The organism is Rhodococcus sp. 05-2254-5, from assembly GCF_002258575.1.
Taxonomy (GTDB): domain Bacteria; phylum Actinomycetota; class Actinomycetes; order Mycobacteriales; family Mycobacteriaceae; genus Rhodococcoides; species Rhodococcoides fascians.
Genome location: NZ_NOZG01000002.1, coordinates 1 through 230,686, shown reverse-complemented (window position 1 = coordinate 230,686; position 230,686 = coordinate 1). Strand labels below are relative to the sequence as shown.

Annotated in this window: 216 protein-coding genes, 6 tRNA genes, 1 rRNA gene, 2 pseudogenes and 1 riboswitch (1 of these 226 cut by a window edge); of the genes and pseudogenes, 85 read left to right on the top strand and 140 right to left on the bottom strand. The window is 64.6% G+C overall.

The window, feature by feature from the left end:
* The 36 genes from CH278_RS02125 to CH278_RS01950 form a co-directional block, all read right to left on the bottom strand.
* Positions 1–160 carry the 5' end (the start) of a hypothetical protein gene (locus tag CH278_RS02125; RefSeq protein ID WP_094621081.1) on the bottom strand. It extends 179 nt beyond the left edge of the window, so only the first 160 of its 339 coding nucleotides appear in the window; the start codon lies at positions 158–160; the stop codon falls past the left edge of the window.
* Positions 161–245: 85 nt separating this feature from the next.
* The gene (locus CH278_RS02120; RefSeq protein WP_094621080.1) at positions 246–1,055 is read right to left on the bottom strand and encodes a hypothetical protein; all 810 of its coding nucleotides are present in this window, start codon (positions 1,053–1,055) and stop codon (positions 246–248) included.
* Positions 1,056–1,118: 63 nt separating this feature from the next.
* Complete coding sequence (locus tag CH278_RS02115; protein WP_094621079.1) at positions 1,119–1,514, bottom strand: hypothetical protein; 396 nt, start codon at positions 1,512–1,514, stop codon at positions 1,119–1,121.
* Entirely contained in the window at positions 1,511–1,786 is a 276-nt protein-coding gene (locus CH278_RS02110) for a hypothetical protein (RefSeq protein WP_094621078.1), read from the bottom strand. The genes CH278_RS02115 and CH278_RS02110 overlap by 4 nt, the downstream gene beginning before the upstream one ends.
* Positions 1,786–2,121: a hypothetical protein gene (locus CH278_RS02105; protein WP_094621077.1), complete on the bottom strand. Its 336-nt coding sequence runs from the start codon at positions 2,119–2,121 to the stop codon at positions 1,786–1,788. The genes CH278_RS02110 and CH278_RS02105 overlap by 1 nt, the downstream gene beginning before the upstream one ends.
* Positions 2,105–2,488: a hypothetical protein gene (locus tag CH278_RS02100; protein ID WP_143536202.1), complete on the bottom strand. Its 384-nt coding sequence runs from the start codon at positions 2,486–2,488 to the stop codon at positions 2,105–2,107. The genes CH278_RS02105 and CH278_RS02100 overlap by 17 nt, the downstream gene beginning before the upstream one ends.
* A gap of 14 nt (positions 2,489–2,502) precedes the next feature.
* Positions 2,503–2,886: a hypothetical protein gene (locus CH278_RS02095; RefSeq protein WP_094621075.1), complete on the bottom strand. Its 384-nt coding sequence runs from the start codon at positions 2,884–2,886 to the stop codon at positions 2,503–2,505.
* A gap of 1 nt (position 2,887) precedes the next feature.
* The gene (locus tag CH278_RS02090) at positions 2,888–3,799 is read right to left on the bottom strand and encodes a phage major capsid protein (protein WP_094621074.1); all 912 of its coding nucleotides are present in this window, start codon (positions 3,797–3,799) and stop codon (positions 2,888–2,890) included.
* Between the two features lie 16 nt (positions 3,800–3,815).
* Entirely contained in the window at positions 3,816–4,184 is a 369-nt protein-coding gene (locus CH278_RS02085; protein WP_094621073.1) for a DUF2190 family protein, read from the bottom strand.
* Positions 4,177–5,619 (bottom strand): phage protease, encoded by a 1,443-nt coding sequence (locus tag CH278_RS02080; protein WP_094621072.1) that lies wholly within the window; start codon positions 5,617–5,619, stop codon positions 4,177–4,179. Before CH278_RS02080 ends, CH278_RS02085 begins: the two co-directional genes overlap by 8 nt.
* The gene (locus CH278_RS02075) at positions 5,616–6,890 is read right to left on the bottom strand and encodes a DUF935 domain-containing protein (protein WP_256991802.1); all 1,275 of its coding nucleotides are present in this window, start codon (positions 6,888–6,890) and stop codon (positions 5,616–5,618) included. Before CH278_RS02075 ends, CH278_RS02080 begins: the two co-directional genes overlap by 4 nt.
* Positions 6,891–6,903: 13 nt before the next feature.
* Positions 6,904–8,391, bottom strand: a complete 1,488-nt coding sequence (locus CH278_RS02070) for a hypothetical protein (protein ID WP_094621071.1) — start codon at positions 8,389–8,391, stop codon at positions 6,904–6,906.
* Positions 8,336–8,749 (bottom strand): hypothetical protein, encoded by a 414-nt coding sequence (locus CH278_RS02065; RefSeq protein ID WP_143536201.1) that lies wholly within the window; start codon positions 8,747–8,749, stop codon positions 8,336–8,338. The genes CH278_RS02070 and CH278_RS02065 overlap by 56 nt, the downstream gene beginning before the upstream one ends.
* 287 nt (positions 8,750–9,036) lie before the next feature.
* A complete protein-coding gene (locus tag CH278_RS27855; RefSeq protein WP_256991801.1) occupies positions 9,037–9,744 on the bottom strand; it encodes an AAA family ATPase in 708 nt (235 codons plus the stop codon).
* Between the two features lie 160 nt (positions 9,745–9,904).
* Positions 9,905–10,939, bottom strand: coding sequence for a hypothetical protein (locus tag CH278_RS02055; RefSeq protein WP_094621069.1), 1,035 nt, complete (start codon positions 10,937–10,939; stop codon positions 9,905–9,907).
* Between the two features lie 20 nt (positions 10,940–10,959).
* Positions 10,960–11,928 (bottom strand): helix-turn-helix domain-containing protein, encoded by a 969-nt coding sequence (locus CH278_RS02050; protein WP_094621068.1) that lies wholly within the window; start codon positions 11,926–11,928, stop codon positions 10,960–10,962.
* Entirely contained in the window at positions 11,892–13,055 is a 1,164-nt protein-coding gene (locus CH278_RS02045) for a hypothetical protein (protein WP_094621067.1), read from the bottom strand. The genes CH278_RS02050 and CH278_RS02045 overlap by 37 nt, the downstream gene beginning before the upstream one ends.
* A complete protein-coding gene (locus tag CH278_RS02040) occupies positions 13,052–13,597 on the bottom strand; it encodes a crossover junction endodeoxyribonuclease RuvC (protein WP_256991800.1) in 546 nt (181 codons plus the stop codon). The genes CH278_RS02045 and CH278_RS02040 overlap by 4 nt, the downstream gene beginning before the upstream one ends.
* An 8-nt stretch (positions 13,598–13,605) precedes the next feature.
* Positions 13,606–13,866 carry a zinc finger domain-containing protein gene (locus CH278_RS02035; RefSeq protein WP_094621065.1) on the bottom strand — a complete coding sequence of 87 codons (261 nt, stop codon included), beginning with the start codon at positions 13,864–13,866 and terminating at the stop codon, positions 13,606–13,608.
* Complete coding sequence (locus tag CH278_RS02030) at positions 13,859–14,833, bottom strand: hypothetical protein (RefSeq protein ID WP_094621064.1); 975 nt, start codon at positions 14,831–14,833, stop codon at positions 13,859–13,861. The genes CH278_RS02035 and CH278_RS02030 overlap by 8 nt, the downstream gene beginning before the upstream one ends.
* Positions 14,823–15,335 carry a class I SAM-dependent methyltransferase gene (locus CH278_RS02025; RefSeq protein ID WP_256991799.1) on the bottom strand — a complete coding sequence of 171 codons (513 nt, stop codon included), beginning with the start codon at positions 15,333–15,335 and terminating at the stop codon, positions 14,823–14,825. The genes CH278_RS02030 and CH278_RS02025 overlap by 11 nt, the downstream gene beginning before the upstream one ends.
* A 151-nt stretch (positions 15,336–15,486) precedes the next feature.
* Positions 15,487–16,308: a hypothetical protein gene (locus CH278_RS02020; RefSeq protein WP_143536199.1), complete on the bottom strand. Its 822-nt coding sequence runs from the start codon at positions 16,306–16,308 to the stop codon at positions 15,487–15,489.
* Positions 16,305–16,526, bottom strand: coding sequence for a hypothetical protein (locus CH278_RS02015; protein WP_143536198.1), 222 nt, complete (start codon positions 16,524–16,526; stop codon positions 16,305–16,307). Before CH278_RS02015 ends, CH278_RS02020 begins: the two co-directional genes overlap by 4 nt.
* Complete coding sequence (locus CH278_RS02010) at positions 16,523–16,735, bottom strand: hypothetical protein (protein WP_094621061.1); 213 nt, start codon at positions 16,733–16,735, stop codon at positions 16,523–16,525. The genes CH278_RS02015 and CH278_RS02010 overlap by 4 nt, the downstream gene beginning before the upstream one ends.
* Positions 16,732–17,094, bottom strand: coding sequence for a hypothetical protein (locus CH278_RS02005; protein WP_143536197.1), 363 nt, complete (start codon positions 17,092–17,094; stop codon positions 16,732–16,734). Before CH278_RS02005 ends, CH278_RS02010 begins: the two co-directional genes overlap by 4 nt.
* Positions 17,091–17,423, bottom strand: a complete 333-nt coding sequence (locus CH278_RS02000; RefSeq protein ID WP_094621059.1) for a hypothetical protein — start codon at positions 17,421–17,423, stop codon at positions 17,091–17,093. Before CH278_RS02000 ends, CH278_RS02005 begins: the two co-directional genes overlap by 4 nt.
* Positions 17,420–18,334: a hypothetical protein gene (locus tag CH278_RS01995; protein WP_094621058.1), complete on the bottom strand. Its 915-nt coding sequence runs from the start codon at positions 18,332–18,334 to the stop codon at positions 17,420–17,422. Before CH278_RS01995 ends, CH278_RS02000 begins: the two co-directional genes overlap by 4 nt.
* Entirely contained in the window at positions 18,331–19,221 is an 891-nt protein-coding gene (locus CH278_RS01990; protein WP_094621057.1) for a YqaJ viral recombinase family protein, read from the bottom strand. The genes CH278_RS01995 and CH278_RS01990 overlap by 4 nt, the downstream gene beginning before the upstream one ends.
* On the bottom strand, positions 19,218–19,661 hold the full coding sequence (locus CH278_RS01985; RefSeq protein ID WP_094621205.1) for a WhiB family transcriptional regulator: 444 nt from the start codon (positions 19,659–19,661) through the stop codon (positions 19,218–19,220). The genes CH278_RS01990 and CH278_RS01985 overlap by 4 nt, the downstream gene beginning before the upstream one ends.
* Entirely contained in the window at positions 19,658–19,888 is a 231-nt protein-coding gene (locus tag CH278_RS01980; protein ID WP_094621056.1) for a hypothetical protein, read from the bottom strand. The genes CH278_RS01985 and CH278_RS01980 overlap by 4 nt, the downstream gene beginning before the upstream one ends.
* Complete coding sequence (locus tag CH278_RS01975; protein WP_094621055.1) at positions 19,885–20,103, bottom strand: hypothetical protein; 219 nt, start codon at positions 20,101–20,103, stop codon at positions 19,885–19,887. The genes CH278_RS01980 and CH278_RS01975 overlap by 4 nt, the downstream gene beginning before the upstream one ends.
* A complete protein-coding gene (locus CH278_RS01970) occupies positions 20,100–20,312 on the bottom strand; it encodes a hypothetical protein (protein ID WP_094621054.1) in 213 nt (70 codons plus the stop codon). Before CH278_RS01970 ends, CH278_RS01975 begins: the two co-directional genes overlap by 4 nt.
* Positions 20,309–20,539: a hypothetical protein gene (locus tag CH278_RS01965; protein ID WP_094621053.1), complete on the bottom strand. Its 231-nt coding sequence runs from the start codon at positions 20,537–20,539 to the stop codon at positions 20,309–20,311. Before CH278_RS01965 ends, CH278_RS01970 begins: the two co-directional genes overlap by 4 nt.
* On the bottom strand, positions 20,536–20,763 hold the full coding sequence (locus CH278_RS01960; RefSeq protein ID WP_094621052.1) for a hypothetical protein: 228 nt from the start codon (positions 20,761–20,763) through the stop codon (positions 20,536–20,538). The genes CH278_RS01965 and CH278_RS01960 overlap by 4 nt, the downstream gene beginning before the upstream one ends.
* 112 nt (positions 20,764–20,875) lie before the next feature.
* Positions 20,876–21,061, bottom strand: a complete 186-nt coding sequence (locus CH278_RS01955) for a hypothetical protein (protein WP_094621051.1) — start codon at positions 21,059–21,061, stop codon at positions 20,876–20,878.
* A gap of 66 nt (positions 21,062–21,127) precedes the next feature.
* Positions 21,128–21,397, bottom strand: a complete 270-nt coding sequence (locus CH278_RS01950) for a helix-turn-helix transcriptional regulator (protein WP_094621204.1) — start codon at positions 21,395–21,397, stop codon at positions 21,128–21,130.
* A gap of 224 nt (positions 21,398–21,621) precedes the next feature.
* On the opposite strand from CH278_RS01950, the gene CH278_RS01945 reads away from it, so the two are divergent.
* From CH278_RS01945 to CH278_RS01925, 5 genes are read left to right on the top strand one after another with little or no spacing between them, the layout of a single operon-like run.
* Positions 21,622–22,314 carry a hypothetical protein gene (locus tag CH278_RS01945; protein ID WP_094621050.1) on the top strand — a complete coding sequence of 231 codons (693 nt, stop codon included), beginning with the start codon at positions 21,622–21,624 and terminating at the stop codon, positions 22,312–22,314.
* Positions 22,315–22,330: 16 nt separating this feature from the next.
* Entirely contained in the window at positions 22,331–22,555 is a 225-nt protein-coding gene (locus CH278_RS01940) for a type II toxin-antitoxin system HicA family toxin (protein WP_218828673.1), read from the top strand.
* The gene (locus tag CH278_RS01935) at positions 22,548–23,267 is read left to right on the top strand and encodes a hypothetical protein (protein WP_094621048.1); all 720 of its coding nucleotides are present in this window, start codon (positions 22,548–22,550) and stop codon (positions 23,265–23,267) included. Before CH278_RS01940 ends, CH278_RS01935 begins: the two co-directional genes overlap by 8 nt.
* Positions 23,268–23,320: 53 nt before the next feature.
* Positions 23,321–23,746 (top strand): hypothetical protein, encoded by a 426-nt coding sequence (locus tag CH278_RS01930; RefSeq protein ID WP_094621047.1) that lies wholly within the window; start codon positions 23,321–23,323, stop codon positions 23,744–23,746.
* Complete coding sequence (locus CH278_RS01925; RefSeq protein WP_094621046.1) at positions 23,743–23,970, top strand: DUF3263 domain-containing protein; 228 nt, start codon at positions 23,743–23,745, stop codon at positions 23,968–23,970. Before CH278_RS01930 ends, CH278_RS01925 begins: the two co-directional genes overlap by 4 nt.
* Here CH278_RS01925 and CH278_RS01920 read toward each other — a convergent pair.
* The 11 genes from CH278_RS01920 to CH278_RS01870 all read right to left on the bottom strand — a co-directional run bounded on the left by CH278_RS01920 (position 23,967) and on the right by CH278_RS01870 (position 34,326).
* Complete coding sequence (locus CH278_RS01920; protein WP_094621045.1) at positions 23,967–25,355, bottom strand: recombinase family protein; 1,389 nt, start codon at positions 25,353–25,355, stop codon at positions 23,967–23,969. The genes CH278_RS01925 and CH278_RS01920 overlap by 4 nt on opposite strands.
* A gap of 20 nt (positions 25,356–25,375) precedes the next feature.
* Positions 25,376–26,194, bottom strand: coding sequence for a ComEC/Rec2 family competence protein (locus tag CH278_RS01915; RefSeq protein ID WP_094621044.1), 819 nt, complete (start codon positions 26,192–26,194; stop codon positions 25,376–25,378).
* Entirely contained in the window at positions 26,191–27,147 is a 957-nt protein-coding gene (locus CH278_RS01910; protein ID WP_080729208.1) for a ComEA family DNA-binding protein, read from the bottom strand. Before CH278_RS01910 ends, CH278_RS01915 begins: the two co-directional genes overlap by 4 nt.
* 107 nt (positions 27,148–27,254) lie before the next feature.
* Positions 27,255–28,103 carry a DegV family protein gene (locus tag CH278_RS01905; RefSeq protein ID WP_032389259.1) on the bottom strand — a complete coding sequence of 283 codons (849 nt, stop codon included), beginning with the start codon at positions 28,101–28,103 and terminating at the stop codon, positions 27,255–27,257.
* Positions 28,100–28,852 carry a diglucosylglycerate octanoyltransferase gene (gene octT / locus CH278_RS01900; protein ID WP_027497527.1) on the bottom strand — a complete coding sequence of 251 codons (753 nt, stop codon included), beginning with the start codon at positions 28,850–28,852 and terminating at the stop codon, positions 28,100–28,102. The genes CH278_RS01905 and octT overlap by 4 nt, the downstream gene beginning before the upstream one ends.
* Positions 28,839–29,492, bottom strand: a complete 654-nt coding sequence (locus CH278_RS01895) for a histidine phosphatase family protein (protein WP_027497528.1) — start codon at positions 29,490–29,492, stop codon at positions 28,839–28,841. The genes octT and CH278_RS01895 overlap by 14 nt, the downstream gene beginning before the upstream one ends.
* Positions 29,489–29,878: a ribosome silencing factor gene (gene rsfS, locus CH278_RS01890; protein WP_027497529.1), complete on the bottom strand. Its 390-nt coding sequence runs from the start codon at positions 29,876–29,878 to the stop codon at positions 29,489–29,491. The genes CH278_RS01895 and rsfS overlap by 4 nt, the downstream gene beginning before the upstream one ends.
* Complete coding sequence (gene nadD / locus CH278_RS01885; protein WP_256991798.1) at positions 29,875–30,699, bottom strand: nicotinate-nucleotide adenylyltransferase; 825 nt, start codon at positions 30,697–30,699, stop codon at positions 29,875–29,877. The genes rsfS and nadD overlap by 4 nt, the downstream gene beginning before the upstream one ends.
* On the bottom strand, positions 30,696–32,111 hold the full coding sequence (locus CH278_RS01880; protein WP_094621043.1) for a vWA domain-containing protein: 1,416 nt from the start codon (positions 32,109–32,111) through the stop codon (positions 30,696–30,698). The genes nadD and CH278_RS01880 overlap by 4 nt, the downstream gene beginning before the upstream one ends.
* Position 32,112: 1 nt before the next feature.
* Positions 32,113–32,994, bottom strand: coding sequence for an AAA family ATPase (locus CH278_RS01875; protein ID WP_027497532.1), 882 nt, complete (start codon positions 32,992–32,994; stop codon positions 32,113–32,115).
* A 51-nt stretch (positions 32,995–33,045) separates the two neighbouring features.
* On the bottom strand, positions 33,046–34,326 hold the full coding sequence (locus CH278_RS01870) for a glutamate-5-semialdehyde dehydrogenase (RefSeq protein WP_027497533.1): 1,281 nt from the start codon (positions 34,324–34,326) through the stop codon (positions 33,046–33,048).
* Positions 34,327–34,440: 114 nt separating this feature from the next.
* Between CH278_RS01870 and CH278_RS01865 the strand changes: the two genes are divergently transcribed.
* The gene (locus CH278_RS01865; RefSeq protein ID WP_057473462.1) at positions 34,441–35,559 is read left to right on the top strand and encodes an NADH:flavin oxidoreductase/NADH oxidase; all 1,119 of its coding nucleotides are present in this window, start codon (positions 34,441–34,443) and stop codon (positions 35,557–35,559) included.
* Between the two features lie 20 nt (positions 35,560–35,579).
* Here CH278_RS01865 and CH278_RS01860 read toward each other — a convergent pair whose 3' ends face one another.
* The 9 genes from CH278_RS01860 to CH278_RS01820 form a co-directional block, all read right to left on the bottom strand.
* Complete coding sequence (locus CH278_RS01860; protein WP_094621042.1) at positions 35,580–36,536, bottom strand: D-2-hydroxyacid dehydrogenase; 957 nt, start codon at positions 36,534–36,536, stop codon at positions 35,580–35,582.
* Entirely contained in the window at positions 36,536–37,966 is a 1,431-nt protein-coding gene (locus CH278_RS01855; RefSeq protein WP_094621041.1) for an MFS transporter, read from the bottom strand. Before CH278_RS01855 ends, CH278_RS01860 begins: the two co-directional genes overlap by 1 nt.
* Before the next feature lie 111 nt (positions 37,967–38,077).
* A complete protein-coding gene (locus CH278_RS01850; protein WP_027497537.1) occupies positions 38,078–39,274 on the bottom strand; it encodes a M20 family metallopeptidase in 1,197 nt (398 codons plus the stop codon).
* The gene (locus tag CH278_RS01845) at positions 39,271–40,584 is read right to left on the bottom strand and encodes an aminotransferase-like domain-containing protein (RefSeq protein WP_256991797.1); all 1,314 of its coding nucleotides are present in this window, start codon (positions 40,582–40,584) and stop codon (positions 39,271–39,273) included. Before CH278_RS01845 ends, CH278_RS01850 begins: the two co-directional genes overlap by 4 nt.
* 3 nt (positions 40,585–40,587) lie before the next feature.
* A complete protein-coding gene (locus CH278_RS01840; protein ID WP_179274405.1) occupies positions 40,588–41,766 on the bottom strand; it encodes a M24 family metallopeptidase in 1,179 nt (392 codons plus the stop codon).
* Positions 41,767–41,987: 221 nt separating this feature from the next.
* Entirely contained in the window at positions 41,988–42,701 is a 714-nt protein-coding gene (locus CH278_RS01835) for a GntR family transcriptional regulator (protein ID WP_255175955.1), read from the bottom strand.
* A gap of 14 nt (positions 42,702–42,715) precedes the next feature.
* Entirely contained in the window at positions 42,716–44,191 is a 1,476-nt protein-coding gene (locus CH278_RS01830; protein ID WP_094621040.1) for an NAD-dependent succinate-semialdehyde dehydrogenase, read from the bottom strand.
* Positions 44,188–47,100, bottom strand: coding sequence for an FAD-binding and (Fe-S)-binding domain-containing protein (locus CH278_RS01825; protein ID WP_094621039.1), 2,913 nt, complete (start codon positions 47,098–47,100; stop codon positions 44,188–44,190). Before CH278_RS01825 ends, CH278_RS01830 begins: the two co-directional genes overlap by 4 nt.
* The gene (locus CH278_RS01820; protein WP_057473458.1) at positions 47,097–48,362 is read right to left on the bottom strand and encodes an aspartate aminotransferase family protein; all 1,266 of its coding nucleotides are present in this window, start codon (positions 48,360–48,362) and stop codon (positions 47,097–47,099) included. The genes CH278_RS01825 and CH278_RS01820 overlap by 4 nt, the downstream gene beginning before the upstream one ends.
* Before the next feature lie 105 nt (positions 48,363–48,467).
* Here CH278_RS01820 and CH278_RS01815 point away from each other — a divergent pair, with 105 nt between their 5' ends.
* The 3 genes from CH278_RS01815 to CH278_RS01805 are packed head-to-tail and all read left to right on the top strand — an operon-like array spanning position 48,468 to position 50,236.
* The gene (locus CH278_RS01815; RefSeq protein ID WP_072692169.1) at positions 48,468–49,355 is read left to right on the top strand and encodes a ribokinase; all 888 of its coding nucleotides are present in this window, start codon (positions 48,468–48,470) and stop codon (positions 49,353–49,355) included.
* Positions 49,352–49,822, top strand: coding sequence for a helix-turn-helix transcriptional regulator (locus CH278_RS01810; RefSeq protein WP_032368193.1), 471 nt, complete (start codon positions 49,352–49,354; stop codon positions 49,820–49,822). The genes CH278_RS01815 and CH278_RS01810 overlap by 4 nt, the downstream gene beginning before the upstream one ends.
* Before the next feature lie 9 nt (positions 49,823–49,831).
* Positions 49,832–50,236 (top strand): VOC family protein, encoded by a 405-nt coding sequence (locus tag CH278_RS01805; protein ID WP_027497546.1) that lies wholly within the window; start codon positions 49,832–49,834, stop codon positions 50,234–50,236.
* A gap of 19 nt (positions 50,237–50,255) precedes the next feature.
* Here the strand turns inward: CH278_RS01805 and crcB are convergent, their stop codons facing one another.
* Together crcB and CH278_RS01795 are read right to left on the bottom strand one after the other, a co-directional pair.
* Positions 50,256–50,630 carry a fluoride efflux transporter CrcB gene (gene crcB / locus CH278_RS01800; RefSeq protein ID WP_094621038.1) on the bottom strand — a complete coding sequence of 125 codons (375 nt, stop codon included), beginning with the start codon at positions 50,628–50,630 and terminating at the stop codon, positions 50,256–50,258.
* Positions 50,627–51,040 (bottom strand): CrcB family protein, encoded by a 414-nt coding sequence (locus tag CH278_RS01795; RefSeq protein WP_094621037.1) that lies wholly within the window; start codon positions 51,038–51,040, stop codon positions 50,627–50,629. Before CH278_RS01795 ends, crcB begins: the two co-directional genes overlap by 4 nt.
* Positions 51,041–51,085: 45 nt before the next feature.
* Here CH278_RS01795 and CH278_RS01790 point away from each other — a divergent pair, with 45 nt between their 5' ends.
* The 5 genes and pseudogenes from CH278_RS01790 to CH278_RS01775 all read left to right on the top strand — a co-directional run bounded on the left by CH278_RS01790 (position 51,086) and on the right by CH278_RS01775 (position 56,638).
* Positions 51,086–53,203 carry a RecQ family ATP-dependent DNA helicase gene (locus CH278_RS01790; RefSeq protein WP_094621036.1) on the top strand — a complete coding sequence of 706 codons (2,118 nt, stop codon included), beginning with the start codon at positions 51,086–51,088 and terminating at the stop codon, positions 53,201–53,203.
* 126 nt (positions 53,204–53,329) lie between these two features.
* Positions 53,330–53,902 (top strand): annotated as a pseudogene (gene ectA / locus CH278_RS27850) (diaminobutyrate acetyltransferase); the annotation flags it as partial.
* A gap of 48 nt (positions 53,903–53,950) precedes the next feature.
* The gene (gene ectB / locus CH278_RS01785; RefSeq protein ID WP_045841368.1) at positions 53,951–55,228 is read left to right on the top strand and encodes a diaminobutyrate--2-oxoglutarate transaminase; all 1,278 of its coding nucleotides are present in this window, start codon (positions 53,951–53,953) and stop codon (positions 55,226–55,228) included.
* A gap of 38 nt (positions 55,229–55,266) precedes the next feature.
* Positions 55,267–55,665: an ectoine synthase gene (locus tag CH278_RS01780; protein WP_027497550.1), complete on the top strand. Its 399-nt coding sequence runs from the start codon at positions 55,267–55,269 to the stop codon at positions 55,663–55,665.
* 154 nt (positions 55,666–55,819) lie between these two features.
* Complete coding sequence (locus CH278_RS01775) at positions 55,820–56,638, top strand: Sir2 family NAD-dependent protein deacetylase (protein WP_094621200.1); 819 nt, start codon at positions 55,820–55,822, stop codon at positions 56,636–56,638.
* Here the strand turns inward: CH278_RS01775 and proB are convergent.
* From proB to CH278_RS01715, 12 genes are all read right to left on the bottom strand, one after another.
* On the bottom strand, positions 56,611–57,690 hold the full coding sequence (proB, locus tag CH278_RS01770) for a glutamate 5-kinase (RefSeq protein WP_370878787.1): 1,080 nt from the start codon (positions 57,688–57,690) through the stop codon (positions 56,611–56,613). The genes CH278_RS01775 and proB overlap by 28 nt on opposite strands.
* Positions 57,691–57,752: 62 nt before the next feature.
* Positions 57,753–59,204 carry a GTPase ObgE gene (obgE, locus tag CH278_RS01765; RefSeq protein ID WP_032368196.1) on the bottom strand — a complete coding sequence of 484 codons (1,452 nt, stop codon included), beginning with the start codon at positions 59,202–59,204 and terminating at the stop codon, positions 57,753–57,755.
* Positions 59,205–59,375: 171 nt separating this feature from the next.
* Positions 59,376–59,639: a 50S ribosomal protein L27 gene (rpmA, locus tag CH278_RS01760; RefSeq protein ID WP_027497554.1), complete on the bottom strand. Its 264-nt coding sequence runs from the start codon at positions 59,637–59,639 to the stop codon at positions 59,376–59,378.
* 59 nt (positions 59,640–59,698) lie between these two features.
* Entirely contained in the window at positions 59,699–60,010 is a 312-nt protein-coding gene (rplU, locus tag CH278_RS01755) for a 50S ribosomal protein L21 (protein WP_027497555.1), read from the bottom strand.
* Between the two features lie 233 nt (positions 60,011–60,243).
* Positions 60,244–63,843 (bottom strand): translation initiation factor IF-2 N-terminal domain-containing protein, encoded by a 3,600-nt coding sequence (locus tag CH278_RS01750; protein WP_094621035.1) that lies wholly within the window; start codon positions 63,841–63,843, stop codon positions 60,244–60,246.
* 487 nt (positions 63,844–64,330) lie between these two features.
* Positions 64,331–64,750 (bottom strand): nucleoside-diphosphate kinase, encoded by a 420-nt coding sequence (ndk, locus tag CH278_RS01745; protein WP_027497557.1) that lies wholly within the window; start codon positions 64,748–64,750, stop codon positions 64,331–64,333.
* 67 nt (positions 64,751–64,817) lie between these two features.
* The gene (locus CH278_RS01740; RefSeq protein ID WP_032374440.1) at positions 64,818–65,207 is read right to left on the bottom strand and encodes a DUF4233 domain-containing protein; all 390 of its coding nucleotides are present in this window, start codon (positions 65,205–65,207) and stop codon (positions 64,818–64,820) included.
* On the bottom strand, positions 65,204–66,634 hold the full coding sequence (gene folC / locus CH278_RS01735; RefSeq protein ID WP_052053192.1) for a bifunctional tetrahydrofolate synthase/dihydrofolate synthase: 1,431 nt from the start codon (positions 66,632–66,634) through the stop codon (positions 65,204–65,206). Before folC ends, CH278_RS01740 begins: the two co-directional genes overlap by 4 nt.
* Entirely contained in the window at positions 66,635–69,304 is a 2,670-nt protein-coding gene (locus CH278_RS01730; RefSeq protein ID WP_032374441.1) for a valine--tRNA ligase, read from the bottom strand.
* Between the two features lie 9 nt (positions 69,305–69,313).
* Complete coding sequence (locus CH278_RS01725; RefSeq protein ID WP_094621034.1) at positions 69,314–71,314, bottom strand: S9 family peptidase; 2,001 nt, start codon at positions 71,312–71,314, stop codon at positions 69,314–69,316.
* A gap of 49 nt (positions 71,315–71,363) precedes the next feature.
* Positions 71,364–72,149, bottom strand: a complete 786-nt coding sequence (locus CH278_RS01720; protein ID WP_032368200.1) for a SigB/SigF/SigG family RNA polymerase sigma factor — start codon at positions 72,147–72,149, stop codon at positions 71,364–71,366.
* A complete protein-coding gene (locus tag CH278_RS01715) occupies positions 72,149–72,580 on the bottom strand; it encodes an ATP-binding protein (protein WP_027497563.1) in 432 nt (143 codons plus the stop codon). The genes CH278_RS01720 and CH278_RS01715 overlap by 1 nt, the downstream gene beginning before the upstream one ends.
* Positions 72,581–72,766: 186 nt before the next feature.
* On the opposite strand from CH278_RS01715, the gene malQ reads away from it, so the two are divergent.
* Together malQ and fdhD are read left to right on the top strand one after the other, a co-directional pair.
* A complete protein-coding gene (malQ, locus tag CH278_RS01710; RefSeq protein WP_032391079.1) occupies positions 72,767–74,926 on the top strand; it encodes a 4-alpha-glucanotransferase in 2,160 nt (719 codons plus the stop codon).
* A 60-nt stretch (positions 74,927–74,986) separates the two neighbouring features.
* Complete coding sequence (gene fdhD, locus CH278_RS01705) at positions 74,987–75,826, top strand: formate dehydrogenase accessory sulfurtransferase FdhD (RefSeq protein ID WP_094621033.1); 840 nt, start codon at positions 74,987–74,989, stop codon at positions 75,824–75,826.
* Here the strand turns inward: fdhD and CH278_RS01700 are convergent.
* Together CH278_RS01700 and CH278_RS01695 are read right to left on the bottom strand one after the other, a co-directional pair.
* Positions 75,809–76,492, bottom strand: coding sequence for a CoA transferase subunit B (locus tag CH278_RS01700; protein ID WP_094621032.1), 684 nt, complete (start codon positions 76,490–76,492; stop codon positions 75,809–75,811). The two genes, fdhD and CH278_RS01700, sit on opposite strands and share 18 nt — an antisense overlap.
* Positions 76,489–77,238, bottom strand: a complete 750-nt coding sequence (locus CH278_RS01695; RefSeq protein WP_179274392.1) for a CoA transferase subunit A — start codon at positions 77,236–77,238, stop codon at positions 76,489–76,491. The genes CH278_RS01700 and CH278_RS01695 overlap by 4 nt, the downstream gene beginning before the upstream one ends.
* 109 nt (positions 77,239–77,347) lie before the next feature.
* Here CH278_RS01695 and pcaH point away from each other — a divergent pair, with 109 nt between their 5' ends.
* From pcaH to CH278_RS01665, 6 genes are read left to right on the top strand one after another with little or no spacing between them, the layout of a single operon-like run.
* Complete coding sequence (pcaH, locus tag CH278_RS01690) at positions 77,348–78,064, top strand: protocatechuate 3,4-dioxygenase subunit beta (protein ID WP_027497567.1); 717 nt, start codon at positions 77,348–77,350, stop codon at positions 78,062–78,064.
* Positions 78,057–78,695: a protocatechuate 3,4-dioxygenase subunit alpha gene (gene pcaG, locus CH278_RS01685; protein ID WP_032384528.1), complete on the top strand. Its 639-nt coding sequence runs from the start codon at positions 78,057–78,059 to the stop codon at positions 78,693–78,695. The genes pcaH and pcaG overlap by 8 nt, the downstream gene beginning before the upstream one ends.
* A gap of 42 nt (positions 78,696–78,737) precedes the next feature.
* Positions 78,738–80,084 carry a 3-carboxy-cis,cis-muconate cycloisomerase gene (gene pcaB / locus CH278_RS01680; RefSeq protein WP_094621031.1) on the top strand — a complete coding sequence of 449 codons (1,347 nt, stop codon included), beginning with the start codon at positions 78,738–78,740 and terminating at the stop codon, positions 80,082–80,084.
* On the top strand, positions 80,084–81,247 hold the full coding sequence (pcaDC, locus tag CH278_RS01675; protein WP_094621030.1) for a bifunctional 3-oxoadipate enol-lactonase/4-carboxymuconolactone decarboxylase PcaDC: 1,164 nt from the start codon (positions 80,084–80,086) through the stop codon (positions 81,245–81,247). Before pcaB ends, pcaDC begins: the two co-directional genes overlap by 1 nt.
* The gene (locus CH278_RS01670) at positions 81,244–82,062 is read left to right on the top strand and encodes an IclR family transcriptional regulator domain-containing protein (RefSeq protein WP_094621029.1); all 819 of its coding nucleotides are present in this window, start codon (positions 81,244–81,246) and stop codon (positions 82,060–82,062) included. Before pcaDC ends, CH278_RS01670 begins: the two co-directional genes overlap by 4 nt.
* Positions 82,055–83,266 (top strand): acetyl-CoA C-acetyltransferase, encoded by a 1,212-nt coding sequence (locus tag CH278_RS01665; RefSeq protein ID WP_032368206.1) that lies wholly within the window; start codon positions 82,055–82,057, stop codon positions 83,264–83,266. Before CH278_RS01670 ends, CH278_RS01665 begins: the two co-directional genes overlap by 8 nt.
* Positions 83,267–83,273: 7 nt before the next feature.
* On the opposite strand, the gene CH278_RS01660 is transcribed toward CH278_RS01665, so the two are convergent.
* Together CH278_RS01660 and CH278_RS01655 are read right to left on the bottom strand one after the other, a co-directional pair.
* Positions 83,274–85,166: a sugar phosphate isomerase/epimerase and 4-hydroxyphenylpyruvate domain-containing protein gene (locus tag CH278_RS01660; protein WP_094621028.1), complete on the bottom strand. Its 1,893-nt coding sequence runs from the start codon at positions 85,164–85,166 to the stop codon at positions 83,274–83,276.
* Positions 85,163–86,053, bottom strand: a complete 891-nt coding sequence (locus CH278_RS01655; protein WP_094621027.1) for a shikimate dehydrogenase — start codon at positions 86,051–86,053, stop codon at positions 85,163–85,165. Before CH278_RS01655 ends, CH278_RS01660 begins: the two co-directional genes overlap by 4 nt.
* Positions 86,054–86,162: 109 nt before the next feature.
* On the opposite strand from CH278_RS01655, the gene CH278_RS01650 reads away from it, so the two are divergent.
* The 3 genes from CH278_RS01650 (at position 86,163) to CH278_RS01640 (ending at position 89,177) form a co-directional block, all read left to right on the top strand.
* Entirely contained in the window at positions 86,163–86,837 is a 675-nt protein-coding gene (locus tag CH278_RS01650) for a TetR/AcrR family transcriptional regulator (RefSeq protein ID WP_094621026.1), read from the top strand.
* Positions 86,838–87,005: 168 nt separating this feature from the next.
* Positions 87,006–88,367, top strand: a complete 1,362-nt coding sequence (locus tag CH278_RS01645; protein ID WP_032368463.1) for an MFS transporter — start codon at positions 87,006–87,008, stop codon at positions 88,365–88,367.
* 6 nt (positions 88,368–88,373) lie between these two features.
* Complete coding sequence (locus CH278_RS01640; RefSeq protein ID WP_032384523.1) at positions 88,374–89,177, top strand: N-acyl homoserine lactonase family protein; 804 nt, start codon at positions 88,374–88,376, stop codon at positions 89,175–89,177.
* Positions 89,178–89,254: 77 nt separating this feature from the next.
* Here CH278_RS01640 and clpX read toward each other — a convergent pair whose 3' ends face one another.
* The 5 genes from clpX to CH278_RS01615 all read right to left on the bottom strand — a co-directional run bounded on the left by clpX (position 89,255) and on the right by CH278_RS01615 (position 93,809).
* Positions 89,255–90,535, bottom strand: coding sequence for an ATP-dependent Clp protease ATP-binding subunit ClpX (clpX, locus tag CH278_RS01635; RefSeq protein ID WP_027497577.1), 1,281 nt, complete (start codon positions 90,533–90,535; stop codon positions 89,255–89,257).
* Between the two features lie 296 nt (positions 90,536–90,831).
* Positions 90,832–91,473, bottom strand: coding sequence for an ATP-dependent Clp protease proteolytic subunit (locus CH278_RS01630; protein ID WP_008715342.1), 642 nt, complete (start codon positions 91,471–91,473; stop codon positions 90,832–90,834).
* Between the two features lie 47 nt (positions 91,474–91,520).
* A complete protein-coding gene (locus tag CH278_RS01625; protein WP_072692168.1) occupies positions 91,521–92,171 on the bottom strand; it encodes an ATP-dependent Clp protease proteolytic subunit in 651 nt (216 codons plus the stop codon).
* 83 nt (positions 92,172–92,254) lie between these two features.
* Positions 92,255–93,634 carry a trigger factor gene (tig, locus tag CH278_RS01620; protein ID WP_045841278.1) on the bottom strand — a complete coding sequence of 460 codons (1,380 nt, stop codon included), beginning with the start codon at positions 93,632–93,634 and terminating at the stop codon, positions 92,255–92,257.
* A 101-nt stretch (positions 93,635–93,735) separates the two neighbouring features.
* Positions 93,736–93,809 (bottom strand) — tRNA-Pro (locus CH278_RS01615).
* A gap of 169 nt (positions 93,810–93,978) precedes the next feature.
* Between CH278_RS01615 and CH278_RS01610 the strand changes: the two genes are divergently transcribed.
* Both CH278_RS01610 and CH278_RS01605 read left to right on the top strand, forming a co-directional pair.
* A tRNA-Gly gene (locus CH278_RS01610) sits at positions 93,979–94,052 on the top strand.
* A 111-nt stretch (positions 94,053–94,163) separates the two neighbouring features.
* Entirely contained in the window at positions 94,164–94,931 is a 768-nt protein-coding gene (locus tag CH278_RS01605) for a hypothetical protein (protein ID WP_094621198.1), read from the top strand.
* On the opposite strand, the gene CH278_RS01600 is transcribed toward CH278_RS01605, so the two are convergent.
* On the bottom strand, positions 94,928–95,722 hold the full coding sequence (locus tag CH278_RS01600; RefSeq protein ID WP_032368209.1) for an Fpg/Nei family DNA glycosylase: 795 nt from the start codon (positions 95,720–95,722) through the stop codon (positions 94,928–94,930). The genes CH278_RS01605 and CH278_RS01600 overlap by 4 nt on opposite strands.
* Positions 95,723–96,202, bottom strand: coding sequence for a ribose-5-phosphate isomerase (locus CH278_RS01595; protein ID WP_032374451.1), 480 nt, complete (start codon positions 96,200–96,202; stop codon positions 95,723–95,725).
* Positions 96,203–96,221: 19 nt separating this feature from the next.
* On the opposite strand from CH278_RS01595, the gene CH278_RS01590 reads away from it, so the two are divergent.
* Positions 96,222–96,881, top strand: coding sequence for a DUF429 domain-containing protein (locus tag CH278_RS01590; RefSeq protein WP_094621197.1), 660 nt, complete (start codon positions 96,222–96,224; stop codon positions 96,879–96,881).
* A 97-nt stretch (positions 96,882–96,978) separates the two neighbouring features.
* On the opposite strand, the gene CH278_RS01585 is transcribed toward CH278_RS01590, so the two are convergent.
* Positions 96,979–97,596 (bottom strand): mycothiol-dependent nitroreductase Rv2466c family protein, encoded by a 618-nt coding sequence (locus CH278_RS01585; protein ID WP_032368211.1) that lies wholly within the window; start codon positions 97,594–97,596, stop codon positions 96,979–96,981.
* A 157-nt stretch (positions 97,597–97,753) separates the two neighbouring features.
* Between CH278_RS01585 and pepN the strand changes: the two genes are divergently transcribed.
* A complete protein-coding gene (gene pepN / locus CH278_RS01580; protein ID WP_094621024.1) occupies positions 97,754–100,327 on the top strand; it encodes an aminopeptidase N in 2,574 nt (857 codons plus the stop codon).
* A 117-nt stretch (positions 100,328–100,444) separates the two neighbouring features.
* Here the strand turns inward: pepN and CH278_RS01575 are convergent, their stop codons facing one another.
* The 3 genes from CH278_RS01575 to CH278_RS01565 form a co-directional block, all read right to left on the bottom strand.
* A complete protein-coding gene (locus CH278_RS01575) occupies positions 100,445–100,924 on the bottom strand; it encodes a DUF5130 family protein (protein ID WP_032368213.1) in 480 nt (159 codons plus the stop codon).
* The gene (gene ctaJ / locus CH278_RS01570; protein WP_027497587.1) at positions 100,911–101,162 is read right to left on the bottom strand and encodes an aa3-type cytochrome oxidase subunit CtaJ; all 252 of its coding nucleotides are present in this window, start codon (positions 101,160–101,162) and stop codon (positions 100,911–100,913) included. The genes CH278_RS01575 and ctaJ overlap by 14 nt, the downstream gene beginning before the upstream one ends.
* An 81-nt stretch (positions 101,163–101,243) precedes the next feature.
* Positions 101,244–101,906 carry an HNH endonuclease gene (locus CH278_RS01565; protein ID WP_174557300.1) on the bottom strand — a complete coding sequence of 221 codons (663 nt, stop codon included), beginning with the start codon at positions 101,904–101,906 and terminating at the stop codon, positions 101,244–101,246.
* Positions 101,907–102,137: 231 nt separating this feature from the next.
* Here CH278_RS01565 and CH278_RS01560 point away from each other — a divergent pair, with 231 nt between their 5' ends.
* Positions 102,138–103,097 (top strand): mechanosensitive ion channel family protein, encoded by a 960-nt coding sequence (locus CH278_RS01560; protein ID WP_045841372.1) that lies wholly within the window; start codon positions 102,138–102,140, stop codon positions 103,095–103,097.
* A gap of 50 nt (positions 103,098–103,147) precedes the next feature.
* Positions 103,148–103,543 (top strand): globin, encoded by a 396-nt coding sequence (locus CH278_RS01555; protein WP_027497590.1) that lies wholly within the window; start codon positions 103,148–103,150, stop codon positions 103,541–103,543.
* Between the two features lie 48 nt (positions 103,544–103,591).
* Here CH278_RS01555 and CH278_RS01550 read toward each other — a convergent pair whose 3' ends face one another.
* On the bottom strand, positions 103,592–104,053 hold the full coding sequence (locus CH278_RS01550) for a cupin domain-containing protein (RefSeq protein WP_027497591.1): 462 nt from the start codon (positions 104,051–104,053) through the stop codon (positions 103,592–103,594).
* Positions 104,054–104,266: 213 nt separating this feature from the next.
* On the opposite strand from CH278_RS01550, the gene CH278_RS01545 reads away from it, so the two are divergent.
* Positions 104,267–105,850: a glycoside hydrolase family 13 protein gene (locus CH278_RS01545; RefSeq protein WP_094621023.1), complete on the top strand. Its 1,584-nt coding sequence runs from the start codon at positions 104,267–104,269 to the stop codon at positions 105,848–105,850.
* A 41-nt stretch (positions 105,851–105,891) separates the two neighbouring features.
* Here the strand turns inward: CH278_RS01545 and CH278_RS01540 are convergent, their stop codons facing one another.
* From CH278_RS01540 to CH278_RS01505, 8 genes are all read right to left on the bottom strand, one after another.
* Positions 105,892–106,581, bottom strand: a complete 690-nt coding sequence (locus CH278_RS01540) for a hypothetical protein (protein ID WP_027497593.1) — start codon at positions 106,579–106,581, stop codon at positions 105,892–105,894.
* Positions 106,574–107,038, bottom strand: coding sequence for an acyl-CoA thioesterase (locus CH278_RS01535; protein ID WP_045841282.1), 465 nt, complete (start codon positions 107,036–107,038; stop codon positions 106,574–106,576). The genes CH278_RS01540 and CH278_RS01535 overlap by 8 nt, the downstream gene beginning before the upstream one ends.
* A gap of 42 nt (positions 107,039–107,080) precedes the next feature.
* Positions 107,081–111,913, bottom strand: coding sequence for an NAD-glutamate dehydrogenase (locus CH278_RS01530; RefSeq protein WP_094621022.1), 4,833 nt, complete (start codon positions 111,911–111,913; stop codon positions 107,081–107,083).
* A 135-nt stretch (positions 111,914–112,048) separates the two neighbouring features.
* On the bottom strand, positions 112,049–112,465 hold the full coding sequence (locus tag CH278_RS01525) for an acyl-CoA thioesterase (RefSeq protein ID WP_027497596.1): 417 nt from the start codon (positions 112,463–112,465) through the stop codon (positions 112,049–112,051).
* Position 112,466: 1 nt separating this feature from the next.
* Complete coding sequence (gene ettA, locus CH278_RS01520) at positions 112,467–114,146, bottom strand: energy-dependent translational throttle protein EttA (protein ID WP_027497597.1); 1,680 nt, start codon at positions 114,144–114,146, stop codon at positions 112,467–112,469.
* 125 nt (positions 114,147–114,271) lie between these two features.
* Positions 114,272–114,760, bottom strand: a complete 489-nt coding sequence (gene ssb / locus CH278_RS01515) for a single-stranded DNA-binding protein (RefSeq protein WP_032382727.1) — start codon at positions 114,758–114,760, stop codon at positions 114,272–114,274.
* 165 nt (positions 114,761–114,925) lie between these two features.
* Entirely contained in the window at positions 114,926–115,582 is a 657-nt protein-coding gene (locus tag CH278_RS01510) for an IMPACT family protein (protein ID WP_094621021.1), read from the bottom strand.
* Between the two features lie 33 nt (positions 115,583–115,615).
* Complete coding sequence (locus CH278_RS01505) at positions 115,616–117,412, bottom strand: ABC transporter ATP-binding protein (RefSeq protein ID WP_094621020.1); 1,797 nt, start codon at positions 117,410–117,412, stop codon at positions 115,616–115,618.
* 82 nt (positions 117,413–117,494) lie between these two features.
* Between CH278_RS01505 and CH278_RS01500 the strand changes: the two genes are divergently transcribed.
* Complete coding sequence (locus tag CH278_RS01500) at positions 117,495–117,920, top strand: MarR family winged helix-turn-helix transcriptional regulator (RefSeq protein WP_032382725.1); 426 nt, start codon at positions 117,495–117,497, stop codon at positions 117,918–117,920.
* A gap of 7 nt (positions 117,921–117,927) precedes the next feature.
* On the opposite strand, the gene CH278_RS01495 is transcribed toward CH278_RS01500, so the two are convergent.
* Positions 117,928–119,841, bottom strand: coding sequence for a cytochrome c oxidase assembly protein (locus CH278_RS01495; RefSeq protein ID WP_371828157.1), 1,914 nt, complete (start codon positions 119,839–119,841; stop codon positions 117,928–117,930).
* 209 nt (positions 119,842–120,050) lie between these two features.
* Complete coding sequence (locus CH278_RS01490) at positions 120,051–121,208, bottom strand: XdhC family protein (RefSeq protein WP_094621019.1); 1,158 nt, start codon at positions 121,206–121,208, stop codon at positions 120,051–120,053.
* 146 nt (positions 121,209–121,354) lie between these two features.
* Between CH278_RS01490 and CH278_RS01485 the strand changes: the two genes are divergently transcribed.
* The 3 genes from CH278_RS01485 to CH278_RS01475 all read left to right on the top strand — a co-directional run bounded on the left by CH278_RS01485 (position 121,355) and on the right by CH278_RS01475 (position 123,746).
* Positions 121,355–121,427: transfer RNA gene (locus CH278_RS01485), tRNA-Arg, on the top strand.
* Between the two features lie 70 nt (positions 121,428–121,497).
* A complete protein-coding gene (locus CH278_RS01480; RefSeq protein WP_094621018.1) occupies positions 121,498–122,640 on the top strand; it encodes a N(5)-(carboxyethyl)ornithine synthase in 1,143 nt (380 codons plus the stop codon).
* Complete coding sequence (locus tag CH278_RS01475) at positions 122,637–123,746, top strand: methyltransferase (RefSeq protein ID WP_094621017.1); 1,110 nt, start codon at positions 122,637–122,639, stop codon at positions 123,744–123,746. The genes CH278_RS01480 and CH278_RS01475 overlap by 4 nt, the downstream gene beginning before the upstream one ends.
* A 70-nt stretch (positions 123,747–123,816) precedes the next feature.
* Here the strand turns inward: CH278_RS01475 and CH278_RS01470 are convergent, their stop codons facing one another.
* The 3 genes from CH278_RS01470 to CH278_RS01460 are packed head-to-tail and all read right to left on the bottom strand — an operon-like array spanning position 123,817 to position 126,419.
* Positions 123,817–124,053: a hypothetical protein gene (locus CH278_RS01470; protein ID WP_027497606.1), complete on the bottom strand. Its 237-nt coding sequence runs from the start codon at positions 124,051–124,053 to the stop codon at positions 123,817–123,819.
* Positions 124,054–124,076: 23 nt separating this feature from the next.
* The gene (locus CH278_RS01465; RefSeq protein ID WP_032368223.1) at positions 124,077–125,261 is read right to left on the bottom strand and encodes a fatty acid desaturase family protein; all 1,185 of its coding nucleotides are present in this window, start codon (positions 125,259–125,261) and stop codon (positions 124,077–124,079) included.
* Positions 125,262–125,306: 45 nt separating this feature from the next.
* Entirely contained in the window at positions 125,307–126,419 is a 1,113-nt protein-coding gene (locus tag CH278_RS01460) for a ferredoxin reductase (protein ID WP_032368224.1), read from the bottom strand.
* Positions 126,420–126,614: 195 nt separating this feature from the next.
* On the opposite strand from CH278_RS01460, the gene CH278_RS01455 reads away from it, so the two are divergent.
* Both CH278_RS01455 and CH278_RS01450 read left to right on the top strand, forming a co-directional pair.
* The gene (locus CH278_RS01455) at positions 126,615–127,241 is read left to right on the top strand and encodes a TetR family transcriptional regulator (protein WP_027497609.1); all 627 of its coding nucleotides are present in this window, start codon (positions 126,615–126,617) and stop codon (positions 127,239–127,241) included.
* Between the two features lie 35 nt (positions 127,242–127,276).
* On the top strand, positions 127,277–128,098 hold the full coding sequence (locus tag CH278_RS01450) for an alpha/beta fold hydrolase (protein WP_037220357.1): 822 nt from the start codon (positions 127,277–127,279) through the stop codon (positions 128,096–128,098).
* Here the strand turns inward: CH278_RS01450 and CH278_RS01445 are convergent.
* Positions 128,095–129,417, bottom strand: coding sequence for an MFS transporter (locus CH278_RS01445; protein WP_027497611.1), 1,323 nt, complete (start codon positions 129,415–129,417; stop codon positions 128,095–128,097). The two genes, CH278_RS01450 and CH278_RS01445, sit on opposite strands and share 4 nt — an antisense overlap.
* Before the next feature lie 83 nt (positions 129,418–129,500).
* On the opposite strand from CH278_RS01445, the gene CH278_RS01440 reads away from it, so the two are divergent.
* Genes CH278_RS01440 through cmrA form a run of 3 tightly spaced genes read left to right on the top strand, consistent with a single transcriptional unit; the run spans position 129,501 to position 132,897 of the window.
* Complete coding sequence (locus tag CH278_RS01440) at positions 129,501–130,028, top strand: PadR family transcriptional regulator (protein WP_027497612.1); 528 nt, start codon at positions 129,501–129,503, stop codon at positions 130,026–130,028.
* Positions 130,025–132,070 (top strand): NADPH-dependent 2,4-dienoyl-CoA reductase, encoded by a 2,046-nt coding sequence (locus CH278_RS01435; RefSeq protein ID WP_256991796.1) that lies wholly within the window; start codon positions 130,025–130,027, stop codon positions 132,068–132,070. Before CH278_RS01440 ends, CH278_RS01435 begins: the two co-directional genes overlap by 4 nt.
* 23 nt (positions 132,071–132,093) lie before the next feature.
* Positions 132,094–132,897, top strand: a complete 804-nt coding sequence (gene cmrA, locus CH278_RS01430; RefSeq protein ID WP_027497614.1) for a mycolate reductase — start codon at positions 132,094–132,096, stop codon at positions 132,895–132,897.
* A 48-nt stretch (positions 132,898–132,945) separates the two neighbouring features.
* On the opposite strand, the gene CH278_RS01425 is transcribed toward cmrA, so the two are convergent.
* Positions 132,946–134,670, bottom strand: coding sequence for a helicase HerA-like domain-containing protein (locus CH278_RS01425; protein WP_027497615.1), 1,725 nt, complete (start codon positions 134,668–134,670; stop codon positions 132,946–132,948).
* 94 nt (positions 134,671–134,764) lie between these two features.
* Between CH278_RS01425 and orn the strand changes: the two genes are divergently transcribed.
* The 3 genes from orn (at position 134,765) to CH278_RS01410 (ending at position 136,601) form a co-directional block, all read left to right on the top strand.
* Positions 134,765–135,376: an oligoribonuclease gene (gene orn / locus CH278_RS01420; protein ID WP_027497616.1), complete on the top strand. Its 612-nt coding sequence runs from the start codon at positions 134,765–134,767 to the stop codon at positions 135,374–135,376.
* A 78-nt stretch (positions 135,377–135,454) separates the two neighbouring features.
* Positions 135,455–135,530 (top strand) — tRNA-His (locus CH278_RS01415).
* A gap of 330 nt (positions 135,531–135,860) precedes the next feature.
* Positions 135,861–136,601 (top strand): M23 family metallopeptidase, encoded by a 741-nt coding sequence (locus tag CH278_RS01410; protein ID WP_205912818.1) that lies wholly within the window; start codon positions 135,861–135,863, stop codon positions 136,599–136,601.
* Positions 136,602–136,620: 19 nt separating this feature from the next.
* Here CH278_RS01410 and CH278_RS01405 read toward each other — a convergent pair whose 3' ends face one another.
* Positions 136,621–137,814 carry a L,D-transpeptidase gene (locus tag CH278_RS01405; RefSeq protein WP_094621195.1) on the bottom strand — a complete coding sequence of 398 codons (1,194 nt, stop codon included), beginning with the start codon at positions 137,812–137,814 and terminating at the stop codon, positions 136,621–136,623.
* Positions 137,815–138,037: 223 nt separating this feature from the next.
* Between CH278_RS01405 and CH278_RS01400 the strand changes: the two genes are divergently transcribed.
* Positions 138,038–142,228: a bifunctional nitrate reductase/sulfite reductase flavoprotein subunit alpha gene (locus tag CH278_RS01400; protein ID WP_094621015.1), complete on the top strand. Its 4,191-nt coding sequence runs from the start codon at positions 138,038–138,040 to the stop codon at positions 142,226–142,228.
* Here CH278_RS01400 and CH278_RS01395 read toward each other — a convergent pair.
* Positions 142,222–143,154, bottom strand: coding sequence for an alpha/beta hydrolase (locus CH278_RS01395; RefSeq protein ID WP_032389275.1), 933 nt, complete (start codon positions 143,152–143,154; stop codon positions 142,222–142,224). The genes CH278_RS01400 and CH278_RS01395 overlap by 7 nt on opposite strands.
* A gap of 44 nt (positions 143,155–143,198) precedes the next feature.
* Positions 143,199–144,308, bottom strand: coding sequence for a cellulase family glycosylhydrolase (locus tag CH278_RS01390; RefSeq protein WP_094621014.1), 1,110 nt, complete (start codon positions 144,306–144,308; stop codon positions 143,199–143,201).
* A gap of 149 nt (positions 144,309–144,457) precedes the next feature.
* Between CH278_RS01390 and CH278_RS01385 the strand changes: the two genes are divergently transcribed.
* From CH278_RS01385 to CH278_RS01340, 10 genes are all read left to right on the top strand, one after another.
* Positions 144,458–145,165, top strand: coding sequence for a GAF domain-containing protein (locus CH278_RS01385; protein WP_027497622.1), 708 nt, complete (start codon positions 144,458–144,460; stop codon positions 145,163–145,165).
* A gap of 154 nt (positions 145,166–145,319) precedes the next feature.
* Positions 145,320–146,798 carry a sugar transferase gene (locus CH278_RS01380; protein WP_230073923.1) on the top strand — a complete coding sequence of 493 codons (1,479 nt, stop codon included), beginning with the start codon at positions 145,320–145,322 and terminating at the stop codon, positions 146,796–146,798.
* A 40-nt stretch (positions 146,799–146,838) separates the two neighbouring features.
* On the top strand, positions 146,839–148,212 hold the full coding sequence (locus CH278_RS01375; protein ID WP_094621013.1) for an O-antigen ligase family protein: 1,374 nt from the start codon (positions 146,839–146,841) through the stop codon (positions 148,210–148,212).
* On the top strand, positions 148,122–149,174 hold the full coding sequence (locus tag CH278_RS01370; RefSeq protein ID WP_094621012.1) for a glycosyltransferase family 4 protein: 1,053 nt from the start codon (positions 148,122–148,124) through the stop codon (positions 149,172–149,174). The genes CH278_RS01375 and CH278_RS01370 overlap by 91 nt, the downstream gene beginning before the upstream one ends.
* Positions 149,174–150,700, top strand: coding sequence for a flippase (locus tag CH278_RS01365; RefSeq protein WP_032368232.1), 1,527 nt, complete (start codon positions 149,174–149,176; stop codon positions 150,698–150,700). The genes CH278_RS01370 and CH278_RS01365 overlap by 1 nt, the downstream gene beginning before the upstream one ends.
* Before the next feature lie 243 nt (positions 150,701–150,943).
* The gene (locus CH278_RS01360; RefSeq protein ID WP_237606242.1) at positions 150,944–152,209 is read left to right on the top strand and encodes a hypothetical protein; all 1,266 of its coding nucleotides are present in this window, start codon (positions 150,944–150,946) and stop codon (positions 152,207–152,209) included.
* Entirely contained in the window at positions 152,199–153,308 is a 1,110-nt protein-coding gene (locus tag CH278_RS01355; protein WP_032368233.1) for a glycosyltransferase, read from the top strand. The genes CH278_RS01360 and CH278_RS01355 overlap by 11 nt, the downstream gene beginning before the upstream one ends.
* Positions 153,295–154,560 carry a hypothetical protein gene (locus CH278_RS01350; protein WP_256991795.1) on the top strand — a complete coding sequence of 422 codons (1,266 nt, stop codon included), beginning with the start codon at positions 153,295–153,297 and terminating at the stop codon, positions 154,558–154,560. The genes CH278_RS01355 and CH278_RS01350 overlap by 14 nt, the downstream gene beginning before the upstream one ends.
* Positions 154,561–154,599: 39 nt before the next feature.
* Positions 154,600–155,685 carry a glycosyltransferase family 4 protein gene (locus CH278_RS01345; RefSeq protein WP_027497629.1) on the top strand — a complete coding sequence of 362 codons (1,086 nt, stop codon included), beginning with the start codon at positions 154,600–154,602 and terminating at the stop codon, positions 155,683–155,685.
* Between the two features lie 94 nt (positions 155,686–155,779).
* Entirely contained in the window at positions 155,780–156,364 is a 585-nt protein-coding gene (locus CH278_RS01340; RefSeq protein ID WP_032390917.1) for a hypothetical protein, read from the top strand.
* Positions 156,365–156,371: 7 nt separating this feature from the next.
* Here CH278_RS01340 and CH278_RS01335 read toward each other — a convergent pair whose 3' ends face one another.
* From CH278_RS01335 to CH278_RS01310, 6 genes are all read right to left on the bottom strand, one after another.
* Entirely contained in the window at positions 156,372–157,424 is a 1,053-nt protein-coding gene (locus CH278_RS01335) for a zinc-binding dehydrogenase (RefSeq protein WP_094621011.1), read from the bottom strand.
* 31 nt (positions 157,425–157,455) lie between these two features.
* Positions 157,456–158,814, bottom strand: a complete 1,359-nt coding sequence (locus CH278_RS01330) for an MFS transporter (protein WP_256991794.1) — start codon at positions 158,812–158,814, stop codon at positions 157,456–157,458.
* 62 nt (positions 158,815–158,876) lie between these two features.
* Positions 158,877–160,394 (bottom strand): mannitol dehydrogenase family protein, encoded by a 1,518-nt coding sequence (locus tag CH278_RS01325; RefSeq protein WP_094621009.1) that lies wholly within the window; start codon positions 160,392–160,394, stop codon positions 158,877–158,879.
* Positions 160,395–160,398: 4 nt separating this feature from the next.
* Complete coding sequence (manD, locus tag CH278_RS01320; protein ID WP_094621008.1) at positions 160,399–161,616, bottom strand: D-mannonate dehydratase ManD; 1,218 nt, start codon at positions 161,614–161,616, stop codon at positions 160,399–160,401.
* Complete coding sequence (locus CH278_RS01315; protein WP_094621007.1) at positions 161,613–162,620, bottom strand: 2-hydroxyacid dehydrogenase; 1,008 nt, start codon at positions 162,618–162,620, stop codon at positions 161,613–161,615. The genes manD and CH278_RS01315 overlap by 4 nt, the downstream gene beginning before the upstream one ends.
* A complete protein-coding gene (locus tag CH278_RS01310; protein ID WP_032406782.1) occupies positions 162,617–163,633 on the bottom strand; it encodes a LacI family DNA-binding transcriptional regulator in 1,017 nt (338 codons plus the stop codon). The genes CH278_RS01315 and CH278_RS01310 overlap by 4 nt, the downstream gene beginning before the upstream one ends.
* 153 nt (positions 163,634–163,786) lie before the next feature.
* Here CH278_RS01310 and CH278_RS01305 point away from each other — a divergent pair, with 153 nt between their 5' ends.
* The 3 genes and pseudogenes from CH278_RS01305 (at position 163,787) to CH278_RS01295 (ending at position 166,295) form a co-directional block, all read left to right on the top strand.
* Positions 163,787–164,716 (top strand): aldo/keto reductase, encoded by a 930-nt coding sequence (locus CH278_RS01305; protein ID WP_045841307.1) that lies wholly within the window; start codon positions 163,787–163,789, stop codon positions 164,714–164,716.
* Between the two features lie 185 nt (positions 164,717–164,901).
* Positions 164,902–165,255: an STAS domain-containing protein gene (locus CH278_RS01300; RefSeq protein ID WP_027497637.1), complete on the top strand. Its 354-nt coding sequence runs from the start codon at positions 164,902–164,904 to the stop codon at positions 165,253–165,255.
* A 144-nt stretch (positions 165,256–165,399) separates the two neighbouring features.
* Positions 165,400–166,295: pseudogene (locus CH278_RS01295) on the top strand (SDR family oxidoreductase).
* Here the strand turns inward: CH278_RS01295 and CH278_RS01290 are convergent.
* Both CH278_RS01290 and CH278_RS01285 read right to left on the bottom strand, forming a co-directional pair.
* Positions 166,288–167,910, bottom strand: coding sequence for an MFS transporter (locus CH278_RS01290; RefSeq protein WP_094621006.1), 1,623 nt, complete (start codon positions 167,908–167,910; stop codon positions 166,288–166,290). The pseudogene CH278_RS01295 and the gene CH278_RS01290 overlap by 8 nt on opposite strands.
* 78 nt (positions 167,911–167,988) lie before the next feature.
* Positions 167,989–168,585 carry a TetR/AcrR family transcriptional regulator gene (locus CH278_RS01285; protein WP_256991792.1) on the bottom strand — a complete coding sequence of 199 codons (597 nt, stop codon included), beginning with the start codon at positions 168,583–168,585 and terminating at the stop codon, positions 167,989–167,991.
* 113 nt (positions 168,586–168,698) lie between these two features.
* Here CH278_RS01285 and CH278_RS01280 point away from each other — a divergent pair, with 113 nt between their 5' ends.
* Both CH278_RS01280 and CH278_RS01275 read left to right on the top strand, forming a co-directional pair.
* Complete coding sequence (locus CH278_RS01280) at positions 168,699–170,387, top strand: nitroreductase family deazaflavin-dependent oxidoreductase (protein ID WP_094621004.1); 1,689 nt, start codon at positions 168,699–168,701, stop codon at positions 170,385–170,387.
* A gap of 48 nt (positions 170,388–170,435) precedes the next feature.
* Entirely contained in the window at positions 170,436–170,924 is a 489-nt protein-coding gene (locus tag CH278_RS01275) for an SRPBCC family protein (RefSeq protein ID WP_037146609.1), read from the top strand.
* A 2-nt stretch (positions 170,925–170,926) separates the two neighbouring features.
* Here CH278_RS01275 and CH278_RS01270 read toward each other — a convergent pair whose 3' ends face one another.
* Positions 170,927–171,196 carry a DUF7218 family protein gene (locus CH278_RS01270; protein WP_027497643.1) on the bottom strand — a complete coding sequence of 90 codons (270 nt, stop codon included), beginning with the start codon at positions 171,194–171,196 and terminating at the stop codon, positions 170,927–170,929.
* Between the two features lie 116 nt (positions 171,197–171,312).
* On the opposite strand from CH278_RS01270, the gene CH278_RS01265 reads away from it, so the two are divergent.
* Positions 171,313–172,020, top strand: a complete 708-nt coding sequence (locus tag CH278_RS01265; protein ID WP_032368246.1) for an enoyl-CoA hydratase-related protein — start codon at positions 171,313–171,315, stop codon at positions 172,018–172,020.
* Between the two features lie 17 nt (positions 172,021–172,037).
* On the opposite strand, the gene CH278_RS01260 is transcribed toward CH278_RS01265, so the two are convergent.
* Positions 172,038–173,066: an LLM class flavin-dependent oxidoreductase gene (locus CH278_RS01260; protein WP_094621003.1), complete on the bottom strand. Its 1,029-nt coding sequence runs from the start codon at positions 173,064–173,066 to the stop codon at positions 172,038–172,040.
* A 176-nt stretch (positions 173,067–173,242) separates the two neighbouring features.
* Positions 173,243–173,466: riboswitch (cobalamin riboswitch) on the top strand.
* A gap of 126 nt (positions 173,467–173,592) precedes the next feature.
* Between CH278_RS01260 and CH278_RS01255 the strand changes: the two genes are divergently transcribed.
* Genes CH278_RS01255 through CH278_RS01245 form a run of 3 tightly spaced genes read left to right on the top strand, consistent with a single transcriptional unit; the run spans position 173,593 to position 176,419 of the window.
* Positions 173,593–174,630, top strand: a complete 1,038-nt coding sequence (locus tag CH278_RS01255; protein WP_094621192.1) for a FecCD family ABC transporter permease — start codon at positions 173,593–173,595, stop codon at positions 174,628–174,630.
* Positions 174,630–175,403 carry an ABC transporter ATP-binding protein gene (locus CH278_RS01250; RefSeq protein WP_032368248.1) on the top strand — a complete coding sequence of 258 codons (774 nt, stop codon included), beginning with the start codon at positions 174,630–174,632 and terminating at the stop codon, positions 175,401–175,403. The genes CH278_RS01255 and CH278_RS01250 overlap by 1 nt, the downstream gene beginning before the upstream one ends.
* A complete protein-coding gene (locus CH278_RS01245; protein WP_094621002.1) occupies positions 175,400–176,419 on the top strand; it encodes an ABC transporter substrate-binding protein in 1,020 nt (339 codons plus the stop codon). Before CH278_RS01250 ends, CH278_RS01245 begins: the two co-directional genes overlap by 4 nt.
* A gap of 71 nt (positions 176,420–176,490) precedes the next feature.
* On the opposite strand, the gene CH278_RS01240 is transcribed toward CH278_RS01245, so the two are convergent.
* Positions 176,491–176,961 carry a hypothetical protein gene (locus tag CH278_RS01240; RefSeq protein ID WP_094621001.1) on the bottom strand — a complete coding sequence of 157 codons (471 nt, stop codon included), beginning with the start codon at positions 176,959–176,961 and terminating at the stop codon, positions 176,491–176,493.
* Positions 176,962–177,121: 160 nt separating this feature from the next.
* Complete coding sequence (locus CH278_RS01235; protein ID WP_143536196.1) at positions 177,122–177,682, bottom strand: SRPBCC family protein; 561 nt, start codon at positions 177,680–177,682, stop codon at positions 177,122–177,124.
* Between CH278_RS01235 and CH278_RS01230 the strand changes: the two genes are divergently transcribed.
* From CH278_RS01230 to CH278_RS01210, 5 genes are all read left to right on the top strand, one after another.
* Positions 177,673–178,248 (top strand): DUF6461 domain-containing protein, encoded by a 576-nt coding sequence (locus tag CH278_RS01230; RefSeq protein ID WP_094620999.1) that lies wholly within the window; start codon positions 177,673–177,675, stop codon positions 178,246–178,248. The genes CH278_RS01235 and CH278_RS01230 overlap by 10 nt on opposite strands.
* Before the next feature lie 1,124 nt (positions 178,249–179,372).
* A complete protein-coding gene (locus CH278_RS01225) occupies positions 179,373–180,287 on the top strand; it encodes a hypothetical protein (protein ID WP_143536195.1) in 915 nt (304 codons plus the stop codon).
* 306 nt (positions 180,288–180,593) lie between these two features.
* Positions 180,594–181,169, top strand: a complete 576-nt coding sequence (locus CH278_RS01220) for a non-canonical purine NTP pyrophosphatase (RefSeq protein WP_094620997.1) — start codon at positions 180,594–180,596, stop codon at positions 181,167–181,169.
* 2 nt (positions 181,170–181,171) lie between these two features.
* Positions 181,172–182,002, top strand: a complete 831-nt coding sequence (locus CH278_RS01215) for an SIR2 family protein (protein WP_094621191.1) — start codon at positions 181,172–181,174, stop codon at positions 182,000–182,002.
* 599 nt (positions 182,003–182,601) lie between these two features.
* The gene (locus CH278_RS01210) at positions 182,602–183,366 is read left to right on the top strand and encodes a hypothetical protein (RefSeq protein WP_094620996.1); all 765 of its coding nucleotides are present in this window, start codon (positions 182,602–182,604) and stop codon (positions 183,364–183,366) included.
* A gap of 759 nt (positions 183,367–184,125) precedes the next feature.
* Here the strand turns inward: CH278_RS01210 and CH278_RS01200 are convergent.
* Positions 184,126–185,727: a hypothetical protein gene (locus CH278_RS01200; protein ID WP_094620994.1), complete on the bottom strand. Its 1,602-nt coding sequence runs from the start codon at positions 185,725–185,727 to the stop codon at positions 184,126–184,128.
* Complete coding sequence (locus CH278_RS01195; protein WP_143536194.1) at positions 185,696–186,295, bottom strand: hypothetical protein; 600 nt, start codon at positions 186,293–186,295, stop codon at positions 185,696–185,698. The genes CH278_RS01200 and CH278_RS01195 overlap by 32 nt, the downstream gene beginning before the upstream one ends.
* A 469-nt stretch (positions 186,296–186,764) precedes the next feature.
* Here CH278_RS01195 and CH278_RS01190 point away from each other — a divergent pair, with 469 nt between their 5' ends.
* The gene (locus tag CH278_RS01190; RefSeq protein ID WP_094620992.1) at positions 186,765–186,992 is read left to right on the top strand and encodes a hypothetical protein; all 228 of its coding nucleotides are present in this window, start codon (positions 186,765–186,767) and stop codon (positions 186,990–186,992) included.
* 259 nt (positions 186,993–187,251) lie between these two features.
* Here CH278_RS01190 and CH278_RS01185 read toward each other — a convergent pair.
* Together CH278_RS01185 and CH278_RS01180 are read right to left on the bottom strand one after the other, a co-directional pair.
* Positions 187,252–187,325, bottom strand: a tRNA-Lys gene (locus CH278_RS01185).
* 92 nt (positions 187,326–187,417) lie between these two features.
* Positions 187,418–187,639, bottom strand: a complete 222-nt coding sequence (locus CH278_RS01180) for a DUF3618 domain-containing protein (RefSeq protein WP_027497653.1) — start codon at positions 187,637–187,639, stop codon at positions 187,418–187,420.
* A 78-nt stretch (positions 187,640–187,717) separates the two neighbouring features.
* Between CH278_RS01180 and bcp the strand changes: the two genes are divergently transcribed.
* Positions 187,718–188,191, top strand: coding sequence for a thioredoxin-dependent thiol peroxidase (gene bcp, locus CH278_RS01175; RefSeq protein ID WP_094620991.1), 474 nt, complete (start codon positions 187,718–187,720; stop codon positions 188,189–188,191).
* Here bcp and CH278_RS01170 read toward each other — a convergent pair.
* Positions 188,180–189,544 (bottom strand): dipeptidase, encoded by a 1,365-nt coding sequence (locus tag CH278_RS01170; protein WP_094620990.1) that lies wholly within the window; start codon positions 189,542–189,544, stop codon positions 188,180–188,182. The genes bcp and CH278_RS01170 overlap by 12 nt on opposite strands.
* Before the next feature lie 74 nt (positions 189,545–189,618).
* The gene (locus tag CH278_RS01165) at positions 189,619–190,914 is read right to left on the bottom strand and encodes a hypothetical protein (RefSeq protein WP_094620989.1); all 1,296 of its coding nucleotides are present in this window, start codon (positions 190,912–190,914) and stop codon (positions 189,619–189,621) included.
* A gap of 358 nt (positions 190,915–191,272) precedes the next feature.
* On the opposite strand from CH278_RS01165, the gene CH278_RS01160 reads away from it, so the two are divergent.
* Entirely contained in the window at positions 191,273–191,911 is a 639-nt protein-coding gene (locus CH278_RS01160) for a TetR/AcrR family transcriptional regulator (RefSeq protein ID WP_080966258.1), read from the top strand.
* A gap of 77 nt (positions 191,912–191,988) precedes the next feature.
* Here the strand turns inward: CH278_RS01160 and acpS are convergent, their stop codons facing one another.
* Together acpS and CH278_RS01150 are read right to left on the bottom strand one after the other, a co-directional pair.
* A complete protein-coding gene (acpS, locus tag CH278_RS01155) occupies positions 191,989–192,381 on the bottom strand; it encodes a holo-ACP synthase AcpS (protein WP_008715184.1) in 393 nt (130 codons plus the stop codon).
* On the bottom strand, positions 192,381–201,680 hold the full coding sequence (locus CH278_RS01150) for a type I polyketide synthase (protein ID WP_094620988.1): 9,300 nt from the start codon (positions 201,678–201,680) through the stop codon (positions 192,381–192,383). Before CH278_RS01150 ends, acpS begins: the two co-directional genes overlap by 1 nt.
* Positions 201,681–202,161: 481 nt before the next feature.
* Here CH278_RS01150 and CH278_RS01145 point away from each other — a divergent pair, with 481 nt between their 5' ends.
* Complete coding sequence (locus tag CH278_RS01145; RefSeq protein WP_052074110.1) at positions 202,162–202,845, top strand: hypothetical protein; 684 nt, start codon at positions 202,162–202,164, stop codon at positions 202,843–202,845.
* Positions 202,846–202,875: 30 nt separating this feature from the next.
* Here CH278_RS01145 and CH278_RS01140 read toward each other — a convergent pair whose 3' ends face one another.
* Positions 202,876–203,634, bottom strand: coding sequence for a TetR/AcrR family transcriptional regulator (locus CH278_RS01140; RefSeq protein ID WP_032390895.1), 759 nt, complete (start codon positions 203,632–203,634; stop codon positions 202,876–202,878).
* Positions 203,635–203,717: 83 nt separating this feature from the next.
* On the opposite strand from CH278_RS01140, the gene CH278_RS01135 reads away from it, so the two are divergent.
* The 4 genes from CH278_RS01135 to CH278_RS01120 all read left to right on the top strand — a co-directional run bounded on the left by CH278_RS01135 (position 203,718) and on the right by CH278_RS01120 (position 205,371).
* Positions 203,718–203,799, top strand: a tRNA-Leu gene (locus CH278_RS01135).
* A gap of 71 nt (positions 203,800–203,870) precedes the next feature.
* Positions 203,871–204,530 carry a maleylpyruvate isomerase family mycothiol-dependent enzyme gene (locus CH278_RS01130; RefSeq protein WP_094621190.1) on the top strand — a complete coding sequence of 220 codons (660 nt, stop codon included), beginning with the start codon at positions 203,871–203,873 and terminating at the stop codon, positions 204,528–204,530.
* An 89-nt stretch (positions 204,531–204,619) separates the two neighbouring features.
* A complete protein-coding gene (locus tag CH278_RS01125; protein ID WP_094621189.1) occupies positions 204,620–205,021 on the top strand; it encodes a transcriptional regulator in 402 nt (133 codons plus the stop codon).
* A complete protein-coding gene (locus CH278_RS01120) occupies positions 205,018–205,371 on the top strand; it encodes a DUF3817 domain-containing protein (protein ID WP_027497662.1) in 354 nt (117 codons plus the stop codon). Before CH278_RS01125 ends, CH278_RS01120 begins: the two co-directional genes overlap by 4 nt.
* Positions 205,372–205,373: 2 nt before the next feature.
* On the opposite strand, the gene CH278_RS01115 is transcribed toward CH278_RS01120, so the two are convergent.
* The 8 genes from CH278_RS01115 to clpS all read right to left on the bottom strand — a co-directional run bounded on the left by CH278_RS01115 (position 205,374) and on the right by clpS (position 211,221).
* Entirely contained in the window at positions 205,374–206,183 is an 810-nt protein-coding gene (locus CH278_RS01115; RefSeq protein ID WP_032368387.1) for an esterase/lipase family protein, read from the bottom strand.
* A gap of 2 nt (positions 206,184–206,185) precedes the next feature.
* Positions 206,186–206,800, bottom strand: coding sequence for an RdgB/HAM1 family non-canonical purine NTP pyrophosphatase (gene rdgB, locus CH278_RS01110; RefSeq protein ID WP_032368388.1), 615 nt, complete (start codon positions 206,798–206,800; stop codon positions 206,186–206,188).
* Entirely contained in the window at positions 206,793–207,578 is a 786-nt protein-coding gene (gene rph / locus CH278_RS01105) for a ribonuclease PH (protein WP_027497665.1), read from the bottom strand. The genes rdgB and rph overlap by 8 nt, the downstream gene beginning before the upstream one ends.
* Before the next feature lie 21 nt (positions 207,579–207,599).
* A complete protein-coding gene (locus CH278_RS01100) occupies positions 207,600–208,358 on the bottom strand; it encodes a cyclic nucleotide-degrading phosphodiesterase (protein WP_027497666.1) in 759 nt (252 codons plus the stop codon).
* A 112-nt stretch (positions 208,359–208,470) separates the two neighbouring features.
* Positions 208,471–209,052, bottom strand: coding sequence for a rhomboid family intramembrane serine protease (locus CH278_RS01095; RefSeq protein ID WP_371828161.1), 582 nt, complete (start codon positions 209,050–209,052; stop codon positions 208,471–208,473).
* Positions 209,053–209,152: 100 nt separating this feature from the next.
* Positions 209,153–210,238, bottom strand: a complete 1,086-nt coding sequence (locus CH278_RS01090) for a P1 family peptidase (protein ID WP_094620987.1) — start codon at positions 210,236–210,238, stop codon at positions 209,153–209,155.
* A 9-nt stretch (positions 210,239–210,247) separates the two neighbouring features.
* On the bottom strand, positions 210,248–210,817 hold the full coding sequence (gene aosR, locus CH278_RS01085) for an oxidative stress transcriptional regulator AosR (RefSeq protein WP_027497669.1): 570 nt from the start codon (positions 210,815–210,817) through the stop codon (positions 210,248–210,250).
* A gap of 44 nt (positions 210,818–210,861) precedes the next feature.
* A complete protein-coding gene (gene clpS / locus CH278_RS01080; RefSeq protein WP_228139244.1) occupies positions 210,862–211,221 on the bottom strand; it encodes an ATP-dependent Clp protease adapter ClpS in 360 nt (119 codons plus the stop codon).
* A 150-nt stretch (positions 211,222–211,371) separates the two neighbouring features.
* Here clpS and CH278_RS01075 point away from each other — a divergent pair, with 150 nt between their 5' ends.
* Both CH278_RS01075 and CH278_RS01070 read left to right on the top strand, forming a co-directional pair.
* On the top strand, positions 211,372–212,628 hold the full coding sequence (locus CH278_RS01075; protein ID WP_230592146.1) for a nicotinate phosphoribosyltransferase: 1,257 nt from the start codon (positions 211,372–211,374) through the stop codon (positions 212,626–212,628).
* 50 nt (positions 212,629–212,678) lie between these two features.
* Positions 212,679–214,727, top strand: coding sequence for an ATP-dependent DNA helicase (locus CH278_RS01070; RefSeq protein WP_094620986.1), 2,049 nt, complete (start codon positions 212,679–212,681; stop codon positions 214,725–214,727).
* Positions 214,728–214,734: 7 nt separating this feature from the next.
* On the opposite strand, the gene glgP is transcribed toward CH278_RS01070, so the two are convergent.
* Positions 214,735–217,272: an alpha-glucan family phosphorylase gene (gene glgP / locus CH278_RS01065; RefSeq protein WP_094620985.1), complete on the bottom strand. Its 2,538-nt coding sequence runs from the start codon at positions 217,270–217,272 to the stop codon at positions 214,735–214,737.
* Between the two features lie 204 nt (positions 217,273–217,476).
* Here glgP and CH278_RS01060 point away from each other — a divergent pair, with 204 nt between their 5' ends.
* The 3 genes from CH278_RS01060 to CH278_RS01050 are packed head-to-tail and all read left to right on the top strand — an operon-like array spanning position 217,477 to position 223,145.
* Entirely contained in the window at positions 217,477–219,483 is a 2,007-nt protein-coding gene (locus CH278_RS01060; protein ID WP_094620984.1) for a maltotransferase domain-containing protein, read from the top strand.
* An 11-nt stretch (positions 219,484–219,494) separates the two neighbouring features.
* Complete coding sequence (gene glgB / locus CH278_RS01055; RefSeq protein ID WP_032368540.1) at positions 219,495–221,696, top strand: 1,4-alpha-glucan branching protein GlgB; 2,202 nt, start codon at positions 219,495–219,497, stop codon at positions 221,694–221,696.
* Positions 221,697–223,145 carry a metallopeptidase gene (locus CH278_RS01050; RefSeq protein ID WP_094620983.1) on the top strand — a complete coding sequence of 483 codons (1,449 nt, stop codon included), beginning with the start codon at positions 221,697–221,699 and terminating at the stop codon, positions 223,143–223,145. It abuts the gene before it with no gap.
* Between the two features lie 5 nt (positions 223,146–223,150).
* On the opposite strand, the gene CH278_RS01045 is transcribed toward CH278_RS01050, so the two are convergent.
* From CH278_RS01045 to CH278_RS01035, 3 genes are all read right to left on the bottom strand, one after another.
* A complete protein-coding gene (locus CH278_RS01045; protein ID WP_230074654.1) occupies positions 223,151–224,098 on the bottom strand; it encodes a tetratricopeptide repeat protein in 948 nt (315 codons plus the stop codon).
* A gap of 47 nt (positions 224,099–224,145) precedes the next feature.
* Positions 224,146–224,517: a DUF3817 domain-containing protein gene (locus tag CH278_RS01040; protein ID WP_179274403.1), complete on the bottom strand. Its 372-nt coding sequence runs from the start codon at positions 224,515–224,517 to the stop codon at positions 224,146–224,148.
* 65 nt (positions 224,518–224,582) lie between these two features.
* Complete coding sequence (locus CH278_RS01035) at positions 224,583–225,773, bottom strand: acetyl-CoA C-acetyltransferase (RefSeq protein WP_094620981.1); 1,191 nt, start codon at positions 225,771–225,773, stop codon at positions 224,583–224,585.
* Between the two features lie 112 nt (positions 225,774–225,885).
* Between CH278_RS01035 and mce the strand changes: the two genes are divergently transcribed.
* Together mce and CH278_RS01025 are read left to right on the top strand one after the other, a co-directional pair.
* Positions 225,886–226,362, top strand: a complete 477-nt coding sequence (gene mce / locus CH278_RS01030) for a methylmalonyl-CoA epimerase (RefSeq protein WP_027497680.1) — start codon at positions 225,886–225,888, stop codon at positions 226,360–226,362.
* Positions 226,363–226,421: 59 nt separating this feature from the next.
* The gene (locus CH278_RS01025) at positions 226,422–227,384 is read left to right on the top strand and encodes a hypothetical protein (RefSeq protein ID WP_027497681.1); all 963 of its coding nucleotides are present in this window, start codon (positions 226,422–226,424) and stop codon (positions 227,382–227,384) included.
* A 28-nt stretch (positions 227,385–227,412) separates the two neighbouring features.
* Here CH278_RS01025 and CH278_RS01020 read toward each other — a convergent pair whose 3' ends face one another.
* Both CH278_RS01020 and nucS read right to left on the bottom strand, forming a co-directional pair.
* Positions 227,413–227,730, bottom strand: a complete 318-nt coding sequence (locus tag CH278_RS01020) for an ATP/GTP-binding protein (RefSeq protein WP_072692233.1) — start codon at positions 227,728–227,730, stop codon at positions 227,413–227,415.
* A gap of 41 nt (positions 227,731–227,771) precedes the next feature.
* Entirely contained in the window at positions 227,772–228,443 is a 672-nt protein-coding gene (nucS, locus tag CH278_RS01015) for an endonuclease NucS (protein WP_027497682.1), read from the bottom strand.
* 42 nt (positions 228,444–228,485) lie between these two features.
* Between nucS and CH278_RS01010 the strand changes: the two genes are divergently transcribed.
* Positions 228,486–230,075 carry an adenylate/guanylate cyclase domain-containing protein gene (locus CH278_RS01010; protein WP_094621188.1) on the top strand — a complete coding sequence of 530 codons (1,590 nt, stop codon included), beginning with the start codon at positions 228,486–228,488 and terminating at the stop codon, positions 230,073–230,075.
* A gap of 514 nt (positions 230,076–230,589) precedes the next feature.
* On the opposite strand, the gene rrf is transcribed toward CH278_RS01010, so the two are convergent.
* Positions 230,590–230,686, bottom strand: a 5S ribosomal RNA gene (rrf, locus tag CH278_RS01005); the annotation flags it as partial.

Sequence of the window (230,686 nt, the reverse complement as noted above, 5' to 3'; positions counted from 1 at the left end):
ATGGGTCTGCCTCAGCTGCGGTTTCACGTTTTGCGATCTGCACAGCGGCGAACAATCTGTTGCGCGTGAGTGCGTCGTTCGGGATTGTGCCGTCGGGGTTGGCGATACCGAGACGCTCCGCAGCGGCCCGGATCTCGTCATTGGTGGGCATGTCGGACATTCGCGGTTCTTTCTCTCGTTCGCGGTTCGGATCAGGTGAAGACAGCGGGCCGGTCGAACCGCGTGAACTCCCGGCCCGCTGTCGATCAGGAGCCGACGACCGTGACGCGCGAGGCGGGCGACGGAGTCAGCAGGCTTGCATCAGCAACGAGCAGCTGATTGGTCTCGCCGAGGAACTCACCGGCGAGCTTGATCACGTACGCCCCGACGGTGCCGGTTACCGTGACCTGGCCGGTGCCGAGGATTGCCTCGAGTGCAGCCTGTACGGCAGTGGTTGCGGCGTTGTACGCGATCGCTCCGGTGACCTGGTCCTCGAACGCGAGAGTGAAGGTTCCGGTCGTAGCGCCGACGACGGTGACAGTCTGCGTCTCGTTGACCGGTGTGTACTGACGGATGTAGAGCAGACCGTCGCCCTGTGCGTAGATCGTGGCGGTGACTTCCTTGCCCGACGGATCGGACTCGTTGCGGTCGAGGTTCGGGATCCACAGTGACGATGGCACCGCAGTGAACATGCGCTCCTTGCGGCCGAAGTCGTTGATGGTCTCGAAGCACACGCCCATCAGCGCGGGACGCGGGACGCGAATGCTGGTCGCCGACGACCCGGGGTGTGCGATCTTCCGCGTGATGCGGTTATCTTCGAGAAGCGTGAGCTTGCGCGACTCCTCGTAGTTCTTGTAACCCTTGCGGTACAGGCCGATTCCCCAGCCGAAGTGGGTCGACTCGTCCCACTTACGCTCGTTCGAGAAACCCGAGTCGCCGTCGAGGATGCCTCCGTTCGCCCACGCGCGTGGCAGTGGGTCGGCGATGGTCGCGGGCTTGAGGGCGGTACCGGTCGGGTCGAAGTAGACCCCGGCGTTCGCCCAGATGTTCACTGCTGTGGGGTTGTTTGCGGGCATGACTGAATCCCCTTTCGGGAGTTGGTGTGATGGAGCCACCCGAAAGGGGTGGTCGAGCGCGAATTAGATTGCGGCTGTGCGCATGCGAGTGAGTACGGTTGCCGATGCCATGAGGCCGAGATTCTTCGAGTCGCGGGCGTCGAGCACTCCGGTGCCGGGAAGGATCTTTGCGACACCAGGAATGCTGGAGCTGAGCAGCAATCCGATGGCCGTGCTGACGATCTCGCGCGAGCCGGTGCGACTGTTCGACCAGACAGTGAGTCTCAGCGTCGGCTTGCTCAGCACGGGCCACAGGAGCCCGCCGCCGTCATCGGCCACCACAAGCATCGGTGGCTTGTTCGGTTTCCACTCGTCGTCGAGGGCGAGTGCGCACCGAACACCGGGGAATCGGCCGGCGAAGTCTTCCGCGAGGAAGTCCTTCACCGGCCGGGCTGCATCCTGCGGTACGTACACCGTCACGAGGTCACCTCAAGTCCCACCGCTGCGGCCGCTCGGGTGAGCGCGCCGTCGGAGACCTGCAGCTCGACGCCGCGCGGATCCGCGATGATCACCAGCGCCGCCGAGCGGTCGGATGTGTACGGAGCCACGACGACGTCGATCTCGTCGTCGTCGATTGCGGCGCGGACATTCTGTGCGATCTGCTCGGATGCCGCGTTGGTCATCGGGCCGAACGACTTGAGCACCTTTCCGACCCCCGCTCGGTCGAGGCGCAGCCGAACCCCCGAGGCCATCAGCCCACCGCCTTCATCAGCTCGACGACCCAACTGCAATCCTCGGGATCTTCGTCGTCGATGTTCTCGGCAACGTCGCCGTCGATCTCGAACTCGACACCGCGGACGATGATCGTTCCGGTGTTGACGATCGAGACCGGAGGACGCTCGGTGATGTAAACCCGCATTCGGGTTACGCGTCCGTTGCGGCCTCGCTCGGGTGCCTCGGTCGAGCCGAGCGGCTCGATGACACAACCAGGGATCGTGACCGGAATCGACGAACCCGCAATCGGATCGTCGTTGTCGTCGCGGCGCTCCCCCGGCATGTAGATGACCGATTCATCGAAGGTCGACACAGTCACTCCGATCGCCGAAGTGGCCAACGGGCATCTCACCGAACGAGATTCCGAGCAGTTGACAGTGCCATTTCAGGAAACGAAGTTCACCATCGGGATTGGTGAGAGTCCCTGCGCGCGAACGAGGCCCGACCGCTTTGGTGTACGACAAATGCCCGCGCATCGAGCCGGGTGTCATCGCGTCACGCACCACCGACGTGACGACGGTGCGAGCATCGTCCTCGTCGATCGGCTTCGTCGATTTGCGTCGAATGATCCGAGACGCTGCGGCGAGAAGATCCGCGGCATCGTTCCGCTCGAACTCGCTGAGGGGACGCCATCTCGACTCGAACTCGCCGACTTCGACGAACGTATCGGTGTCAGCCATGACGCCCCCCTTCATCACGGCAGCAGCTCGATGAGCTTTGCGCGCGTGAGATCCTCGGCCGCGTCCTCGGCGAACCCGGCCGCACCATCTGTCGCTTCGTGAACCTTGACGGCGTACGCGACCCACTCGGCCTTGGTTGCCGTCGGTTCCGGTCGATCCGGATTACCGGTCGACGCCGGGGGCTGATCGGATGGCGGCTCACCGTCGGGAATCAGGAGGTCGACCGGGTCTTCGATCACGACAACCTCGGCGATGAACCCCTCGTCCTCGAGACGCTTGATTTCCTCGCGCGAGACGTCCGATCCGACGGGCTGGCCCTTGTAGACGTAGGCCCGCGACCCGGTGCTCTTGAGCTTGACGATGGTCAGGGCGGCTACGCCGATGTACTGCTTCGCCATGTCAGACTCCCGTCACCTTGATAGCGGCGTTCGGTTCCTGGACCATCGGGACACCGACCTTGCGGGCCTGCAGACGCTGGCCATCGGCGTGCTCGAGCCGGAACTTTTTGGTCTGCACACCGTCTGCCGAACCGGTGTAACCACCGCCCTGGTCCTCGAAGGCGATAGACCCGAGCTGTGTCGAATCGAGGCACATCACCGTGGTCGACGGCGGCATGTTCGTCGTCTTGACGATGGTGAATCCGGCGATCTTCTGGATGCGGCCGGTGAGAACCGGAGCCTCACCCTCGCGCGGCAGCCGGTCGAGAATCTTTGCGGCCGCGAGGAGTCGTGCGAACTGCGTCGGACGCGCGAGGATCATGTCGACCTCGAAGCCCTCATTCAGTTCGTCGATCACCGCGCCGGACAGCAGCGCGTCGAGGAACGGATCCGCACCCGCGGTGTTCCATGCAGCCGAGGCGGCCTGCGTCTGCGTGACAGCGGACGCGACGGCCGACAGCACCGTCTCGTCGAACTGCTTCGCGAGACGGTTCGCGAGCTTGATCAGCTTGCGGCTGACGATGTCCATCCGGTTGCGCGAGACCAGAGTGTCGGGGAACTCGGTTGCGAGAGCCCACTTCTCGGTCTTGACCTGAGTGATGGGACCGGCAGTATCGCCGGTCAGCGGGTACTCGCCCATGTCGCCGACGCGCTCGGCCAGGCGATCCGAGTAGATCGACTCGCCGGTCTCGAAGATGGCCGATCCGGAGCCGGTCAGATCGACGCGGCCGGACAGGATCTTGTCGCCGACGAGGCGCTGTTCGACGAGTGTGCGCAGCATTCGGTAGATCAGGACGGGATTGTTCATCAGTCGGTCGACGGTGATCCGCTGACCGTTGATCGTGGGCCCCTGGTCGGGGTAAGTGGTAGGCATCTGCCCAATTCCTTTCTCAGCGAGTGAACTTGACGGGGAACTGGACACCAGCGCCGGAGGCGGCTTCCAGCGCGGTACCGACCAGCGCATCCGGCGCGTCTGTGCCGGAGACCCAGGTCGTGACCTGACCACTGGCAGCGCACTTCACGCGCGCTCCCTGAGCGATCGCACCGGCAGCGGTCGGGTACTGCACCGCTCCCGAGTAGGCGACGAACAGCTGACCGACTGCCGCATCCTGAGACGCGACGCCGATCCAGTCGAGAGCGCCAGCGCCCGCGGTAACGCCCGCGGCAGTGACGATCTGGCCACCAGTGACCCCGCCTGCACCCGCGACGCGCGTGGGCTGGCTCTGGCCTCCGGTGAACTTGGGCAGGTAATCAGGCATTGAGAGCTCCCTTCGGAAGGCCGAGGCTTGCCTCGAGCGCGCCGATGTCGTCGGCGGAGAAGTCGGATTCGGGCGCGTCCTTGGCCGTGCCGATGGACGCGCCGACGGGCACGAGTCCCGCGGCCAGTCCGGCCAGTACTTCGCGTCCACCCTTGGGGTCGGCCTTGAGGTACGAGAGCCAGTGATCGCGCTGTGCGGGCGGGAACTTGCCGGCCTTCACCGCCTCGTCGACGAGACGACTACGGTCGTCCTCTTCCTGACGCTGCGCTGCCTGCTCGCCGCGTGCGGCTGAGGCCTGCAGAGCTGCGAGCTGCGTCGCGTCGATCTGGACCACACCGGGCGCTGCAGCGCGAGATGCTGCGGCAGCCGCGGGGACGGGCTCTTCGGGCGTGGTGGCCAGCTCTTCGGCTGCGGTCACCATCGCATCGACATCCGCATCCGCGTCCACCCCGAGGGCTTCACGGAAGGCGGCTTCCTGCTCGTCAGTGAGTGTGAGTGCCACTGTCGAGCCTCCTTTCGGATCGTTCCCGCCCGCGTGATCCGCGGTAGGGGTTGACGCCGAGGCCGATTGGCCGGGGCGTGATTCGGCACGGTTCGCGTACCGAATGGCTGTGGGTGCAGACGCCGCAATGTCCGGCGCTGCAGCAGGATCGGCAGGTGCAGCCGGGGTGACGTCCTCGTAGCGAACGACGACCGGGATGGCGGTCTCGAAGGTCACGCCGTCGGCACCGTCTCCCGTCACCGTGATTGGCACTCGTGAACGAGTTCCGGTGTCGTCGTCGATGACGATGAGCTGCAGCGGATCGAGCTGCATCTCCTCGATCCACACCGACCAGGGCGCATCCTCGTAGTAGGCGCGGCGTACGTCCTCGGTGCTGACGCCCAGCGCTACGGCGGGCGGCTTCGGGTTGGGCATGGCAGATCCCTTCAGGTGGACTGTGACTCGCTGGCCGTGACCACCGGACGACGCCGCGACGCCGTACAAAGTGGCGACGTCCTGCAGCGATTCGAGAGTTCCGATGGCCGGGTGCTCTACTCCGAGCAGCGCGACCGCGGTGATGACGAACGGGTGGGTGTGGCCGATGGCGCACTGGTACTCCCACTGCCCCTCGATCGAGCGATCCGGAAAGGCTGACGCGAGAACGGGTCCGAGCCATCCCGGCATGCCGACGTAATCGCCGACCATCGTGTGGCCGTCCTCGGCGACCGCCATGTTCGCGATCCACCCGACGGCAGGCTCGCCGTCGAAGCGGGGATCGGTGTGTCCGAGCTTGAGAACCGGGCGGCGCACCGCAGGACAATCGAGCGCGGCCACCGCCGAGGCGAAGTCGCCCGTGGTGAACGTATGCACTCCCGTGCTGGCCGACCATGTTCCGGTGTGCATCAGCTCCACCGACGGCAGGTGAGAGAGCGCAGGAGCGATAGGAACGGTCACGTCGTCACCTCTTCCGGTGCCGGTTCAGGTGCAGGCGTGGCCGGTGAACCCGACCCGAGCGGCAGGCCGTACGCCTGGCGCACCGCAGCCTTGATCGCCTCGTCAGGATCGAGCAGGCCGCCGTCGACCAGCATCTTGAGGGCAGGGGCAACGGCGTCGTGCCGAGATCCGATCTCGTCGAACACGATTCGCGGAGCCGCCACCTCAGGGCCCCAGTTCAAATCCACGAGGTCTTCGACGATGTGCTGATTCGCCGTCTCACACAATGCGTCTGCGAGGGTCTGCAGTGACATCACGAAGAAGTCTGCGAACGTGCTACCGAGCGCCCACGATCCGGTCTTGTCGCCGAGGTTTAGGAAGTGAGCCAGGACCGCGCGGCCGATCTGCGCATCGTGGTAGTTGATGGCCGGCTGCGCGTCGGGCAGGTTGCCCTCGACGCCGAGGAGCCGCAGTCTCGCCTTCCAGGGCAGAGCTGCTCCGGACGCATCTCCCGAGCGGTATGACCGAGCGATGTCCTCGCCCTTGTCGAGCTGGGCCTGCTCGTCCCGCTCGCCCGCCTCGTAGACCGGGACGCCCATGCCGTTGCGCTCGATCGTCTGCGCCTGCACTCGGAGCAGCCGATCCTTGAGCAGCCAGTTCTTGTACGCGGGCCGTAGCAGCGAATTGCCGAGCCAGTCCGCGCCCTCCTTCTCGTACACGTAAGCGACGAGCTGAGTCACCGGAATCGGCTTGTCCGCGTCGTACTGCTCGATCGAGACCAGACCACCATCGCGGGCGACGTTGATTGCCGAGATGGTGCGAGGCATCCGAGGACCGAGCTTGCGAAGTCGGAGCAGGCCAGTCGTTTCGTCGACCGCGTACTCCTGCTCGAAGAACATGTGCCCGTACTGAATCGAGAGCAACGCGTTCTGAAGATGCTCCTGCCACGAGAACCGGCCCTTGGTCCGGCCGCGCGGCTTCGGCTCCATGCCGTGGATCGGCAACCCGAGATCTTGCGAGACGTGCTCGTACACCTCGGGGTCTGACCCGTTCGGATCCAACCGCCACCCGGTCCGCATCACAGGGAGACTGACGGCGCGCAACACCGACTTGATCTGGGCGTCCTGCCGTTTCATCTGCTCGTACACCCGCGACGCGAGCGGCCATCGCAGCTCCGGAGTCTCCTCGACTTCCACGTCCCAGTAAGAGCCACCGGTCATGTGGCCGTTGGCATTTGCGTACCCGATCGTCGTCGGCTTCGCGACGGGCATTGTCTTGGCTGGCGCTGTCATCGCTGCCCCCTTCCTAGAATCCGACGGACATCAGGTCGTAGGTCTCGCTGCGGCGCGACTGCGCCGTGACGGGTCGCTGCGTCGGCATCTGCACGGGCACACGGGCGAGGGACTCGAACTCGATCAGGCCCCAACGAGCCAACGTCGCCGCCTCGAGCGGCGAGATCACTTCGTCTTCGGCTGGAACCCAGATGAAGCCGCCCGATGATTTCTTCTGTTCGGCCCCGACAACTGCGTCGGCGAGGTTGGAGTCACCGACGTGCGAGAGCTGATTCGACGTCGCGTCGTTGAGGAAGCCGCCGCAGGCTTGCACGTGCTGCTGCACCGTGGTGGTCTCCGGCTCGATCCCATCCTTGATCAGCTCCGGGACGATGATCATGGCCGGATCGCGCCGCTCGATGATCACGGCAACCGGTTTCTGCAGGTTGACGATCCGGCGCACGTACGACCTGGCCTCGGCGCGAGTCATCTTCTCGTGCTTGCCGACCTCCAGATGGATTCGGCCGGCCTCGGTCTTCTGCGCCGACGCGATCGACCACCACTCGTTGTTCTCCGACGACGAGATGGCCAGGCATGACGGACCGACGAGCGGTGAATCGACGTCGATCATGTCTGCCCACCTGCCCGCGGTGATCGACGGAACGTGATCTGCCGGTGGCGGTTTCCAGATTCCGAACCGCTCGCGACCGAACTTCTCGTCGTCCATCTGCCCGCGCTCCACCGTGCGGATGAAGTCGTAATCGAGGTGCAGGCCCAGCGCCGGATTGCATGCGTAGAGCGCGTCGTCGTCGCCGTCGAGATCGACGCCCTCGGGCGAGCTCCACTCGAAGTACGCCAAGCCGCGGTCCTTCGCGAGACCGCGGTTGCGGATCTTCTCCAGCGCCTCCGACGACTCCATACCGGCCGAGGAGACGTACCAGATCTGCGCATTCGGCACTGCTGCAAACGCAGGCAGGGCGTCGGCCAGCATCTCCGGATCGAGGTCGTACGCCTCGTCGAGGAACAGGGTGTTGCCGGTGAAGCCACGACCCGAACCACCGGAGCGGGCGACGAACTGGAGGATGCCCCAGTCGGTCTCGATACCCATCAGCTCGTTCGACTCGCGATACCGGCCCGCGATCTTGCGATCGAGGTCGGGAGTCTGCCGGCACAACTTCTTGATGCGCCGGAACATCTTGCGCGAGGTCTTCATCTGGTGCGCCGAGTAGATGATCTCGGCGTCCTTCGTCAGGAACATCGCCGCGAGCTGCCGAGCCTCGATGACCGCGCCCTTGCCGTTCTGGCGAGGGACGATCAGGCCGACCTCCATCGCCGACCAGCGCCCGCCTGCACGCAAACCGAGGGACTCCTCGATCACGTACTCCTGCCACGGGTCGAGAATCAGACCCGCATGCTTGGCCAGAGCGACCGTGTCCTGTCCCAGGCTGGTCAGGTAGAGCGGAACGCTACTGTGCTGCGGTCTCTGCGAACCGATCCGCGACTGATTGAGCGAGAGCGTCAAGGAAACTCGCCCCCGCATCCCCGACGTCGCTACTGCCGCCGCCAGTGCCGAGCTTCAGCTGCGAAGCAAGCTGCCGAAGAGTGGTGATCGTCTGACGCCGCTCGACCAGGAGCGCGTCCACCCGCAGATGAAGGACGACGTCGCCGTCACCCTCCGACTTCGGGACCGTCACGGTGGCCCACGCGTTGGAATCACCCGCCAACAGCTCATTGATCCGGTCGAGCTGGTCGGCCATGCGGCACAATTCGGCGATCACGACTGCTCGCACGGCGTCGGGCTCGGATCTGGTCAGATCACGCCACAATGCCGCGCCTCGTGGCCGCAAATTCTTGGGTCGGAGCGCCTTCGGAATGGCCACGGTCACCCCGTTTTCGCAGGTCAGACCGCATAAACCATGCATGGTCGGTGCATAATCATGCGGTATTTCATGCATGATGCCCGGATTTCCATGCGGGGGGAGAGAGAAACGGCCTGACGCGCACCGAAGGGTCAGCTGGTGGGGGGCCTAATGTTTACGGAGCCCCTGGTCAGGGGCTTGCATGCAGTGCATGACAGCTCCAATCGGCATAACGCCTGGTCAGCGACCTGCATGACCATCCATTGTCATGCATGGACGCCTGGATGGTCATGCATCGTCGTGAATGGTCACCACGCCATGCGGTTGCCGAGCACCTTGCCCTTGAGCGCCGGCCTCGTGTGGTCTCGACAGCCATCGCCTCGTGCGCTGTTGCAGGGCCCGTGGAGCAGTCTGTCGGCCTTCGTGCCGCCCTTGGCCCGTGCTTTCGAGTGGTCGGCAGCGAGGCCCTGAGAGAGGTACATGGGCTCACCGCACCACCAGCAGATCGTGCCCTCGATGTGCTTGCGCTTCAACTCCTTGGCCACCTGTTGGTGATCCCACCCGAGCCCCTTCTCGGTGGTGGTCTTGGGCGTGGCCCGTGGTGCGTGTGTCGCTCCCCTGCCCTGATACCAAGCCTTGACTGCACCCTGCATCTGCCACGGTCGCTCGGCCTTGGCTCGGGCCATGACGGTCTCGTACCCCGGGTCGATGGTCACGACCTCGGCCCCTCGGTTGCGGTAGCTGGTGAGCAACGCATCACTGGGCGATGAGTGGATCACGTACACGTCGACCTCGGCGCTGACGCGTATCGCTGCATCGATGGCTGCCTGCCTCGCGGCCTTGGTGACCTTCTTGACCGAAGCCTCGTGGGAGTGTGCGCTCTTGCCCTCGCTGGGGATTGTGAGCGCGTGTGCCAGCTTGTCGTAGTCGACGATGATGTCCCCGCGTTGGGCCTGCTTGGCGCACCAGGTGCTCTTGCCTGCGGCAGGTGGGCCGATCACGACGTACAGGCTCACCGCGCCTCCCCACGTCAAAAAGCCCCTCGGCCGTTGACCAGTGGCACGAGGGGCGAGCGTCGAATGACGATGGGGGCCGGGGGCAATCCAGGTGAAGATACACTGGGTCCGTTGGCAGAATCGAGTCTAGACCATGCCGACCAGGGATGACGTGAAGCGGCTACTCCTTCTTCGGCAGCCGCCCGATCGCGTCGATGATCGAAACGGCATCCTCGGTGTCCATGCTCTTCGGCGACTTCGAGAATCCTGGATCGCCGAAGACCCTGCGACCGAGTACCAGTCGAATCTGCTCGCGGCTTTCCGGCTCTCCAAAGCCGGCATTGAAGGCCTCGATGCTCCTCAGCTGAACCGCAGCGGTCCTGGCCCAACGTGCACCGTCTCGGTAGTGGCTCGACAGTCTGCCAAGGTAGCCCGAGAGCCCGAGGAGCGGAATCGTGAGCCCAAGCTTGGCCAGGACCAGCGGCAGGGTTATGTCGTGTACACCGGCAACTACCCAGATGCCAACACCTATTGCGCCGACCAGCGAGCCCGCTGCCCCACCAGACAGCAACATCGCAGTACGACCGTCGCGCTTTGCATCATGACCAAAGCTATTACCCAGTAATGCTTCTCCGGTACTACCCGCAGCAGTCTGAGCGGCCTTCTTCGCATTCGCCGCCTCTACTTCAGATAGGCGGATTCGGCCAACTGCTGCGTCGGTCTGCTTTACGCGTCGCTGCAGAAGCATCTCGCTATCCGGTGGATACTCAAGGACTATTTCAGCAATCTTGGCGTCAAATTCGCCTAACTTTCGCATCCATGCGCTGCGCTTCTCCCTGGACCAGGCGGTTGTGGCTTGGAAGTCCGACAACGCGATAGTTCCAGCCATATTCCACTCGTCCAACACCAACTTCGCCGATTCGACGGCCGCCTCGGTTCTCAGGTTCGTCACTGTCATCAGGCTCTGCAAGAGGTCGCTCACTGGAGTTCGGTCACTGAGCAACGACCGAACTGCTTGGCGGTCTCTTTGATCGAGCCCTTGCCAGCCGATAATCTCCGCTGCGAGTTCGAGTCGCGGGGTCAACTCGGAACCTTTCGGCAACCCCGGTGCGAGGTCAAGCGCAATCGCTAACTCCTGCAGTAGTGCGCGCCAACCACCCCCATCGACCAAATCCGCGCTGAGCTCTTCCCTAATGAACCCTTGCCAATCCACCATCCGTGCATCCTTGCACCCGATCAAACATGAGCAACATCGAGCACATCGCCGAGCCGAAAAACTGCTGGGTCGCTTCGCCTAATCCAGTAACGCGAAATCCCACCGTCTTTCTCGCGCCAGCCCTTCGGCTTGATCAACCCGTCCCGCGCCCAGCTGTACAAAGTCGACCGCGGTACACGATGACCCAACTCGGTGAGAAGCGTTCGTAGCTCGGGGATTGTGTACAGCCGCTCGTGCATCTGGTTGAGGATGCGTCGATCGAGCTGGCGCACGTCGTACATGGAGCTGCACCGTCGGCACCGCACCCAGTCCTCGCCGCGTTCGACGTACAGGTCGGCTGTGCACTCGAAGCTCTTGCCGTCCTGGGTCCAGGTGTAGCCGCACGGCCCCTTGTAGGCGAGCGGTGGCAGCGCGTCGATCACCCTGCGCACTCGGGCGAGCGCCGAGGTGATGTCGTCGTGCATCTCGCCGACGGCCGGCAACGCACGCAGTGTGGCACCGTGCACGACCATCCATATCGCGGCCTGCTCGACCCAGTACGTCGGATCGTCGCTGAACGCAGCAGGGTCGCGGCGTGGTCCGGATCGGTTGTTCTGGACGAGCTGGATCAGTCCGGGCCGATCCATTGCGTCGCCGACCAGCCACTCGCCGCCGAGGTGGTCCGACAACACGCGAGCCCATCCGGTGATCGCGTTCTCCATCTCGAAGAACGGCCCCTCGGTGGGACGAGTGCGGTACGCATCGTTCGACAGGCGCACGGGCACAGCCGTTTCGGCACTCTTGCCGCCGACCGTGCCGCGTGTGAGTCGATCCTGGCGCGCTCGGGTGATGGTCATGTCGACCACGAGGCTTGGCACCTTGCGCAGCTCGGCGACGAGGGTGTCGGCGCAGAGCTGGCACAGCGCATAGTCGTCGTGGACGATGCGGCCGCAATTCGAGCACTCGATCAGGCTCACCGACGTCGCCGCCTCGTCGCGTCGAGTGCCCACATCGGCGGTTCCTCCCGCTCACGGGTCACGGGCGGCAGCGGTGCCGTTCGACGGTTCAGGGGCGCTTGCCCGCCGATGCTGACCTGCCAGGTGGCAGGAGCTGCCGTAGACCAGTTGAGACCGTTCTGTCGAGGAGGCATCAGGTAGAAATCACGGCTACCCCAGCGATCACCCCAGATCAGGCGATTCCGGTTACTCGGATCGAGCATGCGGATCTGAGCGTCGACGTCGGTAGCCCACCACGGAATCGAGCCGGTGGTCTCGATCGTCGCGTCGACTAGCTCGGGCAGCGTGCCAGTGATCTTTAGCTCGTAATGCTCGCCCAGCGTGTCCCAGACAGCCGACCAGAGACGCGATCGCAGCGTCTTCTCGACCGTGTAGGCCGGGAACGCGCGCTCACGCGGTATCCACATCCACGGGCGAGGTTCGGTGGGTACCGGGTCGAACAGGTCGTTGTAGGAATCGAGGAGGCCTTCCAGTATTGACACTGCGCGTTGCGCAGGAGACGGACGGCGGTCGACCACCGAGTAGGTGATCGACGCTCCTCGGCGGTAGTCGTACACAGGTAGGCCGTCCTGATACGACGTGGGGAACATCGGGTTCGTCCACGTCATCAGGCGTTCGAGATACCCCGTTGCGTCACCGAATCCAGGGGCGGTTCGACGCATGAACGAGGCTCGACGCATGAACGGGTCGAGAGGCAGCGATGACCACGGCGATTCAATCGGCCACCCCTCGCGGATCTTCTTGAGCTGCCAAGGCGTCGCCCACGGTCCGATGAAGTCCGATCCAGGGCAGATCACCTCGGAATCGTCGGTGGCGTAGCGGTACTCGTCGAGCGCCTTCGTCGCCTCCTCGAGGGTGATCGAATCACTCTGGCCGAATGTCTCCTGACACCACATGCAGTTGCAGTGCAGCGGGCTCAAGCCAAGGCCTGAACTCTGTGCTCGCTGCCAGTCGTCGCGCAGCTGCTCGATTCGGACGGTGATTGCGAGCCCGTGCCAGTCACGCACGCAGTGAGGGCATTTCGGATGCTGCGGGTCGTCGTAGTCGTACCCGTTGAGCGGTTCGCCCGCCTCGAGCTGCTCGTCGATCAGGGCGTCGATGTCAGCGATGATGTCGCTCATAGTCCTGCTCCTGTCCAGTCGACCTTCGGTGAGTAGTGGCATGGCAGCTCGGGCTCGTACCACCCGAGTTTCTGACCGCCGATGGTGCCGAGCGTGAGCGCGTCTGCTTCGTTGTCGTTGTGGACCTTCGCGCCCGGCCACAGCTCGGTCATTGCCTTCATGACGTCGTCTTTCTCGGCGTGCCCGTTGCCGGTGGCGAACATCTTGAGCGTCGTGGCCGGCACATCGATGACCGGGATTCGGCGGCGTGCGAGGAAGCGCACGAGGTCGAGCAGTAGTGCGCACCGCTCCTGGTAGAGCCCCGAGTACTTCGGCGGCTTGAACGGCAGTGCCTCGACCATGACGAGCCGTACCGAATCCGGCAGTGCCGCAACGATTGCGTCACCCTGCTTGCCGATCCGGAGGGCTCGCTGAGCGATGGTGCCGCCCGTGTTGACGCTGCCGACGGTCTTGAGTTCGGGCACGTTCTTGCCGGTGACGAGACGCGGATTGCGAAGGATCGCAATGCCGGTCGCGGTCATCGATGGGTCGATGCCGACCACGCAGCCACTCACAGCGGCCTCGTGGTGCGCATCGACGCGTATCCGTCGATCAGCGGTGCGACGTCGGCCTTCTCGGCGTCCTGCATGCGCTGGAGTCGCTCGGCGCGGTTGATCCGAGCGTGGTGTGCCGGGAAATTCTGCAGCTCGTGCATCTGCCCGTCTCGGCCCTTGGTGACGCAGGGTGCGCCCTTGTCGGCACCGCAGTAGCGGCAAGGGATCGTGAGCGCCAGTTCGCGTTGCTGGAGCTGGTCGAGCGATGGCTCACGCATGATCGGCCTCCGCTGGTGTCCGGTCCAGCGATCGCCAGTCCTCGATCGAGAGCGGTTGCACGTGATCGCATTTGACGACCGGGAGGTCGAGCTCCCACAGCTCGCCGGGCTCGATGCGGTTGCCCTGGCCATCACAGAACTCGCAGCTGTCGATCACGGCTCGACGGGTGGCTTTGGCCGATGCGGCGCGCTCCTCGTCGCGTCGGTGCCACTCGGCGTTCGCTCGGCGGTAGTCGCCGCATGCACCGCAGCTGCCGACGGCGGGTTCGTTGATGTGCCTGGGGCATCGAGGTGGGGGTTCGGGACCGATGCTCGCGCGCTGGTGACCTTCCGTACTTACGTAACCACTATTGGAGTATGGAGAGGGTGAAGGAGAGGGAGAGGGAGTAGAGGGGGGTTGCCGAGGGGGTTGATTCGGGGGGTGCGATTCATACTGAATCGGGGGGTCAATCGAGGGATCGAGTACGGGGTGAATCGGGGTATGACCGAGGGGGTAAGTCGCGGGGTCGACCGAGGGTTGAGTGAGTAGCTTCTGGACCATCTCAGACGCCCACCCCTTGAGGTCCGGCATGTCCGTACGGAGCCGAATCAGCTCGTGCACGATGACCTCTCGGAGCGTGTTCGAGGCGACCGCGCTGTGCGCCTTGGCCATCGAGACGCCCATGTGTCGTTGCTTCATCAGGCCGTCGTTGCGGATGAACGAGCGCACGAGCACTTCCTCACTCCCCTCGTCTACGACGATGTACAGCCGGTCCACGAGTTCGGCCGAGCCCGCGTCGAGGCCTGCTAGGGTCCAGCCGTCTGCGAGCTGCAGCATGCGCTTGGGACGCCAATCTGCGACGCCGCAGTACGACAGGCTCGGTGCGGACAGCAGTGTCAGGTAGAGGTGCTGAGCGCGCGTGGTGAGCTTTCGCCAGTCGGGGTCAGACCAGATCGAGGTGAAGATCCGGCCGTGTTCACGCGCCATGAGTGACCTCCTGCGGGTTCGGATTGGGCTCTTTCAGGAACGTCACCCAGTGCGTGCTGGATCGCTTACCGCTGCGATTGCCGATCAGTGGCGAATGCGGTGTCAGTGCGAGGATCTCGGACACGGGGATGTGCGTCTCGTTCCATTTGAAGATCAGGACGCCATGCTCGGCCAGGACTCGGAAGCACTCGGCGAATCCGCGAGCGAGGTCGTCGCGCCATGTGAGTCGGTCGAGAACGCCGTACTTGAGCGCCATGTACGAGTCGATACCGGCGCGCGCGAGATGCGGTGGGTCGAACACCACGACGCGAAATGCCCCGTCAGCGAACGGGAGGGCGCGGAAATCGAGCTGTACATCGGGCGCAACCGTGAGCAGTCGCCCGTCGCATAGCTGATGTTCTTCGGATCGCCTGTCGCCGAACACCACGCGGTTGTCGAGCTTGTCGAAGTAGAACATCCGACTGCCTGACGCAGGGTCGAGTACGAGCTGTTCGCCGCTCACCGCCGCACCCCTTCCAGTGTCCGACGCTCGTACGACCCCTGCGGGTAACCGAGCGCGCGATCAGCGTCGTTCTCGCTCAAGAAGCCCCGAAGCGCCTTTCTGAGCCCGACGATGCCGAGAGCGATTGCGGCAGAGGCGAACAGGAGCAGCATCACTTGCCCCACCCCTCGTTGATCCACCGAGCGGCATAGTCGGTCCACGTCTCGCCATACAGGCCGAACGGATAGGGTTCGACGCCGTACATCGTGTGTTGAGTGCGGCCGGGCCGACCGTAGGGCGCGAGGTAGCCGATGAGGCCCTCGATCGCCTCGCTGTAGCGACCGGGACGGAACCGCGAGAACCAGTCCCGATCGTTGATCGCATGGACCTCGTCCGCGGCTTCGTTGACGACGTCGCGACCGCCCAGTGCCTTGCGCTGCTCCATCGCCGCGTACGGCGAGATGGCACCCGTGATTCTGCGGACCGGCGAGTTGGCCGGAGCGCTCGTGATGATGTCCCTCGGGTTCGCCAGCTCCAGCGTGACCGTGTTGGCCGGCCACTTCCCGTGCGAAGAGTGCAGACCGTAGCCCGGTGCCGGGACGGCCGAGTCACCCTTCGCGCGTGCAGGGTTGGCGATGTTGACGGCGAACGCGACGTCGAGCTTCGTGCCGTTCGCGTTCAGGAGCTCGCCGCGCTGTACCTTCTCGAGGAACCGCGAGACGACGATGCCGCCGAGGCTGTACGAGATCAGACCGACGCGGTTCTTCGTCTCGCGCACCTGCCACGCGAGATCGGCGACGCCGAGGTCGACACTGACATCGAGCGGGTAGGCCCGCTGCCCCGGCAGCCGCCCGATCTCGCCGATGGTGGCCGGGTAGTTGCAGTCGCTCAGGCTGAACTTGGCCACGTTGAGCTTGCGAGCAACCAAGCCGCACATGCCATTGCGGGGACCGGACGTATTCCCGGTCCCCCGTACGGTGATGACGTCTATCACGCGAACACGTCCTCACCGAATGGCACGCGGCGAACCGTCATCGACTTGTCGACCGCGTAACGGAGCGCCTCGATCTCGCTGCCGAAAGGAACCACTCCGCTGCGGTCCGAGTAGTAGGCAATCCAGACGCCCGACTCATTCCAGAAGTTCCCACTGGACACCGCCGCCATCTGCTCGGTCTCCATGTTCTGTTGGCGCGGTTGCTGATTCCACATCACGCAGCCACCAGCCTCGGCCGCAGAAGCTCGGCCTCAACCTGCACGTACTCGCCGAATCGCAAGACGGTAGCCATGTTGCGACCTTCGTCAGAGGAGATCAGATCGAGGCCCGACGAGATCAGCTCGCCGACCTTGATCCATACCTCGCCAGGCTCCTGCCACGTGACCCACACGGGCTCGACGACCTTGAGGATGCGGGGCCGCTTCACGCGTCACCGCCGGAGAACTGCGGGCCGGTCGCTTTCGAGATCGAGGTGACGTTCTCGGCCTCGCCTTCGGACTCCTGCTCCTCGTCCGGGTCGGCCACCTTGCCTTCGCCGTCGATCATCGAACCCTGGCCGTCCTCGGGATCGTTGACCCGCTTGCTGATTCCCTCGACAACGCGGATCACCTTGACAGTCGCCGTGACCCGCTGGCCCTCGTCGGCCATCTCTCGCTCGAGATGGGACGTCACGCGGCCGCGCACGGTGTAGGTCACCTCGTCGCCGATGTCGGGCAGCTCGAACGACTCGCTGGACAGACCCGCAAACTTGATACGGCCCTCTTCGATCATGGGGTTTGCGCTCACTGCTGTTCTCCTGTCGATGGGGTGAGGTTGAGCCATTCGATTGCGCGTTCTGCGACGTACTCCCAGACGCCTTCCGGTGCGGTGCCGAACGGCAGTCCGCGATGTGCCCGATTCCATGAGCCCCGCAGGACGGCGGCGAGCTGGACTGCCTCCTGCGCTACTTCGAGCTCGATGTCGTCCTGTTGCTTGAGGTGGGCGAGAATTCCGGCGCCGATTTTGGTGAGGTCTCGCAGCGTCTCGACGCTGGCGATCTGGCCGTACATGAGAGAGGCACTGACGTCGTCGCGCTCTGCAGCCAGCTTCGCGTTGTCGAGCGCGTCGGCGGTCATGACTGCAGCTCTCGGAGTGCCTGTGCCGCCTCGTCGAAGTTCAGATCGGACGGCAGCTCGAGATCCCTGTTGAACAGGTTGCCGAGCCACGCGAGCTGCGTGTCGAGATCGTCCATGACGGCCTTGCGAAACGCCTGCTGCAGTGCCGCCTGCTGATCCTCGGTGCTGGGCTTGACCTCGGTCTGTTCCGGTTCTGGTGCCGCATCCGAGGGCGATTCCTCGTCGATGGTCGGGCCGGAGGGATTGTCGACGCCGAGCTTGTCGCGCAGGCCTTCGATTCCCTTCGGGGCAGGCTTGTCCACGCGCTCCGAGCTGGCCTGAACGGCGCGCTCGTCTTCGAGGTCTTCCTTCGAGTACGGCATGCCCATGAGGACGTCGGGAGCGGCTCGGCGGCAGGCGTCGGCCAAGGCCTTGGCGTAGAGCATGCCGCGGGGGTCGGTCTTGTACTTCGTGTTCCCGGCGACGTATCCGGCCTGAGTGGCCAGCTCGATCGTCCAGGTGACCTCCTCCCAGTTCTCCGAGCCCGCGTGACGCGCGCGCACGGTCGCCGACTTCGTTGTGCTCTCGACGGTTTCGACCTCGTGACCCTTCGAGATCAGCAGTGCGCGCATCGCGCGGGCGTACATGCCGGGCACCCCGTGCACTGTGAAGATGTTCTGCAGCGATGTAAGGGGATTCCAGCCGAGCTGCTGCCCGTGATAGATCGCGATCGCAGCTTCCTTCCGACCGGCGCGCTGGCGACCCTTGGCGTCCTTCTGCCCGTCGTACGCCTGCACGGTCGTGTGGATCATCGACGCGAGGACATCGGCGGACTTCAGTGCCGCCACATGCGCTTCGAGATTCTCGGCGACGGTCATCATGGCCGGCGCGATTGCGTTGGCGGGTGCGTTGTAGGTATCGAGTTCAGTCATGCTGCGTCGCTTCCTTTGATTGATCCGAGGTCGAGCTTCGTGTTGGCGTAGAGCGAGACCGAGTCACCGCGGCCGGGCCGACGATCGGCCACCTTCTGGCCGTTGCACATCGCGTACTGGGCGTTGCCCATCGCGTCGAGCATCCGAGATTTGAGACCGGTCAGGGTCTTGGTGGTCTGCTTGAGTTCGCTCGTCCAGCTCAGGTAGGCCAGAGCGAGTTCGTTGTCGAGTTCGACTGAGCTGCCGTCGATCTCGGGGTGCAGCTTTCTGACTGCCTCGTACGTCGAGACCGAGTCGTCCAACGGCGGTGGCTGATTTCTGACTAGGGATTCATGCCAGAAGTACGCCTTCTCGAGGATGACCTTTGCAATGCGTTCGTCGTACTCGATGTCGTAGATCCGAGGCATGCCGTACTGCGGCCAGAGGACGATGTTCGCCGTGTCGTGCCAGCCGGTGATGAATTGCTGCCAGATCACCTGAGCCGCATAGTCGGCCGGGCACTCCCCCGAACCGTCGTCGCCCCACTCGGCGAGATCACGTGCGGTCTTGACCTCGACGACGCGGCGCTTGCTTCCACGGGATCCACGACGGTCGATGGTGGCCGCATTGGCGAACGCGAGATCCTTGCGTGAGTACTGGACCTCTTCGCGCGAGAGACGCCAGCCCGGGTTGCGCAGCTTCCAGAACTCCGACGCGGCCAGCTCGGCGGCGTGACCGTAGTCGTAGTTCTCCTGCTTCGCCTCCGAGATGGTCTCGGTGATGTTGCCGGCCATCTGGTGCCAGAGCGCGAACTGAGAGGTCCAGCGCGAGATGCCCAGGATGCCTGGAATTTTGGACGCGGTGATGGTGCGCAGCCACTCGGGTGAACCGGGTACCAGTGTGGTCATACCGCCACCTCCGCTTGCCGCTTGCGGTAACGCATCAGCTCTCGGTCTCGGCACACCTGACGTTTGTGAACCTTGAGCTCACGGGCTATCTCGAGCGCCGACCAACCGGCCGCAGTCAGCCGTGCGACTTGCTCGATCCTGAGGTCGCGTTCGTCATCGCCTCTGCGTCGCTTGGATATCGGACGATTGGCTACGGCTGCGACAGCCTCGAATGACGTTCTCCGAGTCTTGTAGTGGTGGCTGAAATTGTGTCCAGCCCACACTCCGAACAAGTCGCCGGGGGTCATCTGTAGTGCCTCGCGGGCGCAGTCGGTGATCACGGGGCAGGTCCGGCAGATCGCCTTTGCTCGCTTTGCAGCCTCAGGGTCGGCCGGAAAGAACAGTTCCGGGTCGACGGTTCGGCAGGTCGCGCTCGTCACCCATTCGGGAGTCTCGGTCATGACGCCGCCCACCCGATGACGCCGATCGCGATTGCAGCAGCCAGTAGCAGGAAAACCGTTGCAGGCGTGAGGGTGCAGTCGTCGGCGACGGGCAGGTGGTCGGTTGCCTCGTACGGGTCGGTGTCGGCCTCGGTGTACGTCGTTCCGGTGGTGCCGGCCGCAATGTCCTCGGTCAGCTGTGGACGCTCGTACGGAACCCACCAGGGCTCGCGAATGGTCTCGATCATGCGGCACGCTCCGCTCGAACCGAGATCTCGTCGCCGAACACGATGGCCTTGAGCCCACCGCTGAGGGTGACGATCCACTTACCGCCGCGGCGCGTGCGCTCGGCGTTGATCAAGGCGCGGGCACGGAGAGCAGCTGGGCTGGTGGGCATTTCGTGATTGCCGATGCGAGCAAGGCAGATTACCTCGCGGTCGGACTGAGGAATTGTGAGGATCACCAGGTCACCCCCTGAGCTTCGAGCTTCTCCAGCTCGTCTGCGATGGCGGTGTATTCCGCGGCGTGCTCACGGCAGACCGCGATCGAGTCCTTGCCGAAGAGCGACAGGTTCATCCACGTGCCACCGCCCTGTGCGCCCTTGACGTCTGCGCGAATCATCTGCTGACCACCCGTCCGCACCTTCGTGACGAGGATGTCGATGTCGGTCATGCGATCTGCCCTTCTGTGCTGTGGGCGGGGAGCGGTAATGTGCCGCCCCCCGCCGTGATCCCCGCGCCAACATGCGAGACGCATGAGTCAGCGGGGAGGTGGAGCCCGGCCAGCGGTTCCGGTGTGTCGGCAGGAGCGCCACCGCTGGCCGGGAGTGCGAAGTCGAGGATCGCGTCGATGAAACCGGCGACGAACTTCTCGACGAGATCTGTTGTGGGAGCGCTCATGCGGAGCGCATCCCCTGCGCGTGGGCCGCATCCATCTTGTCGGCCATCTCGCGCAGAATCTGAGCTTGCTGGAGTAGGCAGATCGGGTTGCTGCCAGGGACGGCGACGATCTGGCCGAAGGCGCGTTCCGGGTTGTCGGGGTCCGGTCCTATACCGACAATGGTCGTCGCGTAGCGGAAGGTGTCCGTCACCTTCTGCAGCTGTGCCATCTGCTCGGGGCTCATCAGATCAGCCCCGCAGTCTGCGACGCGGCGAAGAGGATGCCGAGCAGTAGGCCGGCAAAGATCAGGCGGGGACGGAGGTACTGGACGGCCGTCACGGGAGCGCGATGCTGGCTCATGCCGCACCCCGACTCTGACGATCGGTCGAGCGGACGAAGTTGCGGACCACGTCGTACTGCTCGGAGCTGAGCGGCACCTTGTGGGTCTGCTCGACCTTGGCGAGCCATGCTTCCTCGGCGGGCGTGAACACGGCCCCCGCGAGAGGCTGGCTATTCGCCGCCCGGTCGGTACTCTGATACATGGATTTCCTTTCGAGGTGATTGGTTGGTCCAGAGCCGCTGCCTGTTCCCGCAGGTAGCGGCTTTTTCTATGCCAGGATTGCCTGACTCATGGAATGTGCGGCATGTGCCACTGGAGGCAAAACGTCACCCTCCTCGGCGTCGAACAAGTCCTCCCACGGGACTCCGAGGCGAGCCGCGATCGCGACTCCCAAGTCCTCCTTGATCGTGCGGAGCTTGCCGGTCTCGATCAGGTAGATGGTGCTCTGAGTCCGCCTGACGAGAAACGCAAGCTCGCGCTGACTGAAGTGACTCTGCATACGCCAGCGCCGGATCTTCCCGCCGTCCTTGACTCGCATCCAGACCTCCTTTCGTTGAACTGGTGGGCGCTTCTTCGCTCGCGTAGCCATCTTGCTCTCCAATCGTTGCGGTGACAAGTGGATCATGCGCCATGTGTCACCTACTCGTCAAGCCGACGAGTGGTAAACCTCCACGTGAGCGCCCAATGGCGCATGATTCACTTGTCACGCATCATTTCCCGCAGACTTATACGAGTGACGACCAGAGAGGGAGAGTTCGCCGCATGACAAACAGGCCATCCCTGACGGAGCTAGTCGAGACGGCGGCGAAGCGTCACAACGACGCGTCCGGTCGGAGACTCGCTGAGATCGCGCAGGCAGCGAAGCATGACCTCTCCCACGCAACCCTGAACCGGATCCGCACCGGCAAGTACAAATCACGCCCGTCGGACGCAACGCTCGAGGCGATCGCATTTCTCGCGGGCGTCGATAACGGAGTCGCGTATACCGCTGCGGACGCGGAACTCGAGGTGGGTAGTGATGGGCCGGAGACTGCAGCCGCGGATCGACGCAGGAGACGGCTCGCTTTGGACCTGGCGCTGAGCGCTGACTGGCTGGTGTGGTTCGTGTCGAATCTCGACCCAGACGCCCCGCTGGATATCGACAACATTGTCGATGCCGTCGATTCACACATCACGAATGCCGTGGATCTCGCCGAGGACATCTTCGGAGGACACGAGGCGCTCAGTGCTGCCAAGGATCGTGAGATCTCCCGCACCGAGCAGATTGCCGAATTCCGTCGACACGCACATGCAATGGGCGTCAGGGCCTCTTCCTTGAATCGGCGAAATCAAGGAGCACAGCCTGACTACGACCTCGCTCGACGTAAAGGCGAGACCGAGTCGGAGTGGCGACGCCGGACCGAGATACAACCCGAAGACGAATCTCAGGCCGAATCGCGGCTCGATGGGAACTAACTACAGGTTTCCATCCATGAAGGCGATCAAACTGCTCTCGATTCTCAAGTCGCTGGGCTACCGCTCCGTGGCCAAGAGCGGCCCGGGAAGTCATACTTGGCTGGAAGCCGAGGGCCGTCCAAGAATTCGATGGGCGTTTCACAACAAAGTCTCGCTCGCGCCAGGTCTGGTGCGCTCGGTGCTCATGAAAGAAGCTGGTTTGACGTTCGATGAGGCAAGGGAGGCGGTCGAGAATGGATAACCTCCATATCGTCTACACCTCCTACGGCAGTGACTACGGCTGGGCTATCAGCTCACCGCAAATTCCCGAGCTGATCGGTGGCCGCAAGACCATCGACGAGTTGCTCCGTGACACCGAAGACATCCTCCGTTTCGCAGGTGTCTCAAGCTATGGACGCCTGTGGCGTCACGAACAGATCGCGACAGAGGATCCGCACGGAAACGAGTACCTGATTCGGTGGCTCGTGGACGATCAGGTGTCCGACGATGACGCCGACGACCCCATGTCTCGATCAAGCACTGCCGGCCGCTTGCTCTCCTCCGCGCAAAAGGGGTACCCGGAGTACCTCCTCCGACGCCAGCCTCAGCTGATCACCGGCGAGCGCCTGTTAATAGCCGTCATGGCTTACGACACAATCGGATACTGCATGGACCAACTTGAGGACGGCCAAGGCGCAATCATCGCGCTGCATCGAGGAGAGGATGCGATCTACTCCGTTCCGCTCGGGATCTCAGCAGGCCTCGACGGGTGGACGTGGGAGCTGGAAGACCTCGGATTGACTCGCGACGATCTGGTGACCACCACCGTCGACAGGGTGCTCGATTGGGAAGCCAACCGACTCGGATCGCGCAGTGACGCGCTGAAGATTCACGCGCTCACCCTTCCGCCCTCACGGATACCAAAAGGCGAGATGGTTCATCTCAACCCGATTGGCAGCAGAGAATTACACTAATGTAATCCCAGCTCAGAGCCGTTTCTGTCGGTACCGGTCGTTACCGTTCGATCATGACCTGGCACCCGTGGCGGCACCTGCGAGACCACCATCCGCATCTGCACGTGACCTACCCCGACGGCGGCACCGGATGCCTCGGTCGGTGGACGAACGGCGGCATCGAGATCAACGCCAGCTCGAATCAGCGTGAGCGTCGGTGCACCCTCACGCACGAGCTGGTCCACGTCGAGCGCGGCCCGGTCCCCCACGATCTCCGTCTCGCGATGCGCGAAGAGGAGACGGTCGAACGGATCTCGGCCGAGCGCCTGATCGAGATCGACTCACTTGTCGACGTGCTCGCCTGGAATCGGTACCGCGTCGACGACGAGACGGCCGAGGAGCTGTGGGTCGACCTGGCCACCCTGCTGACGCGGGTCAAGAACCTCGACGACGACGAGCGCGCGTACATCGATCGCGAGCTGGAACGGAGGCAGCCATGACGCCGCAGCAGATGGAGATATTGGCATTCGAAAAGCGTTGGTACACAGCGCAAGGCTCGAAGGAGGCCGACATCACCGAGCAGTTCTCGATGTCGCCGGTTCGGTACTACCAGCTCCTCAACCGACTGCTCGACGATCCGGACGCGCTGCGAGCCGACCCGGTCCTCGTAAAGAGGCTCCGTCGGATCCGCGACTCCCGTGCGCAAGTGCGCCGCGCCGGCTAGATGAACGTCAGGCGCACGGACTCCGGATCGAAGTGCCGACTGGCCGTGGTCTTGCGCAGCAGCTCGACCTTGACGACGGCCCGGACGAGAGCGCGCTTGGGCTCCCAGTCGGCCGCGTCCCACTTCACTCGGGCATCGGGACCGGCGAACGCAGCGACGATGGGCGGCAGCACGAGGGATCGAGCACGGCGCTCTGCGGCCGCGATCTGCGGCAGGAGCTTCGCCTCGACGCGGGCCAGCGCCGACGCACTGAGCGCACCGTCTGCGGCCTGGTCCGTGAACGAGTCCAGGCGCTGGCGCAGCGACCGCGATTCGGCGAGCGCGTCCGCCCCCTCGGTCGACGTCGTGTTCAGCAGTTCGAGAATGTCCGGCTTCTCCAGGCGGCGCACCACCGCCTCACCGACGAGCTTGTCGACGTGAGTGGTGCGACGGGTGACGCAGAACCCCTCACGGCAGACGTACGTGTCGTAGCCGCGGTTCTTCGCGCGATTCACCTTGCCGCCGCAGACGCCGCAGAGCGCGATGCCGGTGAGCAACCAGGCGGGCTTGCGGCCCGTCGTCGAGCTGCGAGACGGGTCGGACAGCAGAGCGAGGATCGCGTCGTGGTCGGCCTGCGAGATCAGCGGCTCCCATGTCGCCGGTCCGGTCACCGTGCCCTTGTGCACTCGCAGCGCGGCGTACGTCGGCGACTCCGCAATCTTGCGCATCGTGATCGGGTTCCACTTCACGGCCTTGCCCTCGCGGTCCGGCCTCGGTCCGGGGATCCCGCGCGCGTCGAAGTCCTTGCAGATCGCGTACAGCGCCTCGCCCTCGAGCAACCGTCGGACGATCTCCCGCACGTGCGGGGCCGTCACCTCGTCGGGCACACGCGCCATGGACTCGCCGGTCTCCGGGTCGCGCAGGATGCGGTAGCCGTAGGGCAGCTTCCCGTGCGGCTTGCCCGCGGCCGCATTCGCCCTGACGCCGCGCAGGACTCGCTCCCGGGTCTGCTCGGCCTCCTTCTCGGACAGCAGCGCATCGAGGCCCGTGGTGAACCGGTCGTCGCCGCGCGTGAGGTCGTATGTCCGACCCGAGTACGACCAGAGCACACCGCGCTCGGCGCACAGATCACGGAGCTGGACGTAGGCCTTGAGGTCACGCTGCGCCCGCGAGGCCTCCCACGTCACCAGTACGTCGCCGGGCTGCAGTGCGCGCTCCAGGTCGCGGTACGCCGGCCGATTCTTACCCGACCACCGAGACGCGCCCGTGTCGTTGTCCGTGAGCACCTCTGCCACGTCCCAGCCCTCGTGAGCGCACACCTCGCGGCACTCGGCCTCCTGCTCCACCACGGAGCGGCCACGGCCTGACGGATCGGACGAGACGCGGGTGTACAGGATGGCTCGCATGCGGCCAGAGATTACTCTGCCTATCCGACAGTTTCCCCCGACACCGCCGTCAGATGCGTCAAGCCCGCGGCTCGGAAGTTCTCGACTACCTGCTCGTCCAATCGTGAGACATCGCCCACGACGAGGCCCGGCAGTAGACCTGCCCGGTCCGACGGGAGCGAATTCTGCGCCACGTCTGCCAGATTCGAGCGAAACGAGCCCGCCGCCGACGAGACCGGTCCGGGCTCACCTACTGCCACCGGCGGACCGGTCGTTCGGATGACGGCCACGGTCATATCGGACCTGGTGGGCACCCCGAGCCGGCCTCGGACCGTGATCTGCTGGCCCGGAAGTAGTGCCGACCATGTCGACTCCGGCGCCACGATCGATACCCGGCCGCCGACGTAGAGCGCCTCGCCGCCGACATCGACGCGGGTCATCTCCGCCTGCAACATCACCATCCGCGGCCCGGGCGCGGGTAGGCGTCGCGGGTCTTCTTCGAGATCGACCACTGCCGTGATCCATGCCCGATTCTGCGCGGCCGCAGCCACTGGATGCTCCGCCACTGAGCGCATCTGAAGCCAGATCGCACCGCCGAAACACAACGCCACGACGATCACCGCGGCCGCCCCGGACCACACGTGTCTCGCAGTGTCCGCTCGACCCGTCGAGATCCTTTGCAGCACAACGGCTCCCAGCACCACGATCGCGCACGTCACCACCGTGGCCGTCACCGCCGCGCTCGGACCGGCGAGAATACCGGTCGCAGTGATAGACCAGGATGCCGCCGCCGCCGGAATCAGGCGGATGTCGAAAGGAACTGGTTCCTCGGAGTCCGTCGACGACGGCACCCCGGTCACGAGACTCGGACCAGGTCGCGAATCTTGGTGAGCCGGCCCGGGCCGATACCGTCGACCTCGGCGAGCTGATCGACCGATACGAAGCGGCCGTTCGTGTCTCGCCAGCTCACGATCGACGTTGCCGTCACCGGTCCCACACCGGGCAGCGCATCCAATTCTGCGACCGTGGCCGTATTGAGGTCCACTGCTCCGCCGGCGGCAGGGCCCGCCTGGTCCGTCGTCGAACCGGCAACTCCGCCCGGCCCTGCATCCTGACCCGACGTGGTGCCGCTGACCGGAGGGGCCGCCGGAGCCGGCACCAGCCCCACGACGATCTGATCGCCGTCCGACACCCGAGCTGCCATGTTCAGCGCCAACAGATCGGCACCCTCCACAGCCCCTCCCGCTGCGGCCAAAGCGTCGGCGATGCGCGAGCCCGGTTGCAGCCGAACGAGACCGGGATGCGCGACGAGTCCGACGACACTGACGACAAGTTCTGTTTCCGCGACCGGTGCCGTGCCGGCCGTCTTGTCCGGCGACCGGCCCACCGACCCGGATTCGGACATCGCCGAGTCCGGCGCGCGGGTATCGGCGGCGTCGGTGGAGACCACCGCCAGTGGTGGTGCGGGCGCAGGCGTCGGCGCATCTCGAAACACCGCGAAGCCGGCGACGAGGACCACGAACACACCCGCCGCCGCCAACGCCTTCACACCGGGTCGGCCGGGATCCACCCGCGCGAATCGCCACCGCTGCGGTAGCAACGACGACCATGGTGATTCGGGACGCTGCGCGGCAGGAAGCAGCCACTCCGGATCGGGACGCACGACGCCGTCCTGTGGTTGCCCGATCGGCGGCTCGCCCTGGGGATCATCGAATTCGTCGACTCGGCGCGGCTCGGCGCGCGCGGAATCATTCTGCCTCCGCACGGAATTCAATCGTGCCACCGTGTGTGCCCGATCGTCGTCGCCGCCCATGTCTCAGGACGCTAGCGCCTTCCGGACGAACCCGACCGGGGCGAACGGTGGTCGCGAACTGCCCTGTGCACAACCGAGAGTCTGTGGATGACGCGGCTCGATACGCCCTACCGATGACCAGGAGCGACGACTACGCCGACGGCACCGGGACCGACGTGTGCACCGAGCACCGCACCGAACGGCAGCACGTCGACGCTGGTCAGGTCCGGGATACGCGCCATCAGCATGGCTGAGACGTCCTCGGCTCGCTCGGCGCACTGCATATGATGCACAGCCACGACAACCCCGGATTGCGTACCGATGTCGGCCGCCGCGGCAGCTGCCGCGTCCACCAGCTTGCTCAGTGCTTTCGAGGAGGTTCGCGTCTTCTCGCGCAACACCAGCGCACCATCGCTGATGTACAGCACCGGCTTCATCGCCAGGGCCGTACCGAGCAGGGCTGCGGCAGTGCCGATACGGCCGCCGCGGCGCAGGTGATCCAATCGATCGACGACGATGAAACATCTCGACGACGCAGACCTGCGAACAGCATTGTCGTAGACCTCGTCGAGTCCGGCTCCACCCGCTGCGGCATACGCTGCTGCCAGCGCCGGGTAGCCCAATCCCATTCCGGCAGAACCGGAATCGACAACCTTCACCAACGATCCGATCTGCTCGGCGGCCTGCCGCGCAGCCTCCCAGGTGCTCGACAGGCCCCGGGAGATGTGCAGTGCGACGACGCCCGCCCCGCGACTGCGTTCGAGAGCTGCGGCATAGACCTCGGTCAGCTCGCCCGGAGACGCCCCCGCGGTCGTCACCGGCTTTCCGTCGGTCGATTGTTCGGGAATCTCGTCGATACCCTCACGATGGTCGACGCCGTCCACCAACACATGCAGCGGTGCCACCGTGATACCGCACTCGGCGGCTATGGACGCGGGCAGGCAGGACGACGAATCGGTGACGACGGCGACGGTCATGGGTGCCGGATCGCTGCCGCCGCTGCCACCGGTCGCAACACCGTCAGCATTGCGTCGGCCACGGCCACGTGTGCATCCCAACCCCAGTGGATTCCGTCGGGGTTGGCGTTCTCGGACTCGATGTTCGGACGAACTGCCTCCGCGAGATCGACCATCGGAACACCGTTTTCGTCGCTCCAGGCACGCAGCGCTCGTACCGCGGGCTCGCGCCCCGAATGCACCCGCCCGTAGGCGTCGCACCGATGCACCGACGGATAGGTACCGACGACGGGCAATTCCGGCCGCACGTAGGCCAATGCGGCGCGGGTCTGCTCGAGGTAGTCGACACTCAGTCGCGGCGGAAGCGCCACCGGCCAACCCAGATGCGACAGGACCGGCTGCACCGCTTGATAACCCGCGCGAACGACCCGCCGAAGTGCGGGCGGACGAATGTAGCGGATCTGCTCACGCAACGCGGTCGGTAGCGGCGACGGCAACGAGTCCATGCCGCCGATTCCGAGTACGACGGCACCGGCCCGCGGTATCACCGCCCACACTCGCGGATCCTGGGTCAGAGCCCACCACGCATCGCGGCTCGTCCAGCCGATGCGGGCTACCAGCTCGACATCCCAATCTAGCTCTGCGGCAACGATATTGGGCCACAGTCGAGGATCGTCGACCGGCAGCCCGCCCTCGGGTCCGTAATAGCTCAGCGAGTCCGCCAGCACGAGCAGCACGGGGCGCGCGGCGGCCTCCTCAGAGGACGTCACTGGCCACCCGCGCCGAGGCGTTCCAGACGTCGAGCCGCCAGGACGGGTTGTCGCCGGGCCCGTGCGCACCGAGCTGTACCCAGCTGGTGTTGGCGAGGCCGCCGAGTACCGGCCAGCGATCGGTCGGCAGTGCGAGCAACGCTGCGGTCAGGGCCGCGATCAACCCTCCGTGCGCCACGAGCACCAGTGGTCGCTGGTCGCCGTCGGCACCCCACTCGGGAACGCCGCCGAGGAGCTCACGCACCAGCGGCACGCTGCGGTTCGCAACGTCGATGCGACTTTCCCCACCGGGCGGGGCGACGGTTGCGTCGGCACGCCAGGCCGGACGCGCACCGGGGGCGATGTCGTCCACCTCGGTGTGGGTGAGTCCCTGCCAGTCGCCGAGATGTGTCTCCCGCAGCCGCTCATCCGTGGACACCGGGACTCCAGCCGCGTCCCCGAGAGCTTCCGCAGTGTCGAGAGCGCGCTTGAGATCGGACGAGACGATGCGGATGGGCGCGCGGACAGCCAATTCGGCCGCAGCCGTCTTCGCCTGACTGCGGCCCAGCTCGGACAGATCGGTATCGAGCTGGCCCTGCATACGGTCGGTGGCGTTGTAGTCAGTCTGACCGTGGCGAAGCAGGATGAGCCGCCGGATCATTGCTCCGGTTCCGGTGCCGGGTGCTGACCGAGGCCCGGAACCTCGATCGTCGGGCAGTCCTTCCACAGCCGCTCGAGCGCGTAGAAGTTGCGCTCTTCGTTGTGCTGGACGTGCACCACGATGTCGGAGTAGTCCAGCAGCGCCCAGCGGCCCTCTCGGGTGCCCTCGCGACGCACCGGCTTGTGTCCGGCCTCACGAAGCTGGTCCTCGATGTTCTCGACGATCGAGTTGACCTGACGCTCGTTGGGCGCGGAGGCGATCACGAAGCAATCGGTGATGTAGAGCTGGTCGGAGACGTCGAGGATCACCACGTCGCTGGCCAGTTTGTCGTCGGCTGCGAGCGCGGCGATACGCGCCATCTCGGCGGCTTCGGCTGTTGCAGTCACTTCGGTGTACTCCCACTCGTATGGCTCGGGTTCGCGGTCACTGCGCTGGTGACCGACCCGGCCGGTTGCTTCTTCTGTGGCGCCGGTTCCGACATGGTGACGGATCCGTCGAGGCGCTGCGCGCCCCGTGGTCGATAGAGGTTCCTCTTCGAGATGTATTGCACGACGCCGTCCGGGACGAGGTACCAGACCGGCCGATTTTCACCGGCACGACGTCGGCAGTCCGTCGACGATATCGCGAGTGCCGGGATTTCCATCAATGTGAGAGTGTCGGCGGGCAACGATCGTAGATGGTTGGCCAGATGATCGACGCCGAGCTCGAACCCCGGCCGCGTCACTCCGACGAACTTCGCGAGCTCGAAGAGCTCCTCCCAGTTCTGCCACGTCAAAATGGACTCGAGCGCATCGGCACCGGTGATGAAGTACAACTCGGCATCGGGGTGCTGCGCTCGAAGATCCCTCAGGGTGTCGACGGTGTAGGTCGACTTCTCCCGGTCGACGTCGACCCGGCTCACCGAGAACCGAGGATTCGACGCGGTGGCGATGACCGTCATCAAGTAGCGATCCTCGGCCGGGCTGACCGACCGGCCCTCCTTCTGCCACGGGGTCCCGGTGGGAACGAAGATGACCTCGTCCAGACCGAACGTGGCCGCCACCTCGCTCGCAGCCACGAGGTGACCGTGGTGAATGGGGTCGAAAGTGCCGCCCATGACCCCCAACCGGAGAGTCGGCGTGGTGTTCGTGTCCTCACCGGGGCCGGATTCGTGCTGCACAACCGACGATTCTACGTCCGCGGCAGCGACGCCGGTTACACGCCTCATGCCGGCAACAGTCGTGAGACCACCGTCGCGAGCTGTTGGGCCGACCGACACTCGTGCATCGCAATCACGTCCGCATACACCTTGGCCGCCGAATCACCGGATCCCCACTGAGATTTGGGCTCGGGGTTGAGCCAGTAGGCGTGCTTGGCCACCGAGACGATTCGGGCCAACGCCGGCAGCTTCGGTTCGCGATAGTTCGTCCGGGCATCGCCCAGAACGAGAACCGAACTGCGGCTGGTGATGACCTGCGCGTACTTCTCGTCGAACGTCGTCAGGGCATGCCCGTAATCCGAATGACCGTCGTAGGTCACGAGGTCCGCTTCCCGCACGATCCGGCTCATGGCTGCCCCGAGGTCTGCCCCGGAATCGAAGAACCGCGTCACCTCGTCGGTGGAGTCGACGAACGCAAAGATTCGCACCCGGGAGAACTGTTCACGAAGAGCATGCACCAGCAGCAGGGTGAAGTTGCTGAATCCGGCCACCGACCCCGAGACATCACACAGCACAACCAGTTCCGGCCGGGCACGACGCGGCTTACGCTCCACCAGGTCGATGGGAATACCGCCGGTCGACATGGATTTGCGCAGCGTGCGTCGCAGATCGATGGAGCCGTGCCTGCTTCGACTGCGGCGCACCGCAAGTCGCGAGGCCAGCAACCGCGCCAGCGGTGCGACGTTACGCCGCAATGCAACCATCTCCGCGTCCGAGGCACGCAGGAAATCGACTTCCTCCGCCAGTTTCGGCACACCGTAGCTCGCTACCCGGTCGCGGCCCAGTTTCTCGGCCGACCGTCGCCTCGTCTCGCTCTCGACCATCTTGCGTAGGTCGGCAATGCGTTGCGCTGCAGTCCGTTTGGCCACCTCCGACTCGTAGTCGTCGGTGGGCCGATCCGGCGCGTCGTCACTTCGGCCCAGCAGGCCGTCGAGGATCTTGCGAAGCAGCGTGTCGGGAGCAACATCACGCAACGCCTGATAGGCCGAGAACGACGGCCCGTTCGAGGACTTGTACTGACCGAGCTCTTCGACCATCTGGGCCGCCAGCATCTGGGTCAGTTCGGCCGCCTCCGCCGAGTCGTCCGAGAGCAGTTCGACGATCAGTTCACGCAACGCATCGATATCGACCTCGCCTGTCTCGGTGCGAGGCAGCGCGGTGTCGATCTGCCCCGAATCCCTGGTCCCCGACGCCACCGGAAACCACAGGTCGAACAACGCGTCGAACACCCCGCGGTGCGTCGGACGCCTCAGCAGCGCGCAGGCCAGCCCTTCGCGGACCGCTTCTCTGTCCAACAGATCCAACACCGACAGCACTCGTCCGGCATCCACGGTCTCCGACGGCCCCACCGAGATCCCACGCTTACGCAACGCCTCGACGAAGCCGACGAGATGCCCGGGAATTCCGTGTGGGGCGAGCATGTCAGTTCAGCCGCAGTTCGGCGGCGGCGCGCACCTGATCCGACTGATGCTTGAGCACCACTCCGAGCGTCGACCGGACCGCGTCGTCGTCGAGGGTGTCCATGCCGAGGGCCAGGAGTGTGCGACCCCAGTCGATCGTCTCGGCCACCGACGGCAACTTCTTGAGCTGCATCCCACGGAGCACGCGGACGGTCTTGATCATCTGCTCCGCGATTGCCTCGGGCAGTTCGGGAACGCGGCTGGCCAGGATTCGACGCTCGAGGTCCGCGTCGGGGAAGTCGAGGTGCAGGAACAGGCAGCGGCGCTTGAGAGCTTCCGACAACTCGCGCGTGGCATTGGAGGTCAACACGACGAACGGGGTGCGCTCCGCCGTGATCGTGCCCAGCTCGGGAATGGTGATCGCGAAGTCGCTGAGCACCTCGAGCAGCAGGCCCTCGATCTCGACATCTGCCTTGTCGGTCTCGTCGATCAGGAGCACGGTCGGCTCGGTTCGGCGAATGGCCTGCAGTAGTGGCCGAGCCAGCAGAAACTCCTCGGAGAACACGTCGAGCTTCGTCGAGTCCCAGTCGGCACTCGAGCCGGATTGAATACGGAGGATCTGTTTGGCGTGGTTCCACTCGTACAGAGCCCTCGCCTCGTCGACGCCCTCGTAGCACTGCAGTCGCACCAGTTCGGCTCCGGTCGACTGCGCGACCGCGCGCGCCAATTCGGTCTTGCCGACTCCGGCGGGACCTTCGATCAACAGCGGCTTGCCGAGGCGATCGGCGAGAAAGACCGATGTGGCCGTGGCCTTGTCGGCCAGATACCCCGTCTCGGCCAGACGGGCCTGAACATCGTTCACGCTCGCGAACAACGGTGGTGTCGTCGGTAGGGCACGGTCCACGTCACAACTCCTGGAAGATCGGGTCTGGCGGGTTGAGTGGCTGCAGGCCGGTCAGACTGGTCTGACGTGCCCGTCGCCCCACACCGTCCATTTGGTCGAGGTCAGCTCGGGCAGGCCCATGGGGCCGCGGGCGTGCAGCTTCTGGGTGGAGATGCCGATCTCGGCACCGAAGCCGAACTGCTCGCCGTCGGTGAACGCGGTGGAGGCGTTGACCATCACGGCAGCCGCGTCGACTCGTCGGGTGAATTCGCGCGCAGCACCGATGTCCGACGCGACGATCGCCTCGGTATGGCCGGTGCCGTATCGGTCGATGTGGTCGATTGCCTCGTCGATGCCGTCGACCACCTTCAGCGCGATGTCGAGCGAGAGGTATTCCTGCGACCAATCGTCGTCGCCTGCAGGAACCAACCCCGGCAGATCACCGTGCACCGTGACGCTGTGCATCTGGAACGCCTGCAACAACCTCGGCACCATGGTCTCGGCGATCGCGGCATCGACCAGCACCGTTTCGGCGGCGTTGCACACGCTCACCCGGCGGGTCTTGGCGTTGAGCACGATCTTCTCGGCCGTCTCCGCGTCGGCAGAGGAATGCAGATAGACGTGGCAGTTACCCACCCCGGTCTCGATGGTGGGAACCGTGGCATCACGCACGACCGCGGCGATCAGACCCGCTCCCCCACGCGGGATCACGACATCCACCAGCCCGCGGGCCTGAATGAGGTGGGTGACCGTCGACCGATCAGCACTACCGAGCAGTTGTACGGCCGATTCCGGCAGCCCGTGGCTCGTGAGCGCACCCTGCAGCGCCTCGACCAGGGCTGCGTTCGACTGCGCCGCGGACGAGGACCCCCGCAGCAGCACTGCGTTCCCGGATTTGAACGCCAGACCGAACGCGTCGACGGTCACGTTGGGACGCGCCTCGTAGACCATGCCCACGACGCCCAGCGGAACCCGCATCTGCCTGATCTCGAGCCCGTTGGGGAGCGTCGATCCGCGGATGACCTCGCCGATCGGATCGGGTAGGCCCGCCACCTGCCGCAGCCCGGCGGCAATACCGTCGATGCGCGGTGCCGTCAGCCGCAGCCGATCGAGCAGACCCTCGTCCGTTCCCGCAGCGCGGGCGATCTCGATGTCGGCGGCGTTGGCTGCGAGCACCGGCTCCGCTGCGGCCAGCACGGCGTCGGCCGCGGCATGCAGCAGCGAATCCTTCTCCGCAGTGGTCAGCAACGCCAGTGCACGTGAAGCGACGCGGGCTCGGCGAGCAGCCGAGTGCACGTTCTCGCGCTCGTCGGCAGAGGACGGCACCGAAGCGGCCGAGACGGAAGCAGTCATGCACTACACACTAATAGGGCCGGGGAATGAAGCTGCATCTCCACGTCGTTGCAGCACAGCGTGGACATCGCCGACGTCACCGACGTCGAGACCGACAGACCGGAGGAACCACCTGTGAGTGCCCTGTTCGAGCCCCTGACATTGCGCGAGCTCACCTTTCCCAACCGGGTATGGATGGCACCGATGTGCCAGTACTCGGCCGACGAGACGGGCGAGAACGTCGGCGTCGCGGGCGACTGGCATCGCACCCACCTGGTGAGCCGCGCGATCGGCGGAGCCGGCCTGATCATCACCGAGGCCACAGCGGTCAGCCCCGAGGGCCGAATCAGCCCGTCTGACCTGGGCATCTGGAACGACACACAGGCCGACGCACTGGCCGAGATCGTCACCGAGATCTCGTCCTTCGGTACCGTCCCGGGCATCCAGCTGGCGCATGCGGGCCGGAAGGGCTCGACGGCGGCTCCCTGGCTCGGTGGCACATCACTGCCCGCCGAGGATCCCCGGAGCTGGGAAACCGTGGGCCCGAGCGCCGTACCGTTCGGTCGTTACGCGACACCACGGGAAGCGACAGCCGACGACATCGCAAAGATCGTCGACGATTTTCGTAACGCTGCGCAGCGCGCACTGAAGGCCGGGTTCCAGGTAGCCGAGATACACGGCGCGCACGGATACCTCCTGCACCAATTCCTCTCGCCAGCCAGCAACACCCGCACCGACGCCTACGGCGGCGACTTCGCGGGGCGGACTCGCCTGCTGATCGAGGTGGTCGACGCGGTCCGTGAGGTGTGGCCGGCCGAGCTTCCGGTGTTCGTCCGTCTGTCGGCAACGGACTGGCTCGACGAACCCGAGAAGTCCGATGCTGCAGCCGACTTGGAAGCTCCGAGTTGGACCTCTGATCAGACTGTCGCGCTGGCGCAGATACTCACCGAGCACGGCGTGGATCTCGTCGATACGTCCACCGGCGGGAACGTACGCGCCGAGATTCCGGTCGAACCCGGCTACCAGGTGCCGTTCGCACGGCGTATCCAGAACGAGACCACGATGCCGGCCGCAGCGGTGGGGATGATCACCGAACCGAAACAGGCCGAGGACATCGTTTCGCTCGGCGAGGCGACTGCGGTGCTCCTCGCCCGCGAGCTGCTGCGCGATCCGTACTGGCCACGGCGCGCGGCCCGCGAACTCGGAGTGGAGATGACACCGGCAGTGGCACCGCAGTACGAGCGGGCCTACTGACAGTCACATAACGAGACCGGTCACACCACGAAACCGAGCTTCTTGTCGACGACATTGCGCAGCTGTTCGCCGCGAAAGTATCGCTGCGCGTTGTCGACGAAGACGTCGGCGAGACGACTCTTCCACCCCGACGCGTCCCCGCTCATGTGCGGAGTGACGACCACGTTCTCGGCCGCCCACAGCGGATGGTCGGCCGGGAGCGGCTCGGTCTCGAAGACGTCGAGCGCAGCCCCGGCGAGGTGTCCGGAAGCGAGATGCGTGAGCAGTGCACCGGCGTCGAGTAGCTCGCCGCGACCGACGTTGATCACCCTCGATCCGGGACGCATCGCGGCCAGGACCGCGTCGTCGACCAGGCCCCCGGTTTGCTCGGTCAACGGTGCGACGAGCACCAGATACTCGGCCGCACCGACCACTGTCGACAACTCGTCGCTCGCATGTACCGTCCCGAAATCCGGGTCGCCCTCGCGAGCTGTTCGGCCGACTCCGGAGACCGACATGCCCACTGCCGTCAACAAAGTGGCAATGGCTCGTCCGATTGCTCCGGTGCCCACGATCATCACGTGTGCACCGTCGATGCGTTCGGTCTCGCGGTGCTGCCAGGTGTTCGAATGCTGCAGTGTGCGCGAACGTTCGGAGTCCTTGGCGAACGCGAGGATCTGGGCCAGCACGAACTCCGCGATAGGTCGGTCGAACACTCCACGCGAATTGGTCACGACCACATCGGATTCCACCAGTTCGTCGAACAACAACGAGTCCACGCCGGCAGCGGCGATATGGATCCACTTCAGCGAACCGCACTGCGGCCATGCGGATTCGACTGCGGGCGAGAAGAAATCCCACAGCAGCAGGGCTTCGGCACCGTCGACGGCCTCGGCGAGCGTGTCGGCGGTGGCATATCTGATGTCGGCGACCTCCGCGACGGATTCGAGTCCGTCGGGAAGGTCGCCGGCATGCAGAACGGCCAGGACCGGACGCACTACTTCGACTTGTATCCGACGAGCTCGACGCCGGACGCAGCGACCTCGTCGTCGTTGTCACCGGGGCACTGGGTGCCGCGCAACGATCGGCCCGCGGTTTCGGGCATCAACAGGATCGGAACGAACGCGATGGCAGCTGCGATCATCATGTACCAACCCGGGATCAGGTTGGAACCCGTTCGGCCGATCAGGAACGTCAGAATCAGCGGTGCCGTGCCGCCGAAGAGCGCCGTCGAGACGTTGTATCCGATGGCGAACGCTCCGTAGCGCACCTGGGTGGGAAACAGTGCGGGCAACGTCGACGACACGCAGGAGCACATGATGACCAGCAGCACGCCGAGACCGAGCAGGCCGATGCTCTGGCCGATCAGGCCGGTGTTGATGATCAACAGAAACAGCGGGACGCTGAAGACGAAGTACCCCACACAGGCGACCAGCAGCAACGGCTTTCGGCCCACCCGGTCGGACAGAGCGCCGATGGGGTTGATGATCAACATCATGATGATCATGATGGCCACGAGAGTGAAGTTGGACTGAGTCGTGCTGTGCCCCAACGTGTCGCTGAGGTACGAGGGCAAGAACGTGAGCACCGTGTAGTACGCGATGTTGAGCAGCAGCACGAATCCCATCAGAATCAGGATCCGCTGCCAGTACGTCAGGGTGGCCTTGAGGGAGGTGACTGCTCCACCTGCACCTTCTTCGACCGTGCCGCCGTCTTCCTTGGCCTCGGCGAACACCGGAGAGTCCTCGAGCCGGGTCCGCAGCCACAACGCGACGATGCCCAGCGGGAGCGTCACCAGGAACGGGATTCGCCAGCCCCAGGCCTCCATGGTCTCGTCTCCGAGCCCGACGTTGAGCAGGGTGCACAGGGTGGCCCCGCCCACCGTGCCTGCGAGGGTGCCGAATTCGAGGAACGACCCGAAGAATCCGCGGCGCTTGTCGGGCGCGTACTCGGCCATGAACACTGCTGCGCCGCCGTACTCACCGCCGGTGGAGAAGCCCTGCACCAGTCGGCAGACGAGCAACAGCAACGGTGCTGCGATACCGATGGTGTCGAACGTCGGCAGCACACCGATCGCCGCCGTGGCCAACGTCATCATCGAGACGGTCAGGACGAGGACCTTCTGACGACCGATGCGGTCGCCGAGCGGGCCGAGGACGATGCCGCCGATGGGGCGAATGATGAACGACGCGGCCAGCACGGCGAACGTGGAGAGCAGGCTCGCTCCACCGTCGTCCGACGGAAAGAAGTTGGCGGCGATGTAGACGGCGAGGTAGCCGTACACCGCGTAGTCGAACCACTCCACGGCGTTGCCCAGTGCGGACCCGCCGATCGCGCGATGCAGAATTTTCGTTTCGTTCGCGCTGAGTGTGTCGGTACTCGGCGGATATCCGGTCGGCGAAGCTGCCGACCCTGAAGTTTCGGTCACGGTCCAATACCTCTCGCTTTATGACAACGTGGAGCGTCGGTTTGGTACTTCGCAGCGTCCGACTTTACGTCGACGCCGGGCGCACGTCTCGAACAACCCCCTCTTGGAAAACTAAAGACCAGGTGGCGCAGCGATTCTGGTGGCGATCAACGCGTACGCCTTTGCGCTGTCGGTCAATTGCTGCACGGCGACGGACTCGTCCGGCCGGTGCGCCTGGTTTTCGATCTCCCCGGGACCGAGCACGACGGTGCGGATACCCATCTGCTGTGCCACGAAACCACCATCGCACGAAGCAGTCCAGATGTCAGTGAAACCGGCAGATCCGATGTCGCGAACCGATTGCATTGCAGTGGTGACCAATCCATCGTCCGCAGCGGTCAGAAAGCCCGGCATTTCCATCGACACCTCGAGATGTACCTCGATTCCCGAACCGGTGATACCTGCCGCGTCGATCCGCGAACGTAGGTCGTCCACCACCTCCGCAGCGCTCTCATCGGGTAGCAGCCGACGGTCGACCGTGAGCACGCACCGGTCGGCAACCATCGACGTACCGGTGCCTCCCGTCACGGTGCCCACGTTCCAGGTAGCGGGACCGAGTTCGGCGTGTGGATCCTCGTCCAATTCGATCTGCCAGTCCTCGATGACGGCGACGATGCGGGCGGCAGCGGATATCGCATTGGCACCGTTACGCGGCCGACCTGCATGAGCCGAACGCCCGCGCACGTCGATCTCGATATTCGCGGCTCCTCGGCAACCGACGATGGTCACCAGGTCCGTCGGCTCAGCCACCACGCAACACTGGAAACGACGGGGTCCCGGGTCGGCGACGAATGCTCGAATACCCAAGCCCGCGTCTTCCTCGTCCACCAGACACGCCAACGTCATCGGGAAGCGATCTGCAAGACCGGCACGGTTCACCGCATCCATAGCGGCCACCACTGCGGCCACTCCCCCTTTCATGTCGCATGCTCCCCGTCCGACCATGCGCCCCTCTCGCACGACCGCGGTGAACGGATCCGTGGTCCAGCCCGTGCCCGCCGGAACGACGTCGGAGTGGCCGACGAACAGGACCCCGGGGGTGTCATCGGGTCCGATCGAGGCGATCACGTTCGGTCTGCCGGGAGCGACCTCGATCGTGCGAACGTCGAATCCCAGTGCGCGACATCGCTCCGCGAGTATTTTCGCGCACTTTTCTTCGGTGTCGCCCGGATTTTCACCGCCCGCCTCGATCAACGCGGCTGTGAGAGAAACGATCTCGTTCTCATCGACGGAGTCGAGCAGAGACTGCTGGGCACTCGGAACGGTCATCGCGTGGGGTCGGAGGCGAGCAGATGCTTCGATTTTTCCACCGCGACGGCCAACCGCCTGATGCCTTCCTCGATGCGCTCGGGTGTCGACGAGGCGAAGCACAGCCGTAGCGAATCGTGAAACTTGCCGCCCACCGACAACGCCGGTCCGGGAATGTAGGCAACTCCTTCGGCCAGTGCGGTTTCGAACAGATCCTGCGTCGAGAAATCGTGATCGTTTCCGCGCAACGTCGCCCACAGAAAGAAGCCCCCGTCGGGGTCCGTGGTGGACATCGCGTCACCGAAGTGTGTCGCAATGCTGTTCTGCATCGCCATCTTTCGCGGTAGGTACACCGCAGCCAGCGACCGCAGGTGCTCCTCGAGCAGCCCGCGCCGGATGTACTCGGCCACCATCCTCTGTGCCGGTAGATTCGTACAGGTGTCCATTGCCTGCTTGGCGTTGACGATCAACCGACGCGCTTCGGGGGCCGCGTCCACCCACCCCACGCGCAGACCGGGAGCGATCATCTTCGAGAAGGTCCGCACCGAGAAGATCAGCGGATCGTTCGGACTCAGCGCCCCGAAACTCGGGATCGGGTCCCCCGAGAAACGCAGCAGGCCATAGGGATCGTCGTCGAGAATCACCGAACCCCATCGGTGTGCCAACTCGATCAACAACAGTCGACGCTCGAGTGACAGCGTGACCCCGGACGGATTCTGAAAGTTGGGAATCACGTAGATCATCTTCGGTAGACGCCCGGCTCGCTCGACGAGTTCGGGTAACGCCTCGACGATGAGACCGTCACTGTCCATCGGTGCCTCGAGAATGTCGCCGCCGTAGCTCAACACGGTGGCAGTTCCGTTGGTGTACGTGGGACTTTCGACGATGACCAGATCACCGGGATCGACGAACAGCTTGCAGGCGATGTCGAGACCCTGCATGCCGCCCGAGGTGATGACGACCCGATCCTCGGACGTGGGTTCGCCGACGGACTCGAGATACGCCAACAACGCGTCGAGCAGACCCGGATCACCCTCGGTGGCACCGTAATCGAAGGCGTCCGCTGTGAGCACACTGCCGGCGATCTCGGTGAACGCGGCAGCCGGAACCGTCTCGGCTGCAGGAGATCCCATCGCGAACCTGACGATGTCGTGTTTCTGGGCAGCGAGAAGCGATGTCGACGAGTCGATCACCGATCCCACCAGTTGGTCGGTGCGCAGGGCCCAGGGAATGGCAGGAGTGGAGCCTGCGGAACGACCCTTCTGGGCAGGAGTGGAGCCTGCGGAACGACTCGAAGTAGCAGGAGTGGAGCCTGCGGTGGAGGTGGTCATGTCTCACTCCTTCGTCAGTAGTTCTCGGGGGTATGCGGTGAATGTTTCGACGCCGGTGTCGGTGACTCGGACTGCTTCGGACACCTCGTATCCGTAGTCGTCCATCCACATTCCGCCGATGATGTGAAAGGTCATGTTCTCGGCCAGGACGGTCTCGTCGTCGGTGCGTAGGCTCACTGTGCGCTCGCCCCAGTCGGGGGCGTACGCGACGCCGATCGAGTAGCCGATGCGCGAGGGTTTGTGGAGGCCGTGCTTGGCCAGGCTGGTGTTCCATACCTGAGCCAGCTCGGTTGCGGTGACCCCGGGGCGGACCGTTGCCAGTACCTCGTTCAGCGCTTCACCGGTGGATTCCGCGAGGTATTTCAGACGCGGACTCGGCTTGCCGAGCACGATCGTCCGAGCCATCGGAACGTGGTATCGCCGGAACACGCCGGCCAGTTCGACGACGGTGGTCTCGCCGCGGACGAACCGTTGGTCCGACCACGTCAGATGCGGAGTGTCCGCTCCTGCCCCGGTCGGCAGCATCGGCACGATGGCTGGGTGATCGCCGCCGAAGTCGGCTGTGCCGCGTACCTGTGCGTTCATGATGGCGGCAGCGGCATCGCACTGCCGTTCTCCTACCGAAATCGCGTGGTGCGCAGCAGACATCGCGGCCTCGCACACCGTCGCCGCACCGCGCATCAAGGCGATCTCGGCCGGCGACTTGACCACGCGGATCCAATTGACCAACTCGTAGGAGTCGGTGAATCGGTACTCGGGTAGCGATTTGACGAGCGCTTCGAAGGCTTTGGGGCTGAAGTAGTACGAGTCCATCTCCAGTCCCACTTGACCGTGCTCGAAGTTGTTGACCAACCCCAACTCTCGTAGCTTGGCGGCTACCCAGACGAACGGGTGGGTGTCTCTGCGCTGAACGAACGTCTCCGGGTATCCGAAGGTGTGGTCCTGCGGCAACCACGACGTACGGAACGCACCGTTGGCATCCATCTCGCGAGCGAAGAAGTACAGCTCGCCGTCCAGCGGCACGTACAGCATTTGCGGGGTATAGAACGAGAGTGCGTTGTAGCCCAGCAGATAGTAGAGATTCGCGGGGTCGGTGACGATCAGCGCAGTCAGGTTCTGCGACGCCATGCGCTGACGGACGGCTGCGAGCCGGTCGGCGTATTCCTCGTCGGTGAACGTGATGGGCGTGCTGTTCGGTACGTCCGGGTAGCGAGCCAGGCCGGGAGCAGCCCGTCCTGGAGTCTGCGCGGGTCCGATTGCGGTGACGTAGGCATCGTCGGATGAGGCGTTCACGGGCACCCCCTTCGGGAGGTCTTTTAGTAGATTGTTGACAATCAGGCTATCCGCAGGTGCCGGTGGGGAGCAAGGGCTGCCGTGTTAAAGCTGTGTTGCGCCCGAAGGCTCTACCCGGGTGATGCGAGTACGGATTGCCCGGCCTGCTCGTCGACCATGGCTCGCGTCAGATCGTGCACGGCGGTGTCCATGTGTTCGTGGACACCCTTCTCGAGCGCATCCCAATCCGATCCCAGCAGCAGATCGACGATCAGCTGATGTTCCTCGACCAGAGCCTCGGGACGGTAGTAAGCAGTTTCGAGATTTGCCATGCAGATGCGTGCCTCGGCCGCCAGCGTGGCGTACATACGCGACATCCGACTGTTCCTCGTGGCCGCTACCAGGGCAGTGTGAAAGGCAAGGTCGCGTTCGGCGAGGCCACGCCAATCCGCCCGATCGATGAACGGCTGCATCTGCATCACGATGGCCGAGAGTTCGTCCGCGGTCTTGATCAGCTGCGCACGATCGCCATGTACCAGAGTCCATGCCGCACCGACCTCGATCGCTGCACGCGACTGGTAGATCTCGGCGACGTCGCCGCTGCTGAGCTCGACGACGAACACACCGCGGTTGCGGTAGCTGACGAGCAGTCCCTCCTGATTCAGACGCTGCAACGCCTCTCGCACGGGGCCACGTGAAATCTCCAGCTCCGCCGCGACATTCGCCTCGTTGATCTGTTCTCCGGGCGCGTAGGACCCGTCGATGATGCGATCGCGAATCTGATCCGCGATCACCATCGACGTGTTGCGTGCGTCGATCGGTGTCAGGCGTCTCGAACCGGGCATGATCAGAACCTTCCTCAGCTGCGGGGAATCGCGAAGTATTTGTACTCCAGAAACTCGTCTATTCCGACTTTCCCGCCCTCGCGGCCGAGTCCCGATTGTTTGACACCACCGAACGGGGCTGCCGGATTCGACACCAGCCCGGTGTTGAGCCCCACCATGCCCACCTCGAGGCGCTCCCCCATTCGCAGAGCCCGATCGATGTCCTGGGTGAACACGTATCCGACCAGTCCCCATTCGGTGTCGTTGGCCAGCGCGACGACCTCGTCCTCGGTGTCGAAGGGAACGATGGCGGCCACCGGTCCGAATATTTCCTGGGACATCAGATCCGATTCGGTATCGACATCGGTCAGGACGGTCGGTGGGTAGAAGTAGCCCGGCCCGTCCGGGGCCGCTCCACCGACGACGGCGCGGGCACCGCGCGCGAGAGCATCGTCGACCAGAGCCTGGACCTTGCCCCGGCCTGCGTCGTTGATCAGCGGCCCCACCTCGGTCCCGTGAGAAGCGCCCGCGCCCACCCTCAGCGCGCCCATTCGGTCGGCCAAAGCATCCGAAAAGCGTTGTGCCACACTGCGGTGAACGAAGAACCGGTTCGCTGCGGTACATGCTTCGCCCATGTTGCGCATCTTGGCAACCATGGCTCCGTCGACGGCGCGGTCGAGATCTGCATCGTCCATGACCACGAAGGGTGCATTCCCGCCCAGCTCCATCGACGTCCGCATCACCGTCGCCGCCGCTTGTTCGAGCAGAATCTTGCCCACTGCCGTGGATCCTGTGAAGCTGATCTTGCGGGCAGCGCCGCTGCTCATCCACGACCCCACGACACCCGACGCATCGGTGGTCGGCACGATGTTGACGACGCCCGCAGGCACCCCCGCCTCGTGGAGAATCTGCACCAGCGCAAGTGCGGTCAGCGGCGTCTGCTCGGCGGGCTTGAACACGACGGTGCAGCCTGCCGCAAGGGCAGGCCCGATCTTGCGAGTTCCCATGGCCAGCGGGAAGTTCCACGGCGTGACGAGAATGCAGGGCCCGACCGGCGCGCGGGTGACCACGATGCGGTTCTTCCCGTCTCCGGTCAGGGTGTGATCACCCGAGATGCGTACCGCTTCCTCCGAGAACCAGCGAAAGAACTCGGCTCCGTACGCCACCTCGCCGCGCGCGTCGGCGAGCGGTTTACCCATCTCGGCGGTGATGATCGCAGCGAGCTCTTCCGAGCGGGCCATGATCATCTCGTATGCCGTCCGCAGTATGTCGCTTCGCACTCGCGGTGCGGTGGCCGCCCACTCCGCCGCGGAGTCGACGGCTGCAGCGAGCGCTTTCTCTGCGTCCAAGATACCGCCGTTCGCAACCGTGGCGATGACCTCGCCCGTGGCCGGGTCCACGACGTCGAATCGGGCGTCCGATACCGACGGAGACCACACACCACCGATGAAACAATCTGTGGGAGAGGTGATGCGCGGACGCGTGAGGCTGGTGGTCGAGCTGGCGGTCATGGCCGCGGTCCTTTCGTCGAACGTGGATCGAGTATCTGTGCCAGGTGTACGGATGCATCGTCGCCCGAGTCACCGGTCAGTTGGCGCACCTGCATGTGACAGCTGAATCCGTCGGTCAGAACAGGAGTGTCGGGTTCGGTGGCCCGCAACGCGGGCGCGAGAGCCTGCTCGGCGACATCCATGCTGAGCTCGTAATGCCGACTCTCGAAACCGAAATTACCTGCTACACCGCAACATCCGGTGGCCTCACGTACCGACTCGATGCCCACCGCCGCGAGGGCTCGGCGCTGCGTTGCATCGCCGAAGACGGCGTACTCGTGGCAGTGAGTCTGCACCGTGACCGCAGCCGGCATGTTGCCCGAGGGCTGCCAGCCCGCGCTTGCTTGATCGATCACCGCTCCGGCAAAGCTCTGGACGCGCGCCGCGACCCTCCTCGCCGCGTCCGTGGGGACCAGTTCGGGCATGTCCTTACGGAACGCGGCCGCACAGCTCGGTTCGGTCACGACGATCGGCCTGTCGGTACCGTCGTCCAGCGCCGCAACGGCTTTCGTCAGCTGCTTGCGAGCGGACTTCAGCTGACCCGTGGAAATCCACGTCAAACCGCAACACACATCCGTTCGGCATTCGGTGGTGCGTCCGGAGTCTTCGAGAACGCGTTGTGCCGCACCCGCGACCTCGGGGCGAAATCCTTGTGTGAACGTGTCGACGACGAGCACCACATCGGCGTCGCGGCCACCGCCGACTCGGACGGCATCGGCCAGTTCCTTCGACGACGCGAACCGAGGCAATGCGCGTTCGGTGGTCAGCCCACCCAGACGTGCCGCCACTGCCGACACCCGGGGTGTCAGCAGACGATTGAGCAGCGGTGCCGTTCGCATCGTCACCGCGAGCCATCGAGGCAACCACCCGAGCGAGTAGTGCGACAGCGGCCGCAGCCGCCTCGCGTAGTGATGGTCGAGGAACTCCGATTTGTACGTGGCCATGTCGACGCCGACAGGACAGTCCGAGGAGCAGGCCTTGCACGACAGGCAGAGATCGAGCGACTCCGCAACGTCCTTCGATGCCCATCCGTCGGCCACCGTCGGAGAACTGCGCACCATCTCCTGCAGCACCCGCGCCCGGCCCCGCGTCGAATCCTTCTCGTCACCCGTCGCACGGTAGCTCGGGCACATGACGCCACCGGTTGTCGTTCTACATTTACCCACGCCCACACAGGATTGGGTCGCATGGACGAACGGGTCCAGATCGGGTCGCGACCCTATTTGGTGGAGATCGAAGCTGGTCTTCCACTCCCGGGCCGGGATGCCTTGAAGCATCAGGTTGTCCATCAGGGGTTCGGGGTCGGTGATGGATCCGGGGTTCAGGATTCCCGCGGGGTCCCAGATGCGCTTGAACCGGGAGAAGGCGTCGAGCATGCGAGGGGAATACATGACCGGCAACAACTCCGAGCGCGCGCGGCCGTCACCGTGCTCGCCCGAAAGACTGCCGCCGTGCTTGACGACGACGCGTGCGGCAGCGCGCAGGAAGTCGTACATCACTCGTCGTCCGGCGTCGGTGCGTTGGTCGAAGGTGATCCTTACGTGCATGCAGCCGGCACCGAAGTGGCCGTACATCACTCCGGTCAAGTCGTGTTCGGCCAGTAGCGAATTCAGGTCCGCGAGATACGCCGACAGATTTCCCGGTGCCACGGCGGCGTCTTCCCAACCGCCCCAGGACTCGACTCCACTCGCCAGGCGCGTCGCCAAACCGGCACCGTCCTCGCGCACCCGCCACAACGCTGCGCGATCGGCCGCATCGGTCACGATACGACCCTCTTTGACGCGCCCGAGCCGACCGAGCGCCTCGAGCAACCGAGATGCCTTGTCCTGCACTTCTGTCGCATCGGCCCCGTCGAGGTCGACGTACAACCAGGCATTTCCTGCAGGGAGCCCCCGTACCGAGTCCGGTCCGCGGCGATACTCCATCGTGCCGGCGATGTTGTCGTCGATTCCTTCGACGGCCGCGGGTGAGAACTCGAGAATGGTCGTCACGTCCGCCGCGGCGGCCACCACGTCGTCGTATCCGAGACACAGCAGCAGTGCGGCTGGGGGTACGGGCACGACGGCGACGGTCACCGACACGATCACCGCGCAGGCACCTTCGCTTCCGACGAGTGCTCGGGCAACGTCGAAACCGTTCTCCGGCAACAGATGCGAGAGGTGGAATCCCGATACCTGACGCGGGATGCGACCCAACTCGACCCGCAGGAGGGCCAGGTTGTCGGACACCAGCGAGCGCAGCTCGTTCGAGATACGTTCGGCTGCAGCGACAGCCGCCGAGTCCTGGGTTCTCAGCGCCTGCACACCACTGCGGGTGACTCGCAGCAGGTATCCGTCGGCGGTCACCACGTCCATGGCCACCGTGTGGTCGGCGGTGCGTCCGTACCGCACGGAGTGGTTACCGCACGCGTCGTTGCCGACGGCTCCGCCCACCGTCGCGCGGGTCTTGCTGGACGGATCGGGCGCAAAGGTGAAGGCACCGTCGGTCCGCGTCACCAGCTGACGTTGCAACTCCGAGATGACGATTCCGGGCTCGACGACGGCAGTCCTGGACTCGGTGTCGACCGAGAGCACTCGGTTCATGTGGCGCGAGAAGTCGAGGACGATCCCACGGCCGATTGCGTTGCCCGCCATGGAGGTACCGCCGCCACGCCCGATGACGACAACGTCGGCGGCGGCACACAGCGACACGACCGTAGCCACTTCGTCGGCGCTGCGCGGAAAGACGACAGCGGCCGGCGGGACTCGGTAGTTCGACGCGTCGTAGGAGTATTCGGCCAATCGTCGGGACGAATCGTCGACATCGATGCCCAGTCTTCGCACTCGCTGTACGAGTGCGGGCACCTCGGAACGAACAGGGGCTGCTGTCACAGCACGTTCTTCAATGTCCGCGACAACGCGTCGAGTCCGAACGTCATCTCGTCGTCGCTCACGATCAGTGCTGGAATGATACGAACCACGTTGCCGAGCGCACCGCAGGTGAGCAACAGCAGCCCTTCGTCGATGGCACCCTGTTGCACCCGCAGAGCAGCGGCGGCGTCGGGATTGCCCGAGCTGTCGACGAATTCGAGCGCCTGCATCAATCCGAGTCCCCGAGCATCACCGATGGCCGGGTGCTGTTCCTTCAGCGCGAGAAGGCCGTCGAGGAGAACTCGGCCCTGCGCTGCCGCGTTGTCGACCAGCCCTTCCTCGCGCACGACGTCGAGGGTAGCGACTCCCGCCGCAGCAGCGACGGCGTTGCCGCCGTAGGTTCCGCCTTGCGACCCCGGCCATGCCTTGCCCATCAGCTCTGCCGATGCGGCGATCGCCGAGATCGGGAACCCGCTGGCGAGTCCTTTTGCGGTAATGAGGATGTCGGGAGTGATCGACGAGTGCTGATGGCCCCAGAACGTTCCGGTGCGTCCGACTCCGGCCTGCACCTCGTCGACGATCAGGACGATGCCGTGGGTGTCGGCGCGTTCGCGCAAGCCCTCGAGGAATGCAGGGGGCGTGGGCAGGTACCCGCCGTCGCCCAGCACCGGCTCGATGATGAACGCAGCCGTGTCGGCGGGGCTGGACATCGTCATCAACAGGTAGTCGAGTTCCTTCAGCGCGAAGGCGACTGCGGTGTCGATGTCCCATCCGTACCGAAATGCATACGGAAACGGTGCGATGTGCACCCCACCCATGATCGGCGAGAATCCCGATCGGAACTTGGTTCCCGCCGTGGTGAGCGATGCAGCCGCCACCGTTCGCCCGTGGAAGCCGCCGTGGAATGCAACGATGTTCGGTCGACCGGTTGCCATGCGCGCCAATCGGATCGACGCCTCGACTGCCTCGGATCCCGAGTTCGCGTAGAACACACTGTCCAACCCGGCAGGCAACACTTCTCCGAGCTTGTCGGTCAGCGCGAGCAGAGGCTGATGCATGACGGTCGTGTACTGGGCGTGGATGATCTTGCCCACCTGTTCGCGAGCTGCCTCGACCACGCGGGGATGGCAGTGACCGGTGCTGGTGACGCCGATGCCGGTGGTGAAGTCGAGGTACTTGCGCCCGTCGGTCCCGATGATCCAGCTGCCCTTTCCGTGGTCGACGACGATCGGGGTCGCCTGCTTGAGTGCGGGGCTGAGGTGGGTGCGAGTCGACGCTGTCATGGACGCCATCGTCACCCACCGATTCCGGATTGTCAACAATCTGCAATTGTGAATTCCGGGCGGGATCGACCCGTTCGGTCGAGCCGAGAGCGATAGGGTTCGGTCGTGTCCGCATCGAACCCCCGCTCGAGCAGCCCGCGCATCGTCGTACTGGGCAGCATCAACATGGACCTGATCACTCGGACCCCCGCCCTGCCCGAACCGGGCGAAACCGTGTTGGGGACCTCGTTCGACACCGCACCCGGCGGCAAAGGTGCCAACCAGGCGATCGCGGCGTCGAAGTCGGGAGCTCGCGTGAGCTTCGTCGGGGCGGTCGGGGACGACGAATTCGGGCCGACACTGCGGCACACCCTCACCAGCGCAGGCGTCGACGACCATGCTCTGCGAACCGCAGCAGGAGCGTCCGGTATCGCCGCCATCACCGTCGACGACCGAGCCGAGAACAGCATCGTGGTCGTGGCCGGAGCCAACGGCGGTGTACACGAGCTCACCGACGACGACCTGGCAATCATCGACGAGGCCGATATCCTGCTGTGTCAGTTGGAGATTCCCCTCGAGACCGTACTCGCCGCGTTCGAGTACGCACACTCCCGCGCCGTCGTGACGATGCTCAACCCGTCCCCCGTCCAGGATCTGCCCGACGCTCTCGTTGCGGCCACCGACGTCCTGGTGGTCAACGAGGCCGAGGAAGCGCGCATCGGGAGTCGAGTGAAGAACATAGAACATGTGGTCACCACGCTGGGCGCACGAGGCGCGAGATATCGCGGCTCGGAATCGTTCGAGGTACCCGCGCCGAAGGTCGAGGCGGTCGACACCACCGGAGCGGGTGACGCATTCGCCGGAGCACTCGCGGCATCCTGGTCGAGCGGACCCCGCGCTGCCATCCAATGGGCCGTCGCCGCAGGTGCTTTCGCTGCGACGGGAGCCGGCGCGAGCGCGTCCTCGGGAACGAGGGCCCAGATCGAATCCCTCCGCGGTGCGGACGCGCGATGAGTGCGTACGACCCGACCGAGCTCCGCCTGCTGCGCCGCGCACGCGATCGAATGGATCGCGATTTCGCGAAACCGCTCGACGTCCCGTCACTCGCCAGAACCGCGCTGATGTCCACTGCACATTTCAGTCGCCGGTTTCGGGAGGCCTACGGCGAGACGCCGTACGCGCATCTGATGACACGACGGATCGAGCGCGCCAAAGCGCTGCTGCGACGCGGAGACGTCACGGTCACCGAGGCGTGCTTCGCCGTCGGCTGTACCAGTCTCGGGTCGTTCAGCTCGAGATTCACCGAGATCGTGGGCGAGACACCGAGCGCCTACCGCGCCCGCGATCATCGTGGCAGCCACGCCGTACCCAGCTGCACCGCGATGGTTCTCGGACGCCCGATGCGAGGGCCCACATCCCCGACGGCGGCGGTGACCGAGCCGAGCAGAATCGAAGAAGCATCTGCGGCCGGGGCGTCCTAGCCTTCATCCATGACACTTTCACTGAGCCACGTTCACGTCTACACCGACGACCCCGATGCCTCGGTAGCGTTCTACCGGGACGCTCTCGGACTCGAGGTCAAGAGCGAGGTGGCCAACGACGGCTACCGCTGGATCACGCTGTCCACCAGCGAACAACCCGAGATCGAGGTCGTGTTGTCGCAGCCGCACGCGGGCCGTTCTCGGGAACTGGGCGATCAGCTCGCCGCGCTGCTGGCCAAGGGCGAGTTGCCGGGACTACTGTTCCGCGCCGACGACCTCGACGCCGCGTTCGAGCGGATCCGCGCGGCGGGTACGGGCGAGATACTGCAGGAGCCGACGAGTCAGCCCTGGGGTGCCCGCGATGCCGCGTTCCGTGATCCGGCCGGAAACATGGTGCGCGTCAGCCAAGCCTGAAGTGTGGCGCCCGCCTCGACTACAGAGCCGAGGCGAGCGCCAGACCGCCACCGCACGCGAGTACGGACGCCACCAGTGTGCCGATCGCGTTGACGGCGGCGTCGGCCCGACGGCCCTGCTGCAGTAACCGCACGGTGTCCACGGTCGAGGTACTGAAGGTGGTGTAGCCCCCACAGAACCCGGTTCCGAGAACTGCCTGCGCATCGGTGGAGCCGGCGCGCAGCATCACCCAGCCGGCCAGCAACCCGAGCAGGAACGAGCCCGAGATGTTGATGCCGACGGTTGCCCACGGGAAGCTCGTGCGCGAGCTCAGCCGTGACTTCACCTCCGCATCGACGAAGAATCGCGCGACCGACCCGAGCGCGCCGGCCAGGATCACCAGGGCCGCGATCATCGGATCACTCTGTTGGCGAACATGATTCCGGCTCCGGCCGCCACAACTCCCAGCACCACACTGACGACGGCGTATGCCGACGCCAGTCCGGTGAACCCACCCCGGACACCCTCGACCGTTTCGAGGGCGAAGGTGCTGTACGTGGTGAACGCGCCGCAGAACCCCGAACCGCCGAGCAACCGGAGCCGACGCCGCGCACCCGTATCGGGACCACTGCGCAGCAGCGACTCGAGCAGCAACCCCAGCACGAATGCACCGACGATGTTGATTCCGAACGTGGCGAGAGGCCACTGCGACGTCGTGTGCGGGAGACGTTCCTCGATCGCGTAACGAGCAGCAGTACCTGCCGCGCCGCCGACGAATACCGTTGCCAAGACCGCGAGATTGCGATGCGATGCCGGGTCGCTCACCGCCGGCTCTGCTCTCTGTCGTACCGATGCTGCACGATGAACAGTATGACGACAGCGACGCACGCGACCGTAGGCAACTTGCGCGAAGACGCCGAAAGGCTGCTGCGTGAGCTCGCCGGCCCCGATGCGGTGTTGCGCGAGGACCAGTGGACGGCAATAGAGGCGCTGGTCGTGCACCGTCGGCGAGCGCTGGTGGTCCAGCGGACAGGTTGGGGTAAGTCGGCTGTCTACTTCATCGCCGCGAAACTACTGCGCGCCCAGGGTCTGGGACCGACGGTCATCGTGTCGCCGCTGCTGGCGTTGATGCGAAACCAGGTCGCCTCTGCGCAGCGCGCCGGGGTGCGGGCGGCGACCATCAACTCGGGCAACATGACCGAGTGGGACGAGATCCATCAACAGGTGAACTCGGGCGAGCTCGACGTGCTGTTGGTCAGCCCCGAGCGCCTGAACAATCCCGACTTCCGCGACCAGGTGCTGCCGTCGTTGGCCGGTGACGCCGGCCTGGTCGTGGTCGACGAGGCCCACTGTGTCTCCGATTGGGGACATGATTTCCGGCCCGATTACCGGCGGATCCGAACCCTCATCGCCGAACTGCGCGACGGCATACCCGTGCTGGCCACCACCGCGACCGCGAACGACCGGGTGGTCGACGACGTCGCCGCCCAACTCGGGGTCGGCGGCGGAGACACCCTGGTCCTACGCGGCGGACTCGCACGAGACTCACTACGGATGTCGGTGGTGCGGATCGAGAACGCCACCGAGCGCGCAGCGTGGCTCGGCGATCACCTGAAGACCCTGCCGGGCTCCGGAATCATCTACACGCTGACGGTCTCGGCCGCCAAGGATCTCGCCGCGCTGCTCACCGACCAGGGCCACGTCGTGGCGTCGTACACCGGTCAGACCGACCCCACCGAACGCGAATCACTCGAAGCCGACCTACTCGCAAACCGGGTCAAGGCGCTCGTCGCGACCTCCGCACTCGGCATGGGGTTCGACAAACCCGACCTCGGCTTCGTCGTGCACATGGGGGCACCGTCCTCGCCGATCTCCTACTACCAGCAGGTCGGTCGCGCCGGCCGCGCCACCGAACGCGCCGACGTCGTACTACTCCCCGGCCACGAGGACCGGCAGATCTGGAGCTATTTCGCCTCCGTCGCATTCCCGCGGGAACATCTCGTGCGACAGGTCATCGAGGCACTCGATACCGACAAGGCTCAGTCGACCCAAGCTCTCGAGCCACTGGTCGAGCTCAATCGCAGCAGGCTGGAGATGGTGCTCAAGGTCCTGGACGTCGACGGGGCCGTCAGACGCGTCCGTGGCGGTTGGATGGCCACCGGTGAGTCGTGGACGTACGAGGCGAGCCGCTACGAACGCCTCGAGCAAGCCAGGGACCGTGAGCAGCAGGCGATGCTCGACTACCAGAGCACCGATGGGTGCCGGATGGAATTTCTTCGTCGGCAGCTCGACGACCCCGATCTCGGCGCACCCGGCGCCGAGTCCGACCGTTGCGGCCGATGCGACAACTGCACGGGCGAGCATCTCTCGTCCGCGGTCGATGCCACGTCGGTCGACTCTGCGAGGGCCCGGCTCGATCGCCCCGGACTCGATCTCCAGCCCCGAAAGCAGTGGCCCAGTGGGATGAAAAAGCTCGGTGTATCGCTCTCGGGCAAGATCGGCACCCCGCACCGACCGGGTCGCGTTCTCGGCCGCCTCACCGACCTCGGGTGGGGTGGACGCTTGCGAGCCCTGCTGGATGCACCCGACGCTCCCGTCACCGAGGCGCTGGAGAAGGCCTGCATCTCGGTGCTGGCCAACTGGGACTGGGCCGACCGGCCGACCGCCGTGCTGGCCCTCGACTCCCCCACCCACCCGCTGCTGGTGCGCTCGGTAGCCGAGCGCCTGGCAACCGTCGGGAAGCTGGAGAACCTGGGAGTGATGCAGGTCAGACCCGGACATCCCCCGGTATCGGCCGCGAATTCGGCCTTCCGAGTTGCCGGCCTGGTGGACTCGTGGGAGGTTCCGGACGTATCGTCCGTAGACGGGCCGATTCTGCTCGTCGATCTGCTCACCGACACCGGTTGGACGTTCACGTGTGCCACCGCCGCGCTGCAGGCTGCGGGAGCGGATGCGATCCTCCCCTTTGCATTGGCAACGCCCAAATAGGGCATAGCGGCAACGCCGAACCAGGGCCTTCTCGGAATGCGGGTTTGAAAACGCGCCAGGTGGGTACCGCCAGCCGATCCTAAAATATGTGAGCACCATCACAATCGGCGGTTAACCAGGCAAAGCATGTCCGATTCGGGCGTCGATTCTCCGACGCACTCGATATGCTCCCGCCTCCTTGTTACGGTCGTATTTCCTATGAAGCCTGCATTGCTGAGAGGTACCCCGCTCACTGCGCCGGACGCAGTGAAGTTTCGTAAGCCACAGATCTCCGACGGAGTCCGGCTCTGGGAGATCGCAAGAGATTCACGAGTTCTGGACCTGAACTCCAGCTACTCGTACGTGTTGTGGTGCCGAGATTTCGCGGCCACCACCGTCGTATCCGATATCGACGGCCGCGCAGTCGGTTTCGTCACCGGATACATCCGCCAGGACGCCCCTCGAACGCTGTTCGTGTGGCAGGTCGCCGTGGATGCGGACCAGCGCGGCAAGGGACTTGCCGGTCGCATGCTCATGGAGCTGCTCGACCGCCTCGAGCCACAGGGCATCACGCACCTCGAAACCACGATCAGCCCGGACAACGAAGCGTCCATCGCAACCTTCACCAGCCTCGCACGCAAGCGAGGTACCGACATCGTCAAGTCGGATTTGTTCGCGCCCAACGATTTCCCTGATAGCCACGAAGCAGAAGAGCTCTACACCGTAGGCCCGGACGCATCGCGGAATTACGAAAGGAACAAGCAGAACATGACCGAAAAGAACACAGTGACAACAGAGAAGCCCGACGTATTCGAGACCGTCGAGTCCGGCGTGCGTAGCTACAGTCGCCAGTGGCCCGCCGTATTCACCACAGCGAAGAACTCGGTCATCACCGACGAGAACGGCAACGACTACCTCGATTTCTTCGGTGGCGCAGGCGCACTCAACTACGGCCACAACAACGACATGATCAAGAGCGCGTTGGTGGACTACATCACCAGCGATGGCATCACCCACGGACTCGACATGTCCACCGTCGCCAAGCGTGAGTTCCTCGAGTCGTTCAAGAAGAACATCCTCGACCCCCGCGGCTTGGACTACAAGGTTCAGTTCCCCGGTCCGACGGGCACCAACACCGTCGAGGCAGCGCTCAAACTCGCTCGCAAGGTCACCGGGCGCGAAGCGATCATCAACTTCACCAACGCATTCCACGGCATGACACTCGGCGCGTTGTCGGTCACCGGCAACTCGATGAAGCGAGCTGGCGCCGGAATTCCATTGGTGCACACCACCCCGATGCCGTACGACAACTACTTCGGCGGCGTCACCGAGGATTTCCAGTGGTTCGAGCGCGTTCTCGACGACTCGGGCAGTGGATTCAACCGACCGGCCGCGGTGATCGTAGAGACCATTCAGGGCGAGGGCGGAATCAACGTCGCACGACCGGAGTGGTTGCGCGCGTTGGCCGAACTGTGCTCGCGACGCGAAATTCTGCTGATCGTCGACGACGTGCAGATGGGCTGCGGCCGCACCGGCCAGTTCTTCTCGTTCGAGGAAGCCGGCATCACCCCGGACATCGTCACCCTGTCGAAGTCCATCGGCGGCTACGGCATGCCGCTGGCGCTGACACTGTTCAAGCCCGAGCTGGACGTCTGGGCACCGGGTGAGCACAACGGCACCTTCCGCGGCTTCAACCCGTCGTTCGTCACGGCAAAGGCAGCCATCGACCACTACTGGTCCGACGACAAGTTCGAGAAGGAAACGCTCGCCAAGGGCGAGCACATCCAGGATCGGTTCATGAAGTTGTGCGCCAAGTTCGACGGCATCTCGACTCGCGGTCGAGGCATGGTCCAAGCCTTGGTGTTCGACGACGCGGAGTTGGCCGGCAAGGTGTCTCAGCTGTGCTACGACGAGCGTCTGCTCGTCGAGACCGCGGGCCCCAAGGACGAGGTCGTCAAGCTTCTTCCCCCGTTGACCACAACGATCGACGAGCTCGACCGCGGCCTGGACATCATCGAAAGTGCAGTGGCGAAGGTTCTGTCCTAGCCGCGCCCAGCACACACCGACATCGAAGGAGACATCGCATGATCGTTCGCACCACCGAAGAAATCACCGGAACCGACCGCGACATCTCGAGCGAGGACGGCAACTGGCGCAGCAAGAGAATCATTCTGGGCGGTGACAAGGTCGGCTTCTCGTTCCACGAGACCACCATCCAGCCCGGAACGGTGAACAACTTCCACTACGCGAATCACGTCGAAGCGGTGTGGCTCATCGAGGGTGAGGGAACGCTGACCGATCGCGAGACCGGACAGACGTACGAGCTCGGACCGGGGTCGATGTACCTGCTCAACGGGCACGAGCGTCACACCGTGGAGCCGCGCACGACAATGCGCATGCTGTGTGTGTTCAACCCGCCGGTCGTCGGCAACGAGACGCACGACGAAAACGGCGTGTACCCCCTCGTCGAGGTACCTGCGTAACGCATCTCTTCACAACACCGGGCCCGTATCGACGCATTGTCGGTGCGGGCCCGGTGTCGTCGTGGTCGGTCGATGCGTGACACGACTCTTCGCTATCCTGGACGAGGTGAATGCTCCGACCGCGCCCGCGGAAACGTATCGGCAATTGCTTTCGATGCTGGACGGAAGAACTGTTGCAGTGCTCACCGGTGCCGGCATGTCGACCGACTCCGGAATTCCGGACTATCGGGGTCCGAAGTCACCACCGCGCAATCCGATGACTTTTCAGCAGTTCATCGGTGATGCCGAGTTCAGAAGGCACTACTGGGCGCGTAATCACGTGGGTTGGCGACACATGGACGCGGCAGTGCCCAACGACGGCCACCGAGCCCTGACCCGTCTCGAACGCGCAAGAGTCGTCACCGGCATCATCACCCAGAACGTCGACATGCTGCACACCAAAGCCGGCAGCCGCAACGTCATCGATCTCCACGGTGTCTACGCCCGCGTGCGCTGCCTGAACTGCGAGCGGTTGGTATCGAGGTTCGAGTTGGCCGGACGCTTGGATCGAGCCAACCCGGGCTTCGTCGAATCCGTTGCTCCGGCCGAGGGCGTCGAGATCGCACCCGATGCCGACGCGATCATCTCGTCCACCGCGCATTTTCGGATGGTCGATTGCGAATACTGTTCCGGCATACTCAAACCCGACATCGTCTATTTCGGAGAGAGTGTCCCCAAACCGCGCGTGGCCGAGGCCTTCGACCTCGTCGACCGCAGCGACGCACTGCTGGTGCTGGGGTCCTCGCTGACCGTGATGTCGGGCCTGCGATTCGTCAGACACGCGTTCAAGACCGGCACGCCCGTTGTCATCGTCAATCGGGGTTTTACCCGTGGCGACGAATTCGCCTCTCTCACACTGCACACCGGCTGTTCGGAAACAGCGACTGCGCTGGCCGACGCGTCCGATCAGGCGCGGACGAGATCGTCCGCGTGAACCACCGGACGCTGTAGCTCCGCGGCCAACTCCCCCGTGGACCGCCCGAGCATTCCGGACAACTCCCCGGAGTCGTAGGCGACGACCCCACGGGCCACCAGTACACCGTCGGTATCGACGAGAGAGACGACGTCTCCGCCGTGAAAAGAACCGGACACGGCCGTGATCCCCGCAGACAACAACGACCTGCGCCGCTCGACGACTGCTCGCACGGCGCCGGCATCGAGGTGTAGCTCACCTGCCGCGTCGGCCGCATGCCGCACCCAGAACTTTCGTGCCGACAACCGCGTCGGGCGCGCCGCGAAGGCGGTGCCCACTGCGGACGTCGTCAGAGCGTGAGCAGCATCGGATGCCGCGGCCAGCAGCACCGGAACCCCGGCGTCGGCCGCCAGGCGCGCAGCAGAGAGTTTGGAGGCCATACCGCCGGTACCGAGCGCTCCCCCGGACCCGGCGACGACGCCGTCCAGATCCTCCGGGCTGGTCACCTCGGGGATCAACGTGGCCGAACCCTTACGCGGGTCACCGTCGTACAGCCCATCCACATCCGAGAGCAGGAACAGCGCGTCGGCACCGACGAGGTGTGCCACGAGTGCCGCCAACCGATCGTTGTCACCGAACCGAATCTCGGCGGTGGCCACGGTGTCGTTCTCGTTGACGATCGCTACTGCGCCGAGCGACCGTAGCCGATCCAAGGTGCGCTGCGCATTACGGTGATTGGTTCGCCGCGCGATGTCCTCGGCGGTCAGCAACACCTGCCCGACCGTGCGGCCGTACCGGTGGAACGACGAACTCCAGGCGTTGACCAGAGCAAGCTGCCCTACGCTCGCCGCAGCCTGCTTCGTTGCGAGGTCACGCGGGCGTCTGGTGAGACCGAGTGGTGCCATGCCTGCACCGATCGCGCCCGACGAGACGACGACCACGTCGGTGCCGCTACGCATCCGCGACTCGATGGCGTCGGCCAACAGGTCCAGTCGAGCCAGATCGAGACCGGCATCGAGGCTGGTGAGCGCCGAGGATCCGATCTTGACCACGATGCGCTTGGCGTCGGCGATCGTACGACGGGTATCGGTGAGAGCCTCTGCGGGCGAATCGGATTCACGCACCGACACCTCGTCTACTCCTGTTCGGTATCGAGCCCGCGGCGAACCTGACGGGCATGCTTGCGCTCGGAGGCACCGATGCGCTCGACCTGATCGAGTCGAGCATCGGTGCCGCGACCGGTCATCGTGATCTCGACACCGGCCGGGGTCTGCGGTTCCCAATCGAAGGACACGTCGCCGATGGTGACCGACGCGCCCGGCTGAGCGCCCGCCTTGATCAGTGCATCCTCCACGCCGAGCCGCGCGAGGCGGTCCGCGAGGTAGCCGACAGCCTCGTCATTGGTGAACTGCGTCTGGCGCACCCACCGTTCCGGACGGGTACCGCGCACGATGAAGCCGTCCGGGATGTCCGGATCCTTGACGACCTTGAAGCTGTCGTCGTTTCGTGCGACGGGACGCAGCACCTGACGCCGCGGCTCCGGTGCCGGGTGAGCTGTGCGGTAATCCTCGACGAGCTTCGCCAACGCGAACGTCAGAGGCTTGAGACCGGCGCGCGTCACTGCGGAGATGGTGAACACCGGCCAGCCGCGAGACTCGAATTCCGCGGTGACCATCTCGGCGAGCTCGGCACCCTCGGGAATGTCTGCCTTGTTCAGTACGACGATGCGGGGCCGGTCGGCGAGATCACCGAGGCTGGCATCACCGGACAGGGCCGGCTTGTAGGCCGCCAGCTCCGCTTCGAGAGCGTCGACGTCGGAGATCGGGTCACGGCCCGGATCCAGTGTCGCGCAATCGACTACGTGTGCGAGCACAGCGCATCGCTCGAGGTGACGCAGAAAGTCCAGTCCGAGACCGCGGCCCTGACTCGCGCCGGGGATCAGTCCGGGGACGTCGGCGACGGTGAACGTGGTGTCTCCACTGGAGACGACACCGAGGTTGGGCACCAGTGTGGTGAACGGGTAGTCGGCGATCTTCGGCTTCGCTGCGGAAAGAACCGAAACCAACGAGGACTTACCGGCCGACGGGAATCCGACGAGGCCGACGTCGGCGACGGACTTGAGTTCGAGGACGAGTTCGCGTTCGATGCCCTCTTCGCCGAGCAGAGCGAAACCGGGCGCTCGACGAGCCTTGGACGCCAGTGCTGCGTTGCCGAGCCCGCCGCGCCCGCCGGGAGCGGCGTCGAAACGCGTTCCCTCACCGATCATGTCGGCGAGGACGTTGCCCTTCTTGTCGAGCACGACGGTGCCGTCGGGGACCTTGAGAATCAGGTCCTCTCCGTTGGCCCCTTCACGGTTTCCGCCCATGCCCTGAGTTCCGTTGCCGGCCTTCGCATGACTGGAGAAGTGGAAGTCGAGCAATGTGTGGACGTTGCTGTCGACGACGAAGATGACTCCGCCACCCTGACCGCCGTTGCCGCCGTCCGGGCCGCCGAGAGGCTTGAACTTCTCGCGGTGAACCGAAGAGCAGCCGTTGCCACCTTTGCCGGCGCTGACGTGCAGCACCACGCGGTCGATGAATCGTGACATAGCTGTCTTCGATCCTTTCTGGAAGAAAAACGGGGTGAAAAAAGCGATAGGGGCGGACCGGTCTCGTGACCCTGGTCCGCCCCTATCGGGAGCTGTGAACGTGCGCGGTGGACGTCCGACCCGGGCAGTTGCCTGCCGTGCCGGTCATCGTGAGCGCGAGCTGCAGAAGGACTAGGCCTCTACAGTGACCGGAACGATGTTCACGGTCTTGCGTCCGCGCTTGGCACCGAATTCGACTGCGCCGGGAGCGAGTGCGAACAAGGTGTCGTCGCCGCCACGGCCGACGTTGACGCCGGGGTGGAAGTGCGTGCCGCGCTGGCGGACCAGGATCTCGCCTGCGCCGACGGTCTGGCCGCCGAAACGCTTGACGCCGAGGCGCTGTGCGTTCGAGTCGCGACCGTTACGGGAGCTTGATGCACCCTTCTTATGTGCCATGTTGCATACCCTCCTCGGGGTGAATCAGCTGAAAAGAACTCGGGTCCGGTAAGACCTGGTTACTTGATGCCGGTGACCTTGAGGACAGTCAGCTTCTGCCTGTGTCCCTGACGCTTGTGGTATCCGGTCTTGTTCTTGAACTTGTGGATGCGGATCTTCGGGCCCTTGGTGTGCTCGACGATCTCACTGGCGACCGAGATCTTTGCCAGCTTGTCTGCATCTGTGGTCAGGTCGGATCCGTCTACGACGAGGACCGGAGCAAGCGAGACAGCAGTGCCGGGCGCTCCCTCGATCTTCTCGACCTTGACGAGGTCACCAACAGCGACCTTGTACTGCTTTCCGCCGGTCTTGACGATCGCGTACGTTGCCATCGGAGGGCTACCCCTTGCTTCTTCGAACTTGCTCGCGTTGCGCATGGCACCGCGACTGGTCTGATAAAACGTGTTTGCTTGCTCCCATTCGGCCGATCCGGACCGAACTGCATCCGAACCACTCGAGAACTGTTTCCACTTGCAGGACCGCTAGGCACAACAAGACAGTGTCACCGGGAGCGACTTATCAAGGTTACGGCAGAGAGACGGCCAGGGTCAAACCGCCTCGACCCCTACACATCGATGTCCACCGGCGGGCCTGCCGGACGTGCCGCTGCCCGTCTCCTGCGCGGACGCGCGGTCGGCACGTCCACCTGCTCGACAGGCTGCTCCGCCGCCGCTGTCAGCGGCGCTGAATCGGCCACCGTGTCACCGCCGGCCGAACCTGCGTCGGCACCATCGTCGGCGTCTGCCGTGGCCGAAACCACCATCAGCACACCGGCATCCGGCGCAGCACTGGTCGGCGCGGCGGCCTTCCGAGCCACCCGTCGACCCCGTCGTGGAGTGGCCACCACCGGCTCCGGCTGGGCGGGGGTGTCGTCGGACGACTGCGTCGCCCCGGTATCCGCGGAACCGCCGTCGCCGACGGATTCTGCAGCCGGCACCGGCTCGTGAGCCTGCGCGCTGTCCACGGTTGCCTGCGCGACGTCCGCGTCCTCGTTCGCCGCTGCCGCGACAGCCACGTCCTCCGCCGAGACCACGGTGACCGACTCGTCCTTGTCACCGGCGGAGCCGGACGATGCCTGCGAGACCTCCGCGGGGCTGACATCGGCCACCACGTCGTCGTGATGCGCTGCCATCGCCAGGGCCACGGGGTGTGCCCGCTTGATCGACGGGTCGACCACCGGGTGGTCGGTCCCGTCCGTCGTGCCCGACTGTCCGTTCGGCGTCGACCGCTCGGTGTTGTCGGACCGATCGTTTCCATCGGACTTGGCGTCCTTGCCGCGTCGACGCCTGCTGCCGTTGCCCGAACCGTTCGAGTCCGAACGTGACGAGCTCGGGCGTCCACCGTCGGAGTCCGGCTTGGCGTCGATCGGGAACGGATGCACGATGATTCCGCGACCCTGGCAGTGCTCGCACGTGGTGGAGAAGGCCTCGACCAACCCCGTGCCGAGCTTCTTGCGCGTCATCTGCACCAGACCGAGCGAGGTCACCTCCGACACCTGATGACGGGTCCGATCACGGCCCAACGCCTCGGTCAGGCGGCGGAGCACCAGATCACGGTTAGATTCCAGCACCATGTCGATGAAGTCGACGACGATCATGCCGCCGATGTCGCGCAGACGCATCTGCCGAACGACTTCCTCGGCCGCCTCGATGTTGTTGCGGGTGACGGTCTCTTCCAGGTTGCCGCCGGAGCCGGTGAACTTTCCGGTGTTGACGTCGACGACCGTCATCGCCTCGGTGCGATCGATCACCAGCGTGCCGCCCGAGGGCAACCACACCTTGCGATCGAGGGCCTTGGCCAGCTGTTCGTCGATGCGGTGAGCTGCGAACACGTCCACGGAGCTGCCGTTGGCCTCGTAGCGCTGCAAGCGCTCCATCATGTCCGGAGCCACGGTCTCCACGTAGTTCGACGTGGTCGTCCACGCCTTGTCACCCTCGATGACGAGCTTCGAGAAGTCCTCGTTGAAGAGGTCGCGAATGACCTTCACCAGCATGTCGGGCTCTTCGTACAACGTCTGCGGCTGCACGCCCTTGCCTGTTTCGGCGTTCGCGGACCGCTCTTCGATGCTGGCCCACTGGGCCTGCAGCCGCGTCACGTCACGCGCTAGTTCTTCCTCGCTGACCCCCTCGGCCGCGGTCCTGATGATGACGCCGGCCTCGGGGGGAACGATGTCGCGCAGAATCTCCTTGAGTCGCTTGCGCTCGGTGTCGGGCAGCTTGCGGCTGATGCCGGTGGAACTGCCACCGGGAACGTAGACGAGGAAGCGTCCGGCCAACGACAGCTGAGTCGTCAAGCGAGCGCCCTTGTGGCCCACCGGGTCCTTGCTGACCTGCACCAGAACCTGATCGCCCGGCTTGAGGGCCTGCTCGATCTTGCGCGCACTTCCGCCGAGACCGGCAGCGTCCCAATTGACCTCGCCTGCGTACAGCACACCGTTACGACCACGGCCGATGTCGATGAACGCTGCTTCCATACTGGGCAGCACGTTCTGCACGCGGCCGAGATAGACGTTGCCGACCATCGACGCGGTGGCGCTACTGGTCACGAAGTGCTCCACCAGAACGCCGTCTTCGAGCACGGCAACCTGCGTGGTCAACGGATGGTCCGGGGTGGCCTTCTCGCGAACGACCATCACGCGGTCCACCGACTCGCGGCGCGCCAGGAATTCCGATTCGGTCAGAATCGGCGGCCGACGTCGCCCGGCATCGCGGCCGTCACGGCGACGCTGCCGCTTGGCCTCGAGCCGAGTCGAACCGGAGATGCCCTGCACCTCGTCGCGCGGTGCGCGGCTCTTGTTGCGCGGCTCGCGTTCGTGCACGACGGTGTTGGGCGGGTCGTCCTCGGACGAGGCAGCTGCTTCCGCCGCGGCCTCGGCTCCGGTCTTACGACGGCGGCGGCGCCGACGACGACGGCTCGAGCCGTCTCCGTCCGAATCACCGTTGTCGGAATCACCGTTGTCGGAGTCGCCGAAGTTGTCCTGAGCGCCGGACTCGGACTCGTCGTCACTGTCCTCGCCCTGCTTGTCCGACCCGTCGGTGGTGGCGTCGGTCGTGGCGTTCTGCCGATCGGACCCGCGGCCGCGTGACCGCGAGCGACGCGAACGCCGTCCCGAACTCGAGGGCTGGTCGTCGCCGGAGGTCTCGTCGGCATCGGAATCGTCGGACTCGTCCGCTCCGGTGGACTCGCCGTCTGCCGAAGAGGCGGACGTGCTGCTGTCCGTCTCGGAGTCGGTGTCGTCCGAATCCTCGTCGGTCGAGTTGTCGTCGGACGAGTTGTCGTCGGACGACTGCTCTCCGCGTCCACGCCCACGACCGCGGCGACCGCGGCGACGGCGACGGGGCTGAGACTGGTCGTCGTCGTCTCCCGAGCCGTCCGCTGCCGAGGAAGCCCCGGACTCGTCGGACGACGCATCCGATGCACCGGACTCGGACACGGGAGCACCGGACACAGCGGTGTCCTGCGCGGCGGTGTCGGAGGTGACCGTCGAGACGTTCTCCGCGACGGGCGACTCGCCGGTGGCGGGCTCGTCCGTGGCCTTGTCGGACGCAGCGTTGTTGTCGGACGGTGCCTCGTCCTTGGGTGCGGCCTTGCGGCTACGTCGACGCCGTGCGGGGGCCTCGGACGGCGCATCCGCCGATTCTGCTGCGGGCTCTGCCGCTGCCGGCTGCAAGAACACCGGCGTCGCGAAGGTCGTGGCCGTGGGTTGGGCCGCCTCGGGCTCGGCCGTGGGCGCGCTGGTGAACAGCGTTGCCTCGGCAGCGGGGACCTCTACCGAGGGAGCCGTCTCGGCCGGGACCTCGACCGATGCGGGCTCGGGCTGCTGGTCTGTCGACGCATCCGGTGCCGGCGACTCCGCTGCGGAGGCATCGGGGGCGGGTGCGGTCGGCCCGTTCACCGAATCGCGCACCGACTCGGCAACGTCTCGGCTCAGACTCGACTGCGCGCTGCGGGCTTCGATGCCGAGCTCACCGAGAGTGACGAGCAACTGCTTGCTGGTCACACCCAGAATCTTCGCCAGTGCATGCACACGCAGCCTGGTCGGCAATTCGATGGTGTCGGGTTGCACGGAAACCGCGTCGGATTTCGCGGACGACACCGCGTCGGTGTCCTCCGGATTTCCTGCGTTCGTGCTCTGTACATCTTCGGGCGGGCTTTGATCGGCCACGTAGTCTCCTCGGGCCCCCGGGCGCGTTCATCCGAAATCGGGTGTGACGCGGCCACGCGAGGGCAATCCTTGTGTACTCACGTCGGGTTGGACGTCAGCTGTTCGGTCTCGCTCTCCACAAATCGTGTGAGCCACCTCGTGAATCTCGGTGGCCGACGACGGCGTGTGCAGTGCCTGGCTGGATGGTGGTGTCTCGGCGATCCGAGCGCCTGATCATCAAGCATGAACGCGAACGAGCCTGTCTCTCGTTCGCGACTCTGCGATGACGGGCAGCGGGTCGACGACAGTCATCCGATCGATCCCACGAGCACTTTTTCTCTAGCGAACTTCGGTGGAGCTGAACAGAGGTGGAGCGTGTGAACGTACAAGTGCTGTGGGGTCGATCTCCGTCGAGTATCCCACACGCGATGATCCGTACGAGCCACGCCGCACCGATCGGACTTCGAGCGGGTGCGGCGTGACTGCGGAAGTGCTCTGCGACGGGCTTCTAGGAGGCGGTCAGGTCGGGGAACCACAGGGCGATCTCGCGCTCTGCGGATTCCACCGAATCGGATCCGTGTACCAGGTTCTGCTGACCGTCGAGGGCCAGGTCACCTCGGATGGTGCCGGGAACTGCTTTGGCAACCGGATCCGTGCCGCCGGCGATCTGACGGAAGGCTTCGATGGCACGGGGGCCTTCGAGAACCGCGGCCACCACGGGCCCGGAGGTGATGAACTCGAGAAGGTCGGGGAAGAACGGCTTGCTCTCGTGCTCCGCGTAGTGAGCCGAGGCCACGTCGCGAGAGACGGTCTTGAGCTCGAGGGCGACGATGCTCAGACCCTTCTTCTCCACGCGGCCGAGGATCTCTCCTACGTAACGCCGGGCAACTCCGTCTGGCTTGATCAGTACTAGGGTGCGATCGGTCACGTCGACGACAGTAATGGACACCGGCACCCGGTCGCGCGGCGCATGGCCCCAACCGACCGGTCCGGTGTCAGTCGCGTTGCCCGGGCAGCATGCCGCGTCGAATGCGTTCGGTGATGTCCCGGCGCAGATAGAGCAGATACAGCCACACGGCAAGGAAGATCAGACCCACGGCACCGATGGACAGATGGAACACGGCCCCGGCCATCACGAAGAACTGCAACGCGAGGTTGAGCTTCATCGCCCAGGGTTCGCCCTGTTTCCCCGCGGCCAGAATCATCACCACGGCGAGCGCCACGATATAGGTGGTCGAGAACCACGTTGCGCCGCCGCCGAGAGTCGCCACGACCGGAAGAGCGAGCAGAGTCACGATCGCTTCCAGTACCAGTGTGCCCGCCGACACACCGCGAAATCCCTTCCACGGGTCGTTTGTCGGTGGTCGAAACTCTGCTTCGCTCACGCGGGATCCTTTCCGAACAACGTGCGCGCTGCACCCACGGTCACCACCGAGCCGGTGACGACGACCCCGGCACCGGACACGGCTTCGCCGGGCTCGGCCACTTCTTCGGCCAACCCGATCGCCGTTTCGAGCGCATCGGGCAGCGTCGACGCCACCACGACCCGCTCGTCGCCGAACTTGGCCACGGCTATGTCGGCCAACGCGTCGACATCCATCGCTCGACCGGACCCGTTGTGGGTGACGACGATGTCGTCGAACACCGGTTCCAATGCTTCGAGGATCGCGCCGACGTCCTTGTCCGCCATGACACTGACGACTCCGACGAGTTTGCGGAAGTCGAATTCGTCGGTCAGGGCGGCCGCCAGTGCAGCGGCCCCGTGCGGGTTGTGCGCGGCATCGAGAAACACCGTGGGCGCGTTGCGTACTCGCTCGAGACGACCGGGATTGACCACGGTCGCAAAGGCTTCGCGCACGGTGTCCTGGTCGAGTTGACGGTCCGGGCCCGCCCCGAAGAATGCCTCGACTGCTGCGAGAGCGAGAGAGGCGTTGTGCGCCTGGTGCTCTCCGTGCAACGGCAGGAAGATGTCGGTGTAGACACCGCCCAGCCCCTGCAACTCCAGCTGTTGTCCGCCCACGGCTATCTGCCGACCGAGAACGGTGAACTCCGATCCGGCCCGTGCCACGGCAGCGTCTGCCTGCACCGCCGCACGAAGCAGGACCTCGGACACCTCGGGTTCCTGCTTGGCGAGGATGGCCACCGTGTCCCGTGGCACGAGTAGTTCCGGTGCCTTCTTGATGATGCCGGCCTTCTCCCCCGCGATCGTGGACAGATCGTCCCCGAGGAATTCGACGTGGTCGAGACCGATCGGGGTGATGACGGCGATCTCACCGTCGACCACGTTGGTGGCGTCCCAGCGGCCGCCCAGCCCGGTTTCGATGACGGCGACCTCGACCGGTGCCTCGGCGAAGGCCGCGAACGCCATGGCGGTGACGACCTCGAACTTGCTCATCCGCGGTCCGCCGGCGGCCTCGGACTGTGCATCGATCATCTCGACGAACGGTGCGATCTCGTTGTAGGTGTCCACGTAGGTGCGCGGGGACACCGGACGGCCGTCGATACTGATCCGCTCGGTGGCCATCTGCAGATGCGGGCTGGTGGTGCGGCCGGTACGCCGATGGAAAGCGGTCAGCAACGCATCGATCATGCGGGTGACGGACGTCTTGCCGTTGGTTCCGGCCACGTGGATCGACGGATACGCCTTCTGCGGAGAACCGAGCAGGTCCATCAGCGCCGAGATTCGGGCGGTAGACGGCTCGATCTTCGTTTCGGGCCAACGCTTGTCGAGCTCGGCCTCGACGAGTGCGAGCTCGGCCAGGTCGACCGGGGTCGGTGGTGGTGACGGCAGGGCGTCGTCCGGCTCGGTCACTTAGCTTCCCATCGATTCGAGGCGCGCGCCGATGCGCGCGATCTCTTCGCGAGCGATCGTCTGACGAGTTCTGATCTTGTCCACCACCGCGTCCGGGGCCTTGGCCAGAAATGCCTCGTTGCCCAGTTTGCCGGTCGTCTGTGCCAACTCCTTCTCCGCAGCTGCGAGATCCTTCACCAGTCGCGCGCGTTCGGCGACCAGATCGACTGTGCCCGAGGTGTCGAGCTCGACGACGACGGTGGCCTTGCTCGTACGCACCTCCACCGATGCCGTCGCCGCGAAGTCCGCACCCGGCTCGGTCAACCGGGCCAGCGAGGTCACTGCCGAGATCTGGCCCTCCAGGTCGGCGTCACCCACTCCGACGATGCGAGCGGCGACCTTCTGCGAGGGCTTGAGCCCCTGATCGCTGCGGAACCGACGAATTTCGGTGATGAGGCGCTGCATGTCCTCGATGCGTTGCGCGGCAACAGGATCGACCGGATCGGCGGCAGGGGTCGGCCACGTGGCGACCACCAGGGACTCTCCCCCGGTCAGCACCTTCCACAGGGTCTCGGTCACGAACGGGACGACCGGGTGCAGCAGGCGCAGCACCGCGTCGAGCACGTTGCCCAGGACTCCACGGGTGGATTCGGCGATGCTCTCGTCGGCGAACTGCACCTTCGCAATTTCGAGGTACCAGTCGCAGACCTCGTCCCACGTGAAGTGGTAGAGCGCCTCGCACGCCTTGCTGAACTCGTAGCGATCGAAAGCCGAATCCACCTCTGCTCGAACCTGATCGAGCCGGTCGAGAATCCAACGGTCGGCGTCGGTGAGTGCGGCGCGCGACGGCAGCTCGGCCGGCGCTGCGCCGTTCATCAGGGCGAACTTGGTGGCGTTGAACAGTTTGTTGGCGAAGTTGCGCGAGGATTGCGCATGGTCCTCGCCGACGGACATGTCGGCACCCGGGTTGGCACCGCGGGCCAGCGTGAACCGCAGTGCATCCGCGCCGAAGCGGTCGACCCAGTCGAGCGGATCGATGCCGTTGCCCCGAGACTTGGACATCTTCTTGCCGAACTGATCGCGAATCAGTCCGTGCAGGAAGACATCTCGGAACGGAACCTGTGGGCCCTGCTTTCCTGCGGTGATGGCGTCGTCGGCTCCGACGTAGGTGCCGAACATCATCATCCGGGCGACCCAGAAGAACAGAATGTCGTAGCCGGTGACGAGTACGCCGGTCGGGTAGAACTTCTCCAGTTCGGGAGTGGCCTCCGGCCAGCCCATCGTCGAGAAGGGCCACAGGCCGGAAGAGAACCAGGTGTCGAGGACGTCGGGGTCCTGCTCCCACCCCTCGGGTGGGGTCTCCCCCGGTCCCAGGCACACCGTCTCGCCGTCGGGGCCGTACCAGATCGGAATTCGGTGGCCCCACCACAGCTGACGCGAGATGCACCAATCGTGCATGTTGTCGACCCAGGCGAACCAGCGCGGCTCTTGACTCTTGGGATGAATGACGGTGTCGCCGTTGCGAACTGCGTCACCGGCCGCCTTGGCCAGGGTGTCGACCTTGACCCACCACTGCAGCGACAGACGCGGCTCGATCGGCTCACCGCTGCGCTCGGAGTGTCCGACGCTGTGCAGGTACGGGCGCTTCTCGGCGACCACTCGGCCTTGCTCGGCCAGGGCCTCACGGACCTTGACACGCGCCTCGAATCGGTCCATACCGTCGAACTGCGTTCCGGTATCGGCGATGCGGCCGGCCTTGTCCATGATCGACGGCATCGGCAGTGAGTGTCGAACGCCCATCTCGAAGTCGTTGGGGTCGTGCGCCGGAGTGATTTTCACTGCGCCGGTACCGAATTCGGGATCGACGTAGTCGTCGGCGATGATCGGTATTTTTCGTCCGGTGAACGGGTGCTCGAGGGTGGTGCCCACCAGAGCCCGGTAGCGCTCGTCGTCGGGGTGCACCGCCACAGCAGTGTCGCCGAGCATCGTCTCCACTCGAGTGGTGGCCACGATGACGTGCGGTTCGGAGTCGTCCAGCGACCCGTATCGAAGCGAGACGAGTTCGCCCTCGACGTCCTCGAACTTCACCTCGATGTCGGAGATGGCCGTCTGCAGCACCGGCGACCAGTTGACCAGCCGCTCGGCGCGGTAGATCAGACCGTCGTCGAACATGCGCTTGAACATGGTCTGCACGGCCTCGGACAGGCCGTCGTCCATGGTGAATCGCTCACGGCTCCAGTCGACACCGTCGCCGATACGACGCATCTGGCCGCCGATCGTGCCGCCCGACTCGCGCTTCCAGTCCCACACCTTGTCGATGAACAGTTCGCGACCGAACTCTTCCTTGGTCTTTCCGTCGGCGGCGAGCTGCTTCTCCACCACCGACTGCGTGGCGATGCCCGCGTGGTCCATTCCCGGGAGCCACAGCACCTCGTACCCGAGCATGCGCTTGCGCCGACTCAGCGCGTCCATCAACGTGTGGTCGAGGGCGTGGCCCATGTGCAGGCTGCCCGTGACGTTGGGCGGCGGCAGCACGATGGAGTACGGCGGCTTGTCGCTGGTGGCATCGGCCTCGAAATAACCGGCATCCACCCAACCCCGGTACAGCTCGGCCTCTACCTCGCTGGGGTCCCAGCTCTTGGGCAAACGGTCGGCTGGGTTGTCTGGGGTCTCTGGCGCTGAACTGGTCACCGGTCGATTCTAGTGGCCCAGTATTCGCGGCATCGACGCGCTCTCGCCCAGGACATGCCCCGCCAGAAATGCCAGTACCACCTCGTACCAGACCTTGGCGTGTTGAGGCGTCAGAATCCAGTGGTTCTCGCCGGGGAAGTACAGGAATCGGTGCTCGGTCTGACCGTCGTCGTCGGCGGGCAGTCCCGATTCGCTGAGCAGTTCGTACCACAACCGTAGGCCCTCGCCGATCGGCACGCGATAGTCCTTGTCACCGTGGATGACCAGCATCGGCGTCGAGATGTCCGCGACGAACAGGTGCGGAGAGTTCTCCACCGCCATCTCGGGGGACATCTCCCGCGCCCAGTACCACGGTGCGTCGGTCGTCGGTCCGAACTGATCGAGTGCCCACAGACTGGCGTGGGTGACGATGGCGTCGAATCGGTCGGTGTGCCCGGCGATCCAGTTGGCCATGTACCCGCCGAACGAGCCACCCATTGCGGCGGTGCGCGTGTCGTCGATATCGGTTCGGGCAACCGCCACATCGGTCAACGCCATCAGATCGGTGAACGGGGCACTGCCCCACGCGCCCCAACCACGCTGCACGAAATCCTGGCCGTAGCCCGTGGACAACGCCGGATCCGGGAGCAGCACCGCGTACCCTCGCGCCACCATCAGCCATGGATTCCACCGCCAGGACCACGTGTTCCACGAACCCAGTGGGCCGCCGTGCACCCACAGCAGCAGCGGCGCGGGCGAATCGTCCGACACACCGTGCGGCAACGCCAGCCATCCTCGGACTCGACTGCCGTCCTCGACGGCGGTCTCGATCTCGGTCAACGTGCCGGGCAGCGGGCCGTTGTCGATTCCGGCGTCGAGGTCGACCACGGTGCCGTCGGACAGGTCGATCGAGACCGGGTGCGGGGCGGCCAGATACGAGGCGGCCACAGCGACTACGCGCTTTCCGTCCGACGACACATGGATGTGGGTGTACGCGTCGTCGGTATGCGTCAGACGACGCGGCTCCGCACCCGCCTCGATCACGAAGATCGGCGACCGGCCGTCGTCGTCCGCGGTGACCAACACGCCGGACCCGTCCGGCAGCCAGACCGGACCGATCGGCCATCGATCCCAGCCCGGAGCGAGATCGGTGACGGAGTCCGTACCGAACTCGTACTGCTGCAACGTCATTCGTGGCGCTTGTTCGGGAGTCGAGATCGATTCACGGACGAACGCGACGGCACGGCCGTCGGGCGAGATGGCCGGTGCACCCAGATCGGCATCCGCGTCGTCGACGATCGTGGTCCGTTCTCCGGTCCCGGTGTCGATGCGCACCAGTATCGTGCGGACGGTTGCCAGCGGGCCGGGCACCGACCACGTGGAGACGACGAAAGTGCCGTCGGCGCTGATGTCGAAGGCCGCTTCCTGCAGAGCGCCTGCCGCGTCACGCGTCAGATCACGCAGTGGTGCCGACTCGAGGTCGGTTTCCGTCTCGCCTGCGAACAGATGCGGGGTTGCGGGACCGAGATCGTGATCCCAGAAACGCACCGGCACACCGGTGTGCAGAATTGCATCCACCTTGTTCGTCTTGCGCTCGGTACGCAGGCCGTCGTCGTCCTCGTCTGTCGTGGACGAGCCGAACACCGGCGAGAAGCCGGCGAACCGATCGACGGACCGAGCCGCTCGCACGTCACCGATTCCCGCCGACCGGGTCTCGACCACGTGGGCCTCCCCGCCGGCGGCGGGCAGTATCCACAACTGTGCCGGATCATCCTCGCTGGAGCGGCGCGAGAACATCAGATTCCCGGACGCGGTGAACACCGGCGCGCTCTCGCCCAGCTCGCCGTGGGTGATTCGCCGCGCCGGAGACCGTCCGTCCACGTCGATCTCCCACAGCGACGTTCGGTACTCGGTGCGCGAATCACTCAGAGCAGCAACGACAACGACCGCACGAGAACCACTGCGATCCACCGCCAACCCCGTGACACGTCGGGCCGCGATGTACTCGTCGATGTTGTCGTAGACACTCATGCGAACGACAGTAGTGGCAACAGATCGTTCCGCGTCGGCTGTGTCCGGTTCAGTCCTCGCCGAGATCCTCACGCAACTGAGCGAGCGTGCGCGCCAGAATGCGCGACACGTGCATCTGCGAAATTCCGACCTTTTCGGCGATCTGCGTCTGAGTCATGGACCCGAAGAACCGGAGCACCACGATGCGACGCTCGCGCTCGGGCAGCTTCTCCAGTGCGGGCCGCACAGCGAGGTAGCTTTCCATCTTCTCGAGTTCCGGGTCGTCGGCACCGAGCGTGTCCATCAGCGGGAGGCGATCCTCGCTCACCACCGAATCGACCGACACGGTCTGATACGCGCTGCGGGCAAGCAGTGCCTGCGATGCTTCCTTGACGTCGATCCCGAGTTCGGCGGCGATTTCGCTCGCGGTCGGGGCGCGACCGAGCTTCTGCGACAACGATCCCACCGCCTGCGAGATCATCGAGTTCAGCTCTTTCATGCGTCGCGGTACCCGTACCGACCAGCCGGCGTCGCGGAAGTAGCGACGTGCTTCGCCCATGATGGTGGGGACGGCGAACGAGACGAAATCCGACCCACGCTCGATGTCGAACCGGTCGACTGCATTGACCAGACCCAGCCTGGACACCTGCAAGAGGTCCTCGTGCGCTTCACCGCGTCCACCGAATCGGCGCGCGATGTGTTCGGCAAGGGGAAGGCAGCGCGTGATGATGCGGTCACGCAGCACGGAACGCTGCGGTGAATTCTCGTCCAGCGCCTGCATCTGCTGGATCAGCGCGACCACGTCGCTGTAATCGTCGGACTCTCGCCGTGTGCTTCGTTCCTGCGGCACCGGCACTAGACCTTGCTCCTCCGCTTGACCACGTCGATCGCGACGGTGCGGCCGGCAACGTCGTCGATCGCGTCGTCGGCGCGGAGTTCGATGGAGTCTGCGAGAGTTTGCAATACGTGCCAACCGAAGCTGTCCTGCTTCGGGACCGACGTCGGAGTCAGCGTGGACGTCACGACGATTCGGATCCCGGCATCGTTGACGGAGAACCTGCACGAGAGTTCCGCGTCGGCGACCGAACCTTTGATGAGCTGGGAGCACACCTCGTCTACGACGAGTTTCACGTCGGCGATGTCGTCGAGAGTGAAGTCACTGAGCACCACGAGAGTCTCCGCGACGGCCCGCACCACCGGCAATTGGTCGGCTTCGGCGCGCACCCTCAGCTCGACCGGTGCACCGGAATCTCGCTCCAGTTCTTCGATCTTGCTGACCCCAGCCATCCGCACTTCCCATCGTCGCCAAGCAGTTCGTTTCTCGTGTGCCGAGCAAGACTACCCAGCGGGGAAGCTTTCAATCCTCGCAGTACACGAGTGTCGCCCCCCCCGAACACACCGCGGAACGAACCTGCGGTGAACGGCCGACCGGTGCGGGTGACGTGCGCCCGTCGAACTGGCACGATCGACACCGTGGCACATTCGGATGAGGATTACTCGCAGGCCCTACGAACTCTCGCCCAGCGGCTCGGTACGTCGACGTCGTACCGAGGCTGGGACGACACCGAGCACGACGTGAGCGACGCGACCCTGCGGCAGGTATTGGCTGCACGCGGTTACGCGACCGAAACCACCGAGGATGTCGATCGGGCACTGGAGGACATCGAGAACGCACCGTGGCGTCGCCTGCTTCCGCCCGTGGTCGTCACGACCCAGGGCACCGACGCGACGGTGTGGGTGCATGTGCCACACGGCAATCCGGTGGAAGTGTCGATGGTGTCCGAGGACGGCGACGCCATCGAGGTACCGCAGGCCGACGTCTGGGTCGATCCGCGCGAGGTGGACGGACGGCTGATCGGACGTGCCACGTTCGTGGTGCCCGGCGATGCCCCGCTGGGATGGCACAGCCTCACAGCGACGACGATCGGTGAGGACAACACCGTCCGAACCTCGGACACGGTCGTCGTGGTCACACCGAAGTCGTTGTCGCCCAATGCCGAACTTGCCGACAGGCAACGTACCGGTCTGCTGGCACAGCTGTATTCGGTGCGCTCGACGCGTTCGTGGGGCATCGGTGATCTCGCCGACCTGGAGGACATGGTCGACATCGCCGGCCGCGTGCATGGATTCGACTATCTGCTGGTCAATCCGCTGCACGCCGACCGGCCGACGACGCCCGTGGAGGCCTCTCCGTATCTACCGACCACGCGACGCTTCTTCAATCCGCTGTACATCCGTGTCGAGAACATTCGGGAGACGGCGCTGCTCTCGCCCAAGCAGTTCGGCAAGATCCAGGATGCCGCGGCTCGATTCGACAAGGCGAACGTTCGCACCAAGAAGCTGAACCGGGACGCGACGTTCAAGGCCAAGCTCCGCGCCCTCGAACGCGTCCACAAGGTCGAGCGCAGTCCGGCCCGCGAGTCCGCGTTCCGGGCGTTCGTCGAACGCGAGGGCACCGGGCTCCGGGATTTTGCGGTGTGGAGCGCGCTGGCGGAGAAGTTCGGCCCGAACGACCCCGCATGGACCGATCGCGCAGCGCACCCCCGCACCGATTTCGTCCTCGAACAACGCGCAAAGCTGGCCGGGCGCATCGACTTTCACATGTGGCTGCAGTGGATCTGCGACGAGCAACTGGCCGCTGCCCAGCGAGCCGCGCTCGACGCCGGGATGGAGATCGGCGTCATGCACGACCTCGCGGTGGGAGTCGCCCGCGGCGGGGCCGATGCGTGGACGCTCGGCGACGTGCTGGTGTCCGGAGTCACCGTGGGAGCGCCGCCGGACAACTTCAACCAACAGGGCCAGAACTGGAATCAACCGCCATGGGATCCGGATCGACTGCGCGAGATGGCCTACGTCCCGTACCGAGACATGCTGCGCACGATTCTGCGTCACGCCGGGGGCATCCGCGTCGACCACATCCTGGGCTTGTTCCGGTTGTGGTGGATTCCGCAGGAGGCCGAGAACGCCGGCGGGGGAACGTATGTCGAATACGACCACGAGGCGCTGATCGGCATTCTCGCCCTCGAAGCCGAGCGCGCGGGCGCGGTAGTGGTCGGCGAGGACCTCGGGGTGTTCGAGCCGATGGTGCAGGAATACCTCACCGAGCGCGGAATCTTCGGCACCTCCATCCTCTGGTTCGAGGCCGATGATTCCGGACCCATCCCGCCCGAGGACTACCGGACTCTGTGCCTGACGTCGGTGACGACGCACGACCTGCCTCCCACCGCTGGATACCTCGAAGGCGAGCACATCGAATTGCGGTCCCGACTCGGCCTGCTCGAGCGCGACATCGATGCGGAAAAGGAAGAGGATTCCCGTGCGCGAGAGGCGGTCCTGGACCTGGCCCGCACCCGCGGATTGCTCGCCGCCGATGCCGACAACCACGAAACCGTCGAGGCGTTGCACCGGTTGGTCCAGCGCAGCCCGTCACTCCTGATCGGCGTCGCTCTCGTCGACGCGGTCGGTGAACATCGCATTCAGAACCAACCGGGTACGGACGAGACCCAGTACGGCAACTGGAAGGTCCCGCTCGCGGACTCCGACGGCTCGGCAGTGCTGGTCGACGACCTCGCCGAACACCCGCGATTGGTGTCGCTCGTGCAGGCAATGGCAACCGAGTCGTCGGACCGATGACACGAGGGTCCACAATCGAGGTATGAGCTTTCGACGTCGCCGCGTATCGAGTCGGCACTGATGGGCCGGATCACCGCTCGCAGACCCGTCGTCCGAATACGCGGCGAACACCGAGTCGACCGTCCCGACACCTTGGTGGTGGAGGAACCGATGGAACTGCGCGTCGACGGCAGAGCCCTTGCCGTCACGATGCGTACGCCGGGCCACGACGTCGAACTGGCCCACGGTTTCCTGCTGACCGAGGGCGTCATTGCATCGCGTGCCGATATCGCTGCGGCGCGGTACTGCGACGGCGTCGACGACGAGGGCGCGAACACCTACAACGTCCTGGACGTCACGCTGGCACCGGGCGTGGCAGCCCCCGAGACCGGGGTGGAACGCAATTTCTACACGACCTCGTCGTGCGGGGTCTGCGGCAAGGGGTCACTCGACGCAATTCGGTTGCGCACCAAGCATTCTCCTGCTGACGACGACGTCGTGGTGACGTCCGATGCCCTCGCCGGGCTACCGGACACCCTGCGCGCAGCGCAGAAGGTCTTCGACACCACGGGCGGCTTGCACGCTGCGGCACTGTTCACTGCGGACGGCGACATGCTCGTCCTCCGCGAGGACGTCGGACGCCACAACGCGGTGGACAAGGTCGTCGGCTGGGCCACCGAGCACGATCGAGTTCCGCTGCGCGGCACGATATTGATGGTCAGTGGCCGCGCCTCGTTCGAGCTGGCGCAGAAGGCGGTGATGGCCGGGATCCCCATACTTGCAGCGGTGTCCGCACCGTCGTCTCTCGCGGTCGATCTCGCGACCGAATCAGGACTGACGGTGATCGGCTTTCTCCGCGGCCGGTCGATGAACATCTACTCCCGCGCCGACCGCGTCCTTTTGTCAGACGGTATCTCCTGAGTCGTTCCACAGGCTCCACTCCCTGGCAACATCGACGAGTAGCTCGGCTGCGGTGGCGTTCCTCACCTCGTCCACCGAGATTCCCGGCGCGGTCTCGACGAGGCGCAGTCCGTCGTCGGTGACGTCCAGAACCGCCATGTCCGAGATGATCCTGTGCACGCAGGCCTTTCCGGTCAGCGGCAGAGTGCAGGACTGCAGAATCTTCGGTTCACCCTTCCGGGAGACGTGCTCCATCATGACGATCACGCGACGGGCACCGTGCACCAGATCCATGGCACCACCCATCCCCTTGACCATGTGCCCGGGGATCATCCAGTTCGCGAGGTCGCCGGTGGCGCTGACCTGCATAGCACCCAGCACGGCGACGTCGACCTGGCCGCCGCGGATCATTCCGAACGACTGCGACGAGTCGAAGTAGGACGAGCCGGGAAGCACCGTGATGGTTTCCTTGCCCGCGTTGATGATCTCGGGATCGAGTTCGTCCTCGGTGGGATAGGGGCCGACGCCGAGCACGCCGTTCTCGGAATGCAGAATCACCGAGACGTCGGTCGGAATGTAGTTGGGTACCAGGGTCGGCATGCCGATTCCGAGGTTGACGTACTGCCCGTCGCCGAGCTCCTGCGCCACCCGGGCGGCCATCTGTTCGCGGGACATCTTCTCGCTCATGCTCGTACCGTCCTCTGCTCGATGCCGACCTCGACCAGGCCGACATGCACGACCCGCTGCACATGGATGCCCGGGGTGTGCACCTCGTCCGGACCGATCTCCCCCGGCTCGACCAGGTGCTCGACCTGCGCCACGGTGATCCGACCCGACGCGGCGGCGGGTGGATTGAAGTTCCGTGCGCTGGCATGGAACACCAGGTTTCCGTGCCTGTCGCCCTTCCAGGCGTGGACCAAGGCGTAGTCCGCGACGATGCCGCGCTCCATCACGTAGGTGACCCCGTCGAATTCCCGGGTCTCCTTCGGCGGACTCGCCACGGCGATGCCGCCGCTGCCGTCGTAGCGCAGCGGCAAACCGCCGTCGGCCACCTGCGTCCCGACACCCGCGGGGGTGAAGAACGCCGGAATACCGGCACCACCGGCTCGCAGCCGCTCGGCGAGGGTGCCCTGCGGGGTCAGCTCCACCTCCAGTTCGCCGCCGAGGTACTGCCGTGCGAATTCCTTGTTGGATCCCACGTACGAGCTGATCGTGCGCCGAATGCGGTGCTGCGCCAGCAGCACTCCCAGACCGAAGCCGTCGGTCCCGCAGTTGTTGCTGATGGTTTCGAGGTCGGTCGCTCCCTGCTCGAGCACCGCGGCGATCAGGATCTCCGGCACTCCCACCAACCCGAACCCGCCCACGGCGATCGACGACCCGTCGGGGATGTCCGCTACCGCTTCTGTGGCACTGGCCACGACTTTGTCCAACATGGCAGCGACGGTACCCGACAATGTGCGTTATGTGAACAGGTTGCCACCATGCGAACACATGTATACGGTGGCGAGTGCGCTTGATCACCACGATCGTCAGGAGCTGTCGATGCTTCATCTCCCGCCCGAGTACCGGGACCAGACGGGTGTCCATGCACCACGCGACTTCGCCGAGTACCGGACCACTGCCCTGCGGCATCCGGCGCAGCCGTTGACGCTTCTCCCCCAACGATTGACCGAGATCACCGGTCCGGTTCTGGGCGAGGGACGGGTCACCGACTCCGACGCCGACCTGACTCTCGCGCGAGGTGGTGAAGCTCAGGGGCAACGCATCATCGTGCACGGACGGGTGCTCGACAGCGACGGCAGAGCGATCCCGAACACCCTCGTCGAGGTCTGGCAGGCCAACGCGGGCGGGCGTTACCGACACTCGGGTGATCGCTGGCCAGCACCTCTCGACCCGCATTTCGACGGCGTGGGCCGAGTACTCACCGATGCCGACGGCCGATACCGTTTCACCACGATCAAACCGGGCGCGTACCCCTGGGGCAACCACCACAACGCATGGCGGCCTGCCCACATTCACTTTTCCCTGTTCGGTCACGCATTCACCCAGCGGTTGGTGACGCAGATGTACTTCCCCGACGACCCCATGTTCTTCCAGGATCCCATCTACAACGCAGCCCCCGAAGACGCGCGTGCTCGCATGATCAGCACCTTCGATTACGAAGCAACACAACCGAACTGGGCTCTCGGGTTCAGGTTCGACATCGTTCTGCGCGGACGCAACGCCACCCCGTTCGAGGAGGACGACCACGATGACTGACCCCGAGTTCGCTCCCCGGTACCCGGTGGTGACCGGTGCCGATTTCACCACCGCACCGTTCGGTCAGACGCCCTCTCAGACGGTCGGGCCCTACGTTCACATCGGTCTGCTGTGGCCGGACGGACAGGACGTGGTACCTCCCGGCACCGCCGAGGCGATCACCCTGACGTTCACCCTCGTGGACGGGGCTCGTCAACCGGTGTCCGACGCCATGATCGAGACCTGGCAGGCCGACTCCGACGGTCGCTTCGACCATCCGGACGATCCACGGGGTGCCGTGGCACCACGTGTCGCAGGTTTCCGCGGCTTCGGTCGAGCATTTGCCGATGCACGGGGAACGATGACGATCACGACCATCAAACCGGGGCCGTTGCCCGCCGAGAACGACCTCGTCGAAGCACCCCACATCGACGTCGGAATCTTTGCCCGCGGAATGCTCGAGCGGGTCGTCACGCGGATGTACTTCCCGGACGAGGCCGAGGCCAACGAAATCGATCCGGTGCTGTCCGCCTTGCCCGCCGACAAGCGAGCCCGACTCGTCGCCACCACAGTGGACGGCGGCTACCACCTCGATATCGTGTTACAGAACACCGATCCGGACGGAGACGAGACCCCGTTCTTCGCGCTGTGATGCACGCTCCCGAACTGATCGACGATGCGGTGAAAGAGGACCATGGCTTCCGATAGAGGGGCACTGTTCGATCCGACATTCGGCAGCGAGATCATCGCACCGATCGTCGGCGACCGAGGCTGGGTTCGGGCGATGTTCGACGTCGAGGCAGCCCTCTCCCGGGCGGCTGCCTCGGTCGGCGTGGTCGACGCGAAGCATGCGGACATCATCACCGCGGTCGCGGCAGAGCTGGGTGAATCTCTGGACATCACAGCACTCGGAGCGGCTGCAGCGGCCGGTGGGAATCCGGTGATACCACTGGTGAAAGTACTGCGAAACGCGGTGTCCGAGCGCGGAGTTCCTGCTGCTGCAGTGCACCCCGGGGCGACCAGCCAGGACATCATGGACACCGCGTCCATGCTCGTCGCACGTGACGCACTCACGGTCGTCGAGGCGTCGCTCGGTGATGCACATACCGCGGCGCGAGGCCTGGCGCTGGCGCACCGAACCACTCCTATGGTCGCGCGCACCCTCGGCCAGCAGGCGTTACCCACTACTTTCGGGCTGGTGGCCGCCAATTGGGCTGGGGCGCTGCATCGTTCGAGTCACCGTCTCGCTGCGGTTCGGCGGTCGTGCTGTGTGCAATACGGTGGTGCCGCCGGAACGATGGCCGCCGTACATCCGCACGGTCCGGCCATTGCCGCCGCGCTCGCGGACGCCCTCGGTCTGGCACCACAGACTGCGCCCTGGCACACCGACCGCGTCACCGTCGCAGATCTGGCGTGCGCGTTGGGTATTGCCGCGGGCTCCATTGCGAAGATCGCCGGGGACATCGTGTCGATGTCCGCCACCGAACTGGCCGAGGTGTCCGAGAACGCGCCGGGAGGTTCGTCGGCAATGCCACACAAGCGCAACCCGATCGCCGCCGTCACCGCGCGGGCTGCGGCCCGACGGGTGCCGGGAGCCGTTGCGACAGTGCTGGCGAACATGGACCACGAGCAGCAGCGCGCCGCCGGCCCGTGGCACGCCGAATGGGAGACCGTCACCGATCTGCTACGCCTCACCGGCGGCGGTGCGCATCGCATAGCGACGAGCCTGACCGGTCTGCATGTGCATCCAGATGCCATGGCGCGCAACCTCGAAGCGACGGGTGGTGCACTTCTCGCCGAACGGGTCACGGCGGCGCTGGCACCGCACACCGAGCGCGCCCGCGACATCGTCACCGACCGATGCGCAGCAGGTGCGCCACTGGACACGGATCCCGCCATCACCGCCTTCTTGACGCCGGCGGCGGTCCGCGAGATGTTGGATCCAGCAGGCTATGTGGGTCACGCACCCGACTTGGTCGACGACATCCTCGCTGCGTGTGCACCGGACACCGAACGCCCCACGGATTCGAAGGACATCTGATGACAGTCACTCTGGCTCACCACCGCACCGAGGGGCCGCACCCCGGTGCGGATACCGTCGTGCTGATCGGCTCGCTCGGCTCGGACCGATCGATGTGGGACCCGCAGGTGGGCGCACTGTCGGCTTCCGTCCACGTGTTGACGGTCGATCTACGGGGACACGGTCGATCACCGGTACCCCCCGGCCCCTATTCCGTGGCCGATCTCGCCGGTGACGTTCTTGCACTGCTGGATTCACTCGCTCTGGAACGCGTCCACGTGGTCGGACTCTCCCTCGGCGGTGCCGTCGCTCAATGGATTGCGATTCATCGCCCCGAGCGGGTGCGCACTCTGTCTCTGCTGTGCACGTCCGCCAAGTTCGGTGAAGCCGCTCAGTGGATCGACCGTGCCGCGACCGTCCGCGCCTCGGGGACAGCAGCACTCGCGGACGCTGTACTCGCACGGTGGTTCACGCCCGAACTCGCCGCCCGCGACACCGATCTCGTCGCACGGTGTCGACGCATGATCGCCGAGACCTCCGACGAGGGGTACGCGGCATGCTGTGAGGCGTTGTCCGAGTGGGATTCTCGCGCGGACCTCGCCAGGATCGCCGCTCCCACCCTCGTGATCGCGGGCCGACAGGATCCGTCGACCACTCCGGACGATCTGCGCTTCATCGCCGACGGCGTTGCAGGATCGACGCTCCTGACACTCGACCCGGCCGCACATCTGGCGAACGTCGAACAGGCAGGCCGCGTCACGGCGGCCATTGCCGCTCACGTCGGAGCGAATGCGTACTCCGCCGGACGGTCCGCGGCGCACGACACCGGAATGGCAGTACGGCGCAGTGTGCTCGGTGACGCCCACGTCGACCGCAGCATCGCATCGAGAACCGAATTCACGGCCCCGTTCCAGGATTTCATCACCCGAACCGCATGGGGCGACGTCTGGGCTCGTCCCGGACTCGACCACCACACCCGCCGACTGCTGACTCTGGCCGTTCTGACGGCCCTGGGTAACCACCACGAACTCGACATGCACATCCGAGCGGCGTTGCGTGCCGGTATCGCACCCGACGAACTCGCCGAGGTGTTCTTGCACACCGCGGTCTACGCGGGAGTACCGAACAGCAACAACGCTTTCGCATTGGCTCAGGCCGCCATCACCGAGAGCGAAACCTCGTGAGTGCCGCGGACACACCGCCGTCCTCGGATTACGTCCAGTCTCTCGGACGCGGCTTGGCAGTGATCAGAGCCTTCGACGGTGAGCATCCGCGTCGAACGCTGGCCGACGTGGCCCGAGCGACCGACCTGACCCGCGCCACCGCCCGACGGTTTCTGCTCACGCTCGTCGAACTCGGATACGTGCGTACCGACGGCTCGATGTTCTGGCTCACCCCGCGCGTACTCGAATTGGGGTACAGCTATCTGTCGAGTCTCTCGCTCCCCGAGGTCTCGGGCCCCCATCTCGAGGCGCTCGCCGAACGAGTGCGTGAATCGTCCTCGGTGTCGATACTCGACGGTGACGATGTGGTGTACGTCGCCCGGGTTCCGGTCAGCCGCATCATGACCGTCGGCATCAACATCGGCACCAGATTTCCGGCGTTCGCGACCTCGATGGGCCGGGTGCTGTTGGCCGGTCTTCCCGCGGACGAACTGGATGCGTACCTGGAGCGAGTGCGGTTGACGCCGTTGACGGGCAAGACCATCACCACCGCGGCCTCGCTCGCTCGGGAACTCGAACGAGTGCGGGTCGACGGGTTCTGCCTCGTGGACCAAGAACTCGAAGAGGGACTGCGTTCGATCGCCGCACCCATCCGCGACAGCGCCGGCGTGGTTGTCGCCGCAGCCAACGTCTCGACCCAAGCTGCACGTCACTCTGCGGACGCCGTGCGCGCCGAACTACTCCCGGCCTTGCTCGACGCCACCCGCGCCATCGAGACCGATCTGCTCCGGGTGAGTACCGGAGCCAACGACAAGCGAGGAAACACCCATGCCTGAAGCCGTGATCTGCGAGCCCCTGCGTACCCCCGTCGGCCGTTTCGGTGGCCAGTTCCGCGACATTTCCGCCCAGGCCCTCGCTGCCACGGTCATCACCGAACTCGTTGCGCGAACGGGTATCTCCGGAGCGGACATCGACGACGTGATCCTGGGCCAGGCGTCACCGAACGGTGATGCACCGGCCATCGGTCGAATCGCCGCCCTCGACGCCGATCTCGGCATCGATGTGCCCGGCATGCAGATCGACCGACGCTGCGGCTCCGGCCTACAAGCAGTACTGCAGGCGTGCATGCAGGTGCAGTCCGGCGGCAACGACCTGGTTCTGGCAGGCGGCGTCGAAAGTATGAGCCAGACCGAGTTCTACGCGACCGGCATGCGGTGGGGCGTCAAGGCCGAGGCGGTCGCCCTCTCCGACCGACTTGCGCGGGCCCGAGTGACGGCGGGTGGCAAGAACTTTCCGGTGCCCGGCGGCATGATCGAGACCGCCGAGAATCTTCGCCAGGAGTTCTCCATCAGCCGCGCCGATCAGGACGCGCTGGCCGTGCAGTCGCATCGGCGTGCGGTCGCCGCCCAGAACAGCGGCGTGTTCGCCGAGGAGATCGTGGGTGTGTCTGTACCCCAGCGTAAGTCGGAACCGGTTCTGGTCTCGACCGACGAGCATCCACGGGCCGACACGACCGTGGAGTCGTTGGCGAAGCTGAAGGCAATCCGTGCATCGATCGATCCCGAGTCGACGGTCACCGCGGGCAATGCCAGCGGACAGAACGACGGTGCCGCGATCGCCATCGTCACCACCCCCGAAAAGGCTGCGGCGCTGGGACTTCGACCGCTGGCGCGGCTCGCGAGCTGGGGCGTTGCCGGAGTCGCTCCGCGCACCATGGGAATCGGTCCGGTGCCCGCCAGCGAGAAAGCGCTCGGACGCCTGGGGCTCACTCTCGACGACATGGGCGTCATCGAACTCAACGAAGCCTTCGCCGCCCAGGCGCTGGCCGTGACTCGGTCCTGGGGTATCGAGTCGGACGACCCGCGGCTGAACCCGCACGGTTCCGGCATCTCGCTCGGCCACCCGGTCGGGGCCACCGGTGCCCGAATCCTTGCCACCCTGCTCCGTGAAATGGACCGCCGAGAGGTCCGCTACGGACTCGAAACGATGTGCATCGGCGGCGGACAGGGCCTGGCCGCGGTGTTCGAGCGACTGTCCTGATCGCTACTCACTGCTGTAGTTGCGCAGCCAGGCGCACAGCCGAGTTGGTCTCCCCGTAGCCTTCGTACCCGCCTACCCGCTGCACCACCTCGAAGAAGAGGTCGTCGCCCACGGTGCCGGTGAAGAAGTGGAAGAACTCGCCGCCTGCGGAGTCGGCGTCGTACAGGATGCCGAGCCGCTGCATCGCGTCGAGGGTGTCCGGACCGAGGCCGAACCGTGCGTTCAGGTCGCGATAGTAGTTGGGCGAGATGCGCAACGGCGTGAGACCGCGTTCGGTCATTGCCTCGGCCGCGGCGTAGATGTCCTCGCATCCGAACGCCACATGTCCGACGCCTCCGCGGCGGGCGGCGGGCAGGGGGTCGGCATCGGACGGGCGACCGGGAACCATGTTGAGCGACAGGCGAATGGTGCCGTTCGTGGTCGTCAGGGTGAGGGCCTGGCTTCGCACCAGTCCGATCGCGTCCACGACGTCCTGACCGTCCCGGGGCACCATGCCGAACACCGAGCGGAGCAACAGCATCACGCCGTCCCAGCTTTCCGCCGGGACCGCGAGGGCGATGTGGTCCACGTGCGAGACCAAGGGCTTGTCCTGCGGCACAGGCACTCTGGGAGCAAGGTCGAATGCGGACTGCCAGGCACCGGCGCTGTCTCGGGTGCGTAGGTCGAGCGAGGTTGCACCGGTGACGGCGAGCCGCACCACCGCGTCGGTCGCGTCGGCCACGCCCGGCATGGTGACCGTCGCGGCGGGGACCCCCAGGGCGCGGGCTCTGGTCAACCACAGATCGGGCCGCTCGCTGCGGACCCCGATCTGGGCCAGTGCGGGCAGGTGGGCGGGGACGCCCGGTGCCGTCCACAGGGTGTCGACGGTCGTGTCGACCGCGACGGCGAGTGGGCCCTGGGTGAACAGCGACAGTCCGTGTTCGCTGTGCGCGGCGGTGAGGTCGAAGCCGAGGTGACGCAAGGTGGTGCCCAACTGGGCGGCCTTGGCAGGGCCCGCGGCGATACGTAGGGACACGATGTTTTCGATCGGGCCGGGCGGAGGCGGGGAGAACAGATCGGGATTCGGCACGACGGTGTCGACGCTGCGGACCTGCTCCTGCAGGTGGAGCAACGAACGGTGTGCGTCCGACGCCGTTCGGCCGGTGTCGGAATGCCGGAAGACGTCGTTGAAGATCTCGAGAGACCACGGGCCCGTATAGCCCGAGGCCACGACGTGGGCTCCGAAGGTTGCCAGATCGAAGTTCCCCTGACCGGGGAAGCATCGGTGATGGCGACTCCACTGCAGGACGTCCATCACCAGGTGCGGGGCGTCGGCCAGCTGCAAGAAGAAGATCTTCTCGCCGGGTATCTCGCGGATGCCGGATGGGTCGTCGCCGCGGGAGAGGATGTGAAAGCTGTCGAGACAGGTCCCGAGCGCTGGATGGTCGACCTGCCGGACGATGTCCCAGGCATGAAGGTAGGTGTCGACGTGGCTACCCCAGGCGAGCGCTTCGTAGGCCAGCCGCAGTCCGCGGCGATGTGCACGCTCGGCGAGAGTTGCCATCTGTTCGATCAACTTGTCGTCCTCGCGCACTGCACCGGCCAACGGTGACGAGCAGACCAGCAGCAGGTCGCATCCCAGCTGTTCCATCACGTCGAATTTGCGTTCGGCGCGAACGAGGTTGCGCGCGAACTGGTCCGGGTCGTCGGAGTCGGCGTCACGGAAGGGTTGGTAGAGATCGACGGTCAGACCCAGGTCTGCAGCCTTCTTCGCAATGTCTGCAGGCAGGTCCGGTGAGCTGATCAGATCCGGCTCGAACACCTCGAACCCGTCGAACCCGGCTTCGGCGATGGCGCGCATCTTCTCGTCGAGAGACCCACTGAGCGAGACAGTGGCCACCGACGTGGCAATGGCCGTCATGCGGAGGCCCCGGCGGCAGCGACGCGATCTTCGCTGTCGATGAGGGTGCCCATGTGCGCGATCATCCGATCTGCGTTCGCAATTCGGCCGGTGAATATCTCGAAGGCGTCCGCTGCCTGGAACACGGCCATGCCGGTGCCACTCAGGGTTCGGCACCCCGCTCGCGCTGCCTGCATGAGCAATTCGGTCTCGGCCGGCCTGTACACGACTTCCGAAACCCACATCTGCGGACGCAGAAATTTTTGCGGCACAGCAGATCCCGGGTGCTCGAGCATTCCGACCGGCGTTGCGTGCACCAGCCCCGACGCTGCGCTCAGCACGTCGCCGAGCCGATCGAGTCCGGTCGAGAAGATCTCGGACTCGGGGAACATCGAGGCCAGCGAGTCTCGGAGTTGCTGCGCCCGAGAACGATCGGCATCGACGAGTGTCACTTTGGCGGCTCCCCGGCGTGCCATTGCGTATGCCACGGCCGCACCTGCTCCCCCGGCTCCGAGTTGCACCACATCACTCAGATCGGCTCCCGGTAAGCCACGTCCGAAATTTCGGTCGAACCCGGACCAGTCGGTGTTGTGACCGATCGCGCGCCCGTCGGAGAACACAACGGTGTTGACGGCACCCAGACGCGCGGCATCCTCCGAGAGATCGTCGAGGCAGTGGAGGACCCGTTGCTTGCACGGGTGGGTGATGTTGAGGCCGCGAAATCCGAGGTCGGCTGCCGTGGCCACCAGACGCGGTAGGTCGTCCACGGTCAGCCCGCGCCGATCGAGATCGATGATGCGATAGAGGTAGGTCAGACCGTGCTCGGCACCCTCTCGCTCGTGCATCGCGGGCGTGAGCGATTTGCCGATACCCGTCCCGATCAGCCCGCAGAGCAGGGATTCCGGCATGTCGATCTCCTCGAGCTTTAATGTACTAATTGGTGAGTTAGCTCGACGGTACTACGGTGACGGCACGCACACACCCTTTCTCCGCAATTCGCGGCGATAGAGTCGACCCATGGCTCCGCGTACAACCGACACCTCCGACGACAGCGGACCGGCCGTCAAACGTCGGCGCAACAGCGATCTGACCCGACACAACATCCTCGAGGTAGCCACGGAGGAGTTTGCGGACAAGGGCTTCGCCGGCGCACGCATCGACGAGATCGCCGAGCGAACACACACGACCAAGCGGATGCTGTACTACTACTTCACCGACAAGGAAGGCCTGTACAAGGCCGTTCTGGAGCGGTCCTACCTCCGCATCCGCGAGCGCGAACGAGCCGTGGACGTCGAAGGACTCGGTCCGGTCGAGGCGATCCGCGCCATCGCATCGCTCACCTTCGACCATCACGAGCAGAACCCGGACTTCATCCGGCTGGTGTCGACCGAGAACATTCTGCGCGGCGAACATATCGGCACCTCCGAGGCGCTGAGCAATCTCGGTAATCCGGCCGCCGAGCTGTTGGCCTCCATTCTTGCGCGCGGGCAGGCCGACGGGCTCTTCCGAACCGATGTCGACGCGTTGGACATCCATATGGCGATCAGCAGCTTCTGCGTGTTCCGGCTGTCCAACCGATACACGTTCGAGGCACTGTTCGGTCGCGACCTCACCGACCCGGCGCACCGCACACGACTGCGGGCCATGCTCGGCGACATGATCATCGCGTTCCTCACCTCCACCGACGCCTGACACCGAGATCGAGCGACCCGCATCGCATCGGGGGTTGACACGTGGCATGGATCACGTTCAATATCTAAGAGCGCCCGGAGTTAACTATTTCGTACATTAGCGGCCGATCGGGTCGTGTATGTCGAACTGTGCGCCCGGCTTCCCGTCACACGAAAAGAGACGACACCGATGGATCCCCTCACGTCCGGTCACCCGCCCCTGCGCCCCGGAGCCAACCCGCGTAAAGCCGCAACCGCGGCCTGGGTGGGCAGCGCCCTCGAGTACTACGACTTCTTCATCTACGGCACCGCCGCTGCGCTGGTCTTCGGCCGCGTGTTCTTTCCCGGTTCCAACCCCGCCACCGGAACGTTGTTGGCCCTGGCGACTTTCGGGGTCGGATACCTGGCCCGCCCACTGGGCGCATTGGTGCTCGGTCACATCGGTGACCGTTACGGCCGCAAGAAGGTCATGGTTGCCACCGTCCTGCTGATGGGAGTCGCCACTCTCGGAGTCGGCGTCCTTCCCTCGTACGAATCCATCGGCCTCGCGGCCCCGATAATCCTGGTCCTGCTGCGCCTGGCCCAGGGCTTCTCTGCGGGCGGTGAGCAGGCGGGTGCCAACTCCATGACCCTCGAGCACGCACCCGACCACCGACGGGCGTTCTTCACCAGCTTCACCCTCAGCGGCACCCAGGGCGGTCAGATCCTTGCCACGGCAGTCTTTCTCCCGGTCGCCATGCTCCCCGAGGACCAGTTGCTCAGCTGGGGCTGGCGAATCCCGTTCTTCCTCAGCGCCTTCGTCGTTGTCGCCGCATTCCTGATCCGGCGCTCGCTCGACGAGACCCCAGTCTTCGAGGAAGAGGTGGCGTCCGCCGAGCCGCAGCGTCTCCCGCTGACCGAACTGCTGTCCGAGCACTGGCCCGCCGTTCTTCGAGTCATGTTTGCCGCCGTGATCGCCTCGGTCAGTACGATATTCACCGTCTATGCGCTGTCGTACGCAGTCAACACAGTCGGCTTGGAACGAACTCCGATGCTGTGGGTCGGCGTACTCGCCAACGTCGTCGCGCTGTTCGCACTCCCGTTCTTCGGGTCGCTGTCCGATCGCGTCGGTCGCAAGCCGGTGTTCCTGTTCGGATCGATCGGTTGCGCAATCCTCATGTTCGGATACCTCTGGTCCATCTCGGTCGGAAACTACGCGCTCATCTTCGTCTTCGGCATCGTCATGTTCGGTTTCGTCCACAGCGCGACGGGCGGTGTCTGGCCCTCGTTCTACGGCGAGATGTTCCCGGCTCGGGTACGTCTGACCGGAACTGCGCTGGGTACCCAGATCGGTTTCGCCATAGCAGGATTCGCGCCCACCATTGCCGGTGCCATCGCCGGGGCCGAGATCGGTGCGTGGTTGCCGGTCGCCATCGTCACCGCCGTGTTCTGCGCCGTCAACGTTGCGATCGTGTCCACGTCCAAGGAGACCTATCGCACGCCCACCGACGAGCTGGGACGATCCACTCGAACGACTCGGCGCGAGTCGGTCGCTCGTACGACGTCGAACTGACCCGCGATGATCGACGGACTGCGACCGGACCGTAGCGGTGAATGGCGTGTGTACGCCGTGCGCTATGCGAGCCGAACATCCCTGCGCAGCACGCACTTCCACTATGCGGACGACCGGGGTCACGAGCCGCACCCCACCGCGTACTACGTGTGGCTCGCACTGTCGGACACCGAGACCGTCCTCGTCGACGCCGGTCTCGCACCGGCGACGGCGTCACGGATGAAGGGACTGGACTACGTCGGCTCCCCCGTGGACCTCATCGGAGAGCTGGGAATCTCCCCCGGTGACATCGACGTATGTGTGCTGACCCATCTGCACTACGACCACACCGGAGTCGTCGCAGATCTGCCGTCGGCCCGCTACGTCGTCCAGCAGAAAGAGCTCGACTACTGGAACGGTCCGTGGGCGACCCGCGTCGGGCAGGAACGCTGGTTGCACTCGCGGTCCGACATCGACCACGTCACGGGAAGTCCGCGTCTCGACATCGTCGACGGCGACCGCGAACTGGCACCGGGACTCTCGGTGCATGCGGTGGGCGGACATACCGCGGGCATGCAGGTAGTCAGCGTGCACACCGAGCGCGGGACCCTGGTGCTGGCGTCGGATGCGAGTCACTTCTACGAGAACATCGAATCCGACAGTCCCTTCGCGATTCTGCACTGCCTGCCGGACATGTTCGGCGCGTTCGACCGGATCAAGGAACTCGCCGACAGCCCCGAGCATGTCGTGCCGGGCCACGACCCGTTGGTGGCGCAGCGGTGTGCCGCGGTCGACCCGGACCTGCACCCGCACATCTCGGTCCTCGGCTGACACCCTCCCTGAAACAGAACGAGCCCCGATCATCGCGTTCGATGATCGGGGCTCGTTCCGTGTCGTGCCGGAGCTGGTCAGGCCGACTTGTCGCGTCGCTCCGGGCGTTCGGGCTTGCGCGGAACGATGGTCGGCAAGACGTTGTCGTTGACCGTCTCTGCCGTGACCACGACCTTCTCCACGTCGTCCCGGCTCGGGATGTCGTACATCACCGGAAGCAGCACTTCTTCCATGATGGCGCGCAACCCACGAGCACCGGTGCCACGCAGGATCGCCTGATCGGCAATTGCCTCGAGTGCCTCGGACGTGAACTCGAGCTCGACGCCGTCCATGTCGAAGAGTCGACGGTACTGCTTGACCAACGCGTTCTTCGGTTCGGACAGGATGGTGACCAGTGATTCCTTGTCCAGGTTGGTCACCGACGCGATCATCGGGAGACGACCGATGAACTCGGGGATCAAACCGAACTTGATCAGATCCTCGGGCATCACCTCGGCGAAGTGATCCTGCGTGTCGATCTCGGCCTTGGAACGCACCTCGGCTCCGAACCCGAGACCGCGCTTGCCGACGCGATCGGACACGATCTTCTCGAGACCTGCGAAAGCACCGGCGACGATGAAGAGCACGTTGGTGGTGTCGATCTGGATGAACTCCTGATGCGGATGCTTACGTCCGCCCTGCGGCGGGACGCTGGCCTGGGTACCTTCCAGGATCTTCAGCAGTGCCTGCTGTACGCCTTCACCGGAGACATCGCGGGTGATCGACGGGTTCTCGCTCTTACGAGCGATCTTGTCGACCTCGTCGATGTAGATGATGCCGGTCTCGGCCCGCTTGACGTCGTAGTCCGCGGCCTGGATGAGCTTGAGCAGGATGTTCTCGACATCCTCACCCACGTACCCGGCTTCGGTCAGTGCGGTGGCGTCGGCGATCGCGAACGGCACGTTGAGCATCTTGGCGAGGGTCTGGGCCAGATACGTCTTGCCGCACCCGGTGGGACCGAGCATCAAGATGTTCGATTTGGCCAGCTCGACGGATTCGCCGCGCACATCGCGCGCCTTGTCGCCGGCCTGAATGCGCTTGTAGTGGTTGTAGACAGCGACGGCCAACGTGCGCTTCGCAGCGTCCTGGCCGATCACGTAGTTCTCGAGAAAGTCCTTGATCTCGGAAGGCTTGGGCAGGTCGTCGAGCTTGACTTCGCTCGATTCGGCCAACTCCTCCTCGATGATCTCGTTGCACAGGTCGATGCACTCGTCGCAGATGTACACCCCTGGTCCTGCAATGAGCTTCTTGACCTGCTTTTGGCTCTTGCCGCAGAACGAGCACTTCAGCAGATCGCCACCGTCACCGATGCGTGCCATTCGGAGGTTCCTACTTCCTTGTCCGCGTACGACCCGGCCGACCGCATACGCGGAAGGACGGGCTACTTCTCGATCGATGGCATGCCGAGTTCGAGATGCTCCGACCGAGTTCTTGGATGCGACGCTACCCGTGTTCGCCGAACATGGGCGGGTTGTTTCCGGTGATTCGCCGCCCGTTTTCACCAATCACGGCATTCGGGGCGTGAATCGAGACAGCCGGGCCGAGTTGTCCACTCGTGCCCGGCGTCCGATCGTCTGCCGGACCGCGAGGCGATCCGACCGGTGGTACTTGCGTGCTACTTCTGAGCCGAGAGCTTGCGGTACTCGAACACGGTGTCGATGATGCCGTAGTCCTTGGCCTGCTCGGCGGTGAGGATCTTGTCGCGATCGGTGTCCTTGCGGATCACGTCGGGATCCTTGCCGGTGTGGCGGCCGAGGGTGGTCTCCATGAGTCGACGCATACGTTCGATCTCGGCGGCCTGGATCTCGAGGTCCGAGACCTGGCCCTGGATTCCGCCGCTCGAGGGCTGGTGAATCAGCACTCGTGCGTTCGGCAGAGCCGCGCGCTTGCCGGGGGTACCGGCTGCGAGCAGTACCGCGGCAGCCGAAGCCGCCTGGCCTAGGCACACTGTCGCCACGTCGGCGCGGACGTACTGCATCGTGTCGTAGATGGCCATCAACGAGGTGAACGAGCCACCGGGCGAGTTGATGTACATCGTGATGTCACGGTCGGGGTCGAGGCCCTCGAGCACCAGCAGCTGTGCCATGACGTCGTTGGCAGACGCATCGTCGACCTGAACGCCGAGGAAGATGATGCGCTCCTCGAACAGCTTGTTGTACGGGTTCGACTCCTTGACGCCGTAGCTCGAGTGCTCGACGAAGGACGGAAGGATGTACCGCGAGGACGGCAACTGGTTGGGATCGAACAGGTTTGTCATCGTTTCTCCAAGATGTGAGTGATCGAGGGTCGCCGGTAGCGGCCGAATTACTCGCCGACTCCGCCGGCCTGCCGCGCGCGGCTGACGACGTGATCCACGAACCCGTATTCCTTGGCCGCCTGTGCCGTGAACCACCGGTCACGGTCGGAATCCTCGGTGATCTGCTCGACGGTCTGGCCGGTGTGCTGAGCGATGAGCTCGGCCATCTCACGCTTGGTGTGCGCGAACTGCTCGGCCATGATCGCGATGTCCGAAGCGCTGCCGCCGATACCGGCCGAAGGCTGATGCATCATGATGCGCGCGTGCGGAAGGGCGTACCGCTTGCCCTTCGCACCGGCCGAGAGCAGGAACTGGCCCATCGAGGCAGCCAGGCCCATCCCGTAGGTGGCGATATCGCACTCGGCGAATTCCATGGTGTCGAAGATCGCCATACCTGCGGTGACCGAGCCACCGGGCGAGTTGATGTACAGCGAGATGTCGCGGGTGGGGTCCTCGGCCGACAGGAGCAGGATCTGCGCGCACAACTTGTTGGCGATGTCGTCGTCGACCTGGGTACCGAGGAAAATGATGCGGTTTTGAAGCAGACGCTCGTACACGGAGTCGCTGAGATTCAGCCCTGCTGCGGCCGAAGTCATGACGGGACTCTGCTCGTGCGAAGCCGCCGGATTCTGAACAGTCACGGTACCTGCCTTTTCCATAACAAATCGTTGGTTCCTGACACAGACACTAACGAAAGACGGCGGCTCCGGAGTCCCGGAACCGCCGTCGTTCGCTGTGAGCGTTACTTCTCTTGTTCGCCCTCGGAAGAATCAGCTGCTTCGACCTCGTCGGGAGCATCGGCAGGGCTGCCGAACAGCTCGGCGGTGTCGACGCTGGCTCCGTTGGTGTCGGTCACGGTGACGCGCTCGACGACCGAGGCAAGCGCCTTGCCGCGCTTGACGTCGGCGAACACGGCACCGAGCTGGTTGGCCTGCTGCACCTGCTGGATGAACTGCTCGGGCGGCATGCCGTAGCGCTGGGCCTGGAAGATGATCCGCTCGGTCAGCTCGTCCTGGCCGACCTGAGTGTTTTCGGCCTCAGCGATGGCATCGAGGAGGAGCTGGGTGCGCACCGACTTCTCGGCACCCTCCTTGACGTCCTTGTCGAACTCCTCGCGGCTCGAACCCTGCGACTCGAGCAACTCGGCGAGCGCTTCCTCGTTGTGGTCGAGGCCGTGGATGGCCTCGTGCACCTGGGAATCGACCTCCGCCTTGACGACGGCCTCGGGAGCCGGAATCTCGAGCGTCTCGAGCAGCGTCTCGAGCACCTTGTCGCGAATCTGACCGGCCTGCTCGACCTTCGCGACTCGCTCGACGCGCGTCTTCAGATCGGCCATCAGCTCGTCGAACGTGTCGAACTCGCTGGCGAGCTGGGCGAACTCGTCGTCGGCCTCGGGCAGCTCGCGCTCCTTGACGGACACGACCTTGACCGTGACGACGGCTTCCTTGCCCGCGTACTCACCGGCCACGAGCGTGGAGGTGAACTCCTTCGACTCGTCGGCCGAGACGCCGATGATCGCGTCGTCGAGACCCTCGATGAGCTGGCCGGAACCGACCTCGTGGGACAGCCCGCTGGCGGTGGCCTCTTCGACGTTCTCGCCGTCGACCGTGGCCGAGAGATCGATCGAAACGAAGTCGCCGGACTGGACCGGACGATCGACACCGGTGAGGGTGCCGAAACGCTGGCGGAGCGACTGCAGCTGCTCGTCGACGGCTTCGTCTTTGATCTCGAGCGGATCGACCACGACGCTGATGGTCGAGTAATCCGGCAGCTCGATCTCGGGACGCACGTCGACCTCGGCGGTGAACGTGAGCTCGGTGCCGTCTTCGATCTTGGTGATCTCGATCTCGGGCTGGCCGATGACCTTGACCTTCTCGTTGGTCACGGCCTCGGAGTAGCGGGAGGGAAGAGCGTCGTTGACGACCTGCTCGAGTACTGCACCACGGCCGACTCGCGCCTCGAGCAACTTGGCCGGAGCCTTGCCGGGACGGAATCCGGGGAGGCGGATCTGCTGAGCCAAAGCCTTGTACGCGCGGTCGAAATCAGGCTTGAGCTCCTCGAAGGGCACCTCAACGTTGATACGGACTCGCGTCGGGCTCAGCTGCTCGACGGTGCTCTTCACGGGACATGCTCCTTTGTGGTGATTCTTGCTTGCTGGCAGTTCTGGCTTGCTGTCTTCCGCTCGCCACGAGCACGGTGAGCCGTGCCCGCGGCTCTCATTTGTCGGGGTGACAGGAATTGAACCTGCGACCCTCCGCTCCCAAAGCGGATGCGCTACCAAGCTGCGCCACACCCCGTCGTACGGACACCATTGAACAGCAACCGATAGTAGCCCCTCATGGGCGCCCCACCCATGACGTTCCGTGAGACCGGGCTCGACGGGCCGGTTTGGATCCGGCAACCGCTTTGGGTACAGTCTTGAAACGCAGGCGACGGAACTGGCGATCCCACGACTGTTGTTTGCACGCCGATGTAGCTCAATGGTAGAGCCCCTGTCTTCCAAACAGGCTACGCGAGTTCGATTCTCGTCATCGGCTCCATCGAAAGCCCCGCACTTCACGAGTGCGGGGCTTTTTCGTGTCCGCGTATCGTCGACAGTGTTCGAGTGAATCGGACGAACTGGACATGTATCGCCGATGGAAGGCTCAGAAGTGGAAATCGTCCTGATCGTCATCGTCGTGGCCGTCGTGGCACTGCTGGTGCTGCGCAGCAAGAAGAACTCCGCCGCGGCCGCGGCCACCGCACTGGCCGACGCGAAGGCCGACGCCCGCCAGTCGATCGAACGGCTGGGCGGCCAGGTGTACAACTTGGTCGGCTCCGACACCGCATCCAAGCAGGCCCTCGCCGACGCATCCGAGCGCAACATCGCAGCGGGCTCGCAGATCGACCAGGCGACGACCGTCGAGCAGGCGAGGCTGGCCAAACAGACCGCACTGGAAGGGCTCTATTACATTCGCGCCGCGCGCCTGGCGATGGGAATGGACCCGGGCCCCGAGGTACAGGGCATCGACGGCCAACAGCAGGCAGGTCGCGTCACCGAGGAACGCAAGGTCGACTTCGAGGGACGAGAGATCGCAGCCTCACCGGATCCGTCGGACCGGACCCCGAACTACTACCCCGGCGGACGAGTGGCGGGCCGACCCGTCCCCGCAGGCTGGTACTCCGAGCCGTGGTGGCGTCCGGCCTTGGTCGCCGGCGCATGGGGAATGGGCTCGATGTTCCTGTTCTCGGCGATGTTCTCCGGCATGGCCGGGGTGCCGGACGAGACTGCCGCCGGCGGCGACCTGGGTGCCGACGGTTCCGACGGGGGTGCTGGTGACGACTACAGCGGCGGCGACACGGAATACGGTGCCATCGACGACGGGGGCGGCGACATGTTCGGCGGCGACGGCGGCGGAATGGACTTCGGCGGCCTCTAGGTCGCCTGACAGACGGGGCACCAGAACAGGTTTCGCGCCTGCATCGTCGAGTGCAGGATCTCGGCTCCGCACACGCGGCACGGGAGGCCTTCCCTGCGGTAGACGTACGAACGCGGTCGGCGGGCACCGTAGGTGTCGCCGTGATCGTCCTCGGGCCTGATGGTGATGATGCGACCGCGTCGGACACCGATGGCCATGAGGTCCACGAGATCGAGCCAGATGGCGTCCCACTCGGCTCGGTCGAGGTCCTTTCCGGGGCGCATCGGGTTGATCTCGTGCCGGAAGAGGATCTCGGCGCGGTAGACGTTGCCGACGCCGGCGAGCACCTTCTGATCCATCAGCAACGTGCCGATGGCCGTGCGTGACTTGGATATTCGTGCCCAGGCCGCATCCGGGTCGGCGTCCTTGCGGAGCGGGTCCGGCCCCAGACGCGCCAGGAGGGCGTCGACCTGCTGCTCGGTGTAGATCTCGCAGGCCGTGGGGCCGCGGAGGTCGGCACCGTACTTCTCCCCCACGATGCGCAGACGCACCGCACCCACCGGATCGTCCAGTGGCACAGCGTGTTCGGTGAACTTTCCGTACAGGCCGAGGTGAATGTGCACGATCAGGTCGGATTCGTAGCGGTGCAGCAGATGCTTGCCCCACGCCTCGGCCTTCTCGAGGACGAGGCCGTCGATCAGCGCGGCACCGGAAACGAACCGTCCCTGGGGACTGCTCGCCTCCACCGGTGCCCCGCCGAACCGACGTTGATGCAACCGAGCGAGTCGGTGCAGGGTATGCCCTTCGGGCACTTACTCGGGCTTTCCCGGAACCTCGGGTGCTTCGCCGCTGCGCTCGTACTCGGACAGGATGTCGATGCGACGCTGGTGGCGCTCCTCGCCCGAGAACGGGGTGCCGAGGAACGCGTCGACGATGGCAAGTGCTTCGGGCAACGTGTGCATGCGGCCGCCGATGCCGATGAGCTGCGCATCGTTGTGTTCGCGAGCCAACTTTGCCGTCTCGACGCTCCACGCGAGGGCACAGCGTGCGCCCGGCACCTTGTTCGCGGCGATCTGCTCGCCGTTTCCGGATCCGCCGAGCACGAGGCCGCGACTGCCCGGATCGGCGACGACGCGACGTGCTGCGTCGATGCAGAAGGCCGGGTAGTCGTCGACCGGGTCGTAGTCGAACGCACCGCAGTCGACGGGCTCGTGCCCGGTTGCCGTCAGGTGTTCGATGATCTGATTCTTGAACTCGAGGCCGGCGTGGTCGGCACCCAGGTATACGCGCATGCCTAGAGTCTGACAGGTGATGTCACGAGCCGAGAAATTCGCCGGTGTCGACGGCGCGAAGGGTGCGTGGGTGGTCGCATTGTTCGACGGCACGAGAGTGACGTGGACGGCCTGCTCCTCCGTCTCCGACGTGTTGGAGCACACCCGAGACTGCGCGCGAGTGGGCGTCGACATGCCGCTGTCGCTACCCGTGGACGGTTATCGCGTCAGCGAACTGGAGGCGAAGAAGTTCCTGGGGACGGCGCGCAGTTCGATCTTTCACACCCCGGTCGCGGATGTTCTGGGCGCGGTGTCGTACGAACAGGCGTGCTCGATCTCGCGGTCGAAGACCGGCAAGGCAATCAGTAAACAAACGTGGCACATCTTGCCCGCGGTCCGGGCGTGGCGAGATTCGGACTTCGATCCGGAACGGTACGTCGAAGTGCATCCCGAATGCTCGTTCAGGGCGATGTCACCGACCACGGTCTACGCATCGAAGAAGACCGGCCGCGGCGTCGGGCAACGGTTGGCCGCACTGACACGATGGACCGGGGCTCTCGACCTGGACGAGCTGCCGAACGGGCCGCTCGTCGACGACGTCCTCGATGCCGCAGTAGCGGCGTGGTCGGCCAGGCGCTTCCATCTCGGCGAGCATCTGACGTTCGGCACCGACAGCGGCTCAGATCGAATCGTCGCCTGATCCCCCGTGCGCGAACTAGCCCCTCATGCGTGAACTGGCCCCTCGTGCGTGAAAGCTCGGCTCCTGCTACGAGTTTCCACGCACGAGGGTCACGCGATCAGTCGAACTGCGGGTCCTCGTTGCGGGTGCGCTTGAGCTCGTAGAAGTGCGGGTACGCCGCGAAGATCACCGAGGCGTCCCACAACTTGCCTGCCTCTTCACCGCGTGGAATCCGCGAGAGCACAGGGCCGAAGAACGCCACGCCGTTGACGTGAATGGTGGGAGTGCCCACATCGGGGCCGACCTTGTCCATTCCTGCGTGGTGGCTGGTGCGCAGGTCCTCGTCGTAATCGGTGCTCTCGGCTGCCGAGGCGAGATCGGCGGGCAAGTCGAGTTCGGCCAAGGACTCTCGGATGACGACGTCGAAATCCTTGTTGCCCTCGTTGTGGATTCGCGTGCCCATGGCCGCGTACAGCGGCGCGAGGATCTCGTCGCCGTTGCTCTTCGCCGCGGCGATCGCCACCCGCACCGGACCCCACGCCTTCTTCATCATCGCGGCGTACTCCTCGGGCAGGTCGCGGCCCTCGTTGAGGACGGCCAAGCTCATGACGTGGAAGTTGACGTCGATGTCGCGCACCTGCTGGACCTCGAGAATCCAACGTGAGGTGATCCAGCACCATGGGCACAGCGGGTCGAACCAAAAATCAGCGGTGTCTTTCTGTCCTGAACCGGCCACTGTCTGCTCCTCGAAAGTCGATGTCGCTGTCTCTTCATGTCGTAACACCCGGCCACCGCGCGGACATTCCACGCGACCCGTCAGCCAGCGCGCGACACGGCGGACGTGATGGGATGGACGGCACTACCCATAACTACACGAAGAGGTGTCGACTGAAGTGGTTGCTCCCAACCTGACGCGTGACCAAGCCTCCGAGCGCTCGGCGATCATCGGGGAAACGAAGTACGCGATCGTTCTCGATCTCACCGACGGCGAGGGCAATCCCGGCGAGAAGACGTTCCGCTCGCTCACCACCATCACGTTCGCCGCGACCGCCGGAGCGTCGACTTTCGTGGACATCGTCGCAGGCACCATCCGGTCGGCGACGCTCAACGGCACAGCGCTCGACACGACGAACTACGACGAGTCGACGGGGCTGGCTCTGGTCGATCTCGCCGAACACAACGAACTCGTGGTCGATGCCGACTGCGTCTACTCGCACACCGGCGAAGGCCTGCACCGTTTCGTCGATCCGTCGGACGGTTCGGTGTACCTGTACTCGCAGTTCGAGACTGCGGACGCCAAGCGCATGTTCGCGTGCTTCGATCAACCCGATCTCAAGGCCACGTTCGACCTGAAGGTCACCGCTCCCGAGAGCTGGACCGTCATCTCCAACGCAGCGCACGGTGCCGAGCCGGCCGCAGGTGAGCACGTGTTCGACACGACGCCGCTGATGAGCACATACCTGGTTGCTCTGATCGCCGGTCCCTACGCCGAGTGGACCGATTCGTACACCGACGATCACGGCACCATCCCTCTCGGAATCTACTGCCGCGCATCCCTTGCCGAACACATGGATGCCGAGCGACTGTTCACCGAGACGAAGCAGGGTTTCGGTTTCTACCACGAGAACTTCGGCACCCCGTATGCGTTCGGCAAGTACGACCAGCTGTTCGTGCCCGAATTCAACGCCGGAGCCATGGAGAACGCCGGGGCCGTCACGTTCCTCGAGGATTACGTCTTCCGGTCCAAGGTGACGCGGTACTCCTACGAGCGACGCGCCGAGACCGTGCTGCACGAGATGGCGCACATGTGGTTCGGCGATCTGGTGACGATGACGTGGTGGGACGACCTGTGGCTCAACGAGTCGTTCGCGACGTTCGCCTCCGTGTTGTGCCAGTCCGAGGCGACCGAGTACACCAACGCGTGGACGACGTTCGCCAACGTCGAGAAGGCCTGGGCATACCGACAGGACCAGCTGCCCTCGACGCACCCCATCGCCGCGGACATCCCCGACCTGGCCGCCGTGGAGGTCAACTTCGACGGCATCACGTACGCCAAGGGTGCCAGCGTGCTCAAGCAGCTGGTTGCGTACGTCGGTAAGGAAGACTTCCTGGCCGGGTTGCGGGCCTACTTCGTCGATCACGCCTTCGCCAACGCAACGTTCTCGGATCTGCTTGCGGCACTGGAGAAGTCATCGGGTCGCGATCTCTCCGATTGGGGTGCGCAGTGGCTGCGGACCACCGGCCTGAATACTCTGAGCCCCGATTTCGACGTCGACTCGGAGGGCAGGTTCACCCGGTTCGCAGTGTCGCAGACCGGCGCAGCACCGGGCGCGGGCGAGCATCGCGTACACCGCATCGCAATCGGCATCTACGACGACGTCGACGGCAAGTTGGTGCGTACCGACCGCGTCGAGCTGGACCTCGATGCTGCCGAATCGACGAATGTCGAAGCGCTCGTAGGTGTATCGCGCGGCAAGCTCGTGCTGGTCAACGACGACGACCTGACGTATTGCGCAGTGCGGCTCGATCCGGATTCGCTCGGTGTTCTCGTCGATCGGATCGGCGACATCGCCGAGTCGCTCCCCCGCACTCTCGCCTGGTCGGCCGCATGGGAAATGACTCGGTCCGCCGAGATGAAGGCACGCGACTTCGTGGCTCTGGTCCAGCGCGGAATCGGTAGCGAGACCGAAGTGGGTGTGGTGCAACGCCTTCTGCTCCAGGCGCAGACGGCTGTCACCAGCTACGCCGATCCGGCGTGGGCGGCAGAACACGGAGTCCCGGAGTTCGCCGACGCAGTGCTCGAGCTGGCCCGCGGTGCCGAGTCGGGCTCGGATCACCAGTTGGCGTTCGTCAACGCCCTCACCGGTACCGAACTCAGCGAGCGCCATGTCGAGGTATTGCGCGCTCTCCTGGACGGTGACGCCCAGGGGCAGTCCTTGGCCGGACTCGACATCGATACGGATCTGCGGTGGCGCATCGTCACCGCCCTTGCGGCGGCCGGAGCCATCGATGCCGACGGGCTCGATTCGCCGGTCATCGACGCCGAAGCCGAGAAGGACAACACCGCCGCCGGAGCGCGGTCGGCTGCCGCTGCACGAGCTGCGCGTCCCAGTGCCGAGGTGAAGGAGCGGGCATGGACGACCGTCGTCGACGACGACGCGGTTCCGAACATCACGGCGCGGTCGATCATCGGTGGTTTCGCGGGCCCCGGCCAGGGCGAGCTGCTCGAGCCGTACGTCGACCGCTACTTCGAGGCGATCGACGGCGTGTGGGCTCGTCGATCGAGTGAAGTCGCACAGACCGTCGTGGTGGGCCTCTACCCCTCGTGGTCGATCAGCGAGCAGTCGTTGGCCGCAGCCGACAGGTTCCTCGATGGCGATCTTCCACCCGCTCTGCGCCGACTGGTGATCGAAGGCCGCGCCGGAGTCGTTCGGGCACTCGCGGCCCGGGCATACGACGCCAGCTGATCGCAGGTACACATACGACGAGGGCCGGTTGCGTCTCACCCGCGAAGGTGAGATGCAGCCGGCCCTCGTCGTCGCCGGGACCGCCGGCCGAGAACTACGGGGATGGAGCGCGACGAGCTACGGCGCGAGGATGGATGCCGCCATCACGCGGACCGAGGTCACGAGACCGTCGATGAGGTTGCCGTCGCGGAACGGGCCGAGCGCAGCGGTGACGCCGAGCTGAGCAACCCGATCGGTAGCACGGTTCGAGACCCGCTTTCCGGTGCGGATCTCGAGCGCGTGCCGGTTGGGGTCGACAGCGATCAGAACCGAACGAATCGCATCGGGGGTGCCGGGGAATACCGAATCCGCTCCCGCAGCCGGATCGACTCCCAGGTCACCGACGTAGATGTTGAACCGAATCTTCGTCTTCCGGGTCGCCTCGCTCAGTGCGTCGTCGAGCGCGACCAGATCCTGCGTCGCGAAAGGCAGGTGCTCCGGGCTCGGCGTGCCGAACTCGTGTGCCACCGATACGCGACCACTCGCCGTCAGCGCAGCCCCGAACGGCAGGTCCTCTTCTCGGATGTCACCGCCACGTACCAGTTCACCACTTGCCACTTGCAGCACCTCCGATCGAATCGGCTGTGTCCGCGTCGTGCGATCCGTGGCCTCCGAACGGAGTCACCTCGTCCGTAGCGCTCCACAGCAATGGCTCGCGCGTCCACTCGTCCGTCAGCCGGTACGGAGCGACGTCCATCCCCGGCTGCTTGTCGGTCAAGTAGGACAGCGCGCCGACGATTCCGATCACCGCAACCGGAATCACCCCGAATATCAGCGTGGTCTCCAAAATGCTCACGGGGTGTGACGTTAGTCGACAATTGCCCGTCGGACCACGTCGGGGCCGGTGTTGTGACCGAAAAGAGCCAACGGCCGACAGTCAGGCAGCACCTTCACCGAGGTATGCCAACCAGCTCGGGTCCAACTCCTTCGTAGTCGCCAGCAGACGCCAGTGCGGGCCCTTCGGCGGTACGAGCTGGGCTCGCAACGTCCACCCGATCTCACTGAGCAGCTTGTCCGCCTTGCGGTGATTGCAGGAGGCGCAGCACGCCACGCAGTTCTCCCACGAGTGGCCGCCGCCGCGGCTGCGAGGCACGACGTGATCGACGGTCTCGGCCTTGCTGCCGCAATAGGCGCAGCGGAATCTGTCGCGATGCATCAGTGCCGCGCGCGTCATCGGCACCCGCGCTCGATAGGGAACGCGGACGAACGTCCGCAACCGAATCACCGACGGCACCTGGACGGAGTAATCGGCCGACCGGATGAACGGCCCCTCCGGATCGTCGTGGATCACGTCGGCCTTGCCGCAAACGAGAAGAACCACCGCCCGGCGCATCGGAAGCGCGGTCAGTGGTTCGAAAGTTGCGTTGAGGAGCAGCACACGGCGCTTGACCCACGCCGGCACGGCGTCGTCGCCCGTGGCGTTGTGGGCCGTCGGCACCACGCGCAGCGGAGAAGCCCCCGAGGCCGTCTCACGCTGGTCGTGCGTGGTGCGGCCCTCAGTGGGCGGGAGTTGTCGGTGGCGGTGTTGAGAGTTCTTCATGCATTACTCCAGGGAGTGTCGGCGCCCGCGCATGGCTTGCGTGGAACACGGTTCACAGTGGAACACGAATACACCGCCCGCGCACAGCCTTTTTCTGCGCATTTTCTGTTGCCGATCGGTGAACATTCCGGTTTCCGATCGGCGAGTTCGAGGATCGATACCGCTATGCGCTGCGTGACTGGCAAGATTTCTGTGTCTCCGTAGACTTTTCGGGTGGCTGTATCAACCCTTCTGTCCGTATCGCCGTTACCCGAACCTTCGCTGCTGCGAGAGCTCGACACCCGAGCATTCGAACTGACCGACACCGGACGCGACTGGCTGGTCGACCGTCCGTTGCAGATCCTCGGATATCTGGTTCTGGCGATCGTGCTCAGGCTCGTGTTGCACCGAATGATCGACCGCTTCACTCGACACGACGCCGGCCGATCACCTGCACTTCTCCGGCCGTTACGCGACCGGTCCTCGGGAACGGTGAAGGGCGAGATACTCAACGAACGGCGCAGACAGCGGGCCAACACGATCGGTTCGGTACTCCGATCTGCGGTGTCGGTCATGATCCTGACCTGGTTCGTGCTGTCGGTGCTCGACGTCGTGGGTGTGAACGTCGCCCCGTTCATCGCGTCGGCGGGGATCGTCGGTGTCGCCCTCGGTTTCGGTGCGCAGAACCTGGTCCGCGACTTCCTGTCCGGAATCTTCATGCTTCTCGAGGATCAGTACGGGGTCGGCGACGTCGTCGATCTCGGTGAGGCGATCGGCACGGTCGAAAGCGTGGGATTGCGCGTCACCACGATCAGAGATGTCAACGGCACCGTGTGGTACTGCCGAAACGGTGAAGTTCTGCGGGTGGGCAACATGAGCCAAGGGTTCGCGGTAGCTGTCCTCGACCTCCCCGTCTCCCACACGGCCAACATCGACGAGGCCTGCGCGGTGGCCGAGAGAACCACCAACGAGGTCGTGGACTCCGGCGACTTCGACAGTGACATCCTCGAACCCCCGGAGATGCTCGGCGTCAATGCCGTCAGCGCCGATACCGTGACCATCCGAATCACGATCAAGACCCGACCCGGCCGCCAATGGGCAGTGCAGCGTCGCCTCCACCGCGACATCCTGCAGTCGTTCGACGATGCCGGTATCAAAGCCCCGTATGCGCTGGGCCGTCCGGGTGGGGTTGCAGTCGAGAGCAGCAGCTGAGGGACAATGAGCGTGACCGACGCCGACGAGGAACGAACAGAGAGAGTGTGATGACCGAACCGCAACAGACGTTCTACGACGCGGTCGGCGGTGCGGAGACGTTCCGGTTGCTCACGGCGAAGTTCTACGAGGAAGTGGCCAAGGACGAGATCGTGCGGCCCCTGTATCCCGAGGAGGACCTGGCACCGGCCGAACGGCGGATGCGAATGTTCCTCGAGCAGTACTGGGGCGGGCCTCGTACGTACTCCGACGAACGTGGTCATCCACGACTGCGGATGCGGCACAACCCGTTTCGGATCGGGCCGCTCGAACGTGACGCCTGGCTTCGATGCATGCACATCGCGATCGCCTCGATCGACCCGGCCGTCCTGGATTCTGCGCACCGAACGCAACTCGTCGACTACATGGAGATGGCCGCCAATTCGATGATGAACTCGGCAATCTGAGAGCTACGGCGTCACGTTCTACAGCGTTACCAACTACAGCGTCACGAACTACAGCGATGCGCCTCGCCGCGGGCCCGCTGCGCCACCTCTGAGGCGGCCGAGCCTGCGGCGGAGCGAGCCGGCTACCCCGAGCACGAAGCTCAGCGGCGCGGGCAGGTGCTGCCGCAAGATGGCGTGCTTACGCACGTAGTTGTCGACGCGCCATTCCGACCAGGTGCCGGCGCGGAACAACGCCGCATCGCCGGGGACCAGAGTCCGGGGCGCGTGATCTTCGCTGGACACCACGACCGACCCGTCCATGATGTGGACGATCTCGTCGACCGCGAAGTACCACCGAAAGCGTCCGGCCGTGCAATCCCACACATTGGTGGTCGTGGTGCCGTCGGTACTCCTGGACCACTCCGCGACGCGAGCCCGCGGGTTTCCTTCGAGGATCCACGTGGGTTCGATAGGACTGTCGGAGAGCGAAACATCTTCCAGCCGCACGGCTTCTATGGTCGAGGTTCTCATGGTGTCGTCGCGTCCTCACCGTCGGGCGCGGCGCCGGCCGCTGCACGTTTTACGTTGCAGAACATACAACACTTTCCAAACGTGCGGATACGTGTCGGTCATGTGAATGAGCACAATCCTTTACCTTCGGATCGACCGCCAGTGCAGGGTGCCGGGTGCACCCCAGCGCCCTCGAATCGTTCGCAGCTCATTCGTTTGGCACTATTGCCAGTTGTGACCGATCCGATCGAAAGCACCGAGTTGTCGTGGTGGCAGGACGCCGTCTTCTACCAGATCTATCCCCGGTCGTTCGCAGATGCGAACGGTGACGGAATCGGTGATCTCGACGGCATCAGAGACAAGCTCGGCTACCTCGAATTGCTCGGTATCGACGCCATCTGGATCGGACCGATCACGCGGTCGCCCATGGCCGATCACGGCTACGACGTTTCCGATCCCCGAGACATCGACCCCATGTTCGGCAGTCTCGAGATCTTCGACGCGTTGCTCGACGAGGCGCACGCCCGCGACATCAAGGTCACGATGGATCTGGTGCCCAATCACACCAGTGACCAACACCGGTGGTTCCAGGCGGCTCTGAACGCCCCTCGTGGCAGCGCCGAGCGAGCGCGCTACATCTTTCGCGACGGGCTCGGCGACGACGGTTCGCAGCCGCCGAACAACTGGCCGAGCATCTTCGGGGGTCCCGCCTGGACGCGAGTCGACGAGAGGGACGGCTCCCCCGGTCAGTGGTACCTGCACATCTTCGCGCCCGAACAACCGGACCTGAACTGGGACAACCCCGAGGTCTTCGACGACTTCGCGCGCACCCTTCGGTTCTGGCTGGACCGAGGCGTCGACGGATTTCGACTCGACGTCGCCCACGGCATGGCAAAACCTGCCGAGCTGGCCGACATGAGCCTCGAGTTCAACGCACTGATGAAGAACGACGACGACGATCCCCGGTTCAACAACCCCCGAGTCCACGAACTGCACCGCCGCATCAGAGCCGTCATGAACGAATACCCCCACGCGGTGACGGTCGGCGAGATCTGGGTCCAGGACAACGTCCGGTTCTCCGAATACATCCGCCCCGACGAGCTGCACCTGGGCTTCAACTTCCGCTTGGCCAGTGTCGATTTCGACGCCGAGACCATCCGCGATGCGATCTCCAACTCGCTCGCGGCCGTCGAACTGGTCGGCGGCACCCCGACGTGGACACTGTCGAACCACGACGTCGAACGCGAGGTTACCAGATACGGCGACGGAGACCTGGGCTACCACCGGGCCCGGGCCATGATTCTCGTCGAATTGGCCCTTCCTGGAACAATTTTCGTATACAACGGTGCCGAGCTCGGGCTACCGAACGTGCAGCTGCCCGACAGCGCCCTGCAGGACCCGGTGTGGGAGCGGTCCGGGCACACCGAGCGCGGACGCGACGGCTGCCGAGTCCCCATGCCGTGGGAGGGTGATGCCCCTCCGTTCGGGTTCTCCACCACCGATCGCACCTGGTTGCCGATGCCGCCGGAGTGGAAGGGGCTGACCGCCGAGGCGCAGCTCGAAGAGGTCGATTCGATGCTCAGCCTGTACCGCACGGCGTTCGAATTGCGCACCCTGCGGCCGGAGTTCACCGGCGGCGGAATCGATTGGTACGGTGCCCCTCCCGGGTGCCTGGCCTTCCGGCGCCGCGGGGGCTTGATCTGCGCCCTCAACGCCTCCGACGAGTCGATCCCACTCCCACCCGGCGAAGTGTTGCTGACCAGCACTCCGCTGGTCGACGGGATGCTTCCCGCGAACGCGGCCGCCTGGCTCGTCTGAGCCGGCCGGCCGGCTCGTCCGAACCGGCCGACCGGCCACGCTCAGCGTTCGACGGTGAGCGACAACTGTTGGCCCGGGCGGCGAACGAACACCGACCCGAACCTGGCATCGAGGCGCAACCACACCTTGGTGGCGCGTACTCGTACCACCTCTGCGGCGGCGATCCTCTCCGGGTCGACGTCGATCGTCAACGGATCGTTACCGTCGTGCGGCACGAAACCCATTGCGGTCAAGGCGAATACGGTGCGCATGGTGACCGAGACGTCGTCGCCGTCACCGGTCACGTGCAACACCTGCTGTTCGAGCAACGAGCTCGGCGGCCCGTGACTGCTGCCGTGTTCCTTCGCCAGTGCCGCACCGCGCTGTGCGAGTCCGATGAGCACCCGCGCGGGGACGTCGTCGAGATGCTCGAATCCGCTGTCGGGAGGAAGGGTGCCACGCCAGGCGGAGTCCATCGAGAAACCCGGGTCGATCACGCCGTCGTCCGCGTTCTGCAGAGCGGACACCAACACATCGGCACCCGCACTGGTGTCGTCGGGCACGATGGTTCCCGCAATCACCCGCGCGGCGAGCGCATCGAAACCGGTTGCCGCCCAACACGACACGCCCCCGCCGGCCCGAGTGCGCAACCGAACGACAGCAGCCTCGTCCAAGCGCAATGCCCTGCTGCAGAACGTCTGGAGGTTCTCCCGCTCGACCGCATCGGGAACGGTCAGAACGCGCTCATACACGCTGCCAACTCACCAGGAACTCGCGCTCGGCGGGAGTGAGCCGACGCAGTCGCTGCGCATCGATGTCGAACGCCGCGATCTGCGTCGACGCCACCACCGCTGCCGGCGTATCCAGCGACGCCCCGCGTGCCCGCACCTCGTACCCCACGACGAAGTCCACCGCGCGGACCGCATCGATCCACATGAAGACGTCGAGGGGTCCGTCCTCGTGTCGCAGCTGCCCGCGATACTTCACGTGCAGATCGGCAATGACGGCACCGTGACGCAGATTCGCAGTCGGCCTGCCGTCCACCAGCAGCCACGGGATCCGCGCCTCTTCGAGCAACGTCACCATTCGCGCGTGGTTGATGTGTTGATACACATCCATATCCGACCACCGCACATCCACAGCGGCGTGAAAGCCCACCCGCTCGGTGGCGGGTCGTTTGTCGGACAGATGGTCGTCGGGCACACTCACGCGGTCACTACCTCTTCTCGATCGAACGAAAGTTCCATGCTGTCAGGGAACCATGTTTCTCACCTGCCGGGCGGCAACCGAGAGTGTCGCCAGGTCCAGCGTCCCCGTCTCGGCGATCTCGGTGAGCGCTGCACGCGAGCGGGCCAACCGCGACGAATTGGTCGATTCCCATTCGGCGATCTTCTCCGTGACCGACTCGTCCGGTTCGCCCGCGGCCAACACGGCCTTGGTGATTCCGCGAAGGGAGGCGTACAGATCGTCACGAAGAGCCAAGCGCGCCAACGAATGCCATCGATCGCCGCGGGCAAGCTTCGAGACCGCAGTGAGCAACCAGTCGATGCCGATGTGCGCGTCGAGCGCGAAGTAGAGCTCGGCCACCTCCGCTCCGTCCCGGTCGACGATGTCGGCGATATCGATGATGTCGAGCAGGCAGTACACGTCGAGCAAGCCGTAGATCCGTCGTGCCAGCTCGGCCGGAGCACCTCGTTCCATCGCGGCCCCCGAACGCCGGTCCAAATCGACCGCCTGGTGACCGGAGATCCACGACGCGACCCGCGGCTGCAGAGCGCGAACCTGCCCGGCGTAGCGACTGATCTCGGCCCCGACCGCCAACGGCTGCGGCCGATTGGCCAACAGCCACCGGGATACTCGATCGAGCATGCGACGCGATTCGAGCAGCAGCTCGGCGGACACTGCGGTGGGTACGTCGGCCGCCCGAATCGAATCCCACACCTCGTCGAGGCCGAAGATTTCGGTGGCCGCGGCGAATGCCCGGATGGCGTCTGTGCCTGCAGCACCGGAGTCCTCGGTCAACCGATACGGGTAGGTGATTCCGCCACAGTCGATGGCCTCGTTGGCGAGCGTCGTCGCCACCAGTTGACGCCGTAGCGGATGCGCCTTGATGGCATCTGCGTACGGATCCCGCAGTGGCTCGGGGAAATACTTGGGTAGCCGGGGGGCGAAGACGTCGCTGTCGGGAAGCTCGCTGTCGAGCAGTTCAGCTTCCAGTGCCAATTTCACGTGCGCCATCAACGTCGCGAGTTCCGGCGACGTCAGTCCACGCCCGTCTTGCTTGCGACGACGGAGATCGGCCTCGGTGGGCAGAGCCTCGAGCTCCCGGTCGAGCCCTCGACGCGTCTCCAGATCCTCGATGACCCGACTGTGCACCGTCACCAGATGTGGTGCGTCGAATCTGGACGTACCGAGCAACTCGTTCTGCATGATGTTGTCCCACAACACCAATCGCCCGACCTCGTCGGTCATGGACGCAAGCAGCTCATCGCGGTCTTCGCGCGCCAGGTTTCCGTTGGTGATGGCAGTCTCGAGCAGGATCTTGATGTTGACTTCGTGATCGGAACAGTCGACGCCCGCCGAGTTGTCGACGGCGTCGGTGTTGATCTTGCCGCCGGCTGCGGCGTACTCGATCCTGCCCAGTGCGGTGGCACCGAGGTTTCCGCCCTCCCCCACCACGGCCGCCCGCACATCCACGCCGTCGACCCGCACTGCGTCGTTGGCCTTGTCGCCGACTTCGGCGTTGCTCTCACTGGATGCCTTGATGTAGGTGCCGATTCCGCCGTTCCACAGCAGATCGGCGGGGGCCTTGAGGATCGCGTTCACCAACTCGGGTGGTGACAGTGCAGCAACCGATTCGTCCAACCCGAGGGCCGAACGTGCTGCGGCGCTGATGGGTACGGATTTGCGGGTCCGCTCCCACACCCCTCCGCCGGCACTGATGAGCGAGGTGTCGTAGTCCGCCCACGACGACCGCGGCAGGGCGAACAAGCGCTCCCGCTCGACGAACGACGACTCCCGATCGGGATCGGGGTCGAGAAAGATGTGCCGGTGGTCGAACGCCGCGAGCAAGCGAATGTGCCGGCTCAGCAGCATGCCGTTACCGAATACGTCTCCGCTCATGTCGCCGACGCCGACGACCGTGAAATCCTGACTCTGCGTGTCGATTCCGAGCTCACGGAAGTGCCGCTTGACGCTCTCCCACGCACCCTTCGCGGTGATTCCCATGGCTTTGTGGTCGTATCCGGCGGATCCACCGGACGCGAACGCGTCACCGAGCCAGAATCCGTACTCGGCAGCGATGCCGTTGGCCATGTCGGAGAAGGTCGCGGTGCCCTTGTCCGCCGCGACGACGAGGTAGGTGTCGTCTCCGTCGCGGCGCACCACCCCGGTAGGTACCGATACCGACCCGGTAGCGCGGTCGAGATTGTCGGTGATGTCAAGCAACCCGGCGATGAACAGTCGGTAGCAGGCTTTGCCTTCCTCGGCGTATGCCTGCCGATCTCGGTCGGCTTCACCGGTGGTCACCGGAGGACGCTTGACGACGAATCCACCCTTGGCCCCGACGGGCACGATGACTGCGTTCTTGACCATCTGAGCCTTGGCGAGCCCGAGAATCTCCGTCCGGAAGTCCTCCCGTCGATCGGACCAGCGCAACCCGCCTCGGGCCACCGCACCGAACCTCAGATGCACCCCCTCGACGCGCGGGGAGTACACGAAGATCTCGAACGTGGGCTTCGGTTTGGGCAGCTCTGCGATGGATTGCGGGTCGAACTTGAGCGAGAGGTACGGGCGATGTGCACCGTCGGATCCCACCACGAAGTGGTTGGTGCGCAACGTCGCTCGAATGAGCTCGAACATACTGCGCAGAATGCGGTCGGCATCGAGGCTGACGACCTCGTCGATCAGCTCGCCGAGCTGGGTTCCGATGGCCTGCGCGTCCGCCTCGGCACTGGTCTCGGGGTCGAACTGCGCCTCGAACAGTCCGACGAGCAGCCGCGCGGTACGCGGATGCGCCAGGAGGACGCCCTCAATGTTGAACTGACTGTAGGGAAAACCCGCCTGCCGCAGGTACTTGGCGTATGCACGCAACACCACGGCCTGCCGCCAGTGCAGACCTGCACGCATCACCAGTTCGTTGAAACGATCCGCTTCTGCCGCGCCGCTCCACACGGCCGCGAATGCGTCGGTGAATCGATGCTGGACCCGGCTCTCGCGATCGGCCGTGCCTGCCTCGGACAGCTCGGCGTCGAGGTCCCCGTCGATGGCCGAGCGCAACATCTCACGCGAGGCAGAGAGACCGAAATCGTATATCCAGCAAGACATTCCGTCCGGACGCACCACCGGGTACGGCCGCTCGTCGTCGACCTCCACACCGAGACTCTGCAGAATGGGCAACACCTGGGACAGTGATACGCCCGCACCGCCGATGTACAGCGAGAAGCGCCAACTCCCCACGGCCGAACGCTCGTTTCGGTAGAGCTGCATGTCGATCGCTTCGTCGCCGAGTGCTTCGAGGCGGGCAATGTCCGTGACGGCCCTGGCCGGACTGAAGTCCTGCTTGTACGCCTCGGGAAAAGCCTCGGTGTAGCGCTGAATGCGCGCCGGGTCGACGGCTCGGTCGAGGGACACGGCGTCACCCAACGAGTCCTCCCACGTCCGGGTGGTCTCGGTCAGCGCCGCTTCGATCCGGGTGATGTCGTCGGCGGACAGGTGGGGAGAGACGGTGCCCGGTGCGCGGCGCACCGTCACGTGCAGCAGCGCGAGATCCGATTCGGTGACGCGTGCGGTGTAGTCGAGCGAGGTGCCACCGAGCTCTCGGAGCAGTCGGTCCTGGATCGCGAGTCGGACGCGAGTGGTGTAGCGATCTCGCGGCAGGTACACCAGAGCACTGACGAAGGACCCACTCGCATCGGGTCGCACGAACAGCTTGACCTTGCGCCGGCGACCCAGCGCCAGAACAGCACTCGCCGTTTCGAACAGCCACGAAGCAGAGGTCGCGAACAGTTCCGACCGCGGCATCGACTGCAGCACCTCGAGCATGGCCTGGCCGGAGAAGGACCCGAGATCATGGCCGGCCTTGGCGATCACCGACCGCACTCGACGCTCGATCACCGGAATGTCGAGGACGTTCTCGTGCAGCGCGGTGACGGTGAAGACTCCGACGAATCGATGCTCGGCGGAGTCGTCGGCGTCGATCACACTGACGAAATAGGGGTAGACAGCACGATGAACCGTGGCGGGGTTCGGACCCTGCGTCAGAGCAACCAGGTCGCGCTCACCGACCGGTTCGGGTCCGTCTCCATGTTGACCGGCATCGCGCAGCACACCCAGGCTGCTCGATTCCACACCCGTTGCGGTTCGGTCACCGTCGCTACCGTCGATCGTGTATCTGCGGTAACCCAGCAAGGTGTAATGGCCGTCGCCCAGCCAACGCAGCAAGGCAGCCGCATCCCGGTGTGCGACGGCTGGTTCGGAGTCGGTGTCGCCGGACGTCGCGGCGACACCGTCCAACCGATCGGCCACGGCAGCCTGCACGCGACGCATCTCGTCGGTGTCGCCGACGACCTGACGCACATCGGCGAGTACTCGACTCGTCTCCTCTTCCAACTGCGCGACGGCATCGTCGGAGGTGGACGGGTGCAGCTGCACGTGTATCCAGGATTCGGCGATGCCGGCCGAGCTCAGCCCGACGAGCACTCCCTCTGCGTTCCGATCGACGGTGAGGATGGGATGAACCACGTCGGTGTATTCGATGCCGAGACGCGAGAGCAGCGACATGATCGATTCGACCAGCAACGGCATATCGTCGGTGACGATTTGTAGGTAGCTTCCCGCTACCTGCTGTGCTGCAGATTCGTTCGGTCGGTGGACCGCCACATTCGCCGTCCCCGGCAGCCGCTCTGCGGCGAGCCGAACGTGCCGCCGAAAAGAGGCGATGTCGGGGGTATGCGCGGACACTGCGACCGCAGTGGCGTCGGTGTGCTCGAAATACTCCGTACGCAATGTCGCCAACTCGGCCACAAGCCTGTCGTCGAGCCCGTCGGCCCAGTCGTCGTCGGTCAGGTCAAGCGAGCGTGACATTGTTTTCGAGTACTCCCTCGTGAGGATTTCCCGACGCCCGCCGATCGCCGGTCGTCGATGACCCCTCGACCCTAGTGCGGGTGCCCCCACAACCGCAGAGATCTCGGGAACCAGCGCGTCAGGCCGATCCGGCAGTCACGACGAATCGCTGTGGAGATACTCGCTCAGTGCAGTTCGTTCGTGTTCGCGCAGCGGCCTGGACGAGGAGGTGTCGAGGTCGAAGGCCACCATCAGTGCCTCCGCGTCTGCACACACCGTTCCGTTTCGATCGGTGACGACGTGCCGGACGCCGTACGAGGTGGTTCCGATACGAGTGATCCACAGCTCGATCACCAGCGGGCCGGAGTCGTCCAGGATCGGGTGCAAGAAGTTGGTGGTCAACGTACGAACCACCACCGCGCCGCGACCTTTCGAGCCCCCGAGGACCGCGTTCAGAAACTGAACGCGGCCTTCCTGGAGGTACTCGACGAACCGGGTGTTGTTGACGTGCCCGAGGCGGTCGGAATCGCCCCACCGCACCTGAAGTGTGCAGGTGAAGGTCTGTGCCGACATGTCAGTCTCGGGTCAGCTTCCGGTGCGTGACGCGGTGGGGACGCGCCGCGTCGGGGCCGAGCCGCTCGACCTTGTTGGCCTCGTAGCCCTCGAAGTTGCCCTCGTACCAGTACCAGGCAGCCTCGTTGTCTCCGAAGCCGCCTTCCCACGCCAGGATGTGGGTGCAGGTGCGGTCCAGGAACCACCGGTCGTGCGAGATGACCACGGCGCAACCGGGGAATTCCTCGAGCGCGTTCTCGAGCGATCCGAGTGTCTCGACGTCGAGGTCGTTGGTCGGCTCGTCGAGCAGGATCAGGTTTCCGCCCTGCTTGAGCGTCATTGCCAGGTTCAGACGGTTGCGCTCACCACCGGAGAGAACTCCGGCGGGCTTCTGCTGATCGTGGCCCTTGAATCCGAACGAGCTGATGTACGCGCGGGACGGGAATTCCGAGTTGCCCACGGTGATGAAGTCCAGGCCGTCGGAGACCGTTTCCCAGACCGTCTTCTTCGAGTCGATGCCCGAACGGTTCTGGTCGACGTAGCTGAGCTTGACGGTCTGCCCGATCTTCACCTCGCCGCCGTCCGGCTCCTCGAGCCCGACGATGGTCTTGAACAGTGTCGTCTTGCCGACACCGTTGGGTCCGATGACGCCGACGATTCCGTTGCGCGGCAACGTGAACGACAGATCCTTGATCAACACGCGGCCGTCGAAGCCCTTGTCCAGGCTCTTGACCTCGACCACGACGTCGCCGAGGCGCGGCGGGTTGGGGATCTGGATCTCGTCGAAGTCGAGCTTCCTGGTCTTCTCGGCCTCGGCCACCATCTCGTCGTAGCGAGCCAGACGAGACTTGCTCTTGGCCTGGCGAGCCTTGGCACCGGAGCGAACCCAGGCGAGTTCGTCCTTGAGCCGCTTCTGCAGCTTCTGGTCCTTCTTGCCCGAGACCTCGAGGCGCTCGGCCTTCTTCTCCAGGTAGGTCGAGTAGTTGCCCTCGTACGGGTACAGATGTCCGCGGTCGACCTCGGCGATCCACTGCGCGACGTGGTCGAGGAAGTACCGGTCGTGAGTCACGGCGAGAATGGCACCGGCGTAGGCGGCCAAGTGCTGCTCGAGCCACAGCACACTCTCGGCGTCGAGGTGGTTGGTCGGCTCGTCGAGCAGCAACAGGTCGGGCTTGCTGAGCAGCAACTTGCACAGGGCCACGCGACGCTTCTCACCACCGGAGAGATTGGTGACCGGGGACTCGGGCGGCGGGCAGCGCAGCGCGTCCATCGCCTGTTCGAGCTGCGAGTCGATCTCCCAGGCGTCGGCGTGGTCGAGCTTCTCCTGCAGCTCGCCCATCTCTTCCATGAGCTCGTCGGAGTAGTCGGTCGCCATCAGCTCGGCGATCTCGTTGTAGCGCTTGAGCTGGACCATCGTCTCGCCGAGGCCGTCCTCGACGTTCTCGCGAACGGTCTTGGTGTCGTCGAGAATCGGCTCCTGCATGAGAATGCCGACCGAGGCACCGGGAGCGAGGAACGCCTCACCGTTTCCGGGCTGATCGATTCCCGCCATGATCTTGAGGATGCTCGACTTACCGGCGCCGTTCGGGCCGACGACGCCGATCTTCGCTCCCGGGTAGAAGCTCATCGTCACGTCGTCGAGGATGACTTTGTCGCCGTGCGCCTTGCGCACCTTCTTCATGGTGTAAATGAATTCAGCCATGCCGCCCAGCTTATCGGTGCGGCCGCGTCGGAACACCATCGACCGAGTCCGCGCCGAGCCCGCATCCGTCGTCCGCGGTCGTGCGCGGGTTCCATCCACCGGGGACGACGGATGTCGGTGGGCCGTCAGGCGGGTACCGCCTCGCGGATGTCGTCACCGATTCGATCGCGATCCGGCTCGTCCTCCGGTGGTTCGGCGGCACCCCGATCGTCGTCGGTGAGTGCCTCGTCTGCAGGTACTTCGGGCGCGACCGTCCTGGTCCGCTGGATTGCCACGTTGCAGCGCGCAAGGTCCGGCCCGACGGCGCTGGCCCGCATCTCGAGGTCGGATCGTTCGACGCCGTCGCGATTGGTGTATTCGTTGGTGCGCAGCTGTCCATAGGCGATGATCGGATCGCCCTTCATCAACGATGCGCCGACGCCGCGCACGAGTCGACGCCAACACGTGACCGTGAGATAGAGGGTGCCGCCGTCGGTCCATTCACCGGTGTTGCGGTCCTGCCGTCGGGCATTGCTCGCCATCCGGAAGCTGAGGACCTCGTCGCCGGTGGGCGTGGAGCGCTTGACGGGATTGGTGATGACGGTGCCCACAACAGCGCACTGAGCTTCGTACATGGTGTCTTCCTCTCGATGAATGTCGCGTGATTGCGATCGAGATCGACACTGCTACGCCGGAGCCGCCCGTGACGGACGTGTTCGCGAAATGTGGACAACCGCTGAGCCTGTGGATGAACGTCCAGGATCGGCTGGTCATGACGCTACTGGTGTCGGACCGGTGTGCTACTCGGCTGTTTCGACGTAGACGTGCCCACCGAGAGCCGGCACCACCCGTCCGGCGGTGAGCGACGCCACCAGCGCTGCAGTCGAATCGGCGTCTGCGACGGCGACGGTGAGCACGGCTCTAGTGTCGTAGGCGGTATCGAGCACCGACGCCCCGTGTCCGCGTAGCTCCGATTCGACCCGTCCCACCTCGGCGTGGTCGAGTTCGAGGGTCAGCACGTCGCGTCGCTCTCGGGTGAGAAACCGAGCCCGGGCAAGTGCCTCGGTGACCGCACCGCCGTACGCGCGGGCCAATCCGCCGGTACCGAGCTTGGTGCCGCCGAAATATCTGCCGACCACCGCGACCACGTTGGTCAGCCGATGACCGCGCAACACCTCGAGCATCGGCGTTCCTGCCGTGCCGCTGGGTTCGCCGTCGTCGTTGGATCGCTCGATGCGGTGGGTCGAGTCTTCGTGGACGACAACGATGCCTGCAGCCGAGGATTCGACGATGAATGCCGAACAGTGATGTCCGGCAGTCGGATCCGCTTTCCGCGCCGCTGCGATGACCGCGCGAGCATCGGCCTCGGTGCTCGCCCTGTCCACCACGGTGACGAACCGCGATCTCTTGACCTCGGTCTCGCACACAACCCGGCCGGCGATCGTTCGAAGCTCCATCACGCGGCAGCCCAGCTCATGCAACAACCCTGATCATGCAGCAACGCTGTCCACGACATCGTCTGCGGCACGGACCAATTGGGCGTACATACCGTCTTCGGCGAGCAGAGCCTCGTGGCTTCCGACCTCGCGCACGATGCCGTGATCGAGTACCGCGATGGCGTCTGCTGCACGCACAGTGGACAGGCGATGGGCGATCAGAATGGTGGTACGGCCGTGCATCAAACCGTCGAGCGCTGTCTGCACTGCGCGTTCGGTGCGATTGTCCAGGGCGCTCGTCGCCTCGTCGAGCACCAGAATCGGCGGGTTGCGCAGGACAGTTCGGGCGATTGCGATGCGCTGCTTCTCACCGCCGGAGAATCGGTAGCCGCGCTCGCCGACCATCGTGTCGTAACCGTCGTCGAGGCCGTCGATGAAGTCGTGAATCTGGGCCGTCCGAGCGGCAGCCACGATCTCGTCGTCGGTGGCGTCGGGTTTGGCGAACCGCAGGTTCTCCCTGATGGTGGCGTGGAACAGGTAGGTCTCCTGAGAGACGACGCCCACCAGGTCGGCAATGTTCTCCGACGCCAGATGCCGCAAGTCGACACCGTCGATGGTCACCGAGCCGGCTGTCGGATCATGCAGGCGGGCAACGAGGTATCCCAGCGTGGTCTTGCCCGATCCGGTTGCGCCGACGAGCGCGAGCGTGCTCCCGGCCGGTACGTCGAGATCGATGTTGCACAACGTCGGGACAGTCGCGGCGGCATAGGTGAAGTCGACGCCGCGGAATGCGACATCGCCGCGCACGCTCTCTCGCGAGAGTGTGACCGGGTGCTCGGGTTCGGCGACATCGATGGGCAGCCCGAGATACTCGAAGACTCTGCCGAACAACGCCAAGGATGCCTGTACTTCGACGCCGGTGTTGAGCAATTGCATGGTGGGCCGGAACAATTGGGTCTGCAATGCGGTGAACGCGACCAGGGTGCCGATCGTCAACGCACTCCCCTGACCGATGGTGATGCCGGCGAACCAGTACACCAGAGCGGGCATCACGGCGAAGCTGATCTGAATTGTCGCCATCCGCCACTTGCCCGCCATCATCGCGGCCAGTTCGACACCGGCCACCTCGTGCGATCGGTCGGCGAATTTGTCGGTCAGCGCCTGGGCGGAACCGGTGGTCTTGCCCAGAAGAATTCCACTGACGGACAGTGATTCCTCGATCTGGACGGACAGATCGCTGAGCAATTTCTGCCGCTTGGTCGAGATCTTGCGACGCTCGTCGCCGATACGTCGAGCGACTCGCACGAAGATCGGCAGGATGATCAGCGAGAACGTGGCGAGCTTCCAATCGAGCAGGAAGAGCGCGACCACGGTCGCAGCGACCGTCGTGGCGTTTTGCGCGATGGACGTCGCGGTGTTGGTGACGACGGATTGCATGCCGCCGATGTCGTTCGCGATACGCGATTGCACCTCACCGGTGCGCGTTCGCGCGAAGAATCCGAGGGACTGTCTCTGCAGGTGCGAATAGACCTGCACGCGCAGATCGTGCATGAGTTGCTGACCGACGCCGTTGGACATCCAGGTCTGCACCACGCCGAGAGTGTTGGTGGCGACTGCAACAGCGATCATGCCGACCGCGATGAGGCTGACGAGCGTGACGTCGCGGTCGGGAATTGCATGATCGAGGAGTTCGCGAAGAAGTAGAGGTGAGGCGAGCGCAATGATGGCGCTGGCCACGATGATCGCGCTGACGACAGCGATCTTGCGCCGGTAGGGCGTGAACAAAGCCAGGACTCGCCGGACGGGCGCTGGATCGGAAGCGAGTGGTACGCGTTCGGGACGGCTTTCCAAGTAGACCTCCGTGGTAGCTGAAGTAATATGCAGAGGTTACCTCACTATGAGGTTGCGAGCAAGCCTCGCTATGATCCGTCGTATGGACACCGGACACTCGCCCAACCTGAGCGATTCGTTCATGGCCGTTGCCCGAAGAATTCGGCGAAGCCACATGACTGCGCTGGAACCGTTCGGACTCAACCCGTCGCAGAGCAGGGCCATGCACGTCTTGGCGCGCGAACGAGAATCGGTCCGATTGCGTGATCTGGCCGAGCACCTCCGCATCGTCGCGCGATCGGCCACCGACATCGTCGACTCGCTCGAAGCGGCAGAACTGGTGACGCGAGCGCCGGACCCGAGTGATCGACGCGCTGTCCTGGTCGAGCTGACCGACGCCGGCCGCGCCCTGCTCGACCGCGTCGACGAGGCACGACGTCAGGTGTCCGCGGACCTGTTCGACGGCCTCGAGCCGGCCGAACGCACCGAACTCGACCGGCTTCTGCACAAGATCGCCGGCAGCGACTGAAACGAAGCTACTGCCTGCCGTCCCGATCACGACGGGCCAGCTCGGCGAACATCGCGTTGTGCGCGGCCAGGTCGGCGTCGTGGTCACGCTCGGCGGCTCTGTCGCCGCGCCTGGCGTCGCGATCGTCGCTGCGGGACCACTGGATCAGCAGTGCGAGCATGACCAGCACCAGAGGCACCTCGCCGGTTGCCCACGCGATGCCGCCACCGAGCTTCTGGTCCCCCAGTAGGTCGGAGTTCCAGTCGAGGCCGAGCGTGCGGTAGAACCAGGCACCCATGACGGTGTTCATGCTCATCAGCGCCACACCGAAGAACGCATGGAACGGCAGTGAGCCGAACACCACGGCGAGTTTGGTGACCGGAGCAATCTTGCGCGGAGACGGATCGACGCCGATGACCGTCCAGTAGAACAGGTATCCGCTGAGCACGAAGTGCAGGTTCATCAACAGATGAGCTCCGTGACTGTCCAGTACGGCCCCGAAGATTCCGCCGAGATAGAGCACGTAGAAGCCGCCCACGAAGATCAGCGCCGCGACGAGCGGGTGGGTGACGAACTGCGACAGTCGACTGTGCAGGCCCATCAGCAACCACTCGCGCATCCCCGGGACGCCGTCCTTGCCTGCCGCGGGCAGGACACGCAACGCCAACGTCAGTGCACCACCGAGCGCGAGCAGAACCGGCGCAAGCATCGACAGCATCATGTGTCCGGTCATGTGCACGCTGAACACTGCCGTGGAATACCGTCCGATGCCCGACGACGTACTGATCAGCAGTGTGAGGCAGCCCAGGACCCAGGCGACGGTGCGACCGACGGGCCACGCGTCGCCGCGCAGTCGCAGCCGACGGACCCCGATCAGATACACCACGGCCATCACGATCGCGGCGGTGCCGAAGATCAGGTCGAAGCGCCAATCGAAAGCCATACGGGCGAACGTCGGCGGGCCACTGAGGTCGTACCCGAGCGCGGCCTCGGTCGGCGTCAGGTTGGGGTCGATCTCGGCGGGCGGAGGTGTTCGCCCGAGGCCGACGGCCAGGCCGACCGTCGCGGCGAGAACGAGCACCTCGGCCCCGGCGAACCGGAGCAGCGGTCCACGGGCGGTGGGATCGGCGATCAGTGCGGGCAGAGCACGACGCCGCTGCATCCAGCCGAATCCGCCGAGCACGATCAACGCGAGAATCTTGCCCACGATCAGCAGGCCGTACGTCGTGGTGAACAGGTCGGCGAGGGACACCCGAACCAGGGCGTTGATGACTCCACTGATGCCCATGACGACGAAGCAGACGCCGGCGATCGTGGAGAACCGCCGAGCAGCGACGTCGGTGTGCGCGCCGCGTCTGCGAACATGTGCAAGCAGTGCGAACAGCCCGCCCGCCCACAACGACGCGGCACCGAGGTGCAGGATCAGCGAGTTGGTCGCGATGTCGTGCGATCCGCCCGCCGAGGAGTGACCACTGAGCGCAATGGGCAGCAGGGTGGCCAACGAGAATCCGAGCAGCGCAGGCGTCCAGGACCACCGCAGTACCGTCCGCGAGGCAATGGCGACCACGACGGCCATGATGGCCGTCCAACGCCACGCACTGGCGATCTCCACCTGATCCAGCGCGATCCACAGATTCGCCGGCTTCACGGCCTCGGCGAACGGCTGGCCGGAGGTGTCGGACAGCGTCAACGGCACGAGGAGAAGCGCACATACGGCCCAGACCATGGATGCCACCGAGCCGGTGCGAACGGCCCGGTAACCGTCCACGTCGAGCACGCCGTTCTTCTGCGGCGGAACCAGGAACGCCGCCAGCAGGAACGAGCCGACCGCGATGACCGCTGCGATCTCACCGATCGCACGCAGGGCGGGTAGTCCGTAGGTGGTGGCCGGGCCGGGATCAGGGATACCGAGCAGGACCAACGCGTCCGACGCGGACAGCATGACGATCAGGGCAGCGGCGACACCGGCGATGACGCCGGCAGTGACGAACACCGACGTGGTTGTCGAGCGGGGATCTGCACTGCCCGTACCCTCGTCCGACCGCACATCGCCGGTGGAGTCCCCGGCGTGCGACGGGTCGGTCTTGTCGAGATCCGGTGTGGCCATACCACCAGAGTAAGAGGTGTTCGGCAGTACTCGAAACGCGAGTCCTACACAGCGTCGTACTTTGCCCCGTCCTCGGCGTCCAGCGAGTCGTGGTGGATGCGTCCGTGCTGCTGCCGGAGAGGCGTGCCGCTCCCGCCCCATCTCTGGGCGATGATCTCCGCCGCAATGGACACCGCGGTCTCCTGCGGCGTGCGTGCACCCAGGTCGAGTCCGATCGGGCTCGACAATCGCGCGAGTTCGGTCTCGGTCACTCCTGCCGCCCGTAACCGGGCGATGCGATCGTCATGGGTTCGCCGCGAGCCCATCGCGCCGACGAACGCCAGGGCCGGAATCCGCAACGCCACTTCGAGCAGTGGCACATCGAACTTCGGGTCGTGAGTCAACACACAGACCACGGTCCTCTCGTCCAACTCCCCCGCCGCCCACTGTTGGTTCAGGTAGTCGTGCGGCCACGCGACCACCACCTGCTCGGCAGCGGGAAAGCGCTGCGGGGTCGCAAACACGGCTCGGGCGTCGCAAACGGTGACGCGGTAGCCCAGAAAGGCACCCTGCTGCGCAACCGCCGCAGCGAAGTCGATGGCACCGAACACGAGCATTCTCGGCGACGGCGCATGACTGGACACGAACACCTGCATTCCCTGACCGCGGCGCTGGCCGTCGGTTCCGTACGTCAGAACGGCCGAACGTCCCGCTGCCAGTAACCCTTTCGCGTCGTCGGCAATGGCGGCGTCGGCCCGCGAGCTGCCGAGGGAACCGCGAATACCCGACTCCGTCAGAACTGCTCTTCGACCGACCCGTGTTGCGTCGGCATGGGCGATCACGGTGGCCACTGCAACCGGGACGTTGCGGCGCACGTTCGCCACGACGTCGCCGAACTCGGGAAAGGTGTGCTTCGACACCGCCTGCACGAACACATCCAGCGTGCCCCCGCACGTGAGCCCCACTGCGAATGCGTCGTCGTCCGACACCCCGTATCGAGTGAGTATCGGGGTACCGGACTGCATGACGTCCTGCGCCGACTCGTACACGGCACCCTCGACGCAGCCGCCGGACACCGAACCGGCGACCGCACCGTCCTGGCCGACCATCATCGACGCACCCACAGGACGCGGCGCGGAGTCGAATGTCTGCACGACCGTTGCCACCGCGGCCTCGTCGCCGGTCTGCCAGGCGTGCAGCAGCTCGTCCAGAATGTCGTGCATCGAACCTCCTTCGGGTGCCGGCCGGCACGTCTACGACATCACAGGCTTCCCCCTGCACTGCTCCCTCAACCCATGCCGGTGTGATCGCCGTAGGCGGAAAGGTACACTCGTCAACCGTGCTCGAGCGGGCCTGTCCGCGCGTGCCAGCCTCCGTAGCTCAGGGGATAGAGCAAGGGCCTTCTAATCCCTTGGTCGCAGGTTCGAATCCTGCCGGGGGCACCCTCTGACCAGCGCGAACGCTGGCCGACTCGCGTTACTGTGGTTGACTTCGCGTAACGAAGGGTTACACGTGCATCAGCTCACTCTCGGAGTCCTCTCACGTTCGCGCAAGCCCGATGAGCGTCGACTTCCGATTCATCCTCTTCATTTCGATCGCATCGACGCCGACATTCGAGGCCGAATGTTCCTCGAATCCGGCTACGGCGAACCGTTCGGAATCTCCGACGAGCACCTGGCCACGCAGGTCGCGGGTATCGGCACCCGCGCCGAACTCATTGCTCGGTGCGACGTGATTCTGCTGCCGAAGCCTCAGGCCGAAGATCTCGAGTCTCTTCGACCCGGCCAGACGCTCTGGGGTTGGCCGCACTGTGTGCAGGACGAAAGGCTCACCCAGATCGCCGTCGATCGCAAGCTCACGCTGATCGCCTTCGAGGCCATGAACCACTGGACGCAGGACGGCTGGTTCAATCTTCATGTGTTCCACAAGAACAACGAATTGGCCGGGTACTGCTCGGTGCTGCACGCATTGCAGCTGATCGGTTCCACCGGGGACTACGGCCGCAGGTTGCGGGCCGCTGTCATCGGTTTCGGAGCCACGGCTCGCGGCGCGGTCACCGCGCTCAGTGCACACGGGATCCACGACGTCGATGTCCTCACTCAGCGTGGGGTCACGGCGGTGGGTTCGCCGATCCACTCGGCCAACATCGTCAATTTCGATCTCGACGACGCCGATCCCCGCCAGAGCCGAGCTCTGACTCCCGACGGTCGAATCCCACTCTCGCAGTTCCTGTCCGACCACGACGTGATCGTCAATTGCGTACTGCAGGATACGAACTCACCACTGACGTTCCTGACGAACGAGGACCTGCCCACATTGACTCCGGGCACCCTGGTCGTGGACGTCTCGTGTGACGAGGGAATGGGATTCGAATGGGCTCGGCCCACGTCGTTCGCCGACCCGATGTTCACCGTCGGTGACAACGTGCACTACTACGCCGTCGACCACAGTCCGTCCTATCTGTGGAATTCGGCGACGTGGGAGATCAGCGAATCGTTGCTGCCCTACCTTCGCGTGGTTCTCGACGGGCCCGCGGCGTGGAGTGAGGACGCCACCATCGAGCGTTCCATCGAAATCAGGGAGGGCGTCATCGTGAACCCCAATATCCTTGCCTTCCAACATCGCAGTGCGGAGTACCCGCACACTGCAGCATGAGCGTCACGTGGGTCGAGGACGGCATCGAACGATCCGCGCGATGGCAGTCGGAGAACGGTGCGCCGCCACCGCGGGTGGTGCGGATCGTCGACGACGCGACGACGGCGGACGTGGCCTACAAGCTGGCGACGATCGGCGAGTCCCTGCTGTGGCGTGGCGATTACAACAACGCTCGCCAGCTCCTGTCGGCCATGACGCGGCGGGTACCACCGGCCACACAGCCCGAGAACGCGTCGCCCGCCGAGCGGTTCCACCTGCATCGTCAGTACCAGGCGCGGCGCGCACGGGTATTGGGAATGCTTCTGGTGCAACTCGATTCGGATCTACGGCTCGATCTCGGCCGAGCGCCGGAGGTGCGATCGGCCGTAGCGGAAGCACTGGGTCCCGGTGCCTCGGCCTGCGTCCTGTCACTACGGGAACTGCTCGGGATCATCGGCGCACACGAGTGGCGCCGCAAGGGAGTGTTCGTGCCGGCGCTGGACGCGTCCGTTCATCCCCACTACGGAGTGTTCTCGCCTGTCCGCGGTGAGTACATCCAGCTCGTCGCCGACGCACCGCTACCTGCCACGGACCGGGCTTTCGACATCGGGACGGGCTCGGGTGTGCTGGCTGCGGTACTCGCGCGCCGGGGCGTACCTGCGGTGGTGGCGACCGACAAGGACCCCCGATCGGTCGCGTGCGCCCGCGCCAATCTCGACGCACTCGGGTACAGCGATCGGGTCGAGGTGGTGCAGACCGACATCTTCCCGAGCGGCCGCGCGGGATTGATCGTCTGCAACCCGCCGTGGATACCCACCAAGCCGACGTCGGGGATCGAGCATGCCGTCTACGATCCCGGTTCTCGCATGCTGAAATCGTTCCTCAGCCGCCTCGGCGGGCATCTGACGCCCGACGGCGAGGCCTGGTTGGTATTGTCCGACCTCGCCGAGTTGCTCGGATTGGTCACGCGCACAGACCTTCTCGCGTCGATCGACAAGGCCGGCCTGACCGTCGTGGACCGGATGGACACCGTGCCATCGCATTCTCGAGCGACCGACGCCTCCGATGTTCTGCACGAAGCCCGGTCGCGCGAGACCACGTCGCTGTGGAGACTGCGCCGCCGCTAGCCATCCGCGCCCGAGACACGAGAAAGCCGCCCGAGCAATGCTCGGGCGGCTTCGTCGATCGTGCGGTGAGTCAGTGCCGGTCGCGGGTCTCGAACTCCCCGTTGATCACGGTGCCCAGCGGCGCGTCCCGCTCGGCCTTCTTCGCGGCCTCGCGCATTTCGATTCCATCGGTGATCAGATCACCGATCTCGCGAGTGACGTCACGGACCGCTCCGGCGATGATCACCACGATTCTGCCGACGTGTGTCGCCGCAGACTCGGTGAAATCCTGCACGGTGTCCTTGTTGCGCTCGAACCTTCCCACCACCAGGACCGCCCCCTTCGAAGTCGTCACGCTGCGTCGGTCTTCTTACGCTCGACGATAACACTGGCCGGGGCAGCCGATCCGGTGAGCGAGTTGGGCAGAGCGAGCTTGAAGATCTTGCCCCACACGGTGCCGATCTGGTGGAAGAAGCCGCCGGTGTTGTACGGCAGGTCGTACTTCTGGCACAGAGCCTTGACCTCGGGTGCGATCTGCGGGTAGCGGTGCGCGGGAAGATCCGGGAAGAGGTGGTGCTCGATCTGGTGCGAGAGGTTGCCGGACATGATGTGGAACAGCGGCGAACCCTCGATGTTGGCCGATCCGAGCATCTGACGGACGTACCATTCGCCCCGGCTCTCGTCGGCGGTCTCTTCCTGGCTGAAGGTCTGCACCCCCGTCGGGAAGTGGCCGCAGAAGATGATCGAGTACGTCCACACGTTGCGGATCAGGTTCGCAGCAACGTTGCCGACCACGGTCGAGGCGAAGAACGGCCCGGTCAGAGCGGGGAAGATGACGTAATCCTTGAGAGCCTGCTTGCCCGCTTTGCGCCACATTCCCTGCAGCAACGGCTTGACGTCGTGCCACTTCCTCTTGCCGGCGACGATGTTCTCGGTCTCGAGGTCGTGCAGCATGACGCCCCACTCGAAGAACGTCATGAGCAGGAATGCGTAGACGGGGTTGCCCAGGTAGTACGGGTTCCACTTCTGGTCCTGATCCATGCGCAGGATGCCGTACCCGATGTCGCGGTCCATGCCGACGATGTTGGTGAATGTGTGGTGCATGTAGTTGTGCGAGTGCTTCCACTGGTCTGCCGGGCAGACGGTGTCCCACTCGAACACCTCGGAGTTCAGACCCGGCTCACGCATCCAGTCGTACTGGCCGTGCATGACGTTGTGGCCGATCTCCATGTTGTCGAGGATCTTCGCGACGCCGAGTGCGCCGACGCCGGCGAGCCATGCCGGCGGGACGAAAGGCAGATACATCAGTGCGCGTCCGGTGATCTCGAGCCCGCGCTGCGCCTTGATGATCTTGTAGATGTATTCGCGGTCCTCGTCGCCCAGTTTGGCGACGGTGCGGGCACGCAGGTCGTCGAGTTCGCGGCCGAGCTCTTCGACCTGTTCGTACGTCAGTACGGTCGGCTCGTCGGGCAACGTTTCGTTGCGTCGGAAGGGAATGACGGCGGTGGGCAGGATCGAGAGAATCGTTCCGAGCATCTGCTGATCTCCAATTCGATCGGGTGGTGGGCGGGAGCTCCGGGACTAGATGTCGATGTCGACGTCGCCGACGGCAACGGACACACAGAGCTGGATCTTCTTGTCGGATTCGGTGTCGGTCTCACCGGTCTTGATGTTCTTGGTGCAGCCGGACTTCTTCACCGAGGTGCAGGTGAAGCAGATGCCCATTCGGCACCCGTTGGCCGGCGACAGACCGGCTCCCTCGGCTTGTTCGAGCAACGTTGCACCGTCGTTCTCGGCGGCGACGTCACTTCCGGAGAACGTGGTGGTTCCCGTGACGTCGTCGCTCACGGTGGCGAAGGACGGTGTGAATTCCTCGAGGTGCAGTCGGTCGCCGAGCCCTGCGTCGTCGAAGAACGACGTCACGCCCTTCATCAGCCCGGGTGGACCGCACAGGAAGGTGTCCGCGTCTGCGAACCACGGCGCCACGGCGTCGAGATGCTCTTTGCCGAAGAACCCATGCAGGTCCCCGCCGGTCGTCTGCTCGGTGTATGCGAAGACGAGGTTCACGTTGTCGTGCTCGGCGGCGATCTTCTCGAGCTCCTGCTTGTACGCGACGTCGTTCTCGGTGTACGCGTAGTGCAGGAAGGTCAGGTCGCTGCTGTACCCCTCGTCCAGCAGCGACCTGAGCATGGACAGCACGGGCGTGATGCCGCTGCCGCCGCTGATCAGCAGCGTGCGCGCCGGGCGTGGCTGGGGAAGCTTGAACGTGCCGTCCGCCTGCGACAGGCTGACGACGAGGCCGACGTGCGCGTTCTTGTGCAGATACTGCGAGACCAGCCCCTCGGGGTGCGCCTTGATCGTCAGCTCGATTCGGCCGTCCTTGCGGTACTGCGAACAGGCCGGCGAGTAGCAGCGAGTCTGACGTACGCCGTCGATGACCACCCCGACCTGAACGAACTGGCCGGCCTGAAAGCCCTTCCACTGTCGGGTGGGGCGGATGGTGAGCGTGAGCGAATCTTCGGTGGACCGGTGTATCTCGGTCACTTCACCGCGCAGATCACGAACGGTCGTCATGGGGTCGACCAGCTCCAGGTACCGATCGAGCGCGTGGGGCGTGGCCATGGCCTCGAACAGGGAAAGAAGCGAGAACTTGCGCGAACCCGTGGGTCGCGTCGGACGTTCTTGAAGCGTCATTCCATCCTCCCTAACCGGATCGAACCCTACGACCCATTCAGTGAACGATTGTGCACTAACATGAGTGTGACAGAGCGACACCGGTACCTGTCAACGTTTATGTGACCGCCATTACAGACCTCATGTGAAGTTCACGGGGACCGCGGAAGCAACCGGAGGGGAGATCACAGAGTGCCCGCCCATAAACTGGACGCCGTGACAGAACCGGGTACCCGCGCGGAGCGCAAGGAGCGCACGCGGCAGGCCTTGATCGACGGCACACTCGATCTGCTTCGCGAACGGTCGTTCGCGAGCGTGAGCCTGCGTGAGGTCGCGCGGTCCGCCGGCATCGTCCCCACCGCGTTCTATCGACACTTCGCGTCCATGGAAGACCTCGGGGTCGCGTTGGTCGAGGACAGCATGCGCATGCTGCGCCAGATGCTGCGCGACGCCAGACGCAACCCGAGTACCAAGACGGCCACCGAATCCTTCGGCATCCTGGTTCGTCAGGTCCGCAGCCACGAGGATCAGTTCCGCTTCCTCAGTCGCGAGCGCTACGGCGGAGTCACCGAGGTACGTCGCGCGTTCGCCACCGAGCTCCGGCTGTTCGTCAGCGAGCTGACCATCGACCTCTCTCGCATGCCCGGTCTCGAACGATGGGACGTCTCCGATCTCGAGATGACGGCCGACCTCCTGGTCTCGACGATGCTGACGGCGGTGGTCGGTCTGTTGGAAATCGACCGACCGGGTAGTCAGAACGAGAAAGACCTCATCGAACGCACCGAGAAGCAGATCCGGATGATCATGCTGGGGATGAGCAAATGGGAACCGCGACGGGCTTGACCGTCGGGCACGAGCGCGAGCCGCGAAGGAGCATCATGACCACCGAGGTACACATCGGCGAGTACACGTTCGAGCTGGCGCAGGCAGGTCCCGTCGACGGCGCACCCGTCGTTGCGCTGCACGGCTTTCCACAGACCAACGCGTCGTGGTCGCGGGTGACCCCCGAATTGACGGCCGCGGGCTGCCGCGTCCTGGCCCCCAACCAGCGGGGCTACTCCCCCGGTGCCCGCCCGATCGGCGTCGAGCACTACCGCATCGAGCGTCTCACCGAGGATGTCCTCGGTCTGCTCGACGCCTCCGACCTGAACTCGGCGCACCTGGTGGGGCACGACTGGGGCGCTGTGGTTGCCTGGCATGTCGCTGCCGAGTATCCCGACCGCGTCCGAAGCCTCACTGCCGCATCCGTTCCGCATTCCGCGGCGTTCAACTGGGCCATTCGCGAGGACCCGGACCAGCAACAGCGGTCGCAGTACTTCGGTTTGCTTCGCGAACCCGAGAAGGCCGAACGAGTACTGACCGAGAACGACGCGCAACGGCTCCGCGCGATGTTCGGAGCCGAGAGCCTCGACGACGAATACGTTCGCCATCTGACGGTGCCGGGAGCACTGACGGCTGCGTCGAGTTGGTATGCCGCGATGACGAGGGAGTTCGCGAACCTACCTGCGGTGACGGTGCCGACCACCTACGTGTGGAGCAACGGCGACACCGCCATCGGTCGAGCCGGCGCGGAGCGCTGCGGCGAGTTCGTCGATGCGCCGTACCGATTCGTCGAACTCGACGGCATCTCCCATTGGATCCCCGAGGAAGCCCCCGACAGACTCGCAGCCGAGATCTTGGATCGTATCGGGTCGGCCTAAACCTGTTCCGGGGCGCGAACTTTGAGCAGTGCCAGCAGCCCGGCGGCGAGAACGATGATCAGCCCGGCGATACCCGCGCGGTCGGCGTCGAACATCCACACGAACAGCCCGAACAGCGAGGGCGCGAGGAACGACGCGGCCCGACCCGTCGTCGCGAACAGTCCGAAGAACTGACCCTCGCGCCCGGGCGGTGCCAGTCGGGCCAGGAAGGTACGCGCAGACGATTGCGCGGGCCCCACGAACAGGCACAGGATCAGCCCGAAGATCCAGAACATCGTCGGTCCCGACACGAACAGCAGAATAGTTCCGGCCGCGATCATGGAAGTGAGCGAGAAGACGATGACCTTCTTGGGTCCGATTCTGTCGTCGAACCGCCCGGCGACGATGGCACCGAGGCCCGCGATGACATTGGCGGCGACGCCGAACAGAAGTACGTCCGCCGCGCCGATGCCGTAGACGCTGACGGCGAGAACGGCTCCGAAAGTGAACACGCCCGCCAGCCCGTCTCGGAACAGTGCGCTGGCGATCAGGTAGTAGACGGCACGCCGGTCTGCGCTCCACAACTCGCGCACATCGCGAAAGAGAACGCGATAGGACTCCGCGAAGCCGGCCTGTGCCGCCTCGGGATCGGCGATGGCCCTGGGTACTTCGGGAACTGCGAACATCACCGGGATGGCCGAGACCGCGAACCAGACGGCCGCCAGCACGGCGACGAGCCTGATGTTGAGCCCTCCGTCGGTGCTCAGCCCCAGCAGGCCCCGAGTGTCGCCGTCCCCGACGATGAAACCGAGGTAGCACAGAAGCAGTAGGACGATTCCACCGAAATAGCCCATCGCCCAACCGAATCCGGACACGCGTCCGATATTGGCCGGGGTGGAGACCTGCCGCAGCATCGAGTTGTACGGAATACTGGCCAGCTCGAACATGATGGATCCGAGACCGAGCAGCAGCAGCCCGAGCCAAAGATAGTGGTAGTCGTCCTGTACGAAGAACAAGCCGGCCATGGCCACGACCGTCAATGCGGTCAATAGCCCCAGCAGCCATTTTCTCTTGCCTCGGGCGTCGAAGTACTGCCCGCACACCGGTGCCAGCAGTGCGATGACGACGCTCGACAGCGCGATGGACCAGCTGAACCACGTGGTCGCCGAGATGGATCCGGGTAGGTCGTCACCTACGGCATCGGTGAGATACACCGAGAACACGAACGTGAGAATGACGGCATTGAACGCGGCCGATCCCCAGTCCCAGAACCCCCAGGCGGTGACCTGCTTACGCGTTGTGGCGACTCCGACGACAGCGGCCTCCGGCTGGGTTCCCATGGTTGCCAACACTAGCCCGCGACGGGCCCATGTTTGGGTGCACCTAGTTGCATAGTCACCACGTTGCATACATACTCTCGGGTGTGGCTTTGGAACACGCGATTCTGGTCTCCCTCACCGAGCTGAGCGGCTCGGGGTACGAGCTCGCCCGACGGTTCGACAAGTCCATCGGCTTCTTCTGGAGTGCAACTCACCAGCAGATCTACCGCACTCTGACGCGGATGGATGGAGCGGGCTGGATCACCGGTGAGGCAGTCGCGCAGGACGGCCGACCCGACAAGAAGGTCTATTCGGTCAGCGCTGCGGGCCGAGCCGAGCTCGATCGGTGGATCGCCGCACCGACCGATCCTTCGCAGCTTCGCGAAGAACTCGCCGTGAAGATTCGCGGAGCGGCCAACGGTGACATCGAAGCGTTGAAAGTCGAAGTCGCCCGCCACCGCGACGTACATGCCACCCGTCTCGACGTGTATCGACTGATCGAGAAGCAGGACTTTCCGGCCCCCGCTGCCCTGACCGGTACCGCGCTGCATCAATACCTGGTGCTCCGCGGCGGGATTCGTGTCGAAGAAGGATTCACCGAATGGTGCACCGAGGTATTGGAGAAACTGTGAAGACCGAGCAGACCACTGGTCCGTACCCGATTCTGTTGTCGCCGTTGGACGTCGGCGCAACCACGCTGAAGAACCGCGTGATCATGGGATCGATTCACACCGGCCTCGAAGATCGCGCCCGCGACACCGGCCGCCTGGCGGCCTACTTCGCCGAGCGTGCCCGCGGCGGAGTCGCACTCATCATCACCGGGGGTTACGCCCCCAATCGCACCGGGTGGCTGTTGCCGTTCGGGGCCAAGCTGACCAACCGCATCGAGGCCCGTCGGCACCGCAGGATCACCACTGCCGTGCACCGCGAAGGCGGCAAGATCGCGCTCCAGATCCTCCATGCCGGACGCTATTCCTACCAGCCGCTGAGTGTGTCGGCATCGTCGATCAAAGCTCCCATCAATCCTTTTCGGCCCAGGCGATTGACCTCGAGGGGCGTTCGCTGGCAGATCAGAAACTTCGTGCGGTGCGCCCGACTCGCACAGAGCGCCGGCTACGACGGCGTCGAAATCATGGGCGGCGAAGGCTACTTCATCAACCAGTTCCTCTCCGAGCGCACCAACAAGCGACGCGACGAATGGGGCGGTTCCGCGGAGAACCGTCGCCGAATGGCAATCGAGATCGTGCGGCAGATCCGTGCCGCCGTCGGATCCGACTTCCTCATCGTGTTCCGGCTGTCGATGGCCGACCTCGTCGAGGAGGGCCAGAGCTGGAACGACATCGTTGCCCTCGCCGAGGACGTCGAGGCCGCAGGCGCGAACATCATCAACACCGACATCGGCTGGCACGAATCGCGGGTGCCGACCATCGTCACCTCGGTTCCGCGAGCAGCATTCGCCGACATCACCGGCAAGCTCGAAAAATACGTGAGCATCCCCGTCGCCGCGTCCAACCGCATCAACATGCCCGAGATCGCCGAGAACATCCTCGCCCGCGGCGACGCGCAGCTGATTGCGATGGCCAGGCCGATGCTCGCCGATCCGTTCTGGGTCGAGAAGGCTGCTTCCGATTCCGCGGATCGAATCAACACCTGCATCGCCTGCAATCAGGCCTGCCTCGACCATACCTTCGTACACAAGAAGGTCTCGTGCCTGGTCAACCCTCGCGCCGGTCGCGAGATCGACCTGCAGTTGTTGCCGACGAAGAAGACCAAGAAGGTGGCGGTCGTCGGGGCCGGGCCCGCCGGACTGTCTGCGGCGCTCACCCTTGCGCAACGCGGACACGCCGTCAGCCTGTTCGAGGCCAGGAGCGAGATCGGCGGCCAATTCGGTATCGCCCGTCTGATTCCCGGCAAGGAAGAGTTCGCCGAGACCATTCGCTACTTCTCCACCGCTCTGCGCGACGCGGATGTTGCGGTACACCTCGATACTCGGGTCACCGCCGCAGAACTCACCGCGGGCGAATTCGACGAGGTGGTCCTGGCCACCGGTGTCACTCCCCGAATGCCGCAGATCCCAGGTATCGATCACCCGTCCGTGCTCTCGTACGCGGAACTGGTACGCGACGGTAGGGCCGTCGGCGACCGGGTCGCGGTCATCGGTGCCGGCGGTATCGGCATCGACATCTCCGAGTTCCTCACCACCGACGCCTCCCCCACGCTGGATCTGAAGGAATGGAAGCAGGAGTGGGGAGTCACCGAGCCCGAGGCCGCGCCGGGCGCGTTGACCACCCCGGTGCCTGCCGCATCTCCTCGGGAGGTCTACCTCCTGCAACGCAAGCCGGGACGTATCGGGGCCGGTCTCGCGAAGACCACCGGGTGGGTCCACCGCGCAGCATTGAAAGCCAAAGGCGTGCATCAGCTTTCGGGGGTGAACTACGAGAAGATCGACGGTGCGGGCCTGCACATCTCGTTCGGCGAGAAGCACGAACGCCCACGCTTGCTCGAGGTCGACACCATCGTGATCTGCGCGGGCCAGGAGTCGGTCCGCGATCTGGTCGACGAGCTGAAGGCCGCGGGCACCACCACACACATTATCGGCGGTGCGGACGTGGCGGCAGAGTTGGACGCGAAACGGGCGATAGAGCAGGGCACCCGGCTCGCGGCCACGATCTGATCTGTCCGCTAGCCTGTCTCACCGTGAGCCTGCCCAAGCCCAGCCCCGATGCCCGCGCCGTCGTCACCGGAGCCTCCTCCGGTATCGGTGAAGCCCTGGCCACCGAACTCGCCACCCGTGGTCACTCGTTGATCGTCGTGGCCCGACGCGGCGAACTGCTCGAGGCGCTGGCCTCGAAGCTCACCGCCGAGCACGGCGTCACCGTCGAGGTGCGGGCGTCGGATCTGTCCAACCGCGAGCAGCGCCAGGAGCTGGTCACCGAGCTCTCCGAGCGTGAGATCTCGATCCTGTGCAACAACGCAGGCATCGCGACGTTCGGACCGGTGGCCGGGCTCGATCCCGCGTACGAGCGCGATCAGGTGGAGCTCAATGCCGTTGCCGTACACGACCTCACGTTGGCGGTCATGCCCGGCATGATCGGCCGCGGAGCAGGCGGCATCCTCATCACCGGTTCTGCGGCGGGCAACATGGCCATCCCCAACAACGCGACCTACGCCGCGACGAAGGCCTTCGTCAACACGTTCTCGGAGTCACTGCGCGGTGAGCTCGCGGGCACCGGCGTCAACGTCACCCTGCTCGCTCCAGGCCCGGTCCGCACCGAGACACCCGACCCGGCCGATGCGTCGATCGTCGACAAGATGGTTCCCGACTTCCTGTGGATCGACAGCGCCTACACCGCGAAGCTGTCACTGGACGGCCTGGCGAAGAACAAGATGCGCGTCGTTCCCGGACTGCTCAGCAAGGGCATGTCGGTAGCCGGGCAGTACAGCCCGCGCAGCATCTCCGCGCCGATCATCGGCAGCTTCTACAAGAAGCTCGGCAGCTAGTACCCGAATCCCGGTCGTTCCGCGGGCTCCACTCCCGACCGAGCAAGCTCAGCGCCGCCGACGCCGACCGGTTCCGAAGATGCTGCGCGAGATTTCCCGCCCGGCGGCCGAGGCAGCCGATCGAAGGAAGCTCTTGACCGCCGGGTTGCTCATGATGCGCTCCGCGGCCGACGGCCCGTCCGGCTCGCTCGGAGGCAGATCCGGCAGATCGGCGGGCAGCGGTGGGATATCGAACTTCTCGGCCGGCACAGCCACGTCCGTGACGCGTGCGTTCATCCGCTCGTAGGCGGACTCGCGATCGATCGTCTCGCGGTACTTGGCGGACAGGGTGCTCGACGACGCGGCAGCCGCGATGGCGTCGTTGCCGATGGTGTCCATCAGGGAGCGGGGCGGGCGAATCTTCGTCCATGCCACCGGTGTCGGCGCGCCTTTCTCCGAGAGCACCGTCACGATCGCTTCTCCGGTCCCCAACGACGTCAGTGCCTTCTCGAGGTCGTAGGCGTCGGTCTTGGGGTACGTGCGCACCGTCTTGTTCAGTGCTTTCTGGTCGTCGGGAGTGAAGGCGCGCAGAGCATGCTGGATTCGCGCACCCAGTTGGGAGAGAACGTCGTTGGGGACGTCGGTGGGCAGCTGCGTGCAGAAGAAGACGCCGACGCCCTTCGAGCGAATGAGCTTGACGGTCTGTTCCACCTGCTGCAGAAAGGCTTTCGACGCGTCGGCGAAGAGCAGATGCGCCTCGTCGAAGATGAACACGAGCTTGGGTTTGTCGACGTCACCCACCTCGGGCAACGTCTGGAACAGGTCGGCCAGTACCCACATCAGGAAGGTGGAGAACATCACCGGGCGGGACGCCTGAGCACCGAGCTCGAACAGGGTGATGACGCCTCGTCCGTCGGGTCCGACGCGGAGCAGGTCCTCGGTCTCGAGTTCCGGTTCGCCGAAGAAGGTGTCGCCGCCGTCGGCCTCGAGATTGGCCAAGGCACGCAGGATGACTCCGGCGGTCGCCGACGAGACACCGCCGATGCCTTTCAGGTCGGCTTTGCCTTCGTCACTCGTCAGATGCATGATCACCGACCGCAGGTCCTTGAGATCGAGCAAGGCAAGTCCCTGGGAATCGGCCCAGTGGAAGATCAGCCCCAGGGTCGACTCTTGAGTGTTGTTCAGCCCCAACACTTTGCTGAGCAAAATCGGCCCGAACGCGGTGATCGTGGCCCGCACCGGCACCCCGATTCCCTCGGTGCCGAGCGAGAGAAATTCCACCGGGTGTCCGGCTGGAGCCCAGTCCGTCAGGCCGGTGTCCGCAGCGCGGCTGCGGATCTTGCCGGTGTCTTCGCCCGGCGCGGACAAGCCCGAGAGATCTCCTTTGACATCGGCCATGACGACGGGAACCCCTGCCGCAGAGAGTTGTTCGGCAATACCCTGCAGGGTCTTGGTCTTACCGGTTCCGGTGGCCCCGGCTACGAGACCGTGCCTATTCAACGTCGCCAACGGAATACGAATGCGGGCAGCGGGGTCGGTGACACCGTCCAGAACGACGGTTCCCAGTTCCAATGCCGCACCTGCCGATGTGTATCCGGCGGCGATCTCGCTTGCTTTACCGTGCACCGCCGTTGCCGACCCTTGCTCTGCGGCACGCGCCTCGGCCTCGGCGGCGTCGGCCGCAGCCAGAGCTTCGGCAGCCACCCGTGCGGCTTCCACGGCCGCCGCTTTGGCCGCCTTCGCCTTCTCGGCAGGGCTGAGCGTGGGTGCCGGCTGCGTCGGGTCGCCTGTCATGTCCGCATCCTTTCGTGAACGTGCGCTGAAGTGAACGGGGTCGATCGCCACCGCAAACCCTAGTGGCTGTGGTGCGCGCACTACTGTGGAGCGAGTGCAGGACAAACTCGTGTGGATCGACTGTGAAATGACCGGCTTGGACCTGAGCAAGGACAAGCTGATCGAAATCGCGGCGTTGGTGACCGACAGTGAGCTCAACATCCTCGGGGAGGGTGTCGACATCGTCATCCACGCCGACGACGATGCGTTGGCGAACATGCCGGCCGTCGTCACCGACATGCATGCCAAGTCGGGCTTGACCGACGAGGTGCGCGCGTCGACGGTGAGCCTGGAGGAAGCCGAGCAGCGCGTGCTCGCGTACATCAAGGAGCACGTCCCGGTGGCCGGAACGGTTCCACTCGCGGGAAACTCGATCGGGACCGATCGTGGATTCATCTCTCGCGACATGACCGCGCTCGACACCTACCTCCACTACCGAATGATCGACGTCAGCTCGATCAAGGAACTTTCTCGACGGTGGTACCCACGGATCTACTACGGGCAGCCGGCCAAGGGCCTTGCGCACCGCGCCCTCGCGGACATCAAGGAGTCGATCAAAGAGTTGCAGTACTACCGCCGGACGGCCTTCGTGGCTCCGCCGGGGCCCTCTACCAGCGACATCGCAGCAGTTGTTGCCGAACTCGACACGCAATCGGGGGCGGATTAGCAACCTCGGATTCAACCCGCTAGTATTGTCGACGCTGCTGATGCAGAGCCCGAAAAGGTTCTGCGGACGCGTGCAATGGTGGGCGTAGTTCAGCTGGTAGAGCACCAGGTTGTGATCCTGGATGTCGCGGGTTCGAGTCCCGTCGCTCACCCCACACGAAGAAGGCCGGTCTCCTCGCGAGGCCGGCCTTTTTCGTGCATTCACTCCACCCTTCGCCAGGGTGTTCGAGCGGACGGTGCGTACCCACCCTGACCTCGAATTACGTTGTTGTAATTCACTTTTCGAGTTTCTTATGGGGTTTCTGTGACGTACGGTTACCAATGGCACTTTTGGGGAAGAAAAGTACCAACGTGATTCATGTGTTTTCTGCTACGTGAGTTCAGCGTGCCCCGAAGCGTCACCGAACATGCTCGACGCCCAGCTCGCACCCATCCGACGGGTGCACGGCGGGCAGAGACGAGGAGGCTTTTTCGTGGGTCGCAGAATGCACAGAGTCATAGCGGGTTCGATCTTGTCGGCAGCACTGTGCATCGGCACAACCGGCTTGCTCAGCCCAGCGGTGGCCACCGCTCAACCCACGATCGAATTACCTCAGATCCCGATCCCCCAGCCCGATGCGCAGCAGCGGGCCGCAATACTCGCCGCGGTGCTCGACGCCACCGGTGTGCTCATCAACCAGGTCGCGGCGATCGTTCTCGACGGCGACGTGCTGTCGGTGCCGGATACCGCAACTCCCGCGGATGTACCCGAGATCGAACTTCCGAGTGCGCCGCCCACGGTGGGGCTCGGCGGTGCCGTGCTCCCGATCGACGCAGGCAAATATCGCATCACTTCGGGTTACGGCGGACGCAACAACCCGACCGGCAACGGCGCGCAGTACCACCAGGGTGTGGACCTGGCTGCCGACAGCGGAACCCCGATCCATGCGGTGACCGGCGGAACCGTCGTTCAGGCCGGAGACGCGGGCGACGGCTACGGCAAGCTCGTTCGGGTCAAGAGCGGAAACACCGAGACCTACTACGGCCATCAGTCCAGCCTCGCTGTGTCCGTCGGTGACGAGGTGGCACCGGGAGATGTCCTCGGGGCGGTCGGCAGCACCGGCAATTCGACGGGACCGCATCTGCACTTCGAGGTCCGCAACAACGGCTCGAGCATCGAACCGGTCGCGTACCTGAAGACACTCGGGATCGATCCTTCGCTCTACCAGACCCGCGATCGAAGCTGATCCACCCGATCGATACCGATCAGACCGTGGTGGCGTTGCCCGCTTTCCACTCGTCCCAGGGAATGTTCCAGTCGCCGAGACCATCGGTGCCCGACAACGTTCCACCGACGGTGTTCTTGACCACGACGATGTCACCGCGCTTGGTGTTGTCGTAGACCCACTTGGCGTTGGTCGGACTGAGGTTCAGACACCCGTGCGAGGCGTTGGAGTAGCCCTGCTGCCCCACCGACCACGGTGCGGAATGGAAGAAGATGCCGCTGTACGACATACGCGTCGCCCAGTCGACCGGAGTGCGGTACCCGGTGGACGAGTTGACCGGCACACCGTAGGTCGACGAATCCATGACGAGATGCTCGAATCGATCACCGATGATGTAGACGCCGTTGTCCGTCGGGGTGGAGTCCTTGCCCATCGACGTCGGCATCGTGATGACGTCCTGGCCGTTGACGTTGAACGTCACCTGCTTGGTGTTGTCGTCCGCAGTGGCAATGACCGCGTCGCCGATCGTGAACGACGTCGTCGCATTCTCCTGGCCGTAGATGTCGTCACCGAGATCACGCCCGTACACGTTGACGGCCACGTCGACCTTGGTGCCCGGTGCCCAGTAGTTCTGCGGTCGCCAGCGAACCTCTTTGTTGTTCACCCAGTAGAACGCACCTTCCACGGCCGGCGTCGTGGTGACCGTGATCGCATTCTGGGCAGCAAGCTTGTCGGTGATCGCCTCGTCGAACTGGACCGCGACGGGCTGCCCGATACCCACCACGTCGCCCGGGTTCGGCAGAACGTAGGGCTTGGTGAAATTGCCCGGCTGGCTGGTGGTGAAGCTCGACACCGTGCTCGACGATCCTCCGAGTCCGTACGCATCGGCCTGCACTCGATACTCGCGGTTGTAGCCGAGGGGTTCGGTGTTGGTCCACGACAGCCCGTCCGGAGCAATGGCTCCCGATACCGGCTCGCCGTCGGGGTTGAGCATCGTGACCGAGGACAACTTGCCGTCGGCAACCGAGACGGTCACCGGGTCCGCCGGTGAGAATCCGACTGCTCCGTCGAGCACGCTCGCGGTCAGCTTCGGTTTCATCAGTTCGGTCATCGGATTGGAATCGATCGGAACGGAGGGTTCGGAGATGTCCGTCTGCGCGCTGCACCCGGACAGCACCGCCACCGAAGCGACAACTCCCACCGCGGCGAGAACGAATCCTCGAGACACCCTCATGAACACACCACTTCCCACTTCGAGCCCGACCCGGACGATTCTGCCAGCGCAGAATCCACACATTCCACTCGACAGCCCGTTCGACGAATAACGTTCGAGTACCAATCGCCCTGCAGAAAGTTGGTGTTACCTCCCTGCCACACAGAGCGGTGCCGCGAACGCACATCACCGCCTCGTTCGCCGCCCGGTGAGGACAACGTCATATCCGGCTAACCGATGTGTAATGGCCGCGCACACTGCACCGGGCACTGTGGAAGCCATGGTCACCACGGTGAAGACGCTCTGCGCATACTGCGGCGTGGGATGCGGCATGGTGCTCGAGGTCGGTGGGCCGTCGGCGGCGAAGTCCCAGTCGAGCTCCCAGTCGACGCTGCCGATCGGGCCCACGGTCACCAAGTCGGTCGGCGACAAGACCCACCCGGCGAACTTCGGCCGACTGTGCACCAAGGGAAGCACCACCGCAGACATGCTTGCCGCGCCGGGCCGCCTCGACAAGGCTCGGATTCGCCACCGGCGCGGTGACCGGCCGGAGAGTACGGACACCTCGGTGGCCATCACCGATACTGCCCGCAGGCTCCGCACGATCCTCGACGAACACGGACCCGATTCCGTTGCGCTGTACGTATCGGGGCAGATGTCGATCGAGGCTCAGTACCTGTCGAACAAACTGGCCAAAGGGTTCATCGGTACCAATCAGATCGAATCCAACTCACGATTGTGCATGGCCAGCGCGGGGACCGGCTACAAGCAGTCACTCGGAGCCGACGGTCCGCCGGGGTCGTACGAAGACTTCGACAACGCCGACGTGTTCCTCGTCATCGGCTCCAACATGGCCGACTGCCACCCCATCCTGTTTCTGCGAATGATGGACCGGGTCAAGGCCGGTGCGAAACTGATCGTGGTCGATCCGCGGCGCACCGCCACCGCCGACAAGGCGCACCTGCACCTCATGCTCGAACCGGGATCCGATCTGGCGCTGCTCAACGGCCTGCTGGCTCTGATCGTCGACAGCGGAAACACAGACCCTGACTTCATCGCCCAGTTCACCGACGGCTGGGACGCGATGCCGGAGTTTCTTCGCGACTACACCCCTGAGAAGGTCTGCGCTGCAACCGGTCTCGCCGAGGAAGATCTGCGTGCCGCAGCGGAGATGATCGGGACTGCAGAGAACTGGATGAGCTGTTGGACGATGGGACTCAATCAGTCCACCCACGGCACCTGGAACACCAACGCACTGTGCAATCTCCACCTGGCAACGGGTGCTATCTGCCGGACCGGAAGCGGCCCCTTCTCGTTGACCGGTCAGCCGAACGCGATGGGTGGCCGGGAAATGGGATACATGGGCCCCGGACTGCCGGGCCAACGGGCGGTCACCAACGACACCGACCGCGCCTTCGTCGAGCAGGCCTGGAAAATCCCGCCCGGAACACTGCGCACCGACGTCGGTGGTGGAACCATCGAGATGTTCTCGAAGTTGGCTGCGGGCGACATCAAAGCTTGCTGGATAATCTGCACCAATCCTGTTGCGTCCGTCGCCAATCGAACAACCGTGATCGACGGTCTCGAACGTGCCGAACTGGTGATCACTCAAGACGCCTTCGCCGACACCGAGACCAACCGATACGCCGATGTCATGCTGCCCGCTGCGCTGTGGACCGAGGCCCATGGTGTCATGGTCAACTCCGAGCGGAACCTCACGCTGTTCCAGCCGGCTGTCGAAGCACCCGGCGGAGCACTCCCCGACTGGAAGATCATCGCCGACATGGCCTGCGCCCTCGGCTACTCCGAGTCGTTCACGTACTCCAGTGCCGAAGAGATCTTCGAGGAGATCAAGCGATTCTCGAACCCCGCCACCGGTTACGACATTCGCGGCGTCACCTACGACGGGCTCCGCGAGGGTTCGATTCAGTGGCCGTGCCCGCCCGAGTCGACTACCACCAGACACCCCATCCGGTACCTCAACGACGGAGTCAGCCAAACCCTGCGGGTGTCGGAGGACGGCTCGATTCCTGCCCTGTCGTTCCCCACCGCAAGCGGTCGAGCGCAGTTTCTCGCCCGACCCGCCATGGCACCGGCCGAAATGCCGGACGACGACTATCCGTTCCTGCTCAACACGGGGCGACTCCCCCATCACTGGCACACCATGACCAAGACCGGCAAAGTCGCGAAGCTGAACAAACTGAACCCCGGCCCGTTCGTGGAAATACACCCGACCGATGCGGGCCGGCTCGATCTGTCCGACGGCGATACCGTCGAACTGTCGTCGCGTCGAGGCCGTGCAGCACTGCCCGTTGTCGTTACCGACCGAGTGTTACCCGGAGGCTGCTTCGCGCCGTTCCACTGGAGCGACGAGTTCGGCGAATCCCTGGCGATCAACGCGGTGACCAATGACGCCGTCGATCCCTACTCGCAGCAACCCGAATTCAAGGCCTGCGCCGTGTCGCTGACGAAAGTATCTGCTGCTCAATCGGATTCGCCCGATACGTCCGAGGACGTGCACGATCCGGTCGACGCTCTCGCCGTGTTGGTCGGCCGCCCGAGCCGACCCGCAGAACCGTTCACCGTCATCGAACAAAGTTACATGGCAGGCCTGCTGGAGGGACTTCGGACCGACGCCGCCCGTTCTGCGCCGGGAACCCCCACGCTGCCCGAACGGACCCCGCTGACTCCCGAGACGCACGCGTGGCTCGACGGTGTTCTCGCAGGCCTGTTCTCGCGCACTCCCTCGCCGGGCACCGATGCACCCGCCGCGGACACCTCGTCGGCAGCGGGCAGACCACTGCTCCTGCTGTGGGCCTCGCAGACGGGAACTGCCGAGGAGTTCGCCCAGTCCAGTGTTTCTCATCTGCGAGCTGCTGGGTCTGCCGTCACCGAACACTCCATGGACTCGTTCACCGCAGACCGACTACCGGCCGAGGCCGACGTGTTGATCGTCAGCAGTACCACCGGGGACGGCGAAGCACCCGACAACGGCGCAACCTTCTGGGAGAGCCTGACAACCGATTCGGTACCCGCACTGGACGGAATCCGTTACGCCGTGCTGGCGTTCGGCGACTCGAGTTACGCAGACTTCTGCGGGCACGGCCGCAAGATCGACGAACGCCTCGAGCAACTCGGTGCGCGGCGACTACTCGGCAGGGTCGACCTCGAGCCCGACTACGAGAACGAGGCCGCCGAGTGGCTCGACTCGGTGAGCGCGCTGCTGGCAGGTGACTCGCCAACGTCCGATCCCGCCACCGCGCCGGCCGAGCCTGGGGCACCCGCACGTCGGCCTGCGGCCGCTGACGTAGGACCGCGCTACAGCAAGAAGTCGCCCCTCGTGACCACTCTCGTTCGGAATCGAGTGCTCACCGCACGCGGATCGCTCAAGGACGTCCGTCAACTCGGATTCCACCTTCCTGCGGGCACCCTCGAATACGAGGTGGGTGACGCACTCGGGGTCTGGCCTCGCAACAGTGACCAGTACGTGCAGGAGTGGCTCGGTGCCACCGGACTCGACGGTGACGCCGTCGTCGACTTGGCCGAGCACGGTGAAATGCCGCTCCGTACGGCGTTGGGTCGGCACCTCGAGATCGCCCGTGCCACACCGGATCTGTTGAAGTTCGTGCACCGGCGTACCGCGGACGACGACCTCGAGGCCATGTTGCATCCGGACAACAGACACACGCTCACCGACTGGATGTGGGGACGGCAATCGATCGATGTACTTGCCGCACATCCGGTTCGCGCGTCGGTGGACGATTGGCTCGGCGTTCTCAAGCCGTTGCAGCCGCGTCTGTATTCCATCTCGTCGAGCCCGAAGGAGAATCCCGAGGAGGTGCAGGTGACCGTCTCGGCTGTGCGATACAACGTGCACGGCGTCGCTCGACGCGGGGTGTGCTCGACGTATCTGGCCGACTATGCCGCCAACCATGATATCGGGATATTCGTACAGAAATCGACCTATTTCAAACCGCCCGAGGATCCCGCCACGCCGATGATCATGGTCGGTCCCGGCACCGGCATTGCACCGTTCCGGGCGTTCCTGCACGAGCGGCGCGCGCTCGGGCACACCGGCCCGAACTGGCTCTTCTTCGGTGAACAGCACGCGGACACCGACTTCTACTACCGCGACGAACTCACCGCGATGCTGAGCGACGGGTCGCTCGACCGCCTCGACGTCGCCTTTTCCCGGGATCAGAAGGACAAGGTCTACGTGCAGGATCGCATGCGCGAACACGGCAGCGAGCTCTGGAACTGGATACACCGAGGTGCCCACTTCTATGTCTGTGGCGACGCGTCGAGAATGGCCAAAGACGTGGATGCGGCCCTGAAAGGCGTAGTCGCACAGCACGGGAAACTGGCCCCGAGCAGTGCCGAGGCGTACGTCAAGGCTCTCGCTGCGGAGAAGCGGTACGTGCGCGACGTCTACTGATCCGCAGCCACCAGCGGCGGGACAGTGCGCAGGAGGAAGGCAATTTGGTCTGCGACCACCTGCTCGAAGTCAGCACCGAGATAGATGTCGAAATGGCCTGCGTCGTAGGTTTCTATCTCCCCGAGCGGGGCTGTCCGGGCGTATCGCAGGGTGGCCTTCGCCGGTGCCACCGAATCGGTGTTGCAGACCACGAAGAGTATCGGGCAGCGGACGTCCTTCGCTCGACGTCCGGGCCGATGGCGCACGATCTGCAGCGCGAAGCGGGCGGCAACCCGATTGTGGAACGACTCGTCGGAGTCCGGAGCGAGCGCGAGGTACCCGTCGTAACTGTCGGGTGACGTCATCAATGCGGTAGTCCCCGGTCGTCCGGCGGTCGCCACCATCACCGGCGGCCGCCCGATCACCGATCCCAGCAGATCGCGCACGGCCCGCACGGACAGTTTGACCGAGGTCCATGTGTTCGAAGCGAGCCCGGAGGCGATGCCGTCGGTGAACGGACACTGCGCGACCACCGCGGCGACACGCTGATCCCGTGCTGCCGCGACGATGACGTGGCCACCGCCGAACGACGAGCCCCACAACACGATTCGCGAACCGTCCACGTCCTGCCGACCCCGGGCGCACGCGATCGCTGCCGCCCAGTCCTGCAACTGGGACTCGATATCGAGCAATTGTCGCGGTCGCCCGCCACTGTCTCCGAAGTACCGATAGTCGAACACCAGGCACGCGTAGCCCTCGGCGCGAAATCGTTCTGCGTAGGCGTCGAGTCGCATTCCCCGGGTTCCGCCGAGACCGTGCGCCATGACGATCACCGGGGCCGGCTCGGTGCTGTCGGGCAGGTACAGCCACGCCGCACAGTCGACGCCGTTCGAGTCGAACGTGATGTCCTTACGATCAGGGACCGCGCCCCCCGGCTGCGAATTCATGGGCGAACCATAGCCTACGAACACCGGCAGCGGAATCGATCGTTCTACGGTGCCGAATGCTCCGCGGCGTAGGCATCGACGCGACCGTAGGCGATCTTGGGGGTCCAGTCTCTGCGAACCAAGCCGAAGTTCTGTTCGGTGTCGGCGGTGTCGGACCCGGCGTCTCGGAGACTGTAGACGTAAGCCGGTCCGAGCCAATCGTTGCCGAGGACGGCGTCGAGAACGATCCCGATGCTGTCCGATTGCACCTGCTCGCTGACGCTGTTGGGGTTGGTCCCGGTCGGTGCGCCGAATTCGGTGATCCAGATCTGTTTGCCACTGTCACCGCCGGCAACCATGGTGTCTCGCATCGACCACATCTTCATGGCGGTGTTCCATGACGCTGTGCTGGGGTCGTTGGGTAGGTACGGCCACGTGTAGGGATGCACGTTGAAGGCGTCGAAGTACTTGTTGGATCCTTGCGCGTACATCTTCGACAGGAACGACGTGCCCGCGATGTTGCCGTTCGTGTCCTCGGACGGTGCCATCCCACCGACGAGCACGGTCGAACCGGGCTGCACCTGTTTGATCGCCGTGTAGGCCGCTCGAAGCAGCGCCGAGTACGCCGTGACGTCGGGAACGGGCTTGAAGAACGTCACGATGTTCGGCTCGTTCCATACTTCCCAGATCTTGATGCGGTTCTGGTACCGCTGAACCACCGTCTTGGCGAAAGCCGCGTAAGTGGACGGGTTTGCAGGACGGGAGTGAGAATCGTTGACCGCGGCAGCTACTCGCGCCCATCTGGGGGTGTAGGCGATGATCCCGTGCGGGCACATCCCGTGGGCCACGACGGCATCGATCACTCGGTCCGTTCGACTCCAATCGAAAGCGCCCCGTGTCGATTCGATTGCGGACCAATCGATGTCGAGACGAACTGCGAAGGCTCCTGCGTCTTTGGCAAGCGTCAGTTCGCGATCCAGATCTGCTGGGGAGAGGCTACCTATCGACGCGCCCGGCGAGACTCCGATCCGGATGGCGTCGGACTGCCCGCCACAGTTCACCGGACCGGCCTGAGCCCGCACGACGGGAGATGCACCCACTGCCGGCGTCGCAGCGAACGGCAACACCAGAGCCGCAAGAACGGCCATCACCAGCAGAGGAGCATTTGCTTTCATCTGCGGGATGATAGCAACACCGGTAGGCGATCTTCGCCGAAACGGATTGTCATACGCTTTGTGGCAATTACGGCAACGATTCGGATTGACGCAGAATTCGACCCCGCAGTCATCGGTAGGACGACATTGCCTGTACTACCATATGCCCAATGACAACAGGATTTCCCGGTTTCGACGAGCGTCTCAACGAGTTACTCGCCCGGCAGGCGGAGAAATCCGGCCTCGGGACCGATGAATTCATTCGGCGGGCCGTGGTCGATCGACTCGTTCGTGAACTGTCCGACGATCAGGATTCCGAGGTCGGTGCTCTGCTCCGGGCTTTGCAGGCCGCTTCGGAGAAGGGCGTCGAACCGGCCGAGGTGACGCGGGCATTCGGTACGCCGATCGACGACCCCGAGAGGCTGGCAGCAGTGACTCGGACAGGGTTGATGGACACCGGATCCGACTCCGGCTACGACCGGATCGTCGCGATGGTCGCCGATGCATTGAGCGCTCCGTCTGCCGCATTCTCGCTTCTCGACGACAAGCGTCAGTACTTCAAGAGTGCACTCGGACTGCCGTCGGAACTCGGTGGCGCGCAAGAGGTTCCTCTCGAAGCGTCCATCTGCCGTTATGCGATCGATCTAGGCCAGCCGCTGGTGGTGGAAGACGCGAGACTCAACGACGCCCTCAAGGATCATCCGTCGGTCCAGAGCAACCTGTTTGTTTCCTACCTCGGAGTTCCGCTCACCGACGATGACGGCCATTCCGTCGGAACCCTGTGCGTGTGGGATCGACAGCCGCGGCAGTGGACCACCGGCCACGTTCAGATACTGCAGGACTTGGCCTGGATTATTCGCGAGCGAGTTTTCGAATAAGGGGCGCTTTCCCCGACAAGTATTAGCATTTTCGACCTACAACCGACTTCGAGTTTTTTTCGTGAAGTCGACCGGGTGTCCACTTTCGTGGCGGTATACATTAATTGGGATATTCAGGACCGACCTCATTCGAAACTAACCACCGGAAGAAGCCGTGCCCGAAACACTGGAATCACCCCACACTCGCCCGCGGGCTGCCGAGCCCGACGTCGTCGTAGCCCGTCGCACACTCGCGGACCGACTACGGGTCGATCCGCTGAACACCGCCGTCAATGTTGCGGTCGACGTGTTCGGTGCCGCGGTCGCAGTTACCGGAGCGCTGCTGTGGTATTCGGGCAGTCTCGTCGACACCGGCTGGCTGCCATGGCTCTTCCTCCCGCTGCTCATCGGAATCATGGCGGGCAAGTCGATGTACAGGCGCAGCCTTCGTCGCAACTTTCTCGACGAGATCGGGCCTGCCGAAACGGCTGTTGCATTCGCTGCGCTCGCGTTGATGGTCGTGATGTTCCTGGCCGACACCGAGTACCGGCCCAGCGCGGTCGTGTTGCGACTGTGGCTGCTCAGCGCATTCACGATTGCGATCGTCCGGCTCGTACGCATCGTCGTCCAGCGCGTGATTCGCACCAAATTCGGATCGGCAGCACCGACCATCGTGCTCGGCAACGACCCGATCGCGCATCAACTCGTCTCTCGCACAAGACAATTTCCTGAGTACGGTCTTGTTCCGGTCGGTTACGTAGGAGAAATCCCCGTCGCCGACGTCTCATCGGGAGGCGAGCTGCCCGATCTGCCGCACCTGGGACTGCCCAGCGATTTGGAGGCAGTTGCGCGCAGGACCGGTGCGGAGGAGCTGATAGTGGCATTCGCTCCGACCGAAGACCGAGTGTTGGTCGGCGCGATCAGGACTGCGCACCGGCTCGGAATGCGAGTGTGGGTGGTACCCAGGCTGTACGACGCCGTCGGCGTCAACACTCGTGTCGAGCACATCGGCGGCCTGCCGCTGATGGTGCTGCCGCACGTGAACCCCAAGGGTTGGCAGTTCGCCCTGAAGGGTGTACTCGATCGAGTTCTGACGGCAATCGGACTCCTGCTGCTCTCCCCCGTCTTCCTGACGCTGATGCTGCTCGTGCGCCTGAGCTCCCCCGGCCCGATCTTTTTCGCGCAGGAACGAATCGGCCGCGATGGGCTGCCGTTCGACTGCCTGAAGTTTCGGTCCATGCGGCCTCCACGGGCATCCGACGCGGCGTTCGAGCGGAAGGCCGGGGACGCACCAGGTGGCGTCGAGGGTGTCGACCGGAGAACGCGTATCGGCAAAATCATGCGACAGACCTCGTTGGACGAGCTGCCACAGCTGCTCAATGTCCTTCGTGGCGACATGAGCTTGGTCGGCCCCCGGCCGGAGCGGCCCGAGTACGTGGACCTGTTCGAGATGCAGATCCGTCGGTACGGTGAACGGCACCGGGTCAAGGCCGGTGTGACGGGATGGGCTCAGGTGCACGGCCTTCGGGGCCAGACGTCCATTGCCGACCGCGCGGAGTGGGACAACTACTACATCGAGAACTGGTCCATCTGGCTCGATGTCAAGATCCTGTTTCTCACCGTGCTCGCCGTTCTGAAACGCGCCGAGGACTGATCATGGTCTACGCCGAACACCGCCACGTTCGGGTGACCCCGTGATCACGTACGTTGCGCTTGCTTTCGGCGCAGCGCTGGTCCTCGCGCTCGGCTGCGCGGTGGCATCGGCGATCTACCGCCGCCCACAACGTGGAGTGTTGCTGTTGGCGGGATTGGTTCCACTGCACGGACTTCTGGTTCTCGTTCCCCTTCCCGGGGTCGTGTCGGGCTGGAAGGAAGGCCTTGTCGTCTTCACCGTTCTGTGTGCGTGGCTACGCCGACCACGACAAGTTCCCGGCTCGCCTGCTCGGGTGTTCGTGCCGTGGTGGCCGGCCGCTGCGGTGTTCGTCGTGTTCGGCAGCGTGTCTGCATTCGCCACGTTCGGAATAGTCGGTCTGTTCGGTATCAAGGTCACCTTCTTCTACGTTCTGCTGGTTGTGGTCATGTGGCTCGCGCCGTTCGACGCCAGGGACCGTGACCACCTCGTCTCGGTTCTGATGGGCATGGGTGTGTTCACGTCTGTCGTTGGCATCGCTCAACTGGTGGCCGGGCCCGCCGCACTGGTATCGCTGGGTTACGAATACGGCACGCAGGTCCGAACATCGGGCGGGCTACTGCGCACGTTCAGCACGTTCAACCTGCCGTTCCCATTCGGGCTGTACGTGATGTTGGCGCTGCTCGTCGGTGGTGCGGTCGCTTTGGCCGATCCGCGCCGTCGGCGAAACCTGTTGTTTCTGTGCGCGTCTCCGATGATGGTGGTCGCGATGTCCAGTTCGATCGTGCGTGGAGCGATTCTCGGACTCGCGGTCGGGGTCATCTACTTGATCGCCGTGCGTTTTCGATACCTTGCCGCGCCGTTTGCTCTGGCAGCACTGGCCGTCGCCGTCACGGTCCCCTTCGTACCCAAGATCACGTCGGTCTTCTTCTCGTCCAGCAGTCTGGGTCAACGCGGTGACGGTTGGGCCAACATCATCGCCAGCATCCTGATTCATCCGTTCGGCACGGGTCTGGGATCGAGTGGGTCTGCAGCAGACCGCATTTCCACCGCCGAGGGTGCCGCGTTCACGCGATCGGGGCTCTCGACGAATTACCAACCCGACAACTACTACGTGAAGGCCCTGCTCGAGCTCGGGCCGATCGGCCTCTGGGCGGTGGTGGCGCTGTTGGTGACGTCGTTGCTGTGGTGCACACGCCTGTCCCGGGTACTACCGGGCAACGACGGTGCGCTGGCCCTCGGCGTCGGAGCTTCGATCGTGGCCGCCATGTTCGCCAGCCTCGTGTCCACATATTTCGAGATCTTTCCGATCGATGTTTATTTCTGGCTCTTGTTAGGAGTGGTGGGATGCGCAGCAGCGCAACACGAATCGTCTTCGGGGCGCTCGCCCTCAGGCCGGGCGGAAGTGGAGTACAGACCTACATTCGCGAGCTCCTGAACGAGCTACCGGATCGTCTACCCGACGCGGATCTCGCCGCGGTGGTGCAGCGCGACGCCGTCGGCGAGCTCCCGCCCTCGGTTCGGGCGATGGAACGGCCTGTCACCAGCGGTGCGGCTCGGGCGGTGCTCGGAGCACTCCCCATCGGCCGGTGCGATGTCGTACACGGCCTGGACGTCGACCTTCCGTTTCTCACCAAGGCCTTCACAGTCGCCACGGTGCACGATCTCTCGGTCATCGACATGCCGTCGGCCTCCAGTAGATTCCGCGCGCTCGGTGAGCAGAGACTGGTGCGGCGAGCTCTGCGCCGTGCCGATCTGCTCATCGCGGTCTCGCAGTTCACCGCCGACCGCATCAAGGCCGTCAGCGGCCGAGACGCCACCGTCGTCGGCCTGGCACCCGCAGCGTGGGCCGAAGTCCCCACCGACAGCCGCGTGGACGCTGTTCGGTCCAAATACGACCTGCCGGACCGTTTCGTGATGCAGGTCGGAACGGTGGAGCCTCGCAAGAACGTTCAGCTGGTGGCCGACGCAGCGGAGCGTCTGGGTATCCCGTGCCTGCTGGCCGGGGCCGGCTCGACCGGTCCCCACGCTCCCCGCAATTCCCGCGGGCTCGGGTACGTCGATGTCGAAGACCTGCCTGCCCTCTATGCTGCGGCGACCGTCACCGCGTATGCCTCTCGCTACGAGGGCTACGGGCTCCCGCCCGTCGAGGCCATGGCCTCGGGCGGCGCGGTCGTCGCCAGTGCAGTCGGAGCCCTCCCCGACGTCGTCGGTGACGGTGCCGTACTCGTCGGATCGGAGAACGTGGACGACTGGGTGCACGCGATGAAACCCATCGCTTTCGACGCGGACGCACGCGCAGCCCTTGTCGGCGCAGCAGCCGACGCCTCCCGCGAGATCAGTTGGCGTCGAACGGCTGAGCTCACTGCCGACGCGTATCGAGCCGCGGGCGTGGTCTGATGTCGGACGAGCTCGCGCTCGACGGCACCGAACAGCCCCCGGACTACCGCGCGATCGCAGCGGATCCCAAGGCCGCAGCCAAGGCGACGATTGCCGTTCTGATCAGCAGAGTGATCATCGCAGCACTGGGCTGGGTCGGCAGTGTCGTGGTCGCGAGGTCCCTCGGAGCGGACGACTGGGGCCAGTTCAGTTTCGTCTTCGCACTGCTGGGCCTCATGTCCGTCGTGACCGACCTGGGAGTCGGACGCGTCGTGCTGGCGAAATTGATGGACGACGATCCCGAGGAAATCGGACGAACCGCGTCGTCGTTTCTGGCCCTGCGTACTGCCCTCGGACTGTTGGGTTACGTGCTGGCCGTTGCATACGTTCTCCTGCTGCAGTATCCGAGCGAGGTGGTCCTCGCGACGGTCCTGGGTGGACTGGTGGTCGTGTTCGCCACACCGGGTCACGCTCTGAGCGTCCTCTTCCAGAGTCGTCACCGGCTGATTCTGGTGGCCGTCGCCGAAAGTGCCGGTCAGGCAATCCAGTTGGCCTTGACCGTGTTGGCGGCCGTGCTTGCCCCCACCCTGTTGATCTTCGTACTGCCGGCTGTGGTCAACGAAGTGTTCAAACTGATCACCAAGGGGTTCGGCATAGGCAACCGTTCCATGGGGTTGCGACCGTCGAGGCACATCGAGGTGCGCCGCTGGGGCCCGTACCTGCGGGAGGCCGTTCCCCTTGCCATCGGCTTCGCCCTCACCATTGCCATGCTCAAGATCGACATGTTGATGCTCAGCCTCCTCGACACGTTCGAGGCCGTCGGTCTGTACTCGATCGGCTACAAATTCTCCGACATGATCGACACCTTCGTGTTGGCGGCAGTGGCACCGATCAGCACCCTGCTCGTGGCGTCGTGGCCCCACGACACCACTGCATTTCGAGCGCGCACCCGTTCGGCCGCACTGCTGTTCGCAGTCTTCGGTGCAATGGCCGTGGCGGCATTCGTACCGTCGGCCGAGCCGTTGATCGCCCTGCTGTACGGCGACAGATTCGTGGACGGAGCGCACGCGGCCCGGCTGCTCGTCATCGGCGCGGCACTGATGTCGTTGGTGATGCTGGGAATCTTCCTGCTGGCCTCGGCCGGGATGCAGCGCCACTACCCCGTAGTTGCGTTGGTCGGCCTGGCCCTGAACATCGGGTTGAACCTCGTGCTGATCCCACGGATGTCGTACGACGGCGCTGCCATCTCCACGGTCGCGACGATCGGAACCACCCTCGTCCTGCTGTGGATCGTGATAGCGCGAAGCATGCCCATCTCCAGACTACTTCCGGTGCAGTCCCTTTCAGTTGTCGTCGTGATCACCGCGGCCGCCACCGTCGGCGGCTGGTTCCTGGTACAGCACTACCCCGGCCTGTGGCTGCTCGTGTCCGTCGGCGCGGCATTACTGGTCGCGACCTCGCTCGCAGCGTTCGTTGCCATCGGACTCGTCGAGTCACCGATGCCGGGATCAGCCGAGAAAGGACGACACCGTGCGCACGTGCAGTGAGAAGCGGACACACAACAGACGAATCTCCCGATTTCGGCGGCAGCATCCGGAGTCGAAGTTCGGTTTCGCAATCTTTTCCGACCACCACCCCCGCTATTCCAATGTTGTTGAGATGCAGTTTCATTCGCAGTCGGCACGGCTACGCGGACTGTGTCCACACCCAGCTATCATCGAGTCTGTCGGCTCCACGAACCACCGAAGCGGTCCATCCGCTCGCATCGAAGACGGAAGGGTACGCGGTTGATGTCCGTCCACGATGCCGTACACCGGGGCGACGTGCCCCCACCGATCGACCTCGCAGGACACATGCGTGAGCTAGGCCGGGCATTGCTGCCCGCCGTGATCATTGCAGTGTTGGTCGGCGCAGGCATGTTCTACCTCAGGAGCGAACTCACCGACAAGCAGTACGCCGCGTCGATCGTCGCGGAGATCGAACCTGCCCAAACGCTCGTTCCCGGTGACGCGTTCATCGAGCAGATGCGCGCACCGTTCATCGAATTGGCCACCGACCGCGGCGTTCTCGATCAGGTCCTGGAACAGGTCGACGCCGATATGGACGCATCGCAACTGGCCTCGAGCGTCGAACTGTCTCCTGGCACCTCACCCGCGCTGCTGACAGTGACCGTGACGACCCGATCTCCCGAACTCGCCGCGGAACTGGCCGAGGCGATGGTGTCGACGATGGCAAGTACGTCCTCGGCCAACGCGATCCGCGACTCGCAGGAACGAACGGCCGAGGGACAGTCCACCGTCGACGCGCAACAGGCTCGGGTGGACGCCCTGCCTGCCGACGATCCGAGCCGACCTGCGGCACTGTCCGAACTGGCCCAACTACGCACCCAGCAGAGCGAACTCGAAGCAGCTGCCAGCGGAGATCGACTGGTCGTGTTGTCGAAACCAGAGCAGAGCACAACTCCGGTCTCACCGAAACCGGTCTCGGAGGCACTCGTCGCAGCTCTGGCTGCACTCATCGTCGCGGCCGAACTGATCGTGTTGCTTCGAGGAAGACTCGGCCGCAAGCCCTCTCGCTCCTGGGCTCGTCGGGTGTCCCGAAAATACGGTGCACACTTCGACCCGGCAACCGGCGACACGGTACCGCCCGTCGTGGCTTCCCGAATCGCTGCCCTCGAGCGTGGCGACCGACCGGCATCGAGAAGTGCGCGACACGCAGCCCCGAAGGGCGACAGCGTGATTCTCGTCCTGGTCGGCGAAGGTGCAGTCTTCGAGTCGACGCACGGCGACGGACCGACCACCGGCCACCATCGAGCCACCGCCGAAGTCGGCCTGTCGGAGCAGTGGTGGCAGTACACCGACGTCGGTGACGTCGAGACCGTCGTTGTGCTGGTGTCGAAGCGTGGACGGGACAAGAAGGCAGCAACTGCGGCGCTGCGACGGCTCGACGACTTCGACATTCCCGTACACCTGGTATTGCAGAACAAGAACTCGACCCGACGAGCAGAACAGACCGCGCAGACGATCGCGCCGGAAGGCCAACGCCATGCCAGCTGACAGAATTGCCGTCGTACACGAAAGATTCACGGAGATCGCAGGATCCGAGCACGTCATCGAACAGCTGGCCTTGCACTGGCCCGCTGCCGAAGTGTTCGCGCCCATCTCCCGCCCGTCCGGGGTTCCGTCCGGAATCAGCCGCGCGCCGCACACGTCCGCCCTCAATCGGGTGTACAACGCATTGGGCCAACGGTCGTACGCACCCGTTCTTCCGATGATGCCGTTGGCCTTTCGGCGGATGCCACTGCGCGGTTACGACGCCGTCGTGGTGAGCCACCATGCCTTCGCGACTCAGGCCGTGTTCGCCACCGACTCCCCCGTGATCGCCTACGTGCACAGTCCCGCACGATGGGCCTGGGACCCCGAACTTCGCGCAGGTGAAGGCGGCGGCAGAGCCGGAGCTGCGATACTGACGGCACTGTCGGCCGTTGCCCGTCGATGCGAGATCGCCGCCGCACCGAAACTGACGACCGTGGTGGCCAATTCGACAGCGGTCGCTCGGCGCATCGATGACTGGTGGGGCCGAGACGACGCCGTGGTGGTCCATCCTCCGGTCGACACCGAGGGTTTCACGCCGGATCCGTCGATCGAGCGTGAGAACTTCTTCCTGCTTGCCGGCCGCCTGGTCCCCTACAAGCGTCCTGACATCGCGGTTCGCGCCGCCGCCGAGGCCGACGTTCCCCTCGTGGTGGCGGGAGACGGCCGTGCAATGAACGCCTGCCGGGAACTGGCCGGACCCAAAACGACCTTCTTAGGGCGGGTTTCGCACGAGAAGCTTCTCGAACTGCACCGCACGACGCGCGCCCTGCTGATGCCCGGAGTGGAGGATTTCGGCATAGTCCCGGTCGAGTCCATGGCCACCGGAACACCGGTCATCGCACTGGGAGACGGCGGGGCCGTGGACTCGGTGATTCCCGGTGAGACCGGCTTGCATGTACAGCCGGGCTCCGACGAGGCCGTCATCGCCGGGTTCGCCGAGGCCATGCGCTCGTTCGACCCGGCCGACTATGATCGCGCCGCCATTCGTAGATGGGCGGAAGGCTTCTCACGGGCCAACTTCCGCAGTCGAATGCAGGAGGTCGTCGATGCCGTCCGCTGAGCGTAGTTATCGCTCGACTGCACTGGATCGCGTCTTTGCCGACACCCGGATAGTCACCGCGGTCGGGCCCGTCCGCGGTCTCGACATCGAGCGGACGCGTCGAACGCTCACCGCCGCCGAACACGTCGACGCGGAGCCGCACATCGCGCTGGAACCACGCTCCGATGCTCGACGGTGGCGCTACCGCAGCAACATCGCCGGCGACAATGTCACCACGAGCAGTGGCGGCACCGAAGACCTGGGGCAGATGCTCACCGACATTCGGTCGCGACAAGGTGCTCGCGGTCCACTCGAGGTGGTCGTGTTCGACGATCACCTCGCCATCGACTATTCGCACGGAATCGGGGACGGCCAGATCGGCGTCCTGATGTTGGCGGCATTCTGCGACGATGCCGACGGATCACTGGTTCCCGGCCTCGCCGCAGGCTTGCCACCGAGCACGACCTGGAAAGCTCTGTGGCGGCACTACTCTCGGCATCCGAAGACGCTGGCGGACTTCTGGTCCCTGCGTGCTCGACACCGGCGCGCAGCGGACGGCGGGTCCGGTCCCCGTCGTCGGATCGAGAACTGGGAAGCCGGAAAGGTCAGCCGGGCCGGGTACATGAGCAAAGCCGACGTGGACGAGCTGAAGAACTGGACTGCGGAGAACCTGCCCGGAGCGACCGCTGCGTCGATCTCGATTGCCCTGTGGAGCGCGGCGCTACGAGCAGAATCCGTCGACGTCGACGATCACATCATGGTGTTGTTCAACAGCCGCCGCTATCTCGATCCGGCCCAGCAGGGCGCGCACGGGAATTTTGCCGTCGGTATCCCCCTGCATCTTCCTGCCGACACGACGCCCGTCCGAATCACCGCATCGATGCGCGAGGTGATCGAATCCGGCTGGCCCATCGCGGTACTGGGCATGTCGCATCTCCGCGATGTGGCGTCACGCCTTCGGCCGTCTGCAACGTCGCAGGACAAGAATTCGGTCGTCGAGGTACCCGAGACCTTGCGGTTGGCCGTGAGCGACCTCGGGAAAGTGCGGGTGTTCGACCACCTCGACTGGGCCGACGACGGCAGGCCCCCGCAGATGGCCGCGTCGCTCGAACCGGACGGTCCGGACGGCTGCACGATGCTCATCGCCGAAATCGCCGGTGGCCGAACCTATACGGCCTCGTTCTGCAGCAAGATGGTCGATGTGGCCGTCATGGATGCAGCGCTACGCAGAATGTGTGAAGACCCAGTGGCACTGCTCCGCGATGCGTACTGATCCGCCAGAACCACCTTCGCCGCACAGACGGGCCGATACATGACCGACGAATCGACAGTTCTCTTCCTCGCGCACACCGGCCAGGTGTCCGGTGCCGAGAAGGTGCTGCTGGATTTGATCGACGAGGCCACGCGCCGCGGCCATGCCACCGTGATCGCCTGCCCCGCAGGCCCATTGGCAGACCGTCTACCCGACACGACGCGGCACATCCGCATCGACGAGCTCGGACTGGGTGGGCAACGAGGTGCCGAGCGCGGTATCGCGGCGATCAGGATGGTCGCACGATGGGTCGGGGCGGCGCGCGCCGTGCGCACGATCGCCCGCGCACCGGGCACCGCCACGGTCGTCAACTCGCTGTTCGCGCTTCCGGTGGCGCGGTTTGCGCGGCCCGCTCGCGGGGCGTCGTGGCTCGTCCACGACACGATGACCTCCCTGAAGCAGCGCGTGGTGGTCCGGTTCGCCCGGCCGGCCGTTCGCGTTGCGGTATCGGTGTCCGAGGCCACCGCAGAACCTCTGCGTAAGGCCGGCCTCCCCGTGGTGGTGTCACACAACGGCGTGCCGTGGCCGGTCCCGCGGTTCGGCGGTGCGCTGCACTCTCCGCCGGTGGTCGGGATGCTGGCGTTGTTGACGCCGTGGAAAGGGCACCGTGTGCTGCTCGACGCCGTCGCCATGCTCCCCGACGTCCGACTCGAATTGGCCGGGGGAAGCTTCCCCGGTGATCGCGAATACGTCGACGAACTCCGCGCGCGCGCCGCGGAACCGGATCTTGCCGGACGTGTCGAGTTCCTCGGGCACACCGATGCCGAGTCCGCTCTTCGCAGGTGGGATGTCGTCGTGTCGGCCAGCACTTCTCCCGAGGCAGGTCCGTTGTCGGTCTTGGAAGCGATGTCGCACGGATTGCCGGTGATCGGAACCGATCACGGTGGCACGCACGAATTCCTCGCCGACGGTGCTGGAATTCTGGTCGAGCCCGGCAACTCCGATGCTCTCGCTGCCGCCGTCTCGGCGGTGGTCGACGACGCCGATCGACGGCGGCTGCTCGGTGAGGCCGCCCGCTATCGGGTGGCCAGCCGGCACGACATCAGCGAGACACTGCCGGAGCTGTTACACCAATTGACCAGCTGATCGTGCCGCACCGTCGGCCGGAACTCGGTGAAAGCCGAACGTCGAGCGGTGGGACTGTGTTTCAATCGACTCTTGATTGGAACGAGGGGGCACTGTGACTCGCGCACTGACGAGGTCCAACGAGCACTACCAATGGGGCATGGGCGTGATGACGTCGCTCGCTGTCACGACCCTCGTCAAGCGGATCGTGTCCGCCGCCGCCCTGGCCATGGCCGTCGTGGTCACCCTCGAGCTGGCGTTCGGGTACGGCGCGACCACCCCCATCCCCTCGATCGTGCAATGGACGTGCATGATCGCCGCGTACATCATGGGCGCGTTCTGGTGGTTCGGTCCGTGGCCGACGCTCGGGCAAGCCTTCGCCTTCGTCGTCATAGCCGATCTGTCGATCTTCGGAGCCACCATCACCGCGAATTTCGCGCCGGAAGTCACCCTCGGCAAATGCACCTTCCTCATCCCGATGGGAATGTTGGCCGGGTTCTTCTTCGACAAATGGCGCCTCGCTGCGCACATCGCCCTGTGCCTGTTGGGAACATCGATCGTCGCGGTGTACATAGTGCTGGAACGGGATGTGGACACCTTCGTGGCGGTGGTGCTGTGGGCCCCGATCGTGGTGACGCTGACCGGCTTCGTGCTGATGCTCCAGCTCACGACACAGTCGATACGAACCGAATTCGAGTAGTAGCCCGTCAGAACGTCAACAGGACTTTGCTCGATCGGGATGCATCGGCGGCGAGCGCGAACGCGTCGAGGGCGTCTGCCACCGGATACTCCGCGGTGATGACGGGTGCCACATCGAGTGAACCGTCGGCCAGAGCTTGGATCACGTCGTCCATCTCGGTGTTGAACCGGAACGAGCCGATCAGGTCGATCTCCCGGGTGATCGCCAATGACAGCGGCACCGGCTGAGGCCTAGCCGCAGGTAACCCGACCATGACGACACGACCGCCGCGAGCCGTGCCGTTAATTGCAGACGCCAGACCATGATGGTTGCCCGAGCACTCGAACGTCACATCGGCCTCGACCGCCGCGACTTCCGCCCCGTCTCGGGCGTCGACTGTTCGATGCGCTCCGAGTCGACGCGTCACATCGAGCGCAAAGTCTTCGAGGTCGACCGCGACGATCCGAGCTGCACCGGCTCGGCGAGCGACCGCCACGATGAGGGCACCGATCGGACCGGTCCCGACGACGAGAACCGTCTTGTCGGACACCGCCCCAGCACGCTCGACGGCATGCCACGCGACACTCGCCGGCTCGGCCAACGCAGCAATTCTCAGATCCAGACCGTCCGGCAACACTCTGAGCATTCGTGTCGGGACGGCGACGTGACCGATGAACAGACCGTCGTCGTGCGGTACCTGCGCGGCGCTTCCCATGTAGCGGCATCCGGGAGACAGGTTCGGACGATCGACCGGATACTTCGCGCCGGTGGCGGCGGGAGTCGCCGGATGGACAGTGACCGGGGTGCCTTCACCGGGGCCACTTCCGTCTCCTGCGCGCCGAAACACGGTGCCCGACGCCTCGTGTCCCAATCGCATCGGCGCTTTCAGTACCGATTGCCCGGCCGCTCCGTGCTTCCAGTAGTGCAGATCGGAGCCGCAGATTCCGCCGTAGCCAATTGCGACGATCGCCTCGTCCGGCGAGGGGTCGGCCACCGCCACTGTTTCGACGCGGATGTCATCGGTGCCATACGCGATCAAGGCAATCGTTCTGTCGGGCATCTGATTGGGTTCGGTGGTCATCGTGTCGTCCGTTCCGTTCGAGGTGGGCAGGTCAGACCCGGTCGAGCACCGGATCGGTTGCGTTGGCCGGATCGGTCAGATCGCGATCCCGAGTTTCCGGTGCGAAGGTTGCGGCGACGAGCACCGAGACGGCCATGATCATCATGTAGACCGCGACCGGGACCCAGGATCCGGAGAACGCGGTGATCAGTGCCGCACACAGCAACGGAGCGATTCCGCCGCCGAAGACGGACGCGAACTCGCGGCCGAGAGTGACTCCGGCGTACCGGTATCGAGCCCCGAAGATCTCGGGGAAGTAGCTCATCGTGACACCGACGGCCCCCTGGCACGCCAGGATGAATCCGATGATCATCACCAGGGTGATCAGTACGTGCGAACCGGTGCTGAGAGCCATGAACGTGGGAACCGGAAGAACGACGAGCAGGCTGACGATACCGATGTACACGGGCTTACGACCCACCTTGTCCGACAACCATCCGAAGCCCCAGGCCGCGATGCCGCCGCAGATTGCGCCGATGAGCAGAACCTTGGGTATGAACGTGGGATCGACGCCGATGTCGTTCTTCATGTAGGAGGCCATGAACACCTGGTACGTGTAGGACTGAGCGCTGATGCCGACGGTCATGAACATGACGATGAACAGCGGTCGCTTGCCGTTGGTGAACACCTCTTTCACCGGCGCCTTGGGTCGCTCCTGTGCTGCCTTCAGTTCCTGGAACACCGGTGACTCGTTGAGCTTGCGTCTGATGATGAACGCGGCCACTGTGACCAGGATGCTGCTCAGAAACACCATCCGCCAGCCCCAGGACATGAGCTGGTCGTCGGGAAGCAACTGGGCGAGGATCCAGGCGATTGCTCCGAGAGCGGTGCCGAGCGCCGCGCCGGTCATGACAAGAGCGGCCAATCTGCCACGCTTTCCGATCGCGGCCGTTTCCGTCAGAAGCGTTGCGCCACCTGATTGTTCGGCACCAGCGCCGAAGCCCTGGAAGAATCGGCACAGGACCAGCAACACCGGGGCCAGTAGTCCCACCTGCTCGAACGTCGGCAGCAGACCGATGGCCATGGTCGCGCCGCCCATCAGCATCAGCGTGGCGACCAGAACCCACTTGCGACCGAGCCGGTCACCGTAGCGTGAGAAGAACAGTCCACCCAGTGGCCGGGCGAGGAAGCCGACGGCGTACGCGCTGAAGCTGGCGATGATGCCGGCCGCCGGAGAGATGTTGGGAAAGAACAACTTGTTGAAGATCAGCGCGGACGCCGTGCCGTAGATGACGAAGTCGTACTGTTCGAGTGTGGTTCCGATGAGGCCGGCCCACGCTGCGCGTCGTACGGCGGAAGGATCATGTTGGGCCGGAGCGATTCTGGGAGAATCTGACGGTTCTGTGGTCATGTCCATGGTTGTCCTCGGGTGAGTTTCGGCTTCGGCCGAACGAAGGAAGGAAGGAGAATGAGTCAGTCGAGTGTGGTCCGGGATGCCGTGACGACGGGGCGGAGCGAAGAACTCGCCGCTTCGACGGCTGCGGCCATCGGACCGTGACGAACAACAGTATCCATCAATTCCGCTGTGCGTGTGATGAATTCGGGAAACTGCGCCAACTCGATGGGGAGTATGTCGCCGCGTTCGAGAACCGAGCGGACGAAATCCTCACTGGACGCTGCCGAAGCGGCAAGTCCCGCCAAACGCGCACGTGCAGGGTCGGCCATCGCATGCGCATGCGGGCCCGGGTCGAAACCGTCGGGCGGGCACACGCAGCAGAGATAGGCGGCGATGGTCAAGGAAAGGTGTTGCGGTACAACACCGTTTCGTAGGTGGTGGAGCGCTGGGTCCGGGATCCTCTGCGCGAGCTTCGCCGAGCCGTCCGAACCGACCTGCGCGGTCTTGTGCCCCAGAGCGGAGTTGGACCACCGCACGAACAGCTGGGCGATGTAGTCGTTGATATCCGCCCCGTCAGGAACGGGCACGGTCGGGAGGTATTCGTCGACCAACACCGCTCGAGCTGCGGCCTCCACGAACGGGCGACCTATCGAGTCCGGAATTGTCGCGCGACCGTCGAGTGCGCCGAGATAGGCAATGAGAGAGTGGGTTCCGTTGAGCAGTCGAACCTTCATCAGTTCGTACGGTTCGACATCCTCGGTGAACACGGCACCACCGGCTTCCCAGCGGGGACGTCCTGCGGCGAACTCGTCCTCCATCACCCACATCGTGAACGGCTCCGCCGGCACGGCAATGGTGTCCACAGCGCCCAGCTCGGCGGTGGACTGGGCGTCGTACAACGCACTGCTGGACGGAACGATGCGATCGACCATGGAGTTGGGGAACGTCACTGCCGCGGCCAGCCACTCGAGCACATCGTCCGCACCGCAACGGTCCAAGAACTGACGCACGAGTGCAGCGGTGCGATCACCGTTCCCCAGCAGGTTGTCACAGCTGGCCACGGTGATGGGAGCCCCGTGCGTTCGTGCCCGCATCGCCAGAGCCCTCGCGAGCTGCCCCACCGTGGTCGTCGGCGTTTCCGGCCGCTGCAGGTCCTGTTGCACTGCAGTCGATTCGAGGTCGAGGGAGCCCGTCCGGGACGACAGCGTGTAGCCCAACTCGGTGACGGTGATCGTCACGATTCGGACGTCCTCGTCCGCAATGGCCCGTACGACGGCGGCGGGGTCGTCGGCGGCGACCATGACTCCCGTGTGCGCTCCGGGCACGCTCACCCTCGAACCCGACGGCGATATCTCGACGACGCCGTAGAGCAGTTCCTGAGCGAGCATCGCATCGACAATCGTCCGAGATCTGTTCGCTACACTCAGAATTCCCCACGAGCCGCCGTCCTGTGCCAGTGCCGCAGCTGTGTACACGGCCTGATGCGCGCGATGGAAATTGCCCAGCCCCAGATGGACGATTCCGGTGCCGTCCGGTCGTGCTGGGACGGCCCCCGAGCAAGCGAGTGCCGAACGAGACAGTCTGGATTCGCTCATCTCGTCACCAGTCCGTCATCGAGCCGTCGAGGCGACGAGCGACCGGGAGATACGCGGGCTCGTACGGGTACCGCGCGGCCAACGACTCGTCCATGTCGACGCCCAGGCCGGGGGCGTCACCGGGGGTCAGGTAGCCGTCCGCGAACGACCATGCGTGCGGGAACACCTCGTCGACCAGTGGGTCGTAGCCCATGAACTCCTGAATGCCGAAATTCGGGGTGGCCATTCCGAGGTGCACGCTCGCCGCGAGGGTGATCGGCGAGACGTCCGAGGGCCCGTGCGGTCCGCAGCGAACCTGGTGTACCTCGGCCAGCGAGAAGATCTTTCGGACATGACTGATACCGCCGGCATGCGCGATGGCCACCCGAATGAAATCGATCAGCTTCTCGGAGATCAATTGCTGGCAGTCCCAGATGGTGTTGAACACTTCACCGATCGCGAGCGGGGTCGTGGTGTGGTGACGCACCAGCCGCAGGGCGCTCTGATCCTCGGCGGTGGTGACGTCCTCGAGCCAGTACAGATCGACGTCCTCGAGCGACTTGCCCAGTCGCGCAGCCTGTTGCGGTGTCAGTCGGTGGTGCGCGTCGTGCAGCAACTTGAGCTCGGATCCCACGTGGTCACGCACCGCTGCGAGCACCCCGGGAACGTGTTGAAGATACGCATCGGTATCCCAGACCTCTTCGACGGGAACGGCACCACGGCCTGCGGGTTCGTATCCCTGCGCGCCTCGGTGCACTCCGTACACGGACTCCAGGCCGGGAACACCTGATTGGGCCCGCACGGCGCGAAAACCCTGCGCTCGACGTCGATCGACGGAATCGATCAATTCCGACGTGTCCCAGCCGGTGGCGTGGGTGTACGAGAGAATGCGGTCGCGGACGGCTCCACCGAGCAGTTGGTAGACGGGTTGCCCGAGGGATTTGCCCTTGATGTCCCACAAGGCGAGGTCGACGGCGCCGATCGCGGCCATCGTCACCGGCCCACGGCGCCAGTAGACACCGCGATAGAGGTACTGCCAGGTGTCCTCGATGCGTGCGGGATCCCGGCCGATGAGAAGCGGCGCGACATGATCTTGCAGGTACGACGCCACCGCGAGTTCCCTGCCGTTCAAGGTCGCGTCGCCGTAGCCGAGGACCCCGTCTGCGGTGGTCACTTTGAGTGTGACGTAATTACGCGTGGGGCTGCAGACGATGACGTCGGCAGCAACGATCTTGTCGGTCACGAGCGCTCTGCTTTCTCCGTGAAGTTCTCTCCGGCAACGACATCGGTCAACGGTTCGCGCGCGGCGAGTCGACCGATGTTGGCGGTGATGTCGTCGACCCGGCCCTCGAAGGTTTCGCGTGTGATGCCGGACGAATGAGGTGTCATCAGGACGTTGTGCAGCGTGTGGAACGGATGACGCGAGGGGGCACCGATGCCGTCGGCCGACGGGTAGTCGTACCAGACGTCGATGGCGGCGCTGCCGAGCGATCCGGCGGACAGCGCGTCGAACAGTGCATCCTGCTGCACGAGGGGGCCGCGCCCGACGTTGATCAGCACTCCGTCCGGTCCGAGAGCTGCGAGTTCGGTGTCGCCGATCATGCCGGTGGTGCGCTCGTTCAGTGGTGCGGACACCACGACGACATCCGCTTCGGTCATCAGGTCGGACAAACGATCGGTCGATGCGGCCCAGGCCAATCCCTTCTCGGCAGCGTTCACCGATCCGCTTCCCGTAACCGCGATGCCCCGGCAACCGAAGGCTCTCAGCAACTGCCACGTCTGTGCACCGATGTGACCGAAGCCCACGAATCCCACCGTTGCCGAACCCAGCGAATTCGATTGCCGAAGCGTCCGGTCGTACACCGGCGACGCCCACCGATCCTCCCGCATGAGGCGGTCCTGCCCGAGAAATCCGCGCCGGAGGACGACGGCGGTGGCTACGATGTATTCGGCGATCGAGCGCTCATGGTGAAAAGTGTTGGCCACCAATGTCTGCGGGCTCAGAGCGTCGAAGGAAACGCCGTCCGTGCCTGCCCCCGCAACGTGCACCAGCTGCAGATCGGGTGCCGCCTCCGCCATAACGGCCGGGAACTTTCCGCCGACATACACGGTCGCATCGGCGATGTCCGCGACGAGTGCATCGACGTCGAACTTCTCGTGCCACGACAGCTCGATATCGGAGGCGACTCGGCTCTCGAAGCGGCCACGATGCGGTAGGAGGTTGGAATCTGCGATGACGACCTTCATTTCGAGTCGTCCTTTCCTGGTGCGAGAGTGCGAATCCGAGCGGGCCCCGATGAGCCGCGGACCACGAGTTGGGTAGGGAGGTGGATGGTTCTGGCCGACGACTCCGGTTCGGCTGCCCGCTGGAACACCAGATCGGAGGACACCAGACCTGCACGGCCCATCGGAACGTTGATACTCGTCAGAGCGGGATGCGCGAGTTCGGCCAGGGGCGAATCGTCGATGCCGATGACGCTGAGGTCTTCCGGTACTGCCAGGCCCATCGACCGGACCCCGTTCATGACGCCGATGGCCATGGGGTCGTTGTGGGTCATGACGGCGGTAGCACCCGTGGCGACGACGCTGGCAGCCGCAGCATGGCCACCGGCCAAGGTTTCCTGCTGCCACCCCAGTACATCGAGCACGATTCCTCGCGCCGCACAGAACTGTTCGACGGCGTCGACGCGTCGCTCGTTGGACCACGATTGCGGTGATCCCTGGACGTACGCGAGATGCGTGTGACCGAGAGCTGCCAGGTAATCGACGGCCTGCCGGATACCGTCCTCGGAATCGGCGACGACACAATCACATTCGCTCGATGATCGGTTGACGAGCACCAGCGGTGTGTCGCCCGCCAGCTGCACGATGTCCTCGGCCGGTAGTCGTGGAGCACAGACGATCAGAGCGTCGACTCGGCCCTGCAGGTCACCGATCACTTCACGCTCACGGTCGGCGCTTCCGTCGGTGTCGGTGAGGACGATGGTCTGCCTGCGATGCCAGCCCTGGGCTTGCGCGGACTTGACGAAGCTGGCGAAGACGGTGTGGCCGATGTCGGGTACCACGACTGCGACCGTTGTCGCCGAGACGCGGGTGTCGGAGGAGCGCCCCGAGGCCGCGACGTAGCCGATCTGGTCGGCGACGGCGATGATCCGAGCCAACGTGTCCGCCCCGATTCGATCCGGGTTGCTGAAGGCGCGCGATGCCGTCGACAGCGACACACCTGCTCGTTGTGCGACCTGCGTGAGCGTGGGTGCCACGGTTCACCTCCTGGGTTCTTTGTGATGCCGAGCACAACGATGACAGAAGTTGCGCAATATTGTCAACGCCTTGCGCAACAGAGGCCCGGGCGTACCGGGTCCGCGGTTTGACACACTCGACTGCGACCACGTCCGCACAGAGGGAGACTCACCTTGCGCACCTTTACGCACCCCCAGACCGGCACAACCGTGTCGAGCATCGTCCTCGGGTTCATGCGCATCCTCGACCTGGACGACGACAGGATTCGCAGGTTGGTCGACACCGCCCTGGACGTGGGTGTGACCGTCTTCGATCACGCCGACATCTACGGCGGCAGACCCCACGGGTGCGAGGAGCGCTTCGGACAAGCGGTGACACTCACTCCGTCGCAGCGTGAGCGCGTCAGCATTCAGAGCAAGGTCGGCATTCGCGACGGCTATTTCGACTTCTCGGAAGACCACATCGTGTCGACCGTCGAGGGTTCGCTCTCGGCACTCGGCGTCGATCATCTCGACACCCTGCTGCTGCATCGACCGGACAGCCTGGTCGAGCCCGACGAGGTCGCGGCGGCATTCGACACACTGCACACGTCGGGCAAAGTGCTCGGTTTCGGCGTTTCCAATCACACTCCCGGTCAGATCGAATTGCTCGAAACAGCAGTCACACAACCACTTCTGTTCGATCAAGTGCAGTTGAGCGTCGTCCATTCACCGCTGATCGCTGCGGGCCTGACCGCCAACATCGGCGCGCTGGACCAGTCGGTGGATCGTGATAATGGGTTGCTCGACTACGCGAGGGCACGCGGCATCACCGTGCAAGCGTGGTCGCCACTGCAGAGCGGGACCTCGTCGGGTGTGTTCGTCGGAGATCGCGAGAATTACCCTGCCCTCAACGATGCGCTCGACGACATTGCCGGCCGATACGACACGACACCGTCCGCGATAGCGGTCGCGTGGATAACACGCCACCCGGCCGACATTCAGGTGGTCCTGGGGACCACCACGCCGGATCGGATAGTAGAGGCCGCTACGGGGTCGGACATCCGCCTGACCAGGGCGGAATGGTACGGCCTGTTCCGCGCAGCGGGTCACACACTGCCCTGATGCCGGGCATCGAACTGCGTTACCTTGCCGTTACCAAGTAGCGACGAATCCGTGATGTTGCAGGCCCGGTTCGGTGATGTTGCGCTGTCAGGATTACGGGACAGCGTGCACCGGAACCTGCAGCCCTCGGGTTCCACACCGAGCACGCCGGTTCGATAGGCCACCCGAACTGAGAGGTTCGCACCGTGACTGTTTCCGATTTCACCGATGTTCGCTCCACCGCCCCCGCTCGACGCCACTCGATCGGTATCGAGTCCTACTCCCCCGATCTGACCGTTGTTCGCGCCGTCGGCGAGCTGGACATGAGTGCACGAGCAGATTTGGTGAACGCCCTCGACGGTGCCCTACGGGGCAATGCAGTTGTGCTGCTGGACTTGTCGGCGGTGGACTTCATGTACTCGGGTGCCGCGAGCGTGATCGTCGATGCTGTCGAACGTTCCGACGGACGCGTCGAGGTCTTCGCTCCTACCCGGCCGGCGCGCCGGGTGCTCGATGCGGTGGGTGCGAGCTTCATCGGGGAAGATCCCTCCGCGCGCTGATTCGCAAGGTTTGCGTGCCGGTACAACCGGCAAACCTCGTGTGGACAGCGACTCCAGTCGGTAACGACCGTGAATCGTCTCGAGAACTGGGGCGGCTTTCGTTTTGCCGCAATGGGTCCTCTTCACACGAGGCAAGGATCGACAATGTCCGACCAGTTCACCAAGAGCGACCCCACCACTGCTTTCTCCATGCCCGATCGGGACGACCAGCCCGAGCTCGAGCATCCGGGATTGACTCGCGACATGGTCACCGCACCGGATCACGGCGAGAAGTCGTACCGGGGTTCGGATCGGTTGCACGGCCGAAAAGCGTTGATCACCGGTGGTGATTCCGGGATCGGACGAGCGGTGGCGCTGGCATTCGCACGAGAAGGTGCCGATGTGACATTGCTCATCTCGAATCCGAGGGCCCCGATGCCCAAGCGACCGTCGACCTGATCGAAGCCGCTGGACGGTCGGGCCGAGCGATCGCCTGCGACCTCACCGACGAAACGCAGTGCACCAAGTTGGTCGACACTGCCGTGGAGGTTCTCGGAGGCCTCGACATCGTCGTCAACAACGCCGCGTTCCAGATGGCCCAGATGGGCGGCATCGCCGATATCACCACCGACCAGTTCGACCGTGTGCTCAAGACCAACTTGTATGCCTTGTTCTGGATTTCGAAGCACGCCGCCGCCGTCATGGGTGCGGGCGCCACCATCATCAACACCACCTCGATTCAGGCATCGAATCCGTCGCCGGAGTTGCTGGACTACGCCACCACCAAGGCGGGCATCGTCGCATTCACCAAGGGCCTGGCCGGCGACCTCGCCGGCCGCGGCATTCGAGTCAATGCCGTTGCGCCCGGACCTATTTGGACTCCCCTGATTCCTGCGACCATGCCTGCCGAGAAGTACGGCGAGTTCGGCGAGACGGTTCCGTTGGGCCGCCCGGGCCAGCCCGCGGAGTTGGCTCCGGCCTACGTCTTCTTGGCCTCGAACGAGTCCAGCTACATCACAGGCGAGACCATTGCGGTCACCGGGGGCACCCCGTTCAACTGATCTCGGGGTCTTCGGACTTCGACGCCCGCCACGCCAACAGCACCCCGTCTCCTTCGGGTCGCCGCCATGGCAAGAAGAGCGCCACAGCGATCGCGCATGCCATGGCGGCCCCGACGGTGACGAACGACGCGAGCTGAAATCCCTCCAGAGACGCGGCTTTCATCGCATACACGAGCTCCGCCTTCTGCGTCGTGAAGATCGGGTTGGTCGGCGCTTTGACGATTTCGATGACGCTGACGACGGTCTCACGGGCAAAGGCCTTCTGGTAGGGCTCCATGATTGCATCGGGAATGGCGTCGATTCGGGGGCCCACTTTCGTGGTGTAGATCGACGCGACGATCGAGCCCAGCACCGCGACGCCGAGTGTTCCACCCACCTCACGGGTGGTGTCGTTCACCGCCGAGCCCGCACCTGCTTCGTCGAGCGTCACCGACGACATGATGGATTCGGTGGCCGGGCCTTGCACGATCGCCAACCCGAGGCCCATCAAGATCATCGAGACGACGACCGGTCCCAGGTACGGGGTTTCGACCTCGACCTGGCCGGCAATGAACATGCCGATGCTCATCACGACGAGTCCGAAGACGATGACGGCTGTCGTTCCTATTCGCTGCGCGATCAGTGTGGCGAGTGGTGCCCCGACCGCGATGGATACCGCGAACGGCAGTGAATGAACGCCGAACTGCAACGGCGTCAACTCCATGACACCCTGAAAATACTGGGTGATCATGAACAGGAAGCCGAACATACTGAAGTACCCCACAGCAATGGCCAAGGCGGGCAGCGAGAATCGTCTGATTCGGAACAGATTCAGGTCCAGTACCGGAGACGGTGTTCGTAACTCCCACCACACGAACGCAGCAAGCGCGACGCATCCGGCGATGTAGCCTCCGATGCTCGCCGGTGACAACCAACCGTTGTGCGGCGCTTCGATGATCGCCCACACCACGACCGTGATGCCCGTCAAGGACAGCACGATTCCGACAGGGTCGTACTTGCCCACATGTTCGGCCCTCGACTCCGGAACGCAGGCCAGTGCGGCCACCAGAACGAGCAGGGCAACCGGAACATTGATCCAGAACACCGAATGCCACGAGAAGTGCTCCAGCAGAAAGCCGCCCGCTGTCGGACCGATGGCGATGGCGAAACCTGCCATCGCCGTCCACGCTGCGATGGCCAGCGCTCGCTCTTTGGCGTCGGTGAAGATATTGATGATGAGAGCCAACGTGGCCGGAAAGACTGCCGCCGCACAGACTCCCATCGCGGCGCGGGCGGCGACGACCTGCCCGAGGTCGGCGGCGACCGCGCCGCCCACCGACATCAGCGCAATGCCCGCCAGGCCGATGATCATCACCTTCTTGCGCCCGTATCGGTCTCCGAGGTGGCCGAAAGCGAGAAGCAATCCCGCGAACGTCAGCGTGTAGGCGTCGACCACCCACTGCAAGCCGCTGATGTCGGCGCGTAGCTGTAGCCCCATCGACGGCAGGGCGACGTTGACGACGGTGTTGTCCAGTACGACGAGCAGCTCCGCTGCGCAGATCACGAGTAGAGCCAGATATCGGCCGCGAAGCTTCGTACCCTCTACGCGGTGTCGAGAAGTGGTGAGTGACGGCATGAGATCCCCTCCGGCTATGACGGATGACATAGTTCCTGAAGGGAAAGTAACTGTAACTCGGCGTTATAGCAATAGTCGCTATCGGTAACTCTGCCCGCCCGCTGCGTCCAGGACCGCGTCGAGCAGAGCCAACAACTCCCCCTCGGTCCGATCCAGCGCGGTGGTCGATCGCTGCGCTTTCGCCACGATCAGCGCACCCTCGATCGCCGATATGGAGAACGTCGCGAGCGCCTGGGCCCGCTCTCTCGTCAACCCGTGCTGCCAGAGCGATGCGGCGATCGTGTCTTCCCACGACGAGAACGACTCCCCGGCCGCGGTGACGGCACCGGGGGAATTCGCCCCCTCGAGTGCGGCAGGAGCAATGGGGCAACCGGACACGAAATCGGTGCTCGACAGTTCACTGCGAAAGCCCTCGATGATCGCGCGCACCGTCGCCGCCGGCCCGACCTGAGCCAACCCCTCGGAGATCATTGCCCCCATCGCCGCGCCGGCCGTTCGCGTGGCCTCCTCGACCAGTTGAGGCTTGCCCCGTGGAAAGTGGTGATAGATCGAGCCTCTCGGCGCACCTGCGTGCTCGATGACGTCGGCCAACGAAGTCGCTTCGACTCCGCGCTGCCGAAACAACTGCGCCGCACTGCGCAGCATGTCCTCACGAGCACTGCTTCGATTCGCCATCCATCACCTTTCCGAACACGATCATTGACGTGACACCGAGTTACATCTACAGTCGCGTGTGACTATGACGGCAATCATATCCCGTCACGCTATCGCTGAACCGGAGTCACGCCATGCCCACCGAGACCGACGTCGTCGAACTGAGCACCCCGCTCCCACTTCCCTGCGGGCAGACCCTTCCGAACCGCGTGATGAAAGCGGCCTTGAGCGAGGGCCTTGGGACTGCCGAGCACGCGCCCGATACCCGGCTCGAAACGCTGTACCGCCATTGGGGCGCGGGTGGCTACGGATTGGTGGTGACCGGCAACGTGATGGTCGACCGATCTCACCTGGGCGAACCCGGCAACGTCGTCATCGAAGACGACCGCGACCACGATGCGCTGGCGCGCTGGGCGAAATCGACCTCCGACGGTGGCGTCCCCATCTGGGTGCAGCTCAATCACCCTGGAAGACAGGCCAATCCGATCGTCACCCGTGCCACGCCCGTCGCCCCGTCTGCCATCGCGTCCGGCGTACCCGGGCTACCGACACCGCGTGCGTTGAGCGAGAACGAGATTCGAGACATCATCGACAGGTTCGCCCTGGCCGCGTCGGTAGCGGAGGCGGCCGGCTTCGATGGTGTGCAGCTCCACGGTGCCCACGGATACCTGGTGTCCCAGTTTCTCTCACCACTGTCGAACCGACGCGAGGACGCGTGGGGCGGAGACCTCGACGGCAGGATGCGATTCGTTCTTCACGTCGTGCGCGCCATCAGAGCGGCCGTGTCCCCCGGCTTTGCAGTGGGAATCAAACTGAACTCCGCAGACTTCCAGCGCGGCGGATTCAGCGAAGAGGAATCTCGCATCACCGTCGAGCATCTCGTCGAGGAAGCGATCGATCTGATCGAAATCAGTGGCGGCAGTTACGAATCACCCGCGATGATGGGCACCTCCAGCACTCGCGATCGCGAAGCCTACTTCCTGGAATACGCCCACACGGTGCGCGAGGCAGCCGGGAGCGTTCCACTTGCAGTGACCGGTGGTTTCCGCACCCGCTCGGTGATGAGTGCGGCCGTACGATCGGGAGAGTGCGACGTCGTCGGTCTCGGTCGCCCGACTGCTCTCGCCCCGGCAGTAGCCCGTTCACTGGTCGACGGCTCACTGGATCGGGTCGAGACTCCGCTCGTCGCGTTGCGAGTTCCGTCGAAAGCTGGTGCTTTCAAACAGATCAACGGCGCTCTGGACTTGCAGTGGCACACCGACCAACTGCAGCTCATCGGCGATGGAAAGCAACCCGATTCGGGACGCCCCGCCTGGCGAACAGCGATAGCAATGGTGCAGCGCAACGGCTGGGACGCGTTTCGCAGTCGGCGCGCCGGGGGCACCACGACAGCGTCCGCCGCAGCCGCGAAGTTCCGCCGGGAGCGGTGGATCGGAAAGCACGTCGCCAACCCGCTCGTGAACGGGCTGACGTCGGTCGGATTCAGAACATCGTTGGTCACCGACATCGAGACCGTGGGCCGTCGGTCCGGTCTGCGCCGACAGGTACCGGTCTCTGCGTCGTTCGACCGGGCAGGAGCGTGGGTGATCTCCCAGCACGGAACCAGGTCCGGTTGGGGAGCCAACATCGGCGACGAGCCGCGTATCAGGATTCGCGTCGGCGATCGGTGGCGAGCGGGCACAGCTACGTTCGTACCCGAGGATGACGTCAGTGCGCGAGCGCGTACCTTTTCCGCGAACCCACTGTTCAGGCGGCTCATCGGCGCAGGTTTTCGCGCCCTCCAGACCGACCCGATATCTGTGCGGATCGATTTCACCGATTGACAGGATGAGTGCTCGACGGTGGATCGTCGCACGACGCATAATGACCCGATGGCACCGATACCCACGGGCACGCTGCGCGAGACCGAGACCGGCTACGCCCTCGAGCTGAGCAGAACCGTCGCCGCGTCACGAGAGGACGTGTGGGCCAGCCTCACCGAATCCTCTCGGACCGCGTTGTGGTTCGGGCCCTGGGAACGAGTGACGGACGACAGCATCCGCGTCACCATGATCTTCGAGGACGGCGAACCCGTCGCCGACATGGCAATCGACGCCTGCGAGCCGCCCCAACGACTGGCCGTCCGTATGTCGGACGAGGGCGGCTGGCCGCTCGAGGTCAGGCTCACCGAGAAGGGCCGCGACACACTCGTCGTGTTGACCCACGGCCTCGACAGCACGGACGGCATCGGCGACATAGGTCCGGGCTGGGAGTACTACCTGGACATGCTGATCGCATCCAGGGACGCCGCACCGCTGCCGAGCTTCGACGACTACTACCCCGCACAGCAGGAGTACTACTCGTCTCTGCGGCCGGAATGACGTCAGTGATTGCGTAGCGCCTCGATCAGCTCTTTCTTGTTCAGCTTGGAGTAGCCCTCCAGGCCGATCTCCTTCGCTCGATCGGTCAGTTCGTCGACGGTCCAGTCCTCGTACGATCCGGACTCGCCGCCCTTCTTGCCTACGTTCTTCCTGCCCTCGTTGGCCGCGGCATTCGAGATGCGCGCCGATTTCTCCTTCGAGTTTCCTTCGTCACGGAGCTTCTCGTACAGATCCTGGTCCTTGAGCTGGGGCTGGTCATCGTTGGTGGGCATGCTGGTCCTCCGTTCGATCGTTTGTACTGATACAACTACCCGGTGCTCCCGCCGGCAAACACACTTGCCTTCTGTCGCTGTGGGGTAGAACAACGAAAGCTGGGTACCTTCGGGACATGCCATACCTGGATCGTGTCGCGGACGTGTTCGTATTGAATCTCGGCACTCGCGACGTCGAGGACACCGAGAACCGGATGGGGCCGGATTGGGTGGCCGAGGTCAACGCTCTGCTCGACGAGGTAGAAGCCAGTAGTGGCCCGACTGCACTGGTCACGACGGCCACCGGCAAGTACTTCTCCACCGGAGTCGACTTGTCCTGGGGTGCCGAGAACCTGGACCAGATCAACCGGTTCATCGGAACGGTCCAGGAACTGCTGGTGCGGTTCTTGACCCTCCCGATGCAGACGGTGGCGGCCATGCAAGGGCACACCTACGGGGGTGCCGCATTTTTCGTCATGGCACACGACTACCGCGTCATGCGCTCCGATCGCGGCTTCCTGTGCTTTCCTGGTGTCAACATCGGTGCCACCTACAGCCCGGGAACAGTCGATATGGTCCGAGCCAAGCTCGCCCCGCACACGTTCCACGAAGCACTGACCACAGGCCGACGCTACGGCGGAGTGGACGCAGCCGCCCTCGGCTTGGTGGACGCAGTGTCCACCGAGGATCGGCTGCGTGACGACGCACTCTCGCGGGCAACGGATTTGATCGGAACCCGCGGCCCCGTACTCGGCGAAATCAAGCGCACGATGTACGCGAGCGAGATACGTTCGCTGTCCACTCCCGTCGCCGGTGTGGACGAAATGGAATGGGCCGCGAACTGATTCTCGCTCGCTGCCGCTTACGCGTCGGCGACCAGCGGAGCGACCTCGGTACCGAGTAGCTCGATGCCGCGCAACAGATCACCGTGGGCGAGACGCGGATTGGTCATCTGCAGCGACAGTCGATCCACACCGCCGAGTTGCTCGCTTACCCGAACGATCTTGTCGGCGACGGTTTTCGGGTCTCCCATGAAGAACGCACCGTTGGGTCCCGACGTGGCGTCGAACTGCTGTCGGCTCGGTCGAGCGAAGCCGCGCTCGCGAGAGATCTTGGTGAACATCTCGTTCCAGCCCGGGTAGATGGTGTCGGCTGCCGCCTCGGTGGTGTCGGCGACGAATCCGAACACGTGCAATCCGACTTTCAGCTTCTCCGGCGGGTGACCCGCTTGCGCGCCCGCGCGTCGATACAGGTCGACGAGCGGCGCGAACTGGCGCGGTTCTCCACCGATGATGGCGATCATCAGGGGTAGGCCCAGAAGCCCTGCACGAGCGAACGATTCGGGGGTTCCGCCGACACCGACCCAGATGGGTAGCGGATCCTGCAGCGGACGAGGATAGATCCCCTGACGGTTCAGCGCCGGCCGGTGCTTGCCGGACCACGTGATCTCCTCGTTGTCGCGAAGCTGCAGCAGGAGATCCAGCTTCTCGGCGAACAGGGAGTCGTAATCGGCCAAGTCGAGTCCGAACAGTGGGAAAGACTCGGTGAACGAGCCTCGGCCGACCACCAAATCGATCCGGCCCTTCGAGATCAGGTCGAGAGTGGCGAACTCCTGGAACACTCGCACCGGATCGTCGGCACTGAGTACCTTGACCGCGCTGCCGAGCCGGATGTTCTCGGTGCGCGCGGCTGCTGCGGCCAGAATGATCGACGGAGCGGAGTCGTAGTACTCGCTGCGATGGTGCTCACCGATGCCGAACGAGTAAAGACCGACCTGATCCGCGAGGGCGATCTCCTCGAGCAGGTGCCCCATCCTCTCCTCCGGCGCGATGACGCGGCCGTCGGTCGGATCGGTCACGGAAGAGACGAAGCTGTCTACGCCCAGGTGCATTGGGTACCTCTCGATTCGGGATGGACGAACCCATCAGCGTCGATGAAGGTTCAATTATTCCAGTGGACGGTGGGCAGAAAACTACTACTCTCCCCGACGCTTCGCCTCATCCGCCGCGAAGTACATCCGCTGACTTGCACCGAAGCCGACCGACACAACGCGTCACGCATGAGCTGTTATCGTGCGTGGGCGTTGGTTTTCGATGGCCGTGCTGGTCATCGGATCGTAAGAGGGAATCCGGTGAAAACCCGGAACTGCCCCGCAGCGGTGAGTGGAAACGACCGCGGTCATCGAGCACTGGGATTCGTCCCGGGAAGCGACCGCCAATAGGAGTCGTCCGAGAAGGTGGTCGGATGGCGTGTCCGCGAGTCCGAAGACCTGCCACCGCGGCTGCGCCGCCGGCGTGGTCGCCTGTCGATCCCGAGGGACACGGTCGACGAGGTCGTCGTTCGCGCTGCGCGGATTCGCCTCGGAAGCCGTGCTTTTCGCAGGTCGCCAGGTCAGGGATCAGCGGAGAAAGTTGCGCATGCAGTCCAGATCGGTCCTGCCCCTCACTGTGCTCGCCGCCGCGATCTGGGCGGTGTCTGCACTCTCGGCACTGATGTTCGGGGCCGCGCACATCCCGGCAACCGACGCGATGGGCTACCTGTGGGCACAGCTGTCGGGCGGCACGATCGCCGTCAGCGATGTCCCCGACTACCGCATCGTCGTCGATTCTCGGCTGCCTCGGGTGTTGCTGGCGACGGTCATCGGAGCAGGTCTGGCTGTGGTTGGACTGGTGGTGCAGGCGATGGTGCGCAACGCACTCGCAGATCCCTACGTTCTCGGAATCTCGTCGGGTGCATCGGTAGGCGCGACGTCGGTGGTTCTGTTCGGCACCTTCGGTGCCCTGGGCATCTACGCGCTCTCGAGTGCAGCATTCCTCGGCGCACTCGCCGCAACCGCCCTCGTGTATCTGATGGCACGCTCCCCGGTAGGGCTGGTGCCACTGCGCCTGGTCCTGACGGGTACCGCGTTGGGTTACGGATTCTCTGCAATGACGACCGTGCTGATCTTCCTGGCACCTGAGGGCGACGGCGCTCGCAGTGTGATGTTCTGGTTGCTCGGCAGCCTCGCCGGTGCCACCTGGGCCAGCGTCCCGCTGGCCGCCGCCGTCACCGCGGCCGGAGTAGCCGCGACCGCTCTGACGGCACGCAGACTCAACGCGCTGTCGATGGGAGACGAAGTCAGCGCGGCCCTGGGCTTGAACGCGACACGTCTACGGTTGTCTCTCTTCGTGACATCAGCGGCGATGACAGGGTGCTACGTGTCGATCTGTGGCGCAGTGGGATTCGTCGGTCTGGTCGTCCCTCACGTGGCACGCTTACTGGTCGGGGCCGACCACAGCAGGCTTGTCGTCATCACCCCGGTCCTGGGTGCGGCTTTCCTCGTCACCGCGGATCTGGTGTCCCGCACGGTTCTACCGCCGCAGGAGCTCCCCCTGGGGGCGATCACCGCGGCAGTCGGAGTTCCGGCGTTCGTACTGCTGATGCGTCGCCGCGGCGCGATGATCGGCGACCGTTGATGCGCGTCGACTACGACGACGTCGCAGTCGATATCGGCGGCACCCGCATCATCGACGACATCACCATGAGCCTGGACGCCGGCAGCATCGTCGGCATCGTCGGCGCGAACGGGAGCGGCAAGTCGACACTGCTGCGGTGTCTGTATCGAGCGACCGAGCCCTCGACCGGACGCATCGAGGTAGGTGGCCGCGACATCACCGCAATCACCATGCGAGAGAACGCACGTCAGGTCGCAGCACTCACCCAGGACTCCTCGATGCACTTCGACTTCACCGCACGCGAGGTCGTCGCCACCGGACGTCTTCCACACAACTCCACGTTCGGACGCAACCGCACCCGCGACGACGACGCGTGCGCTCGTGCCTCGACCGTCGCCGACGTGGAACATCTGTTGGACCGATCGTTCCTGTCCCTGTCCGGAGGCGAACGCCAACGCGTTCTGATCGCACGGGCTTTCGCCCAGCAACCGAACGTGCTCGTGCTCGACGAACCCACCAATCACCTCGATATACGACACCAATACGCAGTGCTGAGCGCCGCTGCGAGCCTGCAGATCACCGTGATCGCCGCGCTTCACGATCTGAACATCGCCGCCCAATTCTGCGACCGCTTGGTCGTACTTCACGCCGGCCGCATCGTCTGTGCGGGTTCACCCGACGAAGTCGTGACCGAGAAGGTGCTCTCGACCTGGTTCGGGATCGGCGGACACATCGTCACCCACCCACGCCTGGGAGTTCCCCAGGTTCTCTTCGACGACAAGGACACTCGATGACCCACCTTTTTCGCCGGCCTCGCACGATCGCCATTGCCGCGACCGCTGTTGCAGCACTGGTCAGTTCGTGCGGAGCCCAGGTCGACACAGCCACCGAGCAGGGTGGCGATCAGGTGACGGTCACCAACTGCGGCGAGCCGCTGACCGTGACCGGTACCCCACAGCGGGTACTGACCAACGACACCGGCATCACCGAGATGATGTTCGCCCTCGGCCTCGCCGACCGCCTCGTCGGATACACCAGCTACCCGGGCAAGGAGCGAGACATCGACTCCTCGCCGTGGAAGAGCAACTTCGATACGGCGCCGGAACTGGCCGACGCCTTCACCCGTGAGGTGATTCAGTCGGCGAACCCGGACTTCGTCTTCGCCGGCTGGAATTACGGCTACAAGGAGTCGACCGGCGTGACTCCCGATTGGATCCGCAGCATAGGCGCAGTTCCCTACCAACTCACCGAAGCATGCCGGCAACCCGGCAGTACTGCACGCGGAGTCATGGAACCCCTCGACGCGCTCTACACCGACCTACGAAACCTCGGCGACCTCTTCGGAGTTCGTGACCGGGCCGACCGACTCGTCACCGACTACGAGAACCAGATCGGTGCCGCGAACGCCGGGGCTCCGGACGGCCGAGACCCGGCGCGGGTGTTCCTGTTCGACAGCGCCGATCCCGAGCCCTTCACCTCCGGCCGCACCGCAGCTCCGTCGCAGATCATCCGAGAAGCCGGTGGCAGCAACATCTTCGACGACCTCGACGATTCCTGGACCACCGCGTCCTGGGAAGCCGCAGCCCAACGGAACCCCGAGTTCATCGTCATCGTCGATTACGGTGCCGGACCGTCGAATTCGGTGGACGCCAAGATCGCGCAACTCCGTGCACAGCCACTGATGTCCGGCACCACCGCCGTACGTGAGAACAACATCATTGCCCTCCCCTACGCAGCGCTCGTCGAAGGACCACGCAACCCCGCCGCCGTCACCACGGTGGCGGACTTCCTCCGATCCAAGGGCCGCTGACCGTCCACAAGAACGGGGCAGCGACACCTCGGTGGTTGCGGCTCCCGAGGCTCGAATCCCAGTGCAGGCGCTCAGTCTTCGATCGTCACGATCGGAGAAGCCTGCTGCACGGTAAACGAGTTCCACGGCAAAGTCGCGAGGACGTCGGACAGCCCGGGGTAATCGGAGACCCACGCTGTTGTCGGATCGACGCCTTCGGTACCGCACGATGCGAGCGCGACATAGGTGCCGGCCGGGATATCGGTGACGTGTTGGGTGCTGATTCCGATCTGGCCCCCGTCGTCGGTCGAGTACAGCGACTGGCCGTTACCGACGACCTCCCACACCGGAGGCAGCACTCCGCCCGGTGCCGGAGCCAACGATGTGCCGCAGGCCAGGTCGCTACCGGAGTTGTTGGTGATCGTGTTGGTCACCGTCGATCCGTCGACCTCGAACGCATACGTCACGTCTGTCGATTGCGCCGCTGATGCCGTCGCTGGGAACGCCGCTAGTGCTGGCGCACAGAGCAGCGCTCCGATCAGAATCCGACTGGTCGATCGCATGGCAATCCTCCTGGTTCGCGTGAACTATGTCCGGGTTGTCAGTCTGCATCAAAAAATACCGATCAGCATCTTTCGAACCGAATGCAGCCGAACGGGGCGAGAAACAGGGTCGAGAACCGTTGTGTCGGTGTAAGTTTGCAGACCCCTACCAGCCGTCGCTTCAACGCTTCGCTTCGGCGCACTTCTTGATGTACGCATTCCGAACGCACAGGACGCGCCGGAGATACAGCTTGCCTGGAATATCCAGGATCGCAGCGCCGAGTCGTCCGCCGCGGAATTCGACCGACATGATGTCGACCATCTGCGTGTGACCCCGGCGTGCGAGAAAGAAATGCTCGTGGCGCATCGAGGCAAAGGGTCCGGTGACCTGCTCGTCCACGAAATATCTCGCGGGCTCGTATTCGGTGATGCGGCTGGTCAAGGTGAACCACACACCGAGATGCCTGGAACGAATGTGGATTTCATCGCCCAAACGAAGAGCACTCCGCTTCGAATCGACTCGCACGCTCTCTCCGTACGCTCCCTGAGACTCGGCGTGAACGATTGCATCCGACTCCAGATCGAACACGTCAGCGGGGTTGGCCGCGATCGAAGTCGTGAGCCTGATGGTGAACGCCATGGGCACAGCTTTGCAGGAAATCTGTTTAGTCACGTTGGAAGAGCCGTCTACGAAGGCGCAAATCGCTGGGTCGACCGTGTGAGGATTGGGCCATGTCTGCAACCTGGGAAGAATTCACGTGGATCCCCGAAGAGTACGAATGGGTCCATACCGGTGTGTCTTTCACTGTCGTCCGTCACGACGATGCAGAAGCGGTACTCGATGCGCTGACCACGTCGAGGACCGGCACCGTGATCGGCCTGGAAGGTGTCAATGCAGATGTCGAAGTCGTCGGCGTTGCACAGGTGGGTGATTGGGTTCTGGCGGTCGCACCGTCGGTGGCAGGGTTGGCCGATGAGCTGATGGTGCCGCTGTCGATCGGTGGCGAGGCCCTCACGTTCGCCACTCAGGTCGGCCACAGCAATTTCGCCCAGTGGGTCGACGGTGCTCGAACAGCAATGTTCGATGCGCTCCTGAAGGACGGGCCGGGTTTCGACGAACCTGACAGCCCCTGGCGAGATCGCATGCGTGAAGCTGGCGATGACCCCGACGGCGAGGGTCCGATGCCCGACCGCCTGTTTCACACGCTGGAGGTCTATATAGCGATGATCGTCAACCACACTGGGATCGAACTTACTCAGGAACTGTTGCGCGACGGACAGTTCAAGGTCGGCGACTCCCTCGAATAGTGGAGGGCTCAGCCGAGTACCGCCGGCTGTTGCGAGATGCCGAGCGATGAGCGACTCGAAGGGGTGTGGTGGCCGGCCGAGTTGCTGACTGTTTCTCCCTGCCGCTCGACTGGATCCGAGCACTCAGCGGCGGAGACGGTCGAGTGGGTTGACGACGCGGGCTACCGAACAAAAATGCCCGTTCACCAACTTTTGGTGAACGGGCATTTCGCTGTGCGCCATCAGGGATTCGAACCCCGGACCCGCTGTACGAGAGATGACAATTCAAGTGGATGCACCGGCGTCCATCATCGGCCTGTTGAGCTGGGTGCTCGGCGAATCGAGTGACCATCGGCGTCCGCGTAAATCCACCCGAATACGCCTCAAAGTGATGAGTAAAAGAAGACCTCCGTCGACCTCTTCCCTGTGCACCTGGGTCCCGTAAGAACCGACATCGTCTAAACGGACCGCCCTGGACATTCGACTCCACCACGATTGAATGAGATGACCAGAAATCCACTAGCAGTTACTGAGCTCACGGTACCCCGGGAGATGCCCGGCCCGCCCACCGCTACGACTACTTCGCGATCGTCCACGCGCACCTAGCTCGAAAGTATTTCCGGAGCGTGTTCGGTTCGAAACCGGCGCTTTGCGGGTAGAAGACCATTCCGTCTTTTTGCCTGCCCAGCCAGGCAACTGGCTCATCCTCACGTCATGGTTGATGAGCTGAGCGGCATACTCAAGCAACACGCCACGCGGACTCCGCCGGCGCGCATCCCAGATTCAGCGCATCTTTCACGATCTGGCGCACCTCAGGGTGAGCGACACCGAGACGCCGCAATCGACCGCTGCGGCACCCTGCATCCGTGGTCTGCCCTACGGCCCGCAGCAACAACAACACCCGATAGGCATGAATCAACCCCGCAGATCCCGTTCCACCTTATGCGCGGGCGATACAACAACGACCACCAGCTATACGTAACCAGTCTGCATTAACAGCTTGGATGGACCTTCCGTCACCACTCCCGAACCGGTTCCGACGCCGTGAACGAATGTTTTCACCACGCATGTAAGCATTGGCGCGAGGTGCGAAACCTCATTAGGCTTACTAACAGGCCGACAGGTCCCTTAACAGGAGGATATGAGTGGCAAAGCGTCCAAGTCGGAAGAATAAGAATCGGCCGCCCAAACCTCACCGCCAGCCTGCGCGTTCGCGCACACCGTTGCCGGAACTGCCCACCTCCGCCCACTCAAGGAAGAAGCATGGTGGAACCCTCACACTCACGGCGACAGCCTACGAGGACTCCGTTCTGCCCGTGCCTCTCAAGTTTGACCCACCGCTGTCTCACCTGGCATCGGACCCGACCGGATTCAATCATCAGTGGCAGCTCCTGACGTACGCGTTCGATCTCGACGATCCAAGAGACTTTCCGTCGTTCGAGACGACGCTGCCACCTGAGGATCTAAGGTCGCTACGGCGGTTCATAACCGTCGCTCAGACGGTCGCGCCGTACACACTGGTCAGCCACAAAGGTGGCTTCACGATGAACATCAGCAACGGCGAGGTTACACACGAAACCGTGGTCGCAGATGACGAAGTGATTGTCGGATTTTCGGTTCGATTCCGACAGCTACATCACTCTTCGTCGGGTGACCCAGACTTTAGCCGAGTGTCCAACATCCTGGAGAAGCACGCGCGTACACAGACTGACGTTTTCAAAGATGACCGCATAATGCTGCTTGCAAAGTGGCGAGCCGCTCGGGGGAAGCTGATTAATAGGAATCTCAAGAATATCGTGGCACGCATGGTACTTGAGAAGGATGATTGCCCAAACCCTAGCGACCACGCAAACTACGAAGGAATGAACCCGACAGAGCTGATTAATCTGTTCAACTACGGAGAATTGATCCACTTCGGCAAACACTCCGAAGAGTACGAGGAACTGGCGGAAGACGAGTTTTCCCATGACCACAAGCAACACGCTTTTATGGTTTCGATGTTGGGGTTAATACACCTCTACTTCGGTTACAGCGAGTTGATCCGAAAAGCCATCACCTGACACTCGTTTTGCCGCACTCAGCGACGGCTGTGATGAACCTTAGGATCATTCCAAGTCTTGGCACCGACAGCAGCTGGTTCTATGGACTTGCCGTGACCGCACGAGTCTACCTGATTTCACAATGGCGGGCTCCGCCTGGTCATAGCAATTCCAGCCAAGATTGCAGGTTTGGACCCCGCGGGGCACGGTCCGATCAAAGTCGACGTCCGACACCTCGAACTCGAGCAGTTCGACCGACTTTAAGGGCATACCGAAGGAGCAAGCGTACGGGTACCATACTTCAATGAGCAATGAACCAGGTGAGAGATGAGCGAAAAAGACGAACGTGAAAGGCGAACAATCCGATTTCTCTCGAGAAATTCGCACAAATTGGCCGAGGCCGCAAAAATACTGGAACCCTCTGGCGTGTCCGTCACGAAGATCAGCGAGCAGGTAGATGAGCTACAAACCAACCAAACAACTAAGCTTGTCAAGGACAAAGCGATTCGAGCCTTCCAGATCGTCGGTCGCGAACTGTTCGTTGAACACACTGGGCTCTACCTCGAGCAAATGAATGGGCTACCCGGCGGATTGACCCAGCTTTTTTGGGATAGCCTCGAAGCCGACAAGTTTTCCGAGCTCTTCGGAGGCAGCGCAGTCACGGCAAAAACGATCATTGGGTACGTCGACCCAAAATTGATGCAGGTCAAACTTTTCGAAGGCGAAGTTTCTGGAACGATTGCACCTGAGCCTGACGGCGACCGCAGCTTCCAGTGGGATTGCATTTTCATTCCCGAGGGATATGAGAAAACATTTGCGAGCCTGGGCCCGGATGTAAAAAATGAAATATCCATGCGGCGCAGAGCCCTGGACAAATTCGCCGTCCACTTAAAGCGAGGATGATAATGTTGTTACCGACGGCTTTAGTCGATGCAGTGCGCAGCGATAAAGCAATATTGTTCGCGGGTGCCGGGCTTTCTATGAACTTGGGACTTCCATCTTTCTCAAATCTGCTTGATAAACTTGCCCACGACCTCGACTTCGATCCTGAACTGTTCCAGCTTGCGGGCGATTTCATGACACTGACGGAGTATTACAGCGTGGTCAACGAGGGCCGCCTCGGTCCACTCAGAAGCTGGATGGATACTAACTGGCATGCCGAATCAATCAAGATTGAGGAATCTCGGATACACCACGCGATTGTTGATCTTGGATTCAGATCGATTTACACATCCAACTACGACCGGTGGCTTGAAAAGTCTTTTGAGCATTGGAAGAAGCCCTTTTACAAAGTAGCCAATGTTGCAGATATAGCAAGGTCTCCGATTGATACGACCCAGATTGTAAAATTTCACGGCGATTTTGACGACGACGATTCTCTAGTACTCACCGAATCAAGCTACTTCGGACGTATGAGCTTCGAGTCGCCACTAGACTTAAAACTTCGTGCCGACGTGCTTGGCAGCACGATTTTATACTTTGGATACAGCCTCAACGATATTAACATGCGGTACTTACTCTACCGCCTAGAGCAGCAGTGGTCGGAGTACGGACTGAGCAAATCCAAACCCCAATCCTTTATATTTTTGGCACGCCCAAACGCCGTACAAGAATTGTTGTTAGCCGCACGCGGAATTACACCGATAGTTGCAGAACATGATGATCCGAAACAAGCTGCCGAAGATTTCTTGGAAGAACTCCTGAATCGGGCACGCGGGATTAGGTATAAACATTGACAATACGGGCTTTATTGGAAGCCCATACCTCCGAAACACAATCGATATGGGCAATAAGTCCGACGGGTAAACTTGACCAGGGCGACGCTCCGGGCACCTCACTTTCTGGGTCTTAACGAGTGATTCCGACGCCAGGCTAACTTCGACCCCGGAGACCCGTACGCTGCGGACCCGGCAGCCGCGAGTCGCGTCGTCAAACAGCCAGATCGTCGGCCGGGTTACGCGGGCAAGCTAAAGGACAGTCTTGCTTGACCCGAGTTGCGTCGACGGTCGACGTAATCACCAAGCACGTTGACCGTCGCAGTGTTTACGGCGAACGGACGTGTGACCTCAGCAACGATCGTTCTTGAAAGGACGGCCGCCAGCTAGGTGGCCGGGATCGGCCGTTGCCATCAGGGATGTGACAGCCGCTTGTCGCGGGTCGTTGGAGCTCTCGCGGCCTGTCTTAGAGCGCGCCCATCTGCAATACAGAAATTACGGAGCAGGTTCTAGTTCGATAGTTGGCTGACACACCGACATGCTTTAGCCACGCAGTTCAGGCATCCTTTGACTCATGACACTTCTTGCCTACGTCGCTGTCGAGCGATGCCATCATTTGCATGGCAGACAGCATGACCACGCACAGTTCCGACTCTGAATCCTCATTTGACACCGTCAAGCTGCTTACCCACCGAGGTGACGCATATGCGCAAATGGCGTCTGCGGTGGTGATGGTTACCGGGCGCAGCGACTTCACTCCGGGTGGCGACACGAGCGCCGCGCCCGTGCCTGCAATCAACGTAGTTGCTGCAGCAATCAGCAACGGCTCAGCAAGGCCCCCTCGGACAGTGAAGGATCTAGGTGATGCCATTTGGTTGGCGATTCGACAGCGCATGCTTGCCGATTGCGGTCGCTGCACCGCTGCCCATCAAGCTGCGATCGACGACGCCGCAACTTGGGGATATCCGTTAGACGCGGCTGCGATCGCCGAGCTCGAGGTGGAGTGCGATATCTACGACAACGGAACAGGGCATGAGTTTGCTTTGCACGTAGCAGGTTTTGATCTCGACGGCCTCGGTCCAGTAGCGATGCGGTACTACCGCAGATGGACGCGGCCGGACCAGGTTTTTTCCAAGCCGATGGTGCTGAACTGCGTCTATCAATCCGCGCAAGAGCGCGATGTGCGAGACCTGGATACGGTGAAACACGTCCGGGGCATGACTATTGACGAGGGCAGTCTCGTTTTCCGCGAATTGAAGAAGGTCTTTCTCGACACCGTAAGGGATTGGAGGATGGAGAGCACGGTAGGCGGGTTAGTTCGCACCACAGTCCTGAAGCCCATGGGTGAGTCCTTCGATTTGGGTTGGAGCTTTGAGACCGGATAACGCGGAACGCAGAGGATCCGGCGGTCCGCCGCAGGTGCCACGGAAGGACAACGGTCCGGAGTTCATTTCACAGTTGTTGCGACAGTTCTGCTTGGACTGGCTTGGCATCTCCTACATCCCGCCAGAGACGGCGTTGAACAACGGGCACAACGAAACTTTCAACAACCGCCTCCGGAGGGGAAGCTTTAAACTGGACTACTGGGCAAGCCTGCTCGACGCGCGGTTGATGGTCGAGAACTTCAAGGACGACAACTCGATCGGTATCGCATTTCTCGCTCGGATACCTCACCTCCGACGGTGGCCCAGTCGATGACCAATTGGTCGCCCGGCCCCCTCATCGCGGGCGGCGGCAGCGGTGGTGCTCAGCCCGCTACGTCGCCTTCTCCTCCACCGCGAAACGCCGGAAGTTTACGGTCCGCCCCGTCGTAGCCGGCTTTGCAGGCAATCGAAAATGCGCCTCGCCGAGATCCTGGCCTTCGAATTGTCGATACGGCACGTGAACAGGTCGGTCACGGCGTGCTAACCGTCTGGCAATCAACCCTCGCAGGCGAACTGCTCGTTCGGCTTCGAAGCGGTCTGCGATGCGTTTGATGGTCTTGGAGGTGGTGCCGCACAGATTAGCAGCCAGCCGATACGACCGGACTTCTACACAGGTGGAACCGCTGTCCATTCGGTCCCACGCAAACTTCAATGGCACGCGTTCGCGTCCTGCTCAGTATCCGAGCTAGAACCGACTGGCTACTTTGCCTCTATATTGATTCACGCGTCGTCCGCGGTGGCACTACCTTCCGACAACCCGGGTTGGCGGGAAGGTCTCTGCTGGTCGAGCAACACCTTGTAAGCTCCCGGGTCGTGCCTGTTACGCGCTACCGCCGCGAGGAGCACTGAATCCAGCGCCTCTTGGGTGTCCTGTTGATCGGTGCCAGGGCGTTCCGACCACTCAGGATAATTGACTCTGGGCTGGGGATACACTCTCTCTCCGCCACGACGCCATCGCGAATGTTCCTCGCCCGCCCGCACAGCCGAAGGCACGATCTCTACAGCAAACGCATTCTGTCTGACTGCGTCGTAGAGCTCCCCCTCCCCTAGAACCCAAAGTGCGTCAAGCACGACACACACCAAGTAACTCGATCTCCGACACTCAAGTGTCGTAAAAGTTGTCCTACCCCCGGCTATCCTCTCGAACTGAACGGATTCACTCTCATCGATCCCGCCCAGTCCGAGCCCGGACTTTCTCTGGTCGTAGGAATCGAGCATCCACTGCGAGACCCTCCGCAGATACGACCGGGCGATCACTCTGTCGGCCGCGGCCAGAACCACGACTGCAGGAAGTACTCCAACGGCGAATTGATCTGAGGGCGGTCGCGCTGCGCCGTCATGTCCGCGGGCCAACGCCAGCACTGCCGTCGACGCACGTTCACGAATATGCCCGTTAGCTGCGACGAGACACAACAAGCTGAGTACCTCAAGAACCCGACTGCACAGGGCCGGGTACGTGAATACGTAGCCTAGATCCATTGTTTGTCCCGCCAAACTCAGCGGATCGCCGAGTATGGGTTCAAATTGGGTTAGCAATTGCGTCGAAACCGAAACGAATAGCCGCACCGCTGCGTCTCGGCTTCGCCGCAGAGCAGGCTCGTGATCCTGACTCGCCGGGGTCCACGTCGCCCTGTACAGATGCAGCGCTGTGTAGGCAGCGAGATCGAGCCGATGAGTATTCGTAAGTTCGCGGACAATGATCGCGGCTTCGATCATAGCCGTGCCACAAGTCCGACTGTCGTCTCCTGGTCGGTCGATCCACGCTCGCGAAAACCGTTCTAACCGTGGTTCGTTAATGTCTTTACGTGCAACAGAGGACAGGAGGTCCAGTAGGTCCGCTGAGTCACCTCGACTGGAGAGCCCGAGCGTGGGGTCTTGGCACAACCATTCCAAGATGGTTTCGCGATCCCACACGGTGAAATCGGCGAGTCCGCGCGAGCGGCAAGCATTTCCAAACGCTTGCGCTTCAGTTGATGCAGCCCCCTTCAGGACACCCGTTGTAACTAAAACTGCGACTCTCGGCAGTGCCGCATCGAAGCTCGGGTGAGCCAGTGTGTTGTACTCGCATTCCTCTAGTTGTGGCCTGACCGCGCGCCACTCCGACAGTCCCAGGTCTCCAGCCTTTGACTGAATGCTGTACTGACGAAGTGTTAGTCCGTCCTCGTCCAATCGCTTGGCGATTACATCTTTCCCGAACTCGAACGCGCCGTGGATGAAATGGACATCAATGAAACCCTGCGCGGAAAGGAGAGCGAGCAATGGCGCATCGAAATCTCGTTCAGTGAGCGTCTCAAGGAAGTTCTTGACGACGTCGCGAAGCATTCCACACCTCCCGTTTGCGTGCTATCACGCTTTGGAGCCGTTCCTCTTGTTCCCGAGTCGGCGTCTTGTCGCGAAGACGTCCGGCCGTGTCGGGATGGAGAACCAAGGCCAGATCATGGTTGCCGGTCTCGTCGAAGCCAAACTCGACCATCTCGGCGGCCTCGATCAGGACCTCAAAAATGTCCCGACCCGTAGCGTCGATCGACTGGTCGCTCGCTTCACAGACTTCGTCGAGATGGGCAATTATGCCCTCCGTCAGTTGGGTTCCGAGCGAGTCCGCCATCTCAAATATCAACGTAAGGAATGTGTCGACATCACCTCTGACGACGTCTCCCGCATGGATGCTGAGCTCATGCTTGACGCCCACGACTCGAAGCAATGGCGATGCGAGTTCATCGTCGCCTACACGATTTTCGTCTTCGGCTGGCAGTTCTCCCATCGATTCGTTGGGTATGCCTGCGAGAAGCGGATGCAATTCTCGGCTGAGCGCCTGCGTCGCCCCGTCGATCCAAGCGGTCGCGGACGCCCGATACTCGTTCTGCAACGCCCAGAAAACGTTCTCCGGCAAGTGCACCTCCTACGCAGGGTCGGCCACGTCGTTGCCTTCGGCCTGGGCCACTCAAAGATTAACTGCTCTCACCGACAGAGCGCATTCGCGCGCACCGCTTGGTCAGCGAAAAGAATGCCTGCATTCGCCATCTATCGGAGTTCATTACATCCATACGGCGCAGTAGGCGCGATCGGGTCGGGTCCATCTACTTCGCACCTGTGTATCCCTTGCACGAAGGTACCGGTCCACCAAAGTCTATTGGCTATCTGCCGTCGCTCGACATCAGACCTCGCTTCGACAAAGCACGCTTTCACGACTAAACGAGGCCCCAACCCAACCGTGTGACGGACCTGGAGCATCGACGAGGACGACCTCCTTCCAAGCTTGCGACACGGGCACCTTCCGCGCCTACCACTCGGATATCGGCCGCGCACTTGTCGTCGACGTTGTCTGGTCGAAATGCGCCGCTGTGAAACGCAATACCACTATGAAGGTCTTCGATGCCGGCACCGAACAAACCCGTCAGAAGGACCACGAGGGGTTGCTGAACGCCGGCTCCAGTCCGATTCCTACCCGCGCCGCCGAACCAAACAGGATTTGCTGGACTCAGCTGTCGGACGAGCAACGGCTCGAACCGGCCCGATCGACCACGCTGATTGCTCACCAAACTTCCGATTCACGCTCGACTCTTTCGGCCAAAAAGATGGGTAACTGATGAGTTGGGCGTCCACAGGCGTCCACTCGCGCCCCGGCTGTCCAAGGTGACGCAAGACCGCGCAGGTCAGCAGCGTTCCCGCCGCACTTGACTCCCAATATTTGCGATTAAGAGTCAAGTCTCCGAAACGCCCTCCGGCGCTTGCGAACCCGCAGGTCACAGAGTTGTCCATTCTTGCCAAGCTTGCGGTCGCCTACACGTACCCGGACAACAAAAAGTGCCCCTGACCAGCGATTACGCTGTTCAGGGGCACTGGTTGTGCGCCATCAGGGATTCGAACCCCGGACCCGCTGATTAAGAGTCAGCTGCTCTAACCAACTGAGCTAATGGCGCCGATCCGCACCGCGTGTTCTCTGCGGTGCGGGAGAAACATTAACAGCAGATGCGGCCAGATGTGAAATCGGCTGGTCAAGGCACCTGTTGCGTCAGTTGAAGATCCTGCGAACCACGAGAACTGCTACCACTGCGCCGACTCCGAGCAGAGTGAACTTCACGGCCGGCTCGTTGAGCTTGGCCACCACCGTCTGCTTGGTGTTGGCGACGATGTTCTTGGGGCTGGCACGGACGCTCAGCTCGTCCAGCGTGCTGGCCAGCTGATTGCGAGCGGCCTCGATCTCGCGCTCGATTCGGTCGGTGTCCTTGGCCACGTGTCCTCCAACTTGTCTGCAAATAGTCTTGGTCGTACTCGAGCCTAGAGCACGGCGGTATTTCGATACTCTCGTGCGGTGACCGAATACAGCAAGCTCGAGCCGGGCGACACCGCTCCGGCGTTCACCCTGCCCGATGTCGACGGCAACGATGTCTCTCTCGCCGATTACGCCGGCAAGAAGGTGATCGTCTACTTCTACCCCGCCGCGAGCACCCCGGGCTGCACCAAGCAGGCCTGCGACTTCCGCGACAGCCTCGCCGAGCTCAACGGCGAAGGCCTCGAGGTCATCGGCATCTCCCCCGACAAGCCGGCCAAGCTCGCCAAGTTCCGCGACAAGGAGGAGCTGACATTCCCCCTGCTCTCCGACGAGGAGAAGACGACGTTGCAGGCCTGGGGTGCGTTCGGGGAGAAGAAGAACTACGGCAAGGTCTACGAGGGCGTCATTCGTTCGACGTTCCTGGTCGACGAGGAGGGCAAGATCGAGGTGGCTCAATACAACGTTCGCGCCACCGGCCACGTCGCCAAGCTCCGCCGCGACCTAGCTGTCTGAACCGGCCAGCCGCTGCAGGAACAGCGCCTCGGCGACGGCCATCTTCTCGATTTCCGTCGGGTCCACGCTCTCGTTGGGGGCGTGGATCCGGCATCGGGGTTCTTCGACGCCCATGAGCACGATCTCGGCGTCCGGCAACGCCTCCGCCAACGCGTTGCACAATGGAATGGACCCGCCCTGCCCAGCCGTCCCCATGGGACGTCCGAATGCCTCTTCCAAGGCACCTGACAACGCCGCGTAGCCCGGGCCGTCCGTTCTGGCCCGGAACGGACGACCGATGGCCTCTCGCTCGACGGTGACGCGCGCATTCCACGGCGTACGTGCCTCCAGATGCGCCACCAACGCGTCCTGCGCCTGCAGCGGATCCATCCCTGGCGGAACTCGCAAATTCAGCCGTGCCGAGGCTCGAGGGGAGATTGCAGCGGCCGAGCCCACGACGGGTGGGCAGTCGATTCCGAGAACGGTCAGAGCCGGGCGCGCCCATACCGCGTCGGCCACGGTTCCCGAACCCGCCAGAGCGACTCCGTCGAGCACCCCGGCGTCGGATCTGAACTGCTCGGCGTCGTAGGGCACGCCATCCCAGGTCTGTGCGCCATCGAGACCGTCGACCGTGGTGTCACCGTGCTCGTTGCGCAGAGTTGCCAGAACCTGGATCAGTGCGCCGAGCGCATCGGGTGCCGGTCCCCCGTACATTCCCGAATGCACTTCTCCGGCAAGCGTTTCCACGTGTACGACGACGTTGGCTATCCCACGCAGGGTGGTGGTGACCGTCGGCAGACCCACCGCAGTGTTGCCGGTGTCCCCGATCACCACGACATCGGCAGCGAACAACTCGGGCCGCTCGTCGACGAGTGCTTCGAGCCCGCCCGTGCCCATCTCTTCAGAACCCTCGCAGACAATGCGCACGCCGACATCGAGCGACTCCCCCACCGCGCGCAGCGCCAGCAGATGCATCAAGACGTTGCCCTTGCAGTCGGCCGCGCCTCGGCCGTACCACCGACCGTCACGCTCGGTCAGCTCGAAAGGCTCACTGTCCCAGCAGCTTCTGTCGCCGGGAGGCTGGACGTCGTAGTGCGAATACAACAGAACGGTCGGTGCTCCCGCCGGTGCCGGCCGCGAACCGACGACAGCCAGTGAGCCGTCGCTGGTCTCGATCAACTGCACGTCGGGAATTCCGGCGTCGACGAACGCCCGCTGCACCCACTGCGCTGCACCGACGCATTCTTCTACCGGGAACTGCCGAGGATCGTGCACAGATCGGAACCGGACCAGTTCTGCCAGCTCCGATTTCGCGCGAGACATCGACTTCGCGATCGCGGATCGAATGTCGGCGGGGCGTGCATCGGTCGGCATGGTTCCTCCAGACGAGAAATGACAGACGGGCTCTCGCCAGTCTGTCATTTGCTCGCACCTACCGAAGCGACACGTCAGCCTCCGGCCAATTCCTGCGCGATCCACTCACCTGTGTGCTGCCAGTGCCGATCCCAGGCTTCCTGCTCGAGTTGCTCCTGGGATTTACCCGGCTCGGGAACGACGGTGGGCACAGTCAATTGCGGCGGATCCACAGTCGCCGCAGCGGGCTTCGGGGTACCTGCAGGCGCAGCGCCCGGCGGCACCCAGGAGGGCGGAGTCCCTTGCTGTGGAGTCCCTTGCTGTGGAGTCCACTGCTGCGTCGTCCCAGTCGGCGGTGTGGTCGTCGGCTCAAGGGCTGAATCCGCCGTGGGCGGGAGCGTCTTCGGCAGGGCGTCGGCCGGAAGCCCAGGCGCAATCGGCGCAACTGTCGTCGGATCGACGTATCGCGTTGCGCCGGCCAAATCGGCACCGCCATTGCGTCGGTCGACGCTCTGCCCGGCGGTCGCATCCCCATTACTCGGCAGCGTGGCTGCAACGGCGACACCGGCCGAGGCCACCCCGGCGAGCAGCACCGCAGCAAAGATCAGTTTGCGGCCGCCGGTCGCTGAACTCGACCTGCCCGTTGCTGCCACCGGGGACGTGAGCACCACCGAAGGGACCGTCTCCGGCACTGCGGCTTCTTCCGCGTCGTCGGCCCTCTCAGTTTCCACGAGAGCGGCCTGATCCTCGACCGAAACCGACGCGAGCCAGGCCGCCCCGCAGGCGGCGACCCGATCAGCGGCACCCACCCGCACGACGGGCACCCCGAGACCGAGGGAGAGAATGTCGATCAAGTCCCGGTTGCTCGATCTGTCTCCGAACAGCGCCACCGCCTGTGGTTTCTTGCCGGATTCGTCGACCACTTCCCAGGCCAGCGGAATCGTGCTGCCGATTCGTTCGGGGGACATCGAGTCCAGGGCAGCATTCTTGGCGGGCGTGAGCGTGGCATCGGCTGCGTCGGCGAGAGAGATGCATACGCCGTGTTCGCCCATGTAATAGAGCAGCACCGTGCTCGCGTCGGCGAGGTCCTTCGTACGGGCCAACCAGGACAGGAACGACTGGGATGCCGAGACGAACACCGTCGACTCGTCGGTCACTGCCGTGGCGAGTTCGGCGCGCTCGGACTCGGACCGATGCACGACGGCGACGGCGACGACCGACACGTTCAGCGTTGCTGCCTCGGCACGCATATCCGAGATCGCGCGCGGTAGGACGGCGGTCACGTCGGGGTCGAGCGAGGTGGTGGAGTGCGCGAGCACCTCCCCCGAGGTCGGCTCGAGCAGGACCGTCTGCATCGAGCCGGATTCGATCGCTGTACCGATTGTTGCCACTGCAGTCTCCCTGTGCTCGGGGTGAGGCTCCCGACCATGAACGTCGTCCCACGGACACGAACGACGGCCACCCTGCACGGAAATTGATTCAATACCTATAACCATACCGGTTGCCCGTTTGGCTGGCCCATATTGAACTTGGGGATTGTCACAGCAAGACGGTCCGACAGCTGTCGACGCACACAGCGGTCCCCCACAAGAACGACCGAATCCGGAGTGGGCGATGCGACCCGCACGACAGAAGTGGATACCGTGCACCCGCGACGGATAGCCTGACCGGGTGGAATCCTCTGCTCATGCCCAGTCCTCGCGCCGTCTCGACGCCGCGCTCGAGTCGACGGCGCAGACTCAGGAGCTGATGCCGAGGCGCCGTCCCACGCAGGAACGCAGCCAACGCAAATTCGACGCGTTGCTCCAGGCGTCGCGTGAACTGCTCAGCGACGTGGGCTTCGAGTCGTTCACGTGTGAAGAAGTCGCGTCACGCGCAGAGCTCCCGATCGGCACGCTGTACCAGTTCTTCGCCAACAAGTACGTCATCGTCTGCGAACTCAATCGTCAGGACCTCGTGGGAGTCCAGCAGGAATTGGCAGAGTTCGACGGCGAGGTCCCGTCCCTGGACTGGGTGCGGTTCCTGAACAATTTCGTCGACCACATGGCCGGCATGTGGATGACGGACCCGTCGCGCCGCGAAGTATGGCTCGCGATGCAGTCGACTCCGTCCACCCGCGCCACCGGGGTTATTCACGAGCGCGAGTTCGCCGATCAGGTCTCACGCATGCTCGGACCGTTGACGCCGCGCACGCCGCGGCACCGTCGCAATCTGATGGCCCAGGTGTTGGTACACATCGTCTACTCGATGCTGAACTTCTCGGTGCAGGACGGCCAGAGCCACGAAGATGCCGTGGCCGAACTCAAGCGAATCATGATGGCGTATCTGCTCGTCGCAGAGAAGGAGAGCAGGCGCTCGGGTGGGTCGGTCACAACCGACGAAGCCTGACCCGCCCGCTTCACCCACACGAAAGGCCCGCCCGATCTCGTGGATCGGACGGGCCTTCGTCGTCGTTCAGCGCGGAGTTACTCCTCCAGGATCGCCACCGCGGCGGCGATATCGCCGTCGTGCGTCAGCGACAGGTGAATCTTGACCGTCGGCAGAAACTCCTGTGCCATGCCGTGCAGCTTGATGGACGGTCGACCCCACGCATCGTTGACGACCTCGATCAACGGGTACGGATTGTCGCCGATCTGCGGCGGGCGTGCGAAACGTGATGTCGCCCAAGCTTTCAAGACTGCTTCCTTGGCTGCCCACCGTGCCGCGTAGTGCCGCGTCGGGTCGGAGCTCTTGGTCGCCGCGTGCCGACGTTCACCCGCGGTGAAGCTGTCGCGAATCATCGTCGTGCCGACCTTTTCCATCTGCTCGGCGAAGTCGGACACCGTCACCAGGTCGAAACCCACTCCCAGGATTGCCATCAGATGGCACCCGGCAGACCGGAGGAGTAGACGTCGTCCTCGCCGAGGCGAGCGGACTCGTTGAGCAACACGTTGGCCTCCAGTTCGCGTGACGCCTTGGCCGGCGTCCCGTCATGTCCCAGTCGTCGATCGTCGGGCCGCTCGTAGAGGGAGTCGCCACCCACCATCGCGGAGATCAGCCTGCGCTGACCGGCGATACGACGCTCGTTCGCCTTCGCGATGTACTCCGCACGCCGCTCGGCCGGAACGGCCTCGAGGAATGCTTGCGGGTGCACCAACGCGATGAGTCCGGACACGTGCCCGAAGCCGAGCGAGGTGAGCAGACCCGCCTTCAGCGGAACCGAGTCACCGAAGCGCAGCGGCTCGCGAGCCCACACCAAGTGCTCGAAACCGGTCATCTTGTCGTCGACGCAGTCGAGGCTGCGGTTCGGCGGGATGACGCCGTTGGCCAGCACCTGGCACAGGCCGATGAGCTGCCAGGCAGCCGCTCCGCCCTTCGAGTGCCCGGTGAGGGACTTCTGCGAGACGACGAACAGCGGAGCGCCGTCCGAGCGGCCGATGGCCTTGGCGAGGCGCGTGTGCAACTCGGCCTCGTTCGGGTCGTTGGCTGCGGTGGACGTGTCGTGCTTGGAGATCACGGCCACGTCGTCTGCGCTGACGCCGAGTGCGTTGAGCGAGAGCGCCAGTGCCGAATCTCTGCCGCCGCGACCGGCGCTGAGTGCGCCGAGTCCCGGAGCCGGGATCGACGTGTGCACTCCGTCGCCGTACGACTGTGCGTAGGCCACCACTCCGAGGACGGGCAGGCCCATCTCGAGTGCCAGATCGCCGCGAGCGAGCAGAATCGTTCCGCCGCCGTGCGATTCGACGAATCCTCCGCGCCTGCGGTCGTTTGCCCGGGAGAAGCGTCGATCGCTGATTCCCTTGGCGGACATCGCTGCCGAGTCCGCCGTGGCCGACATGTCGCCGAAGCCGATGATGCCTTCGGTGCTCAGGTCGTCGAATCCGCCGGCGACCACGAGCTGCGCCTTGCCCAGCTTGATCTTGTCGACGCCCTCCTCGACCGAGACGGCCGCGGTGGCGCAGGCGGCGACGGGGTGAACCATCGCGCCGTAGCTACCGATGTACGACTGAACCACGTGTGCAGCAACGACGTTCGGCAGAGCCTCCTGCAGGATGTCGTTCGCACGGGCATCGCCGAGCAGGGTGTCGATGTACAGCGAGCGCATGGACTCCATGCCGCCCATGCCGGTGCCCTGAGTGTTGGCGACCAGCGTCGGGTGCACCCAGCGCATCAGTTCCGACGGGTTGAAGCCCGAGGAGATGAAGGCGTCGACCGTGGTGACGATGTTCCACAGGGCAACACGATCCACCGAACTCGCCATGTCGGGCGAGATGCCCCACTTGGTGGGATCGAATCCGGTCGGAATCTGACCACCCACGGTACGGGTGAGCTTCATCTTGCGCGGAACGCGAATCTCGGTGCCCGCCTTGCGAGTGACCTGCCAGTCGCTCGAATCGGGAACCGGTGTGATCAGCGTGTGCTCGGGATCGGCAGCCGCGAACGACCGTGCGTCGATCTCGGTTCCGACGACGAACGTGAGGTCGTTGTCGAGGAAGATCGAGGTCATCAGCGGAGCGGTGTTACCGACCATTGCGCCGTCGTCGCCGTACGTGCGGATACCGCACTTCTCGACCACGATGTCGTGGTACTTGTCGGCGATGTCCTCCTCGGGAACGAGGTCACCGGACTCGATGTCGTACCAGCCCGGCTTGGGATCGTTCTCCCAGGCAATCAGGCCGGTGTTCCACGCGAGTTCGAGAACGCCTGCGGCAGAGAGCTGCTCGTCGACCTCCATCTCGAAGCGAGTACGCGCCGAACCGTAAGGTCCGAGCTCACCTGCACCGACGATGACGATCAGGTCCTTCGGATCGACATCGAGGGCGGGCCACGCCGGAGCAGTGGTCGGGGCGAGCCGCGGAGGTGCGGGCAGTGCGGCGATGACCGAACTGTCCACGGCCTCTTCGGTCTTCTCGGCCGCAGCAGCGGCCGCGTCGCGAGCAAGCTCGACGAGGTTGAGCTTGGTGTTGGCCAAGCCACCCGTCAGATCGGCGACGATGGGCTCCTGCGCGGCCCGACGACGTGCGTCGAAGGTGCACAGCCGCAGCAGCTCGGTCGCCATCTCCTCGGTCGACCAGGTACGGACACCTTCGGCTTCGACCGCCTCGACGATGGGATCGTTGCCGCCCATCAAGCCGGTTCCGCGAACCCACCCGATGTGAGCGTGCGCGATGGACACCCGCTCGGCCCAGTTCTTCTCCGAGCCCCACTTCGCGACGACTGCATCGAGTGCGGCCTTCGACTCACCGTAGGCACCGTCGCCACCGAACATTCCACGGTTCGGCGATCCTGGTAGCACCACGTGCAGATGAGTGTCGATGTCGTTGTCGTAGCCGACCTTCGACAGTCCGGTGATCAGACGCTCGACCGACCAGAGCAGCACGCGCATTTCCATCTCGGCGCGAGCTCCGGCGTCGGACATCTCGCCCATGACCCGGGGTGCGGCGAACGGGAACAGCATCGTCGGAGTGGCAGCTGCCTTGACCAACGTCTTTGCGCCACCGGCAGTGTCGATGTAGTCACTGCCGATCCACTCGATGAGGGCATCGACGTCGGTGTACGACGCGATGTTGGCCGGAACCACCCACAGCGACGCTCCGTTGCGAGCGTTGTCGCGGTAGAGCGAGCGGTAGAAGCCCAGGCGCTCGTCGTCGAGCCTGGAGGTGGTGACGAAGACCGTCGCTCCCCCGGCCAACAACTGAGCGGTCACGGCCGCGGCGATGGATCCCTTGCTGCCACCGGTGACGACTGCGACGTCGTCGGCCCACTGCCCCTTGTCCTCGGATGCGACCGCGATGTCTGCGATGCGTCCGAAGGTCTCGGCGAGCACGGCCTTGTTCTCGTAGTCGGCCTTCGCCTTCCACCACTGAGCCTGTGCTGCAACGGCATTGCCTGCGCCGGCGAAGGACTCGACAGCGACATCACCCGCGGTACCGAGCCACAACCGAGCCAGATCCTCACGGGCGGTGGCCCACCGGTCGTCGATCAGCACGGCGCGCTTGGCGTCGAACGCGGGGGCGACGAGGCGAGGCCAGTCGGAGCCGAGCTCGGCCGAAACCAGCTCCACCAGAGCAGCATCGGGGTTCTCGGCCAGCAGCGCGTTGGGTGCGTCCGCCAGGCCGAGCTGTTCGAGCACCAACCGGGCTGCGGAGGCGAGAACGCCGTCGCGACCGGTGATGTGCTCGGTGAACTCGCCCAGAGCAGCAGCGTCGACGGTTCCGCCGGCTCCGCCACCTGCCTGCGGCATGGACACTGCGATTCCGCGACGAGCGGCAACCGACGCAACCGCGGCGTCGATGACGTTGTCGACGGCAGTGCCGTCGGCGAGAGCGCCGTCGGCCAGGCCACCGAGTGCGCCACCACGAACCGAGGCACCGTCACGGGTACCGAGAGCGACCTCGGCGGTGACGTGGTGCGCCCAGCCGTCGCCCAGTTCCCAGGTCTTCTTGACGCGGTCGGCGATGGACGCCGGGCGTCGTCCCGAGGGGCCGAAGACCTTGCGGAGATGGTCGTTGATCGAGTCGCTGAGCACCGGGCCGAACGGCTTGTAGGTACGAGCCAGCTTGTTGACCGTGCCCGAGAGCGCGCCCATGTCGGCATCTGCTGCGCCGTCGATGGCACCGAGCGAGAGCTCGGAACCGAGGTCGACGAGCAGCTGGTTACGACGTGAGGACACGCCGTCGCACAGCGCCTCGATGGTGTCGGCGGGCCCGATCTGATCGAGCTGCAGTTTGGTCCACAGTCCGATGAGGATCTTGGTCGCATCGGCGGCGACGAACGCGATGTCGTCGGGACGAGGTCCACCCGACGGTGCAGCGGCTGGAGCGGGTGCTGCAGCCGGAGCGGCCGCGGCTGCAGGAGCAGCGGCCTCGGGAGCGGGAGTCGCCTCGTCCTCGTCGGCCGGAGCCGGGTCGGTATCGGTGCCGTAGACAATCGCGGCTTCGCGCTCGAGGTTCAGCACCTCGACCGGGTGGCCGAAGCGGCCGGGCAGCTTGAGAGTCTGCGACGCGAGGTTGGCCACGGTCGGTGTTGCACCGAGCCCGATCTCGACGAAGCGCTCGACGCCCATACCGCCGTCGGACTCGTCTGCGAAGAGCAGATCCTGAGTCTCGATCCACCGGACCGGGCTGGCGAACTGCCATGCGAGCAATTCGGTCAGAATCACGCGGCACAGATCGCTCGGCCGTGCGGCCCACGAATCGAACTCTGCGAGAACGGTGTTCAGCGGCTCGGACGGTACGAGGTCGGCGATCTCCTGAACGAAGGCCCGGTCGAGCGAGAACGGCTTGGGCACCAGGTTCGGAATGTAGCGACCGACCAGGATCGCGGGATCGAGCTGCTCGGGCAGCAGGGTCTCGAGGCGGCTACGGAAGTCGTCGACTCCCCCGCGCAGAACCGTCGAGTGGAACGGCACGTCGATGCCCGGAACCATGATGTAGGCCGCCTTGCCGCCGAACTCTGCCCGGCGGATGGCAATCTTCTTCTCGAGCTCACCGAGGCCGGCAACGGTGCCCGCGATGGCGTACTGCGAGCCACGCAAGTTGAGGTTGACGATCTCGAGGAACTCACCGGACTCTTCTGCGACACCGGCGACGAAGCCCTGCACGTCCTCGTCGGCCAGGCCGATCTGGGACGGGCGGATGGCAGCCATGCGGTAGTCACTGCGGCCGTTCTCGTCACGGGGAACGAGTGCGTGCATGGCCGAGCCGCGCTGGAAGACGACCTCGAGAACAGCCTCGAGCGGGAGCACACCGGCAACGGCGGCCAGCGCGTTGTACTCACCCACCGAGTGGCCGGCGAGAATCGAATTCTCCACGAACGCACCGGATTCACGCAGCTCGGCAACCTGTGCGACACCGAGAACGGCCATCGCGACCTGGGTGAACTGCGTCAGGTGCAGCACACCGTCGGGATGCTTGTGCGTGACCCCGCGGGCCTTGAGTGACGTCGGATTGTCGCGCACGACAGCGAGAATCGAGAAGCCGAGCGCGCTGCGCGTGTGCTTGTCGGCACGCTCCCAGATCTCACGCGCGGCCTTGGAGCGAGCGCGTGCGTCCAGTCCCATACCCGGGCGCTGGATGCCCTGGCCGGGGAACGCGTAGACGGTCTTCGGCGCGGCGGTGCGTGCGGTGGCGACCATGACCAGTTCACCGCCGACTCGGCAGGACACCTCGACCAGTTCGGCACCCTGGTCGAATCCGGTGCGGTCGACGCGAACGTCGATCTCCGCTCCGGGACGGACCATCCCGAGGAAACGAGCAGTCCAGGCAGTCAGACGACGCGGAGGAGTCTTGGTGTCCTCGTGGTCGACTGCAGTGACGGTTTGCTGCGCCGCAGCCGAAAGCCACATGCCGTGCACGATCGGGCTACCGAGGCCGGCGAGCAACGCCGCGGCATCCGAGGTGTGAATCGGGTTGTGATCGCCCGAGACCTGCGCGAATGCGGCCATGTTGCGCGGGGCCACGATGGTGGCCTGGCGACGGCGACGGCGCGGGGTGTCCTTGGCGTCGGCGCTCAGCGAACCGCCGGCGCGAGCCGGATCCACCAACTCGCCCTTGCCGGTGCGTCCACGAATGGCGAAGCGCTCCACCAGAGTTGCGACGGCCGGGGCGTCGAGCCCCTCACCGAGCATGGCACCGATTTCGACGGTGACCTCGACGACGCGACCGAGATCGGTGTCGAGCACCTCTCCTGCAGCGGCCTTGACCACGAGAATCGACGTGTCGATCGGCAATTCACCGACGAGGTTGACGCTGTGATCGAGGTGCACCAGGTCGAGCATGCCCTCGATGACGTCGATGCCCTCGGCGTTACGGGTCGCACCGAGGACGGCGAAGACGGCGGGCCAGCAGGCACCGACGAGAACGTCGGGAACGGCCTTGCCGCTGACGGTCAGTGTGTCGGGCAGTCCGGATCCGGTGACGCCGGCGTGGTCGGCGATCAGATCGGGGATCCAGGCGATGTTCAGCCGCGCGACACCGTTCTTGACCGTCGGAAGCTCCTGTCCGGCCGCAACTCCGAGCAGCGCCGACATGGCCTGCTGAGCATCCTGTGCGGTGACGACGGGAGCGCCGCCGTCGATGGTGGAGGCGGGCACCGTCAGACGGATCCGTACTTCCTTGCCCGGAGCGAGCGGGACCAGCAGTTCGACGTGCTCGGAGTCGAGCACGGTCAACGTGGAGCCGGTCTGCGGATGCGAGGCGACCGTATCGGAGTCGACGGTCCAGTCGGCCGGATCTCCCAGGCGTGCAACGGGGTTCTGCGTCATGCGCGAGGCCCACGTGACGTCGGGAGCTGCCAGCACGATGCCCAGCAGTCCCGGTGCGATCTCGGCGTGGCGTCGGCTGGCGATGGCCGCCGGCTCGACACCCTCGGCGAGAAGCTGGTCCGCGGTGGCCTTCTCGAAGCGGTTCAGCAGTTCGCCCACCGGCTCGTCGACGCGAGTGATACCTGCGACGGCAACGGTTCCGGGGATGATGCAGACCTGATCGGCGGAGTAGCGAGCGTCGTGTGCCTGCCACAGCGAGTCACTGCGCCACCAGCGGCGCACGTCACCGTCGACGACGGGAACGAAGTTGACCGGCTTGCCGGGCATGCGGCACAGCGAGGTGAAGAAGGTGATGTCGGCCGGGTGCAGAATCACGTCACCGGCGTCGGGGAACTGAGCGAGCAGCGACTTCAGTGCTGCGCGGGGACGCTCGAGTACCTCGGCGTCGGCGAACAGGGTGGGGATGGGTCCGCGATCGACCGGGTGCAGACGTGCCTCGGCGCGCTGCAGCATTTCGAGGAAGCGGGTGCGCCAGGTGACATCGAGCCACACCGATTCACGGGCCTCGGACACCGCATCGGTGAACTCGCCACCGCAGTCGAATTCGCTGCGTGAGTCCGTTCCGATGGCCAGGTCCAGGTAGCGGCTCAGCCACTGCTGGTAGGTCATCTCGGCGACGTCGCCGAAGAACGGCTTGGCGGTGCCGTCGAGTGCGGCGATGATCTCGTCGCGGCGCTCGGCAACGGCGTCGGCGTTGCCGGCGACCTCGTCGAGCAGCCGACCGCAACGTGATGCCGCATTGTCGATCTCGTGAATGTCGGCACCGAGCTGGCTGCGGCCCGACGCCATTCCGCCGTTGGCGGTTCCGGCACCGACCCAGTCGGGAGTTCCCGGAGTGTCGACGAGAAGCTGCTTGACCTCGGGAGCCGTTGTGGCTTCCAGAGTGGCCATCGCAGCGGTACCGACGAGGATGCCGTCCAGAGGCATCTTCGGGTATCCGTGCACGGCAGACCAGGTTCCGGTGAGGTAGTCAGCGGCCCGCTCGGGTGTTCCGATACCGCCGCCGACGCAGATCACCAGGTTGGGGCGCGAGCGGAGCTCGGCGTAGGTGGTCAGCAGCAGGTCGTCGAGGTCTTCCCACGAGTGGTGCCCGCCTGCGCGGCCACCCTCGATATGGACGTTGACCTGGTAGGACGGAACCTCGTTGGCGATGCGGATCACTGCGCGGATCTGCGCGACGGTACCCGGCTTGAACGAGACGTAGCTGATTCCGGCCTCGGAGAGCTCTTCGATGAGAGCCACTGCCTCGTCCAGTTCGGGGATGCCTGCCGTGACGACGACGCCGTCGATGGCCGCACCCGCTGCACGGGCCCGCTGCACGATGCGGCGACCGCCGAGCTGCAGCTTCCACAGGTACGGGTCGAGGAAGAGCGAGTTGAACTGGATGGCACGGCCGGGCTCGAGCAACGTGGAAAGCTCGGCGACGCGGTCGGTGAAGATGTCCTCGGTGACCTGTCCGCCACCGGCGAGCTCGGCCCAGTGGCCTGCGTTGGCTGCGGCCGCGACGATCTTCGCGTCGACCGTCGTCGGCGTCATGCCGGCGAGCAGGATCGGCGAACGTCCGGTCATCTTGGTGAAGGAGGTTTCCACGACGACACGGCCGTCGGGCAGCGTCACAGGCTTGGGCGCGAATGCCGACCATGCCGGCTGCACCTCGGGAGCGGCACCGGGAGTGAGCAGATTGCGGTGGCCGCCGCGTGAGGATGCCGCGATGATGCCGACGCCCTGTCCACGCAGCGCCGGGGTGGTCATGCGGGTGAGGAGGTCACCGGGTCCGAGGTCGAGGATCCAGTCCGCGCCGGCCTCGACGACACCGTCGATGGCGTCGACCCAGTCCACGGAATCGACGAGGATCTTCTGCGCCAGTTCGCGGGCCAGGGCGGCGTCGAGACCGCACCGCTGCGCCCAGGCGTCGACGAGCTCCACGGCGTCGTTCAATGCGGGGTGATGGAAGCCGATCTCGACCGGGAGCTGCTCGAAGACGGGTGCGAACACCGCGCCGCCGCGCTTCTTGGCATCGCGCTCACGTTCTTCCCGAGCCGCGATCTGCTCGCACTTCTCCTGCACGCGAGCCAACTGAGCCGGCGGGCCGGACAGCACGACGCGGCGACGACCGTTGCGGATGGCCAGAGCAGCGGAGCGTTCGGGTGCTCCCGGTATCTCGAGCTCGTCGACGATCGCCTGCAGACGTTCGGGCTCGACGTTGCCGACCGAGACCATCGGCGCACGGTCACCGGCACCGATGATGCCGCGGCGACGTCCGACGAGTCCGGCAGCGGCGCCGACCAACTGAGCGATGGCCAGGAAATTGGCGTCCTGTGCGCCGTCCGCGGCGACGGACTCGGCGGCAATGAGGCCCTGCGAGTGTCCGACCACCTTGACCGGCGGGGTCTGGGCGGGGTCGAGGCCCTGCAGCTTCAGCGCACGCAACGCGGCGACCTGAGTGAGAAAGACGCCCGGCAGAGACACCGCAGCCGAGGTCAGTGCCGCTTCGGAAGGCCCGTAGGAGCCGGCGGTGTCGTCGTCGGCGAGGTCCTGCTCGAGCATCCAACCGATCGGGTCGAAGCCGACCGAGCGGACGACCAGCAGCTCGTCGGACACGGGCGCCAGCACTGCTGCGGCCTCGTTGACGAGATCGGTCAGTTCGGGCTCGAGTGCGGAATCGCGCGCGAGCTCTTCGAGCGAACTCAGCCAGGGCGCACCCTGACCACCGAACGCCAGGGCGTACGGCTCGCCCGCGGCGAATCGATCTGCCAGAGTCCGAGAGCCGCCACTGCTTCTAGGGGCTTTGCCTGCGTTGCCTGTGCTTCGCGAGCCGCGTCCGTGTGATGGTGTGCTCTCGTTGATCGTCAAGGCTGAAGATTCCTCTCGTGGACGTCTCGGGGGGTCGAGGCGTTCGCTGTGATGACTGCCGTGGTGCGTCGTGGGCAACAGGGCAAAGCGTGAGCCTGTCTTCGTCGACAGGTCTCCTTCGCGCTGCTCCAGGTTGACACAAAATCATGAGGAAATCCTCAGGTTTGCTCGGACGTCCGAGTGCTACCAGCGAGTACGTCCGCGCAAGCGCCTTTACTTTTTGTTTACCCAACTGGCGAGTAACCCGCATCGACCCTGGCGGGAGACTCGACGGCGACGGCAAAACATGAGGGAACCCTCGCATTTTTCGTTATCTTTTTGTGATGTGATCTCGAGCACTCCGTCAGCGTCCGGTGACCTGTCGGTGGGGTCGTCTAGCTTTCTCCTACGAACCGCATCCGATAGGGCGGTCGACGAACTCCGGGGGGAATTCATGTATTCATCGGTTACGGACACTTGCACGACGGGCGAGCTCGAAGCAATGCTGTCGCACATCGAATCGTTTGCCTCGCAATCGAATTCGCCGCACTGGACACCGGGGTGGCGCGGCGAATCCGAGGCGGCGCTACTCGACGCGATCTTCTCCGCGCGCGCCCCTTACGGAGGACCGACCAGTGGGGTGCGAGCGGTCATCGGACGGTGGCGGTCACACCGCGGCGATAACCGACTCGACGACTTGACAACCCTTGCAGAACTGACTTCGGATCCGGATCAGCTCGTGCAGATCCTGTCCAACCGTCAGCTCGTTCCAGGAAACAGCCGAACCAAGGCGGCGGCAGCCGCTGTGGCAGCGCAGACGCTGATCGCGTCGGGGTTGAGCCGTTCGACCGATTTCGAGCAGCACACGAAGGAACATTTCGATGCGTTCCGCGCGATCCCTGGCCTCGGCGAGACCACCTGGGAGTGCATGCTCATGCATCTGGGCGTACGCACCGACAAGGCGACCGCACATCTGACCGCGTTCGTTGCCGACGCTCTCGAACCACTCCATCGAGACCTGGCCGCCGACATCGCCGAGGAGCGCTCCCCCGTAATTCTCGACGCCGTAGCGGACGCACTCCACGTCGATCTCGCCTCGCTCGAGCACGCGCTCTGGCGTTACCAGCACAAGCTGCGCAGGCCGCCGCAGCGTCACTCCGAGGCTGCGCTCCGATCGGCGAGCTGACTCTGCGAGATCATCACCTCTGCGAAATCATCACCTCTGCGAGATCATCACCTCGACGCCATCGAGGATGCACTCCACACCGAAACGATAGGCATGCACGGGGTCGCTGGCGGCGTCGTACGACGTCGCCGCGGCCGTCCCGATGCGGGACGACACCGGAAAACGCTCCCGCGTCATCACCCGCTCGATGACGGGTGCAGTAGCCGCCCACCACTGAGCGTCGGACATCCCCGACTGCTTCTTCACCCGATCGACCGCGGCCGAGGCCCTCGCGGTCCCCGAGACGTGAGTGAGAACCAGTGTCAACACCGAATCGATCTCGACGTCACCGAGCCCGGTACCGACGAGGGTGCGCAGCTCTGCCTCGTACTTGTCGTTGGTGTGCGGACCGAGCACCGGACGCGCACCGACGGCGTCGAGCAGCCACGAATGTCGTTGATAGAGTTCCCAATTGCGCTCGGCAACGAATCGCAACGCGGACCGCCACCCACCGGGAACCGATGCCGGCTCGTCGACGTGTGCGTACAGATCTGCCAGAGACCGATCGATCATCAGGTCCGTCAACTCTTGACGCCCCGGCACGTGGGTGTACAGCGACATCGCACCGACCCCGAGATGCTCGGCCACATTGCGCATCGACACCGACTCCAACCCGTTCGCATCGGCCATCTCGATGGCCGCGTCGACGATCGCGTCGACGCTCAGGCCGGTTCGGCTCGGTTTCGCGTCGACCCGCCACAGCAGTTCGAGGATGCGCGCCGGATCGAACGAGTTCTCCTTCTTCACCACCCGGCGAGCCTAATCGGACGTCGACGTGGCTCGAAGAACCGCGTCGCACGCACAGCAGCATCGGTTGTAGACTTCACCGGCACGCGCGAGTGGCGGAATTGGCAGACGCGCTGGATTTAGGTTCCAGTGTCTCAGGACGTGGGGGTTCAAGTCCCCCCTCGCGCACAACGGTCGTTCGACCCGGCTTTTCTCGAGACTCCCAGGTCTACCGGTTTCAACGTGTGAAGGTGGCTCGTATGTCCAGCGATCTCGATGACGACGCGATCTTCGCCGAAACTTCCGACGAACGACGCTCTCTCGCACGCACTTTCGACACCCTGACACCCGAACAGTGGGACACCCCATCGCTGTGCGACGCCTGGACGGTCCGCGACGTCGCCGCCCATCTCGTGGTGCCCCTGATCGTCCCGCTCTGGCAGTTCGGACTCGCCATGGTGCGCACTCGAGGGAACTTCGACCGCGCCAATCAGATGACGACCCAGAGAATCAAGCGCAAGTACGGCGACGAATTACCCGCGCTCCTGACAGCTCACGCAGACAAGAAGTTCACCCCGCCGGGCCACGGTCCGCTGGCCCCCCTGTCCGACGTCATCGTGCACGGGCTCGATGTGTGCAGGCCGCTGGGAATCGAGCACCACGTTCCCGAGCACCGCATGGTTACGATGCTCGACTTCCTGGTGCCGGAAAGCGGTGCGGCACCGTTCAAAGGACCCGATCTTCGACTGCAGTGGCGCGCAACCGATCTGGACTGGAGTCGGGGCGAGGGCCCCGTCGTCGAAGGATCGGCGGGCACCCTGGCGTTGGTGCTGACGGGGCGCAGCAGCGCTCTCGCCGACATCACCGGCCCCGGTGCCGAGCAACTTGCCGAAGCACGGGCGAACCGTCGTCGGTCGTGAGTCGCACCCGGCTCGTCCATGGTGAGAATCACCGGCCGACCACCCGATGTGACTACCTTCGGTAGTAGTCGCTCCGGTACCGTCGAGTGGTGACCTCATCCCGCCCGAAGCGTCGACCCGCGCTCATTGCGCTGGTGATCGTATCCGCGGCGGTGTGTCTCGGTCTCGGCTGGTGGCAGTGGGAACGCTTCGAGGCGGTCGGCGGCAACGGCCAGAACCTCGGCTACGCGTTCCAGTGGCCCTTGTTCGCGGCGTTCGTCGTCTACGCCTACCGCAAGTTCGTCCGCCTCGAAGACGAGGACCAGGACGAGCCCGAAGCCGGGCAGCCCGACGGACCGACCGAGGTCCCTCTCGATCTGCTCCCCCAGCGCCGCGCGGCAGACCCCGACGTCGGCGATCTGGACGACCCCGAGGCCAGGCAACTTCTCGAGTACAACAGCTACCTCGCGGAGCTGAACGAATCCCGCGGGACCGACAGGAGCACCACGTGAGTTCGGCACCGGACAAGACCAAGGCGTCCACCAACAAGACTCGGAAGATTGCGTCGGCGTTGCTGCGCTATCGCGTGCTCGCCTACGTCACCGGTATCTGGTTGCTCGTCCTCGTGACCGAAATGGTCGCGAAGTACATTTTCAAGGTCGAGAATGTGCCCAACTGGATTGCGGTAGTGCACGGTTGGGTCTACCTCGTATACCTGATCCTGACGATCGACCTTGCCATCAAGGTGCGGTGGCCGGCCGGTCGGACCATCGGCACCCTGCTGGCCGGAACTGTTCCGTTCCTGTCGTTCTACGTCGAACACAAACGCACCAAGCAGGTCAAGGCCGACTTCGGCGTCTGACGTCAGCAGGTGATCGGCTGTGCGTTCTCCGGATCCAGCGCGTTCTCCACCAGCCGCTGCGCCAGCGGATCGTACGAGATTCCTGTGTGCTCGACGACATTGCCGGGGCACACGTCCTGCAGCACCACGTTCGTATTTCCCGCTCCGGTAAGGAGCGACGCCGTGTACGGAACGACAACCTGGTCGTATCGAGTCACGATCGTCGTGTAATCGATCCCCGCGACTGTGTCGCTGCCCTCGTTCAACCGCTCGAGCACGTCGTCCTGCACCGGCGGACCGGCGGTCGGATAGTTCGGCGGAGACAGCGCCACTATGCGCGAGACGGTGCGATCACCGCCGAGGAAGCGGGCGTAGTAGCGCGGCACCGTCCCGCCCTTCGAGTGACCCACGATCGACACCCTCGATGAGCCAGTCGACTCGAGGACGGAATCGACGAACGTGGACAGCTCCGCGGCACTCTCGGGAATCGTTCCCAGCGCTCCCAACCCGGGCACCGGCCCGGTGTTGCCGTAGTCGAGTGCGAACACGCAGTATCCGGCGTCGACCAGGGCCGGTGACAGCGACGACCAGTTCGCGTAGGAGTTCTCCAGGAACCCGTGTACCAAGATGACCGGTTCGGGATGTCGAGCGCTGGGAACGCACGAGTAATCGTTCGCGCCCGCCGGCGTCGCACCTGGATGGGCCACCGAGTAGACCAAGGCCTCAGCGAACGATCCCGCGACCGGCGCTGCCGAAGCGGGGGTTCCCACCGAACACAAGGCAGCGGCAGCGAGCACGACCGTGGTTCTCGTCAACACTGCCCGCGCCGCCACGACTATCGCCCTGTCAACGCTTCGAGAGCAGGAACCAGCTTGCGCAGCGCGCGGCCGCGATGAGAGGCCGCGTCCTTTTCGTCCGGAGCCAACTGCGCGGCACTGCGGCCGTCCCCCTCCGGCACGAAGATCGGATCGTATCCGAATCCGTTCTCCCCCAACGGCTCTCGCGCTACAACGCCGCGCCACTCGCCGCGAACGACGGTCTCGGCTCCGCCCGGGACCACCAACGCACACGCCGACACGAAAGCCGCCCCGCGTCGTTCGTCGGGGGTATCGCTCAGCTGCGCCAGCACGAGCGCCGTGTTGGCCTCGTCCTGCCCGTGAGTTCCGGACCAGCGCGCGGAGAGCACACCGGGCATTCCATTCAATGCGTCGATTTCGATTCCGGAATCATCGGCGACGCAAGGCAACCCGGTTGCCGCCGCACCGTCGCGCGCTTTGGCCGCCGCGTTGTCCTCGAACGTCGCTCCGGTTTCGGGTGCCTCGGGAAACGGCGGCACCTCGTCGAGACCGACCAACTCGATACCCATGAGGCCGGCGGCATCGAGCACCCGGCGCAGCTCGCGCAGCTTCTTCGCGTTACGACTGGCTACCAGCAGCTTGGTGTCAGGCACCGAACTTCTTCTTCGTTTCTGCGGTGGCAGGCTCGGGCAGATCCCCCGGGTACGGCAACGCCAGCGCCTCCCTCTGCACCTCGAACAGCTTGTCGATACCGACGAACGCCGAGTCGAGGAGCTTGTCGAGGGTGGTGCGCGGGAAGGTCGCGCCCTCGCCGGTTCCCTGGATCTCCACCAGAGTTCCGGTGTCGGTCGCAACGACGTTCATGTCGACCTCGGCTCGCGAATCCTCTTCGTACGGAAGGTCGAGACGCACCCGGCCGTCGACGACGCCGACACTGACCGCGGCGATCATGCACGAGATCGGCTGCGGGTCGGCCAGGCGTCCGGCTGCTCGTAGGTAGGTGACGGCGTCGCTGAGAGCCACGAACGCTCCGGTCACGGCAGCAGTACGGGTGCCGCCGTCGGCCTGCAACACGTCGCAGTCGAGGGCGATCGTGTTCTCGCCGATCGCTGCCAGATCGATGCACGCGCGCAGTGAGCGTCCGACCAGTCGGGAGATCTCCTGAGTGCGTCCGCCGACCTTGCCCTTGACGGACTCGCGTCCGTTGCGCGTGTGGGTAGCAGCGGGAAGCATTGCGTACTCGGCGGTGAGCCAGCCCAGGCCGGATCCCTTCCGCCAGCGCGGTACGCCCTCCTCGACGCTGGCCGTGCACATCACCCTGGTGTTGCCGAATTCGACCAGCACCGACCCTGCCGGGTGAGTGGTGAATCCGCGGGTGATCTTGATGGTGCGGAGCTCGTCGTCCGCTCTGCCGTCTTCTCGTCTGGACACGACTCGAAGCCTAGCGCGTCGTCATACGGTGAAGGCGTCCCCTGGCTCGACGGCATGCACCGGTCCGCTGAACTCTGCCTTCGCCTCGGCTATGACATCCTCGCGAGACGTCCAGGGCGGAATGTGGGTGAGCAGTAGCTCCCCCACTCCGGCTTCCCGAGCGATGCGACCGGCCTCGATACCGGACAGGTGGACGCCCTCGGGCCGATCCGGGCTGTCGGTCCACGACGCCTCGCAGAGAAAGACATCGGCACCCTGAGCCAGATCCTGCACCGCCTGGCACATACCGGTGTCGCCGCTGTACGCGAATGTCTTTCCGCCACCGGTGGTGACCCGCATGCCGTACGACTCCGGCGGATGGAACACCTGCCGGGTCAGAATCGACAGCTGTCCGAATTCGATGGTCCGGCCGTCCACCCAGCGGCGTAGATCGATGGTGTCGGACATGTCGTCGATCTGACCGCCGCACTCGGCCGACGCCACTCCGAGCCGAAACGCAGTGTCCTTCGGTCCGTAGACGATCGCCCGCCCTTCCGGCGGGTTCGGATGGTAGCGACGCCACACGAGCAGACCGGGAACATCGAGGCAGTGATCGGCGTGCAGATGCGAAAGCAGAACGCTCACGTCACCCGGATCGACATAACGCTGCAACGCCCCGAGGACGCCGGGCCCGAAATCGAGAACGACCGGCGCGGTCTCCTCTTCTTCCAGGAGGTAACCCGACGCGGGTGAATCGGGTCCGGACACACTGCCCGAACATCCCAGGACGGTAATTCGCATGTAAGCCATGCTGCCACGCCGAGCGCGTCACTCGAAACGTTCGGGCAGTATTGACCGCGCGAGTCGGCGAATTTCACGCCCGAACACAGCTGTGCTCGCGGTTACCTACCGCCTACGGAGTGGGACGATCGAGTGCTCTGGCGCGCGCTCTGTCGGCCCGAGCGTCGGCGGACAGCAGTCGAGCCGCGACGACCCCACCCACCGCGCCGAACAGATGACCCTGCCAGGAGATGCTCGGATCGCTCGGCAGCACGCCCCACAGCGCGCTGCCGTACAGCACGAACACCACGACCCCGATCGCGAGCTGGCCTAGGTGGCGGGTGAAGAATCCACGAACGAGCAGGTACGTGATGAAGCCGAAGATCAGAATCGACGCGCCGATCGTGTTGCTGTAGGTGCCGGCCGTGAGCCAGGTACCTACGCCGCCGATCACCCAGACGATCCCGGTGGCAGCCAGACCACGCGCGATGCCCGAGAGCAACACCAGGAATCCGAGCACGATCAGGGGAACCGTGTTGGCGATCAGGTGCTGCCAGTCATCGTGCAGCACGGGCGCGAACAGGATGCCCCACAAGCCGTCGGCGGAACGAGGCTCGATACCGTTCTGCTCGAGCCGGGAACCGCTCGCGACGTCGATGATCTCGATGATCCACAGCAGCGCCACGAATCCTCCGACGAAGACGGCTGCCTGCATCCACGCGGGCCGCTCTCGCTCACCGGGAAGCTTGCCGGTCTCACTCATGATCGCCTCCAACCTCGGTCTCTCCACGGTACCGGTAGCGGCTACCTGCCGGTCAGAGACGCGACGCCGTGAATGCGGAGGGGAAGATCTGGCGATAGGTGGGGATGCCGGCCACCGAGGTGGCGTCGAGCAGGGCCCGGACGATGGCTCGCTCGACGACGATCGCCGCCGCTTCGGTGACCGCGGCCAGTACCGGTAGTTCCGGGGAGAATGCTGCGGGCACAGAGAGCTCGGCGGTGACGGCCCTGGTGCCCGTGGACACGGCGAAGACGGTGTCGCCGTCGAGTGGCGAGTGCGCAGGCCGGATGGCCCGCGCGAGTCCGTCGTGACCCGCGACGGCTATTCGCTTGCACGACGCCGACGACAGCGGCGCATCCGTCGCAACCACGCCGATCGTGGTGTTCAGAGCAGTGGCCTTGGGTTCGAGCGCCGCCGCGGTCCGCACCTCGTCGACGTCGGGATTGCGCATGCCGAAGTCCGCGGGCCCCAGTGTGCCGGTGCCCCACAACAACCCGGTGCGCGGATCGAACACCGCGCCCACAGGGTTGACGACCATCAGAGCTGCGACCGTCACTCCGTCGGCCGGACCGCCCTCGATCACCGTGCTCGCGGTGCCCACCCCACCTTTGAGCACGCCGGCGCGAGCACCGACTCCCGCCCCGACCGATCCCGTCGCGAACTCGGTCGCCGCCGTGGCCGCAGCACGGTAGCCGAACTCCGCGGTGGGGCGCGCGGCCCAGTCGCCGACCGGAAGGTCGAAGATCACCGCAGCCGGCACGATCGGCACGACGTGAGCCGGACTGCCCATCGGGATGCCTTGTTCGTGCTCTTCGAGCCACCGCATGACGCCGTCGGCGGCCGCAAGCCCGTACGCACTGCCCGCGGTCAACAGGATGGCGTCGACCTGCTGAACGGAATGGCTCGGATCGAGCAGATCGGTCTCGCGCGTTCCCGGTCCGCCGCCTCGCACGTCGACGGCCGCCGTCGCCCCACCGAGAACGCGCACCACAGTGCAGCCGGTGGCCGAACCGAACCCCATCGCGGCGTCGTCGTCGAGTTCGTGATGATGGCCGACCAACAGACCTGCCACATCGGTCAAGCAGTCTCGGGGCCCGGGTTTCGAGAAGGCTGCGGTCACGTCGGCACCCTAGGGAACGAGGACCTGGACGAGGGAATCCTGCATCCAGGTCAACCAGTGATACACGTCCAGATGGGGAGCACGAGGATCGCCCTCGTCGAGTACGTCAGGAGTGTCTGCACTGATGCCCAGTGTGGTCCCGAGCGCCAGCCTCACGTCGTTGAGACCCGTCAACCACGCGTCGGCCTGTTCCTGGGTGAGCACGATCTTTCCGCCGGAATCGGGCAGGGTCGCGAGGATCACTGCCCCGGCAGCCAACTTCTCGTCGATGATCTCGGGCTCGTGCAACCCGCGGAGGGCACCGTTCAGATCGGCCGGATCCTGATCGTCGTGTTCGGGATCGGCGCGGTGGAAGTCCGGCAGCAGCCGAGCCAGCGCTGCATCGTCCGGCGGGCTGTTGTGGCCGGTACGCAGCCCGGTCAGCGCAGCGAGCTCGTCGGTAGGTGCCGCGGCGGAACGATCGCGTAGCAGGCCGAGAACGGATGCGACCAGGGACTTGAGCACCGCCGCCTCACGAGCGTCGATCTCGGACTTGATCTTGACCCCGGACAACGAATTTCGTCTCGTCCACGTGCGCACTGTCGGTGATGTCCTTCTCTGACGTAGAGGTGGCGAACTGCTGACTACTTGTCCTGCTGCATGGTGGCCCACAGGCCCGCCGCGTGCAGCCTTTTGACGTCGTTCTCCATCGCATCGCGCTCGCCGCTCGACACGACCGCCTTGCCCTCGGAATGCACCTGCATCATCAACTCGGTGGCCTTGGCCTTGCTGTAGCCGAAGAGCTTCTGGAACACGTAGGTGACGTAGTGCATCAAGTTGACCGGGTCGTCCCACACGATGGTGACCCACGGAGTGTCGTGCGCTTCGTCGGCAGCAACGGCCTCGGTTTCGGCCGGCACCGCCTGCGGCGACGCCGCCGCGACTTCGAGTGCCGAGAAGCCGTCCACGGGCAGAAGCGATCCATCCACCGTCAACCAAGGCATGGCAACAGGGTACGGCGTGTCGGGCCGACCCCACACGTTCGCCCCTGCGCTCGTAGTGTGATCGAGGTGAGCAATGACGCGACCACCGATCACACGCTTTCCAGCGACGGAGCCAGCACTGCACTGCTGACCGACCAGTACGAGTACACGATGCTGTCCGCGGCCCTGGCCAGCGGCTATGCAGACAGACCGTGCAGTTTCGAGGTCTTCGCCCGCAGGCTACCCGGCGGCCGCCGATACGGCGTCGTGGCCGGCACCGAGCGCATTCTCGACGCCGTCGATCGCTTCCGATTCGGCCCGGACGAGCTGCGTGTCGTGTCGAAGTTTCTCGACGCCGACACCGTCGAGTGGCTGCGCAACTACCGCTTCACCGGCGACATCGACGGCTACCGCGAGGGCGAGCTGTACTTTCCCGGCTCCCCCGTCCTGACGGTCCGCGGCACGTTCGCCGAGTGCGTGGTCCTGGAAACCGTGGTGCTGTCGATTCTCAATCACGACAGCGCAATCGCCTCTGCGGCAGCGCGCATGGTCGCCTCCGCCGAGGCCAGGCCGATCATCGAAATGGGATCGCGGCGCACCCACGAGGAGGCGGCGGTCGCGGCATCGCGCGCGGCCTACTTGGCCGGCTTCACCGCGACGTCCAACCTCGAAGCAGTCCGACGCCACGGCGTCCCCGGAGCAGGCACATCGGCCCATTCGTTCACGCTGCTGCACACCACCGCCGACGGCCCCGACGAGAAGGCCGCTTTTGCCGCTCAGGTCCGAGCGCTCGGGGTGGGAACGACACTGCTGGTCGATACCTACGACATCAAGCAGGGCGTGGCCAACGCGATCGAGGTGGCCGGTCCGGAGCTCGGCGGTGTCCGCATCGACTCCGGCGACCTCGGAGTCCTCGCCCGTCAGGTCCGCGCCCAATTGAACGCTCTCGGTGCGCCGAACACGCGGATCGTCGTCTCCGGAGACCTCGACGAGTACGCGATCGCCGCGCTGCGTGCCGAACCCGTCGATTCGTACGGCGTCGGCACGTCGCTGGTCACCGGTTCGGGCGCACCGACAGCAGGAATGGTCTACAAGCTGGTCACCGTAGACGGCATTCCCGTCGCCAAGCGCAGCAGTCACAAGGAATCGCGCGGTGGTACCAAGGCAGCGCTGCGGACCGCGCGTGGGACCGGTACGGCAGTCGAGGAAATAGTGCACCCGTTCGACGCCGCCCCGACGGTCGAGGACGGTCTGACGGTGGAGACGTTGACCACGCCGCTGATGCGTGGCGGCCGGCGCGTCGCCGATCTACCGACCCTCGCCGAGGGCCGGGACCTCCTCGCGCGACGCCTGGTCAGCCTGCCGTGGGAGGGGCTCGCCCTGTCCCAGGGCGAACCGGCGATACCGACCCGGTTCGCCCTGGGCTAGGGGCGGTGTCGGTGCCGAACCCGGTGGGCGATCGGCAGTAGTCTGCTTCGGTGCCGTCGAAGACCGAGTTGCCCACCGTTCCCGCTCTCCTGCAGGTTGCGGTGCACTCGCTCGGTGGCAAGGAACGCAGCAATCAGCTGACGATGGCCTCTGCAGTGGCGCATTCGATCGACACCGGCGAGCATCTCGCGGTGCAGGCGGGCACGGGCACCGGCAAGTCCCTCGCGTATCTCGTGCCCAGCATCAGGCATGCGGTCGAATCGGGAAAGACAGTCATCGTCTCGACGGCCACGATCGCGCTGCAGCGACAGTTGGTCGACCGCGACCTTCCACGTCTGTCCGACGCACTCACCGAAGCTGTGGGTCGGCGTCCGAAGTTCGCGATCCTCAAGGGCCGCAACAATTACTTGTGTATGAACAAGATTCACACCGGTGCCGCGCAGGAGGCACCGGACGCGGAGTTGTTCGACCCGTTCGCCGTCTCGCGGATGGGCCGCGAGGTGGTCCGGCTGACCAAGTGGTCCTCGGAGACCGAAACGGGCGATCGCGACGACGTGGTGCCCGGCGTGAGCGACCAGGCGTGGCGTCAGGTCAGCGTCACCGCTCGCGAGTGCCTCGGGAAATCGCGGTGCCCCGTCGGCGAGGACTGCTTCGCCGAGCGCGCCCGCACCGAGGCCGCACAGGTCGACGTGGTCGTGACCAACCACGCGCTGCTCGCTATCGACGCGATCACCGGAATTCAGATCCTGCCCGAGCACGACGTCGTGGTCGTCGACGAGGCCCACGAATTGGTCGACCGAGTGACCGGCGTTGCCACTGAAGAGCTTTCGGCCGCCACCGTCACCGCGGCCGCACGCCGTAGCGCCAAGCTCATCGAGGAAGAGACCGTCGATCAGCTCGAAGGAGCTGCCGAGAACTGGGCCGCGATTCTGGACGAACTACCGCCCGGTCGATGGCAGTCCCTTCCCGACGGCGTCGGACCGGCCCTGGCGTCCGTCCGCGACGCCGCCTGGGCCGTGCGCACCGCGATCGGCCCGAACAAACAGGGCATGGCGGGCAGTGATCCCGAGGCGGCCGCGGCCCGCAGCGCAGCACTCGTGGCAGTCGACGAGGTGCACGACAGCGCCGTACGAGTGCTCACTGCCTTCGACGAGCCCGACCCGGCCAAGCGCAAGGACGTCGTCTGGCACGCCGTCGACGATTTCCGAGGAAACGTCAAACGCACCGTTCGCATTGCTCCGCTCTCGGTGGGCGGGCTGCTGCGGGCACGGTTGTTCGCCGAATCCACCGTGGTGCTGACCTCCGCGACGCTCACCGTCGGCGGATCCTTCGACGGCCTGGCCGTCAATTGGGGCCTGCCCGCAGAGAAACCCTCTCGCAGTGACACCGCCATGGCGTCGGGAGTGGAACCACCCTCGGACAACGGATCCATTCGCTGGAGTTCGTTGGACGTGGGCTCGCCGTTCGACCACGCTCGCGCCGGCATCATGTACATCGCCAAACATCTGTCTCCGCCCGGACGCGACGGCCTGTCCAAGTCCTCGCTCGACGAGATCGAATCGCTCGTCGAGGCAGCCGGTGGTCGGACGCTCGGGCTGTTCTCGTCGATGCGCGCCGCCAAGGCCGCGGCAGAGGAGATGCGCGAACGACTCGACACCCCGATCCTGTGTCAGGGTGACGATTCCACCGGCGCACTGGTGCAGAAGTTCGCCGACGACGAGGCCACCTCACTGTTCGGGACGCTGTCGCTGTGGCAGGGCGTCGATGTGCCCGGTCCGTCGCTGAGCCTGGTGATCCTGGATCGAATTCCGTTCCCCCGGCCCGACGATCCACTACTGGTGGCTCGACAGCAGGCCGTCGAATCACGTGGCGGCAACGGCTTTCTCGCGGTGGCCGCCAACCACGCTGCCCTGCTACTGGCGCAGGGCGTCGGTCGACTGCTCCGTAGCGTCGACGACAAAGGTGTTGTCGCCGTGCTCGATTCGCGCCTGGCGACCGCCCGGTACGGCGGCTATCTGCGCGCGTCCTTACCGCCGTTCTGGGAGACCTCCGACCCGGAGGTGGTCCGCAAGGCCCTCACCCGCCTGGCCGGAAAGTAGCTGCTCCCTACGGCGTCGACACCAAACCGAGCTCGGCATCGGAGGCAAGCCCGTGGTGCCGTGGCAACACCCGCACCGTGTAGCCCACCGCTCCACTGTGCGGTAGCCGCGTCTCGCCCGCGTACACGTGCTCGCCGCCCTCACTGCCCACGTGCGACATCTCGGTGGTGCGAATGTCGCTGAGGTCCTCGCCCTCGTCGACGCGTCCCACCACGGCCTGCACCACGACGGCACCCGGTTCCATACCGCCGAGGTCGACGATGGCGCGCAGCGACAGTTCGGCACCGATGACGGGGGTGTCCGGCAACCCCTCGCTGTCGACTCGGGTGACCTTCACGTTAAGCCACGCCTGCTCGACGCGGCCGCGATACGACGCGACATCCTTCGCGCCGTGGTAGCCGTCGGCCGACACCGCGCGGGCGGAGTGCGCAGCGGGCGCGTAGTAGCCGAGTGTGTAGTCCTGAACCATGCGCGAGGCCAACACTTTCGGTCCCAGCTGTTCCAGTGTGTGCCGCACCATCTCGATCCAGCGAGCCGGCACACCGTCCTCCCCGCGATCGTAGAATTTCGGCAGCACCGCCTGCTCGAGCAATTCGTAGAGGGCAGCGGCTTCCAGATCGTCGCGGCGATTGTCGTCGGTGATGCCGTCGGCCGTCGGGATCGCCCACCCGTTTTCGCCGTCGTACATCTCGTCCCACCATCCGTCGCGAATCGACAGATTGAGGCCGCCGTTGAGCGCCGACTTCATTCCGGACGTACCGCAGGCCTCGAGCGGTCGCAGCGGATTGTTCAGCCACACATCGCAACCCCAGTACAGAAAGCGCGCCATGGACATGTCGTAGTCGGGCAGGAACACGATGCGGTGTCGTACATCGGCCTCGTCGGCGAACTTGACGATCTGCCGAATGAGCGCCTTCCCACCGTCGTCGGCCGGATGCGATTTTCCGGCTACAACCAGCTGAACCGGGCGGACGGGATCGAGCAACATCGCCCGCAATCGCTCGGGTTCGCGCAGCATGAGCGTCAGACGCTTGTACGTCGGTACGCGTCGAGCAAAGCCGACGGTCAACACGTCGGGGTCGAAAACATTTGCAGTCCAGCTTATCTCGGCCTCGGTCGACCCTCGCTCCAGTGCCGAGCGGCGCACCCTTCGGCGCACCTCGTCCACCAACTGCGCGCGCAACGCGTTTCGCGTGGACCACACCTGTTCCGAGGACAACGGCCCACCGGTCTCGGTCTCCCCCTCGGCCCATTCCCGCGCCGCCCACGTCGGCGCGTGGACACCGTTGGTCACCGATCCGATCGGCACCTCCGACGCGTCGAATCCTTGCCACAGGCCGTTGAACATCTCGCGGCTGACGATTCCGTGCAGCTTCGACACTCCGTTGGCGCGCTGCCCCAAGCGAAGGCCCATGTGCGCCATGTTGAACACCGACGGATCACTCTCGCCGCCCAGTGCCAGAATTCGGCTCATCGGCAATCCCGGCAACAGGGCCGAGTCCGGTGCACCGTCGCTACCGCCGAAGTAGTGCCGCACCAGATCGGCGGGGAACCTGTCGATGCCGGCAGGCACCGGGGTGTGGGTGGTGAACACCGTGCCCGCCCGGACGGCGGCCAACGCCGAATCGAAGTCCAACCCGCTACCGGTGACGAGTTCACGGATGCGTTCGACCCCGAGGAAGCCGGCGTGGCCCTCGTTCATGTGGAACACCTCGGGATCGGGCAGACCGTGCGCGCGCGTGTAGGCCCTGATCGCGCGTACTCCGCCGATACCGGCGAGGATCTCCTGCTTGATGCGGTGGTCCTGATCGCCGCCGTACAGGCGGTCGGTGACTCCTCTGAGCTCGGGATCGTTGTCGGCGATGTCGGAATCGAGCAGCAGCAGCGGAACGCGTCCCACCTGAGCGATCCACACGCGGGCCCGCAGCACGCGCGACCCCGGCATCGACACGTGTATCAACACCGGTGAGTCGTTGTCGTCGGTGAGCAGTCGTAACGGCAGACCGTGCGGGTCCAGGGACGGGTAACGCTCGGCCTGCCAGCCGTCGGCCGTCAGCGATTGCCGGAAGTACCCCGAGCGGTAGAGCAGTCCGACGCCGATCAGCGGTAGACCGAGATCCGACGCCGCCTTCAGGTGGTCGCCGGCCAGAATGCCGAGCCCACCCGAGTAGTTCGGCAGTACCTCGGTGACCCCGAACTCCATCGAGAAATAACCGATGCCCGACGGCAGAGCTCGCCCCTCGGCGAGCTCGTTCTGGTACCAGAGGGGTCGGGCGAGGTAGTCGTGTAGATCCGCCTCGGCGGCGTCCAATTCGGCCAGGAACGATGCGTCTTCGGCGAGTTCTTCGAGCCGGCCGGGTGCGACGGCACCGAGCACGGCCACCGGATCGCGTTCGAGTTCGGTCCACAGCAGCGGATCGATGTGCTCGAAAAGATCCTGCGTGGCCGAATGCCACGACCACCTGAGGTTTGTCGACAGCTCGGCGAGGGCATTCAAACGGGCGGGAAGGTGGGCTCGGACGGTGAATCGACGCAAGGCTTTCACAGAGCCGAACCCTACCCACGGATACCTGTGTCGATGGGGCGCTCGGCGAAAATTTCCTCGTGCGCCCGTCGCGGTCAGTATGCGTCGGCGCACGCGCCATCTGCGCTGCTGCACTACGGTTGACGAGTAGAAGCACACCAAATATCGGTTCGATCAGAGGTTGCGCCCGCGCAGCCATACCTCTAACGAAGAATGGAGTGTGAAGTGACAGGTCGACTTGGTATCGACAATGTCCTTCCAGATACGACGACCGGGAAATACCCCGCGAAAGCGGTGGTGGGCGAGACGTTTCCAGTTTCCGCCGACGTCTGGCGCGAGGGTCACGACGCAGTGGCCGCGACGCTGTCGGTGCGTGGACCGGGAGGCAAGCTCGAACGCATCCCGATGACGCCCGGCCACGAGCCGGACACGTTCGACGCGGTGTTCGTCCCATCCCGGCCCGGCTACTGGATCTGCCGTATCGAGGCGTGGAGCGACCCGATCAGCACCTGGCGTCACGCCGTCGAAGCGAAGCTCGGAGTGGGCCAGAGCGCCCACGAACTCGCCAACGACCTCGAGATCGGGGCGCGCCTGTTCCTCCGCGCTGCCACCGGCGTTCCTGCGGAGAGCAGGCAGCTGCTCGCCGACGTCGCCGCCGGCCTGCGCGACACCGACCGCCCGCTGCCCGCGCGCGTGTCTTCGGCGTTCGCATCGTCGGTCACCGAACTGCTGTTCCAGCACCCGCTGCGCGAGCTGGTGACCAGATCGCGGGCAGTGAACGTGTGGGTCGACCGAAACCTGGCCCTCAACGGTGCCTGGTACGAGTTCTTCCCGCGCTCCACGGGCGGGTGGAACGAGGACGGATCACCGCGGCACGGCACGTTCGCGACATCCATCGAGCAGTTGCCGCGCATCGCGCGCATGGGCTTCGACATCGTCTACCTGCCTCCGATCCACCCGATCGGCACGATCAACCGCAAGGGCCCGAACAACACGTTGACTCCGGGCCCCGAGGACGTCGGTTCGCCGTGGGCGATCGGATCCAAGGACGGCGGGCACGACGCCATCCATCCCGAGCTGGGAACCGAGGACGATTTCCGTGCGTTCGTCGACGCCTCGCGAGAACATGGCCTCGAAGTGGCGCTCGATCTGGCTCTGCAGGCCGCTCCGGATCATCCATGGGCTGCAACACATTCCGAGTGGTTCACGGTGTTGCCGGACGGCACCATCGCGTACGCCGAGAATCCGCCGAAGAAGTACCAGGACATCTACCCGGTCAATTTCGACAACGACCGTCGTGGCATCTACGAGGAAGTGCTACGCGTGGTCCGATACTGGATCTCGTTGGGTGTCAAGATCTTCCGAGTCGACAATCCACACACCAAGCCACCGGACTTCTGGGAATGGCTCATCGCCGAGGTCAAGAAGACCGATCCGGACGTCCTGTTCCTGGCCGAGGCGTTCACCCGGCCGGTGCGCATGTACGGTCTCGCGCAACGTGGGTTCACGCAGTCGTACACGTACTTCACGTGGCGTACCGCGAAGTGGGAGCTGACCGAGTTCGCCGAGGAGCATGCCCGACGCGCCGACGACGCGCGGCCGAACCTGTTCGTCAACACCCCGGACATTCTGCACGAGAGCCTGCAACACGGAGGACCCGGAATGTTCGCTCTGCGAGCAGCTCTGGCCGCCACCCTGGCTCCGACGTGGGGCGTGTACTCCGGGTACGAGCTGTACGAACATCAGGCCGTGCGCGAGGGCAGCGAGGAGTATGTGGACTCCGAGAAGTACCAGTTGCGACCGCGCGACTTCGAGGGTGCGCTCGCCCGCGGCGAATCGCTGGAGCCGTGGATCACCACCCTCAATTCCATCCGCCGTGCGCATCCGGCCCTGCAGCAACTGCGCAACATCCATTTCCACACGATCGACAACGAAGCGCTGATCGGATACTCCAAGTTCGATCCGCAGACCGGCGACTCGGTGTTGGTGGTCATCAACCTCAACCCGTTCGGAGCCGAGGAGGGCACCGTCCATCTGGACATGCCCGCGCTCGGTCACGACTGGCAGGACACCCTGACGATCAAGGACGAGGTGAGCGGCATCCATTACGACTGGGGCCACACCAACTTCGTCCGACTCGAGCCCTGGACCTCGGTGGCGCACATATTCACGCTCCCCCACATTCCCTATCCGGCACGAATCGAACTGGCCTACCGCGGCAACCGAAAGTGAGTGGATTCAACGTGACCAAGAATCCGACGACGCCCGAAGACACCGTCGCAGCCCCGTCCGACAACGACCTCGATCTCCTCGCCGCTGGTCGGCACTACAACCCGCACTCCGTGCTCGGCGCGCACCCCGTGCCGGGCGGAACAGCGATTCGTGCGCTGAAGCCCGACGCGGAGAAAGTGATCGCGCGCGTCGGAGGCGTCGACCACGAGTTGACCCACGTCGCCCACGGCCTCTTCTCTGCGCTGGTGCCGGTCGAGGACCTGATCGATTACCGGCTCGTGGTCACCTGGCCAGGTGGGCACGTGTCCGAATCTGCCGACGGGTACCGGTTCCTACCGACCCTCGGTGAACTCGACCTGCACCTGTTCGGCGAAGGTCGCCACGAGCGTCTGTGGGACATCCTCGGAGCGCACCAGCAGTCGTACGCAACTCCCGATGGTCCCGTCACCGGCACCTCGTTCGCGGTGTGGGCCCCTGCCGCCCAGGGCGTCACGCTGGTGGGCGACTTCGACGGGTGGACCGGCCGTAGTTGGCCGATGCGCGTCCTAGGCTCCACCGGAGTCTGGGAGCTGTTCGTCCCGAACATCGAACCCGGTGCCCTGTACAAGTTCCGCGTCCACGGCTCCGACGGTTCGGTGAAGGACAAGGCCGACCCGATGGCCTTTGCCACCGAGGTTCCGCCGTCCACCGCGTCGGTCGTGACCGCGTCGACGTACACCTGGAACGACGAGAAGTGGCTCGACACCCGAGCCGGCATCGAACCCACGCAGGCTCCGATGAGCGTCTACGAGATCCATCTGGCGTCGTGGCGACCGGGCCTGGGTTACCGGGAGCTGGCCGAGCAACTGGCCGAGTACATCATCGAGACCGGCTTCACTCACGTGGAGTTGCTCCCGGTCGCCGAGCACCCGTTCGGCGGATCCTGGGGCTACCAGGTGACGTCCTACTACGCACCGACGTCCAGGTTCGGCAGTCCGGACGACTTCCGGTTCTTCGTCGATCACCTGCACAGCGCCGGCATCGGCGTCATCGTCGACTGGGTCCCCGCTCACTTCCCCAAGGACGAATGGGCCCTCGCCCGCTTCGACGGTGGGCCGCTCTACGAGCACGGAGACCCGCAGCGAGGCGAGCAACTCGACTGGGGCACACTGGTTTTCGACTTCGGCCGACGCGAGGTCCGCAACTTCCTGGTCGCGAACGCGCTCTACTGGATCGACGAATTCCACATCGACGGACTGCGCGTCGACGCCGTCGCCTCGATGCTGTACCTGGACTACTCGCGTCCCGAGGGCGGCTGGTCGCCCAACATCTACGGTGGCCGAGAAAACCTCGAAGCGGTGTCCTTCCTGCAGGAGATGAACGCCACGGTGCACAAGAAGCACCGCGGAGTCGTCACCGTCGCCGAGGAGTCGACCGCCTGGCCGGGCGTCACTCGCCCGACGAACGTCGGCGGGCTCGGGTTCAACATGAAGTGGAACATGGGGTGGATGCACGACACCCTCGGCTTCGTCGGGCGCGATCCCATCCACCGCAGCTACCACCACCACGAGATCACGTTCTCGCTCGTCTACGCGTGGAGCGAGAACTACCTGCTACCCATCAGCCACGACGAGGTGGTGCACGGCAAGGGCACGCTGTGGACCCGCATGCCCGGGGACGACTACGCCAAGGCCGCAGGGCTGCGCGGAATGCTCGCCTACATGTGGGCACATCCGGGCAAGCAGTTGCTGTTCATGGGCCAGGAGTTCGGTCAGACTCGCGAATGGTCCGAGGAACGAGGCCTGGACTGGTACCAGATCGACGAGGAGCCGTTGCACCGAGGTGTGAAATCGCTTGTCGCAGATCTGAACTCGACGTACCGGTCGCATCCGGCACTGTGGACGCTGGACACCTCGCCCAGTGGCTACTCGTGGATCGACGCCAACGACACCGAGAACAACGTGCTCAGCTTTCTGAGGTACGGCTCCGACGGTTCGGTTGTCGCGTGTATTTTCAACTTCTCCGGTTCCGAGCACGGCAGCTATCGTGTGGGACTACCGGAACCAGGCCGTTGGATCGAGATCCTCAACACCGATGCAACGGAGTACGGCGGCTCCGGAATGGGCAACCTGGGTGAAGTGACGGCAACATCGCACTCGTGGCACGGTCGACCGGCATCAGGCCAGGTTGCACTTCCCGCCAACGGGGCGATCTGGATCAAATTGGAGCAGTAGATGACCGGCGGCCGCAGACCACGACTTCTGGCTGCGGCCGCCACTGCAGGGTTACTACTGTTGACATCGTGCGCCGCCACCGTCGGCGGTAATGCAGTGTCGATCTACGAGAATCCGTTCACGGTCGCCGGCCTTCCGGTCACCAGCGGACCGAGCGGACCGCGTCCGGGAGTACCGGATTCGACCATCGCCGTCGAGAACGCCGAAGGCACCGACTCGGACATCTTGGCAACCAACGCGATCGACGACATCCAGCAGTTCTGGGCCGAGCAGTATCCGGCCCTGTTCAAGGGCTCGTTCACGCCGGTCTCGACATTGACCTCGTGGGATGCGTCGGAGGACGAGGGATCCGGCATCCGGTTCTGTGGAGACAGAACCGGTGGAGTCCCCAATGCCGCGTACTGCACCCGCGACGACTCGATCGGGTGGGACCGCACCATTCTGCTTCCGGCGTTGGTCGACGCGTTCGGGCCGATGTCGGTGGTCATGGTGATCGCGCACGAATACGGCCACGCGATCCAGCATCAGTCGGGACTCGTCGGCGACGACACCCCGACCATCGTGGCCGAGCAGCAAGCCGACTGTTTCGCCGGCGCATTCATCCGCCATGTCGCAGAAGGCGATTCGCCGCACTTCACCATCAACACCTCGGATGGGCTCAACGGTGTTCTTGCTGCGACCGTCGCGGTGCGCGACGTGGACCCCAACGATCCCGAATCGGTGCACGGGTCTGCATTCGAGCGAGTGACTGCCGTTCAGATCGGGTTCACCGACGGTGCAGCTGCCTGCACACGCATCGACGAGGCCGAAATCGATTCACGCCGAGCGTCGTTGCCGCAGAAGTTCGACAGCGCCGACGATTCCGGTGAGCTACCGGTCACCGAGGACTCCCTGGGCGCATTCACGCGATCGTTCGAGACGGCGCTTCCCGTCGCCGATCCGCCGACCGTCGACTACTCGGGATCGGACACCGGGTGCACGGACGCCGAGGCCACCACTCCGGTGTCGTACTGCCCGTCGACCAACACCATCGGTGTCGATGTGGAGGACCTGGCCGAAATAGGGCAACCCGAGACACCTCAGCGCGGAGACATCCTGCCACTCAACGTATCCGGTGACTACAGCGCGTACGTACTGTTCGCGTCTCGCTACACCCTCGCAGTACAGAAGGAAGCGGGCCAGACGCTCGACGACCCGCAGACCGCACTTCGATCCGCATGCCTGTCCGGAGTCATCACCGCAGCGTTGAGCGCCGAATCCAACGAGGCCGCTCTCGAAATCCGGCTCTCTCCCGGCGATCTCGACGAGGCCGTTTCCGGTCTACTCAGCGACGGATTGGCCGCCAGCGACGTCAACGGAACGACGCTGCCGTCCGGATTCTCCCGAGTCGACGCGTTCCGCTCGGGAGTTCTCGGCGGCAAGCCTCTGTGCGATTCGCGCTACAGCTGAGGGATTCAGTACAGAGCGGACGCGAGTTTACGACGTGCCGAGACCACCAGAGGATCGGCGGCGTCGAACAACTCGAACAGCTCCAGTAGGCGGGTACGCAGGGCCGTGCGGTCGTCGCCCGCACTGATCTTGATTCCGTCGATGAGCCGTGCGAAAGCCTGTTCCGGCTGCTGCCCGGCCATTTCCGCGTCGGCCGCATCGATCCGGGCCTGCACGTTGGCGGGATCGGCGTCGGCCACCTCGACGGCATCGGGTGCAACGTTCTGCACCCGAGCCAAGAACTTGACCTGACGCAGCGCGGCGACCGCGTCGGTGTTCTTCGGCTCGGCGTCGATGATTGCCTGATACGCCGCCGCTGCCTTGTCGAAGTCACCCTCGTCGATCGCCTCTTCCGCAGCGACGATGCGCGGATCCTCGACCTCGGGTTCCGGCTCGGCGGCGGGAGCCGACCCGGGTGGACCGGACAGCTTTCCGGCGGTTGCCTGCTCGACGGCCTGCAGCCACTGACGCAACTGCTCGTCGGATTGCGTGCCCTGGAAATCGGCGAGCGGCTGCCCACCCGCGACGGCAACCACCGTGGGAATGGCCTGCACGCCGAATGCCTGCGCGATCTGCGGATTGGAGTCGACATCGACGCGGGCATGTATCCACGTGCCGCCGGCCTCGACGGCAAGTTGCCCGAGCTGACGCGTCAACGCCTGGGACTGCGGCGACCGAGCCGATCCCAGGTCGACGATGACCGGTACCTGCATCGATCGCTGCAGAACCTCGGCTTCGAAATTGGCCGTGGTCACGTCGACGATCGGAGCCAACCCTCCCGCATCGCCACTGGCTTCGGCAGCGGGAGCAGGTGCCGGACGGTCCTTGAGAACGGACAGGTCGACGGCTCCGGCAATGGATGCGGGGACGGCGGCCGACGGGCGGACAGGAGGACGGGAACCGGGTCGAGTCACGTCCTACAGTTTGTCACTAACGCGATGCGTCATCCACTGGCGGGCGGTCAGGACAGAACCTTCGCGTCGGCAGCGGGTCGGCCGGTGCTCAGCTCGGCAAGGCGTCCGGTACGCACGGCCCAGATCTCGAAGACCACGGTTCCGAACGGCGGAAATGCCGCGACCAGCGCCAGCAGCGTGGCCTTGACGTCCCACTTCAGCTTAACGGCCGTCAGAACGGCAACGGCAAGGTACACGATGAACACCGCACCGTGGATGGGCCCGAAGATCTTCACGCCGATTTCGTTGCCGTCGGCCGGCAGGTACTTGAACGCCATGCCGACCAGTAGTCCGAGCCAGGTGAACGCTTCGAGCACGGCAATGAAACGGAAGCGTTTGGCCGTGCTGCTCAGGTCGAAGAAATTCGTCATGCCCGCTATTGTGCCCGGTTTGCTACGACAGAACGTAGTGGCTCTGGTCTCATCGGACCAGAGCCACTACAGACTCAGCTCTTCGGGACTCGAACGATGAGCGCGTCGCCCTGTCCGCCGCCGCCGCACAATGCTGCGGCACCCACTCCGCCACCGCGTCGCTGCAGCTCCAGAGCCAGGTGCAATGCGATGCGAGCGCCCGACATTCCGAGGGGATGACCGATCGAAATCGCCCCACCGTTGACGTTGACGATCTCCGGGTCGATGCCGAGCTCACGCGTCGACGCGATTCCGACCGCCGCGAATGCCTCGTTGATCTCGACGACGTCGAGGTCCTTCGGGTCGATACCTTCCTTCGCGCAGGCCTTGGCGATGGCGCGAGCGGGCTGCGACTGCAGGGTGGAGTCGGGGCCGGCCACCACACCGTGCGCGCCGATCTCGGCGAGCCAGGTCAAACCGAGCGACTCGGCCTTGTCCTTGCTCATCACGACGACGGCGGCGGCACCGTCGGAAATCTGCGACGCGGATCCGGCAGTGACCGTGCCCGCCTTGTCGAACGCGGGGCGAAGCTTGCCGAGGGAATCGACCGTGGTGTCGGCCCGGATTCCTTCGTCGGCAGTGAACTGGACGGGTTCACCCTTGCGCTGCGGGATCGACACGGGCACTACCTCGTCGTCGAAGACCCCGTTCTTCCACGCCGCGGCAGCCTTCTGATGCGATGCGGCCGCGAAGGTGTCCTGCTCTTCGCGGCTGATGGCTTCGGAGCTCTGATTGCGCTGCTCGGTGAGCGCGCCCATGGCCTGGTCGGTGAAGATGTCGTACAGACCGTCGTATGCGAGGTGGTCGCGCATGGTGACATCGCCGTACTTGAATCCCGCCCGCGACTTCTCCAGCATGTGCGGTGCCTGGGTCATCGATTCCTGGCCGCCGGCGACGACGATCTCGAACTCCCCCGCGCGAATGAGCTGGTCAGCGAGCGCGATGGCGTCGACGCCGGAGAGACACACCTTGTTGATGGTCAGGGCCGGAACGGTCATCGGGATACCTGCAGCGACGGCGGCCTGTCGGGCCGGGATCTGCCCGGCACCCGCAGTGAGGACCTGGCCCATGATGACGTAGTCGACCTGATCCGGAGCGACGCCGGCCTTCTCGAGTGCGCCCTTGATGGCAATTCCGCCGAGGTCGGAACCCGAGAAGTCCTTGAGCGCACCCGAGAAGCGCCCGACGGGCGTACGAGCACCGGCGACGATGACTGTTGTGGTCACGATTTCCTCCGAAAGTGTGAAGACGGCCTTGTGGAGATCAACGCTCGCCAGGCTCCCTACCGATACCAGCCTGGCGGAACACCGTGACGCAGCTGACGCTAACGTCTTGTCCATGACCTCCAGCACGCAGTCTTACACGGGCGCCCCACTCCGCTCCGACCTGGTGACGGCTATCGACCACGTCGGTGTCGCGGTACCCGATCTCGATGCCGCAATCGCCTGGTACACCGACCACCTGGGGATGGTTGCGGTGCACGAGGAAGTCAACGAGGAACAGGGCGTGCGCGAGGCGATGCTCTCGTTCCCCGGGGCAGGCGAGAAGTCGGCGGCACTGCAGTTGCTCGCGCCCATCGACGAATCCTCGACCATCGCGAAGTTCATCGACCGAAACGGCCCCGGACTCCAACAGTTGGCGTATCGGGTCACCGACATCGAGGAGATCTCCTCCGAGTTGCGCGCCCGCGGCGTTCGGTTGCTCTACGACGCCCCCCGCCGCGGTACTGCCGATTCGCGTATCAACTTCGTCCACCCCAAGGACGCAGGCGGAGTACTGATCGAACTGGTCGAACCGAACCACAACGCGCACTGACCGAACTCGGTGATTACGCCGTATGGCTCTCCACTTGACTCACCGGTAAATTGACGGCCATGGCCATCGATCATGAACGCACTTCCACGGTGCAACTTCCCTTTTCCATCGTTCGGAAGGGGTTCGATCGCGACGAAGTCACCAACTACTTCGAGCGATTCGACGCCGAATTACGGCTGACGACGGCCGACCGTGATGCCGCCGCGGCACAGGCGCGTGATCTGGCCAAGCAACTCGACGACGCTCGCGACGAGATCGACGAACTGCGCAAGGACATCGACCGTCTCTCGGTGCCGCCGACCACCGCGGAAGGCATGAGCGATCGCATCTCCCGCATGTTGCGACTGGCGTCCGACGAGGCCTCCGAGGTTCGCGCGAAGGCGCACGCGGAGTCCGAGGAGATGATCTCGGTTGCGCAGCAGGAGAGCACTCGCCTGCGAAGCCGTCACGAATCGTTGGTCGCAGAACTCGAGGAGCGCCGCACGGCACTCGAAACCGAGCACGAGCAGACCATGGCGCAGGCACGCACCGAGGCTGCGCGCGTCGTCGAGGCCGCACAGGCAGAGCGCGACAAGCTGGCTGCCGAGTCCGAGGCCAAGCGCGCCGAGGTTCAGGAAGACTTCGAGATCACGATGGCCGAGCGCCGCACCAAGGTGCTCACCGCGCTCGAAGAACTGGAAGCGTCGAGCAAGGCCGATGCTGCTCGCCGTATCGAAGAGGCGACGACCGAGGCCGCACGCCGGTTGCAGTCCGCGAGCGAGCAGGCGGAGCGGCGCATCGCGCACTCGAAGGAATTGGCCGAGGAGCTGCGCGTGCTGCGAAGTCGCGTCCTCGCTCAGCTACTGGGTATCCGGGGCCAGCTCGATTCGGTACCGGCCATGCTGGCCTCGGTCAACCGCGAAAGCGAGTTGCTGGACAACCCCGACCCGACGGCCATCCTCAAGAAAGAAGAAGAGAAGGCTGCGGCGAAGGCCGAGAAGGACAACGACGAAGAGAAGGAATCCGCCGACTCGGCGTCCTGACTTCGCAGCACACGCTCGGCCTCCCCCGCTAGGACCATCTACGGGTGAGGCCTCGCGTGTTTCTGCCGCTCCAACACCCGGTGTGCCAATGTCTGCGGTTGTCGGCTCCCCCGAAGTCGTCCGACGGCCACGCCACGATGTGGGCGACCCCTGGCCGCACCTCGTGATCGCAGCCTGGGCAACGGTAGGTCTTGACGGCCTTGGCACCGGGAATCATCCGCGTCGTGTACGTGTCCCCGTCAGGACCCACCTCGACGCGATTGCCGCCCAGGACGGAATCGGTAGCCGGGCCGAGACTGCTCGGACCACTCCGACTCGCTTTGCGGGGCTGATTGCGACGAGGCACGCATCCAGTGTAGAGAATCGCGCCGCTTCGACAGAACGACGTCAGAAGAGCCGGAACTCGGTGCTGTCGGTGCCGCGGAGAACGTCGTAGTCGAGTGTCAGACAACGTATACCGCGATCGGTGGCCAGAGTCTTCGCCTGCGGCTTGATGACCTGTGCGGCGAACACACCGCTGACCGGTGCCAGCAACGGGTCACGATTGAGCAGTTCGAGGTACCGAGTCAACTGTTCCACACCGTCGATTTCACCGCGACGCTTGATCTCGACGGCGACAGTGCCACCATCTGCGTTGCGGCACAACAGATCCACCGGTCCGATTGCCGTCATGTATTCACGCCGCACCAGGGTGTACCCCTCACCGAGGGTGTTGACGTGTTCTGCGAGCAACTCCTGCAGATGAGCCTCGACACCGTCTTTGACCAACCCTGGATCGATCCCCAATTCATGACTGGAATCGAGTTCGACGTCGTCGATCGTGATGCGGAGTTCTTCGCCCGCCTTGTTGGTGACGACCCATTTGATGGTTTCGTCCTCGGTGGTCTCGACCATCCAACAGGGCGGAGACATCCAGTTGAGGGGCTTGTACGCCCTGTCGTCCGCGTGCACACTGACCGATCCGTCGGACTTGACGAGCAGCAGGCGTCGAGCGGAAGGGAGATGTGCGGTGAGGCGGCCGATGTAGTCCACTTGGCAACGAGCAATAACTAAACGCACTCGACCACCATAAGGCAGCACGGCCGTTACTCTGTGACCACCATGCCCCAATTCAGACGATCTGCCGCTCCGCTGGGTTCCCGGCTCCTCGGAGACACCACCGAATCGCCGCGCCGACGCCGGATCCGAATCCAGCTGTTGCTGACGGTGTTCCTGGTCCTGTCCAACCTGATCGGTGCGGTGATCGTCGGTGTCCTCATCAGTGTCGTCGTTCCAGGCCCGGACGTTCTGGACATGGACCGCTACTGGTGGGTCAACTTCATCGTCGTCCCGGTGTACGTCTTTCTGGCATTCCTGGTCGGTGTCGTCTGGGGCACCACACGTGCGCTCAGCAGTCTGCGGTGGGGCATCGAGGATCGCGAGCCCACCCGGTCCGAGCAGGTCGCGACGCTGGCCATGCCCTGGCGCCTGACGCGCATGCAGATTGCGCTGTGGACCGGCGGACTGATTCTGCTCACCACGATCGACGGCATCATCGACCCCCAGGCAATCCCGAAGGTGGCGTTCACCATCGCCGCGGGCGGCACGGTCGTGTGCGCGTTCAGCTACCTGCTCAGTGAGTTCGCTCTGCGGCCCATCGCGGCTCGTGCCCTGCAGGCGGGCGACCCACGACGCATCCGAATCGCCGGTGTCATGGGGCGTTCCATCCTGTCGTGGTTGCTGGGAACCGGCGTTCCGGTCTCCGGCCTGATGATGATCGCGGTGTTCCGCTTCCTTCGACCCGAGACCAGTGCAAACCAGCTCGCTGTGTCCATCCTCGCGCTCGGCGGGATCACCATCGTCTTCGGCTTCGCCCTGACCGTACTGGGCGGTTTCGCGACCACCTCCCCCATCAACAACGTGCGGGCGGGCATGGCCGAAGTCGAGAAGGGCAACATGGATGTCCGACTCGCGGTGTACGACGGCACCGAGCTCGGCGAACTGCAGAGCGGTTTCAACCGCATGGCCGACGGTGTGCGCGATCGAGAGAAGATCCGCGACCTGTTCGGACGACACGTCGGACACGAGGTAGCCGAGAAGGCCCTGCAGTCCGAGAGTGAACTCGGGGGCCAGGAGCGCGATATCGCAGTGTTCTTCATCGACCTGGTCGGCTCCACCGAGTTGGCCGCATCACGACCACCGACCGAGGTGGTGGACCTGCTCAACCGCTTCTTCGCCGTCGTCGTCGACGAGGTGGACGAACACGGCGGCTTCATCAACAAATTCGAGGGCGACGCGGCGCTCGCTATCTTCGGAGCACCGAACGACATTCCGGATCACTGCGGATCGGCACTCTCTGCCGCACGTGCCATTGCCCGCCGATTGCTGGTCGAAGTTCCCGAGTGCAGCGCAGCCGTCGGCGTTGCAGCCGGCCGAGCCGTTGCCGGCAATGTGGGAGCAAAGTCGAGATTCGAGTACACCGTCATCGGCGATCCGGTCAACGAGGCTGCGCGATTATCGGAACTGGCCAAGAGCGCTCCCGGTGCGATACTCGCTTCCAAGACAGCGGTAGACGGTGCTGCCAAGAACGAAGCGGACCGCTGGGAATTCGGTGATCGAGTAACCCTTCGCGGACGATCCGCAGAGACAGTTCTGGCGAACCCCAAGGACGTGAAGGTTTCCGCAGACGAGCCCGAATCCGTTCACGCCTGATCCACCCGATCGCTGGGCTCAGTACGTGTAGTGCTCTGCGCCCCCGCCGTTTTCATCACCGACGACTCGGCCGTCCTGTGCCCGGTCCCCCTCGCGAATGCGCGCGCGTTTGTCGAACGCTCACGACATCGCTGACGATTCTGCGCGCGCCTCGCGAATGCGAGCGCGTCTGCAGAATCGAAGTTTGCCCACGATCGAGCGCCAAGCTTCGATGGGCAGTAATTGGCTTGTTGGGGTTGGGTCCTGCTCGACGGCCCGCGAACGCGCGCGCGTTTGTCAGGTGCGTGCAGTCTGGTGTCGCTGTTCTGCTCGCGTGTGGCGAACGCGCGCGCGTTCGCGCCCCGGGGGCGAGGGGACCGGGGGTCCGTATGGCGAGTGATGGGACTGGGGGGTGCAGGTGTGGATGCTTGCGCGTTCAGTTCGACGAAAGCGGTGAATACTGTTGCGTGGGTGGTGGTTTCGAATGCAAACAACCCCCGACCGTGCTGGTCGGGGGTTGTTTGGTTCACGTTGTGTTCGGCGGTGTCCTACTCTCCCACACCCTGTCGAGTGCAGTACCATCGGCGCTGGAGGGCTTAGCTTCCGGGTTCGGAATGGGACCGGGCGTTTCC

What these genes read in the sequence shown, in the direction of transcription:
- CH278_RS02120 (WP_094621080.1), bottom strand. Translation starts at nt 1,055, where the DNA reads ATGCCCGCAAACAACCCCACAGCAGTGAACATCTGGGCGAACGCCGGG.
- CH278_RS02110 (WP_094621078.1), bottom strand. Translation starts at nt 1,786, where the DNA reads ATGGCCTCGGGGGTTCGGCTGCGCCTCGACCGAGCGGGGGTCGGAAAG.
- CH278_RS02100 (WP_143536202.1), bottom strand. Translation starts at nt 2,488, where the DNA reads ATGGCTGACACCGATACGTTCGTCGAAGTCGGCGAGTTCGAGTCGAGA.
- CH278_RS02095 (WP_094621075.1), bottom strand. Translation starts at nt 2,886, where the DNA reads ATGGCGAAGCAGTACATCGGCGTAGCCGCCCTGACCATCGTCAAGCTC.
- CH278_RS02090 (WP_094621074.1), bottom strand. Translation starts at nt 3,799, where the DNA reads ATGCCTACCACTTACCCCGACCAGGGGCCCACGATCAACGGTCAGCGG.
- CH278_RS02085 (WP_094621073.1), bottom strand. Translation starts at nt 4,184, where the DNA reads ATGCCTGATTACCTGCCCAAGTTCACCGGAGGCCAGAGCCAGCCCACG.
- CH278_RS02075 (WP_256991802.1), bottom strand. Translation starts at nt 6,890, where the DNA reads ATGACAGCGCCAGCCAAGACAATGCCCGTCGCGAAGCCGACGACGATC.
- CH278_RS02055 (WP_094621069.1), bottom strand. Translation starts at nt 10,939, where the DNA reads ATGGTGGATTGGCAAGGGTTCATTAGGGAAGAGCTCAGCGCGGATTTG.
- CH278_RS02045 (WP_094621067.1), bottom strand. Translation starts at nt 13,055, where the DNA reads ATGAGCGACATCATCGCTGACATCGACGCCCTGATCGACGAGCAGCTC.
- CH278_RS02035 (WP_094621065.1), bottom strand. Translation starts at nt 13,866, where the DNA reads ATGCGTGAGCCATCGCTCGACCAGCTCCAGCAACGCGAACTGGCGCTC.
- CH278_RS02030 (WP_094621064.1), bottom strand. Translation starts at nt 14,833, where the DNA reads ATGGCGCGTGAACACGGCCGGATCTTCACCTCGATCTGGTCTGACCCC.
- CH278_RS02000 (WP_094621059.1), bottom strand. Translation starts at nt 17,423, where the DNA reads ATGACCGCCGACGCGCTCGACAACGCGAAGCTGGCTGCAGAGCGCGAC.
- CH278_RS01995 (WP_094621058.1), bottom strand. Translation starts at nt 18,334, where the DNA reads ATGACTGAACTCGATACCTACAACGCACCCGCCAACGCAATCGCGCCG.
- CH278_RS01990 (WP_094621057.1), bottom strand. Translation starts at nt 19,221, where the DNA reads ATGACCACACTGGTACCCGGTTCACCCGAGTGGCTGCGCACCATCACC.
- CH278_RS01985 (WP_094621205.1), bottom strand. Translation starts at nt 19,661, where the DNA reads ATGACCGAGACTCCCGAATGGGTGACGAGCGCGACCTGCCGAACCGTC.
- CH278_RS01980 (WP_094621056.1), bottom strand. Translation starts at nt 19,888, where the DNA reads ATGATCGAGACCATTCGCGAGCCCTGGTGGGTTCCGTACGAGCGTCCA.
- CH278_RS01970 (WP_094621054.1), bottom strand. Translation starts at nt 20,312, where the DNA reads ATGACCGACATCGACATCCTCGTCACGAAGGTGCGGACGGGTGGTCAG.
- CH278_RS01965 (WP_094621053.1), bottom strand. Translation starts at nt 20,539, where the DNA reads ATGAGCGCTCCCACAACAGATCTCGTCGAGAAGTTCGTCGCCGGTTTC.
- CH278_RS01960 (WP_094621052.1), bottom strand. Translation starts at nt 20,763, where the DNA reads ATGAGCCCCGAGCAGATGGCACAGCTGCAGAAGGTGACGGACACCTTC.
- CH278_RS01955 (WP_094621051.1), bottom strand. Translation starts at nt 21,061, where the DNA reads ATGTATCAGAGTACCGACCGGGCGGCGAATAGCCAGCCTCTCGCGGGG.
- CH278_RS01950 (WP_094621204.1), bottom strand. Translation starts at nt 21,397, where the DNA reads ATGCGAGTCAAGGACGGCGGGAAGATCCGGCGCTGGCGTATGCAGAGT.
- CH278_RS01945 (WP_094621050.1), top strand. Translation starts at nt 21,622, where the DNA reads ATGACAAACAGGCCATCCCTGACGGAGCTAGTCGAGACGGCGGCGAAG.
- CH278_RS01940 (WP_218828673.1), top strand. Translation starts at nt 22,331, where the DNA reads ATGAAGGCGATCAAACTGCTCTCGATTCTCAAGTCGCTGGGCTACCGC.
- CH278_RS01935 (WP_094621048.1), top strand. Translation starts at nt 22,548, where the DNA reads ATGGATAACCTCCATATCGTCTACACCTCCTACGGCAGTGACTACGGC.
- CH278_RS01930 (WP_094621047.1), top strand. Translation starts at nt 23,321, where the DNA reads ATGACCTGGCACCCGTGGCGGCACCTGCGAGACCACCATCCGCATCTG.
- CH278_RS01925 (WP_094621046.1), top strand. Translation starts at nt 23,743, where the DNA reads ATGACGCCGCAGCAGATGGAGATATTGGCATTCGAAAAGCGTTGGTAC.
- CH278_RS01920 (WP_094621045.1), bottom strand. Translation starts at nt 25,355, where the DNA reads ATGCGAGCCATCCTGTACACCCGCGTCTCGTCCGATCCGTCAGGCCGT.
- CH278_RS01910 (WP_080729208.1), bottom strand. Translation starts at nt 27,147, where the DNA reads ATGGGCGGCGACGACGATCGGGCACACACGGTGGCACGATTGAATTCC.
- CH278_RS01905 (WP_032389259.1), bottom strand. Translation starts at nt 28,103, where the DNA reads ATGACCGTCGCCGTCGTCACCGATTCGTCGTCCTGCCTGCCCGCGTCC.
- CH278_RS01895 (WP_027497528.1), bottom strand. Translation starts at nt 29,492, where the DNA reads ATGATCCGGCGGCTCATCCTGCTTCGCCACGGTCAGACTGACTACAAC.
- nadD (WP_256991798.1), bottom strand. Translation starts at nt 30,699, where the DNA reads ATGAGGCGTGTAACCGGCGTCGCTGCCGCGGACGTAGAATCGTCGGTT.
- CH278_RS01880 (WP_094621043.1), bottom strand. Translation starts at nt 32,111, where the DNA reads ATGCTCGCCCCACACGGAATTCCCGGGCATCTCGTCGGCTTCGTCGAG.
- CH278_RS01870 (WP_027497533.1), bottom strand. Translation starts at nt 34,326, where the DNA reads ATGACTGCTTCCGTCTCGGCCGCTTCGGTGCCGTCCTCTGCCGACGAG.
- CH278_RS01850 (WP_027497537.1), bottom strand. Translation starts at nt 39,274, where the DNA reads ATGACCGTTCCGAGTGCCCAGCAGTCTCTGCTCGACTCCGTCGATGAG.
- CH278_RS01845 (WP_256991797.1), bottom strand. Translation starts at nt 40,584, where the DNA reads ATGACCACCTCCACCGCAGGCTCCACTCCTGCTACTTCGAGTCGTTCC.
- CH278_RS01835 (WP_255175955.1), bottom strand. Translation starts at nt 42,701, where the DNA reads ATGCCCGGTTCGAGACGCCTGACACCGATCGACGCACGCAACACGTCG.
- CH278_RS01830 (WP_094621040.1), bottom strand. Translation starts at nt 44,191, where the DNA reads ATGACCGCCAGCTCGACCACCAGCCTCACGCGTCCGCGCATCACCTCT.
- CH278_RS01820 (WP_057473458.1), bottom strand. Translation starts at nt 48,362, where the DNA reads ATGACAGCGTCGACTCGCACCCACCTCAGCCCCGCACTCAAGCAGGCG.
- CH278_RS01810 (WP_032368193.1), top strand. Translation starts at nt 49,352, where the DNA reads ATGAGTGCGTACGACCCGACCGAGCTCCGCCTGCTGCGCCGCGCACGC.
- CH278_RS01805 (WP_027497546.1), top strand. Translation starts at nt 49,832, where the DNA reads ATGACACTTTCACTGAGCCACGTTCACGTCTACACCGACGACCCCGAT.
- crcB (WP_094621038.1), bottom strand. Translation starts at nt 50,630, where the DNA reads ATGATCGCGGCCCTGGTGATCCTGGCCGGCGCGCTCGGGTCGGTCGCG.
- CH278_RS01790 (WP_094621036.1), top strand. Translation starts at nt 51,086, where the DNA reads ATGACGACAGCGACGCACGCGACCGTAGGCAACTTGCGCGAAGACGCC.
- ectB (WP_045841368.1), top strand. Translation starts at nt 53,951, where the DNA reads ATGACCGAAAAGAACACAGTGACAACAGAGAAGCCCGACGTATTCGAG.
- CH278_RS01780 (WP_027497550.1), top strand. Translation starts at nt 55,267, where the DNA reads ATGATCGTTCGCACCACCGAAGAAATCACCGGAACCGACCGCGACATC.
- CH278_RS01775 (WP_094621200.1), top strand. Translation starts at nt 55,820, where the DNA reads ATGCTGGACGGAAGAACTGTTGCAGTGCTCACCGGTGCCGGCATGTCG.
- obgE (WP_032368196.1), bottom strand. Translation starts at nt 59,204, where the DNA reads ATGTCACGATTCATCGACCGCGTGGTGCTGCACGTCAGCGCCGGCAAA.
- rpmA (WP_027497554.1), bottom strand. Translation starts at nt 59,639, where the DNA reads ATGGCACATAAGAAGGGTGCATCAAGCTCCCGTAACGGTCGCGACTCG.
- rplU (WP_027497555.1), bottom strand. Translation starts at nt 60,010, where the DNA reads ATGGCAACGTACGCGATCGTCAAGACCGGCGGAAAGCAGTACAAGGTC.
- CH278_RS01725 (WP_094621034.1), bottom strand. Translation starts at nt 71,314, where the DNA reads ATGAGTGTCTACGACAACATCGACGAGTACATCGCGGCCCGACGTGTC.
- CH278_RS01715 (WP_027497563.1), bottom strand. Translation starts at nt 72,580, where the DNA reads ATGGCTGGGGTCAGCAAGATCGAAGAACTGGAGCGAGATTCCGGTGCA.
- fdhD (WP_094621033.1), top strand. Translation starts at nt 74,987, where the DNA reads ATGGGCCGGATCACCGCTCGCAGACCCGTCGTCCGAATACGCGGCGAA.
- CH278_RS01700 (WP_094621032.1), bottom strand. Translation starts at nt 76,492, where the DNA reads ATGAGCGAGAAGATGTCCCGCGAACAGATGGCCGCCCGGGTGGCGCAG.
- CH278_RS01695 (WP_179274392.1), bottom strand. Translation starts at nt 77,238, where the DNA reads ATGTTGGACAAAGTCGTGGCCAGTGCCACAGAAGCGGTAGCGGACATC.
- pcaH (WP_027497567.1), top strand. Translation starts at nt 77,348, where the DNA reads ATGCTTCATCTCCCGCCCGAGTACCGGGACCAGACGGGTGTCCATGCA.
- pcaG (WP_032384528.1), top strand. Translation starts at nt 78,057, where the DNA reads ATGACTGACCCCGAGTTCGCTCCCCGGTACCCGGTGGTGACCGGTGCC.
- pcaB (WP_094621031.1), top strand. Translation starts at nt 78,738, where the DNA reads ATGGCTTCCGATAGAGGGGCACTGTTCGATCCGACATTCGGCAGCGAG.
- pcaDC (WP_094621030.1), top strand. Translation starts at nt 80,084, where the DNA reads ATGACAGTCACTCTGGCTCACCACCGCACCGAGGGGCCGCACCCCGGT.
- CH278_RS01665 (WP_032368206.1), top strand. Translation starts at nt 82,055, where the DNA reads ATGCCTGAAGCCGTGATCTGCGAGCCCCTGCGTACCCCCGTCGGCCGT.
- CH278_RS01660 (WP_094621028.1), bottom strand. Translation starts at nt 85,166, where the DNA reads ATGACGGCCATTGCCACGTCGGTGGCCACTGTCTCGCTCAGTGGGTCT.
- CH278_RS01655 (WP_094621027.1), bottom strand. Translation starts at nt 86,053, where the DNA reads ATGCCGGAATCCCTGCTCTGCGGGCTGATCGGGACGGGTATCGGCAAA.
- CH278_RS01650 (WP_094621026.1), top strand. Translation starts at nt 86,163, where the DNA reads ATGGCTCCGCGTACAACCGACACCTCCGACGACAGCGGACCGGCCGTC.
- CH278_RS01645 (WP_032368463.1), top strand. Translation starts at nt 87,006, where the DNA reads ATGGATCCCCTCACGTCCGGTCACCCGCCCCTGCGCCCCGGAGCCAAC.
- CH278_RS01640 (WP_032384523.1), top strand. Translation starts at nt 88,374, where the DNA reads ATGATCGACGGACTGCGACCGGACCGTAGCGGTGAATGGCGTGTGTAC.
- clpX (WP_027497577.1), bottom strand. Translation starts at nt 90,535, where the DNA reads ATGGCACGCATCGGTGACGGTGGCGATCTGCTGAAGTGCTCGTTCTGC.
- CH278_RS01630 (WP_008715342.1), bottom strand. Translation starts at nt 91,473, where the DNA reads ATGACAAACCTGTTCGATCCCAACCAGTTGCCGTCCTCGCGGTACATC.
- CH278_RS01625 (WP_072692168.1), bottom strand. Translation starts at nt 92,171, where the DNA reads ATGGAAAAGGCAGGTACCGTGACTGTTCAGAATCCGGCGGCTTCGCAC.
- CH278_RS01595 (WP_032374451.1), bottom strand. Translation starts at nt 96,202, where the DNA reads ATGCGCGTATACCTGGGTGCCGACCACGCCGGCCTCGAGTTCAAGAAT.
- CH278_RS01590 (WP_094621197.1), top strand. Translation starts at nt 96,222, where the DNA reads ATGTCACGAGCCGAGAAATTCGCCGGTGTCGACGGCGCGAAGGGTGCG.
- CH278_RS01565 (WP_174557300.1), bottom strand. Translation starts at nt 101,906, where the DNA reads ATGAAGAACTCTCAACACCGCCACCGACAACTCCCGCCCACTGAGGGC.
- CH278_RS01555 (WP_027497590.1), top strand. Translation starts at nt 103,148, where the DNA reads ATGACCGAACCGCAACAGACGTTCTACGACGCGGTCGGCGGTGCGGAG.
- CH278_RS01550 (WP_027497591.1), bottom strand. Translation starts at nt 104,053, where the DNA reads ATGAGAACCTCGACCATAGAAGCCGTGCGGCTGGAAGATGTTTCGCTC.
- CH278_RS01530 (WP_094621022.1), bottom strand. Translation starts at nt 111,913, where the DNA reads ATGTCACGCTCGCTTGACCTGACCGACGACGACTGGGCCGACGGGCTC.
- CH278_RS01525 (WP_027497596.1), bottom strand. Translation starts at nt 112,465, where the DNA reads ATGTCGGCACAGACCTTCACCTGCACACTTCAGGTGCGGTGGGGCGAT.
- ettA (WP_027497597.1), bottom strand. Translation starts at nt 114,146, where the DNA reads ATGGCTGAATTCATTTACACCATGAAGAAGGTGCGCAAGGCGCACGGC.
- ssb (WP_032382727.1), bottom strand. Translation starts at nt 114,760, where the DNA reads ATGTACGAAGCTCAGTGCGCTGTTGTGGGCACCGTCATCACCAATCCC.
- CH278_RS01510 (WP_094621021.1), bottom strand. Translation starts at nt 115,582, where the DNA reads ATGGAGCTTCGAACGATCGCCGGCCGGGTTGTGTGCGAGACCGAGGTC.
- CH278_RS01500 (WP_032382725.1), top strand. Translation starts at nt 117,495, where the DNA reads ATGGACACCGGACACTCGCCCAACCTGAGCGATTCGTTCATGGCCGTT.
- CH278_RS01495 (WP_371828157.1), bottom strand. Translation starts at nt 119,841, where the DNA reads ATGCTGTCCGCGTCGGACGCGTTGGTCCTGCTCGGTATCCCTGATCCC.
- CH278_RS01490 (WP_094621019.1), bottom strand. Translation starts at nt 121,208, where the DNA reads ATGCACGACATTCTGGACGAGCTGCTGCACGCCTGGCAGACCGGCGAC.
- CH278_RS01475 (WP_094621017.1), top strand. Translation starts at nt 122,637, where the DNA reads ATGAGCGTCACGTGGGTCGAGGACGGCATCGAACGATCCGCGCGATGG.
- CH278_RS01465 (WP_032368223.1), bottom strand. Translation starts at nt 125,261, where the DNA reads ATGCTCGGAACGATTCTCTCGATCCTGCCCACCGCCGTCATTCCCTTC.
- CH278_RS01460 (WP_032368224.1), bottom strand. Translation starts at nt 126,419, where the DNA reads ATGACGCTTCAAGAACGTCCGACGCGACCCACGGGTTCGCGCAAGTTC.
- CH278_RS01450 (WP_037220357.1), top strand. Translation starts at nt 127,277, where the DNA reads ATGACCACCGAGGTACACATCGGCGAGTACACGTTCGAGCTGGCGCAG.
- CH278_RS01445 (WP_027497611.1), bottom strand. Translation starts at nt 129,417, where the DNA reads ATGGGAACCCAGCCGGAGGCCGCTGTCGTCGGAGTCGCCACAACGCGT.
- CH278_RS01425 (WP_027497615.1), bottom strand. Translation starts at nt 134,670, where the DNA reads ATGACAGGCGACCCGACGCAGCCGGCACCCACGCTCAGCCCTGCCGAG.
- CH278_RS01410 (WP_205912818.1), top strand. Translation starts at nt 135,861, where the DNA reads ATGCACAGAGTCATAGCGGGTTCGATCTTGTCGGCAGCACTGTGCATC.
- CH278_RS01405 (WP_094621195.1), bottom strand. Translation starts at nt 137,814, where the DNA reads ATGAGGGTGTCTCGAGGATTCGTTCTCGCCGCGGTGGGAGTTGTCGCT.
- CH278_RS01400 (WP_094621015.1), top strand. Translation starts at nt 138,038, where the DNA reads ATGGCCGCGCACACTGCACCGGGCACTGTGGAAGCCATGGTCACCACG.
- CH278_RS01395 (WP_032389275.1), bottom strand. Translation starts at nt 143,154, where the DNA reads ATGAATTCGCAGCCGGGGGGCGCGGTCCCTGATCGTAAGGACATCACG.
- CH278_RS01390 (WP_094621014.1), bottom strand. Translation starts at nt 144,308, where the DNA reads ATGAAAGCAAATGCTCCTCTGCTGGTGATGGCCGTTCTTGCGGCTCTG.
- CH278_RS01385 (WP_027497622.1), top strand. Translation starts at nt 144,458, where the DNA reads ATGACAACAGGATTTCCCGGTTTCGACGAGCGTCTCAACGAGTTACTC.
- CH278_RS01370 (WP_094621012.1), top strand. Translation starts at nt 148,122, where the DNA reads ATGCGCAGCAGCGCAACACGAATCGTCTTCGGGGCGCTCGCCCTCAGG.
- CH278_RS01365 (WP_032368232.1), top strand. Translation starts at nt 149,174, where the DNA reads ATGTCGGACGAGCTCGCGCTCGACGGCACCGAACAGCCCCCGGACTAC.
- CH278_RS01360 (WP_237606242.1), top strand. Translation starts at nt 150,944, where the DNA reads ATGTCCGTCCACGATGCCGTACACCGGGGCGACGTGCCCCCACCGATC.
- CH278_RS01355 (WP_032368233.1), top strand. Translation starts at nt 152,199, where the DNA reads ATGCCAGCTGACAGAATTGCCGTCGTACACGAAAGATTCACGGAGATC.
- CH278_RS01350 (WP_256991795.1), top strand. Translation starts at nt 153,295, where the DNA reads ATGCCGTCCGCTGAGCGTAGTTATCGCTCGACTGCACTGGATCGCGTC.
- CH278_RS01345 (WP_027497629.1), top strand. Translation starts at nt 154,600, where the DNA reads ATGACCGACGAATCGACAGTTCTCTTCCTCGCGCACACCGGCCAGGTG.
- CH278_RS01335 (WP_094621011.1), bottom strand. Translation starts at nt 157,424, where the DNA reads ATGACCACCGAACCCAATCAGATGCCCGACAGAACGATTGCCTTGATC.
- CH278_RS01330 (WP_256991794.1), bottom strand. Translation starts at nt 158,814, where the DNA reads ATGACCACAGAACCGTCAGATTCTCCCAGAATCGCTCCGGCCCAACAT.
- CH278_RS01325 (WP_094621009.1), bottom strand. Translation starts at nt 160,394, where the DNA reads ATGAGCGAATCCAGACTGTCTCGTTCGGCACTCGCTTGCTCGGGGGCC.
- CH278_RS01315 (WP_094621007.1), bottom strand. Translation starts at nt 162,620, where the DNA reads ATGAAGGTCGTCATCGCAGATTCCAACCTCCTACCGCATCGTGGCCGC.
- CH278_RS01290 (WP_094621006.1), bottom strand. Translation starts at nt 167,910, where the DNA reads ATGCCGTCACTCACCACTTCTCGACACCGCGTAGAGGGTACGAAGCTT.
- CH278_RS01285 (WP_256991792.1), bottom strand. Translation starts at nt 168,585, where the DNA reads ATGGCGAATCGAAGCAGTGCTCGTGAGGACATGCTGCGCAGTGCGGCG.
- CH278_RS01280 (WP_094621004.1), top strand. Translation starts at nt 168,699, where the DNA reads ATGCCCACCGAGACCGACGTCGTCGAACTGAGCACCCCGCTCCCACTT.
- CH278_RS01275 (WP_037146609.1), top strand. Translation starts at nt 170,436, where the DNA reads ATGGCACCGATACCCACGGGCACGCTGCGCGAGACCGAGACCGGCTAC.
- CH278_RS01270 (WP_027497643.1), bottom strand. Translation starts at nt 171,196, where the DNA reads ATGCCCACCAACGATGACCAGCCCCAGCTCAAGGACCAGGATCTGTAC.
- CH278_RS01265 (WP_032368246.1), top strand. Translation starts at nt 171,313, where the DNA reads ATGCCATACCTGGATCGTGTCGCGGACGTGTTCGTATTGAATCTCGGC.
- CH278_RS01260 (WP_094621003.1), bottom strand. Translation starts at nt 173,066, where the DNA reads ATGCACCTGGGCGTAGACAGCTTCGTCTCTTCCGTGACCGATCCGACC.
- CH278_RS01255 (WP_094621192.1), top strand. Translation starts at nt 173,593, where the DNA reads ATGCAGTCCAGATCGGTCCTGCCCCTCACTGTGCTCGCCGCCGCGATC.
- CH278_RS01250 (WP_032368248.1), top strand. Translation starts at nt 174,630, where the DNA reads ATGCGCGTCGACTACGACGACGTCGCAGTCGATATCGGCGGCACCCGC.
- CH278_RS01245 (WP_094621002.1), top strand. Translation starts at nt 175,400, where the DNA reads ATGACCCACCTTTTTCGCCGGCCTCGCACGATCGCCATTGCCGCGACC.
- CH278_RS01240 (WP_094621001.1), bottom strand. Translation starts at nt 176,961, where the DNA reads ATGCGATCGACCAGTCGGATTCTGATCGGAGCGCTGCTCTGTGCGCCA.
- CH278_RS01230 (WP_094620999.1), top strand. Translation starts at nt 177,673, where the DNA reads ATGTCTGCAACCTGGGAAGAATTCACGTGGATCCCCGAAGAGTACGAA.
- CH278_RS01220 (WP_094620997.1), top strand. Translation starts at nt 180,594, where the DNA reads ATGAGCGAAAAAGACGAACGTGAAAGGCGAACAATCCGATTTCTCTCG.
- CH278_RS01215 (WP_094621191.1), top strand. Translation starts at nt 181,172, where the DNA reads ATGTTGTTACCGACGGCTTTAGTCGATGCAGTGCGCAGCGATAAAGCA.
- CH278_RS01210 (WP_094620996.1), top strand. Translation starts at nt 182,602, where the DNA reads ATGGCAGACAGCATGACCACGCACAGTTCCGACTCTGAATCCTCATTT.
- CH278_RS01200 (WP_094620994.1), bottom strand. Translation starts at nt 185,727, where the DNA reads ATGCTTCGCGACGTCGTCAAGAACTTCCTTGAGACGCTCACTGAACGA.
- CH278_RS01190 (WP_094620992.1), top strand. Translation starts at nt 186,765, where the DNA reads ATGAAGGTCTTCGATGCCGGCACCGAACAAACCCGTCAGAAGGACCAC.
- CH278_RS01170 (WP_094620990.1), bottom strand. Translation starts at nt 189,544, where the DNA reads ATGCCGACCGATGCACGCCCCGCCGACATTCGATCCGCGATCGCGAAG.
- CH278_RS01160 (WP_080966258.1), top strand. Translation starts at nt 191,273, where the DNA reads ATGCCGAGGCGCCGTCCCACGCAGGAACGCAGCCAACGCAAATTCGAC.
- acpS (WP_008715184.1), bottom strand. Translation starts at nt 192,381, where the DNA reads ATGGCAATCCTGGGAGTGGGTTTCGACCTGGTGACGGTGTCCGACTTC.
- CH278_RS01145 (WP_052074110.1), top strand. Translation starts at nt 202,162, where the DNA reads ATGCTGTCGCACATCGAATCGTTTGCCTCGCAATCGAATTCGCCGCAC.
- CH278_RS01130 (WP_094621190.1), top strand. Translation starts at nt 203,871, where the DNA reads ATGTCCAGCGATCTCGATGACGACGCGATCTTCGCCGAAACTTCCGAC.
- CH278_RS01100 (WP_027497666.1), bottom strand. Translation starts at nt 208,358, where the DNA reads ATGCGAATTACCGTCCTGGGATGTTCGGGCAGTGTGTCCGGACCCGAT.
- CH278_RS01095 (WP_371828161.1), bottom strand. Translation starts at nt 209,052, where the DNA reads ATGCAGGCAGCCGTCTTCGTCGGAGGATTCGTGGCGCTGCTGTGGATC.
- clpS (WP_228139244.1), bottom strand. Translation starts at nt 211,221, where the DNA reads ATGCCTTGGTTGACGGTGGATGGATCGCTTCTGCCCGTGGACGGCTTC.
- CH278_RS01075 (WP_230592146.1), top strand. Translation starts at nt 211,372, where the DNA reads ATGCTGTCCGCGGCCCTGGCCAGCGGCTATGCAGACAGACCGTGCAGT.
- CH278_RS01050 (WP_094620983.1), top strand. Translation starts at nt 221,697, where the DNA reads ATGACCGGCGGCCGCAGACCACGACTTCTGGCTGCGGCCGCCACTGCA.
- mce (WP_027497680.1), top strand. Translation starts at nt 225,886, where the DNA reads ATGACCTCCAGCACGCAGTCTTACACGGGCGCCCCACTCCGCTCCGAC.
- CH278_RS01025 (WP_027497681.1), top strand. Translation starts at nt 226,422, where the DNA reads ATGGCCATCGATCATGAACGCACTTCCACGGTGCAACTTCCCTTTTCC.
- CH278_RS01010 (WP_094621188.1), top strand. Translation starts at nt 228,486, where the DNA reads ATGCCCCAATTCAGACGATCTGCCGCTCCGCTGGGTTCCCGGCTCCTC.